Source organism: Bradyrhizobium sp. ORS 111, assembly GCF_045571485.1.
In the GTDB taxonomy this organism is placed as follows: Bacteria; Pseudomonadota; Alphaproteobacteria; order Rhizobiales; family Xanthobacteraceae; genus Bradyrhizobium.
Window position 1 is genome coordinate 5806850 of the sequence record NZ_CP120701.1, and the last position, 230686, is coordinate 6037535.

General features: G+C 61.1%; 191 protein-coding genes and 7 pseudogenes (2 of these 198 cut by a window edge). 75 read left to right on the top strand and 123 right to left on the bottom strand.

The window, feature by feature from the left end; genetic code table 11:
- Both P6U30_RS26790 and P6U30_RS26795 read left to right on the top strand, forming a co-directional pair.
- Positions 1-772, top strand: the 3' portion of a protein-coding gene (locus tag P6U30_RS26790) for an SDR family NAD(P)-dependent oxidoreductase (protein ID WP_407165859.1). Its footprint begins 29 nt before the window's first position; only the last 772 of its 801 coding nucleotides appear in the window; its start codon lies beyond the left edge, outside the window; its stop codon occupies positions 770-772.
- 192 nt (positions 773-964) lie between these two features.
- Positions 965-1183: a hypothetical protein gene (locus P6U30_RS26795; protein ID WP_407147778.1), complete on the top strand. Its 219-nt coding sequence runs from the start codon at positions 965-967 to the stop codon at positions 1181-1183.
- A 33-nt stretch (positions 1184-1216) separates the two neighbouring features.
- On the opposite strand, the gene P6U30_RS26800 is transcribed toward P6U30_RS26795, so the two are convergent.
- Positions 1217-4399, bottom strand: a complete 3183-nt coding sequence (locus tag P6U30_RS26800) for an efflux RND transporter permease subunit (RefSeq protein WP_407165860.1) — start codon at positions 4397-4399, stop codon at positions 1217-1219.
- Positions 4400-4425: 26 nt separating this feature from the next.
- Positions 4426-5670: an efflux RND transporter periplasmic adaptor subunit gene (locus tag P6U30_RS26805; RefSeq protein ID WP_407165861.1), complete on the bottom strand. Its 1245-nt coding sequence runs from the start codon at positions 5668-5670 to the stop codon at positions 4426-4428.
- 202 nt (positions 5671-5872) lie between these two features.
- Here P6U30_RS26805 and P6U30_RS26810 point away from each other — a divergent pair, with 202 nt between their 5' ends.
- On the top strand, positions 5873-6484 hold the full coding sequence (locus P6U30_RS26810; RefSeq protein ID WP_407165862.1) for a TetR/AcrR family transcriptional regulator: 612 nt from the start codon (positions 5873-5875) through the stop codon (positions 6482-6484).
- Between the two features lie 3 nt (positions 6485-6487).
- On the opposite strand, the gene P6U30_RS26815 is transcribed toward P6U30_RS26810, so the two are convergent.
- The 9 genes from P6U30_RS26815 to phnG are packed head-to-tail and all read right to left on the bottom strand — an operon-like array spanning position 6488 to position 13450.
- Complete coding sequence (locus tag P6U30_RS26815) at positions 6488-7099, bottom strand: pyridoxamine 5'-phosphate oxidase family protein (RefSeq protein ID WP_407165863.1); 612 nt, start codon at positions 7097-7099, stop codon at positions 6488-6490.
- Positions 7100-7129: 30 nt separating this feature from the next.
- Positions 7130-7726, bottom strand: a complete 597-nt coding sequence (phnN, locus tag P6U30_RS26820) for a phosphonate metabolism protein/1,5-bisphosphokinase (PRPP-forming) PhnN (protein WP_407165864.1) — start codon at positions 7724-7726, stop codon at positions 7130-7132.
- Complete coding sequence (locus P6U30_RS26825) at positions 7723-8877, bottom strand: alpha-D-ribose 1-methylphosphonate 5-triphosphate diphosphatase (protein ID WP_407165865.1); 1155 nt, start codon at positions 8875-8877, stop codon at positions 7723-7725. The genes phnN and P6U30_RS26825 overlap by 4 nt, the downstream gene beginning before the upstream one ends.
- 13 nt (positions 8878-8890) lie before the next feature.
- Entirely contained in the window at positions 8891-9589 is a 699-nt protein-coding gene (gene phnL / locus P6U30_RS26830; RefSeq protein WP_407165866.1) for a phosphonate C-P lyase system protein PhnL, read from the bottom strand.
- A gap of 8 nt (positions 9590-9597) precedes the next feature.
- On the bottom strand, positions 9598-10395 hold the full coding sequence (gene phnK, locus P6U30_RS26835; protein WP_407165867.1) for a phosphonate C-P lyase system protein PhnK: 798 nt from the start codon (positions 10393-10395) through the stop codon (positions 9598-9600).
- The gene (locus tag P6U30_RS26840; protein ID WP_407165868.1) at positions 10388-11272 is read right to left on the bottom strand and encodes an alpha-D-ribose 1-methylphosphonate 5-phosphate C-P-lyase PhnJ; all 885 of its coding nucleotides are present in this window, start codon (positions 11270-11272) and stop codon (positions 10388-10390) included. Before P6U30_RS26840 ends, phnK begins: the two co-directional genes overlap by 8 nt.
- The gene (locus P6U30_RS26845; protein ID WP_407165869.1) at positions 11269-12372 is read right to left on the bottom strand and encodes a carbon-phosphorus lyase complex subunit PhnI; all 1104 of its coding nucleotides are present in this window, start codon (positions 12370-12372) and stop codon (positions 11269-11271) included. Before P6U30_RS26845 ends, P6U30_RS26840 begins: the two co-directional genes overlap by 4 nt.
- Before the next feature lie 3 nt (positions 12373-12375).
- Positions 12376-12984, bottom strand: coding sequence for a phosphonate C-P lyase system protein PhnH (gene phnH / locus P6U30_RS26850; RefSeq protein WP_407165870.1), 609 nt, complete (start codon positions 12982-12984; stop codon positions 12376-12378).
- 4 nt (positions 12985-12988) lie between these two features.
- The gene (gene phnG, locus P6U30_RS26855; protein WP_407165871.1) at positions 12989-13450 is read right to left on the bottom strand and encodes a phosphonate C-P lyase system protein PhnG; all 462 of its coding nucleotides are present in this window, start codon (positions 13448-13450) and stop codon (positions 12989-12991) included.
- A gap of 104 nt (positions 13451-13554) precedes the next feature.
- Between phnG and phnF the strand changes: the two genes are divergently transcribed.
- The gene (phnF, locus tag P6U30_RS26860; RefSeq protein WP_407165872.1) at positions 13555-14280 is read left to right on the top strand and encodes a phosphonate metabolism transcriptional regulator PhnF; all 726 of its coding nucleotides are present in this window, start codon (positions 13555-13557) and stop codon (positions 14278-14280) included.
- A gap of 112 nt (positions 14281-14392) precedes the next feature.
- On the opposite strand, the gene phnE (P6U30_RS26865) is transcribed toward phnF, so the two are convergent.
- From phnE (P6U30_RS26865) to phnC, 4 genes are all read right to left on the bottom strand, one after another.
- The gene (phnE, locus tag P6U30_RS26865; protein WP_407165873.1) at positions 14393-15241 is read right to left on the bottom strand and encodes a phosphonate ABC transporter, permease protein PhnE; all 849 of its coding nucleotides are present in this window, start codon (positions 15239-15241) and stop codon (positions 14393-14395) included.
- A complete protein-coding gene (phnE, locus tag P6U30_RS26870; protein WP_407165874.1) occupies positions 15238-16122 on the bottom strand; it encodes a phosphonate ABC transporter, permease protein PhnE in 885 nt (294 codons plus the stop codon). The genes phnE (P6U30_RS26865) and phnE (P6U30_RS26870) overlap by 4 nt, the downstream gene beginning before the upstream one ends.
- A 77-nt stretch (positions 16123-16199) precedes the next feature.
- Entirely contained in the window at positions 16200-17129 is a 930-nt protein-coding gene (gene phnD / locus P6U30_RS26875; RefSeq protein WP_407165875.1) for a phosphonate ABC transporter substrate-binding protein, read from the bottom strand.
- A 77-nt stretch (positions 17130-17206) separates the two neighbouring features.
- Positions 17207-18022 carry a phosphonate ABC transporter ATP-binding protein gene (gene phnC, locus P6U30_RS26880; protein WP_407165876.1) on the bottom strand — a complete coding sequence of 272 codons (816 nt, stop codon included), beginning with the start codon at positions 18020-18022 and terminating at the stop codon, positions 17207-17209.
- A 189-nt stretch (positions 18023-18211) separates the two neighbouring features.
- On the opposite strand from phnC, the gene P6U30_RS26885 reads away from it, so the two are divergent.
- Genes P6U30_RS26885 through P6U30_RS26895 form a run of 3 tightly spaced genes read left to right on the top strand, consistent with a single transcriptional unit; the run spans position 18212 to position 20759 of the window.
- Positions 18212-18877 carry a chloramphenicol acetyltransferase gene (locus P6U30_RS26885; protein ID WP_407165877.1) on the top strand — a complete coding sequence of 222 codons (666 nt, stop codon included), beginning with the start codon at positions 18212-18214 and terminating at the stop codon, positions 18875-18877.
- Entirely contained in the window at positions 18874-20046 is a 1173-nt protein-coding gene (locus tag P6U30_RS26890) for an alpha-D-ribose 1-methylphosphonate 5-triphosphate diphosphatase (RefSeq protein ID WP_407165878.1), read from the top strand. The genes P6U30_RS26885 and P6U30_RS26890 overlap by 4 nt, the downstream gene beginning before the upstream one ends.
- A 20-nt stretch (positions 20047-20066) precedes the next feature.
- Positions 20067-20759 carry a DUF1045 domain-containing protein gene (locus P6U30_RS26895; protein ID WP_407165879.1) on the top strand — a complete coding sequence of 231 codons (693 nt, stop codon included), beginning with the start codon at positions 20067-20069 and terminating at the stop codon, positions 20757-20759.
- On the opposite strand, the gene P6U30_RS26900 is transcribed toward P6U30_RS26895, so the two are convergent.
- Entirely contained in the window at positions 20756-21697 is a 942-nt protein-coding gene (locus P6U30_RS26900; protein ID WP_407165881.1) for a LysR substrate-binding domain-containing protein, read from the bottom strand. The two genes, P6U30_RS26895 and P6U30_RS26900, sit on opposite strands and share 4 nt — an antisense overlap.
- 174 nt (positions 21698-21871) lie before the next feature.
- Between P6U30_RS26900 and P6U30_RS26905 the strand changes: the two genes are divergently transcribed.
- Both P6U30_RS26905 and P6U30_RS26910 read left to right on the top strand, forming a co-directional pair.
- On the top strand, positions 21872-23002 hold the full coding sequence (locus P6U30_RS26905) for an aromatic ring-hydroxylating oxygenase subunit alpha (RefSeq protein WP_407165882.1): 1131 nt from the start codon (positions 21872-21874) through the stop codon (positions 23000-23002).
- A gap of 40 nt (positions 23003-23042) precedes the next feature.
- On the top strand, positions 23043-23831 hold the full coding sequence (locus P6U30_RS26910; RefSeq protein ID WP_407165883.1) for a crotonase/enoyl-CoA hydratase family protein: 789 nt from the start codon (positions 23043-23045) through the stop codon (positions 23829-23831).
- A 14-nt stretch (positions 23832-23845) separates the two neighbouring features.
- On the opposite strand, the gene hemC is transcribed toward P6U30_RS26910, so the two are convergent.
- The 9 genes from hemC to P6U30_RS26955 all read right to left on the bottom strand — a co-directional run bounded on the left by hemC (position 23846) and on the right by P6U30_RS26955 (position 33905).
- Complete coding sequence (hemC, locus tag P6U30_RS26915; protein ID WP_407170549.1) at positions 23846-24790, bottom strand: hydroxymethylbilane synthase; 945 nt, start codon at positions 24788-24790, stop codon at positions 23846-23848.
- Positions 24791-24919: 129 nt separating this feature from the next.
- Entirely contained in the window at positions 24920-25540 is a 621-nt protein-coding gene (pncA, locus tag P6U30_RS26920) for a bifunctional nicotinamidase/pyrazinamidase (RefSeq protein ID WP_407165884.1), read from the bottom strand.
- 7 nt (positions 25541-25547) lie between these two features.
- Positions 25548-26366, bottom strand: coding sequence for an aspartate dehydrogenase (locus tag P6U30_RS26925; RefSeq protein WP_407165885.1), 819 nt, complete (start codon positions 26364-26366; stop codon positions 25548-25550).
- 3 nt (positions 26367-26369) lie between these two features.
- On the bottom strand, positions 26370-27794 hold the full coding sequence (locus P6U30_RS26930; protein ID WP_407165886.1) for a M20/M25/M40 family metallo-hydrolase: 1425 nt from the start codon (positions 27792-27794) through the stop codon (positions 26370-26372).
- 117 nt (positions 27795-27911) lie between these two features.
- On the bottom strand, positions 27912-28406 hold the full coding sequence (locus P6U30_RS26935; protein ID WP_407165887.1) for a RidA family protein: 495 nt from the start codon (positions 28404-28406) through the stop codon (positions 27912-27914).
- Positions 28407-28435: 29 nt separating this feature from the next.
- Positions 28436-28840, bottom strand: a complete 405-nt coding sequence (locus P6U30_RS26940; protein ID WP_407165888.1) for a c-type cytochrome — start codon at positions 28838-28840, stop codon at positions 28436-28438.
- 2 nt (positions 28841-28842) lie between these two features.
- Positions 28843-30435 carry an NAD(P)/FAD-dependent oxidoreductase gene (locus P6U30_RS26945; protein WP_407165889.1) on the bottom strand — a complete coding sequence of 531 codons (1593 nt, stop codon included), beginning with the start codon at positions 30433-30435 and terminating at the stop codon, positions 28843-28845.
- Between the two features lie 1159 nt (positions 30436-31594).
- Entirely contained in the window at positions 31595-32716 is a 1122-nt protein-coding gene (locus tag P6U30_RS26950; RefSeq protein WP_407165890.1) for an amino acid ABC transporter permease, read from the bottom strand.
- 1 nt (position 32717) lies between these two features.
- Positions 32718-33905, bottom strand: coding sequence for an amino acid ABC transporter permease (locus P6U30_RS26955; protein WP_407165891.1), 1188 nt, complete (start codon positions 33903-33905; stop codon positions 32718-32720).
- Positions 33906-34000: 95 nt separating this feature from the next.
- Between P6U30_RS26955 and P6U30_RS26960 the strand changes: the two genes are divergently transcribed.
- From P6U30_RS26960 to P6U30_RS26975, 4 genes are all read left to right on the top strand, one after another.
- Positions 34001-34876: a MurR/RpiR family transcriptional regulator gene (locus tag P6U30_RS26960; protein ID WP_407147808.1), complete on the top strand. Its 876-nt coding sequence runs from the start codon at positions 34001-34003 to the stop codon at positions 34874-34876.
- 5 nt (positions 34877-34881) lie between these two features.
- Entirely contained in the window at positions 34882-36231 is a 1350-nt protein-coding gene (locus P6U30_RS26965; RefSeq protein WP_407165892.1) for an aspartate aminotransferase family protein, read from the top strand.
- Between the two features lie 11 nt (positions 36232-36242).
- A complete protein-coding gene (locus tag P6U30_RS26970) occupies positions 36243-37253 on the top strand; it encodes an amino acid ABC transporter substrate-binding protein (protein WP_407165893.1) in 1011 nt (336 codons plus the stop codon).
- A gap of 155 nt (positions 37254-37408) precedes the next feature.
- Complete coding sequence (locus P6U30_RS26975) at positions 37409-38047, top strand: aspartate/glutamate racemase family protein (protein WP_407165894.1); 639 nt, start codon at positions 37409-37411, stop codon at positions 38045-38047.
- Between the two features lie 37 nt (positions 38048-38084).
- On the opposite strand, the gene P6U30_RS26980 is transcribed toward P6U30_RS26975, so the two are convergent.
- Positions 38085-39419 carry an MFS transporter gene (locus P6U30_RS26980; protein WP_407165895.1) on the bottom strand — a complete coding sequence of 445 codons (1335 nt, stop codon included), beginning with the start codon at positions 39417-39419 and terminating at the stop codon, positions 38085-38087.
- 321 nt (positions 39420-39740) lie between these two features.
- On the opposite strand from P6U30_RS26980, the gene P6U30_RS26985 reads away from it, so the two are divergent.
- On the top strand, positions 39741-40940 hold the full coding sequence (locus P6U30_RS26985; RefSeq protein ID WP_407170550.1) for a multidrug effflux MFS transporter: 1200 nt from the start codon (positions 39741-39743) through the stop codon (positions 40938-40940).
- Between the two features lie 94 nt (positions 40941-41034).
- Here the strand turns inward: P6U30_RS26985 and P6U30_RS26990 are convergent, their stop codons facing one another.
- Positions 41035-41469 (bottom strand): DUF983 domain-containing protein, encoded by a 435-nt coding sequence (locus tag P6U30_RS26990; RefSeq protein WP_407165896.1) that lies wholly within the window; start codon positions 41467-41469, stop codon positions 41035-41037.
- A 120-nt stretch (positions 41470-41589) separates the two neighbouring features.
- Between P6U30_RS26990 and P6U30_RS26995 the strand changes: the two genes are divergently transcribed.
- Positions 41590-42927, top strand: a complete 1338-nt coding sequence (locus tag P6U30_RS26995) for a PLP-dependent aminotransferase family protein (protein WP_407165897.1) — start codon at positions 41590-41592, stop codon at positions 42925-42927.
- Positions 42928-43080: 153 nt separating this feature from the next.
- Positions 43081-44346 carry a serine hydrolase domain-containing protein gene (locus P6U30_RS27000; protein ID WP_407165898.1) on the top strand — a complete coding sequence of 422 codons (1266 nt, stop codon included), beginning with the start codon at positions 43081-43083 and terminating at the stop codon, positions 44344-44346.
- A gap of 201 nt (positions 44347-44547) precedes the next feature.
- Here the strand turns inward: P6U30_RS27000 and P6U30_RS27005 are convergent, their stop codons facing one another.
- Positions 44548-45780, bottom strand: coding sequence for a rhodanese-like domain-containing protein (locus P6U30_RS27005; protein WP_407165899.1), 1233 nt, complete (start codon positions 45778-45780; stop codon positions 44548-44550).
- Positions 45781-46025: 245 nt separating this feature from the next.
- On the opposite strand from P6U30_RS27005, the gene glgC reads away from it, so the two are divergent.
- The gene (gene glgC, locus P6U30_RS27010; protein ID WP_407165900.1) at positions 46026-47288 is read left to right on the top strand and encodes a glucose-1-phosphate adenylyltransferase; all 1263 of its coding nucleotides are present in this window, start codon (positions 46026-46028) and stop codon (positions 47286-47288) included.
- Positions 47285-48742 (top strand): glycogen synthase GlgA, encoded by a 1458-nt coding sequence (glgA, locus tag P6U30_RS27015; RefSeq protein WP_407165901.1) that lies wholly within the window; start codon positions 47285-47287, stop codon positions 48740-48742. The genes glgC and glgA overlap by 4 nt, the downstream gene beginning before the upstream one ends.
- Positions 48743-48871: 129 nt before the next feature.
- Here glgA and P6U30_RS27020 read toward each other — a convergent pair whose 3' ends face one another.
- The 4 genes from P6U30_RS27020 to P6U30_RS27035 form a co-directional block, all read right to left on the bottom strand.
- A complete protein-coding gene (locus P6U30_RS27020) occupies positions 48872-49189 on the bottom strand; it encodes a hypothetical protein (RefSeq protein ID WP_407165902.1) in 318 nt (105 codons plus the stop codon).
- A gap of 120 nt (positions 49190-49309) precedes the next feature.
- On the bottom strand, positions 49310-50440 hold the full coding sequence (locus P6U30_RS27025; RefSeq protein ID WP_407165903.1) for a serine hydrolase: 1131 nt from the start codon (positions 50438-50440) through the stop codon (positions 49310-49312).
- A 244-nt stretch (positions 50441-50684) separates the two neighbouring features.
- Positions 50685-52907 (bottom strand): fused MFS/spermidine synthase, encoded by a 2223-nt coding sequence (locus P6U30_RS27030; protein ID WP_407165904.1) that lies wholly within the window; start codon positions 52905-52907, stop codon positions 50685-50687.
- 627 nt (positions 52908-53534) lie between these two features.
- Positions 53535-53909, bottom strand: coding sequence for a hypothetical protein (locus P6U30_RS27035; protein ID WP_407165905.1), 375 nt, complete (start codon positions 53907-53909; stop codon positions 53535-53537).
- Between the two features lie 257 nt (positions 53910-54166).
- Here P6U30_RS27035 and P6U30_RS27040 point away from each other — a divergent pair, with 257 nt between their 5' ends.
- From P6U30_RS27040 to P6U30_RS27050, 3 genes are read left to right on the top strand one after another with little or no spacing between them, the layout of a single operon-like run.
- Positions 54167-56506, top strand: a complete 2340-nt coding sequence (locus tag P6U30_RS27040) for a TonB-dependent siderophore receptor (protein WP_407165906.1) — start codon at positions 54167-54169, stop codon at positions 56504-56506.
- Position 56507: 1 nt separating this feature from the next.
- Complete coding sequence (locus P6U30_RS27045; protein ID WP_407165907.1) at positions 56508-57533, top strand: extracellular solute-binding protein; 1026 nt, start codon at positions 56508-56510, stop codon at positions 57531-57533.
- Positions 57526-58737 carry a PepSY-associated TM helix domain-containing protein gene (locus P6U30_RS27050; protein ID WP_407165908.1) on the top strand — a complete coding sequence of 404 codons (1212 nt, stop codon included), beginning with the start codon at positions 57526-57528 and terminating at the stop codon, positions 58735-58737. The genes P6U30_RS27045 and P6U30_RS27050 overlap by 8 nt, the downstream gene beginning before the upstream one ends.
- A gap of 22 nt (positions 58738-58759) precedes the next feature.
- Here P6U30_RS27050 and P6U30_RS27055 read toward each other — a convergent pair whose 3' ends face one another.
- Positions 58760-59632, bottom strand: coding sequence for an SDR family oxidoreductase (locus tag P6U30_RS27055; RefSeq protein ID WP_407165909.1), 873 nt, complete (start codon positions 59630-59632; stop codon positions 58760-58762).
- Between the two features lie 464 nt (positions 59633-60096).
- Here P6U30_RS27055 and P6U30_RS27060 point away from each other — a divergent pair, with 464 nt between their 5' ends.
- Entirely contained in the window at positions 60097-62805 is a 2709-nt protein-coding gene (locus P6U30_RS27060) for an FAD-dependent oxidoreductase (protein ID WP_407165910.1), read from the top strand.
- A gap of 220 nt (positions 62806-63025) precedes the next feature.
- Entirely contained in the window at positions 63026-63961 is a 936-nt protein-coding gene (locus P6U30_RS27065) for a hypothetical protein (protein WP_407165911.1), read from the top strand.
- A 1148-nt stretch (positions 63962-65109) separates the two neighbouring features.
- Here P6U30_RS27065 and P6U30_RS27070 read toward each other — a convergent pair.
- Positions 65110-65520 carry a hypothetical protein gene (locus P6U30_RS27070; protein WP_407165912.1) on the bottom strand — a complete coding sequence of 137 codons (411 nt, stop codon included), beginning with the start codon at positions 65518-65520 and terminating at the stop codon, positions 65110-65112.
- Positions 65521-66629: 1109 nt separating this feature from the next.
- The gene (locus P6U30_RS27075) at positions 66630-66779 is read right to left on the bottom strand and encodes a hypothetical protein (RefSeq protein ID WP_280983573.1); all 150 of its coding nucleotides are present in this window, start codon (positions 66777-66779) and stop codon (positions 66630-66632) included.
- A gap of 305 nt (positions 66780-67084) precedes the next feature.
- On the opposite strand from P6U30_RS27075, the gene P6U30_RS27080 reads away from it, so the two are divergent.
- Positions 67085-67891 carry a hypothetical protein gene (locus tag P6U30_RS27080; RefSeq protein ID WP_280983572.1) on the top strand — a complete coding sequence of 269 codons (807 nt, stop codon included), beginning with the start codon at positions 67085-67087 and terminating at the stop codon, positions 67889-67891.
- A gap of 451 nt (positions 67892-68342) precedes the next feature.
- Here P6U30_RS27080 and P6U30_RS27085 read toward each other — a convergent pair whose 3' ends face one another.
- The 5 genes from P6U30_RS27085 to P6U30_RS27105 form a co-directional block, all read right to left on the bottom strand.
- The gene (locus P6U30_RS27085) at positions 68343-69068 is read right to left on the bottom strand and encodes a toll/interleukin-1 receptor domain-containing protein (RefSeq protein ID WP_280983571.1); all 726 of its coding nucleotides are present in this window, start codon (positions 69066-69068) and stop codon (positions 68343-68345) included.
- Positions 69069-69118: 50 nt separating this feature from the next.
- Complete coding sequence (locus P6U30_RS27090; protein ID WP_280983570.1) at positions 69119-69316, bottom strand: hypothetical protein; 198 nt, start codon at positions 69314-69316, stop codon at positions 69119-69121.
- 33 nt (positions 69317-69349) lie between these two features.
- Positions 69350-70141, bottom strand: coding sequence for a hypothetical protein (locus P6U30_RS27095; RefSeq protein ID WP_280985960.1), 792 nt, complete (start codon positions 70139-70141; stop codon positions 69350-69352).
- The gene (locus tag P6U30_RS27100; RefSeq protein ID WP_280983568.1) at positions 70141-71199 is read right to left on the bottom strand and encodes a hypothetical protein; all 1059 of its coding nucleotides are present in this window, start codon (positions 71197-71199) and stop codon (positions 70141-70143) included. The genes P6U30_RS27095 and P6U30_RS27100 overlap by 1 nt, the downstream gene beginning before the upstream one ends.
- A gap of 374 nt (positions 71200-71573) precedes the next feature.
- Positions 71574-72071: a recombinase family protein gene (locus tag P6U30_RS27105; RefSeq protein WP_407165913.1), complete on the bottom strand. Its 498-nt coding sequence runs from the start codon at positions 72069-72071 to the stop codon at positions 71574-71576.
- A 289-nt stretch (positions 72072-72360) separates the two neighbouring features.
- On the opposite strand from P6U30_RS27105, the gene P6U30_RS27110 reads away from it, so the two are divergent.
- Positions 72361-73875, top strand: a complete 1515-nt coding sequence (locus P6U30_RS27110) for a DUF2235 domain-containing protein (RefSeq protein ID WP_407165914.1) — start codon at positions 72361-72363, stop codon at positions 73873-73875.
- Between the two features lie 317 nt (positions 73876-74192).
- Here P6U30_RS27110 and P6U30_RS27115 read toward each other — a convergent pair.
- Together P6U30_RS27115 and P6U30_RS27120 are read right to left on the bottom strand one after the other, a co-directional pair.
- Positions 74193-74690: pseudogene (locus P6U30_RS27115) on the bottom strand (hypothetical protein); the annotation flags it as partial.
- Positions 74680-75268: pseudogene (locus P6U30_RS27120) on the bottom strand (helix-turn-helix domain-containing protein); the annotation flags it as partial. The pseudogenes P6U30_RS27115 and P6U30_RS27120, both read right to left, overlap by 11 nt.
- Before the next feature lie 118 nt (positions 75269-75386).
- Between P6U30_RS27120 and P6U30_RS27125 the strand changes: the two are divergent.
- Positions 75387-75578 carry a hypothetical protein gene (locus P6U30_RS27125; protein ID WP_407165915.1) on the top strand — a complete coding sequence of 64 codons (192 nt, stop codon included), beginning with the start codon at positions 75387-75389 and terminating at the stop codon, positions 75576-75578.
- A gap of 146 nt (positions 75579-75724) precedes the next feature.
- Here P6U30_RS27125 and P6U30_RS27130 read toward each other — a convergent pair whose 3' ends face one another.
- The 6 genes from P6U30_RS27130 to P6U30_RS27155 all read right to left on the bottom strand — a co-directional run bounded on the left by P6U30_RS27130 (position 75725) and on the right by P6U30_RS27155 (position 83040).
- Positions 75725-78397, bottom strand: coding sequence for a PAS domain S-box protein (locus tag P6U30_RS27130; RefSeq protein ID WP_407165916.1), 2673 nt, complete (start codon positions 78395-78397; stop codon positions 75725-75727).
- 593 nt (positions 78398-78990) lie between these two features.
- Complete coding sequence (locus P6U30_RS27135) at positions 78991-79803, bottom strand: amino acid ABC transporter ATP-binding protein (protein WP_407165917.1); 813 nt, start codon at positions 79801-79803, stop codon at positions 78991-78993.
- Between the two features lie 8 nt (positions 79804-79811).
- The gene (locus tag P6U30_RS27140) at positions 79812-80462 is read right to left on the bottom strand and encodes an amino acid ABC transporter permease (RefSeq protein ID WP_407165918.1); all 651 of its coding nucleotides are present in this window, start codon (positions 80460-80462) and stop codon (positions 79812-79814) included.
- On the bottom strand, positions 80459-81124 hold the full coding sequence (locus P6U30_RS27145; RefSeq protein ID WP_407165919.1) for an amino acid ABC transporter permease: 666 nt from the start codon (positions 81122-81124) through the stop codon (positions 80459-80461). Before P6U30_RS27145 ends, P6U30_RS27140 begins: the two co-directional genes overlap by 4 nt.
- Positions 81125-81149: 25 nt before the next feature.
- Entirely contained in the window at positions 81150-82043 is an 894-nt protein-coding gene (locus tag P6U30_RS27150) for a transporter substrate-binding domain-containing protein (protein ID WP_407165920.1), read from the bottom strand.
- Between the two features lie 79 nt (positions 82044-82122).
- Complete coding sequence (locus P6U30_RS27155) at positions 82123-83040, bottom strand: LysR family transcriptional regulator (RefSeq protein WP_407165921.1); 918 nt, start codon at positions 83038-83040, stop codon at positions 82123-82125.
- Between the two features lie 224 nt (positions 83041-83264).
- On the opposite strand from P6U30_RS27155, the gene P6U30_RS27160 reads away from it, so the two are divergent.
- The 14 genes from P6U30_RS27160 (at position 83265) to P6U30_RS27225 (ending at position 98974) form a co-directional block, all read left to right on the top strand.
- A complete protein-coding gene (locus P6U30_RS27160; RefSeq protein ID WP_407165922.1) occupies positions 83265-84122 on the top strand; it encodes an NAD(P)-dependent oxidoreductase in 858 nt (285 codons plus the stop codon).
- A gap of 23 nt (positions 84123-84145) precedes the next feature.
- A complete protein-coding gene (locus P6U30_RS27165) occupies positions 84146-85651 on the top strand; it encodes an aldehyde dehydrogenase family protein (protein WP_407165923.1) in 1506 nt (501 codons plus the stop codon).
- 26 nt (positions 85652-85677) lie between these two features.
- Positions 85678-86724 carry a glutamate cyclase domain-containing protein gene (locus tag P6U30_RS27170; protein ID WP_407165924.1) on the top strand — a complete coding sequence of 349 codons (1047 nt, stop codon included), beginning with the start codon at positions 85678-85680 and terminating at the stop codon, positions 86722-86724.
- Positions 86725-86933: 209 nt separating this feature from the next.
- Positions 86934-88244, top strand: a complete 1311-nt coding sequence (locus P6U30_RS27175; protein WP_407165925.1) for an aminotransferase class I/II-fold pyridoxal phosphate-dependent enzyme — start codon at positions 86934-86936, stop codon at positions 88242-88244.
- Positions 88241-89257, top strand: coding sequence for a glutamate cyclase domain-containing protein (locus P6U30_RS27180; RefSeq protein ID WP_407165926.1), 1017 nt, complete (start codon positions 88241-88243; stop codon positions 89255-89257). The genes P6U30_RS27175 and P6U30_RS27180 overlap by 4 nt, the downstream gene beginning before the upstream one ends.
- Before the next feature lie 19 nt (positions 89258-89276).
- On the top strand, positions 89277-90026 hold the full coding sequence (locus tag P6U30_RS27185; RefSeq protein ID WP_407165927.1) for an amino acid ABC transporter ATP-binding protein: 750 nt from the start codon (positions 89277-89279) through the stop codon (positions 90024-90026).
- A gap of 39 nt (positions 90027-90065) precedes the next feature.
- Positions 90066-90941 (top strand): transporter substrate-binding domain-containing protein, encoded by an 876-nt coding sequence (locus P6U30_RS27190; protein ID WP_407165928.1) that lies wholly within the window; start codon positions 90066-90068, stop codon positions 90939-90941.
- A gap of 55 nt (positions 90942-90996) precedes the next feature.
- Positions 90997-91659 (top strand): amino acid ABC transporter permease, encoded by a 663-nt coding sequence (locus P6U30_RS27195; RefSeq protein WP_407165929.1) that lies wholly within the window; start codon positions 90997-90999, stop codon positions 91657-91659.
- Entirely contained in the window at positions 91656-92318 is a 663-nt protein-coding gene (locus tag P6U30_RS27200) for an amino acid ABC transporter permease (protein ID WP_407165930.1), read from the top strand. Before P6U30_RS27195 ends, P6U30_RS27200 begins: the two co-directional genes overlap by 4 nt.
- Positions 92319-92416: 98 nt before the next feature.
- A complete protein-coding gene (locus P6U30_RS27205; protein WP_407165931.1) occupies positions 92417-93676 on the top strand; it encodes a Glu/Leu/Phe/Val family dehydrogenase in 1260 nt (419 codons plus the stop codon).
- Between the two features lie 131 nt (positions 93677-93807).
- Positions 93808-94920 carry a nodulation factor fucose acetyltransferase NolL gene (gene nolL / locus P6U30_RS27210; RefSeq protein ID WP_407170551.1) on the top strand — a complete coding sequence of 371 codons (1113 nt, stop codon included), beginning with the start codon at positions 93808-93810 and terminating at the stop codon, positions 94918-94920.
- Positions 94921-95400: 480 nt separating this feature from the next.
- Entirely contained in the window at positions 95401-95928 is a 528-nt protein-coding gene (locus P6U30_RS27215) for an ImmA/IrrE family metallo-endopeptidase (RefSeq protein ID WP_407165932.1), read from the top strand.
- Between the two features lie 316 nt (positions 95929-96244).
- Positions 96245-97735, top strand: a complete 1491-nt coding sequence (locus P6U30_RS27220; RefSeq protein ID WP_407165933.1) for a lipase/acyltransferase domain-containing protein — start codon at positions 96245-96247, stop codon at positions 97733-97735.
- Positions 97736-97774: 39 nt separating this feature from the next.
- Positions 97775-98974 carry a hypothetical protein gene (locus tag P6U30_RS27225; RefSeq protein WP_407165934.1) on the top strand — a complete coding sequence of 400 codons (1200 nt, stop codon included), beginning with the start codon at positions 97775-97777 and terminating at the stop codon, positions 98972-98974.
- Between the two features lie 3 nt (positions 98975-98977).
- Here the strand turns inward: P6U30_RS27225 and P6U30_RS27230 are convergent, their stop codons facing one another.
- A complete protein-coding gene (locus tag P6U30_RS27230; RefSeq protein WP_407165935.1) occupies positions 98978-101272 on the bottom strand; it encodes a S8 family peptidase in 2295 nt (764 codons plus the stop codon).
- Positions 101253-102035: a trypsin-like serine protease gene (locus P6U30_RS27235; protein ID WP_407165936.1), complete on the bottom strand. Its 783-nt coding sequence runs from the start codon at positions 102033-102035 to the stop codon at positions 101253-101255. Before P6U30_RS27235 ends, P6U30_RS27230 begins: the two co-directional genes overlap by 20 nt.
- A gap of 65 nt (positions 102036-102100) precedes the next feature.
- Between P6U30_RS27235 and P6U30_RS27240 the strand changes: the two genes are divergently transcribed.
- The gene (locus tag P6U30_RS27240; protein ID WP_407165937.1) at positions 102101-102286 is read left to right on the top strand and encodes a hypothetical protein; all 186 of its coding nucleotides are present in this window, start codon (positions 102101-102103) and stop codon (positions 102284-102286) included.
- A gap of 444 nt (positions 102287-102730) precedes the next feature.
- Here P6U30_RS27240 and P6U30_RS27245 read toward each other — a convergent pair whose 3' ends face one another.
- From P6U30_RS27245 to P6U30_RS27255, 3 genes are all read right to left on the bottom strand, one after another.
- A complete protein-coding gene (locus tag P6U30_RS27245) occupies positions 102731-105199 on the bottom strand; it encodes a S8 family peptidase (protein ID WP_407165938.1) in 2469 nt (822 codons plus the stop codon).
- A 17-nt stretch (positions 105200-105216) separates the two neighbouring features.
- On the bottom strand, positions 105217-106203 hold the full coding sequence (locus P6U30_RS27250; RefSeq protein WP_407165939.1) for an AAA family ATPase: 987 nt from the start codon (positions 106201-106203) through the stop codon (positions 105217-105219).
- 393 nt (positions 106204-106596) lie between these two features.
- Positions 106597-106812, bottom strand: a complete 216-nt coding sequence (locus tag P6U30_RS27255) for a hypothetical protein (RefSeq protein ID WP_407165940.1) — start codon at positions 106810-106812, stop codon at positions 106597-106599.
- A gap of 48 nt (positions 106813-106860) precedes the next feature.
- Here P6U30_RS27255 and P6U30_RS27260 point away from each other — a divergent pair, with 48 nt between their 5' ends.
- On the top strand, positions 106861-108087 hold the full coding sequence (locus tag P6U30_RS27260; RefSeq protein ID WP_407165941.1) for a hypothetical protein: 1227 nt from the start codon (positions 106861-106863) through the stop codon (positions 108085-108087).
- A gap of 37 nt (positions 108088-108124) precedes the next feature.
- Here P6U30_RS27260 and P6U30_RS27265 read toward each other — a convergent pair whose 3' ends face one another.
- The 7 genes and pseudogenes from P6U30_RS27265 to P6U30_RS27295 all read right to left on the bottom strand — a co-directional run bounded on the left by P6U30_RS27265 (position 108125) and on the right by P6U30_RS27295 (position 114225).
- The gene (locus tag P6U30_RS27265; protein WP_407165942.1) at positions 108125-108691 is read right to left on the bottom strand and encodes a hypothetical protein; all 567 of its coding nucleotides are present in this window, start codon (positions 108689-108691) and stop codon (positions 108125-108127) included.
- A gap of 68 nt (positions 108692-108759) precedes the next feature.
- Complete coding sequence (locus P6U30_RS27270) at positions 108760-109308, bottom strand: hypothetical protein (RefSeq protein WP_407165943.1); 549 nt, start codon at positions 109306-109308, stop codon at positions 108760-108762.
- 950 nt (positions 109309-110258) lie between these two features.
- A complete protein-coding gene (locus P6U30_RS27275) occupies positions 110259-110684 on the bottom strand; it encodes a hypothetical protein (protein ID WP_407165944.1) in 426 nt (141 codons plus the stop codon).
- A gap of 171 nt (positions 110685-110855) precedes the next feature.
- Positions 110856-112406 (bottom strand): pyridoxal phosphate-dependent decarboxylase family protein, encoded by a 1551-nt coding sequence (locus P6U30_RS27280; protein WP_407165945.1) that lies wholly within the window; start codon positions 112404-112406, stop codon positions 110856-110858.
- Between the two features lie 3 nt (positions 112407-112409).
- Positions 112410-112610, bottom strand: coding sequence for a hypothetical protein (locus P6U30_RS27285; protein ID WP_407170673.1), 201 nt, complete (start codon positions 112608-112610; stop codon positions 112410-112412).
- Positions 112552-113567: pseudogene (locus P6U30_RS27290) on the bottom strand (formylglycine-generating enzyme family protein). The gene P6U30_RS27285 and the pseudogene P6U30_RS27290 overlap by 59 nt, the downstream one beginning before the upstream one ends.
- 406 nt (positions 113568-113973) lie before the next feature.
- Entirely contained in the window at positions 113974-114225 is a 252-nt protein-coding gene (locus P6U30_RS27295; protein ID WP_407165946.1) for a DNA -binding domain-containing protein, read from the bottom strand.
- 229 nt (positions 114226-114454) lie between these two features.
- Here P6U30_RS27295 and P6U30_RS27300 point away from each other — a divergent pair, with 229 nt between their 5' ends.
- Positions 114455-114739, top strand: coding sequence for a helix-turn-helix domain-containing protein (locus P6U30_RS27300; RefSeq protein WP_407165947.1), 285 nt, complete (start codon positions 114455-114457; stop codon positions 114737-114739).
- A 436-nt stretch (positions 114740-115175) separates the two neighbouring features.
- Here P6U30_RS27300 and P6U30_RS27305 read toward each other — a convergent pair whose 3' ends face one another.
- The 3 genes from P6U30_RS27305 to P6U30_RS27315 are packed head-to-tail and all read right to left on the bottom strand — an operon-like array spanning position 115176 to position 119004.
- Entirely contained in the window at positions 115176-117638 is a 2463-nt protein-coding gene (locus P6U30_RS27305) for a xanthine dehydrogenase family protein molybdopterin-binding subunit (RefSeq protein WP_407165948.1), read from the bottom strand.
- Between the two features lies 1 nt (position 117639).
- Entirely contained in the window at positions 117640-118128 is a 489-nt protein-coding gene (locus tag P6U30_RS27310; RefSeq protein WP_407165949.1) for a (2Fe-2S)-binding protein, read from the bottom strand.
- Between the two features lie 9 nt (positions 118129-118137).
- The gene (locus tag P6U30_RS27315) at positions 118138-119004 is read right to left on the bottom strand and encodes an FAD binding domain-containing protein (protein ID WP_407165950.1); all 867 of its coding nucleotides are present in this window, start codon (positions 119002-119004) and stop codon (positions 118138-118140) included.
- 59 nt (positions 119005-119063) lie between these two features.
- On the opposite strand from P6U30_RS27315, the pseudogene P6U30_RS27320 reads away from it, so the two are divergent.
- Both P6U30_RS27320 and P6U30_RS27325 read left to right on the top strand, forming a co-directional pair.
- Positions 119064-119168: pseudogene (locus P6U30_RS27320) on the top strand (3-keto-5-aminohexanoate cleavage protein); the annotation flags it as partial.
- Positions 119151-119375: a hypothetical protein gene (locus tag P6U30_RS27325; protein ID WP_407165951.1), complete on the top strand. Its 225-nt coding sequence runs from the start codon at positions 119151-119153 to the stop codon at positions 119373-119375. The pseudogene P6U30_RS27320 and the gene P6U30_RS27325, both read left to right, overlap by 18 nt.
- A gap of 274 nt (positions 119376-119649) precedes the next feature.
- Here P6U30_RS27325 and P6U30_RS27330 read toward each other — a convergent pair whose 3' ends face one another.
- The 14 genes from P6U30_RS27330 to P6U30_RS27395 form a co-directional block, all read right to left on the bottom strand.
- Positions 119650-121344, bottom strand: coding sequence for an outer membrane beta-barrel protein (locus P6U30_RS27330; RefSeq protein WP_407165952.1), 1695 nt, complete (start codon positions 121342-121344; stop codon positions 119650-119652).
- 683 nt (positions 121345-122027) lie between these two features.
- Positions 122028-122186 carry a hypothetical protein gene (locus P6U30_RS27335; protein WP_407165953.1) on the bottom strand — a complete coding sequence of 53 codons (159 nt, stop codon included), beginning with the start codon at positions 122184-122186 and terminating at the stop codon, positions 122028-122030.
- Between the two features lie 37 nt (positions 122187-122223).
- Entirely contained in the window at positions 122224-122460 is a 237-nt protein-coding gene (locus tag P6U30_RS27340) for a hypothetical protein (RefSeq protein WP_407170674.1), read from the bottom strand.
- A 71-nt stretch (positions 122461-122531) separates the two neighbouring features.
- Positions 122532-123191 (bottom strand): nitroreductase, encoded by a 660-nt coding sequence (locus tag P6U30_RS27345; RefSeq protein ID WP_407165954.1) that lies wholly within the window; start codon positions 123189-123191, stop codon positions 122532-122534.
- Between the two features lie 229 nt (positions 123192-123420).
- On the bottom strand, positions 123421-125070 hold the full coding sequence (locus P6U30_RS27350; RefSeq protein ID WP_407165955.1) for an ABC transporter permease subunit: 1650 nt from the start codon (positions 125068-125070) through the stop codon (positions 123421-123423).
- 97 nt (positions 125071-125167) lie between these two features.
- Positions 125168-126277: an ABC transporter substrate-binding protein gene (locus P6U30_RS27355; RefSeq protein ID WP_407165956.1), complete on the bottom strand. Its 1110-nt coding sequence runs from the start codon at positions 126275-126277 to the stop codon at positions 125168-125170.
- On the bottom strand, positions 126267-127352 hold the full coding sequence (locus P6U30_RS27360; protein WP_407165957.1) for an ABC transporter ATP-binding protein: 1086 nt from the start codon (positions 127350-127352) through the stop codon (positions 126267-126269). Before P6U30_RS27360 ends, P6U30_RS27355 begins: the two co-directional genes overlap by 11 nt.
- A 9-nt stretch (positions 127353-127361) precedes the next feature.
- Positions 127362-128516, bottom strand: a complete 1155-nt coding sequence (locus P6U30_RS27365) for a M24 family metallopeptidase (protein ID WP_407165958.1) — start codon at positions 128514-128516, stop codon at positions 127362-127364.
- 334 nt (positions 128517-128850) lie between these two features.
- The gene (locus tag P6U30_RS27370; RefSeq protein WP_407165959.1) at positions 128851-129987 is read right to left on the bottom strand and encodes an SfnB family sulfur acquisition oxidoreductase; all 1137 of its coding nucleotides are present in this window, start codon (positions 129985-129987) and stop codon (positions 128851-128853) included.
- Positions 129988-130097: 110 nt separating this feature from the next.
- On the bottom strand, positions 130098-131048 hold the full coding sequence (locus tag P6U30_RS27375; RefSeq protein WP_407165960.1) for an arginase family protein: 951 nt from the start codon (positions 131046-131048) through the stop codon (positions 130098-130100).
- Positions 131045-132172, bottom strand: coding sequence for an ABC transporter substrate-binding protein (locus P6U30_RS27380; RefSeq protein ID WP_407165961.1), 1128 nt, complete (start codon positions 132170-132172; stop codon positions 131045-131047). Before P6U30_RS27380 ends, P6U30_RS27375 begins: the two co-directional genes overlap by 4 nt.
- A gap of 11 nt (positions 132173-132183) precedes the next feature.
- The gene (locus P6U30_RS27385; protein ID WP_407165962.1) at positions 132184-132993 is read right to left on the bottom strand and encodes an ABC transporter permease; all 810 of its coding nucleotides are present in this window, start codon (positions 132991-132993) and stop codon (positions 132184-132186) included.
- 2 nt (positions 132994-132995) lie between these two features.
- The gene (locus tag P6U30_RS27390; RefSeq protein ID WP_407165963.1) at positions 132996-133886 is read right to left on the bottom strand and encodes an ABC transporter permease; all 891 of its coding nucleotides are present in this window, start codon (positions 133884-133886) and stop codon (positions 132996-132998) included.
- Complete coding sequence (locus P6U30_RS27395) at positions 133883-135097, bottom strand: ABC transporter ATP-binding protein (protein ID WP_407165964.1); 1215 nt, start codon at positions 135095-135097, stop codon at positions 133883-133885. The genes P6U30_RS27390 and P6U30_RS27395 overlap by 4 nt, the downstream gene beginning before the upstream one ends.
- A gap of 292 nt (positions 135098-135389) precedes the next feature.
- Between P6U30_RS27395 and P6U30_RS27400 the strand changes: the two genes are divergently transcribed.
- On the top strand, positions 135390-136319 hold the full coding sequence (locus P6U30_RS27400; RefSeq protein ID WP_407165965.1) for an MBL fold metallo-hydrolase: 930 nt from the start codon (positions 135390-135392) through the stop codon (positions 136317-136319).
- A 72-nt stretch (positions 136320-136391) separates the two neighbouring features.
- Here P6U30_RS27400 and P6U30_RS27405 read toward each other — a convergent pair whose 3' ends face one another.
- Together P6U30_RS27405 and P6U30_RS27410 are read right to left on the bottom strand one after the other, a co-directional pair.
- On the bottom strand, positions 136392-136898 hold the full coding sequence (locus tag P6U30_RS27405; RefSeq protein WP_407165966.1) for a TetR/AcrR family transcriptional regulator: 507 nt from the start codon (positions 136896-136898) through the stop codon (positions 136392-136394).
- A gap of 202 nt (positions 136899-137100) precedes the next feature.
- A complete protein-coding gene (locus P6U30_RS27410; protein ID WP_407165967.1) occupies positions 137101-138072 on the bottom strand; it encodes a helix-turn-helix domain-containing protein in 972 nt (323 codons plus the stop codon).
- Between the two features lie 199 nt (positions 138073-138271).
- Between P6U30_RS27410 and P6U30_RS27415 the strand changes: the two genes are divergently transcribed.
- The 4 genes from P6U30_RS27415 to P6U30_RS27430 all read left to right on the top strand — a co-directional run bounded on the left by P6U30_RS27415 (position 138272) and on the right by P6U30_RS27430 (position 147015).
- A complete protein-coding gene (locus P6U30_RS27415; RefSeq protein ID WP_407165968.1) occupies positions 138272-139804 on the top strand; it encodes an MFS transporter in 1533 nt (510 codons plus the stop codon).
- Positions 139805-140471: 667 nt separating this feature from the next.
- Positions 140472-141713 (top strand): aldehyde dehydrogenase family protein, encoded by a 1242-nt coding sequence (locus P6U30_RS27420; protein WP_407165969.1) that lies wholly within the window; start codon positions 140472-140474, stop codon positions 141711-141713.
- Positions 141635-143362 carry a thiamine pyrophosphate-binding protein gene (locus P6U30_RS27425; protein WP_407165970.1) on the top strand — a complete coding sequence of 576 codons (1728 nt, stop codon included), beginning with the start codon at positions 141635-141637 and terminating at the stop codon, positions 143360-143362. The genes P6U30_RS27420 and P6U30_RS27425 overlap by 79 nt, the downstream gene beginning before the upstream one ends.
- Positions 143363-143385: 23 nt before the next feature.
- The gene (locus tag P6U30_RS27430; RefSeq protein ID WP_407165971.1) at positions 143386-147015 is read left to right on the top strand and encodes a LodA/GoxA family CTQ-dependent oxidase; all 3630 of its coding nucleotides are present in this window, start codon (positions 143386-143388) and stop codon (positions 147013-147015) included.
- Between the two features lie 522 nt (positions 147016-147537).
- Here the strand turns inward: P6U30_RS27430 and P6U30_RS27435 are convergent.
- From P6U30_RS27435 to P6U30_RS27485, 11 genes are all read right to left on the bottom strand, one after another.
- Entirely contained in the window at positions 147538-147690 is a 153-nt protein-coding gene (locus tag P6U30_RS27435) for a hypothetical protein (protein ID WP_407165972.1), read from the bottom strand.
- Between the two features lie 801 nt (positions 147691-148491).
- Positions 148492-148893, bottom strand: coding sequence for a hypothetical protein (locus tag P6U30_RS27440; protein ID WP_407165973.1), 402 nt, complete (start codon positions 148891-148893; stop codon positions 148492-148494).
- Between the two features lie 54 nt (positions 148894-148947).
- Positions 148948-149460: an SRPBCC family protein gene (locus P6U30_RS27445; RefSeq protein WP_407165974.1), complete on the bottom strand. Its 513-nt coding sequence runs from the start codon at positions 149458-149460 to the stop codon at positions 148948-148950.
- A gap of 8 nt (positions 149461-149468) precedes the next feature.
- Positions 149469-150305 carry an XdhC family protein gene (locus P6U30_RS27450; protein WP_407165975.1) on the bottom strand — a complete coding sequence of 279 codons (837 nt, stop codon included), beginning with the start codon at positions 150303-150305 and terminating at the stop codon, positions 149469-149471.
- 1 nt (position 150306) lies between these two features.
- Complete coding sequence (locus P6U30_RS27455; RefSeq protein WP_407165976.1) at positions 150307-151518, bottom strand: vWA domain-containing protein; 1212 nt, start codon at positions 151516-151518, stop codon at positions 150307-150309.
- Positions 151515-152387 (bottom strand): AAA family ATPase, encoded by an 873-nt coding sequence (locus P6U30_RS27460; protein WP_407165977.1) that lies wholly within the window; start codon positions 152385-152387, stop codon positions 151515-151517. The genes P6U30_RS27455 and P6U30_RS27460 overlap by 4 nt, the downstream gene beginning before the upstream one ends.
- The gene (locus P6U30_RS27465) at positions 152384-154810 is read right to left on the bottom strand and encodes an aerobic carbon-monoxide dehydrogenase large subunit (protein ID WP_407165978.1); all 2427 of its coding nucleotides are present in this window, start codon (positions 154808-154810) and stop codon (positions 152384-152386) included. Before P6U30_RS27465 ends, P6U30_RS27460 begins: the two co-directional genes overlap by 4 nt.
- Positions 154807-155307, bottom strand: a complete 501-nt coding sequence (locus P6U30_RS27470) for a (2Fe-2S)-binding protein (RefSeq protein WP_407165980.1) — start codon at positions 155305-155307, stop codon at positions 154807-154809. The genes P6U30_RS27465 and P6U30_RS27470 overlap by 4 nt, the downstream gene beginning before the upstream one ends.
- Before the next feature lie 10 nt (positions 155308-155317).
- Positions 155318-156181 (bottom strand): FAD binding domain-containing protein, encoded by an 864-nt coding sequence (locus P6U30_RS27475; protein WP_407165981.1) that lies wholly within the window; start codon positions 156179-156181, stop codon positions 155318-155320.
- A 176-nt stretch (positions 156182-156357) separates the two neighbouring features.
- Positions 156358-157560 carry an MHYT domain-containing protein gene (locus P6U30_RS27480; RefSeq protein ID WP_407165982.1) on the bottom strand — a complete coding sequence of 401 codons (1203 nt, stop codon included), beginning with the start codon at positions 157558-157560 and terminating at the stop codon, positions 156358-156360.
- Positions 157561-157787: 227 nt separating this feature from the next.
- Positions 157788-158012: a hypothetical protein gene (locus P6U30_RS27485; protein ID WP_407165983.1), complete on the bottom strand. Its 225-nt coding sequence runs from the start codon at positions 158010-158012 to the stop codon at positions 157788-157790.
- A gap of 177 nt (positions 158013-158189) precedes the next feature.
- Here P6U30_RS27485 and P6U30_RS27490 point away from each other — a divergent pair, with 177 nt between their 5' ends.
- The 3 genes from P6U30_RS27490 to P6U30_RS27500 all read left to right on the top strand — a co-directional run bounded on the left by P6U30_RS27490 (position 158190) and on the right by P6U30_RS27500 (position 159585).
- Positions 158190-158834 carry a helix-hairpin-helix domain-containing protein gene (locus tag P6U30_RS27490; protein WP_407165984.1) on the top strand — a complete coding sequence of 215 codons (645 nt, stop codon included), beginning with the start codon at positions 158190-158192 and terminating at the stop codon, positions 158832-158834.
- A 247-nt stretch (positions 158835-159081) separates the two neighbouring features.
- Entirely contained in the window at positions 159082-159243 is a 162-nt protein-coding gene (locus P6U30_RS27495; RefSeq protein WP_407165985.1) for a hypothetical protein, read from the top strand.
- Positions 159244-159315: 72 nt separating this feature from the next.
- Positions 159316-159585 (top strand): DNA -binding domain-containing protein, encoded by a 270-nt coding sequence (locus P6U30_RS27500; RefSeq protein WP_407165986.1) that lies wholly within the window; start codon positions 159316-159318, stop codon positions 159583-159585.
- Between the two features lie 504 nt (positions 159586-160089).
- On the opposite strand, the gene P6U30_RS27505 is transcribed toward P6U30_RS27500, so the two are convergent.
- Positions 160090-160878 carry a hypothetical protein gene (locus P6U30_RS27505; RefSeq protein WP_407165987.1) on the bottom strand — a complete coding sequence of 263 codons (789 nt, stop codon included), beginning with the start codon at positions 160876-160878 and terminating at the stop codon, positions 160090-160092.
- 313 nt (positions 160879-161191) lie between these two features.
- Positions 161192-161449 (bottom strand): helix-turn-helix domain-containing protein, encoded by a 258-nt coding sequence (locus tag P6U30_RS27510; protein ID WP_407165988.1) that lies wholly within the window; start codon positions 161447-161449, stop codon positions 161192-161194.
- A gap of 486 nt (positions 161450-161935) precedes the next feature.
- Here P6U30_RS27510 and P6U30_RS27515 point away from each other — a divergent pair, with 486 nt between their 5' ends.
- A complete protein-coding gene (locus P6U30_RS27515) occupies positions 161936-162328 on the top strand; it encodes a Crp/Fnr family transcriptional regulator (protein WP_407165989.1) in 393 nt (130 codons plus the stop codon).
- 243 nt (positions 162329-162571) lie between these two features.
- A pseudogene (locus tag P6U30_RS27520) lies at positions 162572-162862 on the top strand (hypothetical protein); the annotation flags it as partial.
- Here the strand turns inward: P6U30_RS27520 and P6U30_RS27525 are convergent.
- Entirely contained in the window at positions 162857-163063 is a 207-nt protein-coding gene (locus P6U30_RS27525; RefSeq protein WP_407165990.1) for a hypothetical protein, read from the bottom strand. The pseudogene P6U30_RS27520 and the gene P6U30_RS27525 overlap by 6 nt on opposite strands.
- A 12-nt stretch (positions 163064-163075) precedes the next feature.
- Entirely contained in the window at positions 163076-164047 is a 972-nt protein-coding gene (locus P6U30_RS27530) for a CobW family GTP-binding protein (RefSeq protein WP_407165991.1), read from the bottom strand.
- Positions 164048-164536: 489 nt separating this feature from the next.
- On the opposite strand from P6U30_RS27530, the gene P6U30_RS27535 reads away from it, so the two are divergent.
- From P6U30_RS27535 to P6U30_RS27560, 6 genes are all read left to right on the top strand, one after another.
- The gene (locus P6U30_RS27535) at positions 164537-164923 is read left to right on the top strand and encodes a DUF2946 family protein (RefSeq protein WP_407165992.1); all 387 of its coding nucleotides are present in this window, start codon (positions 164537-164539) and stop codon (positions 164921-164923) included.
- A 119-nt stretch (positions 164924-165042) separates the two neighbouring features.
- Positions 165043-168360 carry a TonB-dependent receptor domain-containing protein gene (locus P6U30_RS27540; protein WP_407165993.1) on the top strand — a complete coding sequence of 1106 codons (3318 nt, stop codon included), beginning with the start codon at positions 165043-165045 and terminating at the stop codon, positions 168358-168360.
- 74 nt (positions 168361-168434) lie between these two features.
- Positions 168435-169244, top strand: a complete 810-nt coding sequence (gene exbB / locus P6U30_RS27545; RefSeq protein ID WP_407165994.1) for a tonB-system energizer ExbB — start codon at positions 168435-168437, stop codon at positions 169242-169244.
- A gap of 5 nt (positions 169245-169249) precedes the next feature.
- On the top strand, positions 169250-169684 hold the full coding sequence (exbD, locus tag P6U30_RS27550) for a TonB system transport protein ExbD (RefSeq protein WP_407165995.1): 435 nt from the start codon (positions 169250-169252) through the stop codon (positions 169682-169684).
- Positions 169681-170403, top strand: a complete 723-nt coding sequence (locus tag P6U30_RS27555) for a TonB family protein (protein ID WP_407165996.1) — start codon at positions 169681-169683, stop codon at positions 170401-170403. The genes exbD and P6U30_RS27555 overlap by 4 nt, the downstream gene beginning before the upstream one ends.
- 739 nt (positions 170404-171142) lie before the next feature.
- The gene (locus P6U30_RS27560) at positions 171143-171376 is read left to right on the top strand and encodes a hypothetical protein (RefSeq protein ID WP_407170675.1); all 234 of its coding nucleotides are present in this window, start codon (positions 171143-171145) and stop codon (positions 171374-171376) included.
- Positions 171377-171492: 116 nt separating this feature from the next.
- Here the strand turns inward: P6U30_RS27560 and P6U30_RS27565 are convergent, their stop codons facing one another.
- From P6U30_RS27565 to P6U30_RS27575, 3 genes are all read right to left on the bottom strand, one after another.
- The gene (locus P6U30_RS27565; RefSeq protein WP_407165997.1) at positions 171493-172020 is read right to left on the bottom strand and encodes an Hsp20/alpha crystallin family protein; all 528 of its coding nucleotides are present in this window, start codon (positions 172018-172020) and stop codon (positions 171493-171495) included.
- 217 nt (positions 172021-172237) lie between these two features.
- On the bottom strand, positions 172238-172390 hold the full coding sequence (locus P6U30_RS27570) for a hypothetical protein (protein ID WP_407165998.1): 153 nt from the start codon (positions 172388-172390) through the stop codon (positions 172238-172240).
- A 264-nt stretch (positions 172391-172654) separates the two neighbouring features.
- On the bottom strand, positions 172655-172954 hold the full coding sequence (locus P6U30_RS27575; protein WP_407165999.1) for a hypothetical protein: 300 nt from the start codon (positions 172952-172954) through the stop codon (positions 172655-172657).
- 568 nt (positions 172955-173522) lie between these two features.
- Between P6U30_RS27575 and P6U30_RS27580 the strand changes: the two genes are divergently transcribed.
- From P6U30_RS27580 to P6U30_RS27595, 4 genes are all read left to right on the top strand, one after another.
- Positions 173523-175157: a hypothetical protein gene (locus tag P6U30_RS27580; protein ID WP_407166000.1), complete on the top strand. Its 1635-nt coding sequence runs from the start codon at positions 173523-173525 to the stop codon at positions 175155-175157.
- A 69-nt stretch (positions 175158-175226) separates the two neighbouring features.
- Positions 175227-175697: an FMN-binding protein gene (locus tag P6U30_RS27585; RefSeq protein WP_407166001.1), complete on the top strand. Its 471-nt coding sequence runs from the start codon at positions 175227-175229 to the stop codon at positions 175695-175697.
- Complete coding sequence (locus P6U30_RS27590) at positions 175678-176589, top strand: FAD:protein FMN transferase (RefSeq protein WP_407166002.1); 912 nt, start codon at positions 175678-175680, stop codon at positions 176587-176589. Before P6U30_RS27585 ends, P6U30_RS27590 begins: the two co-directional genes overlap by 20 nt.
- A 37-nt stretch (positions 176590-176626) precedes the next feature.
- Positions 176627-176998: a hypothetical protein gene (locus P6U30_RS27595; RefSeq protein ID WP_407166003.1), complete on the top strand. Its 372-nt coding sequence runs from the start codon at positions 176627-176629 to the stop codon at positions 176996-176998.
- Positions 176999-178049: 1051 nt separating this feature from the next.
- Here the strand turns inward: P6U30_RS27595 and P6U30_RS27600 are convergent.
- Entirely contained in the window at positions 178050-178268 is a 219-nt protein-coding gene (locus P6U30_RS27600; RefSeq protein ID WP_407166004.1) for a Flp family type IVb pilin, read from the bottom strand.
- Between the two features lie 1678 nt (positions 178269-179946).
- Here P6U30_RS27600 and P6U30_RS27605 point away from each other — a divergent pair.
- The 4 genes from P6U30_RS27605 to P6U30_RS27620 all read left to right on the top strand — a co-directional run bounded on the left by P6U30_RS27605 (position 179947) and on the right by P6U30_RS27620 (position 184440).
- Positions 179947-181257: a TadE/TadG family type IV pilus assembly protein gene (locus P6U30_RS27605; protein WP_407166005.1), complete on the top strand. Its 1311-nt coding sequence runs from the start codon at positions 179947-179949 to the stop codon at positions 181255-181257.
- A gap of 47 nt (positions 181258-181304) precedes the next feature.
- Positions 181305-181820: a TadE/TadG family type IV pilus assembly protein gene (locus P6U30_RS27610; RefSeq protein ID WP_407166006.1), complete on the top strand. Its 516-nt coding sequence runs from the start codon at positions 181305-181307 to the stop codon at positions 181818-181820.
- Between the two features lie 2 nt (positions 181821-181822).
- Positions 181823-182200, top strand: coding sequence for a TadE/TadG family type IV pilus assembly protein (locus tag P6U30_RS27615; RefSeq protein WP_407166007.1), 378 nt, complete (start codon positions 181823-181825; stop codon positions 182198-182200).
- Between the two features lie 614 nt (positions 182201-182814).
- Positions 182815-184440, top strand: a complete 1626-nt coding sequence (locus tag P6U30_RS27620; RefSeq protein WP_407166008.1) for a glycosyltransferase family 39 protein — start codon at positions 182815-182817, stop codon at positions 184438-184440.
- 1377 nt (positions 184441-185817) lie between these two features.
- Here P6U30_RS27620 and P6U30_RS27625 read toward each other — a convergent pair.
- Positions 185818-188073, bottom strand: a complete 2256-nt coding sequence (locus P6U30_RS27625; RefSeq protein ID WP_407166009.1) for a 2OG-Fe(II) oxygenase — start codon at positions 188071-188073, stop codon at positions 185818-185820.
- 440 nt (positions 188074-188513) lie between these two features.
- Here P6U30_RS27625 and P6U30_RS27630 point away from each other — a divergent pair, with 440 nt between their 5' ends.
- Positions 188514-188990 carry an Lrp/AsnC family transcriptional regulator gene (locus P6U30_RS27630; RefSeq protein ID WP_407166010.1) on the top strand — a complete coding sequence of 159 codons (477 nt, stop codon included), beginning with the start codon at positions 188514-188516 and terminating at the stop codon, positions 188988-188990.
- Positions 188991-189909: 919 nt separating this feature from the next.
- On the opposite strand, the gene P6U30_RS27635 is transcribed toward P6U30_RS27630, so the two are convergent.
- The 9 genes from P6U30_RS27635 to P6U30_RS27675 form a co-directional block, all read right to left on the bottom strand.
- Positions 189910-191898, bottom strand: coding sequence for a putative bifunctional diguanylate cyclase/phosphodiesterase (locus P6U30_RS27635; protein WP_407166011.1), 1989 nt, complete (start codon positions 191896-191898; stop codon positions 189910-189912).
- A 9-nt stretch (positions 191899-191907) separates the two neighbouring features.
- Positions 191908-192447 (bottom strand): heme NO-binding domain-containing protein, encoded by a 540-nt coding sequence (locus P6U30_RS27640; RefSeq protein ID WP_407166012.1) that lies wholly within the window; start codon positions 192445-192447, stop codon positions 191908-191910.
- 392 nt (positions 192448-192839) lie between these two features.
- Positions 192840-195701, bottom strand: coding sequence for an EAL domain-containing protein (locus P6U30_RS27645; RefSeq protein ID WP_407166013.1), 2862 nt, complete (start codon positions 195699-195701; stop codon positions 192840-192842).
- The gene (locus P6U30_RS27650; RefSeq protein WP_407166014.1) at positions 195698-196315 is read right to left on the bottom strand and encodes a response regulator; all 618 of its coding nucleotides are present in this window, start codon (positions 196313-196315) and stop codon (positions 195698-195700) included. Before P6U30_RS27650 ends, P6U30_RS27645 begins: the two co-directional genes overlap by 4 nt.
- Positions 196308-198164, bottom strand: a complete 1857-nt coding sequence (locus P6U30_RS27655) for a CHASE domain-containing protein (protein WP_407166015.1) — start codon at positions 198162-198164, stop codon at positions 196308-196310. The genes P6U30_RS27650 and P6U30_RS27655 overlap by 8 nt, the downstream gene beginning before the upstream one ends.
- 611 nt (positions 198165-198775) lie before the next feature.
- Positions 198776-199039 carry a hypothetical protein gene (locus tag P6U30_RS27660; protein ID WP_407166017.1) on the bottom strand — a complete coding sequence of 88 codons (264 nt, stop codon included), beginning with the start codon at positions 199037-199039 and terminating at the stop codon, positions 198776-198778.
- A gap of 1346 nt (positions 199040-200385) precedes the next feature.
- Positions 200386-200970 carry an NYN domain-containing protein gene (locus P6U30_RS27665; protein ID WP_407166019.1) on the bottom strand — a complete coding sequence of 195 codons (585 nt, stop codon included), beginning with the start codon at positions 200968-200970 and terminating at the stop codon, positions 200386-200388.
- 66 nt (positions 200971-201036) lie between these two features.
- Positions 201037-202041 (bottom strand): alpha/beta hydrolase family protein, encoded by a 1005-nt coding sequence (locus P6U30_RS27670; RefSeq protein ID WP_407166020.1) that lies wholly within the window; start codon positions 202039-202041, stop codon positions 201037-201039.
- A gap of 190 nt (positions 202042-202231) precedes the next feature.
- Complete coding sequence (locus P6U30_RS27675) at positions 202232-203068, bottom strand: Crp/Fnr family transcriptional regulator (protein WP_407166021.1); 837 nt, start codon at positions 203066-203068, stop codon at positions 202232-202234.
- A 1162-nt stretch (positions 203069-204230) separates the two neighbouring features.
- On the opposite strand from P6U30_RS27675, the gene P6U30_RS27680 reads away from it, so the two are divergent.
- From P6U30_RS27680 to P6U30_RS27690, 3 genes are all read left to right on the top strand, one after another.
- Positions 204231-204506, top strand: coding sequence for a hypothetical protein (locus P6U30_RS27680; protein ID WP_407166022.1), 276 nt, complete (start codon positions 204231-204233; stop codon positions 204504-204506).
- Positions 204507-205200: 694 nt separating this feature from the next.
- A complete protein-coding gene (locus P6U30_RS27685; RefSeq protein WP_407166023.1) occupies positions 205201-206592 on the top strand; it encodes a sugar transferase in 1392 nt (463 codons plus the stop codon).
- Positions 206593-206606: 14 nt separating this feature from the next.
- A complete protein-coding gene (locus P6U30_RS27690; protein WP_407166024.1) occupies positions 206607-207161 on the top strand; it encodes a transcription termination/antitermination protein NusG in 555 nt (184 codons plus the stop codon).
- 604 nt (positions 207162-207765) lie between these two features.
- On the opposite strand, the gene P6U30_RS27695 is transcribed toward P6U30_RS27690, so the two are convergent.
- The 6 genes and pseudogenes from P6U30_RS27695 to cysD form a co-directional block, all read right to left on the bottom strand.
- Complete coding sequence (locus tag P6U30_RS27695; protein ID WP_407166025.1) at positions 207766-208527, bottom strand: response regulator transcription factor; 762 nt, start codon at positions 208525-208527, stop codon at positions 207766-207768.
- Positions 208528-209044: 517 nt separating this feature from the next.
- Complete coding sequence (locus tag P6U30_RS27700; protein ID WP_407166026.1) at positions 209045-210385, bottom strand: sensor histidine kinase; 1341 nt, start codon at positions 210383-210385, stop codon at positions 209045-209047.
- 1234 nt (positions 210386-211619) lie between these two features.
- Positions 211620-212381 (bottom strand): annotated as a pseudogene (cysC, locus tag P6U30_RS27705) (adenylyl-sulfate kinase); the annotation flags it as partial.
- Positions 212382-212387: 6 nt separating this feature from the next.
- A protein-coding gene (locus P6U30_RS27710) for an IS5 family transposase (RefSeq protein ID WP_407166027.1) occupies positions 212388-213228 on the bottom strand; the annotation gives its coding sequence in 2 pieces (ribosomal slippage) (positions 212388-212771 and positions 212773-213228; 840 coding nt in all).
- 80 nt (positions 213229-213308) lie between these two features.
- Positions 213309-214445 (bottom strand): annotated as a pseudogene (locus P6U30_RS27715) (sulfate adenylyltransferase subunit 1); the annotation flags it as partial.
- Positions 214446-214447: 2 nt separating this feature from the next.
- Positions 214448-215347 carry a sulfate adenylyltransferase subunit CysD gene (gene cysD / locus P6U30_RS27720; protein WP_407166028.1) on the bottom strand — a complete coding sequence of 300 codons (900 nt, stop codon included), beginning with the start codon at positions 215345-215347 and terminating at the stop codon, positions 214448-214450.
- A 1757-nt stretch (positions 215348-217104) separates the two neighbouring features.
- Here cysD and P6U30_RS27725 point away from each other — a divergent pair.
- A complete protein-coding gene (locus P6U30_RS27725; RefSeq protein ID WP_407166029.1) occupies positions 217105-218418 on the top strand; it encodes an O-antigen ligase family protein in 1314 nt (437 codons plus the stop codon).
- A 45-nt stretch (positions 218419-218463) separates the two neighbouring features.
- Here P6U30_RS27725 and P6U30_RS27730 read toward each other — a convergent pair whose 3' ends face one another.
- The 4 genes from P6U30_RS27730 to P6U30_RS27745 form a co-directional block, all read right to left on the bottom strand.
- Positions 218464-219720 (bottom strand): tetratricopeptide repeat protein, encoded by a 1257-nt coding sequence (locus tag P6U30_RS27730; RefSeq protein WP_407166030.1) that lies wholly within the window; start codon positions 219718-219720, stop codon positions 218464-218466.
- Positions 219721-219897: 177 nt separating this feature from the next.
- Entirely contained in the window at positions 219898-220557 is a 660-nt protein-coding gene (locus P6U30_RS27735; RefSeq protein WP_407166031.1) for a J domain-containing protein, read from the bottom strand.
- A gap of 5 nt (positions 220558-220562) precedes the next feature.
- Entirely contained in the window at positions 220563-223097 is a 2535-nt protein-coding gene (locus P6U30_RS27740) for a GumC family protein (RefSeq protein WP_407166032.1), read from the bottom strand.
- A gap of 86 nt (positions 223098-223183) precedes the next feature.
- Positions 223184-223948, bottom strand: a complete 765-nt coding sequence (locus tag P6U30_RS27745; RefSeq protein WP_407166033.1) for a polysaccharide biosynthesis/export family protein — start codon at positions 223946-223948, stop codon at positions 223184-223186.
- A 5-nt stretch (positions 223949-223953) separates the two neighbouring features.
- Here P6U30_RS27745 and P6U30_RS27750 point away from each other — a divergent pair, with 5 nt between their 5' ends.
- The gene (locus P6U30_RS27750) at positions 223954-224730 is read left to right on the top strand and encodes a YdcF family protein (RefSeq protein WP_407166034.1); all 777 of its coding nucleotides are present in this window, start codon (positions 223954-223956) and stop codon (positions 224728-224730) included.
- Between the two features lie 75 nt (positions 224731-224805).
- On the opposite strand, the gene gmd is transcribed toward P6U30_RS27750, so the two are convergent.
- The 5 genes from gmd to P6U30_RS27775 form a co-directional block, all read right to left on the bottom strand.
- Complete coding sequence (gmd, locus tag P6U30_RS27755) at positions 224806-225879, bottom strand: GDP-mannose 4,6-dehydratase (protein WP_407166035.1); 1074 nt, start codon at positions 225877-225879, stop codon at positions 224806-224808.
- 256 nt (positions 225880-226135) lie between these two features.
- Positions 226136-227899: a carbamoyltransferase gene (locus P6U30_RS27760; RefSeq protein WP_407166036.1), complete on the bottom strand. Its 1764-nt coding sequence runs from the start codon at positions 227897-227899 to the stop codon at positions 226136-226138.
- 110 nt (positions 227900-228009) lie between these two features.
- Complete coding sequence (locus tag P6U30_RS27765) at positions 228010-228810, bottom strand: glycosyltransferase family 2 protein (protein ID WP_407166037.1); 801 nt, start codon at positions 228808-228810, stop codon at positions 228010-228012.
- A gap of 57 nt (positions 228811-228867) precedes the next feature.
- Positions 228868-230082, bottom strand: coding sequence for a glycosyltransferase (locus tag P6U30_RS27770; RefSeq protein ID WP_407166038.1), 1215 nt, complete (start codon positions 230080-230082; stop codon positions 228868-228870).
- Positions 230079-230686 carry the 3' end of a hypothetical protein gene (locus P6U30_RS27775; protein WP_407166039.1) on the bottom strand. The gene runs 760 nt beyond the window's last position, so the window shows 608 of its 1368 coding nt (coding positions 761-1368); its start codon lies beyond the right edge, outside the window; its stop codon occupies positions 230079-230081. The genes P6U30_RS27770 and P6U30_RS27775 overlap by 4 nt, the downstream gene beginning before the upstream one ends.

The following is a 230686-nucleotide window of genomic DNA, read 5'->3' on the forward strand; positions in this document are numbered from 1 at the left end:
CGTCGGGGCCGGACAGAGCCCCGGTGAGGGCATCGGCAACGGCCGCGCCACCGCGCTAACGTTTGCCCGCGAGGGCGCGAAGGTGCTGTGCGTCGATCACAATCTGGCTTCAGCGCAGGAGACCGTCGACCTGATCGCGGCCAAGGGCGGCACCGCAGTGGCCTTCAAGGCCGACGTTACGAAGAACGCCGACATCAAGGCCATGGTGACCGACGCGCATACACGCTGGGGCAGCATCGACATCCTGCACAACAATGTCGGCGTCAGCCTGTCCGGCGGCGACGCGGAGCTGCTCGATATCACCGAAGAGGCGTTCGATCGCTGCGTAGCGATCAACCTGAAGAGCTGTGTTCTCGCCGCCAAGCACGTGATCCCGATCATGCGACAGCAGCAGCGCGGCGCGATCATCAACATCTCCTCGATGGCCGCGATCACGACCTATCCCTATGTTGCCTACAAGGCGACGAAGTCCGCGATGATCGCATTCACCGAGCAGCTCGCCTACCAGAACGCGCAATATGGCATTCGCGCCAATGTGATCCTCCCCGGGTTGATGAACACGCCGATGGCGGTCGACACCCGCGCCCGCGAATTCAAGAAGAGCCGCGCCGAGGTCGAGGCCGAACGCGACAGCAAGGTGCCGCTCCGCCACAAGATGGGCACCGGCTGGGACGTCGCCAACGCCGCGCTGTTTCTCGCTTCTGACGAAGCCAACTTCATCACCGGTGTCACGCTGCCAGTCGACGGCGGCGCGAGCGTGCGGCGCGGTTAACCAAGGCGGTTAATCTCTGTGACGAGATCACGCGTCGCGATGCATCACGATTCGAAAAACTTGAAATAATCCAATGACACGATGATGTGACGGTGGGTCCACATAAATCGAAATCCTGACTCGTTGTGGTCGCACGAAATTCATCTGCGCTCTGTATCTCGCACCCCGTGAATTGCTGGAGTGCAAAGATCCATGAGCGAAGAACTCGAACTCAGACCCGATCAGTGGGATGCGTTGAAAGCGCTGCGGGCCCCCGCGGCAAACCCTTCAAAACTGAGCCGGTTTGCGGTCGAAAGCCTCATCACGCTCGGCTATGTTGCGGTGCGAGGTGATTCGTTTGCGTTGACGCCTGCGGGCCGTAAGGCGCTGGTCCGCGGTTCCTCGCAACTGCTGCTGGACATTGCCGCCTGACCTTTCGAAAAATTCATGAAAACGCACGCGGCATCATGCCGCGTGCGCCTTGTTCGGGATCGTCGCCTCGCCGTGCTGGGTCAACGGCTTCATCCCTGTGAGGCTGCGCAGCAGCACATAGAATACCGGCGTCAGGAACAGGCCGAAGATCGTGACGCCGATCATGCCGGAGAACACGGCGACGCCCATCGCGCGCCGCATCTCCGAGCCCGCGCCGGTCGACAGCACCAGCGGCAACACGCCCATGATGAACGCCATCGACGTCATCAGGATCGGCCGCAGCCGCAGCCGGCTTGCCTCGATCGCGGCACGGATTGGCGAACGTCCGGCGAATTCAAGCTCGCGCGCAAATTCGACGATCAGAATCGCGTTCTTGGCCGATAGTCCCACCAGCACGATCAGGCCGATCTGGGTGAAGACGTTGTTGTCACCCTTCGAGAGCCAGACGCCGAACATCGCGGCCAACAGGCCCATCGGCACGATCATGATGATCGAGAGCGGCAGCGTCAGGCTCTCATAGAGCGCGGCGAGCACCAGGAACACCAGGAGGATCGCCAGCGGAAACACCCAGAGTCCCGAATTGCCGGCGATGAATTCCTGATAAGTCAGGTCGGTCCATTCGAAGGCAAAGCCGGGCGGCAGCACCTCCGCGGCGATCCGCGTCGCCGCCTCCTGCGCCTGGCCGGAGGAATAGCCCGGCGCCGCGGCGGCGTTGATGTCCGAAGACAGGAAGCCGTTGTAGCGGATCGCACGCTCCGGACCCGCGCTCTGGCGGACCTTCAGCAGCGCGGACAGCGGCACCATGTCGCCCGAGGACGAGCGCACCTTCAACTGCCTGATATCGTCGGCCCGCGCGCGGAACGGAGCGTCGGCCTGGACATAGACAGAATAGGTGCGCCCGAACTTGTTGAAGTCGTTCACGTAGTACGACCCCAGATAGATCTGCAGCGTATTGAACACCTCGGTCACGGGCACGCCGAGCTGCAGCGCCTTGGTACGATCGATGTCGGCAAAGAGCTGCGGCACGTTGACCTGGAAGCTGGAGAACGCGCCGGCGATCTCCGGCGCCTTCTGGATCGCGGCCATGAACGCCTTGGTCGCATCGTTCAGCGCCTCGTAGCCGAGGCCGGCGCGGTCCTCGATCTGCAGCTTGAAGCCGCCGATGGTGCCGAGCCCGTTGACCGGCGGCGGCGGGAACATGGCGATGAAGGCCTCCTGGATGCCGGCATATTTCTTGTTCAACGCGGCTGCGATCGCCTGACCACTCAGCGAAGGATCCTTGCGTTCGTCGAACGGCTTCAGCGTCGAGAACACGATGCCGGCATTGGAGGAATTGGTGAAGCCGGAGATCGACAGGCCCGGGAACGCCACCGAGCTCTCGACCCCTGGCTGCGTCAGCGCGATGTCGCTCATCTTGCGGATGACTTCCTCGGTGCGGTCGAGCGTGGCGCCATCAGGCAGCCGTGCAAAGCCGACCAGATATTGCTTGTCCTGGCCCGGCACGAAGCCGCTCGGCACCTGCTTGAACAATACGCCAGTGACGCCGATCAACAGCACATAGATGCCCATCACCGCGGCCTTGCCGAAGATCACCTTGGAAACGGTGCGGCCATAGTTCTCCGAGGAGCGGGTGAAGACACGGTTGAAGCCGCGGAAGAACCAGCCGAGCCCCTTCTCCAAGATCAGCGTCAGCCGGTCCTTCGGCTCATGGTGGCCCTTCAGCAGTAGCGCCGACAGCGCCGGCGACAGCGTGAGCGAGTTGATCGCCGAGATCACGGTCGAGATGGCGATCGTCAGCGCGAACTGCTTGTAGAACTGCCCCGTGAGGCCGGAGATGAAGGCGAGCGGCACGAACACCGCGATCAGCACCAGCGCGATCGCGATGATCGGCCCCGATACTTCCCGCATCGCCTGGTTGGTGGCATCGCGGGGCGACAGCCCGGACTCGATGTTGCGCTCGACATTCTCGACCACGACGATGGCGTCGTCGACCACGATACCGATCGCCAGCACCAGGCCGAACAGGCTGAGCGCATTGATCGAGAATCCGAATATGTGCATCACCGCGAAGGTGCCGACGATCGACACCGGGACCGCGAGCAGCGGGATGATCGAGGCGCGCCAGGTCTGCAGAAACAGGATCACGACCAGCACGACGAGCGCGATCGCCTCCAGCAGCGTGTGGATGACGGCCTCGATCGAGGAGCGCACAAACTGCGTCGGATCGTAGACGATCTGGTAGGACACGCCTTCCGGCATGTTCTTCTTGATCTCCGCCATGGTGGCGCGAACATTGTCCGAAATCTGCAGCGCGTTGGAGCCGGGGGCCTGGAAGATCGGCAGGGCGACCGCCTGCTTGTTATCGAGCAGCGAGCGCAGACCGTATTCGGAAGCGCCGAGCTCGATCCGCGCGACGTCGCGCAGCCGCACCACCTCGCCCCGCGAGCCTGTCTTCACGACGATGTCGCCGAACTGCTCCTCGGTCGACAACCGTCCTTCGGCGTTGACGGAGAGCTGCAAGTCGATGCCTTTGACGCTGGGCGACGAGCCGACCACGCCGGCGGCCGCCTCGACGTTCTGCGCCTGGATCGCACGCACCACGTCGCTCGCGGTCAGGCTGTGCTCGGCGGCTTTCTGCGGGTCGACCCAGACCCGCATCGAATAGTCGCCGGCGCCGTAGATCTGCACGTCGCCGACGCCGTCGATCCGCGCCAGCCGGTCCTTGACATTGAGCACCGCATAGTTGCGCAGGTACGTCATGTCGTAGCGATTGTTCGGGGACAGCAGATGCACGACCATGGTGAGGTCGGGCGAGCTCTTCTTGGTGATGATGCCGAGCTGGCGCACCACCGCCGGCAAGCGCGGTTCGGCCTGCTGCACGCGGTTCTGCACCAGTTGCGTCGCCTTGTCGGGATCGGTGCCGAGGCGGAAGGTCACGGTCAGCGTCATCGCGCCGTCGGTGGTCGCCTGGCTGCTCATGTAGAGCATGCCCTCGACGCCGTTGATCTGCTCCTCGATCGGGGTTGCGACCGTCTCGGCGATCACCTTCGGATTGGCGCCGGGATAGGTCGCGCGCACCACGACCGACGGCGGCACGACGTCCGGGTATTCCGAGATCGGCATCGCCAGGAGCGAGATCAGGCCGGCCAGGAAGATCAGGATCGACAACACGCCTGCAAAGATCGGCCGGTCGATGAAGAATTTTGAAAGATTCATGGTGATGCCCCGGGCGCAGCAGCTTGTTAGCGCTGCGCCGTGTGCTGGTTGGTCTCGGCCGATGCCTGCTGCATGCCTCGCGCGCCCATCTCGGCGACTTCAGTCTTCAGCAGTGCACCGGGACGCACGCGTTGCAGCCCGTTGACGACGATGCGGTCGCCCGATTTCAGTCCGGCCGTCACGACGCGCAGACCGTCGACTGAGCCGCCGAGCGTGATCGAGCGATAGACCGCACGATTGTCGTCGCCGACCACCATGACGAACTTCTTGTCCTGGTCGGTGCCTACGGCACGCTCGTCGATCAGAACCAGCGTCTGCTGTTGCGGCTGGCCCATGCGCACGCGCGCGAACTGACCGGGGATCAGTCGGCCGTCATCGTTGCGGAACACGGCGCGGACGCGGATGGTGCCGCTCTGGCCGTTGACCTGGTTGTCGATGAGTTGGATGTGCCCCTTGGCGCCGAGGCCGCCTGATGTCGTCATGTCGACCGGGATCCGACCGAGGTCGCCGCGCTTGCCGGAGGCATCGGCGATCGAGTTCAATGCCCGCAGCACCACCTCCTCGTCCGCATCGAAGCTCGCGTAGATCGGATTGACCGAGACGAGCGTGGTCAGCACCGGCGAGGCGGTGCCGGCGGCGACGAGGTTGCCGACGGTGACCTCGATCCTCCCGACCCGGCCATCGACCGGCGCGCGGACCTCGGTGTAGTCGAGGTTGAGCTTCGCCGTCTGCAGCGTGGCTTCGGCCGCCTTCACATTGGCGATCGCCTCACGGTTGGCGTTGTCGCGCTGGTCGAAATCGCGCTTGGTCACGATGTTGTTGCCGACGAGTTGCGCGCCGCGCTCGACCTCGGTGGCGGTGAAGACGGCGCGGGCCTTCGCAGCCTCGAGCTGCGCCTGGGCCTTATCGACCTCGGCGGCATAAGGCGCGGGATCGATCTTGAACAGGACATCGCCCGCCTTCACCAGCGCGCCCTCGGTGAAATTGGTGGCGAGGATCGCGCCGGCAACCCGCGGCCGAACCTGGACGCGGTCGACAGCCTCGAGCCGGCCCGAGAAGTCATCGAACAGGGTGGTCCGGCGCGGCTCGACGACGGCAACGGTCACGGCCACCGCCTGTTCGGGAGGAGCGGCCGCGATAGTCGCCTGCGCAGCATAAAAATAGCGGCCGGTTGCGATCGAACCGGCCACCACGACGGCGCCGAGGATCACGATACCGCCGACGCTGCGTCGGAAACGGCCGGAACGGGAGGTTTGGGTCAGCGAGGGCATTTGCGCGCTCCAGATAACTGTAGTGTTCGCTACAGATGTGGAGCTGGACGCGGGTCCGCAAGATACTTATGTATCGGACGCTAGGAAATTCTTAGCAGACTGTTGGGGAAACTGGAAGTCAAGGGAAAGATCAAATTCGACAACAGGATAGAGTGGGGAGAATCCGTCACAGAAACGGCACCCGGCTCAGGGAGTGAGACACATGGCTATGGGACGTCCCCGCGCTTTCGACGCCGACGCGGCGTTGGACCGGGCTATGGAGGTGTTCTGGCGGCACGGTTACGAGGGCGCAACGATCGCGCAGCTCACCGAAGTCATGTGCATCAATCCGCCGAGCCTCTACGCCGCCTTCGGCAGCAAGGAGGGGCTCTTGAAGGCCGCCCTCGACCGATACACCGAGAAGCGCAACGCCTGGATGGAGAAAGTGCTGAGCGCCCCCACAGCCTGCGACGTGGCGGAGCGAATGCTGATGGAGACCGCCGACGCCCAGACCGACCCCGCCAACCCGCCGGGCTGCCTGCTGGTCCAGGGCGGCCTCGCCTGCGGCACCGGCTCGGCCAACGTCCCGTTCGAACTGGCCGCGCGGCGCGCGCAGACCGAGGAGCAGTTGCGCGAGCGCTTTGTGCGCGCAAAGGCCGAGCATGATCTCGGCGAGGCCGCCGATCCCGCCGCGCTCGCGCGCTATCTCTCCGCCATCACCGCCGGCATGGGCGTGATGGCCTCCTCCGGTGCCGACCGGGAGGCATTGCGCCAGGTTGCAGCGGTGTCGTTGAAGGCGTTTGAAGAGCAATCGAAGGGCAAGCAAGCCGCCTAGCCATCACCACATCGTCTGCCGCGCACGCTCGGGCCATTCCCGATCGTATTTTTCGCCGCCGACGGTGTTTGCGCTCATCTCGGCGAGGATCTGGCCTGGTGTCGGCAATGTCCTGGGGTCAACCCGCTTGTCTGGATTCCAGAGGTCGGAACGCACGATCGCGCGGGCGCATTGGAAGTACATCTCCTCGACCGTCATCACGATGACCGTGCGCGGCGCCTTGCCCTCCATCTTGAACGAGGCAAGCAACTCGGGCTCTGTCGTGAGATAGGCGCGGCCATTGACGCGCAGCGTGCTGCCCGAGCCCGGGATCAGGAACAACAGCCCGACGCGGGGATCGCGGACGATGTTGCGCAGCGAATCGCAGCGGTTGTTGCCGCGGCGATCCGGCATCATCAGCGTCTTCTCGTCATGGATGCGGACGAAGCCCGGCAGATCGCCGCGCGGTGAGCAGTCGAGCCCTTCGGGCCCCGCTGTCGCCAGCGACACGAAGGGCGATTTCTCGATCAGCGCGCGGTAGAGCGGCGTCACGCGGTCCGCGACCTTCACGGTCGAGGCATCGTTCGGGAAACCATAGATCGCCTCGAGTTGCTCGATCGTCTCAATCACCGACATCAGTGCCCTTTCTCGTTTGGAAGTCGCCGCCTAGCCGTCCCAGCGCTCGCCCTTGATGACGCGGACAAGCTGCCGCGCGTGATAGTCGGCGGTGCCGGAATTGACGATGGTGAAGTCCGGCGTCGCGGTGGTTTCGTCGACGGTGCGCGCCAGCCGCTGCGCGAGCTGGCCGTCGCTGGCGCGGGCGCGCATCGCGATTCGTGCGGCGAGCACATCCGGCGGCGCGGTGATCGAGACGACCACGACATTGGCGTAGTTGCGGCGCGCGGCCGAGATCACTGTGCGCGAGACATTGGCGATCACGGTGCGGCCGGCTCCGATGTCGTCGTCGATTATCCGCGGCAGCGCATAGCGATGCCCATGGGCTTCCCAGTGCATGGCATAGTCACCACCAGCCACCGCGCGCTGGAACACCTCCGCACTGACCTCCTCGTTGTCTTCCGAGGCAGAGGCCTCGCGGGTGATCAGGCGGCGCGGAAACACGATGTTGCGGTCATCGCTACAGGCCGCCTTCGCCAATCCCAGCAGCGTGTCCTTGCCGGCGCCGCTTGGGCCGACCACCAGCACCAGCCGTCCCGGGCCGATCGCGCCGGCACGCGGCGCGGCGATGATCGGAGCTTCGCTCATGCGACCCTCCTCCCTTCGCGCCAGACGCTGCGCACCACCGGCAGGCCACGCGCGATGTGCACCCGAATCAGATCGGCGCGTTTGCCGACCGCGATCTCACCGCGATCGGCAAGCCCGACCGCCTCGGCCGGCGTCTTCGTCACGGTGCGGACCGCCGACGCAAGATCGATCGTCGGCACCCGCTGCGGCAATTGCAGCGCCGCCATCAACAGGCTCGACGGGATATAGTCCGACGATAGGATGTCGAGCATGCCCTCGCGCGCCAGGTCGACGGCTGCGATGTTGCCGGAATGCGAGCCGCCGCGCACGACGTTCGGTGCGCCCATCAGAATGTCGATGCCGGCGGCGTGCAGTCCGCGCGCGGCTTCCATCGTGGTCGGGAACTCCGCGACCGACACCTTGTCATTGACGGCATCTGCCACGTTCTCGTCCGTGGTGTCGTCGTGGCTCGCCAGCGGGATCTTGTACTCATGCGCCAACGCGACGATCGCGCGCATGTTGGTCGCGGCATATTCCTTCTGATAGGCGAAGCGCTTTGCGAACAGCACGTCGAGCTGGGCATCGGTCATGCCGCCGCCCTTGCCGCGGTAGTAGTCGCGCAGCTTCACCTCGTCGCGGAACTGGCGCTGGCCCGGCGTGTGGTCCATCAGCGACATCAGCCGCACATCCGGGCGATCGATCAGCTCCTTGGCCTCCGCGACCACGTCGGGCATCGGGATTTCGCAACGCAGATGCAGGAAGTGATCGGCGCGCAGCAGCTTCTCCTCGCGCGCCGCCGCGATCGCCTCGGCCAGCAGGCCGGCGCGGCCGTCGACGCCCTCGGCGCCGTCCTCGCGCCACACGCGGAGCGAATCCAGCACCGTGGTGATGCCTGACGTCGCGACCTGTCCGTCATAGGAGATCACGGCCGCAACCGGATTCCAGTACACCTTGGGCCGCGGCACGTAGTGCATTTCGAGATGATCGGTGTGCAACTCGATCATGCCGGGCATGATCAGATCGCCGCCGGCGTCCTCAGCCGCTTCGGGCGCCCTGCCCTCGCCAAAGTCGGCGACCTTGCCGTCTGACATCGCGACCCAGCCCTGCTCGATCACGCGATCGGCGAGAGCGACTCGGGCGTTGCCGATGACGGTGTCTTGCTTGGCGGTCATTTCAAACGGTCCTTCAGGCAGCAGCGGCAAACGAGGTCACATCGACGATACGATCCGCGATCAGATGCCGGATCTCATCGTCATGGACGATCGCGACCATCGCGACGCCCTTTGTCTTCTTTTCTGCAATCAGTTCAACCACCACGGCACGGTTGGCGGCGTCAAGCGACGCGGTCGGCTCGTCCAGCAGCAGTATCGGCAGATCCGAGATAAAGCCACGGGCAATGTTGACGCGCTGCTGCTCGCCGCCGGAGAAGGTTGCGGGCGGCAGCGGCCACAGCCGCTCCGGAATATTGAGCCGGCGCAGCAGGCGGCCGGCGCGTGTGCGAGCCTCCTCGCGGGCGACGCCGTTGGCGATCAGGGGCTCGGCGACGACGTCGATCGTCGCTACCCGCGGCACGGCGCGGAGGAATTGGCTGACATAGCCGATGGTCGAGCGGCGGATGCTCAACACCTGGCGCGGCTCGGCGGTGGCGAGATTGATCACCGCCCCATGGTGGCGGATGCCGATCCGGCCGCGATCGCAACGATAATTGCCGAAGATCATCTTCAGAATGGAGGATTTGCCGGCGCCCGACGGGCCCGACAACACCACGCATTCGCCCGGGTCGACGTGGAACGAGACGCCGCGCACGACCGGCAGCTCGACGCCGCCCTGCAGGTGCATGGTGAAGGTCTTCTCGGCGTTGGCAAGTTCGATCATCGCGGTCATTGGCGGGCTCATGGCGGCAGAATCGAGGAAACGAGCAGTTGCGTATAGGGCTCGCGCGGATCGTCGAGCACCTGGTCGGTCAATCCGGTCTCGATGACGCGGCCGCCCTTCATCACCATCACGCGGTGCGACAGCAAGCGCGCGACGGCGAGATCGTGGGTCACGACAATGGCGGCAAGGCCGAGCTCGCTGACGAGGTTGCGCATCAAATCGAGCAGGCGCGCCTGCACCGAGACGTCGAGGCCGCCGGTCGGCTCATCCATGAACACCAGCCGCGGCTCGGTGACAAGGTTGCGTGCGATCTGCAGCCGCTGCCGCATGCCGCCGGAATAGGTCTTGGGCGCATCGTCGATGCGGCCGACATCGATTTCGACCCGCTCGAGCCAGGTCGATGCGGTGTCACGGATCCGGCCGTAGTGATTCCAGCCGACCGCCATCAGCCGTTCGCCGACATTGGCACCGGCCGAGACCGCCATGCGCAGCCCCTGCGCCGGATCCTGGTGCACGTAGCCCCAATCGGTGCGGAACAGGAAGCGCCGCTCGGCTTCGCCAAGGCCGGCGAGATCGCGCAGCACGCCATCGCGCATCCGGTAGGACACCCGCCCCGCGCTCGGCGCGAGCTGCGCCGACAGAAGCTGCAGCAGGGTCGACTTGCCCGATCCAGACTCGCCGACGATCGCCAGCACCTCACCGGGATAGAGCGAGAAGGAAACGTCGCGACAGGCCGCGAGCGGACCGTAATTCTTGGCAAGCCCTTCGGCGACCAGCAGCGGCTGGTCGTTGTCGGGGTGCGACTGCTCAGACATGCGCCTTCTCCTTGTGCGGCGCTGCGCCGAGCGCGCCGTGATGACCGGCTGCCTGGCGCTGCTCGCAGAAATCGGTGTCCGAGCAGACGAACATCCGCCCACCCTTGTCGTCGGTGACGATCTCGTCGAGATAGGAATCGTCGGCGCCGCACAGCGCGCATGGCGCATCGAAGCGGTAACGCGTGAACGGATGGTCCTCGAAATCGAGCGAGACCACGGTGGTGTGCGGCGGGATCGCGTAGATGCGCTTCTCGCGGCCGGCGCCGAACAGTTGCAGCGCCGGGCAATTGTCCATCTTCGGATTGTCGAATTTCGGCGTCGGCGACGGATCCATCACATAGCGCGCGTTCACCTTCACCGGATAGGCGTAGGCGGTCGCGATGTGGCCGAACCGCGCGATGTCCTCGTAGAGCTTCACATGCATCAGCCCGTATTCGGCGAGCGCGTGCATGCGCCGCGTCTCGGTCTCGCGCGGCTCGAGGAAGCGCAGCGGCTCCGGGATCGGCACCTGATAGACCAGCACCTGCCCCGCATGCAGCGGCGCCTCGGGAGTGCGGTGGCGGGTCTGGATCACGGTCGCCTCCGTTGTCGAGGTCGTGGTCGCCACACCCGCGGTCTTGCCGAAGAACTTGCGGATCGAGATCGCGTTGGTGGTGTCGTCCGAGCCCTGGTCGATCACCTTCAGCACGTCGTCAGGCCCTAGGATCGCTGCGGTCACCTGCACGCCGCCGGTGCCCCAGCCATAGGGCATCGGCATCTCGCGGCTCGCGAACGGCACCTGATAGCCGGGAATCGCGATCGCCTTGAGGATCGCGCGGCGGATCATCCGCTTGGTCTGTTCGTCGAGATAGGCAAAGTTGTAAGTCGGCGCGTTCATTCCGCGGCCTCCCGCATTTCCGGCGAATGGTTCGCCTCGGCGAATTCCTGCCGCAGCTTGCGCAACAGGCCGAGCTCGGACTGGAAGTCGACATAATGCGGCAGCTTCAGATGCTCGACGAAGCCGGTCGCCTGCACGTTGTCGGAATGCGACATCACGAACTCCTCGTCCTGCGCCGGCGAGCTCACCTCTTCGTCAAGCTCGCGCGCGCGAAGCGCGCGATCGACCAGCGCCATCGACATCGTCTTGCGTTCGCTCTGCCCGAACGCCAAGCCGTAGCCGCGGGTGAAGCACGGCGCCTCGGTCGCCGAACCCTTGAACTGATTGACCATCTGACATTCGGTCAGCTCGATCGAGCCGAGCGGCACGGCGAAGCCTGCGTCCTCGGCGAAGAACTCGACCTCGACGTCGCCGAAGCGGATCTCACCCGCGAACGGATGGTTGCGGCCATAGCCGCGCTGCGTCGAATAGCCGAGCGCGAGCAGGAAGCCCTCATCGCCGCGCGCGAGATTCTGCAGCCGCAGGTCGCGATCGGCCGGAAAGCTCAGCGGCTCGCGGGTGAGATCGCCGACCGGCGCGTCGGCATCCGCCTGCGGCGAGCCTTCGATCAGGCCGTCGCGCCCGAGGATGTCGGTCACACGCGGCGTCGCCGCTTGCGACGCTTCCGCCGTCACCGGCTGCTCCGGTACGAAACCTTCGGCCAGTTGCGGATCGAGCAGGCGATGGGTGTAGTCGAAGGTCGGCCCCAGGATCTGGCCGCCCGGAATGTCCTTGAAGGTCGAGGAGATCCGGCGACGCACCTGCATCTCGCCGGTATTCACCGGCTCGGTCGCGCCGAAGCGCGGCAGCGTGGCGCGGAAGGCGCGGACCAGGAAGATCGCCTCGATCATGTCGCCACGCGCCTGCTTGATCGCGAGCGCCGCGAGCTCGCGATCATAGAGCGAGCCTTCGGTCATGACGCGATCGACGCCGAGCGAAAGCTGCTCGGCGATCTGCGCCAGCGACACTTCCGGCACATCGCGGTCGCCACGCCGCTCATGCGCGAGCAGGCGGTGGGCGTTCTCGATGGCGCGTTCGCCTCCCTTGACGGCTACGTACATGGCTTACACTCCACTTGCGACCAACCGCGTGGTGCGCGGGATCGCGGCAATCGCATCGTCATCAACCAACACGACGTCGATGCCGCGCGGGAACAGGGCTTCGTTGATCGCAAGCCGGGCGAACAGGTCGCGCGGCTGGATCATCGCTTGCAGCAGCGCGGTGCCGTCGATGCCCGGGCCCTTCAGTTCGAAGGCCGGTCCTCGCGTCAAGCTGTCCACCTGCAGGATCAGTGTGGTCGAGCGATCCGGATATTCGCTGCTGCCGAAAGCGAAGCGGTCGAGCGCCGGCAGGTTCGCGGCGTCGCCGATCAGCGCGAAACTGGCGACCGAGGGATCCGCGATCACCGGCGCGCTGGTGTGAAACTTGAGCCATCGCGCGACGTCTGGTGTCGCCGACATCGCGCCATCGAGCCAGATCGGCGTGTCGTGATCGAACAGCGTCAAGGCGACCGCAGCCGTGCCGCGCATCACCCCGGCGGGCGTCCCCGCACTCGCCGAGACGCGCTGGACGCTGCCCGGACGCGCCATCGCGTCCATCACCGAGCGGAACGTCGACTGCGCCGACAGCACCTTGTCGGCAAAACCTGCGGGCAATTCGGCAACCGTCGTCATCGTATCATCCCTCACCGCGCACCATCGTGTAGAAATCGACCCGCGTCGCCGCGGTCTCGGCGGCCTTGCGGCCGCGTTCAGCGTCGATCGCCGCACGCAGCGGCGCAATCACCTTCGCCTCCACCTCACCGGACAACGCCGCCGATTGCACCATGGCGTCGCACAGCGCGATCATCTGCGCCTTTTGTGCATCGCGGCCGAGCGTGTAGCCGAAACCGACCTCGCCGGTCGCAAGTCGCACCGCGGCGCGCGACACCGTCGCCTCGCCCAGATTGAACGGCGCGCCGTCGCCGCCGACCCGGCCGCGCAGCATCACGAGGCCGTTCTCTGGCTCGCGAAGATTTTCATGCGCAGGCAGCGCGATCTCACGCATTCGCTCGGCGATCGCGGCCGCGCCGGAATGCGCCAGCACCGCCATCGCGGCCTTGCGCTGCGCTTGTTTGCTGTTCGGTCCGGTCGAAGCCATAAGCAACCTTGCCTGATTCAAGTTGTCTATGTTAATAGACAACTTGATAGCGGAGCGCCATGACTGTTTCGTGACAAACTGAAGATTTCTGCTATCACGGCGCCATGAGCATGCAGGAAAGTTCCGGCGTCGCCTTGTGGCGGCAGGTCGCCGACGGCATCGAGCGCGGCATCGCTGACGGCCGCTTCGTCGCGGGCGAAAAGCTGCCCGGCGAGATGGAGATTGCCGAGACCTACCGCGTCAACCGCCACACCGTGCGGCGGGCGCTGGCGGCGCTGGCGGAACGCGGCCTGGTGCGCGCCGAGCGCGGCAGCGGCACCTATGTCGAGGCGCAGCGCCTCGCCTATCCGCTGCGCTCACGCACCCGATTTTCCGAGATCGTCGGCGCCGGCGGACACGAACCGCGCGGCCAGTTAATCGACGCCCGTGACGACGTCGCCACCCGAGAGATCGCTCGCGAGTTGGGCTTGAAGATCGGCGCTCCCCTGGTCCGGATCGAGTCGGTCCGGCTCGCCGACCGCACCCCGATCTGCGTCTCCACCACTTGGCTGTCGGCCGAACGGTTTCCCGACGCCGGCAGCGTGTTCGCCAACGTCCGCTCCATGACGAAGCTGCTGGCGCATTACGGCGTGAAGGACTACCGGCGTTCCTCGACCCGGATCACCGGAGCGATCGTCGACGCCACTGACGCGGCACGGCTCAATCTCGCACTGGGCCATGCGGTGCTCGTCGTCGATGCCACTGACGTCGACACCGCGGACAAGCCGCTCGTCACCAAGCGCTCGCGCTTCGCCGCCGAGCGCGTGGAATTTCTGGTGGAGAACGGTTGAGGACCGTAGGGTGGGCAAAGCGAAGCGTGCCCACCTTCTCCTGCGCCGAGCCAGAATGGTGGGCACGGCGCTGCGCGCTTTTGCCCACCCTACGAATTACTGAGCTTGGTCTCTACGCGACCGCTCTCCGCCCGATGATGGCGAAGCGGAGCTTGCTGGAGATGAAGTCGATCGCGGCGACGGCGATCAGGATCATCAGGATCAGGAACGACACCTTTTGCCACTCCAGCACGCGGATCTGCTCGGCGAGCTGCAGACCGATGCCGCCGGCACCGACGATGCCGATGATGGTGGCCGAGCGCGTATTCGACTCGATGAAATAGAGCACCTGGCCTGCGATGACCGGCAGCACCTGCGGCAGCAGGCCGAAGCGGATTTCATGCAGCGCATTGCCGCCGGAGGCCCTGACGCCCTCGACCTGCTTGCGATCGGCCCCCTCGATCGCCTCGGAGAACAACTTGCCGAATGCACCGAAATCCGACACCGCGATCGCCAGCACGCCGGCAAACGGGCCGAGACCGACGACGTTGATCCAGACCAGCGCCCAGATCAGCGTATCGACGCCGCGGATCGAATCCAGGAACCGGCGCACCGGAAAGCGGATCAGGTTCGACGGGATGATATTGCGCGCCGCCAGCAGGCTGACCGGCAGCGCCATCACTGCCGCAAGCGTGGTGCCCAGCAGCGCGATCGACAGCGTCTCGCCGAGCGCCTGCATGTAGAGCGGAAAGGACGAGCCGGGATTGGGCGGGATCATCATCATGGTGATCCAGCCGAGCTGACTGATGCCGGTAATCAGCTTCGTCGGCGAGAAATCGAGATCGACGAGGCCAAATACGAAGATCACGAGCGCGGCCACGATCATCGCCGGCGTCGCCAGCCGCGCCGAGGCGGGCCGCTCGAACACCTCGGGATATTTCGCCCGCAGCTCACCGGTATTCGGCGTCGGCAATTGGCTCATCGGCGCGTCTCCTTGCCGAACAGCCGGGCGCGCAGCCAACCGGTGGAGATGTCGATGAGGAACACCGTGACGATGATCATCACGAGAATGGCGCTGACATCGGAATAGTAGAACTTGCGGATCGCGACCACGAGCTCCTGGCCGATGCCGCCGGCGCCGACGAAGCCCATGACCGAGGCCTCGCGCACGTTGATCTCGAACCGCAGCAGCGCATAGCTGGCGTATCCGGCCACGACCTGGGGCAGCACGGCAAAACGCATGCAGGACGGCCAGCTCGCGCCGGTGGATCGGATGCCCTCGACCGGCTTCATGTCGGCATTCTCGACGATCTCGGCGAACAATTTGCCGAGTGCGCCGGTGGAGTGAATCGCGATCGCCAGCACGCCGGCCATCGGCCCTAAGCCGAAGGCGATCACGAAGATCAGCGCGAACACGATGCCGGGCACCGTGCGGGCGAATTCCAGCAGGCGGCGCACTCCGAAGCGTAGCCACGGCGACGGCGACGTGTTCTCGGCGGCGAAGAAGTTCAGAGCGAAGGCGAGCACGGCGCCGGTCAGCGTACCGACATAGCTGATCAAGAGCGTCTCGCCGAGCAGCTTCAGCCATTTCTTCCAACCCCAGAGCCACTCGGCCGGATTGGTCCAGACCCGCCCGCCTGAATCGAGGGTGAGGATGCGATCGAAATAGCTGACGAAGTTGCCGAAATAGGTGAACAGCGTGCGCAGATTCACTTCCGCGCCGAGCGCCGCGATCAGAAGCGCCGCGCAGAACACCGCGACCGCCAGCGTCGCCTTCAGCCGCTTGCGAGCGATTGCCTTGCGATAGGCATCGTTCAGCGCCGCCAGTTGCTGGGCTGGGAGAACGGATACGGCGGTCGCCATCGCAGGCCAATCTGCTCGAGAAAGTAACGGAAAAAGGGCCGGGTCATAGAACCCGGCCCAGTTCAATGCACGTGCGATCAGGACGCCTTCTTGCGCAGATTATCCACGAACTTGATCAGCTCGATGGTCTTGTCATAGTCGGCATTGGTGATCGATTGCCACGGACGGTTCTTGCCGTCGGACAGCTTTTTGAAGGCCTCCGGATCCTTCTTGTCGGCATCGAGGAACGCCTGCTTGATCGCGGCCTTCATGTCGTCGGGCAGGTCGCGGAGATAGGCATAGGGCGAGTTGATGATGAGGTCGGACTTCGAGATGATGCGGAAGTCTTCCTTCTTCATCGGCGTGCCGTCGCTCGACTTCACCATGTTCTTGTTGAGCATGCGCGTGAGGTTGGAGTCGTCGTCGGCGTTCCACCAGTTGGCGGCGACGTCCACGGTGCCCTGCGCCAGCGCCAGCACGGCGTTCTCGTGGCTGCCGGTGAAGATCACCTTGGAGAAGAAGCTGTCCGGATCGATGCCCATCTGGTTCAGCTTGAAGCGCGGCATGTTGTTGCCGGAGGTCGAATTGGGATCGACCAAGCCGAGATTCTTGCCCTTGAGATCCTCGACCTTCTGATACGGGCTCTTGGCGAGCACGTAGAACACCGAGTAATAGCCCTTGGAGCCGTCGGCATTGACGTCGATTACGAACGCATCGGTCTTGACGCCAGTGAGAAGGGCACGCGAGAACGACGCCGGACCGTAATAGCCGATCTGGATGTTGCCGGCGCGCTGCCCCTCGATCACCGCTGCGTAGTCGTTGGCGACGCGCAAGTTCACCTTGATGCCGAGTTCCTTCGACAGGTAGCTGATGAACGGCCCGAAGCGCTCGGTGACACCGGAGCCGTTCTCGGCCGGAATCACGGCAAAGGTGATCTCCGGATACTTCGACTTCCAGTCCGAGGCCGAAGCCGAGCCGGCGAACGCCAGCGAGGCAGCGCCGGCCAATACGGTGCGACGAGTGATCATGATAAACCCCTTGTTGTGGTTACGCGTGTTTGGCCGGGCGAAATGCCCGTCCATCCTGATCGGGAATTGTGCGCCGCTCAGGCCGCCGCTGCGGTGCCGAGCGCCGGAACATTTGCGCCCTCGGGCGCGGGCAACGGCGCCCCGCCGATGACGTCGTTGGCCTCGAGGTCGTAGAGCTCGCGGGCGATGTGGTCGGTCAGCGTCGATGGTTGACCGTCGAACACCACGCGCCCCGCCGCCATGCCGATCAGGCGGTCACAATAGGTCCGCGCCAGGTCGAGCGAATGCAGGTTGCAGAGCACGGTGATGCCGAAATGCTTGTTGATGCGCAGCAGTGCGTCCATCACGATCTTGGTGTTGCGTGGATCGAGCGACGCGATCGGCTCGTCGGCGAGGATAACGTCGGGCTCCTGCACCAGCGCACGTGCAATCGCGACGCGCTGCTGCTGGCCGCCGGAGAGCTGGTCGGCGCGCTGTGCGGCGAGCTGCGCAATGTCGAACTGTTCGAGCGCGGACATCGCAAGCGCCCGGTCCTGCTCCGGCCACATCTGCGCCAGCGAGCGCCACGACGGGATTTCGGCAAGCCGTCCCATCAGCACGTTGGTCAGAACGTCAAGCCGGCCGACCAGATTGAATTGCTGAAAGATCATCGCCGAACGCGCGCGCCACTGCCGCAGCGCCTTGCCGCGCAGCGCGGTGACGTCGGTGCCTTCGAACAGGATGCGGCCGGAAGTCGGCTCGGCGAGGCGGTTGATCATCCGCAGCAGCGTCGACTTGCCGGCACCGGAGCGGCCGATCACGCCGACGAAACTGCCGGGCGCGATCGAGAATGACGCGTTATCGACTGCGGCTTTTGTGCCGAACCGGCACGTCAGACCTTCCACCACCAGCATGCAATGCTCCACCCGCGTCTCGATGGGCCATCGCTATCCCCGCTGTTTTACAGTTATGTGACGACACGGCTGCGGTGCGGCGATCGTCCACACCACCTCACTTGCCGTCATCGCAACGTCATGATCTTGTCATCAAGCACCTTGAAGACGAGCGTATCTCCCCGGAAGCCATGATTTGCGGAGGCCCTGATGGCCGGAAAGAAACTCTCCATCGTGCCGACGATCGATCCCACCGCGTCGGTACGCGAGAGCAAGCTCGGCACCTATACGGAAGTCGGCGCGCGCACGATCCTGCTCGAAGTCAGCATGGACGATTACTCCTACGTCGTGAATGACAGCCAGATCACCTACACGACGATCGGAAAGTTCTGCTCGATCGCAGCGATGACCCGGATCAATCCCGGGAATCATCCGATGCACCGTGCCACGCAGGCGCATTTCACTTACCGCGCCAGCGCCTACTTTCCCGGAGAGAGCGACGACACCGACTTCTTCAACTGGCGACGTGCGCATCACGTGCATATCGGCCATGACGTATGGATCGGTCACGGTGCGATCATATTACCTGGCCGGAGCATCGCCACCGGCGCCGTCGTCGCCGCCGGGGCCATCGTCACCAAAGACGTGCCTGCCTATACGATCGTTGCCGGCAATCCGGCGCGTCAAATCAAGCCGCGCTTTGCCGCGCCCATCGCAGATCGCCTCGCCGCGCTGGCGTGGTGGGACTGGGATCATGACATGCTGCGCCGTGCCCTGCCCGATTTCCGCAAGCTTTCGGTGGAAGAGTTCCTCGACAAGTATGAAGCTGAGGGTGCTTCCGAATCACAAGACAAGCAGCGGAGTGCCGCATCGTGACCGACATTTTCATCGAAGGCGGCCGCGCGCTGATCGACGGATCGCTCGTCGAGACATCGCTCCGGACAACGGGACGCGACATCGCTGCCCTCGACGCCGAGCAGGGCCGCGCGGCGCTCCACCTTGATGCCAACGGCTTGTTGGTGCTGCCTGGCATCGTCGACCTGCACGGCGATGCCTTTGAGCGGCAGATGATGCCGCGTCCCGGCGTCGACTTCCCGACCGACATTGCGCTCATCGACAGCGACCGGCAGGCGATCGCCAACGGCATCACCACCGTGTTCCACAGCACGACCTGGTCATGGGAGCCCGGCCTGCGCAGCGCCGACAATGCGCGGAAACTGCTCGATACAATCGAGGCATTGCGGCCGCAGCTTGCCGCCGATACGCGCTTTCACCTGCGCCACGAGACCCACAATCTCGACGCCGAGGCCGAGATCACGCAATGGCTCGCCGAAGGCCGCATCGATCTGTTCGCCTTCAACGATCACAGCAACGTCAAGCCGAAGAAGCGCAACCAGCTCGCTGAGCGTGCCGGGCTGTCGGTCGAGGCGATCAACGAGATGCTCGACCAAGTCGTCGCCCGCCGCCCCGACGTGCCAGCCTCGATCGCGCGTCTGGCCGCCGCGGCGCGTGCCGCCGGCATCCGCATGCTCTCGCATGACGACAACAGCCCCGTCATGCGCCAGGAGTATCGCGCACTCGGCGCTGCGATCGCCGAATTCCCGATCAACGAGGAGACCGCGCGCGACGCGGCCGCCGCCGGCGACTTCATCGTGTTCGGCGCCCCCAACGTGGTGCGTGGCGGCAGCCACACCGGCTGGACCAAGGCATCCGAGATGATCGCGAAGGGCCTCTGCTCGGTGCTGGCGTCGGACTATTACTATCCGGCGCAACTGCTCGCAGCATTCCGTCTGGCGGCCGACGGCATCCTGCCGCTCACCAGCGCCTGGGACCTGATCTCCTCGGCGCCGGCGCGCGCCGCGGGGCTCGATGATCGCGGCGTGCTGGCCGCCGGCCGCCGCGCCGACATCATCATCATAGACGACAAGGTGCCGTTGCGGCCCCGCGTCGTGGCTGCGATATCAGCCGGACGATTGGTGCATCTGGCGGATGCAAGCTGTCTCGTTCATTCGCGCGCGCCGCGCAAGACGGTTGCAGCGGCGTAACCTCACTCTATTCTGCTGCCATGGCCAATCATCCGCGCTACGCAATCTATCATGCGCCGTCACCAGACAGTGCGCTGCACCGCTTCGGCTCGACGCTGCTCGGCTACGATGCTGCGTCGGGTGACGACATCCCGTTCCCGAATGGGGTCACCCCCGACTGGCGCGAGGTCACGGAGGATCCGCGCAAATATGGGTTTCACGCCACGCTGAAGGCGCCGATCACGCTCGCCGAGGGCAAGCGCGAAGGCGACCTCATCGAAGCCTGCGCTGCCTTCGCCGGCCGCGCGCGGCGCATTCCGGTGATCGAGCCGGTGGTCGATGCGATCAGCGGCTTCATCGCGGTGATTCCGGCGCGGCGTTCCGACGACCTGCAGCAGCTTGCCGCCGACTGCGTCACCGAGTTCGATGCCTTCCGCGCGCCGCTGACGCCAGACGATCGCGTCCGCCGCAAACCCGAGCGGCTCTCGGCGCGGCAATGCGAGTATCTCGACCGTTGGGGCTATCCTTACGTCATGGAGGAATTCCGCTTCCACATGACGCTGACGGGACGGCTTGGCGACGACAGGCGCGGCCCGATCGTGGCTTGGCTGCGAGAACGGTTCGCGACGCTCGGTCTCACGACGCTGGCGATCGACCGCCTGGCGCTGTTCAGGCAGGACGACGCAACGTCCCGCTTCCGCATCATCGCAAGCTGGCCGCTGCGCGGCGGCTAATCCTGCTTCGCGAGCTCGGCCAACAGCCACCTCTTGAAGGTTTGCAGCGCACGATTGCGTTGCGCGCCCGGCGGGTGAACCAGCCAGTAGCTGCCGGTCATGTGGCCGACCGGAAGGAGCCGCCGGATCGTACCGCGCCGCTCGCTTTCCGCGATGAACGGCTCGAGCGCCAGCGCGACGCCCGCCCCGCGCTCGGCGGCCTGCAGGGCAGCCACAAAGCTGTCGACCGAAATGGTGCGCGTCGACGGCGGCTCGGCCTCGCCCGCATGTCTGAACCACAGGGGCCATGCCGCGGGAAATGTCGTGACGTGGATCAGGACGGCGCGGTCGAGGTCGGCGGTCGTCCGCAGCTTCAGCCGCCGCGCGAGCGACGGCGCCGTCACAGGAACGGTCCTGACGTCCATCAGGCGATGTGCGACGACGCCTTCGGCCTTGCCGGCCCCAAAGCTGATGCCGGCGTCGAACGTCTCGGTGTCGAAATCGACATTTCGGTTCGAGGTTTCGATCGCAAGATCGATCTGCGAATGCTGGGTGAGGAACGACGATAGCCGCGGGATCAGCCAGGCCGAGGCGAACTGCGGCAGCACCTTCAGCCGCAGCCGGCGTTTGCCGGCCGCTTCGATGGCCGACTCCGCTCGCGCCAACAGCGCGAAGGCGCGACCCGTCGCGGCGGCGAGCTTTTCGCCCGCAACGGTCGGCCGGACAGCGCGGTGGGTCCGCTGAAACAGCGCAACGCCGAGATGGGCTTCCAGGTTGCGGATGCGATGACTGACCGCCGACGCGCTGACGTTCAGCACGCGCGCAGCTTCCTTGAAACTGCCGAGCCTGACCGCGACGTCGAACGCCTGCAGCGCCAGAAGATGCGCCGGCCGCAAGCTCGCCGCGGCGAGGTTATCCTGCCCCTGCGACTGCGAAGACCTTGAGTTATTCCTGCTCATGCGGCCGATCCTAGCGGTCGTCACCCATCGATGTCGCCGGGAAACTGAGCATAGATGAATCTCATTCATCCGAAGCATCCCGCTTTCGCTTGTCGCGCGGGAGGCGATGCTGAATTCTGCCACCGACAAACAGCAGGGCGGCAAGCCCGGCCGGATCAAGCGGGGAGGATAGCGATGACAGCACGGCTGGCGGACGAACCTTCCGTCGTCAACCGAATCCTGAAGCATATCGACGCGAAATCGACCGATCTCAGCGACGGCGTCTGGCACGAACCCGTCGCGCACTATCTGTCGCAGGACCGCTTCGCAGTCGAGATCGAACACGTGTTCCGCCGCACGCCGACGCCGTTCTGCCCGTCCGCCGCGCTAACCGAAATCGGCGCCTATGTCGCGCGCGACGCGGCGCTGACGCCGATCATCGCGATCCGTGGCGCAGACGGCATCGCGCGCGCCTTCCGCAATGCATGCCGGCACCGCGGCGTGCAGCTCGTTGACGGCACCGGTTGCAAGAAGGCGCTGACCTGCCGCTATCACGGCTGGACCTACGGCCTCGACGGCCGCCTGCGTGGCGTCCCCGACGACTATGGCTTTCCCGGTCTCGACAAGAGCCGGCACGGCCTCGTTCAGATCACCTGCGTGGAGCGCGGCGGCCTGGTATTCGTCTCGCAGGATGATCCCACCGCGATATCCGACGCAAGCGACATGCCAACCCTGTTCGGCGACGACTGGACGCTCTATTCGACCGCCGAGCAAGAAGTTGCGGCCAACTGGAAGATCGTCGCTGAAGGATTCCTCGAGGGCTATCACATCCGCTCGACGCATCAGGATACGTTCTATCCGCTGCAGTATGACAATCTCAACGTAATCGAGTCGTTCGGTCGCAACAGCCGGATCAGTTTCCCCTACCGGCGGATCGAGAAGCTCCGCAATGTGCCGCCGGGCGAGCGCCGGACGGCAGGCATGCTGACGCATGTCTATCACTTGTTCCCGAACGTGATGTTGTCGACCTTCCCAACCAACCGGTTGATGACGGTGCTCGAGCCGCTGGCCGTCGACCGGACCCGGCTCATCACCTACACGCTGTCCAACCAGATCGCCGCGGAGGACGGTCGTGCAGCAGTTGCCCAGGGACGCGACTTCGTCACTGCCGGCGCCGCTGAGGACCGCGAGATGGCCTGCGCCGCGCAGCGCGGGCTCGCCAGCCGGGCGAATGACCATTTCACCTTCGGCCTGTTCGAAGGCGCGATCCGGCATTTCCATCAGAATCTCGCCGCGATCATCGATGGCGGCGCAAGCGCATGCTGACCCACCGCGCAACCGAAGGACGAAGCATCGAGGACCGAGCATGCTGGAACACCCGACCGTCAGATTCGAAACCGACCAGGCCGTCGCGATCGTAACCATTGACCGCTATGACGAGGCACGCAACGCGGTCAATCCGGAGACCGCGAAGGGACTGGCAGCGGCCTTTCGCGCATTCGATCGCGATCCATCGCTGTCGGTCGCGATCCTGACCGGTGCCGGCGGCGCGTTCTGTGCCGGCTTCGACCTCAAACGGACCGCAGCCGGCCATCGCGGTCACCGCGTCGAGAATGGCGACGGTCCGATGGGCCCGACGCGGATGAAGCTGTCGAAACCCGTGATCGCCGCGGTCGAAGGACCGGCCGTCGCCGGCGGCCTCGAACTTGCGATCTGGTGCGATTTGCGGGTCGCCGCACGTGACGCGGTGTTCGGCGTCTACTGTCGGCGGTTTGGCGTGCCGCTGATGGATCTCGGCACCGTGCGCCTGCCGCGGCTGATCGGCCACAGCCGCGCGATGGACATGATCCTCACCGGGCGCGGCGTCTCGGGCGAGGAAGCCGGGCAGATCGGTCTCGCCAACCGCGTGGTCGCACCGGGCACCGCGCTTGCCGAAGCGCGCCGCCTCGCCCACGATCTCTGCCGCCTGCCGCAGGCGGCGTTGCGTAGCGACCGCCTCTCCGCCATCGAGCAGTGGGAGCTCGGCTGGGACCAGGCCACGCTGAACGAATTCCGCCTCGGTCTCGCGACGGTCGCGACCGGCGAGACCGAGGCCGGCGCGCGCCGCTTCGCTGCAGGCAAGGGCCGACACGGCGGTTTCACAGACATCACGTGAGGATCGTAAGATCGCTAATGCTCGTCGGGCCGGGTGCGCGCGATGATCTCGGCGGCGCCCTTCTCCAGGAGCTCCATCCCGACGGCGCGGCCGAGTTCGCGCGGACGGTTCGCAGGGCCGCGTCGCGTCGCTTCGATGAAGCGGCCGGCATCGTCGAGCACCGACGCGCGCAGCGTCATCTCGTGGCCCGCGACCATTGCATGCCCGGCGATGGGCGAATTGCAGTGGCCGTTGAGCACCCACAGCACTTCGCGCTCGGCCTCGGCGCTGAGCCGCGACGGAACGTTGTCGATAGCCGCGAGGCGCGCGCGCGTCGCCCAGTCGGTCTCGACGCATTCGACGGTGACGATGCCCTGCCCGACCGCCGGCAGCATCTCATCGATGGAAAAATCATGCGCGATGCGCGCGGCCATGCCGATCCGCTCGAGGCCAGAGCGGGCCATCACCAGCGCGTCCGCCGGCCCCACCGCGCCGCCATCCGGCAAGCGCTGCCTGTCGCCGCGATCGAGCTTGGCGATCCGGGTGTCGGCAGCGCCGCGGAAATGGATCACGGTGGCTTCGGGGAACAGCCGGCGCAGATAGGCGGCGCGCCGCACCGCATTGGTGCCGATCATGAACCCCTTGCCCCGTGCGGCGCGGAGGGTCTCGAGCGACAGGCCAGGCCGCAGCACGAGTGAATCGTTGGCGGCATCCCGCGCCAGCATCGCGCCGAGAACCAGGCCCGGCGTCTCCTCATTGCCCGGCACGTCCTTCAGCGAATGCATCGCGGCCTGCAACGTGCCGGCGCGCATTGCCTCGCGGATCTCCGCGACGAAGGCACCACCCTTGCCGCCGTGTTGCAACAGCTTGCTGGTCTGGTCCCGGTCGCCGCGGGTCTCGAACTTGACGACTTCGACGGCAAGGTCCGGCGCGGCGGCGCGCAGCAGGCGCGCGACATCGTTCGTCTGCGCCAGCGCCATCGCGCTCTTGCGCGTCCCGATCCGTAAAGCCTGTCCCGACACGCTATCTCCGTTGCGAATGACCGTCAGGGGCTGGGATTAGAGCAAAAGACCAGTCAGAACAACGGTTTTTGCCCCCGGGGATCACGCTCAGGCGATGTCGTCGACCAGCACGACGCCGGCGGCAAGCATGGCCGTCGTGGCGGTCGCGAGCGAGCCCGCGAGATCGATGGCGCGGCAGCCCGACAGCACGACGGTTACCCCGAAACCGAGCCGTCGCGCATCCAGCGCCGAATAATGCACGCAATAGTCGGTCGCGAGCCCCGCCATGGCGATCCGCGTCAGGCCGCGCTCGCGCAGATAGCCGGCAAGCCCGGTCGGCGTCGTCCGGTCGTTCTCGAAGAAGGCGGAATAGGAATCGATCGCCGCGCGGAACCCCTTGCGGATCACGAGCTCGGCCCTGTCGGCCGCGAGCTGCGGATGGAAGGCGGCGCCCGGCGCGCCTTGCACGCAATGATCCGGCCATAGCGTTTGCGGTCCGTAGGGCATGGTGACGGTCGAGAACGGCGCCGCGCCAGGATGCGATGACGCAAAGGAGCCGTGGCCCTCCGGGTGCCAGTCCTGAGTCAGCACCACATGATTAAATCGCTCGGCGAGCCGATTGATAACCGGCACCACGGCATCGCCGTCCGCGACCGCCAGCGCGCCACCGGGGCAGAAATCGTTCTGCACATCGATGACGAGCAGGAGATCGCCGGGCCGGATCGCCATCGCCGCCTCAGGTCCCGACTCGCAGCGGCGCGCGCAGCTTGCGCAGGCAGGCGATCACCGACAGCGCGGTGATGCGGCCAGTCTTCGGGTTCTCCGAGGGGATGTTCTCGATCGTCATCGAGAACCGCGCGGAATCCGAATCGACCTCGATGCGGTGGGTGTTGCGCGTCACCGTCGGGTCCGCCCAGATCTCGACCCGGGTACGATCCGGGCCGATGCCGGCGAGCGACAGCGCCACCGCGACGTTGAGGTTGGCCGGAAAACCTTTCGCGGCTTCGCGCGCGCTGCCCTCGAACACCTGCAGCGGTTCGGTGATGCCTTCAATCCGGATGTCGTTCTCGACCAGATGCGGCGCGCCGAGCAAGCCCGCCACCGGCTTGCGCGTCACGATCCTCGCCGAATGGATGGTCCCGAGAGCGGCGGCCGTCACCGCGTCGAGCCCGATCAGTGCGCCGGTCGGCACGATGATCTGGCCGCCATGGTCCCTCGCAAGGCCGATCAGGTCTTCGTTCTGCAGCAGCGCGCCGACACTCAGCACCACTGCGGTCTTGCCGCGCTCGACGGCCGGCGCCACGATCGAGCGCACCAACTTGCTCGGCGCGCATTCGACGACAATATCAGCGACATCGGCAAGATCGACGATCGGCAGCACCTTCGGCGGCGCCTTGAGCTCGGCAAGCCAGGCGCGATGCTTCGCGGGATCCTGCGACGACACCGCCACAAGCGCCAGCCCATCGATGCCTTGATCGAGCGCCTTGACGACATCGGCCCCGATCGCGCCGAGGCCCGCCACCGCCACGCGGGTCCTGGTTCTGGAATCTGCCATTGCTTATGTCTTGCCTCCGGCGAGCATCTTGACCAGGCGATAGAGATAGTCCTCGCCCTGATAGAACGACTTTACGAGCACACGCTCGTCCTTGCCATGATTCCTGTTGTCATTGATGTCGGCGGCAAGCCCGGAGTGGCCGTAGGTCGGAATCCCGGCATTGCGCAGATAGCTGCCGTCGGTCGCGCCGGTGCTCATGACCGGGATGATCGCAGCATCCGGCCAGAACTCCTTCGACAGCTTCTCGATCGATCCCATCACCTCCTCGTTCAACGGCGACGGCGGGCTCAGCACCGCCTTGCCGGTCGGCGCCACCGCGATCTGCTTGTCATCGAGCACCCGCTCGATCGTCGCCTGCACGCCCTCGACCGGTTCACCGGGCATGATTCGGCAATTCACCTTGGCGGTCGCGAGCTGCGGCAGCGCGTTGAGGGCATGGCCGCCTTGCAGCATGGTGGCGACGCAGGTGGTGCGGAGCTGCGCGTTGTAGCCGGCATTGTCGGACAGCCGCGCCAATGCCGCGGGATCGGGCTGCGGCGCCAGTACCGCACGGATGTCATCCGCGGTCTGCTTGGTCTCAAGCTCCGCCATCCGCGTGAAATAAAGCCGTGTCGTCTCGTTGATATTCAGCGGGAAGCTGAAATTGGAGAGCCTGATCAGCCCTGCCGCGAGACGATAGATCGCGTTGTCCTTGCGCGGCAACGAGCTGTGGCCGCCGCGATCCTTGACCGTGAGCTGATAGCCGACCGAGACCTTCTCGCTGGTCTGCACGGTGTTGCGGATCGCCTTGCCGTCCTTCAGCCCGACGCCGCCGCCTTCGTTCAGGGCGAATTCGGCATCGATCAAGTCGCGGTGGTTCTTGATCAGCCACTGCATGCCGAGGCCGTTGGCATCGAGGATCTCCTCGTCGGTCTCCAGCGCAACGATGATGTCGCGGTCGGGCTTATAGCCCTCCCTCTTGTAGCGGATCAGGTTGGTGATGAAGGCGGAGGCCATGTATTTGTCGTCACTGCTGCCGCGCCCGTAGAAATAGCCGTCCTGCTCGGTGAGCTTGAACGGGTCGACCGACCAGTCCTCTCGATTGGCGGGGACGACGTCCAGATGGGCGACCAGCAGGATCGGCTTGCGCGCACCGGAACCGCGCAGCCGCGCCACCAGATTGCCCTTGTGCGGTGCTGGCGAGAACACGTGCACGTCGCTCTCGGGGAAACCCGCCGCGCGCAGCCGGGCACCCATCGCCTCCGCGGCCTTCTGCGTATCACCGGTCGCGGTGGTGGTGTTGATCTCGACCAGCTCCTGATAGATGCCGCGGGCGAACTGCTGCTGCTCGGTCAACCCCTGCGCCGCCGCGGCGGTTGCCAGCAGCACCGGACCGATGACAGCGGACAACAGCAGCGATCGACTTACTGTCCTGGCCTTGTACGACATCGTGCTCTCCCCGGAATTCCACCGCCTCACCGGCCAAATTCAGACAGGCGGCCCATGCTTTGGCAAGACGGCGAGCCATTCAATTTATGCGGGCATATCCCCGCAGATTCGCGCGCATCACTTCGCGACCGTGTCCTTGGCCGCGATCACCTCGATCTCGACCAGGAAACCGGGATTGGCGAGTGCGGCAACGCCAACCACGGAGCGTGCGGGCAGGTTCGGCTGGCTGCCGCCGAAGAACTGCGTATAGCCTTCCATGAACGCCTTGAAGTCCATCGGCGCGGACGGGGTGTGCACCAGGAACACCTGCATCTTGACGACGTCGCCCATGCCGAGCCCCTGGCCTTCGAGGATGCCCTTGATGCGGTTGAGCACGCCGACGGTCTGGATCCTGGTGTCGCCATAGGCCTGCGGGGTTGCCGGATCGGCGTCCTTGTTGGCAACCGGCGGCACCTGGCCGCTGACATAGACCGTCGTCGCATTGCCGGTCACGGTGACGGACTGCGCAATCGGGAACGTCGAGTTGGGAATTGGATGCCTGATCACATCGGCGCGGGCTGCGGTCGCTGCGACCGACAACGCGGCGCCCAGTGCGATAGCGGCGAATTTCATGTGTCTCTCCCCCCGAGCCTGTGACGCGGTTAGCGGCGGGCGTCCTGAACGTCCTTAGCCGTCACCACATCCTGAAAGTTGTTGCCGAAATGCGTCCGCAGATAGTTCACGACGGCGGCAACCTGACCATCGGTCATCATGTCGCCGAACGCCGGCATGCCGCGGCGGCCATTGACGACGAGGAACACTGGGTAGCTGCCGGCCTCCAGATTCTTGTTGCCGGCCAGGGACGGATAGCTTCCTGCGCCGATCGCACCGGTGGCATCCGGCATGTGGCAGCCCTGACACACATTGGCGAACAATTCCTCGCCGGTCATCTCCACGAAGCGGTAGCCGGACGAGAAAGTGCGTGGGCTCGCGGCGCTATCCTGCCCGATGGCCGCAGTGGCCGACAGTAAGGTCAGCGCGGCAACCGCCGATGTCTTTGCCAACATCATCACGTCTTCACCACGCGTTCGTGCAGCCGCGTGACGGCATCGAGCGAGGACAGGATCGCGCCTTCCTGCCATGCCGGGAGGTCGGAGGCATGCTCGCCCGCCAACAACACGCGGCCATCGATCTGGCAGAGGTTGCGATAGTGCTGGGCGCGTCCGGCCTCGCTCCATTCGCCGCTGCAGCCGAGTGTGAAGGGCACGCGATGCCAGGCCACCGCGACGCCGGTCTCGAATTCGGCCTTGTACTGGGGATGGATCATGGCGCCGAACTCGACCGCGCTCTTGACCCGCTCGGCGGGCGTCATCGCAGTGAACTCGTAGGAATTGGCGCCCTCGAACAGGTAGCCGCCGAGCAGGATACCGCGGCCGTTGCGGTTGAAGCCATAGTTCGGATAGGCGATCTGCCGGATCGGCAGGTCGGTGAAGCTGATGCCGCCGTAGATCGCCTCGTCCTCCTCCCAGAAGCGGCGCTTGAACTGCAGCCCGATCTTCACCGAGGCGGCATAGGGCAAGGCGTCGATCGCGTTCTTCATCGGCGCGCCGACATCGATTGGCAACTGGCTCAGGATCGACAGCGGGATGGTGCAGATGCACCAGTCGGCGGTCGCCTGCTGCACGGCGGAGGGGTCGGCGGTGTCGACATAGCTCACAGTGACGCCGGTGCCGTTCTGCTGGACCTGCGTCACCTTGGCGCCAAAGCGGATGAGATCGCCGACCTCGCGGACGAAGGCCTTGCCGATCATGTCCATGCCGCCGACCGGCTGGAACATCGTGGTCTGGAAGTTGTAGCGGGCAAACGCCTGCAGGTAACGCCACAGCCGCGAGCGCAGGATCTCCGACAGCGAGATCGGATCGCTCGGCAGCGGATCGGCCGAAAGTCCGCCGCCGGGATCGCGCGCATAGCCGCGGAACTCCGCGGAATCGAGGCTGGCACTGTACTTGTAGTTGCGATCCAGCGCGCCCCAGGCCCGCAGCGACTGCAGCAGGATCTCCTGGTCCTCCTTGGTGGCAGTCTCGTCGAGCTTGCCCTGTTGCGTGACTTTGGCGAGCAGCTCAGACACCTGGCCCTGGAAATCCGCCTTGATGCTGCGGATGCGCTGCGGCTTGCCGCCGAATGCACGCGTCGCGTGCAGATAGGCATTGTGATTGAGTTGGATGAAGGGCTCGAGCGCCACGTTGAGCCGCCGGCAGTAATCGAGCAGCGCGCGGTGGTGATAGGGAATCCGCCACGGACCCGGATTGATGTACAGGCCCTGCTCGAACTCGCATGTCTGCTTGAAGCCGCCGAGCTCGACGAAGCTGTCGCCGCCGCGGATCGTCCAGTTGCGGCCGCCGGCCCGGCTGTTGAATTCGAGGATCTGGACCTTGTAGCCGGCCTTGCGCAGCTCCAGCGCCGCCGTCATGCCCGCAAGCCCCGCGCCGAGAATCAGCACGGACGCCCCTTTCGGGCTGCCCTCGAGCCTGAGCGGACCCTTGTAGGCGGACTCCGACGCAAAGCCGAGGCTCGTCATTGCGTGGTACATCGCCGAACTGCCGGCGATCGTGCCGATCAGCGCGAGCAGGTCACGCCGCTTGATCACGGATCCGTTCTGCACCGCCGCTCACCCCAGCCGCATTCATCGTTCGAGAAAGGAAACGGGTGATGCGACCTCTGTCAAGAAACCGCACAGCCTGCACGTTCGCCCACACGCGCTTTTGATACGTCAGGCCACACGTTCGAGATGCACGCGACGGCAATCCATTTCATAGTCGAGGCCAACCACCGGCGGCCGGTTCAAATGCCAGGTCAGGCCGTTGCGGAGCGCGCCTCTGAAATGGACGCGGTCGTCGCGATGACGTCCTGTGATGAAGGATACTCCCGATCAGCGCGATGTCATCACGGCTGTCGCTCGTGCGAATTCCGCAGCCGCATCCGATGCTGTCGTCCCGGCGCAGGCCAGAGGCAATATCGTGCCCCATCCACCACCGTCGTCCTGGCGAAGGCCAAGACCCATGACCACCGCATTTGATTGTGGACCGGAACGTGGCCCCAGCGTCGCGCAACAACGTAATGGGTCCTGGCTTCGCCAGGACGACGCTGAGTTTGTTGCACCGCTTGTGAGTCATACGTTCGCATTCTCGCGACATGAATTATCCGAGCTTTGCCGTTCGTTTCGCCCTCTCGTTGAAGGGAGGGCGCAGGGAAAGCCGGGTGCCGATCGCACCCATGGGCCCCGAGCAATGGTAGAAAGCTCGGGGGTAGGACCACAGGTGTAACCGGAAAACACTCCGGCTTTCCCTGCGCGATGGGTTACGGCTTATACGTGCTCGCCCCGGCGAGACTGGGCTTGGTTGTCACCGTCATCAGCGAGAGACCTTGCCTCACTGATAAGACACCTGCCACTAGGGCGTCAGGCCTGCACGACTTCACCGTCCGCCTTTGCATGTGCTCGTCAGTCACACACTCGGCGTCCACCGCATCTCGACCCACACTCGTGACGATCGCGAAGCGCTCCTCAGGCGGGTGAGACGGGCTATTCATACACTGAGTTGTCATTCCGATAAACGGAAATATTTTTGCGCGAGGGTCTTGCGCCGTCGGGCAACTCAGTGATTGGCGCGTCAGGGACGCGCCGGCGGACGGGTTCCCTCTCCCTCATGTCCGCCGAAGCCTTGGCGAAGGCGGATGCGCGGGAGGGAGCCTGGGCCGCGCGCTCACCTCACTGGCAGTCCGCGGCATGCGAAGCAAGATCCCGACGACGGAGAGAGCATCATTCACCCGTGCCCGCGCTGGGCCTCGAGGCTGCGGCTGTAGCGCGACATTGCGAAGCAGAACAAGAAGTAGATCACGCCGACGAAGATGTAGACCTCGACGCTGAAGGACTGCCAGGCCGGATCGATGATCGCGGTCTTCGCGGTGGTCAACAGGTCGAAGATGCCGATGATGAGGACAAGGCTGGTGTCCTTGAAGAAGGCGATGAAGGTGTTGACCAGCGGCGGGATCACGTGGCGGATCGCCTGCGGCAGCACGATCAGCGCGTTCTTCTTCCAATAGGACAGCCCGAGCGCGTCCGCTGCCTCATACTGGCCGCGTGGCACCGCCTGCAGTCCGCCGCGCACGACCTCCGCAAGATAGGCGCCGGCATAGAGGATGAAAGCGATCTGCGCGCGCAGCAGTTTGTCGATGTTGACGCCTTCGGGCATGAACAGCGGGAACATCACGCTCGCCATGAACAGCAGGCTGATCAGCGGCACGCCGCGGATCAATTCGACGTAGAGCACGCAGAGTGAGCGGATCGCGGGCAATTTCGAACGGCGGCCGAGCGCGACCAGGATTCCGAGCGGGAAGCCGAAGGCCAGCCCGAAGGTGGCAAGGATCAGCGTCACCGGCAGCCCGCCCCAGCGCTCCTGCGAGACATAGGACATGCCGAGGAAGCCGCCCCACATCAGAGACCCGATCACGACCAGCGCGGCGGCCCAGAGCAGGAACAGCTCCTTGCGCCAGAAGCTGCGACGGCTGGAGACGGCAAACAGCGCGATGAAGATCAGCACCGCGAGCGCCGGCCGCCACTGCTCGTCGAACGGATAGGTCCCGAACAGGATGAAGCGATACTTCTCGGGAATCACGGCCCAGCAGGCACCCAGGCCCTGCGCCGCGCGACAAGTGCTGGTGTCGTTGCCTGGCACGTGCCAGATCGCGTGGGCGACGCCCCATTGCCAGAAGCCGACGGCGGCCTTGCCGATCACGAAGGCCAGCAGCAGCGTCACAATGGTCGAGGGGATCGACGGAAACAGATTGGCGCGCAGCCAAGCGACGATCCGACCGCCGAGCGTCCGCCGCGCGCGCGGCCGGCCGACCGGAAGCGGGTCCTGCGGAACATGTGCGACCGAGCTCATGTCAGCGCTCCACCAGCGCGATCCGCGCATTGTACCAGTTCATGAACAGACTGATGCCGAGGCTGACGGTGAGGAACACCATCATGATCAGCGCGATCGATTCGATCGCCTGCCCGGTCTGGTTCAACGTGGTGTTGGCGATCGAAACGATGTCCTGATAGCCGACCGCCACCGCAAGCGAGGAGTTCTTGGTCAGGTTGAGGTACTGGCTCGTCATCGGCGGAATGATGACGCGCAGTGCCTGCGGCAGCACGATATGCTGCAGCGAGAAACTCGGCTTCAGCCCCAGCGCCTTGGCCGCATCCCATTGCCCACGCGGCACCGCCTGGATACCGCTGCGCACGATCTCGGCGATAAAGGCCGAGGTGTAGGTGACGAGCGCGATCAGCAGCGCGAAATATTCCGGCGCCAATGTCAGCCCGCCGACGAAATTGAAGCCGCGCAGCTCGGGCAGCGTGACGGTCCAGCTCGCGCCCGCCAGGAACGACACCAGCACGGGCAACGCGACCACGAGGCCAAGCGCGTAAGGCCAGGCCGGCCGCGCCTTGCCATCCAGCATCTGCTGGGCGATCAGCCGACGCCTGATGAAGTGCAGCACGATCAGCCCGGCGACCAAAGCCAGGATCGTCCACCAATTGGCTTCGTGCAGCGGAATCGACGGCAGCACCAGCCCGCGGTTGGACAGGAACACCCCCTCGATCGGCTTCCAGGCCTGACGCGCCGCCGGCAGCCCCTGCATCAGCACGTACCAGAACAACAACTGCAGCAGGAGCGGCAGGTCGCGCAGCACCTCGACATAGACGGCAGCGAGCCGTGACAACAGCCAGTTGGTCGACAGCCGCGCGATGCCGATCAAGGTGCCAAGCACGGTCGCCAGCACGATACCGATGACAGCGACCCGCAGCGTGTTGACGATGCCGACGATGAAGGCGCGCAGATAGGTGTTTTTCGGCGTATAGTCGATCCAACTGTCGGCGATCGGCATCCCGGCTTCGCGGCCGAGGAAGGCAAAGCCGGTCGAGATGCGGCGGACCGAGAGGTTGTGAACGGCGTTCGACCACAGCCAGGCAACAACGGCGATGGCGATTCCGACCACCAGGATCTGCCAGAACAGGCCGGCGACGCGCGGGTCGCTCAGCGAAAGCCGCAAGGGTCGGGCGGGAGGGCGTTTTGGCGTCGTGGTCGTCACAGCACAAGAATCCTTATGAGAAACGATCTTCTGCCATGCGCGGTATGCGCACTTCATATGTTGCACCAAATTGATATTCGTGCAACATATGTTTCATGGCGCAGGCTCAGGCGAAACCGTCGCCCCTCAACGAATTGTGCAGCGCACTGCCGTCGCTGCCGATGCGGCTGCAGGAAGTTGGCCGGTTCGTCGCGGCGAACGACTACGACGCGACCACACGCTCGATGCGCGAGCTTGCCTCCGTCGCCGGCGCCGATCCAGCCTCCTTCACTCGTCTTGCCAAGGCGCTCGGCTATTCCGGCTGGGACGAGCTGCGCGCCGCCCTGACCGAAGCACGCCGGCCCGCGCAAGCTACGCCGTTTTCCGGCCGCGCGAAGGGCCGCCGTCCGGGACCTAATGCGGATGTCACGCTGGTCAAGGAGAAGCTCGCCGCTGAAGCCGCGGGACTTGCGCGAATTTCGGCGAGCGCGATCGCGGAAGCCGCGCGTGCACTGCACGGCGCTGACCGAATCTGGATATCCGGCTATCGTAGCTGCCGCAGCGTCGCCGAACTCTTGACCTACCAGCTCCGCCTGTTCCGCCCCGACGCCGTGCAACTGGTCGGCGGCTCGGGCCCGTTCGACCTGGATCATGGCGCCTTCCGTGCGGACGACGCCGTGGTCGCGATCGGCTTCGCGCCCTACACCACCGTCAGCGTCGAGACCGCGCGTGCGGCACACAACGCCCGTGCCAAGCTGGTCGCCATCGCCGACGCGATCACCGCGCCGATGGCCGAAGGCGCCGATCATCTGCTGCTGTTCGAGGCCGCCTCCTCGCCCGGCTTCTTCCCGAGCCTCACCGGCGCGATCGCCGTCGCGCAGTCTTTGGCTGCCGTCACCTTCACGCTGGGCGGCGCGAGCGCCAAGCGCAAGCTGGAACAGACCGAGGGCCGGCTTGCCGAGATGTCGCAGTATTTTGTCGAGAAAGGATGAGTGTCATGGCCGCCACCAGGACCCGCGTGATGCATCGAAGCCTGCGCGAGACGCCGCCGAAAGCGATCGGCGGCGACGGTGTCTGGCTGATCGCGGAGGACGGCCGCCGCATTCTCGATTCTTCCGGCGGTGCCGCCGTCTCCTGCCTCGGCCATCAGCATCCGCGCGTGCTCGCCGCCATCGCGAGGCAAGCATCCCAGCTCGCCTATGCCCACACCGGCTTCTTCTCGTCGGAGCCCGCCGAGGAGCTCGCCGAGCGGCTGGTCGGCCATGAGCCCGGCGGCCTCGCCTACGCCTATTTCGTCAGCGGCGGATCGGAAGCGATCGAGGCCTCGATCAAGCTAGCGCGGCATTATTTCATCGAGCGCGGCGAGCCGAAGCGCGCGCGCTTCATCGCGCGCCGCCAGAGCTATCACGGCAATACGCTGGGCGCGCTGTCCGCCGGCGGCAACGCCTGGCGCCGCGAGCCCTATGCGCCGCTGCTGTCGCCCTCGTTCAGCCATGTCACGCCGGCCTTCGCCTATCACGAGAAGCGCGACGATGAGTCGGAGGCAGCGTTCGTCGGCCGCCTCGCCGCCGAGCTCGAGGCCGAATTCCAGCGGCTCGGCCCGGACACCGTCGCCGCCTTCATCGCCGAGCCTGTGGTCGGCGCCACCGCCGGCTGCGTGCCCCCGCCGGAAGGCTACTTCAAGGCGGCGCGCGAGATATGCAATCGCCACGGCGCGCTCTTGATCCTCGACGAGGTGATGTGCGGCATGGGCCGCACCGGCACGCTGCATGCGTGGGAGCAGGAAGGCATCTCGCCGGACATCCAGGCGATCGCCAAGGGCCTCGGCGGCGGCTATCAGCCGATCGGCGCAATGCTGGCGAGCGGCGCCATCGTCGACACCGTGCGCAACGGCTCCGGCGCATTCCAGCACGGCCATACTTATCTGGCGCATCCTTTGGCCTGCGCCGCCGCGCTCGAGGTGCAGCGGACGATCAGCGAGGAAAAGCTGCTCGATCAGGTCAAGGAGCGCGGCAAGCAGCTCGAGCAGCGGCTGATCGAACGGTTCGGCAATCACCGCCATGTCGGCGACATCAGGGGCCGCGGCCTGTTCTGGGGCATCGAGCTGGTCGCCGATCGGGCGAAACGCCAGCCGTTTGATCCCAAGCTGAAATTGCACCAGCGGATCAAGTCCGCTGCCTTTGCGGGCGGGCTTGCCTGCTATCCATCGGGCGGCACGGCCGACGGCCAGCGCGGCGACCATGTGTTGCTGGCCCCGCCCTATATCGCAACTTCCGGCGACATTGACATGATCGTCGAAAGACTCGGCGCTGCGGTAGACAGCGCGCTGAAGGACGTTGGTCACTAGAGGAGGATGGAATGTACAGGGGTATCATCACGGCAACCTTGCTCGCGGCGGGCATCACCAGCGCTGGCGCAGCAACGCTCGACACGGTCAAGCAGCGCGGCACGCTGGTGTGCGGCGTCTCGACCGGCTTTGCCGGTTTCTCGGCGCCGGACTCGCAGGGCAATTTCAAGGGGCTCGACGTCGACTATTGCCGCGCGCTGGCGGCCGGCGTGCTCGGCGATCCCACCAAGGTGCGCTATGTCGCGCTCACCGCGCAGAACCGCTTCACCGCGCTGCAATCCGGCGAGATCGACGTGCTCTACCGCAATTCGACCGAGACCTACCTGCGCGGCGTCACGCTCGGCCTGCGCCAGGGGCCGATCAATTTCTACGACGGCCAGGGCTTTGTGGTGAAGAAGGACCTCGGCGTGAAGGAGCTGAAGGATCTCAAGGGAGCGACCGTCTGCGTCGCCCAGGGCACCACACATGAGGTGACGCTCGGCGACTACGGCCGCGCCAACGGCATCGACTGGAAGCCGCTGGTGTTCGACCGCGTCGACACCATGTACCAGACCTTCTTCGGCGGCCGCTGCGATGCCATGACCCAGGATGCCTCGGCACTCGCCGGCGCGGTCGCGACCGCGGCGCCGAAGCCGGACGACTACGTCGTGCTGCCGCAGACCATCAGCAAGGAGCCGCTTGGCCCGTTCACCCGCAACGGCGACGAGGTCTGGAGCGACATCATCACCTGGCTGCATTACGGCCTCGTCGAGGCCGAGGAGCTCGGCGTCACGCAAGCCAATGTCGAGGAGATGGCGAAGTCGCAGACGCCCGCGATCCAGCGTCTGCTCGGCGCCTCCGGTGATCTCGGCTCGCGGCTCGGCCTCGCCAACAACTGGTTGGTCGGTGCGATCAAGGCCGGCGGCAACTACGGCGAGATCTTCGAGCGCAATGTCGGCAAGGCAAGCCCACTGAAGCTCGAGCGCGGCCTCAACGCCACCTGGAACAAGGGCGGCCTGATGTACGCGATTCCGTTCAAGTAATGCCTCTTGCCTCGCCCCGCTTGCGGGGAGAGGTCGGATTGCGAAGCAAAGCCGGGGTGGGCAAAGCGAAAGCGTGCCCACCCTGACGCGCACGGAGCAACAATGGTGGGCACGTCGCTCGCGCTCCTTTGCCCACCCTACGCGGCGACAACGTCTTGCGCATCACCCTCATCCACGCCCTGAAACATTCGATCGTTCCGATCGAGGCATCGTTCGCGCGGCTGTGGCCGCAGGCGCGGCTGATGAACCTGCTCGACGACAGCCTTTCGGCCGATCTCGCGCAGGACGGCAAGCTCACCCCGCGCATGACCGAGCGCTTCCTGACCATGGGCCGCTATGCTGTAGGCACCGGCGCCAATGGCATCCTGTTCACCTGTTCGGCGTTCGGCCCCTGCATCGAGGCGGTCGCACGCGCGCATGCGCCGATGCCGGTGTTGAAGCCGAATGAGGCGATGATTGAAGAGGCGGTTGCGAAGGGACAGCGGATCGGACTGCTCTCGACCTTTGCGCCGACGCTGGTCTCGATGCCGCCGGAGTTTCCGTCCTCCGTCCAGCTCGTGCCGAAGCTCGCCGAAGGCGCGCTCGCCGCGCTCGACCGCGGCGACCGCGCCGAGCACGACCGCATCGTGGTCGAGGCGTCGAAGGATTTGCGCGACTGCGACCTGATCGCGCTCGCGCAATACAGCATGGCGCCCGCGGCCGAGCGCGTCGCCGAGGTCACCGGCAGGCCGGTGCTGACCACGCCCGACAGCGCCGTCAAGAAGCTGAAGGCGATGCTCGGGGTTACGAGCTAGTCGGCGACACCGGCCGGGCCGGTGCCGTGTGCATCGCTCACCCGCCCGCGTCATTCACGTTCAAATCGACGCCTTGCGGATCCCGGATCGTCGATACCGTGATCAGCGAGATCAGCGACAGCACCGCGATATAGACGCCGACGCGCCAGGACTGGCCGTAGGTGCCGATGATCCATTGCGCGATCATCGGGGCAAAGGCGCCGCCGAAGATGGCGCCGAGTGCGTAGCCGATCGAGACGCCGGAATAGCGCACCTTGGCCGGGAACAGCTCGGCATAGAGCGCCGCCTGCGGTCCGTAGGACAGGCCGAGCGCGATCGTGAGGCCGACGGCACTGGCAAAGAACAGCAGGAGGTTCTTGCTGTCGATCAGCCACCACATCGGCACCGCCCACAGCACCATCAGCCCGTAGCCGATCTGAAAGGTGCGGACGCGCCCGATCTTGTCGCCGAGGATGCCGCCGAGCAGCGTGAAGACGAACCAGCTCACTGCGGCGAGCGTGCCGATCAGCAGCAGTTGATCAGGCGGCAGCTTCAGCGTGTTGGCGCCGTAGCTGATGATGAAGGCGATCAGGATGTAGCCGGCCGCGTTGTTGGCCATGAAGATCAGCGCCGTGCGAAGGATCTCCCTGCTGTGATTGCGCATCAGGTCCTTCAGCGGCGCCGAGGATTCCTTGCGGCGGCGGTGCATCGCCTGGAACACCGGCGATTCCTCCACAGTGCGGCGGATCAGGATGCCGACGACGATGAGCGCAATCGACAGCAGGAACGGAATCCGCCAGCCCCATTCGAGCATCGCCTGCTTGCCGAGCGTCGTGGTGAGCAGCCACAGCACGCCGGTCGCCAGGATCATACCGAGCGGCGTGCCGATCTGCGGGAACGAGCCGAAGAAGCTGCGCCTGTTGACGGGCGCCGATTCCACCGACATCAGCGCAGCGCCGCCCCACTCGCCGCCGGCCGAGAAGCCTTGCAGGATGCGCAGCAGAATCAGCAGTGCCGGCGCCCAGGCGCCGATCTGCGCGTAGGTCGGCAGCACGCCGACCAGCGCGGTCGCCGCGCCCATCAAGAGTAGCGTGACGACCAGCATGTTCTTGCGTCCGAAGCGGTCGCCGAGATGGCCGCAGACGATGGCGCCGAGCGGGCGGAACAGGAATGACAGGCCGAGCGTGGCAAACGCGACGATCTGCGCCAGCAGCGGATTGTTCTGGTTCATCGGCGCGAAGAACAGCGCCCCGAACACCAGGCCCGCCGCCTGCGCGTAGACGAAGAAGTCGTACCACTCGATCGTGGTGCCGACGAGCGTCGCGGTGAGGACCTTGCGTTCCTCGTCCGACAGTTCAGCGCCGCGCGAGCGCGCGGACAGTTCGATGGACATGTGGCCTCCCCACTACCCGTTTCTGTTGGTGCGGGCTGCTCGACTGCGCGATGCGCCTGCCCCGCACGATGCTGGCCGCTGGAATAGCAGAGCTTGCCGCCCGGCACGAGCAAAATAGTTGCAGTAGCAACGATATGGCGACCCGCTACGCCCGCCGTAGCCCGCGCCCCTGACCGGGCTACCTCACCCGCCGCCGACGGGCACCCATCCCAAAACGCCGATTGTGCAACGCAGCAAAGCCGCTATGATCGCGACTCTCCAAGAGGTCGCTAAGTGTCTGACATCAATGCCGATGCCTGGGTTTCCTCAGGCCACCGCCCGATGGGCTTTCCCGAATTCGTCGTCGCTATCGCGTCCATCATGGCGCTGAATCCGCTGGCGATGGACATGATGCTGCCGGCGCTGCCCAACATCCGTTCCGCGTTCCACCTCGCCGACGCCAACCGTCCGCAGATGGTGCTGTCGATCTTCCTGGTCGGTTTCGGCGTCGGCCAGTTCGTGATGGGGCCGCTGTCGGACCGCTTCGGCCGCCGCCCGGTGCTGCTCGGCGGTATGACCGTCTACACCATCGCCGGCCTGCTCGCGATCATGGCGCCCTCGTTCGAGACGCTGTTGCTGGCGCGGGCGCTGCAAGGGCTCGGCACCGCCGCCACCCGCGTGATCGCGACCTCGATCGTGCGCGACTGCTACGCCGGCCGGCGCATGGCGAGCGTGATGTCGCTTGCGATGATGGTGTTCATCGCAGTCCCCGTGATCGCGCCGTCATTCGGCCAGGCCGTGATGCTGCTGACGCAGTGGCGCGGCATTTTCGTGCTGCTGATGATCTACGGCGTGATCGCGCTCGCCTGGAGCGCGCTCCGCATGCCGGAGACGCTGCCGCCCGAACTGCGCAAGTCGCTCGCGATCCCCGAGGTGCTGTCGGCGTTCCGCCAGACCGTGACCAACCGCCAGACGCTCGGCTATGCGCTCGCTGCCGGCGGCGTGCAGGGCTCGCTGTTCGCCTTCGTGTTCTGCTCGCAGCAGGTGTTCACCGAGATCTTCAAGCTCGGCCACTACTTCCCGGTCGCCTTCGCAGCCTGTGCGGTCGGCGTCGCGATCGCGGGCTTCCTCAACTCCCGCATCGTCGGCCGCATCGGCATGCGCGTGATCTCGCACGCCGCGCTGACCGGCTTTGCCGTCGTCGCCGCGGCGCTGCTCCTCGCCGTGAGGACTGACATGCTGTCGCTGCCGCTGTTCATGGTGTTATCGGCCCTGATGATGTTCGCGTTCGGCCTGATGATGGCGAACTTCACTGCGCTCGCGATGGAGCCGCAGGGCAAGATCGCCGGCACCGCCTCGTCGCTCTACGGCACCATCACCACTTTGCTCGGGATCGGCATCGGCACCACGATCGGTCAGGACTATGACGGCACGCTGTTGCCGTTCGCGACCGGCTTCTTCCTGTGCACGCTGGCCGCGCTCGCCGTCGTGCTGGTCACGGAGAGGGGCCGGATGTTTCGGCCGCATCATCACCCGGTTTGATGATCAGTAGCCCGGATCGAGCGAAGCGAAATCCGGGATTTGGCCCGCGGCGACATAGCCCCGGATTGCGCTTCGCTCCATCCGCGCCACGATTTTATATCGCGTCAAGTTTCCCGGGTCCGCCCACGCTGCTCCGCGCCCGCACCGGCGCAACGGCTCGCCGTGACGTCTCGAACCCGTGCATGCCGATCTGCCATTGCAGGCCGACGATCGCGCCCTTCATCGGCTGCAGCAATGCAAGGGAGCTAAACAACGTCACCGGCAGCCAGATCGCGAGTTGCAGCCAGGCCGGCGGCGCGTAGTTCATCTCGAGCCACAAGAGCGCCGGCACCACGACGTGGCCGACCACCACGATCACGAGATAGGCCGGAAAATCGTCGGCGCGCTGCGGGGTGAAATCCTCGCCGCAGACCTCGCAATGATCGGCGACCTTCAGGAAGCGGCCGAACAGATGGCCACGCCCGCAGTTCGGGCACTTCATCGCAAAGCCACGCAGCATCGCCTTTTGCAGGGAGATCGTCTCTGTCATCGCCGTGATCCTTGACCTGACCCGTTGATCCATACAATATGCATCGTGAGGCATACAATCAAAGACAAAGCGCCGAATTGCATGGATTGGATCCCTACAGTTTCGGAATGGCAGGGCCCGATGTTCCTGCGCATCGTCGACGCGCTGGCGGCCGATATCGCCAGCGGCCGGCTGGTGCGTGGCGAACGGCTGCCGACCCACCGCGCGTTGGCCTCCGCGCTCGGCATCGATCTCACCACCGTGACACGCGCCTATGGCGAGGCGCGCCGGCGCGGATTGCTGGACGCTCGGGTCGGCCAGGGCACGTTCGTGTCGGAAACCACCGCGCGCGCCGCCTCCGACCTGCCCGCACCGGTCAATATCGATCTGTCGATGAACCTGCCGCCACAACCGGTGGAAGCCAATCTCGATCTTCGGATTGCGCAAGGACTGGCCACCATCCGCGCCGAGGCCGGCTTTTCCGCCTATCTCGGCTATGCGCGTCCCGGCGGCACCGCAGATGAGCGCGAGGTCGCCGCCTCGTGGCTGCAACAGCGCCTGCCGCAGGCGTCCGCCGACCGCATCGTGATTTATCCGGGATCACAGGCGATCATCTTCAACGCCTTGCTGGCGCTGACCTCACCCGGCGACACCGTGCTCACGGAGGCGCTGACATTCCCCGGCGCGAAGGCGGCGGCGGCGCGGCTCGACATTCGTCTGGTCGGCGTGGCGATGGACCCCGAGGGCATCAGCCCCGACGCGCTCGACGCGGCCTGCCGCAAGCACAAGCCGAAGGCGATCTATCTGGCGCCGACGCAGCACAATCCGACCACTGCGACGATGAGCGCGCCCAGGCGCAAGGCGATCGCCGACATCATTCGGAAGCGCGGCTGCCTGCTGATCGAGGACGACGTCTACGGCCCGCTGGAGCCGCAGATCGCACCGATCGCGACGCTGATTCCCGAGCGCACCTATTTTGCCGCCAGCATCTCAAAGTGCATCGCGCCGGCGCTGCGCGTCTCCTATCTGCTGGCGCCCGATGCCGCCGCGGAGCAGCGGATGCGCGCGAGCCTGCAGGCCACGATGCAGATGCCGCCGTCGCTGATGGTCGCGCTGGTCACGCAGTGGCTGCGGTCCGGCGTCGCAGCCGAGATCATCCGCGCCATCCGCAACGAAGCCGCCGCCCGCCAGCAGCTCGCGGCGCGCTTTCTCAAAGGCGTGACCTACGCGGCGCGGCCGGCCAGCCATCATATCTGGATGCCGCTGTCGAAGCATTTCGGTGGCACCGACCTGCCGTCGCATCTGATGCGCAACGGCCTGGCCGTGGTCGGCGAAGACGCCTTTGCGGTCGGTGATGCCGCGCCACGCGGCTTGCGGATCTCGCTCGGCGCTGCGCGCAATCGCGCCGAGCTAAGCCAGGCGCTGCAGGTGTTGTCGCACGCCGTCCGCACGCCGGTCGGCGCGACACAAATTGTTTAGATTTTCCGCGATCGTCGCAAAGCCGAACCTCAGGAAAAATACTAGGTCGCGCGCAGTGCTCGCGTTAAGGTCCTCGCGCCGAGGATTGCTTTGGGTATCGGGGCTCACTCTCCAATGTCACGCAGATTTCATCCTGCATACAATATCCTTTCGATGCCGAAGCGGTTCCTCGGCGCGGTGGCGCTCTCGGCTGTGCTTTTTGCGAGCGCCGCCGCTCCTGCGGGTGCCTCCGAGATCTCTGCACCATCGTCCGAGGGCCTCGAGCGCATCACCGCGTTCTTCAACAATGAAGTCGCAACCGGCCGTCTGCCGGGCGCTGTCGTCCTGATCCAGCAGCACGGCAAGCCGGTCTATCTGAAATGCTTCGGTGTCCAGGACGTCAGGACCAAGGTGCCGATGACGCCGGACACCATTTTCGCGCTGCATTCGATGACCAAGCCGGTGACCAGCGTCGCTGCGATGATGCTGATCGATGACGGCAAGCTGGCGCTGAACGACCCGCTGTCGAAATACATCCCGGCCTTTGCCGACGTGAAGGTCGGCGTCGAGCCGCCCGGCAAGAACGACCTGGCGACGCTGGAGCTGGTGCCGCCGAACCGTCCGATCACCATCGCAGATTTGATGCGGCAGACCTCGGGCATCACCTACGAATATATCGGGGCCGACTGGGTGCAGCGGATCTACGCGCAGGCGCATCTGTTCGACGGCAAGTTCGACAACAAGGAATTTGCCGAACGCATCGCAAAGCTGCCGCTGTCGCGTCAGCCGGGCACGCTCTGGCGCTACGGCCACTCGACCGACGTGCTCGGGCGCGTGATCGAGATCGTCTCCGGCAAGTCGCTCTACGCCTTCGAGAAGGAGCGGATCTTCGACCCGCTCGGCATGACCAGCACGAAGTACGTGCTCACCACCGATGCGGAGCGCGCGCGGATGGCGCGGCCGCTGCCGACGGACCAGATCCTGCTCGACGCCGAGCGTGGCCGGCTCGCGCATCCGGAATGGGAGTCCGGCGGCGGCGGACTGTTGTCCACCGTGCTCGACTATGGCCGCTTCGCTCAGATGCTGCTCAACGGCGGCGAGCTCGACGGCAAGCGCTATCTCAGTCCCGCCGCCTTCAAGGACATGACGACCGACCATGTCGGCCCCGGTTCCGGCGTCGGCCGCGACTACTGGTACTTTCCCGGCGACGGTTTTGGCTATGGCTACGGGATCGGCGTGCGCACCGATCCCGGCATCGCCAAACCGCCACCGCCCGGCTCGATCGGTGAATTGAAATGGGACAGCGGCAGCGGCACCTATTTCGGCGTCGATCCGAAGCTCGACATGATCTACATCCTGCTCCAGCAGACCCAAACCGAGCGCGGCCGCATCACCCCCGCCTTCAAGAAGCTGGTCTACGACGCCTTCGGCGCCGACTGAACGCCACGATCGCGCGTCGATCCGTGCCTCAGGAAGGATGGTGGTAGGCGCGCTGCTCCATCCACGTCATTGAGCGCAGCGAAGCAATCCACCCTACCGCAAGCGGAGAAATGGATTGCTTCGTCGCTTCAGCGCAAAATTGCTTTGCAATTTTGTCGCGAGCTCCTCGCAATGGCGGAGACGCAAAATCTTCGTATTCACTCAGATCACATAAAACCCGTGCGTGCCGTCGCGACGGAGCTGGTCGACGAGGCCATATTCCCACTCCAGATAGGCCTGCATCGCGTGCTCGGCGACGTCGGTCCCCTCATACGGGCGCCGGTAGCGATGCGCGGGATCGCCCTTCGGCAGGACCTGCGGCGGCCCTACCTCCAGCGCGTCGTCATAGCCGCCGTCGAGCACGTAAACCTCCCACCCCATCTGGGCGAGCCAGGAGGCCGTCATGTCGGCGCGGATGCTCCGGTCGTCGGTCAGCACGATGCGCGCGCCGCGCACCGGAGCGGCCATATCGATCTCCTGGACGAGCTGGCCGCCTGCATAATGGCGGAAGCCGGCCAGATGGCCTGCGGCATATTCGTCGGCCTCGCGCACGTCGAAGCGATAGAGCGTGCGATCTGTTTCGTGCCGAAGCGCAGCGAGCTCGCTCGCGCCGATCCGGCGGACACCGGAGCGGTAAGCGACGTCCCGCGCATTATCCACGGCGCCGTCGAATGGTCCGATGCCCCCGCGCCTGTCGGCACCGTGTTCGAGGCTGTGCCGGGCCAGCGTCCAGCCGATCGTGCCGTTGCGCAGCGCCCGCACCTTGTTGGGCAGCCCGGCATTGATCAGCGACTGCGCGCCGATGATCGAGCGGGTGCGGCCGGCGCAGTTGACGATGATCGTGGTATCGGGATCGGCCGCCGCACGCCCTGCGCGCAGCACGAGCTCGGCCCCGGGCACGCTCACCGAGCCCGGAATATTCATCGTGGCATATTCGTCGAACCTGCGGACATCGAGGACCGCGATATTGGCCTTTGCTGCGATCAGCGATGCGACCTCGTCGGCAGTCAGCGACGGCGTGTGACGCCGCGCCTCGACCAATTCGCCAAACGCCTTGGCGTAGGAATTGACATCCTGGAACAGCTCGTAGCCGGCCGACCGCCAGCCCTCTAGACCGCCGGCCAGCGCGCGAACATTGTTATAACCCAGCGCCCGGAATTGCTCGCTTGCGGCGCCGACCAATCCCTCGCCGTTATCATAGAGAACGATCGGCACGTCCTTGCGCGGCAATCGTAGCTCGACCTCGAGCGTAATCCGGCCGGCCGCCATGTTGGCGGCAAACAGCGGATGGCCGGTGGCGAATTCCGCCTCATGCCTGAGATCGAGCAGTGCGATCTCCTGACGCAGCAGCAATGCCGAGCGGATGTCCTGGGATGTAACGGTGAGCAGAGTCATGGATCGCAAGCCTGGACGGAAACGAGGGGCTGGCCTGCTCTATACCGAAACCGCGCTCCGTCAATGGCTCCCCTGCATTGCATTTAAGTCTTCGTCATATACCAACACGGAACGAAACGCCGCCGTGCTGCTTTGCTCATTCCGGTGCGCTTGCTACGTTTGCGGCCGGCCCGATTGGCGCCCGATCAGACCTTCCGGACAAGCGAAGGCGACGGGGCCATGCCCTGAAGCCCGGGAGGATGACCATGAGAACCGTTGGAAATGAGCCTCTGTCACGCTACGCCCTCGCCTTCGTGCTGGCCGGCGGACGCGGCAGCAGACTTCAGGAGCTCACCGACAAGCGCGCCAAGCCGGCAGTTTATTTCGGTGGTAAATCGCGCATCATCGATTTCGCGCTATCCAACGCGGTGAATTCCGGCATCCGCCGCATTGCGGTGGCGACCCAGTACAAGGCGCACAGCCTGATCCGGCATCTGCAGGGCGGCTGGAACTTCTTCCGTCCGGAACGAAACGAGAGTTTCGACATCCTGCCCGCCAGCCAGCGCGTCTCGGAAACGATGTGGTATGTCGGCACGGCGGACGCGGTCTATCAAAACATCGACATCCTCGAGGCGCACGGCACCAAGTACATCCTGGTGCTCGCCGGCGACCACGTCTACAAGATGGATTACGAGATCATGCTGAAGCAGCATGTCGAAAGCGGTGCCGACGTCACGGTGGGCTGCCTCGAGATGCCACGCGCGGAATCCAGCGCCTTCGGCATCATGCATATCGACGAGACCGGCCTCATCCACTCCTTCCTGGAGAAACCGGCCGATCCGCCGCCGATGCCCGGCAAGCCGGACAAGTCGCTGGCCAGCATGGGCATCTATGTCTTCAATTCGGACTTCCTGTTCGACGAATTGCGCCGCGATGCCGCCGACCCGAACTCGGCCCACGATTTCGGCAAGGACATCATTCCCTATATCGTCAAGCACGGCCGGGCGATCGCGCATCAGTTCAACGATTCCTGCGTCCGCTCGGGCGATGATCCGCGCGCCTACTGGCGGGACGCCGGCACTGTCGATGCCTATTGGGGCGCCAATATCGATCTCACCGACGTGGTGCCCGAGCTCGATCTCTACGACCGGTCATGGCCGATCTGGACCTATGCCGAGATCACCCCGCCCGCCAAGTTCGTGCACGACGAGGAAGGACGACGCGGGCAGGCCGTGACGTCGCTGGTGTCGGGCGGATGCATCATCTCCGGCGCTGCGCTGCGCCGCTCGCTGCTGTTCACCGGCGTGCACGTCAATTCCTACGCCTATGTCGAGAACGCCGTCATCATGCCTTATGTCAATGTGGGACGCGGCGCGCGTCTACGGAACGTCGTGATCGATCGCGGGGTGCGGATTCCGGAAGGCCTGGTGGTCGGCGAGGATCCCAACCTCGACGGCCAGCGCTTCCGCAGGACCTCGCAAGGCATCTCGCTGATCACGCAGCCGATGATCGACAGGCTCGGGACATGACGCCGATCCGCGTCCTCGCGGTCGCCTCGGAGATTTACCCGATCGTCAAGACCGGCGGGCTTGCCGACGTGGTCGGGGCGCTTCCGGTGGCGTTGAAGCAGCACGGCGTCGCAACGCGAACGCTGGTGCCGGGTTATCCCGCCGTGCTCGGGACGCTGTCATCCGCCGAGACGCTACTTCAATGGTCGGAATTCTATGGCGGGCCGATCCGCGTGCTCGCCGGCACGCATGACGGCCTCGATCTCTACGCGCTCGACGCGCCGCATCTGTTTGCACGCCCCGGCAATCCCTATGTCGGCCCCGACGGCACCGACTGGCCCGACAACGGCATCCGCTTTGCGGCGCTGTCGCGGATGGCCGCCGAGATCGGCCAGGGCGCCATTGCGTCCTTCGTTCCCGACATCGTGCACGCGCATGATTGGCAGGCCGGCCTCGTGCCGGCCTATTTGCACTATGGCGGGCGGCCGCGGCCGGCCACCGTGATGACGGTGCACAATCTCGCCTACCAGGGACAGTTCCCGCCCGAGATGCTCGCGACCTTCGGCCTGCGGGGCGAATCCTACACAATCCACGGCGTCGAATATTACGGCACGATCAGCCTGCTGAAGGCTGGCCTGCAATTCGCCGACCGCATCACCACGGTGTCGCCGACCTATGCGCGGGAGATCCAGGGCGACGAAGGCGGCATGGGGCTCGGCGGCCTGCTGCGCGAACGATCCAATGTGCTGAGCGGCATCCTCAACGGCATCGATATCTCGGTCTGGAATCCGGCCACCGACCCGAACATCGCCGCCCGCTATGGTGTGGAGCAGTTGGCTGAGCGCGCCGCGAACAAGCTGGCGCTGCAGCAGCGCTTCGGCCTTCGCCCCGATCCGGACGCGCTGCTGCTCGGCGTCATCAGCCGGCTGTCGTGGCAGAAGGGCCTCGACCTGCTGCTTGAGACCGCGCCAACGCTGCTCGGCGAAGGCATCCAGCTCGCTTTGCTCGGCAGCGGCGACCGCGATCTGCAAGATCGCTATTCGGCGCTGGCGCGTGCCCACCCCGGACAGATCTCGGTCGTGATCGGCTATGACGAGGCGCTGGCGCATCTGATCCAGGCCGGCGCGGACGCGCTCGCCGTGCCGTCGCGCTTCGAGCCCTGTGGCCTCACCCAATTGTGCGCGTTGCGCTATGGCGCGGTCCCGATCGTCGCCAATGTCGGCGGCCTTGCGGATACCGTGCTCGACGTGGACGACATCGCGGTGCGCGGCGGCGCGGCGACCGGCGTCAAATTCGGGCCCGTGACTCCCGACGCGCTCGCCCACGCCCTCCGCAAGGCAAACCTGCTGTTCAACGACCAGGTGACCTGGCGCCGGCTACAGCAGGCCGGCATGGCAACGGACGTCTCCTGGCACAATCGCGCCGGAAGCTACGCGGCGCTCTATCGCGATCTGGTCGCGGCACGCCGCGGCTAAAGCAGATTGGACCGGGTCGACCTGAAACAGCGCCGAAGGTCACCTCTCCCTTTGGGAGAGGTCGATTTGCGCAGCAAATCGGGTGAGGGTCGTGGTCTATCGAGAGCGCGAGGCCCTCGCCCGACGCGATCAGTGCAGCAGGTCGCAGGCCGCAACGCGGTTGATGTCGGCCAGCCGCCGGTCGGCATTTGCCTTGAGATCAAGGCTTCCGACGAGGTCGAGCAGACGGCCATAGGCGCGGTCGGCAACCGCGACGGGCAACGGCTCTTCGTCGAAGGCCTCGATATAGCCGCCGACGAGACCGCTCAGGAGCCGGCACACGGCCCGCTGCTCGGGGTCGTGGCTGCTTAAGGTCTCGAGCTTTTGCTGGAAGGTTTTGAAGGTCCGCAAGCCGTGGTGCTGTTGCGAAAGCCACGTGTGCAAATCGAACACATTCTGAACGGTCATGTCAGCCTCTTCAGATAGGAGAAGAAGCTACCGGCTTATACAGCCGATCAGGCAGCCGCACGATCGCAATTTTCGCAAGGCTGCTACTCCCCGGTCGCGCCTCATGTTGTCACAGCATGATCAGAGCCGCGCGAGCGCCGGAAGAATCCGGTAGCGGGCGATCTCATGCGGATATTCGCCGCGATTGGCGAGCAGTGCAATGCCGAGCTTCCGCGCCGGCACCAGGCCGATATAGGCTGAGGCGTTGTTGAGGCCGCCGGGCTTGTCGACGACGGTGACGTCGGCAACGCGCACATTCTCCCACGCCATCGCCTGACCGAATTTCTCATCGATACGAAAGCTCTCGCGTTCGGTCATCTGCAATGCGGCGCGCAGCTCGGGATCGATCACCGCACCGTCGAGGCAAGCACGAAGCAGAATGCCGAGATCGCGGGCCGAGGAGAACATCTGACCAGTGCCCGGGACATCGTAGTAGCCTTGCTGGTCACCCGGCGGACCGATCGGCAGGCCCTGATCGGAGTAGCCCTGAACCATGCGCTGCATGATCTCGGGCGGCGCCAGCGCGCGATTGCCCTCGCCGCGATCAGGAATGAACGTCGACGTCATGCCGAGTGGCTTCAGGATGCGGCTTCCGATCAGTGCGCCGATCGGCGCGCCGTAATGCCGCTCCATCACGAGCTGCAGCAGCACGTAGCCGGCATGCGTATAGATGCGCTGCTTGCCGGGCTGCTCTCCCGCCTGCGGGGTCCACGCATTGAGCATCGCGATGAACTGATCCCGGCTGAAGGTCGCGTTTGGCCAGGGCGGATGATCGGTCGGCAGCAGCAGACCCGACGTATGGGTGACGAGCTCGCCGATGGTGACGCGGCTGATATAGTCGCCGTGCAGCTCGGGCAGATATTTGCTGACGGGATCATCCAGCCGCAATTCGCCGCTGATGGTGCCGAGCGCGACCAGCGTAGCTTCGAAGATTTTGCGCAGCGATGCGAGACTGAACAGCGTATCAGACGTGACCCGCCGTTTGGCATCGGCATCGGCAAATCCGTAGTTGAAGAATGCGAGCTTACCCCCGTCATAGACGACTGCGGCAAGACCGCCCGGATCAGCGGCGGTCGCGGTCGGCGCGAGCTCGCGGGTCACGATGACCCGGACCTCTGCGGAGACGTCATCGTCAGCCACGGCCCGAGGCGCCGCGATCAAGGACATCGCAAGCAGCAGCATCGCGATCCGGGCCAAGGGCCACAGTCTCATGGAATCGATCGTCCAGATGCAGGGAGGCCCGTGAAGGGCTCGACGAAACAGTCCGGGCATGGCGGCTGATTGATCTTATCTGACGACCTGCACAGCCGAAGTCACGATTGCGCGCGCCACCATTGCTGCCCGCCGCAAGCCGTCAGGCTCAAAAGGGCAAGCAATCGGGACCCGGCATGCTTCGGCGTCCGCGTGTGGAGCCGGAACCGATGACGGAATCGGGAAGACGATCGCCCGGCCCGCGCTATTCAAGGCTCAAGTAGTAGCGCCACTCCGTCCCCATGTTGTCGTCGGTGACGACGGTCTTGTCCAGCGTTCGCGATAGGAGGACGGGACACTGCTCGATCATATCGCCATCGACGCGATAATCATGCATCAGCGCGCCGAGGACATCGCGGTCGGCCTTGTCGGTCAGGTTGAACTCGGGCTTCCCGTCGATCGTGTAAGTCTCGAGGACCTTCCGCCACCGCGCGTAATTCCAGTCCAGCGGCGCATTCGACGCAACCATGTGGTTCGTGAACCTGGCGCCATAGGGAAACACGGAACAAGCGGTCTTTTGCACCCGTCTCGAAGAGGTTGTGTTGTAGAACACGATGCCGCCCGGATTGAGGTGCCGGCCGACGACTTGGAGAAATTCCGTCGACAGCAGGTTGGTCGCGTTGGCGCGGAAGTTCCAGGTCGTATTGGAAACGACCGCATCGAACTGCCGGTCGGGATGCCGGTTCAACCAGCGGCGCCCGTCATCTTCGACGATCGTGACCTTCGGATTGCGTAGCACGGATTGCACCTCGGGCTGCTCCGCGATCAACTGGGTGTAGCCCGGATTGATTTCGATGACGGTGAGCGATTCAACGGCCGGGTTGTTCGCAATGACCTGCGCCCATGAGCCGGATGACAGCCCGATCATCAATACGTCACGCGGCGCCGGATGGAACAGGCTGAGCGCGTAGGGACGGATGATGCCGTTGCGATCGGATTTCAGGTTGGTGTTAAAGCGCCCGTCGTACATGCCGTTGCCGTAGACGGTGCCGTCGGTATCGACTGTGATCACGCCGCTGCGGTTCTCGACGACACGGGCAAACCTATGATCGTGGATTGCGTTGGGCTGAAGATTCTCGAACACCTGTCCGGAGAGGAGCGGTGCAATGACCGTTCCGGCGGCCAGAACCGCAACGGCGATCGCAACCGCCCTCCTCCGCGCACCAGCCACGGCGCTGGACTTGTGGATCAGGATCAACGAGCACAACGTTCCGATCGCAAGCAGCAGAATGCTGATCTGCTGCAGACCGAGATAGTTCGTCAGGACAAAGCCGGTGATGACGGCACCGGCGGCGCATCCTGCGATGTTCGCGCTGTAGAGCAGCGCGGTCCGCATGCCGGCCCGTTCATCGGCGACGAGGCCGAAATGCGACAGGAAGGGTAGCAGCGCGCCCCATTGCCGCGCGATCAGGTAAACCCCGGCCATTGCAGCGCCGATCAGCCCGATACCGGTCCCGGCCAACCAGGTCACCAGCGGGAGAAAGGCCGCGCCAGCGATATTGGCCAGGATCAGGCCCTTGGCAGCCTCGTGTATCGCCGCCGCGGGAGAAAGCTTCGCGCAAACCTGGGCCGCGTTGTACGCGCCGCTGGCAATACCCGCCAGAAAGCAGCACAGCACGAATGCGAATGCCAGCGAGCTCGATCCGGAGGCGAAGGACGCGACGCGGAACAGGAATATCTCGTACGACAACGAGACAAAACCGCCGACGGCAGCAAGCAGCATCACGAACGGCATCGAAAGGATCGGGGGTGCGGTCCGAGCGTGTCCTACAACGATGCCTGTGCTGTCCAGCTCCTGTCCGCGATGATGGACCGCGAACGCTCCGACCGCGACCGCAATATTGATCCCCGCGGCGACGTAGACCGCCACATGCATCCCGAAATAGGGAAAGATCACGAACGCACAAAGTAGGCAGGCGGCCGAGGCTCCCAACGTGTTGACGTAATAGAGAAGGCCGACCGAATGGGCGATCTGGCCCGAGGTCCGCACCAAATATGAGACGAGGATCGGCAGCGTCGCTCCCATCAGGAGCGTCGGAACCAGGACGAGCAACAGGTTGACGGCAGCAATTGCCGGCAGCGACCATTCCAGCACGAGGTCGCCGACCTGTTCGAAGATCCAGAGCGAGGCAAGACCGAATATCGCGGTCAACAATTCAATGCCGCCAAGCAGCAGCAGCGGCCGCACGATGTATCGCCGAGTGATCCATCCGCCCGCCAGGCTGCCGAGGCCGAGGCCGAGCATGAAGGCCGTCACGACGATGGTCACGGATTCCGTGTTGACGCCGAAGATGCGAAACAGGCTCCGCTGCCAGGTGAGCTGGTAGGTGAGCGCTGGAACTCCGGAGAAAAAGAAGAGAACAAGAAGGATACGATAGCGCAGCGCCGATGACGCCGAGCCGGCCGTGGACAATTCAAGGGTCGTCACTTTCGTCTCCCGACTAGGGAAGACTTCCAGATAGCAACAATCCGTCAATCAAAGGTTGCAAGGAGCCCACGGATTCGAGCAACAGAACGCCCTGCATCGGAAGTCCGAACAATCCAGTTCCCGGTGGAAGAACCCAGCGCTCTTGCGATTCAGACTGGATTAACCGGGCTCCACCCCTCGAGCGGTATCGGAGGGAGGATGCCCGACAGCTCGCCAGCAGCCGGTCCTGACGAAGACAGTTACCATCCGCCTAAGGTGCGATGCGAGCGATGATATGCAGGTTGTGCCAGCCATCTCTCCAGTTAACGCGCGATCGAAGCAACCGCGCGGCGACTGACAGGTGCGCGCCGGCTGTTCGCAAGCGCGCATTTGGATTTGATCCAATCAAGCCATTCGCCGCGAAGCACGCTCGTGTCGGCCGTTCTCGCGCACCAACGCTCGATGATGAAGGGACGCGGTGGCGCGGACGTAGCGCGTTCTATGATCATCGCGAACCGTTCGCACTGATCACGACGCGATCGCGTGCCAATCCTGGCCCGCGTGTCCTCAGCAAAGTTCCACATCGTGTTGAATCCTGGCAACACCACCGAACAAAATGCGCGATCTCGCAGATTGTGGGGCGTTGAATCACGACTGTGCCGCATCACGGTTCAATCCTGCTCGCGGGTGGGACGCAAGACACGGCAATTGGGGAAGAGCCTTCATGCAGCATGGACCGTCGGGCGCACGGAGCGCGGAGTCATCTGGATTTGTTTTCCATTTCCAGCTCGCCAGCAATGGCGCGAGACGCGCGTGTAGCCTCACGATCCAGGCCGAGAGCGCCAACGAGGCGACGCGGATCTTCCGTGAAAACTGGACCACCATCGAATCGATGGCGCGCGACGGCGTGAGCGCGGGCACGGTCAGTTCGACGCCGGTCTGTCTGGCGATGTCCTGACATCTCGGATCGCGCAGCGTGCGAGGATTGACGGGCGCGCACCACGCGCGGTTCGCCAGAAACACCTTGCAATCGAGCGGGACGCAGATCCCAAGCCCGCGACGGTTTGACGCGGGTACGCGCAACGGCACTCGTCACTCCGTCGCGACACGCCGAATGCGGTTGGCACAGACGCACTTACGCAAGCTGACATCGGCGGCATCGGCCGCCATGCACGACGTCTCACCTTAGAGAGATTCAAGTCCAGTCCAGTTCTTTTCACGCGCGGCGGCTGCTAGAGGCGCGGGCGCGAACGTGTTCTTGCTGACTGGAAGTATCGGAAGTGACTGTCAACGCTGATGGCCGGCTTGTCGGAGACCATCGAAATTCCGCCGACAAAGGCCGCGCCCATCTGCTCATCGGGGCAGCGATCCTGCTCGCCGATATCTCGTCCCCGGTAGCGCCAGCAAGTGCGCAATCGAGCCTTGCGCTGCCACCCGTCACGGTGGAATCGCCGACGCAGAAGCGCAAGCCCGCGACAGCGGCGGCGAGATCGGCGCCGCAGCCGCAAGCTGCGGCTCGTCAGCGCACCCGCAATGCCCAGCCGGCGCAACCGACCCCGTCCGAGCGCGCCGCCGCCGCGGCGGCCGTGCTGAACGAAGCCAAGCTCGGCTATCGCGCGATGCCGAGCGCGACGACGCTGCGCAGCGGCGCCTCGCCGCTCGACACCTCGCAGGCGGTCAATATCGTCCCCGAGCAGGTGCTGAAGGACCAGCTTCCGCGCAATCTCGACGACGCGCTGATCAATGTCAGCGGCGTCACCCAGACCAACACGCTGGCCGGCACCCAGGACGCCGTGATCCGCCGCGGCTTCGGTGACAACCGCGACGGCTCGATCATGCGCAACGGCATGCCGCTGGTGCAGGGCCGCAGCTTCAACTCCGCGGTCGAGAGCGTCGAGGTGCTGAAGGGTCCGGCGTCGCTGCTCTACGGCATCATCGATCCCGGCGGCATCGTCAACACGATCAGCAAGCGCCCCGAGCTCTACCAACACGGTTCGGTCACCCTGCTCGGCTCGACCTATGCCAACTCCAGGAGCGGCGCCGACGGAACCATCGACATCACCGGCCCGATCGGCGACGGCGGCCTCGCCTATCGTTTCATCGGCTACGGCGTGAGCGAAGACTACTGGCGTAACTTCGGACGTCACCGCGAGATGCTGGTCGCGCCGTCGCTCGCCTGGTACGGCGAGAACACGACGGTGCAGCTCAACTACGAGCACCGCGAGTTCATCACGCCGTTCGATCGCGGCACCGCCTTTGATCCGGTGACCAAGGCGCCGCTCGCGATTCCCGCGACGCGCCGGCTAGATGAACCCTTCAACAACATGTGGGGGACCTCCGACTTGATGCAGGCCTCGGTCGAGCACCGCCTGAACCAGGACTGGAAGCTTTTTGCCGCCTACAGCTACAACACCGAGAGCTTCAGCGCCAACCAGCTCCGCATCACCAGCGTCAATGCCAGGACCGGTATCGAGACGCGCAGCAATGACGGCACGCAGGGCTCGCTCAGCAATGCGAGCTACGGGACGTCCTATCTGCAGGGCGGCTTCTGGATCGGCAGCATGCGCAACGAGGTACTGTTCGGCGGCGACGGCCAGTATCGCACGATCTATCGCGACAATCTGATCCGGCAGGCGACCCCGCGCTTCAATTTCTATAATCCGGTCTACGGACTGGTCACGCCGGGCGCGACGGTATCGGCCACCGACAGCGCCCAGACCGACAAGCTCGGCCAGTGGTCGCTGTTCTTCCAGGACACGCTGCATGTGACCGAGCGGTTCGCGCTGGTCGGCGGCGTCCGCTACATGGATTACGATCAGTTGGCCGGGCGCGGCCGGCCCTTCATCACCAACACCAACGTGTCCGCGGACAAGGTGCTGCCGCTCGGCGGCGTCATCCTCAAGCTCACCGACCAGGTTTCGCTCTATGCGAGCTACACGCAGTCGCTGAAGCCGAACTCGACGATCGCGCCGTTGAGCAACGGCGGCGGCGTTGTGCTCGGCTCGAACATCGCGCCCGAGGAAGGCGTGCAATACGAGACCGGCGTCAAGTTCGACCTCAACAAGCGACTCTCCGGCACGGTCGCGTTCTACGACATCGACAAGAGCAACGTGCTGGTCAGCCAGCTCGACACCACCACCGGCCTCAACGTGTACACGACCGCAGGCAAGGCGCGCTCGCGCGGCGTCGAGGTCGATGTCACAGGACGCCTCACCGACAACTGGAGCATGATCGGCAGCTACGGCTACACCGACGCACGGGTGACCGAAGATCCGACCTATGCGGGCAACCGGCTGCAGAACGTCGCGATGAACACCGCCTCGCTCTATCTCGTCTACGACTTCGGCACCGCCCTGCCCGGCCGGCTTCGGCTCGGCGGCGGTGCACGCTATGTCGGCGACCGGGCCGGCGATGCCGCGAACAGCTTCGTGCTGCCGTCGTACACGGTCGCGGACGTCTTTGCGACCTACGAGACGAGCTACCAGACCTTGCCGGTCATCTACCAGTTCAACGTCAAGAACCTGTTCGACACCGTCTACTATCCCTCCGCCGTCAGCAATCTGGCGGTGGCGATGGGCGATGCGCGGCGCTTCTCGCTGTCGGCGACGGTGAAGTTCTGACATGTGGGCGGTGCGGACACCGATGGGCTTGGTGGCTGCGCTGGCGGCGGCCGTCGTCGGCTGCACGGCGGTGCGCGCCGACGAGATCACGCTTTACGCGACCCGCGAGGCCCATCTGCTCGAACCGGTGACTGCGGCCTTCACCAAGGCAAGCGGCATCGGCGTCAGGACCGTCTTCATCGCGGATAGCCTGCTCAAGCGCCTGACGGCCGAAGGCGAGGCGTCGCCCGCCGATGTGCTGCTGACCATCGGGCTCGACAAGACCACCCAGCTCGCCGATCGCGGGCTGACCCAGGCCGTTGCATCCTCGGAGGTCGAGCAGGCGGTGCCGCCGCACTTGCGGGGCGGCAGCTTGCAGTGGATCGCGCTCGCCCTTCGTCCGCGCGTCGTGATGGCGCGCAAGGATAATCTGCTTGCCGCGCTCGACTACGAGGATCTCGCCGACCCCAGATGGCGCGGCAAACTCTGCATGCGCCCGGCGCTGCATCAGAACAACGTGGCGCTGGTCGCGGCCTATCTCGCGCATCACGGCGCGGAGGCGACCGAAGCCTGGCTCAACGCCTTGAAGGCCAATCTCGCCCACAGGCCTGCCGGCAAGGACAACGACGTGATCCGCGAGATCGCGCAAGAAACCTGCGAGATCGGCATTGGCAACACGGTCGCGCTCGCGCAGCTTCGCGACGGCCGTGAGGGCGGTGACTGGCGCGGCTGGGCCGAAGCGGTGAAGGCGGTGCCGACCGCGTTCAAGAGCGGCGGCACGCATGTCAACCTCACGGGCGTGGCGATCGCAAAGCGTGCGCCTCACCCGGCGGCCGCCAAGCAATTCATCGAGTTTCTCCTGACACCGGCGGCCCAGCCGACCTTTGCCGCCGCCGAGCTGGAATATCCGCTGCTGGCAGCGGCACAGCGAGCACCGATCCTCGACGAGATCGGATCGTTCACGGCCGATCCGATGCCGATCGACCAGATCGCCGCGCATCAACGGGCCGCGATCGCGCTGATCAGAAAGGTCGGCTTCGATGAGTGACCGGCGACATCGGATCAAGGCTGCATTGTTGCAGGTCCATTCCGTCGTCGGCCTCGCGCTTGCGCTGCTGTGGGCCCTGATCGGGCTGACCGGCGCCACGATGAGCTTCGAGGATGAGATCGAGGCAAGCCTGAACAAAGACATCATGCATGTCGACGCCAGCGCGACAAAGAGACTGACGCCGGACGAGCTGATCGAGCGGCTGCGGACCGCCGGCGAGACCGGCAAGGTCTCGGCGGTGATGATGACGAGCGATCCATCCGCCGCCGTACGCATCCGCTTTGCCCGCGGCGACGGCGGCGGACGGCCGTCGTCGGTCTATGTCGATCCCTATGATGGCCACCTGCTCGGCTCGCCACGCGGCGAGGCGTTCTTTGCCACCGTCCGCAAGCTGCATCGCTGGCTGCTGCTGCCCGGCGACGGCAACGGCTATGGCCGCAAGATCACCGGCACCGCCGCGATCTGCCTGATCGTGATGCTGATCTCCGGGCTCGTGCTGCGCTGGCCGCGTCGCGCCGGCAGCGTGAAGCTGTGGCTGAAGCCCAATCTGGCGCTGCGCGGCCGCGGGCTGCACCGCTCGCTGCATGCCGTGATCGGCACCTGGGTGCTGCCGATCTACCTGGTGATGACGCTCACCGGCCTCTGGTATTCCTTTGAATGGTACAAGACCGGCGCCAACTGGCTGCTCGCGCGTCCTTCGACGTCGGCTGCCGCCCAGCCCAAATCACCACGCGGCATGGCTATGGCGGACGCGAAAGCCGCGGCGAAAGGGGATGCCAAGGCCGAGGCCGAGCCGCTGACCTTCGATCGCGTCTGGTCCACCTTCCTGCACGAACAAGGCAGCCGCTATGCAAGAGCCCTGCTGACGCTGCCCGCCGGCGCCGGCACGGTGGTACGCGTCAGGTCTTGGGCTCGGGACTCGACGCTCGAAAGTGTGCGGGATGAGCTGCGCATCGATGCCGTCAACGGCCACCTGGTGTCTGCGGACCTCTACGCGAATAAGACGCTCGGCGAGCGCATCCTCGCCGGCGTGCTCGACATCCACCGCGGCGCCATCCTGGGCTGGCCCGGCAAGCTCGCCTTCATGCTGGCCGCAGCGCTGATGCCGCTGTTCACGGTGACGGGCCTTCTGCTCTATGTGTCGCGCCGCAGGCATCGCCGCCTCGCGCGCCCGCCGATCGGAAGCCTCGTCCCGGGCGAATGAGGTTCATTCGCCCCGCGGCGGCTCACGGCCCATCGCCTGCCGCGCGCAACGCGGTCAGGCCCTCCCGAAACGTCGGATAGCGCAGCACGACGCCCAGCTCGTCACGCAACAACGTGTTGCGGACCCGCTTGCACTCGCTGAAGAAAGTTCGCGACATCGGTGTCAACTCCGCGCGCGCGTACGGGATATCCGGGGGCGGCGGCAGGCCGCAGAGCTCTGCGGCGAACGCCGCCACATCCTGCGGCGGAGCCGGCTCGTTGTCGGCGCCATTATAGATGGCGCCCGCCCGCGGCCGGCCGAGCGACGCCTCGATCATCTGCGCGATGTCCTCGACATGGATCCGATTGAACACATGCCCCGGCTTGACGATCCGTCGCGCCTTGCCTTCGGCGAGTTGAACGAGCTGGTTGCGGCCGGGGCCATAAATCCCCGCCAGGCGGAAGATGTGGACGGGAACGCGGTGCGAGGCTCCGAAGTCCAGCCACTGCCGCTCGACATCGAGCCGCCGGCGCGACGCGTCGCTCATTGGCGTCGGCACCGTCGCTTCGTCGACCCATCCGCCGCCGTGATCGCCGTAGACGCCAACCGTCGACAGATAACCGATCCAGCGCAAGCGCGAGGCCGCGGCCAGGTCGTCACGATAAACCTGCAGCACAGGATCCTGCTGCGCGGCCGGAGGCACCGAGACCAGCACGGCGTCGCTGTCCGCAAGCTCGCGCGCAATCGCCTCGTCGCGCTCGGCAGTTGCAAACAGCCGGATCGCATAGCCGGAGGCTGACAGCGGATCGGCCTTCGCCTGCGAGCGCACCGTTCCTGCAATCGCCGCGCCACTCGCCGCAAGCCTGTGCGCAACGTACGTTGCCGAATATCCCAGCCCGAAAATGAACAGCTTCATCCGCGATCCGCTTCACCATCCACGGGCCCCATCTGTCGATGAGGCACACCAATGCTCCGGGCTCACACGCACGAATGGTGAGCGGCGGGCGCCTCTCTATGCCACGGTTCAGCCCGTCTTCCCAAGCCGTGAACCGCAGCAAAACCGTTCGCCGGCATCGCTGTCCGATCGATCCTGCGGTGTCCCGTCTGCTTTCAGAGCGCGCAGCCACTTGGTTGCACACGCACCAATGATGGGGCCGCGACGAACGCGTCGTCCGATCGCGGCTCATCAATGGCATACGCTCGGCCGTTTGGCGGCGCCAACAAGGCCATACAGCAACATCGCTCACTTTGCGCCCGCGAAACTGCCACCGTAAGGCTGATGTAAGCCTCGCCGAGTAGCCTGATCGCACGTTTTGGCGGCTCGCAGGGGACGCAAATGGAATATTCGAAAGTATATTCAGCCTTCCGGAGCTGCGCGTTTTGAACCGAAGGCAATGGCTGGCCGGCGCGGCTGCTCTCCTGGCGAGCGAGCGAGGGTGGGCCTTCGGCATTGGTTCGTCCGAAGCTGGTGGCGACCGCCTCGATTCCGCCGGGCGAGCGGACAGCGGCAGCAATCCCGTCGTCCTGCCGAACTTCGCGTTCGAGCCCGAGACCGAGGCGCTAGCCGTCGCATGGGCTGCGACCGGCGCGACGATGACGCGCCGTCGCAAATGCACCTTCAACCGGGGCATCAGGCGGCTGAAGAACTTTCCCGCCGGCGATCCGGTCTGGCCGTGTCTCGTCCACCTCGGCAAGGCCGGGCCGACGCTTGCCGCGACAAGAATCAACATCAAGACCCCCGGCACGCATGACCTGACGCAGGTCGGCAACGTCACGCTGGTCGCCAACACGACCGTTGCGGCCTCTGAAGGCGGCTACTTCCGCATCACCGGCCTGAAGTCCTCCAGCTTGCCGCAGGCAAGCCACGCGGTTGGCGTCTTCTCCTCCTCGCCCGACGCTGTAGCCGACACGTCGTCTGAAATCGGCGCCAACGATTCGACGAGCGGCATCAGCATTGGGATCTGGAGCAGCGCCGCGGGCACGATGGCTGCGCGCTGCGGCGGCGCACATGTCACCGCCATCGGAAAATCAGCGGATTGGGACGGTCAGTATTTCAACGCGGTCTCAAGAGGCGGCGCTGCGAGCTTTCAGGCCTATCGCAACGGCCGCCTGATCGCCGATGTCGCGTCTGTCTCGCGGGCTTTGCCTGCACGGGAGATGTACCTGTTGGCGGCCAACGACAACGGGACGCCGTCCGGCAGCACCAGAGCCCTGTCCGGTTGGTTCGTCGCCAACCGCAATCTCACCACGGCGCAGATGCAAGAACTCAGCTCGGTTCTTGCGATGTGGCATCAGCTCATGTCCACCGCTGAACTGGACACCTATGAAGCGGGTTATCAGCCACAGAACGTCACCGCCTACGATGCGATCGTCTATGGTGCGACAGCGGCCGGCGTTCTCGCCGCGCGGTCGCTGGCTCGAGAGGGACATTCCGTCTGCATCGTAGGCGGCTGGCGCGACTACAACGTGGGCGGAGTCCCCGGTGTCGGCGGACTGGGTTGGACCGACAGCACGGCTCCGAGCGCGATCACGGGGCTGCCGCGATACCTCATCAATCGCACCCAAGCCCTTGCCGGCGATTTGGGCTGGACCGACGGCACTGCTCCAACGGAGTTCTCTGGCGTGGCGCGATACCTCACCAAACGCGTCAAGACGCTCTTCAAAGGTAGGTCCGACATCCATTTCGAGCCTCGCCATTTCGAGCAGGCCAACCGGGAGTTGCTTGACCCGTCGTTCACGGGCGGTGCCGATATCCCGGTCTATTGGTCAACCGGCGCGGTCAGCGCGACCGTCGTGGATGGGCAAATCACCGCCTTCACGACACGGGATGGCCGGACGTTCAGCGGAAAAGTCTTCATCGATTGCTCCTACGAGATGGACCTCGCTTATGTCGGCGGGTGCACCATGACGGTCGGCCGCGAGGCAGCCGGCACGGGCGCCGAGGCGGCGAATGGCTTCCGGGGAGTTCGGACCAGCTTTGGCACACGGCCGAACCAGGCGACCAATCATTCCGGCGCGACAGTCGACATCGATCCCTGGAACACGCCGGGCGACACGAAGTCCGGATTGATTGCCGGCGTGCAGGGCATCCTCACCGACGGCACCCCCGCGAACGGCTCGGCCGATGGCAAGGTTCAATCGATGGCTTATCGGCTGACATTGACCACGACGCCCGCTTACATGATCCCGTTCCCGTCAACTCCGCCCGCCGGCTATGCGACGTCGAAATATGAAATCCTGCTGCGCTTGTTCGCCGCCGATCCTAAGCTGGTTCTGACCGACATCTTCAATATCCAGCCGCTGGCGGCTGGCGTGTTCGATTTCAATGCCAAGAACATCATGTCGAGCGACTTCGTGGACCCGGTCTCGACCGAATACGCGACGGCAAGCTACGCTCGTCGCGAGGAGATCATCCAGCTCCACAAGGACTACATCCACGGGCTGTGGTACCTCCTTCAACACGATGCGGACAGCCGCATTCCCGCTGCGGTCCGCGCTTCGGCCCTGACCTACGGTCTCTCGGCGAAGCACTATGTCTCCCCGAATTGGGGCGATCAGCCAAACTTCAACAGCCAGATTTATGTCCGCTCGGGCCGGCGGATCGTCGGCGACTATGTGCTTACGGCTGAAGACCTCAACGCGGCGGATGGCACCACGCCGCGCTCGACCAAGACGATTGCGGTTGCAGCCTACGACATGGACAGTCACGCCATCGAATATCGGGCCTATTTCGACGGCACGAACTGGAAGGTGATCATCGAGGGCAATATCTACATCACCCCGACCAGCGGCGCCGACAAGAAGGCTCCGATTCCTTACGAATACATGTTGCCCAGGACGGGGGACCCATCGAACCTGCTGTGCCTGTTCGGCGGCTCGGCCACCAATGTCGCGATCAGCGAAATCCGCATGGAGCCGCCGTTCTGGCAGATGGGCCAGTCAGCCGGTGTTGCAGCCGCGCTCGCGATCGAGAACGGCGACAACAACGTGAAGAACCTTGCGGCCAACTACGCCAAGCTGCGCACGCGGCTCCTCGGAGTGAAGCTGCTTGCCGGAGAAGCCACGCTTTCCCTGCCCATGGTGAACTAATCTTAGCGCCACAAACAACCGCGTGGGGCTGCAATCTCCTGGAGCAATTTGGTGGCGGTCCACATCGCTCCCGCCCGATCATTGCGAGCGAAGCGACTTGTTCGCCGAAGCCCTGGCGAGGGCGGAAGCAATCCAACGGCGCGCGCAGAAGCGTGGGGTAGACATTGACCCGCCATGGATCGACAATACACTTCCGCTAGTTCAGTCCGGACGCAAAGTCATGGCGAGCTTCGTCCAGTTCTTGCAGCATTCTGACGTGTACGCCGCGCAAAGGTTCATGATCGTTCCTCGGGGAGGCTTCAACCTGGTCTGCCTCCGCGACAGCAAGGACGTTCGCCTATCGTATGATCGCGATCGATTACAGATTGACGATGTGCGCCTCGAGCACGTCGAACGCGTCGCTCAGGAATACATCGACACTCGCTTTAGGACGCAAAGAAGCCAGGAGCGCGAAGATCAGTCGCTGCGTCTGCGTACAGCGCTGTATGCCACCGCACGGCCAGAGGGCTCTGCCCGCGCCCTCAAGATCTCGGCCAAAGGTGCCGGTATTCCAGAACTTAGAGCCTTACGCGGCGGTACAGGCATCAAGCTGGAGGTCGCCATTCTGCCGCGCAAAGACTTCACGATCGCATTCAGATTCCTCAAGCACCTCGATCAATCGGGCAAAGTGATCAATGCCACGAAATGGACGCCGGATGACGTGCCCTGGTTCCTCACCAAGCTGAACTGGACGTTCGGGGCTCAGGCGAACATCTTTTTCACCGCAGTCGATGCCACATGGATTGCGGTGCAGAAAGCCCTGGGGGCAAAAATCTCGCGCGACGTGTTTCGAAGGGATATCGTACCGTTCAAGAGGCGCGACGCCGATCTCACATGCTTTCTCGTCGGCGACTATGACGCAATGGATAATGAGGCGGCCGGAGAGTATCTGCCTGATGAGCAGGTATGCGTGGTTGTCGACCAAGGCAATCCGCCCGTGTTCGACTATGGCGAAGCGTTCATTGGCGTCATGGCACACGAGGTCGGTCACTTTCTGCACCACAAGCGGAACATGCCCGGAAGTGGGCACCATGACCGGAGCGGTATTTTGCTTTCCAGCGGTATGGAAAGCTTATCCCTGGACAAGCAGTTCGTGAGCAACATCAACGCGTGGTGAGAGCGGCGTGGTGAGAGCGCTCGTTCTCGGCAATCTCTTCGGCACGTTGAGGCCACGGTTAGCGCCGGCAGTTCGTTTGAATGCCGAGCCTTGCAATGACGGCGTGAGACATTGAGCGAGAGCTATCCTCACCGTCATCCCGGCGCAGTGCGCAATTGCGCACTAGGCCGGGACGACGAAGGGAGAGGCCCGCCGACACGACCGGCCGCGGCATAGGGGTTCCGGCTTTCGTCGACGGATGGCCGGGCCGGAGAACCGCAGCCCACAGGGGGCACCGACCATGACAGGGAAACCCGCAAGCCGTGAATCGTGTAACGACCGCGGCCTCGGAAGCTGATATGACATTGGGGTGAAGCAGGCGTTGCCGGTTGACTTGGGAACCGCCAGCAATCAGAAAACGCCTGAAAATTGAATGGTCGGAGTGGCAGGATTCGAACCTGCGACCCCTGCGTCCCGAACGCAGTGAGTATCTTCTAAGGTATTGATATTTCTTGACGTGACAGTCGTTTCCGTCCCGTTTTGTTCACGGTCGTTTCACCCAATTCGTTGCGATTTCGTTGCGGCGTTCTTGAAGAAGAACGGAGCTCGGTGACGGTGGGCATCGTTGACTGAGCGGCGGGATCTACAGCCGAGGTTAACTGACCAGAAGGACCACCCTCGCGTGACTAATTGGTACGCTGGGGGCCGCGCGCCGTTTTCGCTGCTGTATCGGTGTTTGAGTCAGTGGTCCGCTGCACGCGCCACTATCGCCGGAGGCCTTCTTCGAAGCGGGCCTAACTTGCTCGGCACCCTTCATGGGCTTGCGAGGCCGCGGAGTAGGCAGCACCCGATTCATGCGACTAGTTGATTTGATAATTTTCAGGTAGCTGGGAAAAGCGTCGATTTCTTCTGCAGAGATCCTGGCTTTCGCAGCGCCAGTGCCGCATTGACCGAATGCGTTTGCATCAGTCGAAAAAACATCGGTGCGCGTGACGTCAACGCTCGTTCTCCCGAGTTCGGTTCGAGATCGCATGATGCGTCAATCTGCACGAAGCCGTGTCGCTGTTCCACCAGGGTCAATCGCGCCAGTAGTCGAAATATATCGCCCGGACGCACAACGCGAAGTGCGGTCGCCTGCGTCGGAGATTCGGGGTCTGGCGGCATTTGAATCATCGCGGCCCGTCCTTCTCCTCAGATCGTCGCAAGTAGGGCGCTGCCGAGCCCGCCCGCGGCCGCGATCGCCGCCAGCCCAATCGCACCGGATGATTCCGATTGCATTTCATAGGCGCACGGCCAGGATCGCGCCCGATGCACCGATCGGTTGTCCGTGCGAGTCCGCCGCCGCCACGGTTGAGCGCCGATTCCTGCACCCCGATGCCTTCGACGCAGGCAATCGCTTGAGCGGCAAATGCCTCCATAACCTCGACCACCGCAATCTGCGTCGCCGCGATCCCTTGCGCTGCAAGGAGGCTCTTTGCCGCCGCAATCGGCGCCGCGCCGGGCATGGCCGAGTCGCCGCCGCAGCGGGTCACCGATATGATCCGCAATGGCCGACTCGCGTTGAGCCGTCGGGCCATCATCTCGGAGGCCACCAGCAGGGCCGCTGCCGCGTCGCTTCGACCGCCATCGTCGCGCGCGTCACGCCGAACGCATTGTCGCCCGCAAGCGGTGCAAGACGTGTGCAGGTCGCCCCGTCAGGGCGCGAGGAAAAGTATCCTGCGACAGGTCGGCGAGCGGCGTGATCTCCTTCCAGGCCTCCTCGCGCGCGCCACCGCGTCATCAGGACGGGCACGAAACGCAGAATACGCATCGTTTACCTACGTCTTTCGCAGCGTCCGCGCTGCTGCTTCTCATTGCTACTCGACGCTGCCCCGCAAAAAGCTGAACCCACCGGAGGCCTCCAGCGGGTTCGTTTGGCTCGATGATACTCCGGTCAGTGCACTAGAGCGTGCGCAATGATGGCCGCTGCTAATGCGAGATTACCAACGTCCACCCGGATATTGAGGGTGGTAGTCATTGAGTTCTATCCTTTCGATTTGTAGGGCCGCTGCAGTAGCCCGAAGTAATCGAAGGTGACATCACCTGGTTCAACGCGGAGCCGTTTTTCCCGATCTGCCGCTAGCGCATGCATTCGCCTGTGCGGCTCTGGCGCCCATTGTGCTCAGGGGCGGTCCGCCGCTTTATCACAAGCGAATTGGCCGCTCCACTCGAAAATGCGTCTGTAGACCTACCGTCACAGGGCCGACCATCGGCGACCTTCCCCCCAAGCCTGCCGGCCCTAATCCATGCGCTCCGCGATAAGGTCATTGGTTTTATTGACCCCAGTCGGCAGGCCAGTATACCGAGCCAGCGTCTCGGCGTCGCCTAGGTGGTCCCGCTCCCTTCCTTGTCCCCTGTCAAAAGAACAGCTTGTCGCAGCCTCGGCGATAGCCCCAAGCGGGAATAAACGCCGGCAATAGGCCGGTTCTCCCTTATCAAGGACATGTGCGCGTCGCGTCCGCAAAAGCCACAGTAAGGGACAACGATTTGTCCCTTAAAGCGCGACACCGCTTGAAGGCCGATCACCAGCGCGTCAATGTCCCCAGCACAGCAGGGTCGAGCTTCGCCAGGACGACATCCGGTCGAAACGAAAAGTTCGGCGGACTGCAGAGAAGCGGCCGAGCAGGTCATCCACGATCCCGCTTACTTCTTAGTCGCCTTTGATCTGATCGACTCTCTTGGCTTTGAGAAGCGCCTTAACCAGCGCTCGCTTGCCGTTGCGGACCCTCAGCGTGTTCTCGCCTTGCGGCGTGACGGTGTAGAGAACATCGGCGATCGTTCTCGACTTTTTGTAGTCCATGCCGCGGAGTGGGGATCTTGGGCGGATTGTCGTCTATGAAAAGGCCCGACTTCAGCGGTTCGATTTCCTTTGTGAATCCGACATAGAGCTGTTCGTCATGGGCGCGTGCCACGGCGAATAGAGGTGCGACCGTTGGCACAGGTTGCTCGCTGGTCTCCCGCCGAGAAAGAGCGGCGCTAGCGCCCCGCTTCATTCAAGCAGGCCGGGGATGGGAGAACGGTACCGCAAGGGTGCCGCGTCCGGCTTGAACATTTCCGGATGCAACTTTAGACATTGCTTTTGACCGACATTTCGATTGGCTTGTAATGGCAAAACGGCCCGCATTTCTCAAGGACAGCTCGCAGTTCGACATTACGCGCACTCAATTCCGTAAGATGCGCAAGGCCGACAAGCGGCAGGCTATGATCGACTGGTTTCGCCAGAACTACGAGGACCCGGCCGAGCGCACGTCCTACGTATCTGCCGAGGGCGGCTACCTGTGGAATCGTGGCGGTCCATACGACGCGACCGAAGAACTCTATGAAAAGTTTGACGGCATTGCACCGCAGGCTCTTATCGAAGAAGTGATCTTCGAGGTGCAGAGGGACGGCATTCTCGAATGGGCTCCGAACCACGATGATCACCAAGACGACTACGATGGACCGGAGGAGGCGCGACCTTCATTCGAAGACTTCAGCGACGACCCGAACGATCGGTACGGCTCGCAGCAAGACCTCGAAGCACGAGAGCGGGCTCGCTACGTTCTCAAAGAACTACTCGACATGTTGGACCTGCCGAGGCCGGTCGGCATGGGCCACAACAACCCGCCTGAAACGCTCGATGATACGGAGATCGTCGAAAGTTTGCGCGAGCCCGTGGCAGCGCTGCACGCCGAATTAGGCGAGCCGAACCCGTCTATCTCATTGATCAAGAAGGCCGGCGAAGCGCTAGCGAAGACCGCGCTCGCATCAATCAAGTGGGGTGGCAAGAAGATCGATCTCGCAATTGACATCTCAATTAAGACCGGCATTCCGGCCGTTGGCGCTGTTGTCGCCGCGACCTACAACGATCAAATTCACAAAGCGATCGATGTTGTGATCTCTTGGTTAAAGATCGTCGCGCAGATGCACTGATGCTTATCCGCATGCGCATATCGAGCGATCGTGTTATAGTTCCAGGCATGTCTCAAACGGCCAACGCTCGGGCAGCAGCTTGCCGCTTTCTCATTGAAGAAGTGCCGTAAGACTCTCCGCTCTAAGAAGCACAGTGGAGCGAACACATGAAGCTGGTTCGCGCGGCCGCGCTTGACAAGCGCTCGTAGTCAGCGCCGAACTTATCCACGCATTGACGAGCGTTCGTCGCATGAGAGAATGACCGCAGGTGAAGTGAAGCGGTCTGACACGTCCCGACTCGGGCTATCAGCTAACGAAAATCACGCGCCTCTTCATTACTAGCTCTTCAAATCATTGACTTACGAATAGCTGATGGGTGTTAACGGGGGAGTGTCGTGGCAGAGCCATTTAATGCAAGTTGGAGTAGGAAGCGGTACCCATAGCTTCGCAGAACGTATACTCTGCGCAGTCTTCACGCAGCAACAGGGACGGTGACGAGCTCGGCGAGCTTGGCTGCGACATCGGACATCGGCATTTCCGCAGTGTCGAGGCCGTTTCGCGAGGCGAGCATAGGACTTACGTCGCGGAGAGCTTCGTACGTCGTGTTATGCACGATGGGAACGAGCTGGTCACGCGCCAGGAGTACCGAAAGCTCCTTGTCTGCCACGCCCGCTGCTGGAAGGCGCTTCAACAGTGCAGGCGTCACCAACACAATCCCCATGCGCGACTTGGCCAAGCCCTTGTCGATGGCGCGCATGAATGGCTCGCCGAGACCGATGTCCGTCTCGCTGAACCAGACCGAGATATTACGTGCCAACAGTAGATCGTACAGCTCCTTAGCGGCTCTTTGCCGATCGTCCCAAGCATGGCACAGAAAGATCTGCCGGAGGTCTAGCATTGTCGCGCGCTTCTCGACCGTTTCGCGGATTGGCGTGAGCGCACGAACCTCCTCAGGCGTGTAAAGCTGAGACGAACCGGCTCCCGACCAGTGAGGCTTTGTGTTGCGACTGGACCGGCCGCTACTGCTTCGCTCACCGCCACTGCTCCAGGACGAGGAGTAGGACGGAGAGGAATAGGATGAGGGTGAGTACGAGCTGTAGCCGCTATAGCGACCACCATACCGGCTACCACATGCGGGGCATTCTGCTGCCGCGCTCGCTGTGCGATGGCCTCTTACTGGTGCTGTGCATCTAGCCATGTCGGTCTCCACTTTTCTCCGCCAATCAGTCCATGGGTTCAAGAGCGGTTCTAGCCGCGCACCTGATTTGAAAATCCCTCGATCGCGTTGGGATCAAAATCTCTGCTGGTCATTCCAGCGATCTCACCGCCCAGAACCGACTCGTCTACCTCGGTGGCAGTGTGCTCGATCGGATACCCGCCAGCCCAATCAATCGCTTCTCGTGTAGCCCAACGGCGGGACTTCTGACTCGCATCGTCGAATGTCATATTTGGCCCACCGGTAGACGGTAACCTTCGCCATCACAGTCTCCTATTGTCCTTCTTGGACTTCTTCGGCTTCGCCGCTGCCGCCGACGCCGAATTCGCCTTGTTGATCATTGCCTCGCAGGAAAGGATCAATTGCCGGGCGTATGTTCGAGAAGCGTCAATCACGCTCTTTTTGCTCACACCAAGCCCCATGTAGAGCGAATGCACGACTGCTAGTGCCACGACGACGATGAGGCGCATGGTCGTATCGTCGTCGGTATCAATCGGCATCCGTCTGTCGAGCAGAACTCCACAGAGCAGGACGAGCGCAAGGTTCAGGGTGAGCGCAGGCCATTTCAACCCGAATAGATTGCGCCGAAAGCCATACGTTACGTTCTCGGCAAACAGCACAGCGAATTTCTTGGCATCGCGGGTATTCTCGCGCAGCCATGCTCCGCCTCGGTCATAGAATGCGTCGCCAGCTTTCACTTTGGCCTGTTCAGCTTCCTCGGTTGGAATGGGCAGATTGATCTTGGACGCATAAAACGCGCGGTACTGTTCTTTCGAGGCGGCATCGAACGTATCATCAGAGTAGCGGAGCATCGTGATCGACGGCTTCCCGCCAGTTTCCTCGTAAATGCGCTCTTCGATGCGCTTACCAATCCGCCGTGCAATGTCGGCAGACGCGAACACGAGGACAGGAATGGCGGTAGAGGCTACCACCGTCGTGAGGCCGAACCGGGACCAGGAAATCAGGATCGCCAGTGCAGCGAGGCCGGGAATGGTCGCGAGCAGCGCGGGATAGTAGCGAGCCCGTATGCTGTAGGCGTCAAGGTTCTTGAGCACTAATCGTCCTCTACGTCATGGGAGAACGGTTCGACGGAGAGCGGAACGCCTCGTGCGTCGAAGCCCCAGTGCAGGCGCATCCAGCCCGTGCGCCCCACTGAAACCGGGTACCCTCGCCGAATAAACGCGTTTGTGACCTTCTTGCGCGGGTGGTCTGGCTTCTTGGCCCCAACCATCACATAGGCACGCCCACGCGCTTGGGCGCCCCCGTTCGGCTCGCCTAGCAATGCATTCAAGACCGCAGGAGTGACATTACGGCGACTTCCTTGGTGTGGGATTTGGACGAGGTCGGGTGGGCTAAGCATCCCGAGAAGAGCCGCATAGTTCGCAGCTTCCGTAAGCGCCTCGGGGCCGGCGTCGGCAGTCAGAAGAACATTGTGGCTTTCATGGGAGACAAGCTGGACCACGCTCGTTTCGTTCGACGCCGAGGTTGCAGGAGGATTTTGGTCGAGAGTTTCGATGTAAAGCGTTTCTTTCAGCCGGTCGAGAACGCCCGTTGCGAGTTCAAACAGTCCCCGCGAGGCCGTGGCAGTGTCGCTCTTATAGGGCGGCGGCGTTTTGTCGAGATCGGGGATGAGCTTGATGTACCTTTCACGCGACGGCGCAAGCACCAGGCTAGGGCCGATCTGCGTGCCTCGGAAGACCTCTAGCGGCTCCATCCCACGGGCGCGGGCGAGGTTTTCCAGTTCAACGAGGTATTCGTGCTCGCCCCGAACGTAATCGATCCAGTTCTCCACTTTCCAATTTGGATGGAAGTCCCCGATGACCTCGTGAGCGTAGAGCCAGGGCCGGTTCATCCAAAGTTTGCCGACCTTGAAGCGCTCGAAGACCGGGATCAGGCCAGCCGCATGGTCATTATCCGCGTGGGAAACGATCATGTTGTGTATCGTGACATCTCGCCCGTAGTGGGCCTCGATATGGGCAATCACCTTGTCGCCAACGGAAGCATACCCGCCATCCGTGAGGTTCAGCCAGTACTCGTGGTTCTCGCCCCACTGGACAATAATCGCGTCCCCGTCGCTGTCGCCGACCGGCAGCAACTCAATTGCCAAAGACATACGTTCGCTCCCAAACTGAAGCTGAAAGTGGATTCGCCGTTCATGAATCCTAGGAGTATAGCCGCAACTGTTACGCGAGTCGCAACTTGAGGGAACCTATCCCCCGTTCGATTCCGACGCCCGGAATCTCATTCGCCACGTGTGCCGGTTCGACAGATGCGTAGCATTCTGTTTAGCGCCTTCTACCCAGGCACAGAAAGCAACGATATTTCAAGTGCTTGCCAGTTAGACAAGGCGACCGTCAGGGCACCGGCAGGTGGTCTTGCTCAACAAAGCCCCATGCCGATAAGCGGCGGTGTCAAGCATTCGATGCGGCCGCTCGTACCGCCGCGTCTCCCAACGCGGTCGTGTGGGCGGCATCGAGCAGGTTCACATTAGCCAGCAGCCCGCCATATCGGATTTGAGCTCGCCAAGGTATTTCCCTTCCGACACGAAGGACATGAAGACGCGTCTGACGGTCTCGACCTCTCGGTCCGGGCCGTGAATGATCTTAATGCGGTCAGTCTGGAGGTATTTCTTCTGGCCGTATTCAAGCTGGTTCTTACGATCCCGGTCTCATCAAGCAACTGGCGTCTTAGACCGTAACCGGGCATGCCGCCGTGCCAGAAGCCCATGCGGGTGACGCGCGATTGGCCGAGGAAGACTTTCTTGGAAAGCTGTCGGCTGAAATCGGCAGCATTGAACCGCTTGTTGTTCTTGAGCAAGGCTGCCATCATTCTCAAAGCCTTGAGACCGTCGCGGCAGTGAATGGCAAGGCCGCTAAGGCCTTCATCGGCATAGATGCGAACGATGGTGATGTTGCGTTCTCTGGCGAAGGCCGAGATCACGTCCGCTTGGTTTGCCGTCGAGTAGCGCTGGCTGTCCCGGGACATGCGTACATATTGTGCCGCCCGGGTGGGTAGTATGGAACGACCGGACGCAATCGGTATCTCGTAGGACACGACCGCACCTCGCCGCGGATCGAGCAGAGCCGCCCCAGCCGAGGATAAGCGCTAATACCGATCAAGCCGTTTACGCGACCGCCGCGAGTTGAAGCTTAGATGACTCAGGGTAAGGAGGACATGACAACCTGCGCTGTGCGCAAGTGGCCCAGCTCACATTTCGACACGCACAATCTATGATATAGGTTGGCCTTTTGGCGCACTTGGGGGATGGTGTGCAATGCCGAAGAATATCGTGATCTTTTCCGATGGTACAGGCCAGGCCGGCGGCATCAATTTCGACGAAGCCCGCACGAATGTTTACAAGCTCTACCGCGCCTGCCGGGTCGGCCCAGACACGAAGGTCGAACCGTCCCAACAGGTGGCCTTCTACGACGCCGGTCTTGGTTCGGCGTCCGACGGTGGCCACTTCAAGATCGGTTGGATGCGGTGGCTCTACAACCTTGCCAGTATGGCGACGGGCCTTGGGATCACCCGGAACATTGTTGACTGCTATGCCGCGATCATCGCCCTATATGAGGAAGGCGATCGGATATTTCTGATCGGCTTCAGCCGGGGCGCCTACACGGTCCGATCGGTTGCCGGCGTCATGACCTATTGCGGGGTCCCGCGTCATATGCCGGAGGGCTCGCCCCTGCGCCGTGACCCAGAGAGCATCCACAAGCTGGCCGAGCACGCCGTCAAGGATGTCTATCAATTTTGCCCATCGTACTCGCGCAACGTTGTTGGGTACCGTCAATTCCTGCTGGAGACGCGCGACGCCATCGCCTCCCAATTCAGACAGCGGTACGGCAGCACAATCACCGTCAACGGCGCCGAGCACGCGAACGTCTTTCCCTACTTCATCGGGGTGTTCGATACCGTCGCCGCCCTCGGCCACAAATATTTGGGCGCGGCGCTCGTGACCTCCGGCATTGCATTACTACTCGGGGTTCATCGGCTCGGTGACTCCCTTCAGCTGATCTTTCCATGGGCTGGATGGGGGGCCCGGCTTCTGAGTTACCTCGGCGTCGCGACAGCGCTGATCGTCTTTCTCATGAACTACCTTAAGATCGCTCCGGATCTGCCCGGCTATGGGTTCATGAAGCGCCTCCGGACGGTGCATTTCGCCCCGCCGAAGCACAAATTTTACGACACAACCCTCAATCCCAATGTCGGCTACGCCAAGCATGCGATCTCGATTGACGAGAACCGCGCCGACTTCAAGCGCGTCGGCTGGTCCCCGACAGCCGAGACGCAGGACCAACGCGACGCGCACGGCAATCTTTACTTCGAACAGGTCTGGTTTCCGGGCGTGCACGCCGATGTCGGCGGCGGCTATATCGAGAATGAGGCTCGGCTCTCGGACGTCGCGCTGAACTGGCTGCTCGCCGGAGCTTCGCTCATTCCGGACGGGCTGAAACACGACGGCAGTGTGCTACGGCTGTCGCCCGATCCCGCGGGCCCCCAACACAATGAGCAGGCGGGAGGCTTCCTCAAGGCCGGAGTTCGTGACCTGCCGATCGATCCCGAGACGGAAGAATCGAGATCACCGATGCACAAATCAGTCTATCGGCGTTTCGAGGCCGCGTCCGTTCTCCTTTACGATCGCATGGCGGCCTACCGCCCAGACAACATGAGGGTTCACGTTGACTTCAAGCGCTATTTCGACGGAAGCACCGCGCAACCGAACCAATGCGTCGCCGATGACATTGAACAGAAGTGGGAAAATGTAGGTTATGTGGGACGGCTTTAAGCGAGTCGCCCGAGTCTCCGCCGCGCTGACGTAGATCACAATGCTGAGATTGGACTGGCCGACCGGCCGCTAAAAACACCGTTTGAAAAACCGTTTTAGTTCGGCTCTCTCAAACGGTTTCTCTTGCTAAGGTCTTGATTTATATGGTGGGCGCACCAGGGCTCGAACCTGGGACCCGCTGATTAAGAGTCAGCTACGGGTTGAGAACAATCAAAGACTTATTGGTCGCATCACTGGGCTTATCCAGCAGAAGATGGGTATTCGTCGCACGGTTTTGAGGTGCCATTGTCGGAGCACAAGCTGCAGACAGCTTCCGATCAAACTTCGATCGCGCCAGCAATGGCGATCGCATTCTCGACTGGCGTGAAGATGTCCACATTCGACCCCGGCGCTCTGATCGTCACGATGAGCGCATACCGCGCGGTGCCATCGAACCGCTCCAGGTAGGGCTTTTCCTTCCACCAGCCACCGACCGGAAAGACCCCGATGGCATCGCGCTCGGCGAGGTCCGCCGCGCTTCCAGACCAAAAATCGGAGTGCACCGATCCATTGTCGCGAAACGTGCCGAGAAGCCAATCCTCGCCACCGCTGGGAGGCACCCCCTCCTCCTCGTCCCGTGCTGCCTGGTTGATACGAGCTCTGAACTCGTCGACAGTCTCGGTCGCAGACTTCACACGGAAGCGAAGACCGTGCGAAGCGTACCGATGCCGCCTCGTCCACCCACGCTCTCCAGGATTGGGTTCGATGAAGTAAGACAGGGTCGCGCGTAGCTCTACTTGCGCTTCACCAAGCGCGGCCAGTTGCTCCTTCGGCCAGCATTGGCTGCGTGCGCTCCAGAGCCTGACATTGACTCTTCTCATCCACGGAGATCACCAAAGCCTTGTCGGGCGGCTCAGGTACAGCCTGACGACGTCGCGCAGCTTTTCGATGAAGAACGGATCGTTGGACAGCTTGAAGCCTTCAGAGCGATCGGTTGCAAGCCGAACGTCCGGAAATAGCGCTGTACGCTGGTCTTGGAGATGCCAGTTTCGGCGGCCGCCGAGCCAACGCTCCAATGTGTGGAACCATCAGACGGCCCGGTGTGCAGCGTCGTTCTAATGCGCCGCGCCAAGCGTTCGTCATCGATCGTTCGCGGCGCGTCTGGGCGAACATCGTCGTACAGGCCAGCCAGGCGCCGTCTGATGAAGCGCGATCGCCACTTCCCGACGGTAGCATTGGTCAGTTGCATCCGCGGCGCGATCGCATCGTTGGGCTCACCATCTGCGCTACTCAATATGATGCGCGCTCGACTGCTGAGCGCAGCGGGCAGCGAGCGGTTACGCGCAAACGCTTGAAGCTGCGAACGCTCCTGATCCGACAACACAAGATCTGCCTTCGGTCCGCCAATCGTCATCGCCATCTCCATCGAAGAGACCGCGAAAACCATGCAGAATTACTGCCATTTATTTGCGGGACAGGACACTAGGCGCCGATCTGGAAGGGCGTTAGGAAGTCATCGTCAGCGAGGCGCGATGAGCGGCGTAGGTTATCAAGTTTATTCGAAAAGCGGCAACGAAGCCATCCGGGTCGTTGTTTCCTCCGCGAAGCAAGCTCTCGCCAAGGCCAATGAACTGGCCGAATCTGGAAACGAGATTCTGATCAAGGACCTTGCTGGCAAGGTTCTCGACACGGCGACGATGGCTGAGCTCGGCGCGCGCGAATAGATTGCTTGTCTCGGGGTCGGTTGGTTGAGCAGTCATGGGACAAGACTGCTCGTCTCGTCTGTTCGCAACAGCGCCTTGTGGGTCGGGCGGATCAAAACCCTCTTCGCCAGCGCTTCGATCTCGGGCCGGTGACTCAGACCGTCCTGTCAAGACACGACTTCCTCATGCAACGGCAGAGTGAATTGAAAGGTCGCACCCGGCTCCGGCTTACGGACAACTGACAGGCGCCCTCCGTGAGCCTCTACGATTGAACGGCAGATCGAAAGGCCCATTCCGAGGCCGCTCGATTTGGTGGTGAAGAAGGGGTCCAAGACGCGATCGGTATCATCCTCAGCAATTCCGACGCCGCAATCAGCCACGGCGAGCTGCACATATCCCGCACCGTCGCTGAATGATTGAATTACCAGTTCGCGCGCCCGTTCCTCGACCGCCTGCATGGCCTCAATCCCGTTTATCACCAGATTGATGATTACCTGTTGCAGCTGAACCCGGTCACCGAGGATCGGTGGTAGATCGGGCGTTAGCTCGCTTCGCAATCTCACGTGATGATTAATCAGCTCACGCGTCATCAGCGCAATCGCCTCCTTGATGACATCATTGATATCGAGAGCCGACATCTCGATCTCGCCTTTCTTCGCAAGCGCGCGGATGCGGCGGATTACCTCGCTTGCCCGGATAGCATCTTCGACGATCCATTCAACCGAGCTTCGCGCGGCTGGAAGATCAGGAGTGTCGCGGCCCATCCAACCGAGGCATGCATCGGCGTTGCTGATGATGGCGGCGAGCGGTTGGCTTATTTCGTGGGCGATGGACGCCGTCAGTTGTCCCAATATCGTCACGCGCGTAACATGCGCAAGCTCGGCCTGGGCCTTTCGCAGTTCTTGTTCCGCCTGATCCGCGCGAATAGTTGCCGTGATGTCGCTGCTGGCACCACGGTAGCCTAGAAAATTGCCGCCCGCATCGAAGAACGGTTTACCGCCGGTGCGGACGTAGATCGGAGACCCCATCCGGTTGAGGATGGGATAGATCAGATCGCGAAATGGGAGATGTGCAGCTAGGGTTGCTCGATGCTGCCGCCATTTCTCGGGTTCTGCATCAACGTCGCACGCGACGTCCCAACGAGCAAGGCCAATGAGCCCACCGGCCAAGAGGCCTGCAGCGCCTGCGCGTTCGGATAGATGGGTGCACAGGTGATCCGGCCCGGTCTCCCAGAGCCAGTCCGAAGCCGTTTCGGCATAGTCGCGAAACCTTTGCTCGCTTTCTTGCAGCGCTGCGAGAGTGTTTTCCAACCGTTCTCTGGCCGCGTGTTGTTCGGTGACATCCACATCCGTTCCAATGATCTCGCTGACTTCACCATCGCTACCAAACACAGCATGCGCAACGGAATGTATGCGCCTCACTGCGCCATCGGGGCGAAGGATATGAAAATCAAATTCGAAAGGTGTCCTGTTGTGTCGGATGGCCTGACGCACCGCCTCGCCGATTCGCTGCAAATCGTCTGCAGGGATACGTGAGTGTATCGCCCGCGCCGATATAGCCTCTCCCGAATCGAAGCCGTACAAACGATAGATCTCCGCGGAGAGATACATATAATCGCGACGGCGCACGTCCCAGGACCAACTGCCCGTGTGACTGAGATGCTGGGCTTCGGCCAAATAGGCCTCGCTACGACGCAACTGCTGCTCCGTCTGCTTGGCAGTCGTAATATCCGTCGCGGCCCCGATAAACTCGATATCATCGGACGCAGTTGTGGTGGCTCGCGCCCGCGCGTGGATATGCTTTACCGAGCCGTCCGCCATCAGCAGTCGGTATTCGTGTTCGAAGTCCTCGTGGTCTTGGATCGCTCGATCGATAGTTGCCTGTATGGAAGCCTTATCGTCTGGATGCGTCCAATCGACGACGAGGGCCGCGCTTGGTTTTGTGCTCGGATCCAATTGGAAAATACGAAAAACCTCCCTTGACCAAAAGCCCTCACCGGTGGTGACGTTCCAGCTGAAGCTGCCGGTTTGGCTCAACTCCTGCGCTTGGGTTAAGTGAGCCTCGCTCCGCTGCAGGATAAGTTCGGTGCGCTTTTTCTCGGTGATATCTTCGCAAGCAATGAGGACAATCGGCCTGTCGTCGGCCCACAGCATGGCTTTGGCGTTTTCACGCACCCACAGCACCGAGCCGTCCTTCCTGAACGTCTGAACGTCCCAAGTGTGCGATTGGCCGACCGTTTCAAGGCACAACGCGATGCATTTGCGAACGAACGCATGATCTTCTTCGAGAAAGACCGTCAGCACGGATTGACCGATCAGTTCTGCTGGCGCATAGCCGAATTGTGTCGCACCGAAGGTGTTGACGTTGAAGATCGTTCCGGCGGCATCAACCATGAAGTACATAACGGGGTTATGCTCAAAGATCTCGCGCCATTGCTTCTCGCGGTCGCGTAAATCGGCCGCCCTGCGCCGGAGCCTGGTTGCGTCCTCAAGCGCAGTCTTTCGTTCCTGGCGGACTTTTTCGATCAAGTACGTTGCAACTATCGAAACAGTAAGGAATGCAATAACCACCACAAGATCTTGCGGATCGTCGGTTCCCAGACTGAAAGTTAGTGGCGTAAAGAAGTACGCTAAAGCTGCGGCGGAAACGATCGATAGCGCGGCTGATCCAATTGCGCTGATCGTCTGTGAAACCAGCATTATCACCGCCAGATAGGCGAACGCCGTCACAGCGAAATGAGGATGAAGGGACAGCGCAGCAAGCGTGATCAGCGCCAGCGCGACGCCACTGAAAACAAACTGCGCCACTGAACGTCCGAACGCGGTGACCTCGTTACGCATGATCGTCGACCATCAGTCCTTCGAGACAACTTGGAGAAATTTGCATAAAATCGGCGATTCCTTCGGAAGTCGCGGAACTCAGCACGAGCTCGAGGAGGGCGCATTACAAACGTTCGTATAGTTTTTCGAACCCTTTCGATATCGTATGCGCACTGAGCGTTCATCACCGGACCGACTGGTTGACGGATCGATCGATGTCGCGGCCAGTATTCAGGTTCATGAAATGTCGATGGAGGATAGTCTGGAGAGAAGACGCCCCACTCGAGAACGGGCCATCGTGCCCGCGAACTGGGTAAGAGATACTGGGCAGTTGTTAGCTGGGCTTGCTAGAGTCTTGCCGCCGTTCGCCCCCCGAACTATGTCGACAGTTCAGGCTCGGCGATGGACGGTCCGCGCCGCCAGCGGGTACCCAAGAACAGCTTTTGCGGAAGAACGGCTAGGAAAAGGTCACTCCATTTCGAGGGTCCGGTCCTGCGGTTGTGACGGAGATGTCGCTCCGTTGTGATGCGTGGTCGCCAACCATGCGCTGCATCACTCGACCGTTCCAAGTTCGGGCTGCGGCAACAAAGACGAATGCTGACTACCGGAAGGAATCATAGTTGCGCACTTGGGGATCTACTCGCGATTCGACGAGTTCCCAGAAATGATCGAAACCTCTCGGTTTGGGGATTGGCCATGATCTCGTGCGGAGCGCCCTGCTCAACGATCACGCCTCCGTCCATAAAGATGACGCGATCGGCAACTTCACGAGCAAAGCCCATCTCATGCGTGACCACGATCATCGTCATGCCATCGTTGGCCAATTCCCGCATCACGCGGAGCACTTCGCCGACGAGCTCGGGATCGAGGGCCGATGTCGCCTCGTCAAAGAGCATAACTGCCGGGCGCATCGCGAGAGCGCGCGCGATTGCCACGCGCTGCTGCTGACCTCCGGAGAGGCGGGCGGGATATTGGTCGGCCTTGTCGGCCAGACCAACCTTCTGGAGTAACTCCAGTGCCTGCTTCCGTGCGTCGGCCTTGTCCCGGTGCTGGACCGACACGGGTCCCATCATGACGTTCTGCAGCACGGTTCGATGCGGGAACAGATTGAAGCTCTGAAAGACCATGCCGACATGCTCACGGTTTTTCGCGACCACCTTCTCGTTTAGCATGCGACGACGGCCTTCGCCGTCGGTCTCATAGCCGACCGGTGCGCCATCGACCGTGATTGCGCCGTCTTCGAACGTCTCAAGGAAGTTGACGCAGCGGAGCATGGTGGACTTGCCCGATCCGCTCGGGCCCAGAACGACAACGACTTCACCGCGCCGGACATCGAAAGAAACGCCGTTCAGAACGCGATGCGTCCCAAAGGACTTCACGAGGCCGTTCACTGATACGATGACGGGCGGTCCTGCGGAGAGGGTCATGAGTAGCCTCAGTGATCGAAGGAGAGTTTCCACTCGCAGTAATTCGCGAGCAGCGAGATGGGATAGCAGATCAAGAAGTAGATCAGCATGACGCCCAGGAAGATTTGGAAGGCAGCGAGCGTTCTCTCGACGATTTCCCGGGCCGCAAAGGAAAGCTCCCAGGCTCCGACGATCGAGGCGTAGGAAGTCTGCTTGACCGCCATAAGCGAGATGTTGAGGATCGGCGCGATCGCCAGACGGGCCGCCTGAGGGAGGACGACTTCACGCAGCATCGTCAGTTGCCGCATGCCAAGGCTCTTGGCTGCCGCGACCTGGCCTGCCGGCACGGCCGCGATGGCACCGCGCACCGCCTCGGTGACGAAGGCGGCGACATAGACGATCATCGATATCGTGACTGCAGCATAGGCGCTGAGGCGAATTCCAAATGCCGGGAAGGTGTAGAAGCCGAGAAACATGACGACCAATACCGGAATGCCACGAAACACGAAGACATAGGCTGTGACAATCGTCCGGAGGACCGGTCCGCCGCCGCTCGCGATCGTTCCAACGACCGCGCCAAGTACCGTGCCGGCGACCACGACGATGACGGCGAGCCATAGCGTGACCAGCGCACCCTGTAACAGGTAAGGAAGATTGGCGAGAAGGATGGAGATGTTCATCCGAGCCTCCCGCCGAAACGCGACTCGCCGATCCGGAAGCCCATGCCGATGATAGAAGTCAGGATCAGATACAGCGCTGCAACAAGAATGAAGACTTCAAAGGATGCGCCTGAGCGTTCGATGATGACCTTGCCGGAGAGCGTTAGATCGAGCACGCCAATCGCTGAGACTAGAGACGTGTCTTTCACAAGAACGATCAGTTGGTTTGAGACTGGTGCGATGACCTTGATTGCGGCCTGCGGAAGAATGATCTTGCGGAAAATCGCCCACCGTCGCATACCGATCGCCTGTCCTGCTTCCCACTGCTTGGCGCCTACGGCCGCGATGCCGCTGCGAAAGAGCTCGGACAAGAACGCTGCGTGCTGAAGTGCGACGGCGAGGACGCCGCAGGTGATCTCGTCCCAGAAGATTCCAACGATCGGCAGGCCGAAGAACAGAAGGTACATCTGGACAAGAAGCGGTGTGTTCCTCATCACCTCCACATAGGCTCGCACGAGACCGTTGAGCAGCCGCCAACCGGCGAGGCGCGGCAATGTGAGGAATACGCCGATTGCGACAGCCGTCGGTGCCGCGAGCGCCGCGACGGCAATGGTCACGAGCATTCCGCTCCATAGCTGCGGAAGGTAGCGGGCGGCGAAGTTGCCAAACTGTGACCAATCCATCACCCGCTCTCCTCTGCGCGGTCGATTAGTTGTTGTTAAGATACCACTTCGCGTTCTTCGGCTTCTCGCCAAACCATTTTTCGTAGATGGCGCTATAGTCGCCGAAAAGGTAACCGCCGGTCATCTCTGATACGACGAGATCGAGATACTGCCAGAGTCTAAAGTCGCCGGGCTTCATGAAAAGGCCCGTGTTGACGACATCCGTCAGGCGAGTTTCCATCACCCGCATGTCCGGATTGTTCTTGACGTACCAGGCGGCGACGGGAGCATCGAGCTGGGCGGCCTGGGCTCGGCCGAGCTTTACCGAGTTGAATTGCGAGGCGATGCCGTCAAAGGTCTGGAGCTTGGCCTGCGGGAAAAAACGCTTGGCGCGCTCCTCCTGAGTCGGCGCGGTCAGATTCGCGATCGTGACGTTCGGCTTGTTCAGATCGTCGAACGTCTTGAAGGGCGCATCCTTGCGAACGATGAGGACGATGCCACCGTCGACATAGTTGCGGGTGAATGCGACCCGCTGCGCGCGGTCAGCATAGATGGTGGTCGTCTGCGCGCCGAAGTCGATCGTGCCATTCTGAGCGTTGGGCCAGCGCTGGGCTGCGCTCTGGCGAATGAACTCGACCTTATTGGGATCACCGAAGGTTGCCTTCGCGATCAGCCGGGCAATGTCGATGTCGAACCCAACCAGCTCCCCCTTCTCGTCAACGAAACCGAAGGGAGGAGACTCGCTCGACACACCGACGATCAACTTGCCCCGCGCCAGGATTTCATCGAGCCGTGACTTTTCCTGAGCTTGGCTCGCGCCGGTAACGAGCGCGAGCCCGCTGAATGCCGCGACCAGACCAATGACGAAACGCCGTCCATAGCTTCGCATTTCTATGCTCCGTTCGCAATGTGAAAGATAGATGACGTGGCATTCGCTCAACGACTAGCGCTCGATCTGCCGGGGCGAAAGAACACGGCTTCTGACGGAGCACGTTAGAAATAGTTACGCCGTGAACATCTTAGAGGCGGCAATTGAGCGCCGCCCGCTCCAAGGCTGCCAGGGCAGCGGCAACGACTGGGCGCCGGGACATACCCTTCGGAACGGCGCTAAAGATGTGTCTGTGCAAGGCAGGCGCAATGGGAAGAACGAGAAAATCGGGGTCCTTGTGTAGAGGCTGCACCGCCAGACCCGGCAGCACCGTTACAAACTGCCCCGTGCGGACCATTTCGAGCGTCGCAGAAATATTGCGCGCACTGCAACCGATCTTCATTTCAAACCCCGCGGCCAGGCAGGCGTTCGTCAAGTGCTGCTGATAGGCGACCGCAGTTTGGTTGATCGCCCACTTCTCATTAGAGAGATCCTTGAGCTCGATGCTCGTCGCGTCGGTCTTTGCGAAGCGGTGGTCCGACGAAAGGATCGCGTTCAGCCCATCGACATACAGCGGGTGGAATTCGAGGGCCTGCCGATAGGCATTCGCATCGGCATAATCGTCGACGATTGCAATATCGACCTGCTTGGCCACAGTTGCCTTGAGTCCTTCGGTCGGCTCGAGTTCGACGAAGCTCGCATCGATCAATGGGTGGGTTTTGTGGAGATAGCCCAAGGCTCTCGGAACGATGCTGGTCGCGACGCTCCCGAATGCGGCAAGTCGCAGTTCGCCAGCAGGCGGTCCGTCCTTCTCGTCGAGCTCGGCCTCGATGCGGTCTGCCAGTTGCAACAGCGGCGTGACGCGATCCAGGAGTTGCTGCCCCTTGGTTGTCAGGCGCAATCCGCCGGCTGAACGCTCGAAGAGCACGGCTCCCGTCTCTCGTTCGAGCAGCGCCAACTGTTGAGATACGGCCGGCCGCGTCTGACCGAGCGCTCGTGCGACCGCCGAAATGGTGCCGAGCTCGGAAAGTTCGTGAAACAGACGCAGCCGCGAAAGATTAAGTGCCAAGCTCGCATATCCCCTAAAACCCCAAGAGTAAGAATTTCTTTCGCCTCGCGTCAATTGGACTGGTCTTCCGGGCCCCGTCGAACTGGACCTAAAACCACCGGCATCACGCCCGTGATCGCGAGCATCGTCAAGATGAGACCGTGATCGACGAGTTCTGACCGGCCATTGGCCAATATAACGAGGATTTATCGATGCCGACGATCGCCTTCTTGGGAGTTGGCCGCATGGGTTCACATATGGCGCGTCGGCTTGCCGAAGCCGGGCATAAGGTGCGGGCCTTCGATCCCAACAAATCGGCCGTGGCGAACCTCGCAGCCGCAGTTGTCGAAGCCGCCGCCAGCCCGAAGGCTGCGGCCGACGGCGCCGATTTCATCCTCGCGAGCCTCCCGTCTCCGGCGGCGCTGCGGGCGGCGGTGACAGGCCAGGACGGGATCCTCGCCATCGCGAAAAGAGGCGCGACCGTCGTCGATTTCAGCACGGTCGACCCCGCCACCACCAAGGCGGTCGCTGCGACCTGCAACGAGGCCGGGGTCAATTATCTGGATGCTCCAGTCAGCGGCGGCGTTGCAGGTGCAGAGAACGGCAAGCTCCTGATCATGATCGGGGGCGACCAGACCGTGCTCGATGCGACGCGCCCCGTACTTGAGACGCTGGCCGGCAAGATCATTCATTGCGGTCCGGTCGGTTTCGGACAACTCATGAAGCTCAGCCACAACCTGCTGACCGCCATCAACACGGTAGCTCTCGGCGAGGTGTTGGCAGCCAGCGTGAAGTCCGGCGCGAAGCTCGACGTGCTGCTCGAGGTTCTGGGCGGGGGTCTGGCCGGGAGCAAGATGCTCGATTGGCTCGGCAAAACGCTCTTCACTCAGGAGCGGCCCGCCTTCTTCGCACTCGACCTAATGCACAAGGACATCTCGCTCGCGCTCGACGAGTTCACGGCTTCGCCAATGTATCTCGGGCAGCTCGTTCGGCAGATCTACAACACGGCCCGCGCAGAGGGGCTCGGCGGAAAGGATTCCACGAGTGTCTCGGAGGTCTACGAGCGACTTCTCAAGGTCGATCTCCGTCAGCCCGCAGCTTGATTTCGAAGACCAGGAACAAACACATGAGAGCGCAACTCGCCACCTCCAGCTACGATTCCGAATTGACGCTGCCCCGCGCCGGGCTGTCGGGCAACTTCATCGGCGGCAAGTGGATCAAGCCGGTCTCCGGCCATACGATGGCCGTCGAGAATCCCTGCCGGCGCGATACCATCGCGATGGTCGGGGCGGCAAATAAGCAGGACGTCGATGCCGCAGTGGTGGCCGCCAAGGCGGCCTTCCCGGCGTGGCGCCGCATGGCCGCGCGAGCCCGCGGCGCGCTTCTGACCGAGCTCGGCAACCGCGTCTCGGCGCATGCCGAGGAGATCGCCAAAGTTCTAGCGGCCGAGACGGGCAACGCGCTGCGCACGCAGAGCCGACCAGAAGTCGCCAGCACGGCCGAGGTCCTGCGCTATTACGGTGGTGTCGTTTCCGAGCAGAAGGGCGAGACGCTGCCGCTCGGACCGGGGATCTTCAGCTATACAACGCGTGAGCCGCTCGGCGTTGTCGGCGCGATCATCCCCTGGAACTCGCCGCTCGTCCTTGCGGCGGTGAAGATCGGCATGGCACTCGGCACCGGCAACACGCTGGTCCTGAAGCCCGCTGAACACGCTCCGCTCGCGGTCATCAAGGTGGCGGAGCTTGCGGCCGACCTCTTCCCGGCCGGCGTCTTCAATGTCGTCACCGGGACGGGCATCGAGGCGGGCGCGCCGCTGTCGAACCATCCCGACGTCTCCAAGATCTCGTTCACGGGCTCGGTCGAGGTCGGCAAGCTCGTGGCGCATGCTGCCGCCGACCGTATCGCGAAGGTTACCCTCGAGCTGGGCGGCAAGAGCCCTTGCATCGTATACCCCGATGCGGCGACTCCCGAGCTACTCGACGCCTGCGCAACGAACGTCATCAATGCGATGCGCTTCGCGCGCCAAGGACAGTCCTGCACGGCCGGTTCGCGGCTATTCGTCCACCGCGACGTGTTCGGACCCGTGATCGCCAAGGTCGTTGAAAAACTGAAGGCCATGAAGGTCGGCGACGCGCTCGACGAGACCTCCGACATCGGCGCGATCATCAATGCCGAGCGCTACGGAGAGGTCTGCGCCTTCATCCGCGAGGCCGTCGATCGCGGTGCGAAGGTTGAAATCGGCCAGGTTCCGGCTCCCGCCAACGACACCGACGGCTTCATGCCGGGACCCGTCGTGCTGACGGGCGTCGACAACAGTTGGCGTGTTGTCCGTGAGGAGGTCTTCGGGCCCGTCCTGGTTGCGATCCCGTGGACGAATGAGGACGAGATGATCGGCTGGGCGAACGACACCCACTACGGTCTTGCCGCCTACATCTTCACGAACGACATCACCACCGCGCTACGTGCGGCGGATCGCATCGACGCCGGCTGGCTTCAGATCAACCGTGCCGGCGGTCAGATCCCGGGCATGTCGTATGGCGGCGCCAAACAGAGCGGAATTGGCGCCGAATACTCCATCGAGGGAGCCCTCGAGAGCTACACCTACCGCAAGAGCGTGACCGTCACGGTGTGAGCCGAGAACTACGTCAAGAGGTCTCCATGGCAGTCACCCTGACCGAAGACTCCTCGGGGCCAGACCCGCTTCTGAGCATGGTGGGCGAGCGGTTTGATCGTCTAATGACGATTGAATCCCGCCCGCTCTCGGGCGGGCTCCCGCCGGATTTCGTCGTTCCGATGTACGAGATCTGTCGACGCCATCATGGCGAGCCGCTGTCCACGTTGGCAGCCAGGAGCCTCATGTCGCGCGTTGCTTACGGAGACCACGTCATCGTGGCGACGGGCGCCGGCGTTCCGCCGAAACTTCCGCAGGGCGAGACCGACGGACCGCCAGGCGCTGCTGTTCTTGCCCGGGCTGTGGCCCTTGGTCTCGGCGCTCAGGTCACGATTGTCTCGGAGGAGGCTCATTCCAAGCCGGTGGAGGCATGCGCCGCGCTCGTTGGCTCCTCCGCGGCGAGGCCGATCAACGTCGAGACAATTCCTCCTCATTCCAAGTACGGACCCAAGGCCGTCGAAGCGCTGCTCGCGCGATGCCAGCCATCCGCGATCGTCTTCATCGAGCTCGACGGCCCGAACGCGGATGGCCATTTCCATGGCGTCCGCGGCGACCGCCGTCCCGCCGGCACCATGGCACATCTTCATCTGCTCGCAGCAGCCGGACGCATGGCGAAGCGTTTGACCATAGGGATTGGCGACGGTGGTAACGAAGTCGGCTTCGGCGCGGTGCGGGCGACGCTTGCCGCATTCCATCCCAACGGCTTCGTTGTCACGACAGCCGAGACAGACGTGATCGTCAGCGCCGCAATTTCCAATTGGGGCGCATATGCCGTTTGCGCCGGACTTGCCGTGGGGCTCGGCAGCCCTGACCTACTGCACGGCGATGCTCTCGAAGGGGAACTGATCAGAACCTGCATTGGTGCCGGTGCTCGTGACGGAGCGACAGCCAGCACCGAACCACGGGTCGACGGTGTCCTTGAGAGCGGTCATCGGGGCTTCGTCAGCCTGCTCGAAAGCATCGTCGCAAGCTCATTGATCGAACCTGGCCGCGCCTCATCGCCGCGTCCGCTGTCTCGGGATGTGATGCCGTGACGCCAAGCTACGACCCGGCTGTTGGCCCCGACTTCATCGGTCTCGTACCGGGCTTGAAGCATCGAGAATGCCTCGCCTGGCGCATTCGCGCGGCAAGACGCTTTCACCAAATGCTCCTGAAAAGAACGCCCATTTCATCGCGCGTCGCCAGTCACCTTGGCTCCCTGATTGTCCGCGTCGCCAAGTCACGCTGGCTCTAGGAGAAGATGATGACAGCCGCCGCCACGGAATCGAAAGCGCAATCCCCGAAGCCCACAGATCGCTTCGGCAATCCCATAGACCCCATTGTCGGTTTTGCGCGTGGTACCATCATCCAATCCAGTGTCGACGAAGCGCGCCGCCTTCGTCAGGGGCAGGTCGTCGCGGCCGATCGCGTCCGCAAACTCGGACCACATTCCATCGGCGTCTTTACCGGTAATCAGCGAGACTTTCCGCTGAAGCCCGAGGATCTCGCGACACTGTGCGAGGAATGGGTCGGACCCGGCCTCTTCGCCAATGATCTCCGCGAAGTTGCGATTGCCCACCTCGGAGGTAAGAGCGAGGATGGTGTCGCCGTGTTCAACCGCACCAGCGCAGGCATCATTGCCAGCATCGCTGCTCTCGCTGGCGGCAGCTCGGTCGTTTCAGTCGTCCCACCGGGCGGACGGTCGCACGCGTCGGTGATCCGAGGCTGCGCCATCGCGAGAGTTGAGCTCGTCGAAATCGGAGGCGACCGTGACTGGCGGGCGGCACTGGCCAACGCAAAGCCTCAGCTCGTTGTCATCACCACCGTGACAAGCGCTCTCGAACTGCTCGATGATGCCATAACCTCAGCCGTCGTCGAGGCCAGCCACGCGGCCGGCGGCATCGTGCTCGTGGACGATGCCTATGGCGCCCGGCTGCGTCCCGTGCTCCACGGCGGCAAGCCTGGCCTCGCCCTCGGAGCCGACCTTGCAATCACCAACTGCGACAAGGCGGGTCTCGCCGGACCGCGGGCCGGCGTGCTTGCCGGCCGCGCCAATCTCGTCACGGCTGCATCGGCGAAAGGTGCTGAATTCGGAATGGAAGCCCGCGCGCCGATCGCCGCAGGCGCCATGCGGTCCCTCCAGAGCTTTCGACCTGAGGATTTGCGGGAGGAAGCACGATCCGGGCAGGCACTCGCGGTCGCGCTCGCCGAGAAGCTCGGCCGCGACTTCGTGTCCGTCAGCGATCTCGGACCTATGGTCGACGAGCAGGACGTGCTCGCCCTTGTCCTACGGCGCGCTGGCCGTTCCGCAGAAAACTTTGGGCTCGTCCCCTGCGAGGTCTCCTCTGCTCTCGGAATGGTCCTCCTGCGCGACGCTGGCATCCTCACCGTCAACACCCATGGCCAACCCGGGGCACGCGTGTCGCTGCGCCTGAAACCGACCCTCGATGCGATGGGGCGAGTCGGAGGTCAGGACGCGGTCGTCGCCGCCATCGACGCTGCACTCGACTACCTGGCCGCGCGGATCGACGAAGTTACCACGATCTCGCGGCTCATTCTGGGAGATCAGGCATGAGCGCCGCCAACGCGAACTTCGCCGGCATGGATGACCGGCTCGACCGGCTGGTTAATCTCGATCTCGGTGGCCGAGGTGTCGAGCATCTCTACGAGGCTGCGCGCGCGCGCCAAGGCGGTGCCTTGTGCGGCGCCGCCGCGGAGGCGCTCGCTGCGATCCCTGCGGGTGCGACCGTGCTGGTGACCACGGGCTCTGTTTCGCGTGCCTGGATCTCGCCGACCATCGGCGAGAACGATGGTCCGGCCGGGGCCGCCGCGATCGTGAGGGCGCTTGCCTTGTCCAAGCGTGTGACTTGCGTCGTCCTCGCGGAGGAGACCTTGCTCGATGGCACCGCCAAGATCCTAACCAGCGCCGGCCTTTCGGTGTTGCCCAACGATCAAGCGCGGATCGCGAGCCGCGATGGAAGCCTTGCCGTCGCCAGCACGCGCTCCTTTCCGGTGACGGACTCCGAGGCAAAGGCCGCCTCCGCCGTTTTGCTCGACGAGCTGAAGCCGGCCCTGGTTTTCTCGACAGAGCGGGTCGGCCGCAACGCCGACGGCATCTACTGCTCGATGCGCGGCATCGACTACGGCATGGGGCGGGCCCGGATCGACCACCTGTTCGACGAGGCACTCGCGCGCGGGATCCCGAGCGTCTGCGTGGGCGACGGAGGCAACGAGATCGGAATGGGTGTGGTCGCTGAGGCAGTGCGGCGCCACGTGAAGTTCGGCGACGCGCGGCCCGAAGGAGGCGCCGGTATCGGAGCCGTGACCGGCACTAATGTGCTCGTCACCGCCGCCTGCTCGAACTGGGGTTGCTACGCCATCCTGGGGGCACTCGCAGCACGCCTGAAGCGGCCCGACCTCCTCCATGCACCCCAAATGGAAGAGCAGTTGCTGCGCCGTGGCGTCGATATCGGCTTGATCAACTCGGTCGACAACCTTGTCGACGCCGACGTCGATGGGATTCCCCTCCAGACGCACGTCGCGATGGTCGATCTGATCTCGGCGATCGTTCGGCCAGCGTTTCGATGACAACCGAGAAAGGCACGCCATGTCGACCGGAGCAGCCGTCCCCTTCCTCGATTTGCGCGGCATTCGCGTTTCGTATGGGGCAAATGAAGTCCTGAAGGGTGTCAACCTGTCCGTCCGGCAAGGCGAAGTCGTCGTCATCATCGGTCCGAGCGGCAGCGGCAAGAGTTCGTTGCTGCGGACGGTCAATATGCTTCAGCCGGTTGCCGGCGGAGAGATCGTACTGGAGGGCGAGAACCTGCTCTCTGGCAAGCAGGACGTGAACAAGGTCCGCCAGCGCGTGGGGATGGTGTTCCAGCACTACAACCTGTTTCCGCACCGCACCGTCCTCAAAAACCTGACCTTGGTCCCGCGGCGCGTCTTGAAGGAGCCGATTGCGGAATCGGAAGCTCGAGCCCGGGACCTGCTCGCGAAGGTCGGCCTGGCGGACAAGGCTGGCAGCTATCCGGACCAGCTCTCGGGAGGCCAGCAGCAGCGGGTCGCCATCGCTCGGGCCCTGATGATGCGTCCCCACGTCATGCTGTTCGACGAGGTCACATCAGCGCTCGACCCTCAGCTCGTGCGCGAGGTCTTGCACGTCATGAAGGACCTCGCCCGCTCTGGCATGACCATGCTCGTAGTGACGCATGAAATGAAGTTTGCGCGCGAGGTCGGCGACACGCTCGTCTTCATGGCCGATGGCGTGGTCGTTGAAAAGGGCTCACCGGTCGACGTTCTCGATCGACCGAGCCACGAACGGACCCGCCGATTCCTATCGCTCACCGACGCCTGAGCCTTATTCGCGCTACGAAGGATCAACAGGAGAGAATTTATGACTATGCCGAAATGTTTAGCTGCGATCGCGGGTCTGTCGTTTGCCATGATGGGATTGCCGGCCGCCGCGCAAACCAAAGTAGACCTGTCGCTGCCCGCGGAACTCGCAACACCAAACGTCCTGACTATCGGCATCAACTGCCAGTATCCGCCCGCGGGCTATGTCGGCCTCGATGGAAAGCCTGCCGGCTATGAGTATGGGCTTGTCAAGCGCATCGCTGCATTTGCCTTCGGTACCGAAGCCGGTCTCCAGACGCAATGCGTGAACGACAGCAACCGCATTCCATTTCTGCAGTCGGGCAAGGTCGACCTCGTGCTTGCCTCCCTCGCGCGGACTGCCGCGCGAGCCGAGCAGGTCGACTTTTCGGACCCAATCTGGTTGAGCAATCTTCAGCTCGTCGTGAAGAAGGATTCGCCGATCAATAATTACTCCGACCTCACGGGTCACACAGTCGTGACCGTGACGGGAAGCACCTACCAGACTTGGCTCCGGAAATGTCATCCGAAGGCGACTCTTATCACCGCGCAAAGCCCGGCCGACGCTTCGACGATGCTGGTTCAGGGGCGAAGCGAGGCGTTCGCCTACATCGACGTTTACGACTACAATTTCGTGCAGAACAACAAGAACTTCAAAGTCGTCGGCGAACTCGCTTCGCCCGCGATCCAGGGCATCGGCGTGAAGAAGGGAAATGCGCCGATGCTCGCCTGGATCAATGCAGTGATCGCCAAGATGCGCGAAGAGGACGCTTTCTACAAGGCCTTCGCTGACGAAGTGAAGGATCCGACGATGGTCGCGAAGTATCGCAACGTCGTCCCGGGACCGAAAGTGAAGCTCGAGTATACCGGCGTCGATCCTCTTGAATGTAAGTCCTGACCGGTGACGTGTGGGGCGCTCGGGCGCCCCATGCGATTGGGCCGAGATGCGTATCATGCAGAGCGATCTCACGAAAGAGGTGACCGCGCTACTGGTGGGACTGGGTAACAGCCTCCTCATCAGTGCGATCGGCATTGTACTCGGAATCGGCATTGGAATTGTGCTGGGGGCCATCCGCTACGCACGGCTCCCCATAGTTAGCATGATGATCATCTGGTTCATCAACGCATTCCGGTGCACGCCGCTCCTCGTGCAGATCTTTCTCTTATTCTATGCGCTACCGGACATCGGAGTCAGTCTGACCCCATTCCAGACGTCGTGGCTCGCGCTGGCATTGTGGGGCGCCGCTTATCAAACGGAAGTCTTCAGAGCGGCTTTCGACGCCGTGCCGAAAGGCGACGTAACAGCGGCCCGCGCCCTTGGCCTGCCAGCGTTCCAGACCTTTCTTGCCGTTACGCTGCCGCTCGCGCTGCGCATCGCAATTGCCGGAGCAACGACCACGGCGATTACGCAGTTCAGATCGTCATCCTTTATGATCGTCGTCGGCTATCAGGAATTGACCTACGTCGCCAACCGACTCGTGTCCGATACCTTCAAAGTGTTCGAGACCTTCGGCATCGCATGTCTAATGTATCTGCTCGTGAGCAGCATTCTCAGTGCGGTATCTCGCGCCCTCGAGCGCAAACTGGCGGTTCCTGGATTTGGAGTTGTTAAATGAGCAATTGGGTTTGGCCGGTCGCTGCTTACCTTGGTCAGGGCCTTCTCATCACGTTGTGGATCTCGCTGCTCACGGTCGTGTTGGCAACGATTGTTGGCCTCGTGATCGCAGCATTTTCCCAAAGCACGCTCACTCTCGCGCGCTTGATCGGACGATTTTACGTCGATGTATTCCGCGGTGCGCCGTCGCTGATGATACTCCTCTTCGTATTCTTCGCGCTTCCACAAATTGGCCTTCGCACGGGCCCACTCACGGCCACTGTCATCGGATTGGGGCTTTGGGGCGGATCGAACATCGGTGAGGTGTTTCGCGGTGCCTTGAGTTCCATTTCACATCGCCAAGAACAGGGTGCTCGGGCACTCGGCTTGAGCGCAACCGATGCTCTCGTGTTCGTCATTCTGCCGCAGGCATTTCGGCGTGCGTTGCCGCCCTACGTCGGGCAGCTCACCGTTCTCGTCCAAGCGAGCGCACTGACTTCCGTTGTCGGCGTTTCGGATCTCCTGGGATCAGCGCGTCAAATGATTGAACGACTAGCCTATGTCGGGAGCGGCCAGTCACACGCCATCGAAATCTATTTGGGCGTGCTGAGCATTTTCTTTGTGATCTGCTACTCGCTGACCGCGCTGGCGAGTGCTATCGAACGCCGTCTTCGCGTTTGAATGCTTTCGCTGTTTACGTCCTGCGCTAGTCGAATTGCCCCTAATCGGCATGCCGAATGACCAACGACCATCAATGCTGACTTAGAAGGATCGTGCAAATGAGCATCTACAGCGGACCGGTGTTCGCAATGGCACAGGAGCAATTTAATCTTGTCGCAGACTACATCGGAATCGAAGAGGAACAGCGCGATCGCTTACTGTATCCCAAGCGGTCAATAAGCGTGTCGATACCGCTTCACACGGACGACGGGCAAACAAAGGTCTTTCAGGGATATCGTGTTCAGCATCATCTGACGTTGGGACCGACGAAAGGTGGCACTCGGTTCTCCCCACATTTGGACGTCGGCGAGGTCGCTGCCCTAGCAATTTGGATGAGTTGGAAATGCGCGTTGGCGGGGCTCCCTTATGGTGGCGCAAAGGGCGGGGTCGCTTGCGATCCGAACAAGCTGTCTTTCCGCGAGCTCGAGGCGGTAAGCCGCCGCTATATGCAGGAAATGATTCCGTTCGTAGGGCCGAACACGGACGTCATGGCGCCCGACATGGGGACGAACGAGCAAGTCATGGCCTGGTTTATGGACACCTACTCCATGTACAAGGGGCACGCGATCAATGAGATAGTCACCGGAAAACCTGTTGCGATCGGCGGCACCGCCGGCCGACGGGAGGCGACTGGACGAGGTGTCGCGCATCTCGTCGAACGCGCTGCTGAGTCAATTCGGCTTAGTACGTCGAACTCGACGGCGATCGTCCAAGGGTTTGGGAATGTAGGAAGCATATCGGCCTACGTTCTTGCCCGAGAGATGGGGGTGAAAATTGTAGGTCTAAGCGACCACACGGCAGCCTACTATGATCCCGCAGGAATACCGATGGATGCGATTGAGCATCACGTCGCGCAGAAAGGAAATCTGGCGGGCTGGTCAAATGCGTCTGCCATTGACCCCGCTGAACTCTTGATCAGCAAATGCGACATTTTGATCCCTGCTGCTACTGAACAGGTTATCACAGCTTCAAATGCGTCTAAGCTTTCTTGTCGAATTCTGGCCGAGGGGGCCAATGGACCGACAACGCCAGACGCTGACATACTCATCGAAGAGCGAGGAGACATCTTCGTGTTGCCAGACATTCTGTGCAATTCGGGCGGCGTTATAGTTTCATATTTTGAGTGGGTTCAGGATCTTCAGCGGCTCTTCTGGACTGCGAAGGAGGTCAACGATCGATTGAAAGACATCCTTGATGTGACTTTTGACAGGGTCATTCGCCGCGCTCGCAAGGATGGCATTTCCCATCGCATGGCTGCAATGGCGATTGGGATTGAAAAAGTGCGTCAAGGGAAAAAGTTGCGTGGATTGTTTCCTTAGTTGGGCTTCGGCGTGGATAACTACTAGAACCCAGTGGCGCAGTCAAAACATTGTCAGCACCATCCTAGATGGCAATTGCCTCCACGATGATCGGTCGGATCGATCTTGATAGAGCAAAGCTGCAGCAGCCAATGATTGAACGAAATTTAACCGGATCGACTGCGCCTGGTGCGTCAGAGGCGAACGATCGCGACCTAGCTTTGGATTTCGCCAAGGGAGTGCTGATCATTTTGGTGATCGTCGGTCACCTCATCCAGTATATCCTCTACCGAGATGAAGGCTTCTGGGATTCGCCAGGCTTCAAATGGATCTACATGTTCCACATGCCTCTCTTTATGGCGATAAGCGGATACCTTGCTTGCCGTGCGCTGTTGCGAAAGTCGTTGGCGCAAGCCGTCGGCGATCGGGCGATGCAGCTCTTGCTGCCCATGCTGTTTTGGTACGCTCTCCTGGAGATAGCAAAGTTGGCTGTGCTTCCTCGCGCGCCTGACGCATCGGGTGACTTTTTGCCATTTCTATACGATGTCGCCGGCACGTACTGGTTCATCTGGGCAGCGTTCGTTTGTTTTCTTCTCGTTAAAATTCTTTCGATCTTCGATCATTATTCGCCCTGGGCCTTGTTCATATCAGTCGTAGTGGTCGCGCTTGCGCCCCTGACATTCTCCATATTTCCTCTTATAAAGTATACTTACCTGTTTTTCTGCCTGGGCTTCTCATTTGCCCGGTCGAGAGACCGCTGGACGAGCATAACACGCCGTTACAAGCTGCTCTTGATCGCGTCTCTCTGCATAGCGGCACTGGTGTGTTTTCTAGCCTGGCAGAAGGACACGTACGTCTACAACAATCTCGCCCTGGTTCAAGATATGCTGTCGGCGAAGAACGTGCTTCTGATGCTTTTTGGCTCTGCGGCAGCCTCAGCGATCATGATTGAGCTCTTCTTGCAATGCTGGAGATTTGGTCGCTCAAATCGAGTGGTCCGCTTTATCGCCATAGAAATAGGACAGAGTACACTGGTGCTGTACTTGATTCAGGGCACGGTATTTCGCCTCATGGATTCGATACAGTACGCAGAGCCCTCGGATCTCATAACCAAGTGGGCCGTGGCGGGAATTCTAGGGGGAGCGATTGTTCTCGTTACGCTGATGGTGCGCCGAAGCGTGCGCGACATTCCCTATCTGTCTCAGCTCATTCTAGGAGTTTCACCCCGCACCCTTCGTCCAATGGGTCAGCCCGCGCACAAGTAGAGCTGTAGCCCAAATCCGGTCAGAAGGCCCTAGCTACTTTCCGGCGCAAAAATCGCGGTTCTGAAGGGCGCGGTCAACCACACAGACAACGAGAAGCCCCGCCGGAGGGCGGGGCGATGAGATGCCAAGGTTGCTTTGGAAGTGGACTATGTTTTTAGTGACTGTTCTTCCATCACGCGCCACGCGAAAGCTGAAGGGATCAGACCTGCATCGGCACGCAGAAGGGGAAGCCTTCCCCTGCATCCGAGCCCGTCGGTCTCGGACGTCCCCTTCTGCGGGGCCGGCTGCCCCGCAACGCCCCGCTTGTGACATCTACCTGACTCTCAGAAGGTTCGCGGCCCTTTCGCAACCGAGACAATCCGTGCGAGCGGGCTCGCTACCGGCTGGCGCATCGCGATCGAGGCCAAGGATATTCTGGTCTTCGTTGTCCCTCGCCTAAAAATCCGAGAGATGCGTAGTACCGCACTGGCTGAGCAGACGATGCCGGTCATCCTCATCAATGGCAAGGACCGTGGCAACGGTCGCTTGTTCACGCTGCTGCATGAGTTCTGCCACCTGGCACTGCGGCAGAGCGGCGTCAGCAACATGGGCGGCGACCGCAACGACGCCCCTCACCCCGAAGTCGAGAAATTCTGCAACGCCGTCGCCGCGGCGGCACTAATGCCGCGCGACTGGCTGCTCCAAGAAACGCTGGTGGTGCAGAAGGGCAGCCTGAAGAGCTGGCGGGACGACGAACTGGAGGCGCTTGCGCTGCGCTTTGGCGTCAGCCAGAAAGCCGTGCTGCGTCGGCTGCTCACACTCGGCCGCACGACACTGGCCTTCTACGACAGCAAGCGGGCCGAGTTTCAGAAGATTTACGCCCAGCTCGACGAACAGAAAGAAGCCTCTGAGGGCGGCCCGAAGTACCACTATGTGGTGCAGAGCCCGCTCGGCCGCACCTTCACGCAGCTTATTTTCCAGGGCTATCACGATCGATATTTCACCCTGCGCGATGTCGCAGTTTTTTGAACTTGAAGGTTACGACAGTTCCTGTGATGGAAAAGGCGGCCTTTGGCATGGCGGGCTAAGCCCGCATGGCCAAGAAAACCTACTCGTCGATACGAGCGCGGTGATCGCAGCGTGGTACGAGCGGTAACGCGCAGCAGTTCGGATTCCGCGCGCTCAGCGGCGTCGAGCAGCGCGGACCGACAGGGTCAACGAGGAGCCCGTCGGGGCTCGGCCCTCCCCCAAACTTCAGGAAAGAGCCATTGCATTGACCACCGGTTGAATTATGTTTGTGGTAGTATTGATTTTTTCTGCACGCGACGATTTAGGATCAGTTCATATGAAAATGCGTGTTCTCTTCATATTCGCCTGCGTTGCCCTGCTGCAAATTTGTATTGTCGGCACCAGCGATGCGACGGACGGTCCTCAAAGGCCGCTTGTGTTCATTCCGGGGATCTTGGGATCCAAACTGGGGGATGGAGCGGGAAATACGGTTTGGGGCGACCGAAATTCGCTCTCAAATTATGCGAAGCTGGATATCCCGCCCGGAGCGGGGGGAAACGGAATCAAGGTCATCGGTCTAATCTCGAACATCAACGTCTTGGGTCCATTCTGGACCATCCATCAGTACGACGATCTGATCGGCTTGCTGCACGATCTCGGCTTCGAAGACGGCAAGACGCTGTTCATTTTCCCGTACGATTGGCGCCTCAGCAATTTTGAGACAGCTAAGCGGCTGGAGAGCTTCGTGCACGACACCCCGGTCTTGCGCGACGGGAATTTCGATATCGTCGCGCACAGCATGGGCGGCGTGGTGACCAGGATCTGGATGAACCAGCACGGTGGCTCCGCCAAGGCGCACAAGGTGATCTATCTCGGAACCCCCTTCCTAGGCAGCATGAATTCGCTCGACACAATCTCGAATGGATGGGGCACATTCGCCAATCTCGTCGCCGGTGGGCTAGGCACTATCCGACATGTTACGCTCTCTTTTCCCTCCATCTACGAATTGTTTCCAACGTACGTAGACTGCTGCAGGGAGGGCACTAAGGCCAAATTCTCGTCGTACGACATCCTTGATCCCGACAATTGGAAGGGCGCCTGGCTTCCAGCGGAATACCGAGCCGGAGGCGCTCGTCGAGAAGTGCTGGTTTCCGGATTAGAGAACGCCGGCAAGCTCCGTGCAATAATGGCCGCGCCGCCAACCGTGCAAGAGATCAAGGTTACCGGCGACATCATCGACACCAAATTGTGGCTCTACACACCTGACCGCACGGCTGGTCCAGATAGTTGGTCATTCACCAGCAGCAGAGGCGACGGAACGGTTCCGATCTGGAGCGCTGCGGCGAACTTCAAAAATCTGGAGGGCACCGACCCGTCCTTCGTAGAACATTCGACGATCTTTGCAGACAAGTATGTCCGTAGCCGAATTGCACGCGAGCTCGTGCCCGGCACGGCACCGCCAGTGGCGGCGCGCACACTGGGAGAGATCGAGACGGCCGATGGGACTCACCATCTGTCGAACGTATCGGCCAGGATAGATCCTCCGGTTGTCGTTCCCGGCAGCAAGGCTAACCTCGTTATCGACATGACGTTCGCTGAAAGCATCAGCTCCGGCACCGTTAATCCATCCGCTGAACTAATGGGCGACGCGTCGACGCTGCGCATCGAAGTCTCGGAGGCGACGACCGGGAGCGACAACCACTTGGAGTTCCGTGGGCCTCTCGTTGCTCCTCTTCGCGAAGACACTTTCGAAGTCAGAGTGTCGATTCCGGATCAAGGCACGACGTCGCTTTATCTTACGGTTTCCGCGAAAGCCGCAACCAAGTGAGGACATTGTCTAGGCGAATCTAAACGATTGGGGTGGGGGATGAAAGGAAACTTGGGACGAGCGCTCTTTGTGTTGGGCGCAGCGGCATCTTGTTCTGCGTGCACGACGATCCCCGATCTCGAGCAGGACGGGATCTCTATCTCGCAGATTGTCCAGCGCGTGAAGTGCGAGCTCGCCTATTCCTTGCCGGAGCCTCAGCCGCCCTACCCGACCGGGGCTTACCAGTGGATGCGAGACTGGACTGCGAAGGTAGATCTCACCCTGATCACCAACAACCAGGCTTCGCTGAGCCCAAGCGTCGGCATAGTCCATCAGATGCCGCCCGCCTTGCTTCCCGGCATAGGAACGTTCGGCCAATCGTTCAGCGTTTCCGCCGCAGGCGGTGTCGCGACCACGGCGGTCCGGAACGAAACGATGAGCTTCACCGTGTCCATCAAGGAGCTTCGGGATCAAAGGACCAGATTGGCTTGCGACCTTCCTGGAGCCCCGGACCTTTACGGAAGATTGGGCCTTCAGGAGTGGGTCGCGTCCGCGCTCTCGCCAGTAGAGAATCATCAGCTCCGGATCGGCCATCATCCACCACCCAACGGAAAGTCGCCGCCCCCACCTCCCGTCGTCGTATCCGAACTGGAAACTCCCAAGCAGGCGCTGCAACGCGAGAAGGGTCTCGTCGAATATTGGTCCGAGTTCGTGAAAGAACATGCAAAGCTCGTTCAGGATCACGCCAAATCCGTAAATTCAGGTGCCGACACGAAGGATATCCAGGTCGCCTATGACGAGGCCTTCTTGGTAAATCGCGCCACTGCAAATGCCGCTAAAGAACTCGCAAAAGCCCAAGTCGCCTACAACAAGGCGAAGGCTCTGGATCCGAAGGATACGGAACTGGACACACTATTGACCGGCGCGAAGCAAGCGAATGACGATGCAACCAAGGCGAAGCAGGATGTCGCCAGCGCCATCGAAGGCTTGCCTCACGATCCCCCGATTGACTCGATAGGTCATCAAGTCCAGTTCGTCGTCGTCGCCAACGCGAACATCACTCCCAGCTGGAGTCTCGTGAGCTACAAGGGACCCGCAAATGCAGGCCCCCTTGCGGCAGCAACGAGAACGAATACGCACACCCTCATAATCGCCTTGGGAGCTCCGGCCGTGCCCGGCTCGGTCAAACCGGGTGAAGAGCAGATCCGTCAGCTCAACAATCTACACCTGGACGCGCTCCGCACGCCGCTCGGTCAATGAAGTCTACGGAGTAGGGATATAATCTAGCAGCGAGGCTCCGGCGACTGACGTCGTATCGCCGGACTCGACGTCTTGGAACTGGATACTGATTTTGTCCGCCATGGACTTGTCGCAGAATTTCCGTACTAGGCTCCACGGCCGAGCGTCATCATCGTTGATAAATACCAGGAGATCGTCAGAGCCGCTTCTGGCGATCTTGCGTATCGTGTCGAATGCGACCTTGTCTCCAGGGCGGCACTCCAATTCGCCGATTGCGGACTTATTCAGCACATGGCCGTAACGAACGTTCTTGGAGGTAGCTCCCGCGTCCGGGGGAAGCTCGATGACATCGTTATCGACGCTCAACGCCTTCGCGATGTCCAGTAAACCCGACGAGTAGACCTGTTCGCGCAGCGCCGAGTTGTAGTCCGATGACGTCTGAATGCGGGCCTTGACGAGGCCCGGCCTCCCCGAAAGCTTCGGGCTATTCATCAAAAGAGCCGAGACAAAAGAAACCAGTGGCGCGGAGAACGAGGTCCCAGTTTCGTTATGGGGAGTAATATCGATCGCGGTCCCGTCTCCGTCCACACGAAGCTGGTACGACGGAACCATACAACCCGGAGCAAGAACATCCACCGATAAGCCCCAGTTCGAAAAGGTCGCGATCTTGCCCTCAGCGTCATGGGCTCCAACCGATATTACTGCCGCGCTGTCACTTTCGAACGGAATAGTGCTCCCTCCGAACGCAGCCGGCCAGACGGCATCCTTCCCACTCAACTTATTTCCATCGTTGCCGGCCGCAACGACAAATACTCGCTTCTTGCCTCTATTTTTTACGATATCGTCCCAACCAGGGATGTTGTCCTTCGAGGACAGGCTCAGATTGATGACGTTGAAATCGTTGCCCTCGGCTGCCGCGAACTTCAGCGTACGCTCAATATGACCCGTATTGAATTGAGGATTGATCGTATCGAGCGCTACAAGGCTCGCGAAGCCAAGATGTAGCGGCAAGTGCGCTATCCGCCGAAGGGCCTCCACAGGCTTACCTCCCAACGCCAGCGCTGCTACCGCCAAACCATGAGACCGGTGGTTGAAGGCTATCGAGGTCGCGCTAGACGTTTTGCCGGTCGCCGAACTTAGATTTACGCCTACCCACCCGCCGTTTCCGTTCACACCGTCGCTGTTAGCGTCCCTCTTTGCATCTGGATCAGACATCTTGTTGAGACGATGGAAGTAGAACGTGTCGAAGACCAAATTCGCCAGCGCATCCGCTCTGGGCGTATCACTGAAATCGAAGCCGGTATCCACGATCAGAATGCGGCGCCCGTCCGCATCCTGATTAAGTGAGCTATTCAAACTAACGACACGTAGGAAGTCTCGTAAGCTGTATGGCCAATTCTCTCCCTTCAACTCAAGGGCCTTCGAGCAATTCTGGCCGAACTTCTCGACGTCTTCAATTTCGGTAACGAACTTGAACGTCCCCTCCAGTTCCTGAACTTGTGGCAGTGTTGCCCGGACCGCGCTCGCCTCAACGTCAGTTCGCAGGGCAATGCGCACATCCTTGGGACCCGCATCAGGCAAGGCAGGAAGCCCGGTGGCCTGCGCCGACACTGGAACAATCACATCCTTGACCAGGTTTGGCTTGGTAATTTGAGGGTTGGCCGCCGCAATCTGTATCGCATTCCGGCAAGACGTCATATCGCCCGGCCAGGAAGCGTTGGGCGTCGAGGAGCAAATCGGCTTCAGCGCGGTATCAAGGTCGACCGTACTGCCGCTCAAAGCTACACCATAGAGCTGCTGAACTTGCCTCCTGAGTGCGGGATCCTTGATGACGCGTTCGAAGACCCCCGTATCAAACGGGTAGTTGAGCTGCTTCGCGAGCTTCTCGACGCCGTTGGGAGCTGGCAGCGTTACATCTTCGACGAACTTGCCGCATGCCGGTATCTCCACGGCCTTTTCCTCGGGAAGCGCGTTGAGGTCTTCATGGCGAAGGGGCGGATTTCGCTCGAGCAGGATCTTTTCGTACGCTGGGTGTATATTGAAGTTGCCAAAGGGCTTTCCGCATTTGTCTGCCACATACTTGGCTACGTTCGCGCCCTTTGGAAATAGAACGATCTGCGGCGCTCCGACTTCGGCGACGCCCTTTATTAAATCGACATCGGTCGGCGAAGGCCGGGGAACGACCGCTACCATCTCGCTCGGCCTGTTCGCTATCTTCAGGCCGGCGGCCAAAGCATCCGAACCAATGATCCACAGGCCGCCCGCAGCGAAAGCCGCCGCCGCAAGCTTCGATTTAACGTTATCGACAATTTTCAGCATCTGAATCGATCCCACAGATCTTGATAGAGCCGGGCGGAAGTCCGAAGTCGTTAAACTGTTTCGCCTGCAGTAGGAATTTTTGGATCTGAGAGGTTCTGAGATCTACCAGATACGAATCCGTGCTCAAATTTCCTCTGGACGCGATAGCGAGCATCTCGGGCTTCGATTTGTCGGGTGAGTAGCTTGCTCCGCCGCTGTCGCCGCTACACACCGCAGCGCCCGAGGTTTTGATGAACTCGTTCATCGTGTCGCTCGGATTCTGCGAAGCACCTGGTTGCGCCGGCCGTTCGACGGCGGCCGAGCCTATCTGAAGGACTTGAGAGATATTCCCGTTCGCTTGCGTGCAGCCGTAGCCGAGGAGGTTAATCTGGTCCTTCGCTAAAATCACTGGCGGCAAGGTCTTTACGCGTTCGAACTTCCCAGGGCCGGTCGATATCGGCTTGGCCGCGATGCAAATGGCAACGTCCGCCGTACAACCAACCAATTTCTGCGGTACGAACTCGTTTTCACACGCACGACCCCGGTAGTCGGGATGGACATGGCACAGAAGATCTGTACGCCGATTGTCCCAAAGAAGCTTGGCGGGCGAGTTGTTATCTACACAATGGCCGGCAGTCAGCACCACGTAGGTACCGACGATCGTGCTGGTGCACCGACCTACGTTCCCGTCGAACAGCAGGGTCGACGGCCAATCCTCGCGGGTAGCAGGCTTCCCGCCGATGATCTGGACGTTGGCTTCGTTTCCTGACGGTATTGGCGCCATGATCCTGTCCGCACAATGGCCTGCGGCAGAGGACGCCAAAAGGGACAGCAGAACGATCGTATACTTTGGCAACATTGGCAAATCCACAATTGAAATGCAAAAAGCTACCACAAGTTGATGATCTTCAACAAGTAATGTTGTCTCCTTTTGCTCTGCAGCACATGAGTGACGCTGTCGAAGGCGCGCTAATCCCGATGCACAATCACACCAAGCACGCCGATCCTGACGGCATGAATCCGGGCGGCTCGTGAACGACCAGCGAGGCGCCCTTGCGTCAACGGCAGCGAGCCACTCGATCGGGAGGCCCGTCCCCGTCGGCCGACCATCGATTTGCATCGACGGCCGAGGGATAGATATTCCACCCCAACTCGGTGCGCACCAATCGTTGCGGTTCAGAGTGTTAGCCGCGGCCGCGCGGCCGACGGTTCGATCTTCGTTGATCTAAGCAAATCTACATGTCTTCGGGGGACCGGCTGCCTAAAATTCTACCTTCGAGGAGGCTAGTCGCGTTTCAGCCACCGGACACAACTCATAGAGAAGCTTCGTCTCGGCGCGACCGTCGGACTGACCTCTTCCCAAGCAACGTCACGGCCGATCGCGAGGCGAGGACTAACTTGACCGCCCGAGCTGGCGGGCCAGCGTGTCTGAACTCGTGAAGTGCCACCGTGCGAGTGCGAGCTGCAGACAGATGCCGATCAAACTTCGATTGCGCTAGCAATGGCGATCGCATTCTCGACTGGCGTGAAGATGTCGACGTTCGATCCCGGCGCTCTGATCGTCACGATCAGCGCATAGCGCGCAGTGCCATCGAACCGCTCCAGGTAGGGCTTTTCCTTCCACCAGCCACCGACCGGAAAGACGCCAATGGCATCACGTTCGGCGAGGTCAGCTGCGCTTCCTGACCAAAAATCGGAATGCACCGATCCATTGTCGCGAAACATGCCGAGGAGCCAATCCTCGCCACCGCCGGAAGGCGCCCCCTCCTCCTCGTCCCGTGCCGCCTGATTGATGCGGGCTCTGAACTCGTCGACAGTCTCGGTCGCGGACTTCACACGGAAGCGAAGACCGTGCGAAGCGTACCGATGTCGCCTCGTCCACCCACGCTCTCCAGGATTGGGTTCGATGAAGTAGGACAGAGTCGCTCGTAGCTCAACCTGCGCGGCTCCAAGCGCGGCCAGTTGCTCCTTCGGCCAAGGTAGGCGATGCAGTTTCATGTCGCGCGTCTTGGCGGCGGCGCTTCCTTCCCGCTGAAACGGTTGGAGTTGATCTTCGACGATGAGCGTCAGATCGTTCACCGTCGAGAGGAGCGCCCGCCCAAGATTTGGGACTCCATAGCCATAGCGGCGTACGAGTGCCTGTATTTGCCCCTTCGCGCCGTTGCATGCGTCGATGCGGGCGCGCATCTGCGGGGTCCACTCGGCGGAGTGCACGATCAAGGCGCGGACCGTTTCCGGCCATAGGCCCGGGCGCGCCACCAGGATTCGCCCCGCCATCCGCGCCGCGTGGGCGGTGGCCGCGCTCGTGTCGCCGAGAGTTGTGAAGTGACGCAGTTCCGGGCGGAAATACGTCGTGAGGATCTGCAGGTCATCGATCGGTTCGCCGGGAAGCGCTCCGTCATGCGCGAGGTTGCCACCTTCGAACACAACATCGGGTTTCACAGGCCACTGTCGGTCCCAGATGACAGAAGTCCTGCTGCGCGGCGATAGCTCGCCGGCCGGAGCGATCGGCGCGTAGCCGGCGAACTCAGGGTCGATGATGTCCACTTTCTCGGTGTAGCCGCCAACCGTCAGCGCGTTCCACGCCTGTGCCGGATCGTCGACCGCCTCAAGGTCATTGCGCGTGAGGTGATCAGCAGGCGTCAGATCCTCGGCGATGTTTCCGGCGGACAGGATGATCAGACGCCGCTGCTCCTCCTCAAAGCAGAGTTGGTCGACCGCCGCTGACCACGATGTCGGTCGGCCGCGCGCCGGATTTGCGCTGGTAACCGCCATGGCGATGGCCCGGCGCCGCGTCGGCGCCTGAATCTCGGCGCGAGCAATCGCCTCTCCGGTGATCGCTCCATAGAGCTCGGGATCGTTCGCCTCGTCCTCGGGCGGCAGAATACGAACGCTCTCGAGTCGGTAAGGCAAGGTAATCGGATCGCTTCCGACGAGCACAGGGACAAGGTCGCCATAGAGCCCGACACCGGCCATCCGCGTCCCGTGACCTTGCCACGCCGGGGTGTCGTCGCTACCCCAGGCAGGCTTGATTGTGTGGCAGTCTTCCGCAGCAAGTGCGGGTTCGATCAAGGGATGAGTTCGACGCACACCGCTGTCAAGAACACAAACCGCAACATCGTTGTCCGGTGGCGTCACGCGTTCGAGCAGTTCATCACTCCAATGGCGCTGCTCGGCGCCCCCAAGACCCATGAAGAAGGATGGCGTATCCTTCGCGCGCCGCAACTCGGCCACGACATCGCTGTGAGCAACAAGCCGATCCAGCGTTGCCGCGCTAGCGAGCGCAAGCATGACCTCTCGTTCCGGAAACTTGACGGCATGCGTGCGCAGGGTGAGATCCAGCGCTTGGGCGATGCGCTCGAAATTCTCCCGGCGCCCTTTGCGCAGCCAAATCTCCCACCAGACCTGTTCGTTTGATTGCTGCGGGAAAAGCGCATCCTCGTCGGTGTACAGTGATCGTGCCGTTGCCAGACGCACGGTCTCAATCCGCGACACAAGCGGCTCGTTTCGCGGCCTTCCCTTCTTGGTGTCAGAGTCGCGATAGGCCTCGACCTTCCGCAGATAGTAGTTCTCCGCTTGTTGCGGAACGAAAACGGAAGCGCGCAGCGGCTCCCCTTCTCCTATCGGTTCATGAACTGCGACAACTTCCATCTTTTGCCGTCGATCGGCCAACTGATCCAGAGCGATGCGCTCGCGCACCGGCAATTCGATATCGAGATAAAACCCTGGCAGCCCTACGGCCAAGTTGAGATCGCGAGCGTCGATCTGTACGCGAGCCGCCTGAATGGCCTGTCCGACGGACTGGATCAATGCCGCTGCATGGCCCGCACGATCGCGTTGAGGCACTGCAGGCGGTTCGATTTTCTGCTTGGGCCGCCGATACGGCTCTCGAACACCATTGTCGCGAAGATGGATATGGGGTCGGTCCCGAGAAAAATCGTCTGCCATTGCAACCTGTGCTGTCGCTAATCAGACAGCGAGGCCCGCCGGCGTTCCATCAGCGCTTGAACAAGCGCCTCCGATGTTATCCGCTTCCCGCCCCGCAAGAGTATCGTTTTGGCCGCGTCGTCCGCAGCTCTTACAATGTCTGCCTGAGATAAATTGTGCGCCTGCTCGACGGCCTGGCTCCAGTCGACACCGCGCGTGTCAAAACGGTCGAGGCGCGCCTGCAGCAAGGCTTGAGCTAGGACCGGATCAGGCAACGCGTATTCAATGACGTCGTCGAAACGACGGAAGAGCGCCTTGTCCAACAGCTCAGGATGGTTGGTCGCTGCGACGACGAGCCCGTGGCTTTCATCCTGCTCAAGGAATTGCAGGAAGGAGTTCAAGACACGGCGAATTTCACCAACGTCCTGACGCTCGCCGCGCCGGGCGCCGATCGCGTCGAACTCGTCGAAGAAGTAGACCCCGCGTGTTGCCTGCATGGCGTCGAAGACCAGCCGTAGCTTTCCAGCCGTCTCGCCCATGAACTTGGTGATCAGGCCATCGAGGACGATGGTGAACAATGGGAGATGGAGTTCGCCGGCCAAGGCGGCCGCCGTCATCGTTTTGCCCGAGCCAGGCGGCCCCACCAGCAGTAATTTGCGGCGCGGCTTCAGACCGTGCTCACGTAGGTTCTGCTGCTGCCTCTGCTCAATCAGCACACGTTCGAGCCGAAGCCGCAATTCGTCCGGGAGAACCATGTCGGTCAGACGCAGGTCCGGATAACCGGCGTGCAGCAGCCCGGCTAATTCGCCTTTCGGCTGGACCAAGGGAACTGGCCGCGCCGTTTTGGTCATTGCAGCGCCGGCTATCTTGGCCTGGTCAATCAGCTCTTTCAGTTCCTGCGCCAGCTTGCCATGACCCTGCCGGGCCTCATGCGCGGCAAGCTGCATTGCGGTGGCGAGGAAACGCTCCCCGTCACCGGCAATGTGGCTCTTCAGCAAACTGACAATGTGACGAGCGGTCGACATGGGTCTTCAGTCTAATTGATCAATGCCGGCCTGGTTGCATTTGCCAGCGTTGTCCACGTTAACGCTTTGGCAATCGATTGTATCGGGAATTCGTGTCTATTCCCTTGCGTTTCCTCACAAATCCCGCCCCGCAGCCAGAAAGCTTTAGCATTTCTGGCGGCCTGCCGCCAGCTGCGGCCGCCTCAGCGCACTGTCAACGCTCACTCAGAACACAGTCGGTCGCGCCCAATTGAAGCTTTGTGCGCGAATCAGACGTCGGTCTCTTCGCCCAAAAGCGGCGGCCTTGCCGCACTTAGGTCGCCTCGTGGAACGAAGCTGCTAATCAGATATACTCGCGCTTCGGTCCCGGACCGGCAGCGGGCCGTCATCGACGTCGACGGCAAGCATCATTTCTCAGAAGACGGGAAACCCTCGCTGAAGGTCTACGCCGGCATGATGTCGGCCGACCGGGAATTGCGGCTCGCCGGATATGAGGTATACCGCTTCGGCGCGAACGAGGTTGTCGGCGACGGCTCCGAGACGAGAATTGCGGATTTCTTCGACAAGCTCTTCCGACTCCATCGAGTCGGCAGTGAGAACTGATAGTCCGAGGTTGAATTGAAGCGCCACACGTCCTCGCACGGGCGGTTCGTTCGGAACTCTGCGGGATCTGCGATCATGAGCGAAGGCCGGGAATTTCAGGAGATCGCTCATTGCGGTAGGCAGGTGATCTTCACCGTCGACAGAGGCGACGACGGTCGGAGGCGATATCGTGTCACTTGGCAAAGCAGTCGGCCCGTGCCGGCGGCCGTATACTCGATCTACGCCTTGAGAGAGGGCATCCCGATCGCCGATCTACCAATGGGAGGAATAGGTGCGCCTTGGCCCGCTCCACCCGTGCCCGGCTGCGTTCCGGTATTCGTAGCCTCAGACAGCGAGGGAAAATTCGGCTTTCAGTGCCCGAGATGCGACCAGTATTGGCGGACGCGTGGCGGCGTATCGCTCTGTCCCTACTGCGGCGCCCACGCCGAGCGTCACGAATTTCTGTCCGCGGCGCAACGGGTCTACGTCCGGCTTTATTGCGAGAAGCTCGACGAGGCGCTTTCCGCGGATGAAGACGGAACTCACGTCATCGATATGGATGCCGTCGCGGACGCGGCGGGACAGGACTTCGCGAAGCCACCGTTCTATTACGCCGAGGAGAGCCAGCAGAAGCAGTTCGACTGCACCGCCTGCGGCGAGTTTAACGATGTCCTGGGGCGGTTCGCCTATTGCTCGGTGTGCGGCACGCGCAACGATCTCAGCGAACTCGAAGGAAGCATCATCCCGGCGATCCGCGACGATCTGAATCGGGGCGTCGTTCCGTCAGGCTGTCTGAGGGACATCGGCTCGGCGTTCGACACCTTCGTCGGGCAATATACGGGCCAGCTGATCCGGAACAGGCCGATGCGTTCCGCGCGGCGCGAGCGTATCGGAAAGATGCGGTTCCACGATCTCTTTGCGACCAGAAGGGAGCTGTTGGGCGGTTTCGACATCGACATCTGTGAAGGACTGACGGAGGTGGAGATCGCGACCGCGACGCGCTCGTTTCAGCGCCGTCACGTCTACGAACACAACGGCGGCGAGGTCGACGAAAAGTATCTGCGCGACAGCGGTGATACGTCGGTCCGACTGAAACAGAGCATCCGGGAGACACAAGCTGGCGTCCACGAATTCGCGAATCTCGTGCTGCGTATGGCTCGAAATCTCCACCGTGGCTTCCACGACATCTACGAACCTGCCAAAGGAGCCATAGACCGATACGAAGCGGAGAAGAAGCGCCTGGCCGCTCTTCAGCGGCAGAACGAGGGCCGATCCCGCGTACCGCCGGTCAACACCGCCAAACCTCGGCTGAGAAGTGAGTAGGCGTCGCTGACGATGCTTGCGGTATGACAAACGCGCTTCAACCGATCTTGTAGCCAAACGCGGCCACCAACCAGGAAAAGACGTGGAATGGTGTGAAGAATTGAAGCCCGACGAGAAGCAACACGACAACTAACGTATACACCACCGAAGCGCGCAAGACGCGTTGCCCGAGCGGCAGGTATGGCGGCTTATTGTGTGGAGGCCAAGCGAATTGCTCTTCCCAAGCCTGCTGAGAAATATGCGCGGGCCTGATTCTCTCGAGGGGTAACCAAGCGCGGTAGGCTGCGATGCCTCGTGATCTGGCTATCGGATTTCTCGACCAAAGTTCCTTCGGCCCGCAAAATCGATCAGGGACCGCAGAACCATGCCGCAAATCGAGAGCATCAACCAAAACGTAAGATACACATACGCGATCATGAAGCCGAATGTCAGCCAGGACTTCGTAAATGATTTGACGGTGAAGACCGCCGAAATCGAACGCACTGTTTCGTCCACCAGCTTGTCCAGCCCCTCGAAGATCTGACAAGAATGAGTTGTCATCGGCGGCATGGAGCAAAAAGATTACGAAAATCACCGCAGCAAGTTGAACGAGGGGAAACCCCATGACCGCTCGAAAAAGGAGCGATAATTGTCCTGATCATCTCGTGGTCCCTCTGAACGCTTGGCGAACGTTCAACTGGTCTGAGCTTGCCGATCGAACTTCAAACTCCTCGGATCGAGCAGCCAGGTTATGCCCCGAGCTTCGCCCTGATCGAAGCCGTATTCTTCAAGATCGTCGACCATCGGGCGGACGTCGAGAGCCTCGAAATGCGCTGATCGGTATCCCCAGACTGGATCATCCGTTCGCTTAAGAGTTATTTTCGCACTGTAGGTCAAGCTCGTGCCGCCTAACGAGCATGTGCGAAAAAGGAGCCCTTCAAGCGAGCGTGCTCCTTCATCTCCATCAAAACGTTGGAATTCCAGCCGCATTACGGGCTCTGGACTGAGAAGGATTTCAACCGCAGCCTGCGCTTCATCCGCAGTCCAGATTTCGTCAAAATTGAAGCCGTCCCCAGAGCCAACGCCGGCTTTCGCCAAGAGCATTTGCCAGCCATCTAGGAATTTGGAGATCGCGGGCAGTTGGTCGACGTATGGGCCGCTAAGCAGATCGCCGAGCGGCAGTGAAATGGACGGTATTCGCGAGTTTCCCGATATCGTGAATTCAGCCTGGCCGCTTGCCAATAGTGAAAGCGCTCGCACCAGCTCCGCGTGTTGTTCGAGCGAGCGCTGAGCATTCTGATTCCAAAGTGGAAATCACACGTTCGAAACGTGTAGGCCATCGATTGGTCGATAGCCGGCAAGCCTGGTTCTTCTTTCGAACGACCCCTGGGACGCGGGCGAATGCCTCCACCGCGCTCACTCCAGGATAAGCGAGCGGGGTGCTGACGACGATTGCTTACGTTCGCGAGCCGCACTCCGGCGCCTGTGGTCTGCCCGGAGGTAAGTTCAAATCGCGGAGGTGCAACACCCGATTCTTGCGATTGGTCGAGAGGGCCATTCCCCGCCTGGCCGCGTAGACCGACCATTGCTCTCCGAAGCCAAAGGTCACACGTTCGAATCGTGTCGGGTGCACCAATTTGCCGTTATTTTGCAGCGTGATATGCGCGGCCAAACCGAACCCTCAAGTTTTTGTCGTTCGCGCTAGTAAGCAATTCGAATTGTATATTTCGAGCGTGCCTGTGGGCCTCCGTTCGTCGCTGCCGAAAAACGCGCGCGTGTCTGCTTTACCGCCGCACGCAGATGAGCACATGAGGTCTCCCCTCGCACGCGGATCAAGGCAATAAACCCCAACGGGCTATTCTGCCTATGGGAGTTGGGGCCTGCCGTGGGAATCATGAGGCGCATTCTTTGCTGCGAACGCAGAAACAATTCCGATCGCTTTAAGGCCGGTGCCGTTTCGCCCAGAAGCGACAATGGGTCCAGCGGATTTCCTATCTATAGAAAGCCGCGCGATGATCGACATAAGTGTCCCGAATGCGACCGACCTCGGCGGCGTATTCCGAGAGCGCCACATCTTCTCCGTCGAACCAGCGATCTGCCGCCTCGGCAGCGGCAAGGCCGAGATACAGCGCATTGAACAGGCCTTGCGCCGCGATTGGATCGAACGCAAGCGCGGCGTCGCCGGCGGCCAGCTAGTTTTCGCCGGCGGCGGTTTCGAGCCAGGCTCCCTGCGCCGCGCAATAGCCGCATTCGCCTTGATCCCAGCCAGCATCGTGCCAATAGGCCTCCGAGCATCGGCAATCGTCGCGCCCTTGCAAGCAGGCGCGGGAGCGTTCGACCGTCACGGGCAGCCGGCGAATCGGCGTCGGTATGGAATGCCAGAATGCGCGCCTGCTCCGGTAGCGGCGCAGCGTACCACCAGCCGTCAGCTTCGGCTTCGACCTGCACGCAGCCGGCCGGCAGCGCGACGTTTCGAGCACGATCCATGCACGGGCAAGCTTGTCGTCGACATGACGATCACCGGTGACACCAGTGAACTGGCGCGACCCGCGCCCGGCAACATCGATCAGGGGACGGCACTCGGCGCGATATGTCTTGTCCTGTCGTTCGAACGTCACCCGCCAGCCTTCTGTCCCGCGCTGGACACGCGTCGCGTTATCCCGCGGCTATGTCGTCCGGGGTCGCAAACCGGTTGGGGATACCGAAAATTTCGAACTCCGCCCGGCGTGCATGCTCATATCGGGGGGCGCCCCAATTTAGCCGCTCGACAAGAAGACCGTCATGAGTCGTCACTTGCCTGCTCCGACCAATAGCATTTCGTCCGGACGATCAGCGCCGGACCACAACTCTGCGCCGAGCTTGCCCGCGCAGGCTTCGATCGCGGCCAACACCGGGATGACCCGCTCTTTCGCGCATTCCGGATGCAGCAGGGTCAGCTTCAGAGCTGCGAGACCCCGGTAAACTGTCTTCCCGATGACGGCGATTCGATCATTCCAGAGGCGGCCGGGGAGCTGCCGATTGACTTCGTTGATGAGTGCGTCCGGTAGGCTCTGCCCAGCGGGTCGCCATCGGAACAATACGATATTGGTTTCGGGCCGGACCAGCAATTGGAGCTCCGTCGATTTCTCAATCTCCTCCGCGGCAAATTGCGCTTGCGCTAGCATCAGGTCGAGCAGTTCGCCCACACGTTCCCTGCCGAGCGCCCGCAGCGACATGAACACCTTCAAGGCATCGAACCGGCGCGTCGTTTGCAACGACTTCCCGACCAGATTCGGTCCGAGACTATCGGCCTTATCGCTCGGGCTGAGGTAAGCAATCGACCGGTCGAGGATCGACAGCGTCGCACGCCTGCGAACCATGAAGACTCCGCAGCTGATGGACTGGAACAGCAGTTTGTGGAAGTCGATTGAGACGGAATCGGTGAGTTCGACACCGCGCAAAAGCGGCGCGTGATCGCTCAGCAGCAGCGCGCCGGCGGCGGCAGCATCCAGGTGGACCCACACGTTCGCGCCGTGGGCCACACGCGTGCATTCCTCGATTCGATCGATTGAGCCGCATTCGGTGGTGCCGGCCGTCAGCACCAGCGCGATCGGAGGATGACCTCCGTTGGCCTCGGACCGTATCGCCCCGTCGAGCCGGTCCGCGCTCAACTTGCCATCGCGCTCGGCCTCGATCGGCACGACTGCGGATTCGCCGAGACCCAGGATGTGGGCACTTCTGGCGACTGAGAAGTGCGCCAGCTCCGAGCACAGAATGCGCCACCCCCGTGCCTCGGCCGGCAAGCCGGATATCCTCACAGTATTCTGTTCGCTCGCCTGGGCGTGATCGCGAGCCAGCATCAGCCCCATGAGATTAGCCTGCGTTCCTCCACTCGTGAACACGCCATCACCGGCCGCGCCGAACCCCACGAGATCGCTCAGCCAGCGCACTACATGGCATTCCAAAGCCGTTGCAGATGGGCCTTGGTCGAACGAATCCAGCGACTGGTTGCTCGCGCTGATCAGAAACTCCGCAACCAACGACGGCAATATCGGCGCGGAATGCATATGCGCAACATAGTGAGGATGCGAGACTGAGACGAAGTGCGGCATGATCTGCTCGCGCACCTCCAGCATGACGGCATCGAGACCGCGGCCGACGGCCGGGCAAACGTCGAGCGACGCCAGCAGATGCTTGAGCTGGTCAAACTTGATGCCGCTGGTCGGAGCAGATTGCTCGTCCCAACTTTCCATCACGTGATCGATGACGCGCTCCATGGCGTAGACGAAAGCGGCGCGGGTGCTTTCATTGGTCGCCGGGAACAGACCCAAGTGATGCGCTTCACCAGTGGTGCCGGGCACCTGTCAGCTCCTTACTGAACGCCGGCCCATCGCAACAGGCGAGGAGGCATCGGTTATGTCGGCGGCTGTCGCGCCTTGACGCGGCCCCTGGAAAAGGTCGCACAGCGCAAGACCAAGGGAGGAACGAACGGTCGTACGGAAACGGCTATTCCTGCGGTTGATCACCCGCTCCGTTTCGACGGTCTTGTGGTTGTCGCTGCTCATTCAACACTTCCTCTTCAGACGGCGTTTGCGGTGGTTGAGAAGGGACGGGCGACCGCACCACGCAGTGAAAGCCGAGGTGACTGGTTGACGTATCGATCGGCTCAGGTTGCCGAGCCGCGGGGCGATAGCGCGGGCAGTAGTTCGGCGCACAGAGATGCGAGCCCCCTTCGGGACCTTGCGCGGAATCCTGATGGCGGGCTGGCAGGGATAGTAGCTCGCCGCCTCGCGGCCGCCGCGCGGGTTCTGCGGGATGCAGCAGGGCTTCGCGGCGTCGGCCTCATGGCGGGCCGACCACCAGTCGGCGGTCCACTCCCAGACATTGCCGATCATGTCGCATACGCCGTATCCGTTCGCTGGGAATGCGGTCACTGGCGAGGTGCGATCGAAGCCGCCTTCGCAAAGCTTCTGGATCGGAAAGCTGCCCTGCCAAATGTTAGCCATGTGCTTGCTGCCGGGCGTCAGGGCATTGCCCCAGGCGTACTCCTCGGCTTCGAGCCCACCGCGTGCAACGAATTCCCATTCGGCTTCAGTGGGGAGTTCCTTGCCTCCCCATTTGGCATAGGCGAGCGCGTTCGAATATGCGACGTGGACGACGGGATGATCGCCGAGTACATCGATGTTGCTGCGCGGACCGTAGGGACGGCGCCAGTTCGCGCCCCGCATAAAGGTCCACCATTGGCCCAAGTCCCGCAGGTTGTGCACCCGGTGCGGCGGCTCAAACACCAGCGAGCCGGCGTAAAGCATATGCGGCAGCGCACCGGGATAGTGTGCCGGATCCGGTGCTGTCTCGGCCACCGTGATGTGGCCGGTCTCCTTCACGAACGAGCGAAACAGCGCGTTGGTGACCGGGGTACGGTCAATCCAGAAGCCGTCGACCCTGACCCGGTGCGACGAGGCTTCCTCCCGATAATGATGATCGGAGCCCATGCGGAACGTGCCACCCGGAATCCAGACCATCCCGTCGGTCCGAATATCCCGCGGAGACTCAGCGCGCCCGAGGTCGATCTGGAAGATGGCGGTCCACCCGCATATGCTTATCGAGGACAGTAATCCCAGAAGTCCTGCGTCTTGGACGGATCGGTGTAGTACCAGCACATGCCCGGCGCTAACCTCACTGGCCAGCCACGGCCTCAACTTGCGGCTGCGGCGACATGGGCGGGTGCGCCGCCGGCGAATACTCGACAGTTAGCACCACTTTGTGCTCGCTCTGTCCGCATTCCGACATTTCACGACTGCAGCGCCTTCTCGCAGATCCTGATATCGCCGAGAATGATCCGGATCGGCACAAGTCCACCAAGGCCGCGCGGCATTACATGGCCGTCTCTATGCACGCGGAAGCCGTCCTACACGGCCTGATCGAAGGTTAAGTCCAGCCGCTCCGCAAGAGCTGCCGATAACCGTGTCTGCTCATCCACTTGGCGCGGGAGAGATGGCTCTCATAGGCGCGGCGGGCGCGCTCCGGCTCGCGTTTGGAATCGATCTGCAGCACGACCTCCGCGACTTCCCGCCAGTCGGCACCGTCCGCATCCGCATCCAATAGACGCATGTAGGTAACGACGTACTCGCGGTCATACGGGGTCAGGGTCGGATCGCTCGGTGCAGCGTCGAATGGCATAGCAGTCTCCCGGCTCAAGCCGGCAAGGATCGCTGGAGATTGTGGGCTTTTTATAGTGTTCCTACAGGTTCCCCATAGAGATTCTAACCTCTTTTAAAAGCACTTGCTCGATCGCGTTGCGAGCGTTGCGATATGTCGACCATGCGGTGTGCTGATGGATCGTGTGTCGACTCAAATAGTTGGATTATAGCCAGTGGTATAAATATCCGGGCGCAGACATGATCGGCTCATGAAAGCTCGTGCGCTTGTGGCCTTGAATGTGCGTCGGCTCCGCTTGAATCGCGGTCTTTCGCAAGAGAAGCTGGCTTATGAGGCTGGGATTGACCGCTCCTACTTGGCGAGCCTCGAGCGGCAATCGAAAAGCCCGACAATTGATATCCTCGATCGCATCGCCGACGCGCTGGGTGTTCATCCATTCGAATTGGTTGTTCAGCATTCCAAACGCGCCAAAGCCCCAAATACGTTGCATGAAGGTCGTAAGCGCGCGCCTCTTAAACCGCCCAGGAGAGGATAGTTGATCGACACTTGGTCGCGCTCAGTTTCCGGCGAATGCCGCCTTGCGCGGTGTGATGGAGACTGCCGAAGGCCTCTGGCTGGAAGTTGTCTCCAAGGTTCCGCAGGCGTGCCTCGCTGACATGCTCGGCCGTATCGCCGCTCCTGCGGCTCATCGGCTATGCCATGAGATCCAGCTGCAAAATCGGAATGGCATCTGCGGCAGAAATCGTGGCCATTGCATTTCACGTTGGCGCCGGGAGCAACCAAAGCAGACATCAAGGCAGAACAGACACAGTTCAAGGCGAAATTGATCGAAGCCATGCGGTCCTACCTCACTATAGGAGCCGCAGCCGCACCGGCTCATGTGGAAATACCCACGACGTTCAACCGCGCGGTGTTCTTCGACTGGCGCGACGTCATGCGCGGAACGATGCGCCGCCGGCGGATGCTATCGACTACCGGTTCACCGTCGCCTGACGAATTAAGCCACGCAGCTTCGCCGGCGTCAGCGGCAAGAAATCCGCTTTCACTCCGAATGGCTTCAACGCGTCCTCTATTGCGCTGGCAATGGCGGCCGGGGCGCCCATCCTGCCACCCTCGCCACCGCCTTTGATCCCATACTCGGTAAAGGGCGATGGCGTTACCACGTGGCCAACCCGGATGTTCGAAGGCACTTCGTGGATACTGGGCAGGATATAGTCGGCGAAGTTTGCGTTCAGGAACTGGCCATCGTCGGCGTACTTATACTCTTCATAGATGGCTGTACCGATCCCCTGCGCCGTACCGCCCCGAACATGACCTGCGAGTGTCATCGGGTTCACGATCGTTCCGCAGTCATGCACCGCGACATAGTCGAGGAATTTTACCTTGCCGGTCTCAACATCAACTTCCACGACCGGCATGTGACACATATGACCCATGATGGGATAGAAGATGCCCAGATCCTTGCGGTCCTCCGACGGCATGGTGGTCAGCGGATGGTCATAGGTGCAGGAAGCATCCAGTCCAGTGTCGAATTCCGGCGTCTCTGGAAACGAGAGGCGAAAGAAATGCGCCATCATTGCAAGATCGGCGATGGACTTTTGAACGCCTTGCCGCCCCTTGACCCTGATCTTTCCGTCGAGCAATTCCAAGTCGGAAGGGTCGGCGTCCAGCAGGTGAGCGGCGAGGAGGAACAACTTCTTCCTGATCACTTGAGAGGCAGAGACGATTGCCCCGGCCACCATCACTGTAAAGCGACTTCCCCCTGGCCCGGTGCCGGCGATGCCGCTATCGGTATCAGCGTAGGTGACCGAGATATTTGCAGGATCCATGGTCAGATGCTCGGCCAAGAGCATGGTCGCCATGGTTTCCGGACTGTTGCCCCAGAAGGGGGCCTGAAGGGTAATCACCGCATTGCCGGTCGGATCGATCTTGACCTTCACACCTTCGGGCGATGAAGTCAGCGCAAAACCGGCTTCGTGGTTCAGCATCCAGAATTCGGTTGCCGAAAAAACCGAGCGCTCCTGGCAGGTAGCGAGTCCGATTCCAATGTAGCGCCCCTCCTTGCGAGCCTCCTCCTGCTTCTTCCGCCAGCCACCGTAGTCGAGCATCTGCAGCGCCCTATCGAGCACGGCGGGATAATTGCCACTGTCGTAGAGATTGCCGGTGGGGATAAAATAGGGAAACTGCTCGGGTTTGATGAAATTCCTGCGCCGGAACTCCACTGGATCGAGGTCAAATTCGGCACACGCCGCGTCGACCATTCTCTCCATGACGTAGTTCGACACTTCCGAGCCGAAGCCGCGATACGCGCCCTGCTGGCATTTGTTCGTCATGACGGCGGTGATGTCCGCCTCGATACTGCCGATCTGATAAGGACCGGTGATCTGCGACAATGCGTTACCGTGGTGCCCGATACCGAACTGGAAGTAGGCGCCGTAGTCGTCAATGACCTTGCAGCGCATCGATATCATGTTGTCGTTTTCATCGAGAGCGAGCTCGCAATCGTAGAAGCGGTCCGAGCCGTGATGGTCGCAAGCCAGGATGTTGTCGGCGCGGTCCTCAATGTATTTCACTGGTCGCCCGGTTTCGCGAGCCAGAACCGCCGAGATCACCGGCACCTTGTGAAGGAAAAGCTTTGAGCCGAAGCTGCCGCCGGCGATTGTAGGCACAATGTTGAGCTTGTGGACCGGTACACCCAGCGTGATCGCCAGAAGCCATCCCACATAATTGTACATAGAACTGTTCACGTGAATAGTGAACTTGCCCGTCGCGCTGTCGTGCTCGCTGACCGCGCCGCAGGTCTCCAACGGCTGGGCACCCGACCGGGGCCAGCGGAGCGAGCGTTTGACAACCTGCTTTGCGCGGGCGAAGTCGCCCGCAACATCTCCGAAAGAGAAGTTGCGATGCATTGCGACGTTGGTGTCGCCACGCGCGGGATGCAGCACGCCCTCCCCTGTCACCTGCATCGCCTTGCGCGGATCGTTCATCGGTGGCAGCGGCTCGTACTCGACTTCAATCAGACGTGCCGCATCCTCGGCGATATAACGGCTGTCAGCCGCGATGATCGCCACCGGTTCCCCGACATGACGGACACGGTCGATTGCAACACAGCGTTGTTCCACAGGCGGGTTTGAAAAACAGGGCAATGGCCCCGTCGATCTCGCCACGTCCTCGCCTGTCATCACCGCGACGACACCCGGCAAGGCACGCGCCGCGGAAGCATCAATCGATATGATCCGGGCATGGGCGTGGGGGCTGGACAGAGTGGCCGCATGCAGCATGCCGGGCAGGCTTACGTCGTCAGCATAGCGGCCCTGTCCGGCCAGGAGGCGCGGATCTTCGACGCGCTTCATGTCGGTGCCGATCCACTTTGTCTTCTGGCCCGGCTTTTCGCGCTGGCGGCTAACGGGGATACGTGTGGCCTGGCCGTTCATCTCACGCCTCCACCTTTTGTGATTTCAGAAGTGTGGCCGCATGCTCAATCGCGTCGACGATTGTCTGGTAGCCGGTGCAACGGCAAAGATTGCCACTAATCGCTTCGATGATGTCTTCCCGTCCAGGATTCGGATTACTGGCCAGAAACTCTTCGGCGCGCATCAGCATGCCGGGAGTGCAATAGCCGCACTGCAAGCCGTGTTTTTCCCAGAATGCCTGCTGGATCGGGTGGAGCCCGCCTTGTTTGCCGAGGGCCTCCACCGTGCGAATATCATGCCCCTCGGCTTGGATTGCGAAGGTCAGACAGGACCGGGCTGTCATGCCATCAATTTGAACCGTGCAGACGCCACATACACCATGTTCGCATCCTACATGGGTGCCGGTAAGCCGAGCGACTTGCCGGATGAAATCCGACAGAAGCATGCGGGGCTCAACCTGACCGGAATAGGTCGCACCATTGATCGTCAGCTCGATTTTCTGCGTCCGCATCGTGCCCCCCTACTTAACCGCCATCCTGGCCGCGTCGGTCAGAACGCGACGCGACAAGGCCCGGACAAGGTCAAGCTTGTATTCCGCATCGGCATGAATGTCGTCGCTTGGATCAGCATTCATGACCGCAAGCTCCGCCGCATCGGCCAGAAGTCGATCGTCTGGAACGGCACCTTCCAGCCTCGCCTCCACCACCGACATTCGCCGCTTTCGGCCTCCGGCGCCGATAAGACCGAAACATACGTTCGTCATCCGCCCCTCGCGCATCGATAGCCTGCAGCCGACGGAGACAATGGCGAAATCGCCCTTGCGCTGTGACATCTCTTCGAAAGCATAGCCTTCGCCTGCGGGTTGGGCCGGAATGCGGATCTCGGTCAGCATCTCAGCAGGTCCCACTTGTGTTTCGAAGGCGTCGATGAAAAAATTGTCAGCCGTTACGACGCGTCCGCCACGCGCACCTCGGATGACCATCGAGGCGTCAAGAAGCGTGAGGACCAGCGGCATTTCGGACGCGGGATCTGCGTGGCAAATGTTGCCACCAAGTGTCCCACGATTGCGGATCGTGTGGTGCGCCACGCTCTGATAGGCGACGATGAGCAGCGGGCAAGCCAGTGCCGAGGGGCCCGCCCCCATGATGGCGTTGTGGGTCGCCAGCGCGCCGATCCGAAGAATCCCATCTTCGACCCGGACATACCTCAGATCGGAGAGATTCCCGACGTCAACGAGCAGATCCGGCGTCGCCAGCCCCAAGTTCATCATCGGAATCAGACTTTGTCCGCCGGCCAGCAGCCGCGCCCCCTCTCCATGCGTGGCAAGCGCCGCGATCGCATCTTCGATCGAACTGGCACGATGGTATTCGAAGGGTGACGGCTTCATTCGGATCCTCCCGGCGATCTATTTCTTAACCATTTGCTCATCCTCAAGAGTCCGGACCAACCGCCGAGGGCTTCGCCCGCTTCCTGTCGCGCATCAAGCAAAGCACCGACGCCGTGATCAACATTACGACGGGCGACAGCCCTTTCATGAAGGTCGACGAGCGCAGTGGCATTGTCGGCATTTATCAGAACTATAAGTATCAAGCTGAAATGCGAGAAGCCGTTGATAAATACGAGGGGTTTATAAAGCGGCTGCTCGCTTCCAAGCCAACCCAAAACGTTGCGGCGGCTCCTCCACTTGAGGACACTTGCATTGAAACTATTGTTCGAGAGCGAAGTGAACGCGCTGATACTCTGGTCGCATGCTTATAGAAGCGCTCGACGAGGTTGGAAATTTGCCAACGATCGGCGGCGGTGAGTGCAATCGTGTCGGCACTAACGCTTTCGGGGGCCGGAAGGGAGTCGCGAGCCGTTTGGGGCTCGCGCCGGCTGGCATCCTTTGCAAGCAAGCTTGAGCTCGGTTCGATTCCGAGGTGCTTCACCGTCATTACCCACGGCGTCGGCGCCCGATTTTGGCGCCGACGTCGATGCCCGCAGGCTTCGGATGGCTCGAGAGGAAGTCTGGAGCTTGGCTTTGGTGGGCCTTTCAATCGAACTTATAGGAGACCTGAAAAAACGTACCCCAGCGGTCCGTGCTGTACTTTGCAAATGCCGGCGGCGGGTCGACGCACCGGCTATCGCTACCTCTACACAGAGACTCGCCGCGTTTTGTGGTCCACATGGCCCAATAGCGGCCACCGACGCCGACGCTGATGTTGTTGGTGATGAAGTAGGACAAGACGCCTTCAATCTGGACGCCGCCACCGCCATTGCCGCGTTGTTCAGCAAAAGTGGTCAAGTCGCGCAAGAGGTGATAGTCGCGCCCCTTGAAATCGGTCCAGGGCAGGTACGCGACATCAGCGCTCATCCGCCAACGCTCGGTCAACATGGTTTCGGCACTCAGGCCGATCCGGGGCGCATTCCATTGAGTATTCTCACCGCCGATGACCCTGTTGTCACCCGAGCTAAGACATGAAGCAAGAGGGTTTGCCATCTGCACGCATCCCCTCGAGTCCGAGCTCTGGCCGTAATAGGTCCAGCCTACAAATCCGCCGACCTTGTAGTCGGTACCGCGCAAGAAATCGTAACCGACGTCGGCCGTGTAATACGTGAACCTTCCATTTGCTTGCCCTGATACCGTGTTGACATACGCGCCGCCCCAATCTTCATCGTTCATGTTTCCTTTGTTGAATTGCCCGAGGCCAATACTGCTCTTCAGGAACACTCCCCAGGGGCTATCAAGGCGGCCGAACAACTCTCCCGAAAGTCCGTCCAGTCCGTGATAAGTGAGTCTCGATAAGAGCATGCTGGGATCTTGAGACCAGCCATGAGGCGCTGCGCTGTGGTCCCATTGGAATCGTCCCCGACTGAGCCAGAGCCGGGAGCCGCCTTCGAATGACCAGCCGGTCACATAGGGAATGGGTGGTACCCTGCTGGCTGACTTCGCGTACAGCGGCGCATTGGACCATTCTGTCGCCTTTGGGTCCGCGTCAAAATGGTAGTTCAGACCAATCTTTCCGATGTGATAGTTGTTGGACAGGTTGGTTGTGTTCGGCGGCAGAATTGCAGACGGATACTGTACTGTCGCAGCGGTCGCGACACCCGGCCCGCCAAAATGCAGATAGTCATACTCAACGTTCACCGACCATGCAGGCGTAAGGGCTTGCTCGACGCCCAGCCCGATGACACCCCCAATCCGACCATAGTCGAAATGGGTTTTCTCCTGTGGCATGTCGCTGCCTTCAGCGTTGTTGACGACGTCGCCCCGATTGTTTTGCCACGCTACGCCTGCCTTGAGATAGGCCAGCGTGTGCCCGAGCGCGCCAAAGGCGTAACCAACGCGACCGGTCCCGCTGGCAAAGAGGTTGGGACCTACCTTGCAGTTCGCGCTCACAACGAAGCCGGAAGGGGCTAGGCAGGTATTTGTGCCGTCGGAGACAGCACCGCTGGCATCCAGCTCGATGCCATATACCCAGCGGTTCTTCTGCCAATTGTAGCCGATCTGGCCACCTGCGAGGAACGCCGGAGTATCGACGATGCCGCCATAGATTGATGGACCATAGGGGTTGCTGAAAGAGGTTCGGCCGTACCCACCGCCGACGTGTCCACCAATATAGCCGCCCGACCAGTTCCACACCGCCGCTGGCCGTTTAAGTTGTGGCTCAAGGTCCGCCGCCTTGGCTGCGCTGCTTGCGACGAGCGCAATTGTTGTGGCACCACAAAAAAGAGTTCTCGATCGCATCAAAGGTTGCCCTGCACTTCCCGGTCCATAATTCGGCTCCTTAAGTTCTCGCCGCACGGCAAATCGTTGGGGCAGACCAGACACTAGCCACTGCCCGCGCCAAGTCGGCCCTGAAGATCACCGTACTGCGACTGGGATGATGCCCTGAACGAAAGCAAGCCCCGTGCCGAGCCAAATTCGTATGTTGTGTCGGCGTTTCGTGAGAGTGTGTCGCGTCAACTTGCTGACAATGGTCTGGAGTCTGACAATCGAAGCGCCCGACAATCTCTCCATTGCGCGGTGAATGTGCGAGGGAGGCCCAATGCGCGACATTCATATTTCGTGGAGCGGTCACGACAAAGCGTGGCATCGACCAACTGGTTTCGGAGTAACGTGATAAGAAAGCTATCTTATGAGCATGCGAAGCGCCGCTTCACTGTTGGGCTCTTATCGTCACCGCACTGAATGGCCGGCTCGGCATGCCATCGCATCATGAGCTTGAGATATATGTGGTCGACGGACACGAAGTTATCGACCTCCCCAGCGGGGGTCCGGATCATCCGCGGTATCGCCAACTCCATGTCGATGCTCGCTGCCGTACAGTCAGCTTTGAGGTGGATCGCTTCCGACGCACTGACGATGCTGTTCTCCCCGGCGACCACCAGAGCTGGGCATCTCAACCGTAGCCCTCATGCGCCCGGATTTCATCGTCTACGCCGGGCAATCTCGTCAGCGACTGCGGTTGTGGCACGTACCAGCCGTGCGTGCAGGGTCTCGAACATGTCGATAATCTCTTCATTTGGTTCATCCCTGCCCTCTTCGATAGTTTCGATAACCAGTTCGTCGAGAAGCCTCTCCTTCAATTGACCCTTCTCGAGAAGGTGTTCAAATGGTCCGTCGCTAACGGGCTGCGGTTGGATGCGACCGTCGGAGTTGCACCAAACCCCGAATGTCTGACGTCCCCCTTTCTACTTTCGCACTTCGCTGGCTGAGATTGCCCAATGTCCAGCAATCACTCAGCATGTCGTGGCGTCCGCCTTGAACCGGTTGGATCTTACCAAGCACAATCGAAACGCCGGCCTCGTGCTCCTTCAAAATCCCGATGATCTGCTCTTCCGAAAAGCGGCTGCGCTTCATGCTCTGGTCCTTGTCGTGGGCCAGTACGAACTTCAAACCGGATTAAGCCCGTGGGGCAAGGTCAGCTCAGATCAACTAAAGCCGCGCAGGACGGCCCAGTCGGCAACCGGATCGCGCCTGGTTCTGAGTGTGTTGATAGGATCCTCATCTGCAAAACCCAAGGCCATCCCGCAGAAGACAAATTCCTCAGCGGACAATCCGAGCAATTCCGTCAGAGTCTTCGGGTAGCGCGACCAGTATTCCTGCGCACAAGTCGAAAGTCCTTCTTCGACGGCAAGGAGCATCACCGTCTGGATGAAGATACCGAGGTCCGCCCACTGCGGAGAGCCCAGCCTTCGGTCGAGACAAAAGAACAGGCCGACAGGTGCACCGAACAGCTGCCCGTTTCGAGCCAGTTGCTGCATCCGGCCGGCCCGATCTTCCCTCGGAATGCCCATCACCGCATAGAGATCCTCTCCGTATTCCCAGCGCCGGCGCCGATAAGGATCCCACAGCGAGTTTGGGTAAATCTGGTATTCTGGAGGCTCCCCGAGGGGATTTGCGCTAGCGCGCCTCTTGAGTTCGTCGAGCGGACCGCCCGTGAGTGCGTAGACGCGCCATGGCTGAAGATTCCCTCCCGAAGGTGAGCGGCGGGCTCGCTCCAACAGCGCGAGTACCCGTTTTTCGCAAACCGGATCGGGCTTAAAGGAACGGACCGAAATGCGCCGCTCGATGGCTTCGGAGACATCCATACGACCAACTAATATTTGGGGCGGATTGAAACTGACCAGAAGCGCGAGTGACAATTATCATGAAAATTGTGCCAAGCCTCCCACAACGATGCTCCTCATCGAGGCAGGGCAAGAGGTCCGATTTGCGGGCCAATTCACAACCATGCGTACGAACAAAGCCATGCGCGAATGCCGGGCGACGATGCAAACCACCGGGAGATCGATCTACGCGCAATAGGATCGTTCAGAACTATTCTATTGCGCCTTTGGATTTCCTCAGGAAGACCACAAGCATTGATACAGCCAACAACACAGCCAATTGGAGAGCGCCGACTACGGCTGTCTTTGGGCTGATTTCCAGATGAATATCCTGCCACATCAACATTGCGAGTGGAGTTTTGGACGGCGAGCTCAAGAACATACTCAAGACGAGATCGTCGAACCCGGCGAGGAAGGCGAACAGGAAAGCGCTGGACAGGGCGGGAATGAGAAGCGGCAGCGTGGCGGTCAAGAATGCTGCCATCGGAGTGGCCCCCAAACCGACTGCAGCTCGCTCGACATCCCTGTCGCTGTTTTGCAGGGCAGCGGTCATGATAATGACCACGTAGGGAAATCCTAGCACGGTAAAGCCGAGCCAGAAACCCGTGATGGTGCCGTTGAGGTTTAGCGCAACGGCGAGGAAGAACAGCCCGATACCAAGCACGATTTGCGGAAGGATCATCGGGACAATCGCGGCCAGCCACATGATCCTGCGTTCACGCAAGGCGCCTCTGGTTAAGGAGATGCTATAAGCTGTCCCCACCAGCGATGCCGTGGTAGCGGAAAGTGCGGCCATACTGAAGCTGAACACTGCGGCCTCGCGCCAGCGCTGGTCGCCGAACAGGGAGTTAAACCAACGTGTAGAAAAGCCCGGAGGCGGGAACATGAGATAGGGCGCATTGCTGAACGCAATCATGATGACGACGATCATCGGTGCCAGCAGGAACAGCAGTACCAGGGCGAAGAGGATGAGAAGAAAAGGACTGGCGAGAAAAGCCATCGCGTCGCACAAACGGGCGAGCGCCACCGCCACCTGATCGATAGCCGTTCGCCAATACCGGCCAGCACCGCGCAAGCCGTCCCCGCCCCCTCTGGACTGCCATCGATCGTTCGCGGCTGGTCCCAGTGGAACGACGTTTCGGCGAAACAGGACCAGAAACCCGCTGCCCCCGAAAAACAGTATGCAAGCCAGCGCGGCTGCGAAATCGAAATCCGCCAACGTCGAGACGCGGACTTCAATCGCCTGGGCCACCAGGTAGTCGCCAGGGGCCCCGAGCATGGCTGGCGTGATGTAGAAGCCAAGGGCGCACAAAAAGACCAGCGCGCAGCCCGCTGCCAGTCCCGGACGTGAGAGCGGAAAAACGATCGTCCAGAAGACGGTCGCTGGGCCACCTCCAAGGCTCTGCGCAGCTTTGATCAACGCCGAATCAAGTCTCCGCAGGGCACCGTAGAGCGGCAAGATCATCATCGGCAGTAGGATGTGAACCATGCCGACATAGCTGCCAAAGCTGCTGAAGACGAGTGGCAGCGGCTCGCTCGCCAGCCCGATGGAAATGAGAAGCCGGTTTACAATGCCGGAGCTGCCGAGGATTGCGATCCAGCTATAGGAGCGGATCAGGATGCTGGTCAGATAAGGAATCGCCACCAGCATCATGATCGGAGCGGCATACCGACGGATCCGGGTCGCTACGAAATAGGCATAGGGATATCCGAACAACGCACAGAGGCCGGTGACAGAAAACGCCATCCAGAGGGTCTTGAGGAAAATTCCAAAAAAGACCGGGGCATGAACGATCTGTGCGTATGCTTGAGTGCTCCAATGCCCTTGATGCCGCAGGCTCATCCAGACGACGATAGCCATTGGCAAGGCGTAGCCAGCCCCCAGAAGCACAACGCCCGGCAGAGGGAGAGCTAGCCGTTTCACTTGTCCGCATCGCTTGCCAGAGAAATTGGCGATGTTAGCCTCCGGCGACCCACCGTTCCCACTCCACGATGGCGCGTCGCAGGCCAGTTTCTCCGGTGGCATCCACCGCATTCCAGAAGGCATAGTCTTGCACAATCTGCCGCTCTTTGAGCCCGGGCGCGGTAGGCATCAACTCTGCCCGCTGTTTCGAGAGGTGTTCGAAAGCGCGAGCGTTGGTGGGTCCATAGGTGATCAGTTCGGAGAATCTCGCCTGAGGCTCCGGTCGGCTCATATAGGCGATGTATTTCTGTGCGTTATCGCTGTTCTCGGCTCCCTTTGGAACAGCCCAGGCGGCCCATTGCAGAATGCCCTGGTTCCAGCTCTTGCCAATCCTTGCCCCCTGATCGTTCGCGCCATCGATGCGCCCATTCCAGGCGCTGCCAACCGTTGCCTGTCGATCGACCTGGAGCTGCACCGATTCAGCACCACTGACCCACCATTTGACGACGTTGCTTCGCAAATTGTCGAGGCTGCGGAAGGCGCGCTTCCAGTCCAGCGGATAAAGCTTTTCGGGTGGAACGCCGTCGGCCAGCAGCGCGATCTCATAAGTTGCGCCATCTGCGGCATTGGTCCCGGTGGCAAGTGTCCGCCGTCCGGGAAAATCCCGCGAATTCCATAGATCGGCCCAAGTCGAGGGAGGCCTGCTCCCCAATTTCTCGGCTTCATACGCAATCAGCATCGAGTAGATCATCGCCGGCGCGTAGTTTGTCTTGGCCGCAACGACGTCGTAACCCTCTCTGTCCTTGCCCGCCCAGAGATCGTAGTCGATGGGAAGCAGCAGCTCGTCCTTCTCGAAGTTGGCAATCGCGCCTCCGGAGAGCAGAGCGACGTCGTGCTTGGCGGCCCCCGCCAGGACTGCCGCCAACTGCACGCCGGAGGCAACGCCTGGCTGATGAATGACCTTAATTCCGGTTTCTGCTTCGAAGGGTTCAGAGTAGGCCTTCAGCTGAGCGATCCCCATCGACCCGCCGCCGTCATGGACGACCACGGTGCCGCTGCCTTTCAAGATTGACCCCGCGATGACTGGTGCCGGAAAGGTGAACCGCCCGCCGCCGGCCAGCGCCGCGCCGCCTAGAAATGTCCGTCGGGTGAGCTTAAGCGGCATGGGACGTCTCCTGATTTGCGACCGGCGATTGGTCGAATAGACGAACGCTGCCCGTACGGAAGCGTAGCGCGGCCACCTCGCCCGGCCGCCAGGCACGCTCGCGCGCAGGCCGTTCGGCGATCAGCCGATGTCCGCCCGCCTCCACCAGCACAGTCTGGGTCGATCCGCTGAAGGCTGTCTCGATGATGCGGCACGCTTCGCCACCCTCGCGCTCGAGGCCGAGCAGGACGTCCTCCGGACGAACTCCGGCCCTTGTGCCTGTTCTCGGACTATCTGTGGCAAGCGCATAGGCCAGTTCCGTCGCAAATCCTTCGACGCGCAGACTACTGCCGGCAAGTGGCAGGAAATTCGTGCGGCCGATGAAGTCGGCAACAAATGCATCGGCCGGCTGGTGATAAAGAGCTGCCGGCGTACCCACCTGACGAAGGCGGCCGTGGTCGAGCAGCGCGATCCGATCTGCCATCGACATCGCCTCTTCCTGATCATGGGTGACGAGAATGACAGTGGTCCCGAGCTCTCTCTGAAGCAGCTTGAGTTCCAGCTGCATATGCTGCCGCAGCTTCCTGTCCAACGCACTCATCGGCTCATCCATCAGAAGCACCGTCGGATTGGAGATCGTCGCCCGCGCGATTGCGACGCGCTGCTGCTGGCCACCGGACAGTTCGCCAATCGATCGCGCACCAAGACCGGTCAGCTTGACGAGATCGAGTGCCGCCGCGACGCGCTGGCGGATTTCCAGGTCGGAACAGCCCCGTCGCCGCAACGAATAGGCAAGATTCTCCGCGACGGTGAGATGGGGAAACAGCGCATAGCGTTGAAACACCATGCCGACGCCGCGCCTGTGGGCCGGCACACGGTCGAAGGCTTGTCCACCGATCAGGATCTGGCCGCGGTCTGCAGATTCAAACCCGGCGATCGTCATCAGAGCGGTCGATTTCCCCGATCCGCTCGGACCAAGAATTGCGAGAAACTCTCCTGCTTGCACGGTAAGGGACAGATCATCGAGCGCGACCGTGGAGCCGTAGGTCTTGCTCAGCGAGCGAACCTCGACGCTTTGCCCATTGACTATGCTCATATCAGGCTTTCACGCGATGAGTGGAAGTGAATGGTCAAGCGCCGAAAGGCGCTCGGGTGCTTGATCGGTCACGATGAACGTCTCGCCCAGGCTCATCGCAAGGCCCGCTTCGCTGTCGAGAAGGATCATATGCAGGAAGATCACCATACCCGGCGTAATGGATACTGGATTGCCTGCATAAGCCATTGGCCACTCCATCCAGGTTGGTGGATAGGCATTTCCGAGGCTATAGCCACATGCGTTGAGTCTCGCGTGCTGGAACCCGTGGCGATCGAGTACATCGGCGTGAGCATCGAACAAATCACCGAAAGTAGATCCCCGCTTCAGGCGCTGCTGGCAGGCGCAAAGCGCCTCAACCGCTGCGGCATGCATGCGACGTTGCGTGGCGCTCGCCTGCCCGACCAACGCTGTTCGCATGAGGACCACATGGTAGTGACGATATGCCGCCGCGAACTCCACCGTCACCTGATCGATCGCTCCGATCGTTCCTTTGCCGGTGAAATAGCGGCACTGCAGGGCGTTATCGCCGGCCCCGCAGACGAAACGTCCCGCCGCCGGATCGCCTCCCGCCTTGAGGACCGTGCCGTACAGTTCGGCCAGGATGTCGGACTCGGAATTTCCGGGTGCGCACTTGGCCAGTCCGTTTCGCCATGCCAAATCAGCAATGCGGCCGGCCTCGCGAACATAGACAAGTTCGGCGGGAGATTTGATAAGACGCAGACCCGAGATCAGCTCGGACGCATCCTCCAACTTGGCGTCCTTGGCAAAGGCGGCGTCCACCAACTTGCCGCGCTGCGTATTGAGCGTCGTGGCGCCATACTCAACACCTATTCGGCTGGCGAATGCGAAGCGATCACGGATCTCGCCAAATAGCGTCTCTGCCGGATTTGCGCTATGCCGGTCGACCCAGAGGCGCACATCGTCGATTGTCGACGTTAGCCGAGCCTGTCGGATGTCGGCAGAACGCGTCAGCAACACCATATCGCCTGCAGCACCGAACCATAGACACTGAAACTGCGAGTATCCGGATGTGTCATAGCCGGTGAGCCAATACATGCTCTCCTGTCGGAATATTAAAAGGCCCGACAGGCCAAGTCGGCTCAGCTCATTTTGCAGTCGCTGCTGTCGCGCCTCGAACTCGGAGCGCGTGAAGTGAAGCGCCATTTGATCCCCGCAATATGCCCGCCATTGTGAACTCCTCGCAATTCGTCTCGCCTGTCCGATTTTAGGCAACCGAGTCCGACAACTTCGCCGCAAAGCTCATCATATCGATGGTATTTGGCCCGGATCGAAATCGACTAGAAGCACGAATGACAATTTTCGTGAACATCATGCCAAGCATGAGCGTCTCGTTTTCGCTTTGGTTGCTTGTATCCCGCAAGTCCTCCTATCGTCAGATCTTCGACGCCTTCCGAGTTCGTCCGGCGGCGATAAGGCCCGCAGCTCGTGGTTCCTCGCAGAGTTGACGAAGGCTGGCTCACGGGCTTCGCCTTGCTGATCACCTCGCGGCGCCCATTTTCAAGCCCAGTTGTGAAGGGGGGGGATTTCGTTCGTTCAGCACATAATTTCCGATCAAATGGTACTTCCACCGCACCGGGTCATGCAGGGTATGCGTGCGCGCGTTGCGCCAATGCCGATCGAGGTTGAGGCTTGTGCGAGCACTGCTTGCGCCGCCAAATTCGAATAGCTTGGATGAGGCAAACAGCGCCGTATCGTTTGCCAGCACCTTTGCCTCGGCGACCGCTACGGAAGCACGCGCAACATCCGCCACGTCATGATGCTCCCGAACAGTATCCATGAGGCGGGCTGCCCGTTCCACCATCGCGCTGGCCGAGTGCACCCGGATTTGGAAATCACCGAGCGCGGCAATCGTATGAGGGTCATCCTGCGGACGCTCCACTCCACTGTCGATCCACGGGCGCGACGCCGCGCGCGCAAGCCGTACCGCTTCCGCAAAGGAGGCCCGCGCAATTCCGAGGTCGATCGCGGCATGCAAGAGTTGGGCGAACGGACCGCTCAAGCTCGGACTTGAAAACGATTTGTGACGCTCCACGACATACGCTGGATTGACTGCAACGTCCTCGGCAATCACCGTGCCGCTTGCTGACGTTCGTTGCCCGAACCCGTTCCAGTCGTCGACGACGGATAGTCCGACAGCATCACGCTCGACATAGGCATAAACGACATTGCCATCATCGTCGACGCTGGAGATGGGTATCCAATCCGCGAACAACGCGTTGGTGCAATAGACCTTGTGGGCATTCAGTCTGAGGCCCGTGGCCGTCCGGCTGATGCGGCCGCGGATATCCTGCACGTTCCTTCCGCCGGCCTCGGCGAACGCATTGCCGATCACCTTACCTCGTAGCACTTCAGCAAAAAAGAAACGCTTCTGCTCCTCAGTGCCGATGCGATGCAAGTTCTCGAGCAACAGATAGTTGTTCTGCGGAAGCTGGCCAATCGACGGATCGGCCTCCGAAATGATCGCCACGACCTCGATGATGGTTTCGAACGAAACCCCGGCGCCCCCGAATTCGGGTCGGATGCCGATCCCCCACAATCCGCTACGGACAAATTGCCTAACCTCCTCGTGCGGCAGGCGGCGTTCCCTGTCGCGTTCTGACGCGCCGTCGGCCAACGCTGGGGCAAGCTCTCGCGCAACTGCAAGCGCCTCCTCGGACGTACGGATCACTCGAGTTGTGGCGCGCGTGGACGCGCGGTTCAAATGCGTGACAGGAGACGCTACATTCATGGCGGTTGCAACCTTTCGGACGCCTGGTGTGCGGTGGCCAGGCCGACGAGAAATTCGAAGATGATGCGGGCGCAAAGAAAGGCGGCGAGACCCGCGGCATCATGGGGTGGGCTAACGCAGTTGATGTCAATCGCAACGATGTTCATCCGGCGGAGCGATCGCGCCACCTGCAAGCCTTCACGGGCCGTAACGCCCTCCCAGCTCGGGGTGATGACGCCCGGCGCCACGGACGGATCGAAGAAGTCCATATCCCAGCAAACATAGACGGGACGACCGGCCAGCTGCAGCCTCACTTCGTCGAATACCGCAGCGATGCCGCGGTCCAGCAGTTGCGCGATCGTTACGAGCTGATAGCCAAGCTGGCGGGCATGCGCATAGAGGCCCCTCGAGGAGACCGGACCGCGCAACCCGATATGGAACGATGCTTTCGGGTCGATCAGCCGTGCCTCGGCGGCCCGATGGAAAGCCGCCGGTCCGACATTTCCGACCAGCGGATAGGCATCCGTATGCGCGTCCAGATGCACGACCGCAAGCTCCGGGTAGCGGCGCGACACCGCGCGGAGGAGCGGCAGCGTGACACTGCCGTCCCCTCCGATCATCATCGGAACCGCGTTCGTGTTGACGAGAGTGCCGGCGAACTCGGCGATAGCCCGCTGGGAGGCGTCGAGGTCACCGTGCTGCACGCGCGCGTCCCCTACGTCGACCAGTCCGAGCGCGGCCACGACGTCGCAATCGGTGTCGGGATCTACCGTGCGCAACTGGATCGACTGCTCGCGAACACTCCTGGGGCCAAGCCGCGAGCCCAGGCGCGAGGCGTGCTGGCCGGCATCGAACGGAAGTCCGCCGATGACGGCTCGCGATCGCGGCGGGACGCGAGCCGCGAAGGGCGCACCCATGAAGGTGAGCGGCGCTGCCGCGTCAATTAGAGCCTCGCCCGCCATGCTCATGACGCAAGGGCGTCGAGGTAGCGATTCTGGACCTCGAAATAGTTTCTAGCGTACCACTCGGCATCGGTCGCCACCTGACGTGCGAGGTTTTCGGGCGACCCGGGATTTTGCTCCTGCAGTTCGGCTGGAACGAGCTTGTTCGCGGCCGGATTAATCGGTCCCCAGCCCAGGCGCGCGAGCAGCGCCACCTGAAGCGCCGGATCTTGCGATAGTGCCACCCATCGCCAGGCATCCTTGGCGTTCTTCGTTCCTTTCAGAACGTTCCACGCGGCAATCAGGAGAATGGCCTCATTGAAGTGATAGTTGACCCGTCCCTTGGTGTCCTCTTTCACGCCTTGCGCCCGCGTGTTCCAGAGGCTGCCGACCGAGACCTCTCCCGATCGCAGCAACTGCTGGGCCTCGGACGTGTTGCTGTAGAAGATCGTGTCCTTCTTGATGGCCCGGACCTTCTCCAAGCCGCGATCGACATCGAGCGGGTACAGTTTGTCCCGTTCAACACCGTCCGCCAGCAGGGCCGATTCCAGAACACCTTCGACATTGTTGCGCAGGGCACGCTTTCCCTGGAACGTCCGCGTGTCCCAGAAATCCCTCCAGGTCCGCGGCGGTGCCGTACCGAACCGCGCGCTGTCGTAAGTGATGACAAAAGAGAAGAAGTACGAGCCGACGCCCCATTCGGTACGAAACTGGCTTGGCACCGCGTTGAGGTCGACGATGGATTCATCGACTTTTTCCAAAAGGCCTTGCCGGCCGAGCTCCAGCGCGGACAAGAGGTTTCGGTCGGCCACATCCCATGCGACACTGCCCGATTCAACCATGGCCTTGATCTTACCGGGCGTGGGGCCCGTGGTGTCGAATGCGACTCGGCTGCCCGGATAGCGCTTGACGTATTCCGCCGCGAGGACGTCGCGATGCGCGGGAAGCGCGTCGCCACCCCAATTGGCAACGACGAGCTCGCTTTGCTGGGCATTTGCGGAAGGTGAGAAGGCCAGCGAACCTGCGCCAACTCCCAGTGCTGACAAGAGCTGAAGGAATTGACGGCGATGGACGGTCTTGCCTTGCGTTGTCGCGCGGAGCGAGCACTCGAGGTGCTGCATATAATCGGCATCTTGGGAAAACTCAGACACGACATCTCCTTTCAATTTGAACCGGCAGCGGCAAGAGCGCGGGCGCCCCGTAACCACAGGAACGAAAGCACCAGCAATGTCGCGGCCAAGGCGAGAGTGCCTAACGCCGCCACGATGGGATCGAGATTTAGGAGGAGGCTCTGCCAGATTTGCTTCGGTAACGTGTTCACGTTGCGACTCGTGATAAACAGCGTCACAACGATCTCGTCCCAGGAGGTAACAAAGGCCAGCACAAAGCCCGCCGCAATACCGCTTTGTATCTGCGGCAACAGCGTCTTCAGGAGCGCTTGTATCGGCGAGGCTCCGAAGCTGCGGGCAAGTTGCAACGTCGCCGGTTGCACCGAGGACAAAGCGGCGGAAATCGAGAGTATGGCAAACGGCAGCCCCTTGACCGCGTGCACGAGTATCGTCCCCGCGAAGCTGTCGAACAGTCCCAGCATCGACAAGGCGCGGTGATAGGCGACGGCGTGAACGATTCCGGGCACGATCAACGGCCCGAGCATCAGCACCCGCAAGAGCCCAACCGCGCGGCCTTGTCTCTGCCATGCACCGAGGCAGAATGCGAGGCCGAGCAGCACAGCAAGAATGGCCGCCACAAACGCGATGCTGACGCTCTGCAGCAGGCTATCGCGCCAAATCTGCTCGCCGAACAGGCGCTGATAGTGCAGTGTGGACAGCCCGCCGTTCGGCATCGACAGGAACCGGGTGTCGCTGAACGACATCGGCACGATCGCAATCAATGGCAGCACGAGGAATGCCACCACAAGAAGGGACATGTAGCGCGCGGGCCCGAACGGGACCACGATCACTGGTGATCGCATGCTCATGTCTTCGGCTTGGCCACCGCCAGGTCGAGAAGATGACTGAACCGCCAGACCAGGCCGCCTGTCACGAGCAGGAGCAAGGTGCTTAGAGTCGTCGCGATGTCCCAGCGCAGTGTTTCCGTCACCTGGACGGATATGAATTCCGCCATCATGACGGTCTTGCCGCCGCCCAGAATGGCGGGCGTCAGATAGAAGCCGAGCGACATGATCGAGGTGATGAACGTCGCTGCCGCCACGCCGGGACGCGACAGAGGCAGGAAGACGCGAATGAACGCTTGGCGGCGATTTGCGCCCAGTGACCGCGCTACCCGGGGTAGCGCTCCCTCGATCCGGGCCATCTGGGCGTAGATCGGCAGGATCGCGTAAGGCAGCATGTAATGCACCATGCCTAACACAACGCCGAACGTATTGCGCACGAGCGACAAAGGATGCTCCAGCCAGCCCCAGTGCAGCAGGATGCCATTGGCTATTCCGCCGGGCGCAAGTAGGGCTATCCATGCGTAGTTGCGGACAAGCACCGAAATCCATAACGGCAGCAGCACACCGGCCAGCATCAGCTTTCGTGCGGCCGGATCGGCCTGCACCAATCCGTAAGCGGTCACGTATGCCAACAGCACCGTGATGCTCACGGTCAGGCAACTGATCCAAAGGGTGGTTGCGACGACCGAGCGAACTGTTGGGTTCAGAAGGACCGCCACGTAATTTCCGGCTCCCGGCTTCGGCACCAGAAAGCTCAGGCCAACCACACCCGCTAGCGGGACGAGGTAGCACGCCACGAGCACGAAGGCGGAGCCAGCCAGCATCCGGTCCTGCACGGACCATTCGTGAACCAATACGATTGGACGGCATGCGCGTGGCGGCCCTCTTTTTACCGTGAGCTCAGGGCTCATGCCGCCAGCTCCGATGAAACCGAGGAGAGCTCGCACGGCGGCGCACCGCCCGGCAGACACCACAGGCGTTCGCTGTCCAAGGTGAGCCAAACGTCCTCGCCGGGCACGATCGGGGGCGCAGCAGCAGGCAACGTGACCATCAAGATGTCGTCGCCTATAGCCACGATGATGTCGGTTGAGGCGCCGAGAAAAGTCCGGCTGACGACCTTGCCGCGAACCCGCTCGTCCGAATGCGATGCTCCACCTCGAACCGGGTCAAGCAAGATGGCTTCGGGACGAACTACAAGGACACAGGGGCCGGGAGTCAGCCGACCAGCTCCGGGCCTTGCCGCAATCCTGTGGCCGTGCCAGTGAAACTGGAGCCTGCCATCGGCTCCGACCCGCGCAATCGTGTCCAGCAAATTGTTCTTGCCGAGAAAGCTCGCAACGAAGCGGCTGGCAGGGCGATCGTAGATCGCGCGAGGCGAACCAATTTGCTCGGCCCGGCCTTGATTCAGCACGACGATGCGGTCGGACAGAGCAAGCGCTTCCTGCTGGTCGTGGGTGACATGGATGAAAGTTGTCCCAACCTGCCGATGAAGCCGAACAAGTTCAGCCTGCAAGTCGCGCCGCAAGGACGCGTCGAGCGCACTCATCGGCTCGTCCAGCAACAACAGATCCGGCTCAAAGGAGAGTGCGCGCGCCAAGGCGACGCGCTGCTGCTGTCCACCGGAAAGATGCATTGGAAGGCGGTCGCCCAGGCCTTCAATTTGCAGGAGTTCCATCACCTCCTGAACACGGTTGTCAATGCGCGTTCTGAGAGTGCGGCGCACGCGCAATGGGAAGGCGATGTTTTCGTAGGCCGTCAAATGAGGAAAAAGGCCGTAACCTTGTGGCACAACACCAAAGCGACGCGCCTCCGGCGGAAGGCGCGTGATGTCGTCCCCGTTCAGGGAGACGCAGCCGCGGTCCGGCTCCGTGAAGCCAGCGAGGACCGCAAGCAGAGTCGACTTGCCGGACCCGGATGGCCCCAGCAACGTCAAGAATTCGCCGCGAGCAACGTCGAGAGAAATAGACTCCAACGCATTCAGCACGCCGTAGCGCTTGCTGATGCCATCAAGTGTGAGGAAATTCGATGACATCATGGGTCGCTCGCCTTCGTGCGCGGGTCCGACCGGAAGCATGACCAAGGCGACATTCTGATGATCTCGAAATGAATAGGGCTGGCTCAAGAAGCGCCAATGATGTTGTCGCCGATGCGTAATGTCGAGGGCAGCAACGAAAAAGCGATGAACCCACCACGCTCAGGCTGCGGACACGTTTTCTGTTTCGTGTTTAATCCATTCTTGGAAATGCCGTTGCGTATCGTGTCGCGACAAATGCCGAGTTGAGTGGGCCTGACGTGGCAATCGCGTCAACGGAAGGCTGCTCTCGCCGCTGCGTGCACGACTACGTTCACGAGCTCGGTCGTTGCATGCCGCCCGTTGTGATGACGCCTCGTCGCGATCAGCCAAACAGAATGGCATGATGTTCACGACAAATGTCATCCCTGCCACTGGCCAGCGCGTATGCGCGCGAACGATCATTCATTACTGCAGGCCCACCATTGTCTTTCGATGCTGGCGTCGCCTGAGCCGCAACCTCGAAATCAAGCTCACGAGGAATACGTCGATGAAACTGAGGCTTTTGCGCAATGCAACGCTAAAACTTGAGGTGGCCGGCCGCACGATCTTGGTCGATCCTTTTTTTGCGCCGAAACACAGTCGGCCAGCCAATGCGGGGCGATCGCGCAATCCGCTACTGGATCTTCCGAGCAGCACCGACGAGATTCTGACCGGTGTTGAGCTTGTCATCGTCTCTCATCTACACTCGGATCATTTCGATCCCCTCGCTCAATCGCTGGTGCCAAAGCAACTGCCTCTGATCTGCCAGCCTGTCGATGAGCACAAGATTCGCTCCTTCGGCTTCGAGAACGTGACGCCACTAACCGAGGCCATCGATTGGCAGGGCATCAAATTGACGCGGCGGGACGGACGGCATGGCTTTGGGGCCGTTGTCGAGAAGATGGGCCCCGTCATCGGCTTCAGCATCGAAGCCCCGAACGAACCAACGCTCTACTGGTCGGGCGATACGGTGTTCTATCCGCCCGTCGAGGCGACGATACGTGATACTCGCCCCGACGTCATTGTTATCCATCCCTGCGGCGCGCTGTGGGAGGGCGAGCAGATCGCCATGGACGCCGAACAGGCGGTGGCGGTCTGTAATGCCGCACCTCAAGCTGTCGTCGTCGCGACCCACCTCGATTCGCTGGATCACGCAACGGTCGGGCGCACCGATTTGCGGAAACATGCGCTCGCGCGCGGAATATCTGTCGCGCAGCTCCGTATCCCAGACGACGGGGAGACTCTTGAGTTCGGCCCCGCCATCGCAGCTCACCGGACTGCAGCGGAGTAACAGGAACCCGCAGTCGGCGGGCCTCGGCTCTTGCGGTCCGCCCGCCGTATTTCAAACCGCCTCAGGAAGCTCTCATGCCTTGAGCGAGGGCTCAAATGCTTCCCATGCCTTGATGGCCGCGTCACGTTTGCCCGTCACATAGGCCAGCGCGGTGGCTCCTTCGACGAGAAGCATGATACGCGTTGCTAACTGTTTGGATGACTCAATCCCCTGGTCGACCAGGACAGATGCGATATATCGTTCCATGTCGCGCTTGTAGCGAACCACCACGCGGCGGACAGCGGAATTTTCGTCATGAATTTCGCCCGCAACGTTGTTGAACACGCAACCTTCGAAATTGGCACGACGAAACCACCGATCATGCCAAAGGAATATCGCCTTCACCTTGCCGCGAGAGGAGCGGCTCTGGTCGACAAACGCCTTCAGGGATTCCATGGACCGCCGTGCGCACTCCTCGAGCGCCTCCACGATCAGTGCCTCCTTGGATCCAAACTGATTGTACATCGTCATCTTGGTGACGCCGGATTCCGCTATGATTCGCTCGATACCGATGGCTTGAATGCCTTCGAGCTCAAACAAGCGGATCGCCGTCTCCAGGATTTTTTGTCTCTTCGATTGCATTAGACAAGAACGGATTGATTTCGCCAACTCAAGACTAGAGCACGAGCGGGCCCGACGCCATAGCAGGCTTGGCACGTCTCCCCATCGCTTGCCGAGACGTAAGCGCGCAGGTGACGGGCACCGTCCCGCGAGGCAGCCGCAGCGCTATGCCATCTTGCGGTCAGTAGCTGCGGCGTTTTTCCGGAAAGGTCTTTTGAAAACAGGCCCGGTAACGCGTCGGGCTCGTCGCCAGATGTGCGCGAAAATGGTGGCGCAAGGTATCGACAGAGCCGAACCCCGACATCTCGGCAACTTGTTCGATAGTGGCCCGAGTATCCTCGAGCAGCATCTTCGCGTGGTTCATCCGTTCGAGCGTGATCCACTCGCCCGGCATGGCACCCGTGGCATCCACGAAACGTCGGATGAAAGTCCGGCGCGACATGCGAGCTCGCTCTGCAAGCCTCTCGATAGCCAGGTCTTCTTCGAGGTTCTGCTTGATCCAGGCCAGGAGATCACCCATGGAATTCCGCACGGGCCGTGTGCGACGAGGAATGTACTGGGCCTGGCCTCCTTCCCGATGAGCTGGAACGACCAATCGGCGCGCAACATCGTTGGCAGCTCGGGTCCCGAAATCGCGCTCGACGATGTGAATACAAAGATCCAATCCGGCAGCGCGTCCTGCGGAACTCAGGATGTCTCCATCGTCGACGTATAGAACGCGGGAATCGACTTCAATATCCGGGTACTTTCGCTTAAGTGCTTCGGCTTGAGCCCAATGCACGGCGGCCCGCCGCCCCGACAATAGGCCAGTCGCCGCCAGCACGAACACACCTGCACAGATCGTCGCAATCCTGGTGCCGCGGGCGTGGGCCGCCCTCAGGCGCTGAAGAATGTTACGTGGCGGGAGCGCATCGATATCCTGCCAGCCCGGCACAATCACGGTCTCTGCGTCGTTCAGCGCATCCAACCCCCTGCCGGCTTTGATCTGAACGCTGCACGAACTCGACGTCGCTCCGCGCTTTCGATCGCCGCAGACTGCCACGTCGTACCAATCGGGGCCCATGTTGGGCAGACCAAACACCTCCATGGCGATGCCGAGCTCAAAGGTGTTGACCCCGTCATAGGTCAGAATAGCGATCTTCGGAGCGCTCATGAGACGTCACCCGCGCAGTTGACACGATATTCATCATAATCGGCATTCGTGCCAGTGGTCAATCGAGCCACGCCGCGCCAGGATCATCCGCTGACATGTTGCTCGATGCCGAACGCATGTCGTGCGCATAACACCGCGGTTCGCGCACAGGCACCGCTTCGGCGCTGCCGACAATGCGAGCTCGGCGGACAGCGAGACTTTGTGCATCGAGCGTCGAAGCACAGCCAGGGAGCTTCCTATGAAACTCGCGTCGTCGGCCGACCAGAATGTAGCCCAGGGACACCTTGTCGGCATTGGACTCGTCCAAGCTCCGGGCAAGCCTGAACGTGACCGCTGGTACTCGCTGGCGGTGCTGGTGTCGGGGATATTCATGACGACCCTCGACCTATTTATCGTCAACGTCGCACTGGAGCGGATTCGGCAGAGCCTGCATGCGACTCCCGCCGATCTGCAACTGGTGATGGTCGCCTATAGCGCGGCCTATGGCGTATTTCTGATGAACTGCGCTCGCCTCGGCGATCTGTATGGCCGAAAGCGGCTCTTCCTGATTGGAACGGGCGTCTTCACCGTTGCATCGGCCATGTGCGGAGTGGCGTCATCGGCAGCCTTCCTCATCGCTGCGAGAGTCCTGCAAGGCATCGGCGCAGCGCTCCTGATGCCCCAGATACTGGCAACTATCCGCGTATTGTTCGAAGGCGAAACCCGCCCAAAGGCGTTTAGCATCATGGGCATCGTCCAGGGCTTGGCTTCACCGATCGCGCAGATCGGCGGAGGGTTGCTCGTCACCTTCGACCTGTTCGGCCTCGGCTGGCGCCTCGTCTTCCTGATCAACGTCCCGGTCGGCCTGTTGATGCTCGTGCTCGGCTCGATGTGGATCATCGAAACCAGGGCCCCGGTTCCCGCCCGATTGGACGTCAGGGGGGCGATCATCCTCGCCTCGGCTCTGCTGATCCTGTTCGTTCCGTTCCTCGAAGGCCAGGATCACGGCTGGCCATGGTGGTCGATCATTCTCCCCATCAGTTCGATCGCGGCTTTCTATCTGTTTGCGCGCTTCGAAGCTGCGCTTGTGCGCCGGGGCGAGGTTCCCATCTTCGACATCACCATGCTGTCCAACCGCCGCCTGCTCGCCGGCGTGACCGGCGTATTCCTGTTCTTCGCCTCGATCAGCTCGTTCTTCCTATCGCTTACATTGCTCCTGCAAGCCGGCCTCGGCTACAGCCCGTTTGTTGCCGGCCTGATCTTCACTCCTACCGCGCTTGCGTTCATCACAGCTGCGCGTCTCAGCCCCGTTATCGTACGGCAGTTGGGGGGCCGATCCCTGCTGCTGGGCGTCGCCGCCTTTTTCATCGGACTCACGCTGTCCGTCCTTGTCGCCTTCATCGTTCCGACCAGCGCGCCGCTGCTGATTGCCTCACTGATCTTCAATGGCTTCGGCCAGGGCCTGACCATTCCGCTCGCCCTCAACGCCAACCTTTCCACGGTTCCCGAAGCGCAGGCCGGCATGGCCTCCGGAATGGTCGGTACGATGCAGACATTGGGAGCGGCATTTGGCGTCGCGATCGTCGGCGTGATCTTCTTCGCCGATCTGTCGGATCCGCTCGCGTTCACGTTGGAAACCAGGAGCTATCACTACGGACACGCTCTCGGCACGGCGACCTGTTTCAATTTGTTAGCAACGGCGCTGAGCGCGCTTTGCTTCCTCTATCTCACCACTCGCACAAAGCCCGCTTGAGCACGAGCCGCAGCAAGCGCATCGGATGGGCAGCACCGAGCACGACGTGAAGCCCGGAATTCCTGTCACAATTAGCAGATGAGTTTGTCAGGCGTGCTCATCGCGCGTCCTATGCACGACGAAGCGGCAACGTACTCCGCCCAACCCAGATCTCCGCATTGGTCACGCGCGCCAGCAGCAAGAACGTTCATGCTGCGGCGACACGTCTCACAGCATTGGATGCACAGCGAGGCACGGCCTGATCGAAAGCTTCGTTACATTCTCACATAGATTGCAAATCGTGCCTTGACTCGAGGCATCGTCGCCATAAAACTAGACTGACCGGTCGATCTAGTTCACGACAAACCGCAGAAACCGGACCGCAACCAGATCTCTTAATCAACGAATCGGAGCGCGCCCGTTCTCGACAAAAGAACGGGTTAGCGGCGCCATGCCTTTGGTCGCCGCCCGATTTGTCGTGCAACGATGTAGGTGGCCGATGCAAATCTGTTAGCTTCGAACTAGACGGGCGATACGCGTTGCGCACGATGCGCAACGCCGGGCGGCTGGTTCGTGCCTCAATCGCTACAGATGATCGGCGAGGCCTTACGCCACGCGGCGCAACAGCACCGGACATCTGACCAAAGCTATGTTCGACACTCCTGGAAACAGCAAAAAGGCGCTATCCATGAATCGTCTCAATGATGCCTTCCCTGCAGTCGACAACGTCGCGACCGCGCCTCCGATTCTCGAGGCGGACCGGCTGGATGCGATTGAGAGGCTTCGGGACTATCTGCGTTCCGAACGAGCCGCGGTCCTCGACATCCTTACCGAAGCGGCGACGTTCCAGGCGGCTGAAGCCGAGATCCAGGCGTCTGAACGTGCGTTGGCGGGCGCAGCGGATGAAGTGATCAACAATCGGCCAAAGGCGCTGAACCACCTCGCCGCCTTCATGCCGTCCAACGTTCTCCTCTATTCCTACATCCTGTATGCCGTCGTTCCTTCACTCTACATTCGCAAGATTTCGCTGCGGCCGTCGAGCTATGTGAAAGAGCCGATGGAGCGGCTGCACCGGCTGCTCGCCCCGACTCACCGATTGCCGATCGATGTTGTGACGTATGAGCAGAAGGTTTTCGTCGAGCGGGTCGCGCGGGACGCGGATGTCGTCGTGTTCACCGGAACGTTCGGCAACTCGGAGAAGCTGCGAAAATCGCTGCCGCGCGAACAGCTCTTTGTCTTCTTTGGACAAGGGGTGAACCCGTTTATCGTTGGCCCACTGGCGGATTTCGACAAGGCGATCCACGATCTCATTCAAGTGCGCCTGTTCAATTCGGGGCAGGACTGCATGGGCCCCGACGCGATTTTCGTGCCGAAAAGCCACAGCGCCGTGTTCCTCGAACGGCTTCAACTGGCCCTGGAGAAGCTGAAGTTCGGGTCCCGCAAACATGCCGATGCCGATTACGGGCCGCTGTTCTACGGCTCGGCGCTGGACGAAATCTCCAAATATCTTTTGGAAAATGAGCAGCGGATCGTCCATGGCGGCGCAGTCCGATACTCCACGCGGCATGTCGAGCCCACGGTCATCTTTAGTTCGCTGCACAATCGTGCCGACATCGTCGAGTTCTTTGGCCCGATCTTCAATGTCATCGCTTACGACAGCACCGAGGACCTCGTCCGCGAACTCTCGCTGGATATCTATACCGAGCGCGCGCTGGGTGCGAGCGTCTACGCGGTCCCGGAGATAGAGGAGTTCCTGCGCAAGCGACACATGGTCTCCGTCAACTGCACGCTCTTCGACATTGAGGACGGCAACACCCCGTTCGGTGGCTATGGCCGAATGGCCAACTACGCATGGCGCAACGGCGATCTTCGTATCGAGCCGATTCTGCTGTCCCAGACCATCGCCCGCATGGTGGGGCAACGGCCATGAGTCAAGCGCTGCCCGCATGGACGGAGGTCGCCCGGTTCATCGAAGCATCCGGCACCAACCCGGTGTTCGGAATTCCGGGCGACGACCTCAGCATCCTGAAAGCGCTCGAGGGGCGCAATATCACCTTCGTTGTCGCCAAGGACCAGCGCAACGCGATGTTCATGGCGACCGGTTATGCGCTGGCCTCGCGCAAGCTCGGCATCTGCATCGTGGGCAAGGGACCGGCGGTCACCAACACGCTGACGGGCGTGCTGGAAAGCCGCGCCTCGTGCGCGCCTGTGGTGCTGGTCGCCGTCGGCACGGCGCGCCATCGCCTCGGCGCGCGCGCGTTCCAGGAATTCGACCAGACCGCAGTGATCCGGCCGCTGGTGAAGTGGGCCTACCGAGTCGAGCACGCGAGCCAGCTGCAGTGGGCGATCCAGCGGGCGGCCTTCATTGCCACGAACGATAGCCCCGGGCCGACCTATGTCGAAATTCCAGAAGACCTCGCCGACGTCCCGGCAACGGACGTCGCCTACGATCCGCCGATCCGGCATCATCCTTATCTGTCTGCCTCGGCTGCCGCGGAGGTCCAGAGATTCATCCGACGCCTGGCACGGCCGCTCTTCCTGCTCGGTGGCGGCGCACTCGATGGAAACAGGACGGTCGGCTACCACGAATTGGCAGCCAGAGTCGGCGCTGCGGTGTTCACCACCGCATCGGGCCGCGGCGCGGTCAACGAGCAGCATCCGCTATTCTGCGGCCTGGCCGGCCTCTATACGGCAAAGCCGCTGCGCGAACTGTGGGAGCACTGTGACGGCTTGGTGAGCTTCGGTAGCCGTCTGGAGGAGACAGCAACGCTGCTGCTGGATTCCAAGCGCCTCCACGGACGCGTGCTCCAGATCAATATCACGAGCGAGGAGATGTCGACGGCATATTCCGGCCCGAAGATCGTCGCCTCGTGCGATGGCATCACCGATCGGTTGTTGCAGGATGATGATTTCGGCAGTCGGCCAGCTTGGCTGGAGCAGATTCGGCGCAGCAAGGCCATCAGCTTCGAGACACGAACGGCCTCCCTCAAGCAAGCCGGGCAGACTGACGCCGTTTCGCTGCCGGCGGTGATGGAACAACTCGAAGCCGCACTGCCGCGCGACAGCATTCTGGTGCAGGAAAATGGTCTGCTCGACATGTGGTCGTACTTCTATCCCTCGTTCGCGCTCGGCAGCGACCAGCGATCCATCGTCCCGAGCGAGCAGACCAGCCTTGGCTTCGGTGTCGCCGCAGCGATCGGCGCGAAGGCTGCCAGGCCTGAGCGGCCGGTTGTCGCGCTGGTGGGCGATGGGGCCTTCAACATCGCTCGCGCCGACCTGTTCACGTCGATCCACTACGGCCTGCCGGTCACCTACGTCGTTCTTAACAACCAAGGATTCGGCTGGCTGGAATACCAGTGGCGCAAGCGCGGCTTCGAGAACGCGCGGTTCGGGCTTGAGAGCAGCTTTGCCACGATCGCGCGAGGCGTCGGGCACCTTCCCGTGGAGAACATCGGAAGTTTCCGCGGCCAACTCGTCGCGGCACTCGAGCGCAACAGCCAGGGGCAGACCGCGATCGTAGACGTGCGCGTGACCAGCCTCCAGCCCGCGCCGGGCGTCGAGGACTTCGAAAGTACCTAGGACCGATCCTGAGGAGCAGGGATATGGCAAGGACAGCCAACACCGATTACCCGTTCTCTAATGTCCACAGCTGCCGAATTCATCCGGGCATCGGGATCGCGCGCGTGGGCAACAGCCCGGACAGCTTCTACATCGCCGCGGATACTCCCGAGGGGACCAGAGATGCCCCCGCCGGCGGCTACAAGGATGCGAACGGCCGCGTCAGGCGGCAGGCTGCTCTTTTCCGGCTCTATGGCTACGACAAAGATGGCAATAATCTCGGCGAGCTACCGTTAAGGGCCAACGGCGGCGAACCCGCGGTCGAAGTGGAATGGAGCGCTCATCTCGTCAACAAGAAGGGCGCTTCCCATCGGTTTCAGGATGGCCTTGCCAGCAACGCGCCGCCGCGGCTGCGTAACAGCAACGGCGCCTCCCACCAATATCCCGACACGCGCGCCCCCGACGAGCGCACCGAGCTGATCATCGACCCCGGCAAGCGGACCATCACGGCCTCAGGTGCCTCCGACAATCGACAGTTTGACACCGGCGCATTTCTTGGTGTGCCCGTCTATCTTGGCGAGCTCCAGGTCGATGATGGTGGACGGCTGCTCGTGCTGGGCGGCCTCGGGCGGGCGGAATCGACGATTCCAGACAATCCGATTGGCGCGGATACGCGAAGCACCGACTACTGGGCTAACAATGATTACTGGTATGACGACATCTCGGATGGCCCGGTGTCGGCGGTCGTCACACTGCCTGACGGACGCCGGATAGACATATCAGATCCCAAGGATGCGGCGTGGGTGGTGGTGGGACCACCGAACTACGCGCCTTCTGTTGATGCACTGGTCACGCTCCACGATGTGGCGGAGGAGATCGCCATCAACGCCGGATGGCTGAGCGAGAGGGCGAAAGCTGAAAATGAGCGCACGCAGTCGTTGCTCTCTCGCATGGACAACATTGGGTGGGTCAACAATGACGCCCGCAGAGGCCATCGATTCTCGTTCGCACATTGTCAACCAGGCGCCGAGCGCGCCCGCATTTTCGCAGTGCTGCGCGATCCGACGGCAGAAGGCAGTGCGGCCATCAAACAAGCCACCGCTCGTTATATGCCGCCGCTGTATGGCGATCGGGGACACGGCCAGGCCGGTGTCCCCGCGAGTTGGTTCTCGCTGCTGCCGCGCCAGTATCGCCTGCTTCAGAAATGGAAGCAGGTGACGGCCGGCGAAGCTGCGGATCAGCCACCCCAGCCGCCAAAAGACCAGACGCCGGACGAGCGGGTGAGCGAATTGCAGCGCATCGTGCTGGACCAGGCGGTGGGCGGACCTTTCGCTCCTGGGGTCGAAGTCGGCCAGCTGGCAAAGGACCCCGCCACCTATGCCGGCGCCTTTCGGATCAAGCGCGGCCCGATCAAGGCCGGTGATCTGACGTCCAGCCTGAGCTTACCCTGGCAAGCCGGACTCTATCTGCGCCGCGAACACTGGTGGCCTTCCGCGCGGCCTGACGACGTCATTCCGCAGGACGTATTCGACGAGGTCAATTCATTGTGGCTGCCGGGAGGCAAACGCGTCCGCGAAGGCCTGGAGGGGCGCGTGAAGTGGGACCGGGGCCTGGGTGTTAGCACGTTGTTGCGTCGACCTTGGCAGAACCCTGCTGCGACGCGCGATGATCCGCGAGACGCGGCGCGCCGCGCCGCCGATGACATGGTGCGCTATTGGCACGAGCTCGGTTTCGTCCGGCGGATCCGCGCCGCCAGCGGCGAGGATGTCTATGTCGAGACAGAGCGCCTGCCTTACGCGGGCATGGACATTCGTTATCTGTTCCATGCACTGCTCAATCTGGAGAACCACCGCGGCTGCCTCGGCAAGGCGCAGGAGTATGTGGAGAGCGTCCTGCAAGCGGCGCGCAACGTGCAGAAGTTGCCAAGCGCGTTCAACTTCATGAATAACGTGCGGCCCTTCCGGTATTCGGAAGACGTGTTCGAAGCGCGCATGAAGGACATCTATGACGACTGCATGGAGTTCGGCCTGACCCAGAATGGAAGGCCCTACAACGCTGCGAACGAAGAGCACAACCCCTACTTTGCGACTCGTGAAAACGTCATCGAGCGGATCAAGCAGCTTACGCCCTTCAATTTCCTTGACGGCGCTTGGCTGCGCAACGTGCACCGCATGGGACCGATGGATGAGGTGAATTCGACGCTGTTCTCGATCTTCAACGAGGAGCTCGGCGACGGCGACGTCTCGCAGAATCACGCAAATGTCTACCGCGACCTCTGCCATTCCTTCGGCTTCTATCCGGCACCCGTTGCAAGTACCGCGTTCGCCTTCGATCCCCAGTTTCTAGACGCCGCCTTCGAGAGCGCCACATTTCAACTTGGAATCTCTGAGTTTCCAAGTCTGTACTATCCCGAGATCATTGGCATGACGCTCTGGCTCGAGTGGACGGCTCTCGAATTACACCGTGCCGCATCAATCCTCGAGAATGTTGGCCTGAGCTCCAAGTTCCATCGTCTCCATATCGCCATCGACAACGCTGAGGATGGACACGCTGGCCAAATCCTCCGAGCAGTGAAGATCTATCTCCACAATGTCATGTTGCATGGCGGAGAGGAAGCGGTGCAAGAGCAATGGTCTCGGATCTGGGATGGTTACGTTGCTTACGCCCTCACCTTTGCCATTCTCATGCAGCAGATCATCCATGTGCTCAGAGAGCCGCGCTCGGTCGAGGATCAGCTCCTTCAGCTGATTGGCGCGAAGAAGCTCTACGGACAATATAACCACGGCACAAAGAAACTGGGTAGCGTACCGATCAACCAGTTCTTCAACGATCCGAAAGCATTTCTCGATGGCCTGATCGAACATGGCTACATCGTACCCGGCAATCCCGATGCAAGCCGCTTCTTCAAACTGCTCGAGTTCGGCGGGGCCATGTTCCGCGTATTCAACGACGCCGAAATCAAGCTGTGGCGCGACTGGGTGCAGGATGAAGCGCCATCGTTCAAGCAGCGAGACCGACAGCGGCCAAAATCCTTGGACGAACGCCGCCTTGATGAGGCATGCCGAACCAAATTTAACTTCGTGAAGCAGATTGCCGACGACCGGTTTGGAGGCCTACGACAGACCGCTTCGCCGCGGCGCGTTTTTCTCTGGTTAGACGCCATCGACAAGGCGCATCGCACAGGAAACGGAAGTGCGACCTCGCCTCACAACGAGGCGGACCGAGCCCGCGCAGTAATCAAGAAATACGACAATTGGCTTGCCTGGGCGATGGTGCGCGCCGTTTATCACATGGTGACTCAACTACGCGTCACTGATCGGCAGCCCGGGCAGGACGCTCTCGTAAGGGACTTATTGGACATTCGGGACGCATCCGACTTTTCTGTGGCCGCGGCGCACTTCCTTCAGTCTCTCAAGACGAAAATCGCTGGTTCGGCGAATGGCAAAGTTCTATCCGAGCTGGAGGCCAGTCCATTCGGTCAACTATTCGACGCGATTCCACCAGGCGGCGACGGCAATACCATTCGCACGTTGTTGTCGGCCTGGATCGGACAAGGCATGCCACTGCCGAACGTCGCGGACAAGAACCCAAAAGCGCTACGGCTCGAGGCGACCGTTGAGGAGGAGGAGTTTCATCCAACCGGTATTGCTCTCGGATATGGCGCTGTTCATTAGCGCCAAAAAGGCACATTGTGATTCAGCCGATCGAGACACACTCGGTTACCTAGCTGGAAACGATCGAAGCTACGTTGTGGGTATACGAGTCCGTCCTCGCTCCTGATCAGCTCGGTGATCTTTCGCAGTCGTCGTCAACAAAACAGCGTAGGCCTTTGCCTCAGATGTTTCGTCTGCAGTCGAGGCAATCGATGCGTTCCAAACACGGCGGTGAATTCCGTCTTAGTGCTTCGGCTCCGAACTTCATATTCCCGCTGCGACAAACGAAACAGCATTGCGTCTTGAAGGCGACATAATCGCCGCATCGCCGCGGCGGCATGCTCGACCCCGCTGCGGCAAAGCAGGGCCGAAAGGGCGGCTTATTGGCGGGATTTCGTGCGCGTGCATTCCATGCTCAAGATGACGCCGGCTATGGCCCTAGCGAAATATGGCAACGTCACCCATCAAAACTACTGCGAAGATCAGGTGGGTCGAGAGTCCGTTCCCCGGAGCTGCGCCAGGAAAGGGTCACGGCAAGGGCGATCAAGAAAGCATGACGCTCGTAGGCATGGGCCAAGCCATATCGCGGATCAGGCCAATGGCCGCCGCAACAAGGACATAGAGCCAGAGCACCACGAGCAAGGCCTTGCTGGCAGTCTCACGCAACCTTGCGAGCTCGTCGGCGCTGCTGCTCATTTCCAACCCTCCCATAAATTGAAACCTAGTTCGAGAGGCAACCGGTAATCACCTGCGGATCAACTACGGTTCAGACGCCGGCCTGACGCAATCGTGTTATTCCGTCGTACTCGGCTGGCCGCACCACAAGAAGTGACGGGAGCATCATTGTTCTGACGACAGTGGCGTTGGCGGAAGCGGCAGCCGCGAAGGTCTCTTGGGCGGTCCACCATGGCGGAAATGACGCGGCGAGCACCTCAGAGTCCGGACGGACCCGCGTCGACAATGCCGCAATCGCGAGCCAAGTTGCGACCAAAAGCACAACTGCGCTCAGCCAGGAATGCCACCGCACGTTTGGATGACCGTATCTTGCCCGATACAGGCTTCCATCCTGAAGCGCTATTCACGAATGCTTCCGGCTTCCCGCACTCGGCTGGCCGCTGCATATCGCCGCATTTTGCAATAGCGGATTTATATCTGGTAAAATTTGCGCCCGAGACCTTGGGGGCCTCGCAATAAAAGCGGTTGGAGCGATGACGATTCTCAAAGGGTCAATGATCGGCGTCGCAGTCGATTTGGTCTCGCACGTATCGCATCCCCCCAATAAGCGGTCATTCGATCTGGCGGCCTTATTGCTGCGCAATCACAGGCATTTTCAGCCTATAAAAGCTGCTTCGAAAGCCGGGAAATCATAGTGCCTCCCTCAGCCACGCTTTCTCAATCAAACCTAACCATCGACATCCAAGCTGCGAGTCACGAACGTCCCCACGCAACGGCTCTCCCGCTCGGTTGCTTCGTATGCGCTCTTGTTCTCTTCCGATCCTAACCACCGCGCCGTCCTGCCCACCACTCCGCAAGCTCATCTCGGAAGACGAGGTCTATCGGACGCATGCGGCTCGTCACGACCAGAAAGCTTTGACCTTGTTCGCTGAGGCGCCAAAGAGCACTTCTCAACGAGTCGTGAACCGAGCAATAGACTACGTCTCGATCGGTGGCAGTGTCACCAACTGCCTGCTCGAACACCGCCTCAGGATGTCTGGCGATCGCCGCGATGAGGCTCGCCTCGCAGACCACGCCGCAGAAAGTGCCGTCCGCTCGGAACACCATTGCCGCCTTGCGGTCTAAGTCCATAAGACGAAATAGGGCGGAGCGCACGGAAAGAAGCGCAGACATAGTTGCCGGCGGCTCTCTACGAATAAGAAGAAGCTCTCCGACGCGCACCATCATTCTCTTCGGAAGACGTACAGTGGCTAGTCTGAGCGCTGGGCTCCTGTCATATTAGGTCGCGCCGGTTAGTCGCTTCAGCCAACCCTTTCCACCACCGTTGGCCTGCTCAGGAGGCTCTGCGGGTCCCGCAACGACCACCGCGAACGATTCAAAGAACTCGCCGGCGAGTTTCCTGGCAGTCGAATCGATCAGGCGCGCCCCCAGCTGTGCGAGCTTGCCACCGATCTGCGCATCGACATCGTAGTGCAGGACGGTAACGTCGCTGCTCTCTGGCTCCAGCCGCACCACCGCGCCGCCCTTTGCAAAGCCGGTAACGCCGCCGGAGCCTTCGCCGGAGATGCGGTAGCTGTTGGGTGGATCGAGGTCGGACAGCGTCACCTTGCCGCCAAAGGTCGCCTTCACCGGCCCGACCTTGAGCACAACAGTGGCGGTCATCTCGGTGGGAGACGACATCTCGAGCGACTGACAGCCGGGAATGCACTGCCTGAGAACATCAGGGTTGTTGAGCGCAGCCCACACCTTCTCCTTGGGGGCCGGGATACGCTGGATGTCATTCATCTGCATCTTGGATCTCAGCTCCTTGCAATGGAATTGGCGGCACGCTGGCCGCGGCGGCGTTCGATGGTGATCTCGGCGAGGATCGACATGGCGATTTCTTCCGGCGTGATGGCGCCGAGATCGAGCCCGGCGGGCGCCTTGACACGATCGATCGCGGCAATGTCGAGACCTGCGGCAGTCAGTTTGTCGCGCAATGCGGACATCTTGCGCTTGCTGCCGACGAACGCGTGATAGGCCGCGTCAATCGCGACCGCCTGCTTCAAAGCAGCCTCGTCGCCCTTGCCCTGGGTCGACACCACAACGAAGCGTCTGGCGTCGTTGAGACGGCCCGGATCGAAGCCATCGATGACGACGTTCGCGTCGGGCGTCGCGACGAGATCGGACGCAGGCGCGGCTAGCGTGACGTGATAACCGAGCTGGCGCGCCTGCGCAGCCAGCGACAGCGCGACAGGACTTGCGCCGAGGATCACCAGCGAGGGGTGTGGCAACATCGGCTCGACGAAGATATCCATGGTGCCCTTGCTCGGGCACATGTTCGAGGCAAAGCGTACGCCGTCCCTGCTCTCGCCGGGCCTGACGCCGAGCTCCGCCAGCAAATTCTCCGGCTGCACCGAGACCATGCGGGGCTCGCCATCGGACAGCGCCTCCCGTGCGGCCTTCAGCACCGCGCCCCTGGCGCAACCGCCACCGATCCAGCCCGCGACGATGGTGCCGTCGGGACGGATGATCGCTTTCGCGCCGGCTTTTGCCGCCGTCACCGATACCGTCCGCACCACGGTCGCCAGCACGAACGCCTGCTCGGCAGCCTTCATCTGCGCGACCAGATCCATCACCTCGACATGCACGCCCATCTCAAAGCCTCGCAAGATAGGGTTCGAGCACGGTCAGGCTCGCCAGCGTATGGGCAGGCGCATAGAGATCGACATGCGGCAGTGCTGCCTTGATGCCGCGGGCCTCCGGCGCATAACCTTGCCATCCCATCATCGGATTGAGCCAGACGATGCGGCGGCAGCGGCGGCTGAGCGCGGCCATCTCGCGGCCGAGCAGCGCGGCATCGCCGGTCTCGTAGCCATCGGACACGATCATCACGCAGGTGCGCGAATGGATCACGCGTGTGGCATGCCAGCGATTGAAAGTCTGCAGGCACTCGCCGATCCTGGTGCCGCCACCGGCTCCCTGCGCCATGATCGAAAGCCGGTCCAGCGCGCGGCCGGCATCACGCTCTTTCATCGCGTCGGAAACGTGCGCCAACCTTGTATGAAACAGGAACGCCTCGGCCTCACGGAATTCGTCGAGCACGCCGTGGATGAAGCGGAGAAAAACGCCGGTGTACATGCTCATCGAGCCGGAGGCATCGAGCAGGATCACCAGGCGTAATGGCTTCGGCTTGCGCCGCCGTTTGACCAGACTGATCGGCACGCCGCCGTGGCTGATGTTGCGATGAATGGTGCGACGCAGATCAAAACGATAGCCTCGGCGCCGCGCCAGGTCGCGCCGCGTCAACCGCGTGCGCATCGCGCGCGCCAGTTGCGCGGCAGCCTGATGGGCCAGCTCAATCTGCTGCGGGTCGGCCAGGTTGCGAAAATCCACCTCGGCGAGATTGTCGGCGCGCGACGCGCCTTCCATGCGCCCCTCGCCCGAGCGCTCATTCTCGGCCCCGTCAACCGACGGAATCTGGTCCACCGCCGTCTCGGCGCCGGTTCGCGGCTCGGCGGACTGGTTCGGCAAGCTCTTCAGCGAGGGATTGTTCGCAGGCTTGGCTGCGCCCGTCGCGATTGAACGCGACCGCACCCGCTTGCCGAGCCAGAACGCATCAAAAATTCCGTCGAACTTGTCCCAATCGGCCTTGCGGGTCGAAAACAGATGTTTGAGCGCCGAGCGCAGCAGGCCCGGCCGCGCCGCGTAACCCGCCCCCATCAGGGCGGCGGCATCTTGCCCCTCGGCAAGCCCGACGGCGAAGCCATTGTCACGCAAGGTCCGCAGAAAGGCCGCGAGCTTGCGCGAGACGAGGCGGGATACCTCGCGAACGTCGTTGATGTCGGGCGATGCGCCGCAGCAGCTCATGCGACCCTCCCCAACAAACGTTGCGCGACCTCGCGCGAGACCCGCGCCTTGTCCTCCTGCGTCTTGAGCAGGCACATCAGGGTTTCGTGCACTGTCTCGGGCGCGTCGTGCAGGTCCTTCACATCGAGCCCGACCAGTGCAGCGGCCCAATCCAGCGTCTCGGCGACGCCGGGCACCTTGCGCAACTCCTCCTTCCGGACGCTTTCGACCATGCGTGCAATCTGTAGCGCCAGCGAGGCGCTGACGCCTCCGACCCGCGCGGTGATGATGCGCGCCTCGCGGTCGACATCGGGATAGTCGACGTAGTGATAGAGACAGCGGCGGCGCAGCGCATCGGACAGTTCGCGCGTGCCGTTCGAGGTCAGCACGACGTGAGGGATCGCGGTCGCCTTGATCGTGCCGAGCTCGGGAATCGTGACCTGGAAGTCGGACAACAGCTCGAGCAGAAATGCCTCGAACTCGTCGTCCGCGCGATCGACCTCGTCGATCAGCAACACCGGCGATCGTTCGCGGCGGATCGCTGCAAGCAACGGCCGCTCCAGAAGATACTTCTCCGAGAAGATCTGATCCTCGACCGCATCCGCATCGGCGCCGCGGTGCGCCTGGATCGACAGCAGCTGCCGTTGGTAGTTCCACTCATAGAGCGCCGCCGACTGGTCGAGCCCTTCGTAACATTGCAGGCGGATCAGCTCGGTGCCGTGAACGGTGGCCAGCGCCTTGGCCACCTCGGTCTTGCCGACGCCCGCCTCGCCTTCCAGCAGCAGCGGGCGCCGCAATTGCTGCATGAGCGCGATCGCAACCGCGAGCTCGCCGTCGGCGACATAGCCGGCGTCGCCGAGGGCGCGCGCGATCTCGTCGCGGGTCTTCATGCCGAAGCGAACACGCCGAGGCTCTTCGCCGCCGCCCAGTTCCGCCAGAAATCATGCGGCATCTGGATGTGGGTCGAGCCCAGGAACGAGAACGCATCATTGACCGCGTTGGAAAACGCCGGCACGCCGCCGACATTCGGGCTTTCGCCGACCCCCTTGGCGCCAATCGGATGATGCGGCGACGGGGTGACCGTGAAATCCGTTTCCCAATGTGGGGTCTCGACCGCGGTCGGCATGAAGAAATCCATGAACGAGCCGGTGACAACGTTGCCTTCGGCGTCGTAGCGGATCTCCTGGCCCATCGCGATGGCGAACGCCTCGGTGAGGCCACCATGCACCTGGCCCTCGATGATCATCGGGTTGATCCGGGTGCCGCAGTCATCGAGCGCGTAGAAGCGCCTGACCTTGTAGACACCTGTATCGACGTCGATGGTCATCACGCAGATATAGGCGCCGAACGGATAGGTCATGTTGGGCGGATCGTAGTAGCTGACCGCTTCCAGCCCCGGCTCCATGCCGGGCGGCACCGAATTATACGCGGCCCAACAGATATCCTTCATCGACATGAACTTCTCGGGCAGGCCCTTGACGCGGAAGCCGTCGATGTCCCATTCGAGATCGTCCTCGTGGACCTCGAGCTTGTAGGCCGCGATCATCTGCGCCTTGGCCCTGATCTTTCGCGCGGCCATTGCAATCGCGGCGCCTGCGACCGGCGTCGAGCGCGAGCCGTAGGTGCCAAGGCCATACGGCGCGGTGTCGGTGTTGCCCTCTTCGACCATGATGTTGTCGGCCGGGATGCCGATCTCGGTGGCGATGATCTGTGCCCAGGTCGTCTCGTGGCCCTGGCCCTGGCTCTTGGTGCCCATCCGCGCGATGCCCGCACCGGTCGGGTGCATGCGGATTTCGCAGGAGTCGAACATCGCAATGCCCAGGATGTCGCAATTCTTCGACGGGCCGGCGCCGACGATCTCGGTGAAGAACGACACGCCAATGCCCATGATCTCGCGGGTCTCGCCCCGCTTGAAGGCGGCACGCATCTGCGCCTGTTCCTGGCGGAGCTCGGCGTATTTCACCGTCTCCATCGCCTTCCGCATGGCGGTGCCGTAGTCGCCGGAGTCGTATTCCCAACCGAGCGCGGAGTGGTACGGGAACTGCTCCGGCTTGATGAAGTTCTTCAAGCGCAATTCGGCCGGATCCATGCCGAGTTTCTGCGCCAGGATGTCCATCGCACGCTCGATGCAGTAAGCCGCCTCCGTGACGCGGAACGAGCAGCGATAGGCAACGCCGCCCGGCGCCTTGTTGGTGTAGACGCCGTCGACCGCAAGATGCGCAGTCGGGAAGTCGTAGGATCCGGTGACGATATTGAAGAAGCCGGCCGGCCATTTCGACGGATCGGCGCAGGCATCGAAGGCGCCGTGATCGGCCAGCACGTGGACGCGCAGGCCGGTGACCTTGCCCTCCTTGGTCGCGGCGATCTCGGTCGTCATGTGATAGTCGCGCGCAAACGAGGTCGCGGTCAGGTTCTCGATGCGGTCCTCGACCCATTTCACCGGCTTGCCGGTGACGATCGAGGCGACGGCGGCACAAATGTAACCGGGATAAGCGCCGACCTTGTTGCCGAAACCACCGCCGATGTCGGGCGCGATCACATGGATCTTCTGCTCCGGCAGCTTTGCGATCAGCGCCACGACGGTGCGGATCACATGCGGTGCCTGGAAGGTGCCCCAGATCGTCAGCTCGCCCTTGATCTTGTCGAAGGAGCAGACGCACTGGCAGGTCTCGAGCGGCGACGGATGGGTGCGGTGATAGGAGATCATCTCCTTGATCGTCACCTCGGCCTTGTTGAAGGCGGCATCGGTCAATTCCTTGTCGCCGACGGTCCACTCGAAGATATGATTGTGGTGCTTGCGCGGGCCATGGGCACCGCTGGTCTTGCCGGCGAGGTCTTCGCGCAGCACCGGCGCATCCGGGTCCATCGACTTGAACGGATCGACCAGCGGCGGCAGCGGTTCGTACTCGACCTTGACCTTGTTGATGCCGTCATCGGCGGCATAGCGGTCCGTCGCGACGACAAAGGCTACCTCCTGGTTCTGGAACAGCACCTTGCCGTCGGCCAGCACCATCTGCACGTCGCCCGCCAATGTCGGCATCCAGGCGAGATTCACCGTCTTCAGCGTCTCGGCGGTGATGACCGCGAGCACGCCCGGCACCTTCAAGGCCTCGGAATCATCGATCGACTTGACCCGCGCATGCGGATGCGGCGAGCGCACGAAGTCACCATGCAGCATGCCGGGCAGCTTCACGTCGTCGACGTAATTGCCCTTGCCCTGCGTGAAGCGGATGTCTTCGACCCGCTTGCGCTTGCAGCCCATGCCTTCGAGGGCGGCGGTGCGTTGTTCCCGCGTGGGAGTCATATCGTTCATTCTGCGGCCTCCCGGAATTCCACGCCGTTGATCTTGGCGGCGGCGTATTGAATGGCTCTGACGATGTTCTGGTAGCCGGTGCAGCGGCAGATGTTGCCGGAGATGCCCATCCGGATCTCCTGCTCGGTCGGCGACGGATTTTCCTTCAGGAGCCGCTGCGCGCGCATGATCATGCCCGGGGTGCAGAAGCCGCATTGCAGACCGTGCATCATGCGAAAACCTTCCTGCAGCGCCGAGAGCGAACCGTCGGTATTTGCCATGCCCTCGATCGTGGTGATGTCGGAGCCGTTGGCCTGGACCGCGAACATGGTGCAGGACTTCACCGACATGCCGTCGATATCGACCGTGCAGGCGCCGCAATGCGTAGTCTCACAGCCGATATGGGTGCCGATCATCTGCAGGTTCTCGCGGATGAAGTGCACCAGCAGGGTGCGTGGCTCGACGAGGCCTTCGACCTCGGCACCATTCACCCGCATCGTGATATGCGTCTTTGCCATTTGATCCTCCTTAGACCGCCCTGGCCGCGGCGCGCTGCAACGCACGCGTCACCATGATGCCGCCGACGTGCTTGCGGTATTCGACCGGGCCGCGCGCGTCCGCGGCCGGCGCCATGATCGCTTCCGCGGCCGCCGCTGCCGTCTTGAGCGCGGCTGCATCAAGACTGGTGCCGATCACCGCCTTGGCGGCCGCGTCGGCCAACAGCGGCGTTTCCGAGAGATTGGTGAGCCCGATCGTGCAGCTCGCGACCTTGCCGCCCGAAATCGTGAGCACCACAGCAGCGGCGGCGGTCGCGTAATCCCCGACCTTCCGCTTCAGCTTCTCGTAGGCGTAACCGTGACCAGCCGGGGGAATCGGGATCGATATCGAGGCCAAGAGCTCACCTGGCTCGATCGCCGTGAAATAGGCACCCTGATAGAAGTCAGCGGCAGCGACCTCACGACCGCCCTGCGGCCCTTCGATGTGATAGGTCGCGCCCAGCGTCATCATCAGCGCCGGCATGTCGTTGCCGGGATCGCCGTTGGCGATGTTGCCGCCGATCGTGCCACGGTAACGCACCTGGGGATCGGCAATCAGCAGCGCGGTTTCGTGCAGGATCGGGATGAATTTGGCGACCTCGTCGGAGGCGAGCAGCTCGTGCTGGGTGGTCATGGCCCCGATGACGACCTTGCCGCCGTCGCGCCGAATGCCCTTCAGTCCGGCCACGCCATGCAGATCGACCAGATGCTCCGGTGTGGCCAGGCGGAGCTTCATCATCGGAACCAGGCTGTGGCCGCCGGCCAGCGGACGAGCCTCATCGCCGAGCGTCGAGAGCAGTTTCACCGCATCGGCCACGGTGGCCGGCCGGTGGTAACTGAATGGACCAGGGATCATCGTCTCCTCCATCTCGTCCTGCGGAGCCCTGACGGGGCGATCGGACGTTGGAGGGAGGCTGTGCCGGGACAGATTCTCCCGCAATAACAGCGGCACAGAAGCTGGAAATTCGCACGAGCTGCGGCTTTGAGCGCACGAAATGCGTCAGTGATCGCGCCCTAACGGGTCTGGACCGCTCAGGCCGTACGGCGCGCGAGCCCGAGTCGGGCCTTCACCTCGGCGATCTTGGCGCGGCTGACCGGGACCCGGTGCGGCGATGGGCCGTCCAGCTCGATAACCGCCCCGTCACCCTCCTTGCGAACCACGCTGACATGCGGGATCGCCACGATGTGGCTGCGGTGCACCCGGACGAACAGGCCGGGGTCGAGCAGCGCCTCTGCCTCCGAGATCGACCACGGGCACATGCGCTCCCGCACCCCGTCGTGGATCCTGGTATAGTGGGCGTCGGCGCGGACGCTGCGGACATCGGCGGCTTCGATGAAATGGGTGCCATCGGCACCTTCGACAGGAAGCTTGGCGGCCGGCGCCGCCCGCAGCGGCTGGCCCAAGCCCCCGAGCGGGGTCGGCCGCAACTTCGGGCTGGCCGGGGCCATGGCGGCCTCGGCGAGGGGGATATCGACAATCTCCCCGTCCGGGACGGCTGTCTTGGCAGTCGCCGGCTCCTTCTTGCGGAGATCAGGCACCAGCGAGAGCAGGAAACCGGCGGCGAGCACGAAGCAGAGCAGCGCAACCACCAGCGACAGGATCTGCGGCGATGCGGCCAGCCCCTCCATATGGTGATGGGCCTCCGCCCCGGGCGGAACGATCTGCACCCCCGCCATTGCGGTGTAATGCATGCCCGAGACGGCGATGCCGAACGCCACAGCGCTCAACATCAACTGCACGCCGCCATGCCGCGCCAGGAACGCCCGCAGCCCGCCATAGGCGGCGGCGATCGCGATCACCAATGAGAGCACCACCATCCCCGGGGCATGGGTCATCGCGAATTCGCCGGACAGTCCGTGCATGCCGACATAGTGCATGGTGAAGATGCCGAGCCCGAGCAGCACGGCCGAGGACACCACGCGCAGGATCGACGGCTCGCCGATGCTGACGAAGAACAAGGAGACACCGACCACCAGCGCGCAGATCAGGAAGGAGACGATCGTCGGCAAGGCCAGATAAACCGTGCCCGTCGGCAGCGGCGCCGCCAGCATGCCGACGAAATGCATGGTCCAGATGCCGACGGCGAGAAAGCATGCTGCACCTGCGAGCAGCAAGCGATGCCCAGCCTCCGGCGTGCCGCGGATGCGAGCGGCGAGACCGAAGCCGGTGTAACCTCCCAGGATCGCGGTCGCTACCGACAGCGCGACAAGGTAGGGATCGTGTCCTTCGAGCATGATCATCTCAGCCCCCGTCTCCACGGAAAGCCGCCTCCCTGCTCGAACTTATACGGTGTACCGCCACGATGACAATGTGGCCGCGGTGGCATGCTGTCAGCTTCTGAGACCCCGCAAGACCGCGTCATAACCGCTACTGAAAAAGCGGTTTCATTCGACGTCAAGACGTTCGGACACAACGCGCTTTGCTGATCTCCACTCAGATTTCGTCTTCGGGAAGAGACACATTACTGCGTTGTCGCCGCGTTTCGCTCGAACGGTCTATTGTCAGCGATGAACCTCGCGGCAAGCACTAATTCACCCATCGAAAATTCCTTTCCGTGCACTGCAATCATGCGCTCGGAAAGCTCCGCCAGCTCCTTGAAGAACTGATCCTTGCTTTCGGCTTCATTTGGCACTTGGGCGGCTGTCTGTAAAATCAGCGCCTCGTTTGACTCCCGATCGGCGCCCAACCTTGACCCCATTCCGCAGCACCTAACTGGCTGAGGTCGTGTCTGAAAAGATCGTGTAGCTGGGGTCAAGGTTGGACGCCGAAAGGGGGCAATATTCGGAGCCGAAGCACAGCGCGGGCTGCCCCTTGCCGGAGCGAGCACGGTGGTACGCTGTTTCGCAAGTCGGATCGAGGCGTCATGCTTGAGCAGATCGGCCGTCATCCCAGATCGGGCGAGATCATCGTGCGCCACCTCGCAGAGGATCCGGCGTTCGAGGGCGTCGGCTACGCGACCGCAGCGAAGCTCTGGAAGGCTTTCGGCGACGAGCTCTACGCGCTGCTCGGCAACGGCGACATCGCACGCCTGACCGAGGTCCTGGGCGCGGACCGCGCCGAGAGGCTGGCGCTGGCGTGGCGGGAAAAACTCGCCGAGGGCGACGTCGTGGTCTGGCTCGACGAGCACGGCTTCGAGCAGCGCCTGGCGAAGAAGATCATCCGCCTGTGGGGCGCGGAGGCCGCCGCGAAGCTCAGGGAGTCGCTCTACGTGATGTTGGCGCTGGCGGACTGGCCGGTGGTCGACGCCGCCGGCCGGCGGATCGGCATCGCGGCGGACGATCCCAGACGCCTCGTCGCCGCCATCGAGGTGGTGCTCTACCCGATCGTTAATGCGCTGGCCACATGGCCTGTCCCGGTCTGGGAGAGCTATGCGTTAAGCACGTCTGGCGGGTGGCACGCCATATGCGCTACCTCAAATATATTCCATATTGTGTTACGCGTGGGAACTTCTCGCCATGGCACAGCGCTCTCACCCGGCGCCATGCGATCATGCTTAATGGATCGTTAACGAGAACGTATAGGGCCGGCCCTCCCGGTACGGTATATAGCTACCGGGTAGTCCCTAGAAATGAACACGAGTTCAAAACCGCTATGCCCCCTTGCTTCCACACTCTTTGTGCTTGGGCGACCTAAAACGAAATTGAGTAGAAAAATTTTGAGCGCTGGAAATCCGGGCCTGAATTCAGGGTTGTGAAGCTCGCCTTAACACCCATCATTAGCTGCGGGGCTGACCATTGAATTGGGAGAACCGCAGAATGCGTCCTCAGATTACAGGCGTCTTTCCTGTGTCTTTGAACCTGTGGCAGGTGGACTATGATTTCGCCGATGTGTCGCTTGCCATGACCGTTGTGGCCTCGGATGCCGCCAGCGCGCGAGCCGAAGCCGTCGAGAAGCTCGCACGCTTGAACGTCAGATAGGCTTTCATCAGAGGCCGTCGCGCCTGTAGACCGGTGCGGCGGCTTTGAGTTCGCCTTGGGGAGAGTTGCACAATGCAAAAGCCGTCACTCGATACGGCCCCGACCGTTGATGGCTTGACGCCTTATGACCGAGAGCACGCCGTCACCTACCTGCGCCTGCTAGACGCGAATGCCGAGGGTGCGGACTGGCGCGAGGTCGTCGAGATCGTCATGGGTATCGACCCTAGACACGAGCCGCAGCGCGCTCGCCGCATCTATGAGACGCATCTCGCCCGCGCCATGTGGATGGCTAACAAAGGCTACCGGCATCTGTTGCGGGATGGCTGGCCGAGCGTGAACTAGCACCGCGAGCGCAGCAAGGAAGGCCATGCGGGAAAAGAAGACAGCCGACGAACTCCGCTCGCTGCTCATGGATGAGGTCGCCAAACATCCGGGCTGGAGCCACATCAAGACCGTGGCTATCACCCGATCGTTTGCAACTGGGCCCGGCTCCTCAAACTGGAACGCGGGCTTTGTCTGCGATGGGCCCGATATGGCTCCGGGAGACGCCTTCATATTCGCGCGGGAGCTTGCCAGACGATACGATCTCGACGGAGACCCATCGTAGGCGCGATGAAGCGCACGCCTACGCGCGCGGCGAGGCCGGATCACACGACGTGAAGGGATGACCCAAAGTGACAATGGATGATCTCGAACGTGGGCTTCAAAACCTGGCCTCGGACTGCCTCAAAAACGAGGAACCACTTAAAGCCTTCCAGACGTTTCAGAAGCGCGCCATCGGTCGCTTCGGAGAGGCAGCGAAACCGCTGCTAGAAAGAACCTTCGCCCAAGCACAGCGAGATGCACTTAGGGGCTCTGCAAGGCACCCGAACGGGTAGGTTGGTCGCTCTCGGTCTCGGATAGCATGCGAAACATAGGACGCGCCTTTGGATCGTAGAGAAAGACACGCCGAACGGTCGGAGTGTCCCGCGCAGTCACCTCCAGAGTAAAGCGCTGCATCGTGTTGAAAATATAATCTGGATTGCTCGACGCGCTGTCGTAGCCGAGCCCGAAGACCTGCACGATCTCACGTGCGCCCGGATGCAACGCGGGCCAGCGACTGACCTCGACTGGGCTGTTGCTCCGCTGTCGCCGCCCCATCGCCGTGGCAATGGCTTCCTGAGTGAACCAGCTATCGAGCGCCCTGATAGTGACATCATCCAACGTCTGCCCTCCGGCGTTGCGGACGCCTATCCAGAAGAATTCCCCTCTCGCTGAATAGAGGCTAGGAATTGGCCGAACGTATTCGGCGTCATTGTGATCGAAGATCAATTCAAGGGCCGGTCGGAGGCGGAGACGGAGCGCACGTAGCTCTGCGCGGTCGGCGATCAGAAGCACCATTGGTGCCAATAGCAGCCGCGCCAGAAAGATCACGATCCAGAGCAGCACCGTCGTGACCGCGAAAAACTCGATTTGGCCCGGCAACGTCGTGGGCAACACGACATCACTGCGGCCGGTTAGTAAGAGCACAAGCCAGAGGATCACAACCCCAAAGAATGCGGACAACCCGGCCGCCAAATTCCATGAGCCCTGCCATGCGTAGCTGAAAAGCTCGCGCCGGATCGACCAAGCGTATCGGATGGATTTGAGAAACACCGGCCTAGCGCTCGATCAGACCGCGCTCTATGGCCATGCGGCGCGTGCTGACTTCGAGATAGAGCCGGCCTGCACGGATGGCTTGCTCGCGAGCCCGAGGGCTTTGCCCTAGCAGCCGTTGCAGCCGCGCCCTACGCCACTCTTCGACGCGACGAAGTCGTGCAAGGATCGCCGGCTCCTCTACAACGCTGACCCGTTTCTTCCTCGTCACTTCGGCCGCTCCCTTTGAGGTTGTGAGCCTAGCCCAACGTATGGTGCGGAGGGAAGAGGCTCCCGGAGTGCTACGGAGTGGCGGCCGGCCGACCTGTCGCGCTCAGCCGTGCGCCGGCTTACGATTTCTGGACAGGGTCTGCGGAGCCTTCGCGCCCTTGGCCGGTAGAACAAACAACTCAGACGGAGGAACGCCGAGCGCATCGGCGATGCGACCGACAAGATCAATTGTCGGGTTCTCCGATTGCCGCTCAAGGCTGCCCATAAGCAGGGCATCGAAGACGGTTCTCTCCCGGTGCACGACATCAACGGCAAGCGTCGGGTGTGGTGTGGCGACGTAGAAATTTGGTTCAAGGCACATCCCCTCTCACGCCTCCAGAAGCAGGCCGCCGCGCAGACGGCAACGGCAGCGCTAGCGGCTCACAAGGCCGAGCCCGAAGGCGCACGCAAGGTGTGGCCGATGGAAACGGCTCTCGCCGGCAAGCGGGCCGCCGAAAAGGCATCACGTCTCCCGCGCGGTGGACCGGCAGTCACTGGCGTTCGCGGCAGTGTCGTTCGCCGCTAGGCGCTGGAGTGTCCCCAATGTCCCCGATGATGATGCGCGAGCATTATGGTCGAACGCGCTTTCCCGTCTGGCATCTCGGAACGGGTGACCGCATCATGGTGGTCGACCGCAAAGATTGTGTAGCTGGGGTCAAGGTTAGACGCCGAAAGGAGGGGTCAATATTCGGAGCCGAAGCACACATATGTTCGTCACTCTGTACGAAGCGGACACCTTTCGACGCATCAAGCTGTTGTGCTCTTTCCTGGAAGCGCGCACAGGATCCGTGTCGAGGAGTTGCGCCGGGTGATCAACGAGCGCCCAAAGATCCGCGAACATCTTTTTCTGTACGTTCAAGCGCTGCAGTTGCATTGCGCTATGACAGGATTGTGTGGAGTTCGGCGCGATCGCGAACAGCGGCTCGCCAGCTGGCTGTGTCTGGCGAGTGATGCCGCTGACGCTCGCGTGCTGCCCGTTACCCATGATTACCTTTCCTCGGTCCTGGGATTGCGCCGCGCCGGAGTAACCGAGACGCTCGCCCGATTCGAAGAACAAGGGCTCATTCGCAAGACGCGTGGTGTCTTGCAGATCGATGAGCGCAAGGGCCTCAAGCAAAAGGCATGTTGTTGTTACAGGCTTGTCTCAAGCGCCTATGCTTCGGCTCAGTCCGCAGTCTCAGCTAAGGAGCCGGTGAGCTAAGCAAACTCGCCAAGGCTCATTTTTTGAGACGCGTTGGTTGTCTGATTCAATCCATCAGTTGGCCTCCGAGAAAGGCCCGTAGGTCGGAAATGATCGGGGAGCGACGTGGCCGGTCTCCTCCGTGGCAGTTACGCGCTCAATGTGAGCTGAACCAGCTTGGAGCGTGCTGGTGAGAATGGATAGAGCACTGCTTGGCCTCGCATGAGGGACGATCTTAAAGCGGCCGCGTTGGCACGTGCTCCCCCGACCAGTTCGTCATGGCTCAACGAGGTCGAGCGCTTCTTCGCGCTCCTCACCGACTAGAAGATCAGGCGCGGCATCTATCGCAGCGTGGCCGCCCTCAGGGCGGACATCGCCTCGTTCATCGAACGGCACAACGCCAATCCCAAACCATTCCGATGGACCAAATCCGCCGATGACGTCCTGGCTTCCATCGAGCGCTTCTGCCGATACAATGCCCAGCCAGAACACGACGCGATGTTGCGAACTTCTGGTTCATGGACGAGGAAAATATGGCGGATCGAAGTGCTATAAGCTCCCCGTCATTCGAACGTTTCCTTTCGAGGGAGCGGGTTCTTTCAGTCCGGTTGCATCGCCTTTGCCCGCCCGGTCATGCGGTCGGTCACCGACCGCATCGGTCGATGGAAAGATGCTGTCATATATCGCGCGAGCTTCGCGAATGAGGCGAAGCCGCTCGAGCTCGGATTTCGGAACGAATCCTGCGATCTCGGTCATTTTCGCTCCCCTTTAGGCGCAGCACGCCTCAAAGCCTTGCCTTAGCAGTTCCTTTGGCAGGTCGCGCCCGATGAAAACGAGCCGTGTCTGGCGCGCCTCCTGGTCCTTCCAGGGACGCCGACTTCCGCCTTCAATGAGCATGTGCACGCTCTGAACGACAAATTGCCGATCGTCATCCTCGATCGATGCGATGCCCTTCATGCGAAGGATGTCCGGACCAAAGCGCTGTGTGACATCCTGAATCCAGGACACGAACCTGCCGGGCTTCATCGGTCGATCGGCGACCAGGGACAGGCTGCCGATCCCGTCGTCGTGTTCGTGCTCGTGTTCTTCGGTGAGGAATCCGGGCTCGACTTCGAGGATGCGCTCGAGATTGAAGGCGTCTTGCCCCAGTATCTGGGCGAGATCGATAGCACAGCGCTCCGTTCTGTGAATCTTTGCATATGGGTTGATGTTTCGGATACGACGTTCGATTATTGCGAGCCCGTCCGCATCGAGAAGATCAACCTTGTTGACGAGAACGACGTCGGCGAACGCGAGTTGCTCCTGCGCTTCCGGTGCGCGGTCGATCTGTTCAAGGAGATGCCTGGCGTCCGCGACAGTGATGATGGCGTCGAGCTTCGTCTTGCGGCGGACGTCCTCGTCGACAAAGAACGTTTGCGCCACCGGCACCGGATCTGCGAGCCCTGTCGTCTCGACGACAATGCCGTCGAAGGCTCGGCTGCGCCGCATCAGCCCTGCGATGATCCGGATGAGGTCGCCGCGGACCGTGCAGCAAATACAACCGTTGTTCATTTCGAAAATCTCTTCGTCGGCGTCGACGATGAGATCGTTGTCGATACCGACCTCTCCGAACTCGTTTACGATCACGGCATACCGCCTGCCGTGCGCCTCGGAGAGGATGCGGTTGAGCAGCGTCGTCTTCCCGGAGCCGAGATAACCGGTCAGAACGGTGACGGGAAGCCGGGGTGCAGCATCGGGCATGGGGCCATTTTCCTTTCGCGCTTCGCGGGCAGAACGCACAGCAACATGATGCGAAACGCCGCCGCGAAACGCATTGCAATGTTATAACATTACATGTATTGGAAAGAGACGCAAAGGGAAAGACCTTGGCTTGGCAGTAACCGTTCTGGAGGCTGAGAGCAGACACGCGGATCGAACAGAACTTCGCCAAGATCAAGCGATGGATGCGCTCCGCGCTAGAAGCGCACGGTCGACGACATTTGCCGCCATATCGGCGGCCTCATCACAACCATCCAGTCCAACGAATGCAGTAACGACTTCGAAAACGCGGGACATGCTTCTATCAAAACGTGAAACGCTCCAGGCGGCCGTGGAGACGATCATCAGGGCCCCGTCGAATAACCCGGGTATTCGCCGGACGGCTGGTCGATCTCGAACGCGAGGCCAATTTTCGTCCCTTTGATGTTAGGACAAGCTTGGATAAGATTAGCTCGAGCGAGCGAAGGGCAATTGCTTTTTCAGATGCGCTGGTTTCGGAAACACATCAGGCGTAGTTCATGGCTTGCGCTGACAGCGCTTGTCATCAACCTTGCGCTGGCTTTTGGACACGTTCACGGTCTCAGCGCGAAGGCACCCGACCAGACCAGTGTTCTGGTTGCCGCGATAGCTGGCGCCGATGGTGATCAGAATCATCACCAACCGTCAGACAGCCATCCCGACTATCTCTGTCCGATCTGCATGGCCACAGCTGTCATGGGCAACGGCGTAGCGCCAACTCCGCCAGCGCTGCACGTGGAATTTGCCGAGGCAATGATCGATCATCCGGTGGATCATTTCCGCTTCGTGCTGCAGCCGCCGCGAGCTGCGTTTGAATCACGCGGACCTCCGATTTCCTGACATCGCTTCGATCCGCCGCTGTGCCGCGCCATGGGCGCGCCGCAAGTCAGGGCCGAAGCTCCTTCCGTACCACGACGCTTTTGCGTCGCGGGCAGGCGTTCAGTCAGGAAACATTTTTCATGGGCTCTCCGTTTCTCCTTCGTACCTTCCGCGGCATTTTGCTGTCGGCATCGTCGCTCACGCTCGTGGTGGCATCGGGTGCAGCCGCGCTCGCCCAAGCCCCCACAGGCCCGGCCCCGCAGGGAACGACCTCGACGCCGGAGCCGAGTGCCTCCCCGTCCGCCCAGCCTTCGCCGCAGCCGTCACCGGCCAATTCGCCGACCCCGCAATCCACGCCGGCCGTGCAGGCCGCGCCTCCGGGCGCCAACGTCCTGCCCGAGACCCGGGTCGCGGCGCCGGCCGAGCGGCGGCGGCCGCAAACGCCCCCGCCACGGCAGGTTGTGCGCAATCCGCCGTCGACAGCGGCGCCCGTGCCAAGCGCGGAGCAGGCCCAGGCTGCGGCGAATCGCCAGGTCGTCCAGCAGACCCAGAATTTCGACCAGCGGCGCGACAACGTCATCATGCCCAAGGTTGGCACGACAAACTATCAACTTAGCCAGAGGGATATCGAGAGCCTGCCGCAGGGCAATGCCGCCCAGCTCAGCGATATCGTGCTGCAATTTCCGGGCGTCTATCAAGATTCGACGAGCTCTGGCGATTTTCACGTTCGCAACGAGCACGCCAACGTTCAGTACCGGATCAACGGGATTCTGTTGCCCGATGGCGTGTCCGGCTTCTCGCAGCTTCTGGAGACGTCTTTCATCGGCAGCATAGGGCTGCTCACTGGCGCGCTGCCGGCGCAATATGGCCTGCGCACGGCCGGCGTCCTCGACATCACGACCAAGAGCGGAGCGGCGCTGTCCGGCGGCAGCGTCAGCATTTACGGCGGCAGCCGGCAGACCATCACGCCCAGCTTCGAATATGGCGGGGTCGAGGGCAAAACCGACTATTACGTCACCGGCCGCTATTTGAGCACCGGGCTCGGCCTTGAGAATCCCATCGCTACCCTCAACGCCATTCACGATCATTCCGAACAGGGTCGGTTCTTCGCCTATACATCCACGGTGCTCGACGATCCGACGACGCGGGTGGTCACGATTTCAGGGTTCGGCGAGACCCGCTACCAGATTCCGAACAATCCCGGGCAGGCGGGCAACGCGGGCGGCTTCTGCGGTGGACCGTTCGACCCGGCAAACCCCTGCCTCAACCCGGATGGGACCCCCAACCCAAATGCGCCCGCCTATACGGCGTTCGGCAAGAGCGCGTTCGATTCGGCCACCATCAATCAAAATCAATATGAGAAGAACGCCTACAACGTCATTGCCTGGCAGAAATCCGAAGGCAATTTCGATGCGCAGCTCGCCTATTATTCGCGTTACAGCGATCTTCATTTTGTTCCCGACCCGGTGGGCGATCTCTTCATTAACAACGTCGCATCCGATGTGTACCGCAGCTCGTTTCTCAACGGCATCTCAGGCGATTTCTCGTACCGCGTGAACGATGCGCACACGGTTCGGGCCGGCTTCTACACCAACGGCGAGCAGTCCAGCATCGCAACCGTAAGCACCGTTGAGCCGCTCGACCCGGCCGATCCGAGCGGCCTGACCGCGATCGACAGACCCTTCAACATTCTCGACAGCAGCAAATTATTTGGCTGGCAGCTTGGGGCTTATGCCCAGGACGAGTGGCGGCTGACCCAACAACTCACGCTCAATTACGGTCTGCGGTTCGATCAGATCTATCAATACGTCGACGCCAACCAATTCAGTCCGCGCGCAAGCCTCACTTACAAGCCATGGTGGTCGACCGTCCTGCACGTCGGCTACATGCGAACGTTCGAACCGCCCCAACAGGTGCTTGGCCGAACGATTCCAACGCAGATCTTCAACGGCACCACCGCCGGGACTCCGACAATCACCCCCGATCAGGCGGCCGTGCTGCCCGGCCAAGTGGCAGGCCAGCCTCTCCAGAATGTCGGCGCGATCCAACCCGAGCGTGCGAACGTGTACGACGCCGGTTTCACGCAGCAACTGCTGCCGCAATGTCCGACGACCTCAAGCTCAATACCCGGCAAAGCACCTGCCCCAGCAGCAAATTGTCCGAGCCTCGAGATTGGCGGCAGCATCTACTACAAGACCGCCAGGGATCTGCTTGATGATGGGCAGTTCGGCCAAGCCTATGTGCTGACCGCGTTCAACTACGACAGAGCCGAGAATTACGGCGCCGAATTGAAACTTAGGTTCAGGTACGGCGGCTTCTCCGCTGACACCAGTTGGGCCTGGGGCGTCCAGCACGCACACACCGTTGTTTCAAACCAGACCCTGTTTTCTCCGGACGACCTGGTCTACATCCAGAACCACTGGATCCACACCGACCATGATCAAACCTATACGGGTTCGGGAAGGGTCGCATACCGTTGGACCGACACCAGCACCTGGTTGGACGGCACCACCGCGAGTGCAAGTTTTATCTATGGCAGCGGCTTGCGTACCAGCCCAGATGGGGTGGTGTGCCCGAACTGCGACCACCTGCCATCCTATTGGCAGGTCAATACCGGCGTATCGCATGAGTTCGCCAATGGCTGGAACGGACTGCCGGTAACGGTGCGGTTCGACGTGGTCAACGTGACCGACTACATCTACCAGATCCGCAACGGCAGCGGCATCGGAGTGTTCGCGTCTCAATACGGACCGCGGCGCGGATACTATTTTGGCATATCGCAAAAGCTCGGGGCTCCGGAGAAAACTGCGGGTGTCTTGCCAGCCTTCTACAGCAAGGCTCCAGCCACGATAGCTTACCATTGGGCCGGACCCTATATCGGCGCAAATTTCGGCGGCGCGTTCAGCGCGGGCGAGCACGTACTCACGCCGATCGGCACCGACAGGACCAATCCGGCGGGAGCGCTCGGTGGCTTGCAGGCCGGCTACAATCTTCTCGTTGCGCCGAACTGGCTGCTCGGGATCGAAGGCGAACTCGCCTGGACGTCAGCTCAGGGTAAAGCCAATTTCGTCGATCCCACCGGCACGGCATCGCTCTCGGTCACCAGCGACCACAACTGGTATGACACCCTCACCGGCAGGTTCGGTTATGTCACCGGGCCGCTGATGCTTTATGCGAAGGGCGGCGCCGCGTGGATGAATGCCGATTATCGCATGGAGGTGAACAGCGGGCTCGACGGTGTCTCCTTGACCAACACCACCCGGCCCGGATGGATCGCTGGCGGCGGCCTAGAATACATGCTGGGATCACACTGGTCGGCGAAGCTCGAGTACGACCATCTCGCCTTCGGCAGCAAAGACCTGGATTTCGTCAATCCGTTCGGCACCAGCGTGACCGTCAAGACCGAGGTCAACCAAGTCAAAGCCGGCGTGAATTATCACCTTGAGGGATTGCTTTAGCGACTGGTTAGCGCGCGAGCAGGCCCACAGGTATGGGGCACAAGTGGGGGCCGATTGAGACGAGAAAGAACGAGATGAAAGCTAGCGAAAAAAAGCCTCAGCGCAGAATTTGGCTCCGGCTGCTGCCGAGTGGCCTCATTCTTGCGGCCCTCGCGATCCACTTGCAGCCTGCGTTCGCCCAAGTTCCGGATTCCCTGTTGCCGCGCAATTTGTCGCCGTGGGGAATGTTCCTCAACGCCGATATCGTCGTGAAGGCCGTCATGATCGGGCTCGCCTTCGCCTCGCTCGTGACCTGGACGGTCTGGCTTGCCAAGACCATCGAGCTGCGCGTCGGCAGGGGTCATGCGCTGCGGCGGGTGAGGATGCTGGAGCAAGGTGGCAGCCTCACGGAGGCGGCCCATGAATGCAATGGCGACCGCGATGCTGTCGCGCAGCTGATCCTCTCGACGGCGCGCGAGGCGGAACTGTCCGACGGTATCGTTGACGACGGCTTCAAGGAGCGTGTCGCGCTTCGGCTGGAACGTGTGGAAGCAGCGATGACGCGAGAGATTTCGCGCGGCATTGGCATTCTTGCCACCATCGGCGCGACCGCCCCCTTTGTCGGCCTGTTCGGCACGGTTTGGGGCATCATGAACTCTTTCATCGGCATTTCGGAATCCCATACCACGAACCTGGCGGTGGTTGCGCCCGGCATTGCCGAGGCGCTGCTCGCCACCGCGCTCGGGCTTGTGGCCGCCATCCCGGCGGTCGTGATCTACAACCACCTGGCTCGCGTGATCGCCGGCTATCGCGCGCTCCTGAGTGACGCCTCAGCGCAGCTCCTACTTATGATCAGCCGCGGCCAGCGCAGCCGCGATGTGGTCCTGCCACGCGCTGCGGAGTGACCGCCATGGCTGTCCGTCTCGGTTCACGTTCGAACGGCGATGAACTCGAAATCCAGCATGAGATCAACGTCACGCCCTTCATTGACGTGATCCTGGTGCTGCTCATCATCTTCATGGTCGCCGCGCCGCTTGCGACCGTCGACATCGGCGTGAACCTTCCCGCGAGCACGGCACCCGAGCAGCCTCGCCCGGACAAGCCGGTTTTCGTCACGATCAAACCGGACCAGACCATTGCCGTCGGCGAAACCGTTGTGGCGCGCGAAACCCTCGCGAGTGCGCTGGATAGCGCCACCAACAACCACAAGGACGAAACCATCTTCGTCCGCGCCGACAAGTCGCTGAGCTATGGCGAGCTGATGGAGGTGATGAATACCTTGCGCGACGGCGGCTATCTCAAGCTCGCCCTGGTCGGGCTGGAAGCGCCGGCGGCGAAGCCATGAACGCCCGCGCGCTGCATCTGCCTGACAATCGCGGCGTATCACGTTGGACGCTGGCGGCGCTGGCAATCCTGCTGGCGCATGCCGCGATCATGGCCGCCATTGCACTGTGGTATTCCCGCAGACCCGTCGAGCCCAACATCATTCCTGCGATCAGCGTCACGCTCGCCCCAGTCGAAGCCAGTTCGCCTGAAATTCAGAACCAGGACATCGCGGTCGGCCCGACCATGCAACAGGCCGACGAGACGCCGAAGGAGCAGCCCAAGCAGGAGCAGCCCGTCGAGAAGGTCGAACAGCCACCACCGCCACAAGCACAGGCCGAGGTCACCCTGCCGCAAGAGACGCCCAAGCAAATCGAGGAGCCAAAGCCGCAGGTACAGCCGCCCGCGCCCGAGACACGCGCGCCGCCGAAGACCGAGCATGTCGGCCAGTTCTCACAGGCGAGCGCGAAGGCCTATAACGCGCTGGTGTTCGGTCATCTGCAGCGCTTCAAACGTTACCCGGCGGCAGCGCATGGTGCCGCGGGAACAACGGTGCTGCGGTTCGACCTGAATCGTGCGGGCGAAGTGATCGCAAGCGAAATATCCAAGTCGTCAGGCAATACAGTGCTCGACCGGGAGGCGCTCGAACTGCTTCATCGCGCCAGTCCCTTCCCGCCCTTCCCGGTCGAGAAGCCCGGGGCGCGCGATAGCTATCTCGCGCCGGTCGCTTTCGCGCGCTGACGCCTTCGGCGGGGCTCGTCGTTTCGTCGGGATGAGGATTGTCGATGCCGAGGCCGGGAGATCTCAGGGAGCAATAGACTGCTATCAGAGTAGTAGACCAGCCCATTTGCCTCGGTCGGATTGTTAACGCCACCCACAGAGGAGTGCCGAATGACAATGCGAACCTCGTTGTTGGCGCCTTTACTTCGTCGACCGTTAAGAAGCCGGATTGAGCTGAGCTGGACAGTTGAGCGTGCGCCAGAGCGAGACCAACAATAGGCGCTGAAGCTGATGGCCTTCGGTTGCACTGTGGAATTCCTCCTACGCAAATCGCACAATGGGTTCGTTGGTCCCAACTGCGGAGGATGGGCTCCCTTTTAGCTCCGCGCGGTGCTGCTCAACAATTTCGCGAGCATCTGCCTGATGGGTAATTTCGCAAGCCGCCTTACCAGCCCCCCCGAAGACGTCACGCGCAAAGATACCAACTGCGAAGATGCCGAACGCACCCCAAGCCATTCTCATCGTTGGCCTTTCTGTTTGTATTGAGCCGGCTCGGTATGACTTACGCTATCTGAGTATCGGCACAAACGGACCGCGAGGCTCCTACCAGAATTGGTAGGCGTCTCAGATGATCCTGCTCGCTCAGCGTGCTGATGGCCCCACAACGTCTTGCACTTAGGTCAACTACCGAGCCAGGTCGTTGAATGGGTGGATGGACGCTGGCAGTCATGCCCGATGAACTGTCGGGGAGTCGACTGGCATGAAGAACGTCCTGCTAGCCACAGTAGCTCTCATCGCGCTGACCGCTCCGGCCTTAGCCGCAGACCTCGCCCCGCGCCCGTATTACACCAAAGCCGCCAAAGAGCCCCCGATCATCGTTCCGTTCTTTGATTGGACCGGCTTCTACGTCGGCATCAATGGCGGCGGCTGTAAATCAGCGCCTCGTTTGACCCCCGATCGGCGCCCAACCTTGACCCCATTCCGCAGCACCTAACTGGCTGAGGTCGTGTCTGAAAAGGTCGTGTAGCTGGGGTCAAGGTTGGACGCCGAAAGGGGTCAATATTCGGAGCCGAAGCACAGCTCCAGGCCTGCGCGAGCTGATTCAACCTCTCACGCTGCCGCCTTAACCTCGATCTTCTTGGCCGGCTTCTGCGCTTCCGCGGTCTTCGGCAGCGTCACTTTCAGCACGCCGTTCTTGAACGTTGCTTCGATCTTGTCGGTGTCGACGCCGTCGGGCAGATAGAGACAACGCTCGAACGAGCCGTAGCGACGTTCGGAGAGGTAGTAGTCCTTCGACTTCTCTTCCTTCTCCTCCTTCTTCTCGCCCTTGATGGTGATCCCGCTGTTGGCGAGGCTCACCTCGATATTCTTCTCGTCCATTCCAGGCATCTCGGCCGTGATCTCGTAAGCCATGTCGCTTTCGGCGACGTCGACGGCCGGAGTGGCGGCGACTTTCCTCGGCCATGCTCGGTCGAATGCTGCGAGCGAACGAATCGGCCGCCGCCAAGAATCCTCGCTGAAGTCTTCGAACAAGCGATCGACTTCCTGTCTGAGCGTTTCGAACGGACACCATACCTCGCCAGCAAACGCGGCTTCGCTGGTCTTCTTCGTAACGGGTAGTTTGGTTTCGTTTGGCATGATCAACTCTCCATTTTGACGCTGGGAGTTGCTCTTTTAGCCCTCGCGCGGAGTGCCGCTTTGATCTTACTCAACATGAAGCCGGCCCAGGCTAACGGCCGGCGGTGACGCGTCCGCAGAGCATTATTGTGCGGACGCGGCCCTTTGTCGCCCCATTTGTTGTGGCAACGAGACTATAGTATTGTCCGTATCGTACAGATACGACACGCAACTTCTGTCAGGTGTCCTCACGACTAACCGGAATGCCGTTCTCGGCAATGCCGGCACCATCATTTCTTTTCGGGTCGGCGCCGACGTTCCTGCGCATCTTGCCCGCGAATCTCAGCCGCGATTCGCTGCTGCTGATCTTCTCCAGCTTGAGAACCCTCACGTGTATCTCAAGCTTATGATCGGCGGCATGTCGACCGTGCCATTCAGCGCGGTGACGATGTCGCGGGTGAGGTCCGCCATTTTTTCCATCAATGAGAATTAATCTCTGCTCACAGCCGAGCGCCCCCAGCTCGTACGCTTCGCACTAAAGTGACGCGCTACTGATACAATAGATGTTAAACGGCCCGCTTGATGTATCGCGCAGAGAACAAACTCTTGTACCTGAAATTGCGACAGAGGCATTTTACGAAGCCCTACGGGGCTCCTACCCGAACTCGGCCGCCGGCTTCAAAAGGCGCGGCGGCCCCTTGTTTGGCTGGCCTAAACAGCGACTACGATCTCTTGCTCTCTTGAGCTGACCTGTCAGCGGACCATCACGAAACTGCGCCATGTCTGCCGCGCGCCGATCCAGCCTGACGCGACCGATCCTGGGAAGATCAAGAGGCTGAAGGCCGACGACTTCGCCTTGTTCTTCGTCCGGGAGTTGCTCGGCTTCGGCACGAAGACCCGAATCGGTGTCTGGCCCGATCTCATTGCCGCCGATGAGGCAGAGGTCGCAATCCATCTCAAGCTCGAAGAAATCGCCAAGCGGCTACCCGCGCCGCCGGGATAACTGAGACTTCGAATATGAATTGTAGCTCGCCCTGGTCGATTTCCGCCCGAAGGACTCAAAGAGACGAAATGCCGCCACGGCTCTTCATTGCGACGATCATTGACTGATCGCCCGTAAGCGGCTGAATGCGGATATCGACGAAGCCCGCTTCCTTCATCCAACCGATAGCTCCCCCCGCCAACGCACAAACTGCCGCGGCGGCATCTAGGATAGTCCCGCAGCAGGTTGCTAAGAACTCCTCATACGACAGACGATTTCAAATCCGGGTTTGATACCGCTTCTCAGAGAGTCCGTTTTTTTGCCCTGATAAGCGACTTCGCCGCTTTTGCCGAGCGTCCGCGCGAAATCCACGAACTCTGCCGGGCCTCGGCATGTTTTTCTTATTCTAATTCCAAAGTGGAGAACTTCTAACCGCTGTCTAGCTCTTAGACTGCCAGACACGTATCGAAAAACTTCTCTGTGGTGTTAGGTGCGCCCGATTGTCGCGGGTCTCTGTTCCGCGGCTCGAAAGGGAGCGGGCATGCTGTCGCGGCATTACACGGACTTGGACGCAACGAAATTCAGACCGGGCCTTAGCTCGAGGCGCGCGGCGCTGCTCGCGGCGACCGCGCTGTCGATCTTCAGCAGCAATGGTGCTTTTGCGGCTGAAGATCGCACGAATGAGGCATTGCTGAAAAAGCTCGACAAGATGGAGCAGCGTATCCAGGCGCTCGAAGCCGAGTTGAAGGAGAGCCGCTCGCAAGCCGACGCCAAGTCCCCATCGCGTCCGGCTTCGGTTCGGAGCGCCAATGCGACAGCGGCATCCACTGATGCAAAGGAGGCGACGGACGCAAGGCAGGAAACGAAGGGGGGCAAGGGCAAGGGCGAAGCCCAATCCGCAACGACGCCGGCCAAGCCGATGCTGAATCTGCCGCCGCTGCCAGCGACAGGGGACAAGCCCATTCTCGGGCTGGCGGACTCGCCTGTCCCTGGTCTGAGCATAGGCGCCTATGGCGAAGTCAAGTTTGGTGCCGTGCAAAACCCTGCCGCCAACGGCCAATGGCAGAACGGCTTCGATGCGGCACGCTTCATCCTGCTGCCGACCTACGCGATCACGCCGAACATCATCTTCAATGCGGAGATCGAGTTCGAGCACGCGGGTTCGGGCTTTGACAATGACGACAAGCTGCACGGCACCGCCGAGATCGAGCAGCTCTGGGTCGATTTCAAGATTCTCGATCAGTTCAACTGGCGCGCGCCCGGTATCGATCTCGTGCCGATCGGCTACATCAACCAGCACCACGAGCCGACGCAGTTCTACAGCGTGAACCGGCCCGAACTATACAATGGTCTCATTCCATCGACCTGGAAGGTACCCGCAAGCAGCGTCTATGGGACCATCAGCGAAGACCTGAAGTATCAGGTGATGGTCAGCACCAGCAACGAGGACTTCGGCGACTCCTTCGATAACCGTACCGAGGCCAAGACCGTCCCGCTTCCCGGAACGCCCTACGCCGCAGGCATCGATGGCCTGAACGCGCTCGCGTTCTCCAGGCCTCCGCTTGGCGACTTCCAACAACTCAACAATGCGGTGGCCGTCTCCGGACGGCTCGACGTCACGCCGACGTTCCTGCCCGGCTTCGCCGGGAGCGTAAGCGCCTACTTCTCGCCGAATACAACGCCGCGCGGCGCGCATGATGATTTCGGCAATTTCCTCGGCCGCTCGAGCCTGGCGATGTTCGACGCCGAGTTCCGCTATCGCGTCCCCGACACCGGCCTCGAGCTGCGCGGCGAATATGTCCGCGCGCAATTCGATCATCCCGAGAACCTGCGCGCCAACAACGATTCAGATCCCACCAACAACGTCGGCAAGACGATGTACGGCTACTCCGGCGAGGTCGCCTATCACGTGCCACTCGGTACCATCCTGAACAGCGAGTGGGAGGCGGTGCCGTTCTATCGCTATACCTACCAGAACCTGCAGACCAGTGGCTTTGCCGGCACGGATGCAAATCTGCCGACCGGTGCCGGTCAGCGACAGTTCCATACCGCCGGCTTCGCACTGTTCCCGTCGCCGAAGGTCGTGCTGAAGGCGACCTATCAGCACGTCATCGACAAGAGTATCACCGGCGCGATGTCGGATTCGTTCCTCGGCGGCGTCGGCTTCTTCTTCTGAGATCAGCGCGGCGCGTCGCAACGACGCGCCGCCCCGGCAAGACGTCAAACAACAGGAGTCGCGTGAAAGATGACGTGGGTTCGATATACGTTGCCGGCGGTGGCGCTCGTGTCGGTTGCTTCGCCCGCCTATGCCGTTCAGTACCTGTCGATCGCGGAGGCGCAGAAGCAGGCGTTTCCGTCAGCGACGCAGTTCACCGAAGTTCAGGCGGGACGCGTCTGGAAGGCTGAAGCCGGTGGCAAGGTCGCGGGCTTCTTCATCTTCGACCGGGTCATCGGCAAGCACCTGTTCATCGACTATGCGGTGGCGCTGACACCAGGCGGGGCAGTGCATAAAGTCGAAATCCTGGAATACCGGGAATCCTATGGCGGTGAGATCAGAAGTCCGAGCTGGCTGGCGCAATTCGTCGGCAAGAGCAGCGGCAGCGCATTGAAGATCAACGGCGACATCCGGAATATCTCCGGCGCGACGCTGTCGTCGACACATGTCACCGAGGGCGTGAAGAGGATCCTGGCCGCCTATGCCAATCGCCTCCGATAGCCTTCGCCGCGCGCGGCCGCTGCTCGGCACCTTTGTCGAGATCGAGGTCGCAGCTGCCGCCGGGCCCGAAACGGATGCCGCGATTGACGCCGCATTCGATGCCGTTGCCGAGGTTCATCGGTTGATGAGCTTCCATGAGTACGACAGTGACGTCAGCCGGCTCAATCGAGACGCCGGCGTGCGCGCGACGCGGGTTCACGCCTGGACGTTCCAGGTCCTGGAGGCGGCGGTCGAGATGCATCGGCGCTCCGGGGGCGTTTTCGACGTCACCGTCGCGCCGGAGTTGCAGGCCGTGGGTCTGCTGCCTGGACTGGATGGCGATCCGGTCATCATGCCGGAACGGCGCGTCACCGATGCGATCGAGCTTTCGCCTGAACAAACGGTGCGCTTCCGGTCACCGGCGATCACGATCGATCTCGGTGGGATCGCCAAGGGCTTTGCAGTCGATCGTGCCGTCGAGGTGTTGCGTGGCTTCGATATTTCGGGCGGGCTGGTCAATGCCGGCGGCGATCTTCGGGCGTTCGGACAGGGGCCGCGCACGATCCACCTGCGCGATCCCCGCGACCCGCTCCGCTTGCTGGCCCGCATCGAGCTGACCGATGAGGCGCTGGCATCGACGGCGCGTCGATTTGACCTGATCGACGATGCAGCTCCGGGTGTATCGGCAATCATCGATCCCTCTACCGGCAAGCCGACGGGTGCCGTTGCCGGCGCTACGGTCCGAGCGCCGTCATGCATGATCGCCGATGCGCTCACGAAGGTCGTCATGATCTCCGGGACCGGCGCCGGCGATCTGCTCGCGCATTGCGGAGCGAGTGCCTTGTTGATCTCGGTCGATGGGGAGGTGCAGGTCACGTCCGACTGGCCTCAGGCGGTGCACCTTGCCGCTTAAGCGCTCATTCCGCTATTCCGTTTACGCGGCGTTCGCGGTGCTGCTGCTGACGGGTGCTGGCTGGCTCGTAGCGGATTGGCAAAAGAACATCGCCGGCGACGAGATCTGGCAGCAGGCCGCGGCCACGATGCTGATGGTGCATGGCGGAGCCGCCATGCTGGCGTTGTTGCTGTTGGGCGCGCTGATTCCAGTGCACCTGCTGCGCGCCTGGCGGAGCCGGAAGAATCGCATTTCCGGATCGATCATGGCGGCATTCAATGCCGTCCTGATCGTGACCGCCTTTGGGCTGTACTATCTTGGATCGGAGGAGGTGCGGCCCTGGATCAGCTGGATCCATCTCACGGCGGGATTTGCTCTCTCCCTGATGCTTCCGCTCCACATCTGGCTCGGTCGACGGGAGTTTTGGTGAACCGTGGTGTTATTCGGTTTGCTATATGGCTCTGACGCCATTTTTGTGCAGCTCCGATTAATCTGCTCCGATTAGTCTCGGATGGTATACGCGCCAGACGTCGCTCGCCGATGCCGAATTGATTGAGTCCTGGAAACCGTTCAAGAAGACCGATGTCTTCTGGCGAAGGATGACGACTGACCTGCGGTTGGGTTGGGTTGACCGACCACAATCCCGACACTGGTCTGGGTGCCAGCCTTGCCCAAATTGAGAGATGAAGAGAAAGGCGAGATCGATGCCGAGTTATCTCGGCATCCTCCGGTAGGCACTCTCAAGACCATGCTATTGGAGCCATTCCGAAATCGCTGCTGCACGACAAGCCCGTGCTGCTGGCGAACTGTCGCCACCAGATAATGCCAGCGCCGCAAGCGCGCGACGTCGCCATCGAGCAAGAACACTGTTCATGGCGTTGGGTGGTAGCTGGCCGACCAATTGTCCAACCAGCGACTGGCGCGCCTGCGTGTTTGACGAAGCGAAACCAGCCAGGACGTCACCAACTCCTGAGCGATCTCTGAGGGACGTATTGTGGAATTCTATATGACGAAGCGAATATCACTGATCGGTGCATCAGGACTCCTGGCCGCCACTCTTGTCATGAGCCCTTAGTTCGGCACCGAACAGTCCGGAGAGCTCTACTGCAATTACCGCAAGCCGAGGCCGACGGCCGATGCTCCTTATTATGATTGGACCGACTTCTACGTCGGCCTTAACGGCGGCGGCGGCTGAGGCCGATGCGCTCGGATGACTTCATGGGCAGTCTTCACAACGTGAAGGCAAGAACCAGCAGGCCCGAGCAAAGCAGCACGAGGCCGGCCGCGGTCGGTGCCAAGAAGCTGCCGGAGACAACGTCACGAATGCGCATGAAACCACCATCGATCGCGTCGCAGAAGACAGAGCAACCAGGACGATCAGTCGCGTGATCCCTCAATTCCTCATGCACCGTCGCATTCTTACTCGGTCACCTCATCGCTCCGAGGAACCAGCGAGGGTCTTCTCGAAAATATGTCGCCCATCAGTGCGGTTCACGCGCGAGATTCAACTCATCAAGCTGATCGGTCGACACGTTGGATGACGGTAATGAACTGTAAGCCACGTTCCGGCCGGCACCAAGACCATTCAGCGCCAAGACAAGAGGAACGGCAATCGCGGCAGCGACCAGGCCGCACTCAATGAAGGTCGCCCCCCTCTTGTCCCGCCACAAACGCAGAAGAGGAGATGACTTCATTGCCATGCCCTTTTTCCCACACGACGTGCAGGCACTTGTGCAGGACGACTCCTCGTCAACGCTTCGCGGGATGTGGATCACTCGGTCTGAGCTGGGCCGCGCAGCCTGCCCTTTGCCAAGATGCCGAGCAAGTGACCGCCACTTACGATGCGCGCGTTCGTCTCTCGTAGAGTACGATCGATCCCATACCGCCGCGCTGTTTCCATCTGGTCAACGCACAAGGTGCTGATATGACCATCAGCTGAATTGAGACTCTAGGAAAGCAATAGGTCGGTACGTAATGTACCGAACGCGCCTTGAATCGCTGCCCGTAACGCTCTCACTTTCATCCGTATCCATCCGGACCGAGACGCGGACTGATTGATTTGCTGGCGCCGTCTCCTTTCATCAAATTTGGACAGTCGACTTCGGGTATATTCTACTCTTTGCAGGTTTATAGACCCTCGCTGCCCCGTGCTGCTCTCGGGACAGCCTTTGCCTGCGGCGGCCCTGTCGTGTTCTCGGCGCGGCGGGGCCGTTTGCCTGGATGCTCGCGGCGCCTTCATTGCTGAGAGCAAGCTGCTTTTGGCACATTCGACGGCGGCCCGCTCATCTCGGCCAACAAAGCGACAAGACCCGCAAAGACGCAGTCCCAGTTGCGTCTCGTTCTTGACTCTCATGCAACCAGTATGGCTCCAATAGCAGAACTGGCGGGGGTGATCATGTACATTAAGAATGCGCCTCAAAGTGACAGGAACGAGAAGATCGCAGAGCGGCGTACACGCAACGGGAACGACCGCCCCTGGACCGCGGTTGAAAGGCACAAACTGCGAGGATTGATTGACCGACGACTACCGGCAAGCGCGATCGCGCGCACTCTCCGGCGACCGTTGGCTTCGATCACAGATATGGCGACCAATCTAGGTTTGCTCTTGAACGACGAGTAGGCGGCCGTCTCTAGACGATAACAAGGCAATCGCAAGACAAACGAGCCACCGAACACCTGTTGCCTTCAATTGCGCAGCTCGAACTCCCTCTCCGGCTTCATCGCGCAGCACGTGCCCCATCTTCCCGACGGCACGCGTCGCTTCTTCGCTGACCCCGTCCCTCACACTGAAACGGTCGATTAGCATGCACGGGCGGCTTGGTTCGTCCGTCAGTCTTTTGCTGCGGTTATGGACTCGGGCGACGCATACGCGCTTCAGACACGCTTCTAACAGCAGCGTGTCTTTTGCTTCAGGGACTACTACTCGGCCGATCCGATTTGGCGCACACGGTATGTTGACAGATTGCTTTCGCTTTCGGCGGACAAGCTCTGTACGAAGCGGACCAAGATGTGCGCATTCTGCAACGTTTGATCTAATCGTTCCGTCGCAGCACTCAAGACTGTCGATGTTTTTCCGCAATCTACATCGACGTTTAAGGTATCCGGCGCAGACCATCGCTTGTTCAATCCATCCAGTTTTAATGCGGGTGTAGCGATGAGCCGTTGGGACAGCTGCCGCAGTCGGGCGCTGAAATCGTTCGCATATTGCAACCTATTCTTTCTCGCGCTGCTGACACGGCGGCACAAGCGCCGATTCCAACACCCCGCGCGCAATCCGTCAGGCCACTACGTGATCGCGGTTGCGTTGCTGATGCCAGTACTTGTCGGAAACGGGCCGGCGCGGCAGCTGTGTGATTACCCCCGGTGTGGATGCTTGGAATGATTCGTTCAGTTCGCATACTTATGCGCCGCTTCCAGCGAGATGAGCGCGGCACAGTCGCCATCATTATGGGGGTACTGCTCGTCCCGTTGATTGGGGCGATTGGTATCGGATTTGAAGTTTCCAACTGGTACCGCGTGACGCGAGCTATGCAGAACGCAGCCGATGCTGCGGTTGTCGCAGCGGCGACCAACGGCGGGGCCACCTACAGCGCGGAAGCTGCGGCCGTCGCCGCGCAATATGGATTTGTCAACGGGGTAAGCAACGTAACGATTACAAGTTCGAATTCTGCCCCGTGTCCGGGCGGCGGCAACAATTGCTACAGCGTGTCAATTTCGGGGTATGTCCCGCTTCTTCTATCTGAAATTGTCGGCTTTGCCGGCGACGCCAAGATCAATGGTCTTGCCGCAAAGCGGTTGGCAGCGTCGTCGGTTGCCACCGCCGGTGGCATGCAGTCGTCGTTCTGCCTCCTCGCGCTCGGGCCGCCCGGCATCCGAACGAATGGTGCGCCCAAGGCGAACATGCAGTGCAATGTCATGTCCAATACCGGGGCGACCTGCAATGGCCACAACCTGGGTGCTCCCATCGGAGCCGCGCACACCACAAACAACGGCTGTGGCGTCAATCAATACTCCAACGTTCCAGCCGCAGTTGACCCCTATGCCGCTTTGGCGAGCAACATTCCTCCCAATCCCTGCGGTTCCTATCCTCAGGAGCCCAGCAAGAAGGGCGCTCCGCTACCGAACAACAATTTGTGGTCCGGCACTCAGTCGCTGAGCGGCAACGTCTTCGTTTGCGGCGACCTCCAGCTGACTGGCGATGTCTCGGTCAACGCTCCGGCCGGAGCAGTTCTCGTCATCGAAAACGGTCAGTTGGATACCAATGGCTACACCTTCAAGACGACCAACGGGTCGGGACTTACGATCATTTTCTCCGGCACCAACTCCGGATCCTATACCCACGCCCCCACGGGGGGAGGAACGATCGATGTCGCTGCGCCAACTTCAGGAACGTGGTCGGGCATCGCGATCTATCAAGACCCAAACCTGACGAGCGGTGTGAATATTTCCGCGGCCGGCAATAGCCCAACATGGGATATCACGGGCCTAGTCTATCTGCCGAACGCAAGCGTGACGTTCAGCGGCGCAGTCAACAAGGCCGGGTATGGGCAATCCTGCTTTGTATTGGTCGTCAACGACATCACGATAAACGGCACGGGTATGATCTTGCCGAACGGCCAATGCATTCCGGCGGGGTTGTTGAACATGCCGACAACGACCCTTCCGGGACGAGGGATCCTGGTCGCGTGAAGTACAGTGCGACAACCTGGATCGCAGTACCCTGCAGGCTCCTTGGAGTGGCTCGAACGTTCGGGTCCGATCTGCAAGGTGTCGCGGCGATCGAATTTGCCGTCTTTGCGCTCTTTCTGCTTCTGGCCATCGTCAACGTCACGGACGTTTCGATGTACATTTATCAGCGAATGGAAGCGGAAAATGCAACGCAGGGCGCAGCCCTAGCAGCGTGGAAGACCTGCGGTCCGAACCAGCTGCCGGCCACGACAAATTGTCCGGGGCTCTCGAACGCAATACAGAATGCCCTCGGGGGCACCTCGCTGGGGACGCGCGTTTCGCTGGTCTCCGGCTCGCCATCCGAGGGATACTACTGCGTCAACTCATCGAGCGCGCTGCAATACATGAGTGGCGTCTCGTCCAAGCCATCCGATTGCTCTGCAGCCGGATCGCCAGGCGTGCAGCCGGGTGATTACCTCCAGATCACGACGAGATTCGGTTACGTGCCATTGTTCCCCGGTCTCAGTATCGCGAGCACATTCGCGACGCCCATCAACACGACAACAATGATGCGATTGAGTTGACCATGCGGAACTTAGTCAAATCACTGCGCGCCAGCGAAGCGGGCACGACGGTGGTGGAATTTGCGATTGTCGCGCCCGTCTTTGTTGCCTTGCTTGTCGGCGCGTTGACGCTCTGCCTTGGTCTGTTTCTGATTGGCAGTCTGCATTACGCCGTGGAAGAGGCCGCCCGCTGCGCATCGGTCAAGACGACAGTCTGTGCTGACCCGGCAACGACCATTGCATATGCGCGAAACCACTACTACGGACCAGATCTTTCGCCCAGTTTCGCCTATGCCATCGCAGAATGCGGCAAATCCGTAAGCGCGGCGGTGAGCTATTCGATGAACATCGGCTTCAAGACGTTCGTGATACCGATGTCCGCGACCGCCTGCTTCCCGTGACGGTCCTCGCGCGGGAAGCAGCAGCTTGAGGTCGGACCAGTCGTTGCTATTTGCCATCATCACTCGTAGTCCTCACTCACATTGATGCCAGCGACGCAGAGGATGTTGTCCAAGGACCGCAAACAGTGGATCGCGGGATGGGGCGCGAACCGTACCGTTATGTTGCTGCCAGCACACGCCCGCGAACTGCTGAGGCGCATTGGTTCGATTTGTACGAACTTTGCGCGCCGGTAGGAGCGCTCCCGCTTTATCCATGACGAACCGATACGTTGCTCACTCCCCGACTTTAACCCCGCTTCGGCGGGGCGTTTTTTGTACCAATACGCCGCCCCTTGCGTGGATCGGCTTGCGCCCTCACCAAGTCCGCGGTTTGCGATTGGGGTCGGCCATCGCGATGGCCCCGACCCTCCGTTCCGATTTGAAGCCGGCCAGTTCAACCCGGACGGCATACGGACGTGAATGCAAACATCCGCAGACGCGTATTCGGCACTTTCCCAGAGGCTCAGCAACTCAGGCATTGGCAGTCATCTTGATCGGTGGGCACTGTCAATGTGCTGAATGCGTCGAGTTAGCGGTCTATACGAGGCTTCAATAATGGGCGAGCGGGAGGCCCCTTGTTCGATTTCACATTTTCAGAACTTGCCAAACGCTCCGACCAAAATCCGGCGCGCTGGCGGCGGCCCCTAATAGCGTGGCTGAATGGTGTGGAGTCGGATTGGGCCGTACCACTGATGCTGCTCTGCTTCGTCACGATCTGGACGACCTACCTGATCGTTGCCTACATCGGTTCGGATCTCCATCCGGACGTACTTGAAACCTGGACACTTGGCCGTCACTTCGAGTGGGGTAACCCAAAGCATCCGCCGCTGATGGGTTGGATCGCAAGAGCGTGGACGACTATCTTCCCCGTAAGCGATTGGTCGATGCAACTGATGGCCATGGTCAACGCGGCCGTGGGGTTGTGGGCCGTTGATCTGATCTCCAGGCAGTTCGCGACCGGCCACAAAAGAGTGCTGGTCCTGCTTTTGCTGATGCTGACCCCGACCTATCAGTTTCATGCCCAACGGTTCAACGCGAATTCCGTATTGCTCTCGCTATGGCCGTTGGCCACGTATTGCTTTCTGCGTTCTATCCAAACAAGAGCTGTGATCTGGGCTGCCTCCGCGGGCGTCACCGCGGCGCTGGCCATGCTCGGAAAATATTACTCGATCTTTCTGGTGGCGGCCTTTTGCAGTGCGGCGATCGCGCACCCTTCGCGGCGCGCTTACTTCTGCTCGGTGGCGCCCTACGTTTCTATTGCCGCAGCTTCCCTTGCGTTGGCGCCCCACGTCTACTGGCTTGCCAACCATGGCGCGCCGACATTCGAACACGCCATGGCTCACGCGGGATTCGACCTGGGCACGGTCTTGCACGACGTGCTTAACTTTCTGGCCGGGCTCGCAGCCGCGCTGAGCGTCGCAGCCGTAACCTGGCTCATGATTGCAGGTCGGCGTCTGGATCGTATGGCTGCGGACTTCAAAGGGGCCGATCCCGGACTGAAGCTTTTGCTCGTCGTCCTGGTTACCACAATTGTTCTTCCCATCCTGACCTCGCTCACCCTTCGGACGGATCTGCCGTCGCTTTGGGCACTACAGGGCATATTTCCTCTAGCGGTCCTGGTGGTCTGTACGACGAGTTATCCAATCGAAACGTTCTACACCGTCAACGCGACTGTGCTGACTGCCGGGATAGCGGTGGTGGCGGCCACGGTTGCAGCCCCCATCCACGCAGTTTATCGCAACCACTATGGCTACGAGGAAGGTCGAAACTTATATCGTCAGGCCGCTCTTGAACTAACTCATCAGTGGCATGAATTAAGCGACGTGCCGCTCCCTCGTATTAGCGGAGATGATTCCCTCGCCTTTGCCGCAGCGTTTTACAGTCCAGACCATCCTTTCTATTCACGACCGTTCGTGTACTGGAAGGTGCCACGAAAAACGACCATGGAACGCGGCTGGGCGGCGCTCTGCTTCGCGGATCAAATTGACTGCGTGAATTGGATGGCCACGGCGGGAGCACGGTCCGAATATTCTGTTCGGCACGAATTCACGGTCCAGGCGAATTTGCTGGGTGTCCCGGGTATCAGACGAAGCGTCGTTTCCTTGATGGTGCCCGCGCGAGAGCCGCCACGGGTTGACGCCCCGGAATGTGACGATGCGCCGAACGCTAGCATCGCAATACAGGGCAACAGCCTGCGGTAGGTGGAGCAGCCTCGTGGGCATGTGGATGACTTCCGACATTGCCTCTGCTGTGCGCCTTCAGGGCCGAATGTGAGGTCCGGCGGACGCGGCGAAGTCGGCTCGTCGGATTAGGTCAGATACAACCGCTCGACCTTTCGAACGGCGCCTTTTGACCTGACAAGACTGACGGCCGCAGCGTTCACCACCGCTCTTGCACCCCACACCAACCCAAGGACCGACTCGTTTGCCGCGGACCCGAATGGACGCCACGGAAACCGCGATAACACAGACCGAACGCAAGCCGAGTTGCCTGTTCGCGAGGTGCAGTGCGCGCGTTCCGCAAGGTAAGACGCGGTTATGGAAATATTCACGCGGTCGACATAGCCGATGAAGAACGTGATGTCGATGGCTGTCGAGAACCGCGTAAATCTGGCGACATCGGACGCGGGCAGAGCATCCGGCCGGTCTAGGTCGTCGAACCGATGGTGGCCAACGACTGCTGGGCTGGCCGCCGCTGTCAAGGCCGCCAGCCGCCGAAGGCGGTGGCCGCAGGCCAGCCTTTACAGCGGTGACCGGCCCAGCCATCCTCCGACCGAGGGTCGATGGCCTCCATGCGAGAGGTTCTTGAGCAGGCCGCGGTGCGGATGTTGCAAAACGTAGCGCCAGTACGAGCACGCAAAGCGTGCCACTCGGAATGCTCCGATGGCATCTGCAGGTTATTTTTGTGCTCCCGTTGCCGGGGTCAGGTTCTTGTCTGCCGACAATGCGATCGCGGTCAGATTTACTGCTTCGGGGCCTGCGCGCAGGAAGCACGGCGTGAGCGGCGTAGGGAGGCCCGGCGGCGCTATCAGGCAACTGACCGTGGCCGGGCTATGCACGCCGTCCGGAACCGCCGGTATCGCGCTCCACGGCGATGCGTGACGGACCATGGTCCTTTGGTGATCAAGTCAGAGCGCCGTTTGTCCACAGTCAACACTGCTTCGAGCGATCCACCTCGCGGTAGCGCACCTCACCTCGGACTCTGTCATCGTTGTTCGCGATCGGCGCCGGCGCTTGTGCGCCTCTCGGCCCTGCCGCGTCGCCATGTTGGTCGCCGCCGGCGCCGTTTTGGCCACCCACCTTGACGGCAACCCACTCGGCTCGCCCGGGCCGGCCCGGCAACTGGCCCCTACGCGCCTCACCGAGACTGTCTGTCGCCGTTTATGCGCGGTTCCTCGCAGCCGTTAACACGTGAGACAAGTGAGGATGAATGCGCGTCCCTTGGCGCCTCGAAAGATTGTAGACATTCGATCCGCTATCACCGCGTCGGTACTCGCGGAGAGCAACTTGATAACGCGTAAGCCTGCCTGCAAAAGGCGGCCTCCCAGCATCTTTGGCTGAGCGGGTGCGGGGCCAACGTCATCCGCCCAGCGTCGATAAATGCTCCAGATCCTGCCGACGCTGCTGCGCGCGGCGTTCGTAGCTGGCCTGGTTCTTGGTCGCGACCAGCGTGTGGGGACTGCCGCGCCTTTCGGTTGCGAGGTCAAGATCACACGCTGCGTTCCGAACGCTTTGCTCAACATGGGTTCTCCGGTCCTGGACCGCCTTCAGGCGCCATTGCTGGCGATCCGCCGCAGTCAGGAACGCGCCCAGCCCACGGCAGTCGCCGCACGTGCATTTGAGCGGATTGGTCCTGGTCCAGTCGCGTGGCGCCTCCAGCGGAAGGGCAATGCGCCGGCGCAGGTGGTCGAGAGACGCCTCCCGGAGCCGCATCACCGCCGGCCAAGCCCTGCTCTCCTCCGGCTTGGCAATCGCGAGAGCAGCAGGGACCAGCACGTCGTCCGGCTTGTATGTCTTCGGCCAGGCCAGCATGTGCTCGAGCGCGCGCGCCGCAAGCCCCGCATCGATGCGGCTCGTCGCCGTCAGGAGATCGACAACGAAGCCCGGCTTCACCGGCATTGGCCGACTCCAGGCGCTGACCTGCTCCCGCTTGGTCGGGTCGCCCGGCAACGCGTCAATCAAGGCTCGGCCGATCTGCTCCAGGTCGCCCGTCGCCCCCGCCGGCGCCGCGACGCAGCGCAACAGCAGGTCGCCACAGGCGCTGAGATGAGCCTGAGCGTTACGCCTGACAATCCGGACCAGCAGTTCGGTTGCACGCGAGCGAGGAAGAAGGGCGGCGGCCCGCGCGATCGCCCCGTTGTCAAGCTCGGCGTAATGGCCTTCGGCGGGCAGCTCGGCGAGAAATGCGTCGATGCGCTCTACGTTCCGCAGCCTGACCTGCAAATCGAGCATCCGGCCGGCTTCGGCGTTGTCCTCTGACCGCCAGGACGAGCGGGGCCATGAGCGCAGCATGTGCCCCGACAGCTCATCGGCCTGACGCCATAACGGCGACTGGATCGATGTGTTGCTCGCCTCCCAGCGCGCCGTCAGATCTTCGAGATACGGCAGCGTCGTGCGGAGGCCAGCCTGATTCAGCACCGCAAGCCTCCGCGCGGTCGGCCACAACACAAAACCGGCGCGGCGATAGGTGCGCTCGAAGGATGCGCCTTCGTTGCCCGTCGCCTCGTGAAAATGCTGCTCATCCGGTAGCAGATCCTCGAAAGCGTCGGGCGGGCACAGCTCGTCCTCGGCGAATGGAAAATCCTCGAACGCGGCCTTGCCGCCATCCGGACGCCGCCACTCGGACAGGATCAGCGCCCGGTCGAAGATCTCGGCGACCTCGAACTCTTCGTCTTCGTCGCGACTCCAGCGGCGACGGCCGTAATAGGGGGTATGTTCGGCGCTGCCGCTCTCCTCGATCGATACGAGAACCAGGTGGAGATCACAACCCGCCTCTGCGGCGGCCCTGACCAGCACGGACGCCATGCCCGCATCGGCCCCCTTGAGCGCATTGAAGGACAGCTCTGCCGGCGTATAGACGTGCTCCAAGGGCAGGATCAGCTTATCAGGCTCCTCCTCAGCGCGCGCCCAATTCCGCAGTAGCCCCACCACGCGCCCGTGCTCAGATCGATAATCGGGCGCCTTCAGTGCGCGCTCCTTGCCGACGAAACGCAAATTGTAGACGAGGGCCAGGCGACATCCCGTCTTGACCGGACGCACCTCATGCACGCAGTCGGCATAGAAGGCCGCAAAGCCGATCTCCGACGGCTCCTCTGGACGCGCGTCGAGCACGATCTCCCGGCCAAGATGCTTGACGACCAACTCGCCGCCGCTATGGGCCGAGGGCAGGACGAGCACCAACGTCGCGAACATGCCGGGGACCTTCTCGGTATCGCGGTGGTCGACGAAAAAGCTGCCGGTGTCGTAGACAAGAAACTTATAGAAGTCGGCCGCAACCGGCTCGCCCACACCGAGCGCGCGGGCCATCTCGGCGACGAGGCTGGCCAGCGTCTTGTCCCAGTGACGCCCTCCGATCCGAACCTTGGCGGAATCGACCTGCCAGGTTCTCCGGACTTCGCGATCGACCAGGGTCTCCTCGCCCCGCCCGAACGGAGCTGCCTCGGCGATGGCGACGAGCCGTTCGGCTTGGATGGGCAGAACCGGAAAGGCGAGCCTGCCCACGCCGTCGACGTCGATGGTCGGCATGAAGATCTCGCGAGTTCCACCAACGCAAAAGTCGCCCGGACGCTCAACGGATCGCAGGCTGTTGAGCAACTTGGTACCGATCGACGACATGGTAATTCCCCGGCAAGCTGGACAGCGTATTATGAACGAACGTCACGTCGACGTGCCCCACGGAGAGTGCGGCGGTCGCCTTGGAAAGGACCTATCTGACCTCGATTTCGGCATCGAAAACTCCGAACAGATGCTATGGCGCGGTGCGATTTCACCTAGACCGGCGCAGCCACGCTCCTCTCCTTCGGACCCGGCCCGCGCAAGAAGCCGGCGGAGACCACGCGCGTTGAAACGGTAAGGGCCAAGAACATCGACGCCGAACGCCACGCGCTCTACAGCGGCCACGGTAACGATTGGACGCAGGCGAGACTCGACACTCGGACGCGACGAAGACGATGAACATCTGCGCCTATCGGCTATTTGTCACATATTTTCGTCCCACTCGCCCACCGTTCAGATGTTTGACTGCATCGAGACAGACTCTCAACCTGGAGCCGACTGTGCACTACGACCGAATAGATGCCCGCATCCTCAAGATCGTGCAAAAGAATAACCGCCTGACTTCCGAGGTGATCGGCGAAATGGCGGGGCTTTCTGCTACCGCCTGTCAACGGCGACTAAAGAGGCTCCGTTCGGAAGGCATCATCGAGGCCGACGTTTCAATCGTTTCGCCGAAGGCCGTGGGAAGACCTATTCAAGTGCTTGTGTTGGTAACCTTGGAGCGGGAGCGTTCAGACATCATCGATAGGTTCAAGAAGGCCATCAAGTCGTCAGATGATGTCGTCAACGGATTCTATGTCACGGGCGATGCCGACTTTGTTCTATACACGACCGCCCGTACCATGGAGGAGTATGAGCAATTCACCCGGCAATTCTTCTATAAGAACCCAGACATTAAGGGCTTCAAGACGATGGTCATACTCGACCGTGTAAAGGCAGGCTTTGCCGTTCCAATCGAAGGTGCGCCTGAGGACTGACCAACTCTCGATTAGGTCTTGGTTCCGGCATGGTGACTGGATCGCTGTCTGGTCCCATTCCGACAGCGCCAGCCGCCGGAACGTTTATAGACCCATAACTCCATGCGGTGAACAGATGGGGAGCAGGACGTCCAACAAAGCCCGGATGTTGTCTTGCGATCCCACCATCGGCGCGGTTCAACGTCGCATACTCATCTTCAATGCAGGATCGCACTTTATCTTATTTGTCCGATTTCTGGAGAGGCGCCATCATCACAGTATGGGCAGACATCTCCGAGTCGGGACTTTCCGCATTCTTCGCAAAAAACGGTTCCGCAGTTTTGACATTTGTGAACAACATCGTCAGAACCTTTATTCCTGCAGCGGGGGCACTTTGAAAAGAACTGCATTTTCGTCTCTCATCGCGTGTACGCGGCGACCTCGACCCGAGTAGCCCCGCACGATGGGGCGACACAATGGCGACATTGGGAGCTCTGATCTGACCAAAGACAGTACGCGATGAACGAACATTCTTGGTTCTCGCGCGTATGTGCTGTCTCGGCTCCAGATTGGAGCGTTCCGTACCAAGGGTGGATCGCGCTTCCTTCCCTCTACCTCTCACCATCATCCGAGCCGAACTCGGTTAGGCTGATCGGATCGGGACACCCCTCCGGCAGCGACCCCACCCGGCATACCGAGCTTCCACGTCGAGGTTGCAAGAGCCCTGGAACCAGAACCGATCGGCGACGCGACTGCAGACTGGAGGCTGGGTGTTGCCGGCTCTTGACCTTGACCAGTCACAGATCCTCGGTCGGTACCTTGTGCTTTGGAATCTGCGTTATCACTTCCTGGGTCGCCCTCCCGCAGTCCGTTCCGACGCCGCCGCGTCAGATTGACGCCTGGGCTCTGGTTAAGATGAGCCAATCGGTAAATGAGCCGATCAGTTGGTCTCTGCTGAGAGGGACGTAGAGCTGCCCAAGAGCGCTTCGATGTCGGCCGACGCGACGGGCTTCGAAAAATAGTAGCCCTGCGCGAAGTGGCATCCCATTTCCGTGAGTTTCCGGATCTGTCCTTCCTGCTCTGTCCCTTCGGCGACCACATCTATTTTCAGATTTTCCGCGAGATCGAGAATCGTACGGATGATTTGCGTTCCTTCGACCGTGAGGCCGAGGCGGGCTACGAACGAGCGGTCGATCTTAAGCGCATCAACCGGGAGCCGATGCAGATAGTTGAGCGATGAATATCCTGTCCCGAAATCATCGAGGCTGATCCGCACGCCGAATTCGCGCAGCGCCGCGAGAACGAGGATCGTCCGTTCGGGATCGCTGATTGCCACGGTTTCCGTAATCTCCAGCCGTACACTGCACGGTTCCACCCCCGAAGTGAGCACGGCGCGCCGGACTTGTTCGATGAAATCGGGCTGCATGAACTGCCGGGGTGAGATGTTGATGCTCATGGTGAGCGGCTCGGGTCGAGGGTATCTGGCTTGCAAACTAGCCAACATCCGACACGCCTCTCCCAACACCCAGCCGCCGATCAGGACGATCAGCCCGGTGTCTTCGGCGGTCCCAATGAAATCACCCGGAAGAACGATATCTTGCGGGCCGCGCTGCCACCGCAGCAGGGATTCGAAGCCGACGATGTCGTGGGTTTCGAGCGAAACGATTGGCTGGTAATGCAGGATGAATTCATTGTTGGTGAGCGCCCGTCGGAGATCGCCTTCAAGCCTCAATCGCTCGACCGCAATATGGTGGAGGCCTGTATCGTAAAGTTCAACACGCCCTCGGCCAAGCGATTTTGCACTGTACATGGCGAGATCGGCATTGCGCAGCACCGTTGCCGGCGATTGCTCCGTGCCGGTGATATTGGCCACCCCGATGCTGGCGCCGGCATAGATTTCCTGGCCATCGATCAGGATCGGCGTCCGGAGAGCATCGATCAGCAGTTCCCCGATTTGCATCGCTTTGTCTGGACTGTCGAGTTCCTCGAGCAGCACCGTGAATTCATCGCCTCCGAGCCGCGCGAGCGTGTGCGCCGTGGAATGCCGCTGCAGAACACCATTAAGGCGTTGCGCGATTTCCACCAGCAGGTCGTCGCCCGCAGCGTGACCCAGGCTGTCGTTAACCAGTTTGAAGCGGTCGAGATCGATAAAAAGAACGGCACAATACTCGTCGAAAGTGCGTTTTGCACGAGCGACTGCACGGTCGACGCGATCACCAAACAGCAACCGGTTCGGCAGGCCTGTCAGGCCATCATGCGAGGCATCATGGATCAATCGATCTTCCGCCTGCTTGCGTTCGATCACCCGGCCAAGTTGGATCCCGATATGGCCTAATAACGTTAGCAGCTCTGTGTCAGCCTCCTGCTCCGTGTAGGAGAAAAACTCCACCACCGCGGCCACCTCGCGTCCCACGAGAATCGGAAAGGCCATACCGCTATGGATGCCGCAGGCCGCGGCCGCGTCAGCGCGTGGAAAGTTTCGGTCAGTCGCCAGGCACTTCAGCCAGATCGGTGTCGCCGAGGCAAACACCCGGCCGGGAAGCCCCTCGCTGCGAGCAAATGATGCCGCCGTTGTTGCCTTGATCATCGGCCGCAGCGCATCCTCATCGGTTGCATAACGCACGTGCGATGGCTCTAGACGAGGGTCCTGACCACCGCGATCGACGATATAGGCTTGACCAAGCGGCCAGTCCATAAACCTGCAGACCTCCTTGATGGCGAGGTCAAATGCGTCCTCGATGGAAGTGCTCAGATTGGAGGCCGTCGCGATGGTCTCCAGCAGCTCTAACTGCCGCTGCTTTTCGTAAAGTTCGCGAAGGCCCCTCTCGGCGATCGCCTCAGCCTCAAGTCGCGCGGCGCGCTCGCGCTGCAATCGACGCTCGAATCGGAGTTTCTGAAAATCAAGGCTGTCTGCAATCTCTGGCAGCATCTGATGCACTCAAGCCGCCCACTTGATTTCCAGCAAGCATTTCTCGTCGCCCTTGTGCATGCATTCACGATGATGGACGTCGACATCGTCGTGATAGTGGCGGGCAGCGCCTTCAATAAAGCCCTGCGCCAACATGCACAACTTGCGCGGCGACTCGTACGCCATCATCATCGAACCGGCTTTGCTTGGCTTGAAGTGGAAGAACGGGCACGACGCTCCAGCGTAGAGCTTGCGGACTTCGGGATGGATAATCTTGTTGACGCTGAGAATGAAATCGCGTGACGACCGATGCGACTCGAACAATGACGGGTAACGCGCGGCCAGCAGCGGCATCGCCGATTGTCCGAACCAGCGCAGGATTTCACCGGGCGTTTTGCCGAGCACTTCAGCGGCGCTTGCGACCAAGCAGACGAGATCCTCGTCTGCATAGTTGCCGAGCGAAGTGTAGGCGCCATCGACCGCCGCCTTATCGACGAGACTTTCCCAGACATCCTGGCTGAACTGCTGGGTAACGACTTCTTCCAGGACATTGAATATCACGCCCTTCATGGTTCGCTTCCCCTGTCGCATGAATGCGCACGCTGGATTCTCGCCATATAGCAGTATTGTTCTACCATTCTCTTAACCCGACCAGCCCGTATGACAGCGCGCGCGACTCAACGCACGAAGTGCACCTTGTGAGTCGGCGTACCGTTTTGACGCGGTTGGCACTTGCTTTAAAGCGAGCAGACTTGGTCCGTTTCGTACAGAGTTTGCAGCCCATCACGATTGAAAGCGCCTGACTGGAACGGAGGCGCGTGCACTCCGAACATGGGGGTGTTATGCCGACCTGGCGCCTTTCCGACGAAAATTGGATCGGTGATCGCCGGGTCATCGAGGACATCGCGCCGTGGCCGGTTGATACGGACCCTTCAGCCTACACTCACGGTTGACGCTGGGATTCACCTCGAAGCGGCCGCTGGTCGCTCGACCTGGGCGCGACGGCCGATCGTCTCCAAATAGTCGGTGATCGGGCGCGGCCGGCCAATAAGGTAGCCTTGAACCTGATCGCACGCCTCGCGTGACAGAAAGTCAAGCTGCTCGCTTGTTTCAACACCTTCGGCGACGACAGGCAAATTGAGCCCCCTGCCCAGCCCGATCACAGCACGAACGATCGCTGCCGATTGGCCATTACGCTCGACATTCGAAATGAAGGATTGGTCGATCTTGATCTTGTCGAACGGAAATGATTGCAGATACGATAGAGATGAATAACCGGTTCCGAAATCGTCCATCGCGATATGGACGCCAAGAGCTTTGAGGCGCCGCAGGATAGCAATCGCGCGATCGAAGTCACCGATCAGGACGCCTTCGGTAATTTCGAGCTCCAACCGGTCCGCGGCGAGGCCGGTCTCCAACAGCGTGGTGTGCACCAGGGCCGGAAGGTCTTCCTGCACGAATTGTGCAGGCGAAAGATTGACGGCGATGCGCAATGGTTGTGTCCAGGATGCCGCTTCACAGCAGGCCTGCCGCAGCACCCATGCCCCAATCGCAAGAATCGCGCCACTCTCTTCGGCAAGCGGCACGAAAACGCCCGGCGAGACAAATCCTCGGATCGGATGTTGCCAACGTAGCAGGGCTTCGAACCCAATGATCGCCCCTCCAATCTTCGCTTGCGGTTGGTAATGCAGGACGAGTTGCCCCTCGGAGACAGCCGCATTCAGGTCCTGGTGCAACGCGCGTTTCTCGCGCAACCGAACGTCCAAGTCGGCGTCGAAGAAGCGAACCATTCCGCGGCCGTCGGCCTTGGCGCGGCACAACGCGGCATCTGCATTGGCGACGAGCGTTTCGGGATTTGTGCCATCGGCTGGATAGATGGCGACACCGATGTTGAGCCCTATGTACGTGCGGTGTCCGTCAATTTCGAATTCCTCGCTGCTCGCCGCAAGAAGCCGATCGGCGAGCATCATCGCACCTGAAGGCTGCGGGTAGTCCGCAAGAATGACGACGAAATCGTCGCTGCCCAAGCGCGCCAGGAATGCACCCGCGGCAACCGCAGAGAATCGTTCCGCTGCTCGACACAGGAGCGCATCGCCTAGGCTACGGCCAAAGATGTCGTTGACCTCCTTGAAGCGATCGAGATCCAGGCAGAGGACGGCAAGTTCCTTGCCCGATGATTTTGCCGCTTCGAATGCCGACGCCAGATACTCGTTGAAGGCGGTCTGATTGGGCAAATCTGTCAACTGGTCGTGGAGCGCCATGTGCTGAATGCGCGCCTGCGCCTCCTTGCGTTCGGTTACGTCTTCAATAACCGTCAATAGATATTGTGGTTCACCGGCGGCATTGAACACTGGAAAGGTCGACGGTTTGACGTGCCGCCTGCCATTCCCCGGAGTGTCGAGCCAATGCTCATCGAAGCACAGTTGGCGCCGCGACTTCACAATCGCCCGGTCATACCCAAAGATCGTTTCGGCCTCCTCCTTGGGGTAGACCTCAAATGCCGTTTTACCAATGTAGCGAGTGCGCGGGACGCCCAGCAGCCGCTCGGCGGCGCGGTTGAGCAGGACATATTTGAAATTCTGCGCATCCTTCACAATGATGGGAGTCGGCGCGTTCTCAATGACCATGTCGAGAAATTCGCGCGTGTCTGAGAGCTCTTGTTCGGCGCGCTTGCGCTCGGTGATGTCGATGGCGGCAATCAGCGCGGCCTCGCGCCCCGCATAGCGTAGCTTGCGGGAGTAGATGGACACGTCGATCAGCGTTCCGTCTGCCTTGAGATGCCGCCAGCACCGGTCATCTCTTACGCTCCCGGACTCGTTCGTTGCGACAGCCGCAACCACATCGTCCCGGTCCTCTCGCGGCCTGATATCGAGGATCGACATTGAAACGAATTTCTCGCGGCTGTAGCCATAATGATCGACAGCCGCATTGTTGACGGCCACGATTTTCAAGCTCTCGCGATCGTAGACCCACATCGGGATCGGGTTTCCCTCGAACAGCAGCCTGAAAGACTCCTCGCGGAGCTTCAAATCGGTGATGTCGATTCGGACGCCCACGCTACCGCCATCTGCGGTGCGCCGCTCCTCAATGCGCAGCCAGCGATCTCCCGGAAGGCGCTGCTCGTGCTCACAGTGGGGCTTGGCATGCCGGGCAAGACGATCCGCCAGCCATTCTGCTTCGCGACCGATCGCATCGGGAAACTGGCCGCGAGCGAGCCCCGCCCGCAGGGTCTCTTCAAACTTCATGCCTTTCGCTATTTTGTCGCAGCTTGCGGCGTAGAGTTGGGCGTAGCGCTTGTTCCACAGAACGTACCTGTCGTCGGCATCGAACACAGCGAGCCCCTCGGGGATCACTTCCAACGCGTCCAGCAAGCGCGCATGGGCTTGCCTGGCCTCCCGTTCCGCCTGCTTTGCCTGTTGCTGGGTTGCGCGAAGCGTCAGATGGGTCCTCACGCGTGCGAGCAATTCTTCGGACTGGAATGGCTTGGTTACATAGTCGACGCCGCCCGCCGCGAAAGCCCTGACCGTGTTGTCGCTATCCGACAGACCGGTCATGAAAATTACCGGAACATCCACAAGTCCATCGATTGACTGAAGACGGCGGCAGGTTTCGAAGCCGTCGATCCGCGGCATCATCACGTCGAGCAGAACAAGGTCCGGCCGTACCAATTCGGCTCGCGCCAACGCCTCCTCTCCATCGCCGGCAACCGTGACGTTGAAGCCGTCGCGTTCCAGATGCTCCGCAGCAACGCGCAACATGGCGGGTGAATCGTCGACGACAAGAATCGTCTGCCCTTGGACGTCTGAGGCCAAAGCACCACTCATGCGGCTGCTCCTTTCTTTTCATCAACATAACTTCTGACGAAGGCAACCAAGGCCTTGGAGTCATAGGCCTCCGCGAACTCTCGCAACCGAGCGGCGAACTGGCCACATTGCGCGTTACCGGCCGCAAGATCATCCGCGAGCTGCCTCATCTTGCGCATGTTTCCGGTCCTGGCCGTCTCATACAGGTGAAGGAGTTCGGCGGCGCTCGGCGTGACGGTCACCTCGCTGGTCTCAGCGTCGGGGCCCGGGGCCTGCTGATAGATCCAGCTCAACTCAAGCCCCCTGCCGACTTCCCGAAACAGGTGCTCCTGGTTGACCGGCTTGCTCAGGAATGCGTTCGCGCCTGCCGCGAAACTCTTCGCCTGGTCATCTGCACCGACGCTGGCCGACACCGCGATGATTGGGATTGCCCTCAGCTTGTCCAATTGGCGCATCGCCCGCATGACCTCGAGACCATCCATATCGGGCATCATGACGTCCGTGAGGACAAGATCGGGAGGCGTCAAGTTCGCTTGTTCCAGCACATCCAGCCCGTTCGTGGCCTCACGCACCGAGAAGCCTACGCCAGCCAGCATATTCGCCAGGATCGCGCGATTTTCCGCGACGTCATCCACAATGAGAACACTCCGCCGCGGTCCGCCGTAGGCTACCGCCACTTCCAGTGGCATGGGCTTGAGACAGATCAACGTCCAGTGCGGGCAGCGACACTTCGAACCAGAACCGGCTTCCCACGCCCAGCGTGCTTTCACACTCAATCTCGCTGCCCATCAGGCGCAGCAGTTCCCGGCTGATGCTCAAACCCAGGCCCGTTCCACCGGACCGATGCGGCAGATCGCAGACCTGTTCGAATGGCTTGAATATCGCGCCCTGCTTCTCACCGGAAATTCCGATTCCGGTGTCCCACACTTCAAAGCGTATTCGCACGTCATTGCGAGAGGTCGCGACATACGTTGCGCGAAACGCCACCTGACCTTGGTCGGTGAACTTGATCGCGTTGCCGAGCAGGTTGAGAAGCACTTGCCGCAGTCTCTTCCCATCGGCCTGCACCCAGTGCGGCGGCATGTCCGATGGCGCCTCGAAAGCGAACCTGATCCCCTTTTCATCCGCGCGCACGCGGATAATGTCAGCTACATCGTCCAGGAAGACCGACAGTTCGACCGGCTCGGGTACAATGTCCAGCTTTCCGGCCTCGATTTTCGACACGTCGAGGATATCGCTGATCAGCGTCAGCAGATGCTCGCCGCTTCGTTGGACGGTATCGATTGCGCTCGCTTGCCATTTGCTGATGCTTCCATCCCGCTTCAACAGCTGGGCGTAACCCAGCACGGCATTCAATGGTGTGCGCAGCTCATGGCTCATATTTGCAAGAAACAGCGACTTCGCACGATTTGCCGCTTCGGCCGCGTCCTTTGCCTGGCTTAGCTGCTCGTTGGCATCGGCGAGTTCGCGCGCCCTGGCGCGGTTGACCAACAGTGACCAGACCACGACAGAAAACAGCAGGCTGACGAGCAGACCGCCTGACAAAATGAGCCGAGGCTTCTGCACGTCGATTGCAGCAGCGTCGTATGTCGGCAATGAACTGAAACGTATCGTCCAGGTGCGTCCGTCGATCTCCAACCGATCGATCACGGTGAAAGCAGACGAGATCTGTGGCTGGGAGGGATCGGCACTATCGTAGAGTTCGTCCTCCGCTTGGAGCGACACTCCGTCGTAGATCTCCAGCCTGAGGCTGGAGAGCTGGCCGGTCCCCAGAATGCCTTGCATCAGGTCACGCATGCGAAACGGCGCATAGACATATCCGACGAGCCCAGCTTTCCGCTCCTCGACGGTCGCCGGCGGCACGGCCGTCTGATAGACCGGCAGATACATCAGAACGCCATTCTGAACACCCTGGTCCGTCTCCTGCACCAGGGTGACCTTGCCGGAGATCGACGGTGCACCTGTGTCGCGCGCCCTGATCATGGCCTGGCGCCGGACCGGCTCGGTGAACATGTCGAAGCCAAAGGCGCGCCGATTACGCCAATCAAACGGTTCGAGATAAACGATCGAGGTATATTCGTCGCGATCGCCACCCGGTTTGATCTGGTAGTCGGGGAATCCTTCGGAGCGAACCGCCAGAACGTGTGCATGGCGCTGCTGCGCGGCAATTTGCTTCGCAAATCCGACGCCTTGAATCCCCGGATAATCCCTATCGATGGCAAGCGTGTTGACGTAGGTCCGCCACTCTTCCCGCGTTACCCGATTGCCGGTAGCTGCAAAGAGCCCCACACCTCCGCGCAAGACCTGCTGGTAGGCAAGGAGCCGCTGACGTATCGCGAACTGCGCCTCGCTGATGCTAAACTTGAATCGTTCGTTGGCAATTCGAGCCGAATCGCTCGAACTATTCGCTGCCATCCAGGTCGACGCCGTCGCGATGCCGGCGAACGCAGCAGCAGCGATCAGCTTGCCTGGACACCTTCTCATATCAGCGCAGCCAGCAAACTGCCGAGCTGTCCGCGTCCGCCTTCAGTGATGGATCGTGTCCTCCGATGTCGCCAGGAAACAAGCCCATGCATGTCGTCCCCCTCTGCAGGAGGACCTGCGCCTGCGATTTCACCGGCAGGTCCAACTTGTCCGCGCTGGATCCACCGTCGCATAGTCGGTCCTCTGTGCGCACACCGGCGATCTCAGGTATGATGACCGCCAGCATCGGCTGCCCTGCTTGTCTGCACGAGCAGACGCGTGCTCAAATAGAGCGCAACGTGGCGAATGATCGCGCAGATTGTATTATCGTTTCGTAAATGTAGTCGACGTGTTAGAGTTGCAGGTCGACGTGAGACAACTTTCGCGGAAATGATCTCGCTGAGATCTTGCTTAGACGTCATTCAACAGCGCCGCTCATCAGAGGACCCATACGACAAGCCAAGGCCACCGTGGGCGCTCACATCACAGGACGTTCACGCCGTAAGCGCCCTCGGGACATTCATGCTCGACAATTTGCATTGGATCCGCCTGGGTCCACGCTGATATGCCGCTAGTGTTATGGACAGATCGCCCTCGCTGAGAGATCGACGATGTTGGAGGCCCCGATGAATTCATTGGTCCACCATTCTTATGGGGGTCTTATCGCAGAAATGTTGCCCATCATTGCCGGGTTCATGGGCTCGATTCAGCTTGTCATTCTGTGTGGTCGAAGCGCTGAGCAAAGATAAAGAACCGTGTGCATCGCTGAGGACCGCTGCAGTACGATTCAGTGCAAGGACAAGAGTGGCGGCAAATACGATCACCGTCAGGGCGCGCTCAATCAAGATCGCTCCACTTTTGTCGTGCCCAAGACGCTGAAGAGGAGATGGTTTCATTAGCTTCTTACAGTGACGGATGTGGGGATCATCAGGACGGCAGAGACCCAGCCCAGCTAGGAAAGCGAACGGCAAACGACGGAGCCGCTTGAACTGAGAACATTGCAGCGAGCCGTGGAAGGCTACATCCCCGATTGTCGATTGCCGGCCCTCGAACGCTCGCGAGGATCGACCAGAAAATGGCAGCCCTGATCGAAGCCAGGCACGGGGCCCCTTCCCCCTTGCCCTCCGTACCCTTCTCACACGGATCTTGGATGTCCGGCGCGGTCGCGCAAAGTGACTCGTAGCGCGCCGTGGCGAGACCCGCGGGCACGGCCTAAAGCGGCACGACTTGCAGGACCTAGCCAATTCGGGAGCGATCGCTCTCCGTTCAATACAACCTATGGTCGTGATGGGGGGGGGGGGGGGGGGGTAAATTATTACCTCGTGCGGCGCCGCACTACGGACCGCAGCGGGCAATTGTCCAACCGTTGTTCGTCGCCGACATGCAATTTGGCTGGTCGCTGAGAGGTTCACGTGCATTCCGGCTTTCGGCTCTCGGCGTTTTCCTCGAAGTTCCGCAAGACAATCTCAGAGAGCTATAGCCAGCTGCTTGAGATGCGCAATGTCTTGCTTGTAAGCCTCCAGCTTGTGCTGTGCTTCGGGGGAAATTACTAGGCGCATGGTTCATGCTGAACGTTCGTCCGATCTGGCTGAGCGCGAACGACGAATTCGGCGCGCCTTCGCCCAAGCACTAAATGGCAAATTCGGGACTTTGCGCTCGCAGACACCGTACGCCACGAACGAACGATCTCGTTTCTCCCCTATCGTGTCGCCCCAGTTACGGATCTGTACGATATGAACATAAGATTCCCATTTGCCGCCCGTGCCAAGCCGGTTACACCCAGTTGGTTCACAGATCGCCGCCGATCTCGAAGCTATGTCGACGGGGCGGAGCGGGGATCTCGGCCGCTCCAAGACGGAAGTCGGCGCGTTCTTGAAGCTCAAGCCCGGCGTGCGCGTGCTCGAGCTGGCTCGTTGGTGGCTGGGCAAGTGGCGATGGAAGTTTCAATGCTGTCCAGCGACTTGCTCCTCTGACAGAGCCCGGATTGGGTTGACCTGCGCATCGTACCGATCGCCGATCGCGACCAGGCTTCGGCACGAAATCGCCGTTCATGCGATGGAGGCTCTCGAACACGATCCAGACGCGACTATTGTGCAACAATCTGCCCGGGAAACCTGGCGGCAGCAGGTCATGATTGACGTTGGGAGCGTCCACGTCTGCAGATCAAAGCACCACTCGATGCAAGGTCCGCCCGCAATGCTAGACGCCTAGGCCACCCGCCTGCACAAAATCACCTCCGTCATTATTCTAAGCTGGCTGGCTCGCGACGCTCGCCAGCACTTAATGCGGAGCCTAACCGTTCGGACGGATCGCGGCCAAACTTCAGCATCAACTCAACCAAGTCAACGAATTCGTCCGCCTGCCGCCGAAGTTCATCGGCGATGATCGGCGAATGGCCAGCGAGGGTCGATATTACGGTGACGCGGGCGCCGCGACGTTGCACCGCTTCGACCAGGCGACGGAAGTCGCCGTCGCCGGAGAACAGGATGATCTGGTCGACGCGCTCAGCGAGTTCCATGGCATCGACCGCGAGTTCGACGTCAATATTTCCCTTTACCTTTCGGTGGCCGCAGGCGTCCACGTATTCCTTGGCCGGCTTGGTGACAACGGTGTAGCCGTTATAGTCGAGCCAATCGAGGAGCGGCCGGACCGTCGAATATTCCTGATCCTCGATAATCGGCGTGTAATAGAACGCCCGCAACATTTTGCCGCGGCGTTGACACTCTCCGAGCAGGCGCTTGTAGTCGATCTCGAAGCCGAGCGTCCGGACTGCTGCGTGGAGGTTGGGGCCATCGATAAAGAGCGCGATCTTGTCGAAGGGGGCCATGCTCAGTTCACGCTTTTCATCTGTGGTCTCCGAATGCTTCAGGCCGACTGCTGTGATCGGCGCGCGTCAAGCAGACTCTGTGTGCGCTCGCCACTCATTTGCCATGCGCAGCTTATGCTCTAGCCATCCGAAAATCCGATCGTCGAACGACACGAAATTTTCGATCTCGCCAGCGGGAGTGCGGACCATTTGTGGAATGGCTACCTCCATGTCGATGCACGCTGCCGTGCATTCAGCTTGAAGCTTGATAGCCTCCGATACGCTGACGATGCTGTTTCCTCCGGCGACCACCAGAGCTGGGCATCTCAACCGTCCCACTAATCGCGAGCGCAGCTCCGACACTACGTCGTCGTCGGCTGTCGTCCTCGTCAACCAGCTGACGGACGCCAACATTCGCGCGAAACTCCAAAAACCACCGTCGCAAACCGCCGCGGCGACGCGACTATCAGATACAGCGAAATCAGTCGCCAGCGCAGCCGAAAATCCGTCCCCGTAGACGCCGATTCGACGAGCATCAACGTCAGGCCTAGATGACAGGTAATCCAAACAGCAAGACAACAACACTTCCGATTGGACACCAGAGCCATATGAAATATCGTCGTGAGAGACAATCAGAACCGACATGCCTCGGCCAATCACCGCAGGCAACAGTCTCCCGAGCAGCGTCGCTCCTGTTTCCTGTTCGCTGCTGATGCAAATGACTGCCGGCGCGCACAATTCGGGATCAACGGCGGACACATGGTAAGCTATAAATTCAGATTGATCGCCGCACGCAATTTGTACCCGCTCAACCTTCTGACGCAGAGACATTCCGAACCTCTGTATATTGGCCTCGACTTTCGCCGAAATGGCTCTACTTTTCGGATCGTCTTCATCAACTATGCGTCTGGCAACCTCAAAGGCAGTTAGCGCGCAAAGCCAGGCCTCGCCCGCCTCATCGAAGGCCTTCCTTCTGATATTCAAGTCGGCACGACGGCACTGAGCATCACCAATCTCTGTCCATCTTGCGACCCAGTTCTGCCGGCCTATCGCGCCGCAGATGACATCAGGAGCGAAATTGTCCAAGAACATCGCGGCGCCTCGCCGCGTGAACGCAAGATCGCTCCTCACATGAGGCCCAGTAGCGCTCTCCATTTTCACGAGCACCCTCCAAAACTGTTTCAGTCGAACTGAACGCTTGAACGGAGACCGACCGCCTCGTCCGACCATTTCCGGATCTTTGGAGCTTCTCGGCGGTCGGCTGATGGCCGGGGCGAATTTGCTAAACTCGGCCGACCTTTTCACGAGAGCATGGGCTCGGAGAGGCATAAGCGCTTGAGACAAGCTTGTAACAACCGCAAGCCTTTTGCTCGAGGAGCCTGCGTTCATCGATCTGCAAGACGCCGCGCATCTTGCTAATGATTCCTTGTTCTTCGAATCGGATGAGCGTCTCGGTTACGCCGGCGCGACGCAATCCCAGGACGGACGAAAGATAGTCATGGGTAACCGGCAGCACACGGGAATCAGCAGCATCACTTGCAAAGCATAGCCAGCTCGCGAGCCGCTGTTCACGATCGTGCCGAACACCACACAACCCCGCCTGAACGCATTGAAAAGTCAACGCTTGGACGTACTCATAGAGAGGCTCTCGGATATCAGGCCGCTCCTTCATCAACCGGCGCAAATCCTCGACCCGGATCCTGTGTGCGCTTCCGGGAAAGAGCACGACAGATTGATGTGTTGAAATATTCCCTCCCCACAAAAACGAGGCGCCGACCACGCCTCGATATCCTATCACTGCCGTTTCGAGCATGCTTCCGGCCGCGACAATCCTTAGCGAGGCGAGACCCGATTCAATGAAATAGACGTGCTCGACTTGCCTCTTCGGTTCTTGCAGAACCATATGTTCTTTGAGGATGATCGGCTCAAGGCATCTTCCTATTGCTGCGAGGTCTTCCAGAGAAAGTTTCGCAAGGATTGCATTTCTGACAATGGGCCGCTTCTTAGGAAGCACCGCAAAAGGCTGCTGAAACATTTGCTGTGTGCCGGACACGCGCTTGAGAGCTACATCTCTGGAGTAGTCGGGCACCTCGAGGACTGCAGTCACGTGGTCAGTCATTGTCCCTCTCCTGGCATGTGGTTTTGGCGCCCCCGCCCGCTCACCGTAACGAAGAATTGATTGCGACTGTAACGATGTCGTCATCTCAATTGATGCAACGAATCCCGGTTCGGCGCGCAAATCCTGCGTTCGAGCGTTCTACGTAGACGTATTTCAACTGGACAGAGCATGAATCTGCTGGCACTCGCCTTGAGCGGCAGCGTCGCATCGCAGCCTTGCCGGCGGCGATCCAATTTGCGCATCAAGTTGTTTTGCGAGCATGCACTGCCAGCTCAACGTCAAGGATTCCGACCGGAAGTTTGGCTGCCCCGCCCACGTCCCCTATGGAGACGCGGACGGAGCCCAACCCCCTGCCGCTGGAAGCGTGCCTTAGACTCGCGGGAGTTCAGCCCCTCTGCGCGCGTGACAACGTCGCGTATGGCAATGTCAGATAGCTGCACAACCAGTTCTTTGAGGCGCGCATTCTCTTGCTTACAACGTTCCAGTTCGCTGTGCTCGTCTGTCATTGCCGATGCTTCATAGAGAACTTGCTATCACAATCCCGTTACAGGTAATTTAGAACCTGTTTTCTCAAGAATGCTCCGACAAAAACTGTACGTGAGGTACGGACAATCTGGCCTCTCACCAGAGTGCGCCATTTCGGCTTCAGATTTGATCGTTTCGTACAAACGTTCCCCGCGCGCGTCACCGTCACGGCGAGCTGAAGCTGCGGTGCTCCAGCAAAAGAGATAGCAGCATGCAGTCGCTGGTGGGTTTGCTGTTGCCGTCCCTAATTTGGGCTCGGGACCTATTTCGATTTCAGTACCACAATTCCCTTTGGGGGCGCATAAACCAAAACGCTTCCAAGCTTCTCAGCACTTCTACTGGAGCGACTTGCCTGGGGTTCTCGCCATGGAAAGTAAAGCGCTCCCTCCCTCATGCCCTTTCGGGATGGCCGGTCCCTGACACATTCTTAGGAGGCCTGAGGAGCCCCCTTCTGCTCAACTCACGTGGTCGAACGCCTTTTGGTGCGCGCACCGAGCGATCGCAACCGGGCGTTCCGATTGATCATGACCACCCATTCCGGGTGATCGCGACCAGCCTGTTTACGGGTATGACGGGCCCCGTTGGGTGATCTGCGAATCGGCATGGCCTTCGCTCCTTTCCCCGAGGAGCGGGGCAAATGCCAGGACCGAGACCGAGATTACCCACGCGCAAAATCCGCGACGTGCTGCGGCTGTCCACCGCCGGCATGTCCAAGATCGCCGCCAGCCTGTCAGCACTTGAAGTGGTCGCGCTCCGCAATGCGACGCCAAAACTTACTGCATGCCATTTGGCACACGTCAAGCTGGTGGCAGGCTGCGGCCATTGCGGTGAGCTTTCTCCCAAGGTCGGTATGCGCCCTCTTCGCAGTGGGTTCGCCGTGAACGTGGCCCTGCCGACGACTCCGCTACGTTGAAAGGTCGTGCTCGACGTTGCCCCTCTGTACGGAACGAACAAATCTGCGCGCTCTACCGGCCTGTTCTAATCGTCGGGTAGCGGCATGCCTCATAGTGTCGCCGGCTATGAAAGTACGTTTCGTGCGTTGAATAGCACGTCCTTATCATCGGTTCTGCTTCAATTGCCTCCCCGCTCCTGCGCACGTCCATTGTTGATATTGAATGAAGCCGACCTGCGCGTTTGGCAGTCGTATCATAACGGCGCTCCACATAGAGGCCCACGTGATAGTCCGCTTCGACCTGCCACACCAACAACCGTCTAGCCGCGCGTCGCGGCCGGCGGCTCGAGAGTTGCGCCGCGCTCGATCTCGCAGCGGTTATGCGCCTGTGGGACACGGCAAGACCGTATTCCGCGTCGTTGACCTGAGCTACGGCGGCTCGTTCTGAACGGTCTGTTTCGACGAGACAGCTTCCTTAGTTCTTCGCACATTCAAAGCCGAGCTTAGTCGGTATGGAGACGTCAGGCCTTCATCAGGGAAATAGATAGGACGTCAGTCTCTGGTCAGTGCGATATGCGAAACTAATTCCCATCATATGAGGTGTAGGTCGACAGGGGACATGGTTCGATACCCAGCATCTAGAGGATATTTACGGCTTCGCTATTCCATTTTCGATGCAATGTGGGCACTCCTCTCGCCCATTTTCGCTCTTGCGATGAGAGCCGCTTACATTGCCTCGACCGAGGGATTTCTCTACTGTTTGATCTCTTTCACATTCTCTCTGATCGCGTTTTCCGGTTTTCGGGTCCATGATGGCATAGCGAGGTTTTTTACCGTCAACGACGCGTGGAATGTCGTCAAGGCCGTCGCGTGCGGCGAGCTAATGACCTGTATTCTGCTCTTTACCTTCACGCGCCTCGACAATATTCCACGATCACTTCCTCTCATTCATGCACTGATCCTTTGCGCCGGCCTGATTGCAGTTCGCGCCGCAGCTCGCTTGCGAGAGACCGACAACAACGCATCCAATTATCGTCGCTGCTCCGGGACCGAGCACATCGTTATGATCGGTTCGACGGACCTCACCGTCCTATTCGTGAAACTGCTCGCAGCATTCTGTCCAGCAAGGATGCGTGTGGTAGCGGTGCTCGACGGCAGACCACATATGATTGGTCGTACCATCGCGGGAATTCGGATTGTTGGGGCCCCCAATGATCTTCAGCCGATCGTCGATGAATTCGCGGTACACGGCGTCAATATCGATCGCGTCGTGATTGGCGGCGATGAGACGCTGCTGACTGAAGATGCTCTTGACGAGGTCCGTCGGTTCTGTGGGCTGCGGAGTATCCCGCTGACGTTTGTGCGCAGCATGGTGGGATTGAGCGGACTTAACGCACGAGATGATGCGGATTCGGAGCCGCAGGTCGAGCTGTGTCCCGCGATTCGATTGCCCCCTTACTTTCGATGGAAATACGCAATCGATCTCGTCGTCGCCGCCATTGCGCTGCTCGCCGCTGCGCCGCTGTTGATTGTTACCGCCGGCCTTGCGCTGCTGGATGTTGGCTTCCCGCTCGTGTTTTGGCAACAACGATCGGGACTCCGCGGTCGCCCCATCGTGGTTTACAAGATTAGAACACTGCAGCCGCCGTTCGATCGGTTGGGGCGAACAATTCCGGACGACCAGCGATTATCGCGGATCGGGACTTTCCTTCGCAGGATGCGTCTCGACGAACTTCCTCAACTTTTCAATGTCCTCGTCGGCGACATGTCTTTGGTGGGGCCTCGTCCGCTCCTGACGCAAGATCAGCCGCCTAATCCGACCGCTCGCCTCATGGTCCGGCCCGGGATCACCGGCTGGGCGCAAGTCAACGGTGGCACGCTCTTGACGCCGAGCGAGAAGGACGAGCTCGACGAGTGGTATGTTCGAAACGCCTCTCTATGGCTCGATTTACGTATCTTGGCGATGACGGTGCAATTCCTGATCGGGGGACAACGCAGAACCAATGTCGCAAAGAAGACCGATCATACCCACAGCGTCAACACGGGCACCGGATCGCTTGGATTGGCTCGGCAGGCGGTTGAGTCCCGCCACTCGCAGATCGGATAGGAGACACTTCGACGATGTCGCTCACCATTAATGACCAGAGCCGAACTGAACCTCTCGATCGCTCGCAAGTGGGCAGCCGCTGGTACGTCATAAACAGTCTGCCACGCCGCGAGTTCCGCGCTGAACGGCAATTGAGGAACCAGAGGTTTGACGTCTTCTTGCCGAGGCGCCTAAAGACGGTTCGCCACGCGAGGAAGCTAACCAACGTGGTTGCTCCGTTTTTTCCTCGATATCTCTTTGTTGAGCTCGATTTAACGCGACATCCCTGGCGAAGCATCAATGGTACCTTTGGTGTTGCGGGGCTGTTGATGCAGGGTGAGGTGCCGCAGCCGGTACCCCGCGGCGTCGTGGAGGCAATGGCCGGGTCAGTTGACGCTCGAGGACTCATGAGCATGGAGAAAGCCCTACGAGTTGGCTCCGAGGTCCGTATCGCAGCTGGACCCTTTGCAGAACAACTGGGGGTTTTGGATCGGCTCGATGATGCCGGCCGCGTTCGCGTGCTTCTCAAAATTATGGGCGGAACCGTACCGGTCCGGCTTGCACACGAACTTCTTCTGCCAGCAGGCTAGCCCATGGAAAATCGCCGCCAAGTGGGTGCAGCGCAATTCGCAATCCGATCCTCAGCCACGATAACAACGTCCGCTCTTCGGCATTTTCCGATGCTGTCGGCCTTTACGTGATCTGGATATCCACGTCCTCCCGATTTGCTCGATCAGCTTACTAAGGCTCATCGAGCGAGACCTCGACGAATACTCACCGCCAACGTGTTGACGGCGACATTAGGGCATTAAGTTGACTGAGGACCCGAATCGAATGGGAAGGCAGATTGATGAGCGCATCTAACGCTCTTCGCGCCGCAGTCTTGCACACCTTGTCTTCCTAGTTAAAGCGACCGGTCTCGGATTGGAGGTGAATTTCTGTGCCATGCTGGCGCGCGACAAGGCATCCCGCTTAAGAGCAGCGAGCGACGGACCCGCTTTGGGGTCGGGTGAACTCCTTGGTAGCAAAATGAAGTCTGGCAAGATCGTCGTTCGCGGGGACACCACCGTCGAGGCGCCCGCGATACGTCCCAATCGAACTGGCGTGGATATAGATGCATTCGCGCCACGTCGCTCGACCTGCCTTCTGTTAGAGCGCGACGGTCAGCGGCTCATTCTGGCGAACTGAAGGCGCTTATACTCCTGTACGTTGAACCATCGGTCCACCCGCTTTTAGATGACCACCACGATCATTGTCGTGTGGTTGGATCAATGTGTGCCTGCTTTCTTCTTGAAGCCGATATCCAACGCCGCGTCTTCCATACACGGCAACCCCCGCGCCCATATTCATCAACTTCTTTCGCAACCGTGACACGGTGGCCTCCAGCGCATTGTACGATCGTTCGTCGGTGGACGAATAGAGCCGCTCTTCCAGAATTTCCTTCGCAGTAAAGCGATTGCCGGCCCGCATCAGCTCCTCCAGCAGCGAGGCCTCACGTCGAGTTAGCTCGATCGCAGAACCGTCAACGGAGGCTTCTCGCCGCATCGGATCGAAGACCAGCCGACCGCGCTTATGGACGGGCCCGTATCCTACGCGAGGTCTCCGCAGCATTGCTCGCAATCGTGCCTCCAACTCGATGAGATCGAACGGCTTCACGAGATAATCGTCGGCCCCGGCGTCTAAAGCCCGAACCCGGTCCTCCAGACTATCCCGCGCACTGACGACGATGATTGCTGCCCTTTCGGCGCGTCCCCGGCCGATCCGTCCAAGCAATTCCAAGCCATCTACATCAGGAAGGCCTAGATCGAGTACAATCGCGTCGTACGCGTTCACCGCTGTTGAGGCCATTGCGTCACCGGCCGTGCTTACATCATCAACCGCAAAGCCACGCTCCGAAAGGTAACTGCCGATCAGACCACGTACAGCTGGATGATCTTCGACGACTAATACTTTCATTCCCTCTTCCACAATAACGACCACTCGCTATGGCGGCAGCAGTCGCGGATCACGGCACCAAATGCCCCGATCTGCCTTTACGCCTGTTAATGGCGTTTCCGTCCCCGCCTCACCTTCGACATAATAGCGCCACAGACTGACGCGGCACTGACGTGAGCCGACAAGTCACAATCTTTCCGTCGAGTCGCCGCCTGCAGCGTCTCGTCACGCGCAGGATGAAGGTTCGCGCCAGCAGCAAGGCGCACCAGGTGGTACGTTTCGAACAGAGATCGTCGCCAATGACAGAGCTGATGCCAATCACCTGGCCCGTCGTTTAGTGCTCATGGCCTGTTGACGAAAGCGGTTGGGCAAGTCTTGGTCGGGACGGATCAAGAAGTGGTCCATTATTCGCTGATCGCGGAGCTAAGGCATTTTGGGCGACACTTGAGACGTCTCGGCGCACGCAAATCTCGTTGGAGAGCATATCGTAAAGGGCCTAGGTCGCCCACTTGTCCGGCTGGCCAAGTCCAAGCGTTGATTACATGAAGCGCTCGTTGGCAGCGCATGGAATGATTACGCGCACACAACACCTCTCTGAAGAGACAAATAACACTTTGCCAGCGTGGGCAGCGACAATATCGCGTACGATCGCAAGGCCAAGTCCGGCGCCCATAGAGTTCTGCGTGCCTCTGCGGAACCTTTCGAAAACAACTTCCCTATCCGCCTCCCGAACGCCTGGCCCGTCGTCGGAGATCTCTAAGATGGCCTGGGCGCGCTTCGGGCTGGTTTCCATTTTCACGACGGCTCTTATCTGCCCAACGCCATGAACAAGCGCATTCTCAAGCAGGTTGCGCACCATGCTTCGGAGCGCATCCCTGTTACCGAGTATGACCGGCTGATCTATCTCCTGAATCGACAGCGCTCGACCAACTCTCTCGATTTCCGGCATGACCAGCTCTGCGGCCTCCCTCAGAGGCTGCGAAAGGCAAACGGTCTCTTGCTGAGGGTACGCGGGGTCATTTCTTGCTAACCGAAGTACCTGATCAAGTAGATGACGAAACTGTCTCATTTCGCGCCGGACGACCGGCCAGTCGATCACCCCACTCGTTTCATAACGTTGTAAACGGAGATCCAGTACCGCCAGCGGCGTTCGCAGCTCGTGCGCCGCCACGGAGGCGAAGTCTCGTTCCCTTTGATGGCACTTTGCGAGGCGATCGAGTACAGTGTTGAATGCCTCGACCATGGGAACAACTTCCGTTCCGATTCGATCTGTACTTATTCGAACGGGACTGTCGAAGTCAGTGATTGAGTCCGCAGCCTGCGAGACGAGCTGCACAGACCGAAGATGCCAGCCAATCATCATCCAGATAATTGATACCAAAAGCAATGCCGAAGCGAGCCAAAGAAGCACTTGGACCTTCTGTTCTTGGAAGAATATGGAGAGCACTTCCTGTGCACTGTAAGAGAGCCGCCAGACCACCAGCACGTAACCACCAACGACTGCCATCGTGCACTCGACGAAACCGTCATGTCGTCGCTCGGTAAGAAGCGTGTTGAAATCCATCGGCACGGGAGGCGATTTATCAATATTCGACGAGAGAGCGACGGGACGCCAGTCGGCGTCATAGACGGCATATGCGAACACTCCTGGGGAGCGATAGAACTCTTTCCACTCCCCCGGGATATCTAGGATTACCTTTCCGGTTTCGTTGACGCGCAGAGAGGAAAGCAAAATGCGGGTCTGGCCTCTCAGTGTGCGGGGTCCCAACTCGTCCAAGATACGTCTTTCAGCGAAGTGGAAGAATGCCATCGACCCAGCGATAGCTAGTGCCGCGATGCAAGCGATCGCAATGGTCAGCTGGGAACGAAGGCTCTTCATTACGATGGCGTCTGTTTCGCTTAGAGCGTAGCGTACAGCTACAGTCCGGCCATTAACCAATTACGGGAGAATGGTGCGGCCACCTTCAGGACGCAACCGCCTTCGCAGTGTCTTCTCGCAGTTTCGGCGAACCGGAACCTCATGGAGGACGCGCTCCTGATTGAAGGAGTTTCCCTTAGGAATGATGCAGGGCAGCATTGCCGTCAATGAGAGCTCGGCTTCCGGCCCTGCCGGCGAGCGACCGCACTCAGCTACACCACGCCACAGGGCACGATCCCGAGATGTTTGGATGTTTTGTTTGACGGCGGTTCGATTTTGCTCTGCCTCTAACGATGTAGTGCTTGCCGTGCGAATGACTCATCGGACAGCTTCCGCTGAACGCGACCTTCCCAAGCGGGGCACGGCGTCGAGCCGCGTGCGTCTGGGCTCTAGAGGAAAGATAGTGGGCATTAGCGCCTCGAAAGCACGACGCTCTTCAGATATGCGTCTTTCGACATATGGACTTACAAGCTCACTCAGACTGGTTTTCAAGAAGACGACGATAGCGATGGATATGGTTGCGACGGGAGCGCGTGGCGTCCACCGTTTCGCTGATCATCGGTTGAGTCGCATTCGTAACCAAGTCGAAAACCAGCTTCCGAGTGCCATTGTCAGCCGCTTCCTTAATTTATAGCTAATCTAGCAATCTGCTTTAAGGGTATGTTCTCCGCGCGACACATCAATCGATCGTGTCTGGCACGCGATCTTCGTACGTAACGTACTAACGTGACTTGCCCGTTGGCGCATGCAGATAGCGGCCGCGACCGGTCCGCTGATAGCGCCGACCGGCTTTCCAGTTTGAACATGACGTATCCCGGGCAGAAGCCCGAAATCCGGGGAAAATAAACCGAAATCTAGAATGTCAAACGGGGCATAGTCGAGCCGTCGTCTTCTGGACGAACCTATGACGGCAGTCAAAAAGTCAACGTCAAGATTTGCGTCGAGGACCTAGCCACATACGCGAGCAAGGTCCTTCGTAATCGACAGCGGGAAGATCAGCCGGGCGCTCGGGCGGCACCGCACCATGATCGAGCACGCCCCGACGAAGTGCTAAACACCGGACACGAGCGAGATCAGAATCGATCTCCGGCCACCCAGCGCAAATGGCTTGTCGAGCGCCTACTCCTTCGGCTGACTCCCTCGTGAAGAGGGCAGGAGTTCGCAGTCCCGGCAGGGACGGCAGATTCGGTAGATGCTAGCGACCGTCAACGATTGCGCGCTCTATCAAGACATCGATCACGGCTTGCGCTAATTGCTCGGGCGTCTGGTCGATGGTCCTGAGGTGAATTTCGGGTCTTATCGGTGTTTCGTAGGGCGCATCGATGCCTGTGAAGTTGTTGATCTCACCGGACCTCGCCTTTGCATAGAGACCCTTGGGATCGCGTCGCGCGCATTCCTCGATCGGCGTGTCGACAAAGACTTCGATGAACTCGTCCTCACTCACGAGGCGGCGCACCATATCTCGTTCGGCCCTGTAGGGCGAGATGAACGAACAAATCACGATCAAGCCGCTGTCCGCCATCAACCTGGCGACTTCGCCGACACGCCGAATGTTTTCCACACGATCGGCCTCGCTGAAGCCGAGATCCTGATTTAAGCCGTGCCGGACGTTGTCGCCATCCAGCAGCATCGTGTGGCGCGACATTGCGAACAGCCTTTGATCGACGATGTTGGCAATTGTCGACTTGCCCGCGCCCGACAGGCCGGCGAACCAGACGATGCAAGGCTTCTGATTCTTGAGTGCGGCGCGCTCCATCCGGCCCACAAAAAACGCTTGCCAAGCAACATTGGTGGCCCGCCGCAGCGGAGACGCAATCATGCCGGCTCCAACCGTACGATTGGTGCAACGATCGATGACGATAAATGATCCGGTCTTCCGATTGACATCGTAAGGATCGAACGCGGCGGGCAGTGCGGTCGCAACATTGCAGAATGCGATCTCGTTGAGAGTCTGACTCAAAATTCATGACTTGAGGTTGGTCGATCTGGCGATGCGGCGCACCAGTTGTCGGGTTGACGCAATAAGGAGCCATGCTTCGGCCGAGGTGACGGAAGCCTCCCAATCCTTGGCGAGACGACGGCAGCGGTTGAGCCATGCCAACGTGCGTTCGACGACCCAGCGTCGGGCAATAATAACGAAGCCTTTTGCGTCATCCGGGCGTTTGATAATTTCAATCGTCGGCCCGTCGATTTTCCGAAGTGCGTTTTCAAGCTTTTCGCCGGCGTAGCCGCCGTCAGCAAACAAGTGCGCAATGGTTGGGTAGCTCGCGCACGCCAAAGTGACGACGGTCGGCGCACCGTCGCGATCCTGAACACTGGCCGGGTGCACGATGGCGCTCAGCAAATTTTCCTTGTGTATCGGTGACGATGTGGCGCTTGCGACCGTTGATCTTCTTGCCCGCGTCGAAGCCGCGTGGCCCTCCGCTCTCCGTCGTCTTGACCGATTGACTGTCGATGATCGCCGCCGTTGGTTGCGGCTCCCGTCCAGCAAGCCTGCGCGCGATTTCAACCAAGGCTTCATTGATCAAATCCAACACGCCGCTGTCGCGCAGACGATAAAAATAGTACTGCACCGTCGTGAAAGGAGGAAAATCCTTTGGCAAAAGCGCCCATTGGCATCCCGTCGTCGCTATGTACTGGATCGCATCCCATACCGATCGCATGCAGGTCTTGCGCGGTCGCCCGACCTTGCTCGGTCTTGGCATCAACAACTCGATCAGGGCCCATTCCGCATCCCTACAATCGCTTGCATAGCGGAGCTCTCGTCTGTCATGCTGACAGCGGGTGATTTCGGTCCAGGTCATCTGCTTCTCCGATGGCTTCGAACACCTCGAAAAATCACAACCTGCTGAAATCACCCAACTTTAATTTCCGGTCGGCCTCTGAGGGAAAGCGTCCGGGCCGCCAGATGCTCACATGTGTTGACGTCGATCCGATGCTTGATTGCGGTAATGCTGCCGGCGACGGTCTGTGATCCGATCCGCAGGATGTAATTGCGTCCGGGAGCGAGCGGCTCCTTGTCCATCCAGATCAAATATGCGGCGAACTGGTCGGCGACCTTCGGCCGCTCGCTTGGCCTTGCCAGAAGATCGCCACGGCCGATATCGATCTCATCTTCCAGCGTAATGGTGATCGCATCGCCGGCTTCGGCGGCAGGAAGGTCGCCATCCGGGGTCACGATCCGCTTGATGCGCGTGGTCCGTCCAGACGCTGCGACGACGATCTCGTCTCCTGCCGAGATCCTCCCGGACGCCACTGAGCCGGCATAGCCGCGAAAATCAGGGTTAGGCCGGTTCACCCATTGGACCGGAAAGCGGAAAGCCTGGCTTGCGATTTCGGACTGGATATCGATGCTCTCCAAATGCTCGAGCAGACATGGACCATGATACCACCTGGCATGAGCGGAACGGTCGACGACGTTATCGCCATGGCGGGCTGAGATGGGAATCGGAACGATCGAGGTGAAGCCAAGACCGGCGGCAAAGGTCAGATAGTCGCCAACGATCCGATCGAAACACTCCTTCTTGTATGCGACGAGATCGATTTTGTTCACCGCGAGCACGATATGGCGAATGCCGAGCAGCGAACAGATGAAGGAGTGGCGTCGGGTCTGAACCAACACGCCTTTGCGGGCATCGATCAGGATGATGGCGAGTTGCGCATTCGAGGCACCGGTTGCCATATTGCGGGTATACTGCTCGTGACCGGGAGCGTCGGCCACCATGAAGGAGCGCCGCGACGTCGTAAAGAAGCGGTAGGCGACGTCGATCGTGATGCCCTGCTCCCGTTCGGCTTCGAGCCCGTCCACGAGCAGCGCGAAATCGATGTCGTTCCCGGCAGTGCCGTGCCTGGCGCTGTCGCGTTCCAGCGCCGCGAGCTGATCGTTGTAAATCATTTTGCTGTCGTGCAGCAGTCGACCGATCAGCGTCGATTTTCCGTCGTCTACCGAACCGCAGGTGATGAAGCGCAGCTGGTCCTTTGCTCCAGTCCCGACAGGTTCGGATGTCACTTTGGAAACCATCATCAAAAGTAGCCTTCCCGCTTCTTTTTTTCCATCGAAGCGGCTTCATCGGTATCGATCAGGCGCCCCTGACGCTCTGACACTGTCGCAGTCCGCATTTCCGCAACGATCTCCTCGATCGTGGTCGCCTCGGATTCGATGGCGCCGCTCAAGGGATAGCATCCCAGTGTACGAAACCGAACCATCCGCATCTCAGGAGTTTCGCTGCGCTCAAGCGGCAACCGTCTGTCGTCCACCATGATCGTCACGCCACCTCGCCGCACGACGGGTCTTTGTTTTGCGAAGTAGAGCGGCACGACCGGGATCTTCTCGAACAAGATGTATTCCCAGATGTCGAGCTCGGTCCAGTTCGACATAGCGAACACACGCATGGTTTCGCCTTGGCGGAGTCGTGTATTGAAGAGATTCCAGAGCTCCGGCCGCTGGTTACGGGGGTCCCACACGTGTCCGGCTGAACGGTGGGAGAATATCCGCTCTTTCGCGCGGCTCTTTTCCTCGTCGCGTCGCGCGCCAGCGAAGGCAACGTCGAACTGGTAGAGGTCAAGTGCCTGCTTGAGGGCATCGGTCTTCATCACCTGAGTATGAAGAGCTGAGCCCGATACGATCGGATTGATCCCGCGTTCGATGCCTTCCTTGTTCACATGGACGATCAGATCGATACCAAGCCGCTCGGCCGTCTGATCCCGGAAAGTAATCATTTCGCGGAACTTCCAGGTCGTGTCGACGTGAAGAAGGGGAAACGGCAACTTCGCGGGATGACAGGCCTTGATTGCAATGTGCAGCATGACGCTGGAGTCTTTTCCGATCGAATAGAGCATGACCGGTCTTTTGAACTCGGCGACCACGTCGCGCATGATTTCGATCGATTCAGCTTCGAGACGGCGCAGATGTTTCGGCAGCATATGTCTTCTTCGATGCAGGATTTCTGTTCGCTCAGTGCCGTTTTGATTCAACGGTTCTGGCTCCGATAGCCGTTGCGGCGATCCGGCTCGCCATAGCGCATGACTTTCCATCGGGTCAAACACCTACCGCCAGCACGAATACATGCCCGGCAGCCGCCGTATCCATTCCATCATGGTGTGTCGCAGCCGGCGTCACGCGATCGACCGCGGCTTGAATCGAAGTCTCTGGTGCTTCTCATTTCTGTTCGATAGTGGAGTAAGGACCGTAATGAGATCAGGCAGCGCGATTGGATCAGGGCGTCCCGCGGTGTCACCGACCGGCCCGCCCTCGACGTTGTTCCACAGGTTAATCGGCACGCTTTCCGGCGGCTTTCGAAGGTTGGCGAGCAGGACAAGCATGAGCGAGGCGGACTTCGACGCGCTCACCCATGGTCAATGATGCCGTCGCTGCACGCCTTGATGCTAACATCGCGAAGCCCCCAATCAATCTCGACCAAGGAGCCGTCCTCCAACGGCCACTGGTAAATCGAACCAGTGGATTTTGCGGTGCAGACCATCCCGCCCCTCGGTCGATTGGGTTGGCAGAGCCGCTCCGTTTTGCGCGCGCCACAACAATTGCACGCAACGGACCGGTGCATGCACTTGCTCAGCAAGCGCGCTCAAATTACATCACATCGGTACTATTCGTACGCAAACGCCCCAACGTGGCATGCGGCCGCCGCACCTACGTATCGGTTGCCGCAGCCGCTCTTAGTTGCGCGACTGGCATTCAATGAGCTAGAGCTTGGTTCTCTTCCGATGCATTCACCAAAGTCACACAGCGGCCCTTCGCGCAATTGGAGATGGGTTGGTGTAGATCGCCGCTGAGCACCTCAAATAAGCTGCCGCACATACATGTGCCGGCTTTTGGGAGTGGCGAACGAGCCCAGCACAAGGGTCGTTTGTTGAGTTTCTTGCAAATCCGAGTTATGAAGGCAGATATCTGTAGGGGAAGTGGATGCCCATGGGCAAAGTCATCGCTGGCACTACTATAGCAATAGTAATGTTGTCTTCTGCGGTCGCGCAGGCGGGGCCGGCTGCATGTTTGGCAGGCTTGCGAAATGGGTGCGCTTGCTCGGTTGCTCTTCCGAGCCCGGGTCCAGTTGGTCACCTGAGCGAAATCGTTGGGAATGTGCTTGTCGCGACAGATGTCGGATATTCGCCGATCCGAGCAGCCACTGATGTAAGGCTTAACGATCAAATTAGCGTCGGAAAAGGCGGCAGAGTCCTTCTGAATGTTGCAGGCCAATGTGAACTGAGGCTGGTTGGTCCGAAGAAAGTCGTTGTTAGGTCCGAAGGCGCCTGCGCCTGCGCCTCCTTCGTGACGAGCCCGGCAACAAGTACCGATCTCGCCGGATCCGTGGCTAACGCCATGGCTCAGGCCGGCGGCAGCGACGGAGCTGCGGACGCCACCGATGGGGGAGCTGCAGACGCGACCAACGGCGGCGCCGCAGATGGAGCTGCGAATGCCACCGGCGGCGGCGCCGTTAGCGGTTCTTCCATTGGCAGCGGGGTGAACACAGTGCTCCTGGCTGGCGCTGGGGTTGTTGCCGCAGGCGTGGCTGCAGCGGTTGTTACCCAGAGCCGCGCCCCCGCGAGCCCTTAGGAAGACCTTGCCGCTAGCGAGCAGTGACGAGGCGATCGGAAGGCGTGCCAGGTTTGGCACGAGGTCAGATCGGCTTTTTCCAGTCACACTTCGTTGCGGACCGCCTCGTCTATTGTGGACGGGAGCAGCATTCACTCTGTTCTTCTCTTTTCTCTTTGGTGGAGGAACGATCCAGGGCTTGCGGTCGGACGCCCTAATCCAGATCATCAGCCTCGGACTGTTGAGCATCCTCGCATGGCAAATTGATCGGCCCTTTCGAGCAGTGGACGGTTGGCCGTTGGCGATAGTTGCCACGCTTGTTCTATTGTTCTGCGGACAATTCATTTGGCTCCCGCCGGCGATCTGGTCGAAATTGCCGGGTCGTGATCTTATCGCGTCTGTCTATTCGGCTACCAATATCGATCTTCCATGGCTGCCCCTTAGCCTCGATCCAGCGGCGAGTTGGCGATCGGCCTTGTCGTTGATTCCTCCCATCGCTGTTTTCCTCGCGGTGGTTCAGCTGCCTTGGCGTGGTCGCCGCTCGCTTAGCCTGATGTTGGTTTGTTTCGGCGTGGTCAGCGTCATTGTTGGTTTGGCCCAGCTGACGCTGGGAGAGAGAAGCGGCCTTTATCTTTATCCGATCAGTAATTTCGGCAGCAGCGTCGGCTTCTTCGCGAACCGCAACCACTATGCCGCCTTCCTGTACTCCATGATCCCTCTGGCCGCCGCCTGGGTGATCGGAGTTCTTGGCGCATTTGAGCTGCGCCTAGTCTGGCTCATTGGACTCCTGCTCGCTGGAGTAACTTTTCTGCTCGGGCTTGGAATGTCGCAGTCACGCGCGGGGATCGTTCTCGGAATCTTTGCCGCCATGGCCAGCATGTTACTTGCAATCGGTTCGGTAACCAGGATCCGTAAGGTCGCCCTGACCTCGCTCTTCGTCATGTCTGTCACAGCCGTGGCCCTGGTCGTTCAATACGGGCTAGCCGGCATCCTAAGTCGCTTGGACACCGGGATTGCTGCTGATTATCGGCTCGTCTTTGCGCGCGTTACCGCCGACGCAGCCCGGAGCTTCCAGCCGATCGGCTCGGGTTTCGGAACCTTCCCTGCGATCTACCCAATGTTCGAGCAGACCAACGATCTTGTCCCGGCCTTCGTCAACCATGCCCACAACGACTGGTTTGAAGTTTGGCTGGAGGGCGGCTGGCCTGCGATTGGACTGGCGGTTGCTTTCCTCTTCTGGCTTGGAAGAGCCAGCCTCAGATTGTGGCGCGGTCCCATTGCCGGACAGCGCGATATCGATTGCGCGCACGCCCGAGCCGCAGGCATCAGCCTCCTGCTGCTGATGCTTCACTCGATGGTCGACTACCCGCTCCGCACGTCGACCAATATGTGCCTCTTCGCCTTCCTCTGCGCCTTGATAATCGAGCCCCCGCGCGAGCGAGCCTGACGCACGCTGTCGGCGGCGGAATTCCACGGCAATTTGGATTTGCGCCTATCGGTCAGTTCGTCGTAGTCGGTCCGACCGCTTGACTGAAATGTCGCCGAACCAAATGACGCCGCGAATCTGCTGCTCAAGCGCGACCCGAGCGGCAATTTCGAGCCGCAGCCATTGCGCCTCACAAGCTTGGGGAACCTCGAATCGCGCATCGAGGATCCGCCATGGTGTGGTTCCACTTACGCGGTCCGTTGATGCGAGCACGCCTCCCTCGCCACTGGCGCAAGAAAGCGTCCAGCGCAGCCCGCGTTCATTAATTAAGCTCTGCGCCATAACCCTGCTTGACAGCAAGAAGGTTCCGGGCGGAAGCATCAATAGTTTGGTGGCGATCGGCTGTGCGATCCGTCCCTCCACGAACTCAATCCGCAGTACCTTGCCGCTCGCTGGTGGAGGGCCATCCGCCACGGTTGCATCAACCAGCGCTTCGCGCGTAAGGATCCAGTCGAACGGGCTCCGACGAACCGGGTGCTCGAAGCGGCCATTATAGACGTACGGAATCTGATCCACGTCCCCCGGTGCCATAAAATCGAGCCAAGTCTGGTAGGCGCGCTCGAACTGATTTCGACTGATCAGCGCATCGAGATAGGGGTACAGCTCTTCCGGCGTCGGAGGATGCGATCGAGCTGCCATCCTCTTTAGGAGAGCCTCCGATAAGTCGAGATGTGTCGGATCGGCAAGGAAGGTAGCGAGAAACCTGCTCCGCCACGGCGGCGCCGCACTGAGCACTTCGGCAAGCGCCGGGATCACCCTTGCATCAGCCGCGATTCGGATCAGAGTGGCCCTGACGCGGTCGCGCAAGCGCGGTGGTGAACTTCTCAGCACAGCGTCGGCGCGCTCGAGCGCGCCGGAAAAGTCGCCGCGCGCAAATAGGCGATCGAATAGCCAGCCCTCAATCAAGGGATTGCGCCGCGCGCGCTTCTCGGCAAGCCTCATCCACTGTTCGGCCCGTGCCGCGTTGCCTCGACGCTCGGAAGCCAGAGCAAGGAGTCTGATCGGCTCGGTTGCAGTTGGGGCCAAGACGAGCGCTTCCGAGCTCAGTCGCTCCACCTGCGACACATCCGCGTCTGTGATCGCCGCATTTAACCGGTCCGCGGCGAGCTCGACCAGTGCATCTTCGTTGCGCGTATCGACAGCGACAGCGGTTCCTGAGTGGGCGGTGGCATTCCATCCAATCGTCACAGTGACTGATTGCCATCCCGCCCACATAAGTAATGGCAAGACAGCTGCAAATTGAAGCCATCGGCCGCGCGCCATGCGTACGCGGCGCAAAGGTTCAAGCCATCTCGGCAATTGCCTGTACCGGCGCCGTTCGCGGGCACGCCTTCTCACAGTTGAAGCCACGTCCTGATCCCTGAGGCCGACGTGGCAGCAACAGTCGACCAGTCTAAACCATGCTCGGATACGCAGATAGAGTCTCGGCCTGCTCTCGACCTAGTCATGGCCGATGCGGAAAAAGCGGACCATTGGCGGCACAATGATCTTGTCGGACAGGAGTACGATGGTTATTCCGGCCGTGAATACCAGGAGCGCTATCAGAACCTGGCTCCGCCGAATCCGATCGCCGCTTTTGCCGGATATGGCCACTCGCCGTAAGCGGGACTTTAACCATCGACGTTGTTGCCGCCGTCTGCAAGCGAACGGCGCAACGGACTTCGCAGACAGCGAACGATCATAACGGGCGCGGCGCTCCGGGTCCTTGAGCTCATGCCAGGCGTCGAGGACCCGTTGGGAAAAAGCGGAATCCCACGCGGCCCTATCGCGATCCGGATGGAGCCATTTCATCAACCAACGCACATGCTCCGCGAGGGTCTCCCTTGACGCGGTTGCCGAAACGCCAAGCGTTCGATAGTGATCGCCGTTGGCCAGCAGCAGGTTCTGCTGCAGGAACAGTTCCGCGGCCGCCTTGACCGCCTCAGCATCCTCACCAGTCAGGCGAGTTGCGTCAGAGAGGGGTTTGTGGGAGCCTGCCGCGATACGAATGAGGGGCAGTACACCGCCCGGCAAGGGCCGATCGCGGATAACTCTCGCCAGCCTTGGCGAGCGCGCCAGATGGAGGGCCAGATGGAGCGCCTGCTGGTCCGTAGAAGTCATTCCTTCTACTCGACGTGCGTCAACTGCTCCGTCTTGCCGATCCCATTCACGTAGGGGTCCATTGCTCCGTAGCCATAACCGTAGAAATACGCAGCCTTGTCCGAATTCAGCTTGTTGAGAACTGCGCCGACCATTTGAGCCTGCGCGAACTTCAGGCGCTTCACGGCTGCCTTGGCGGCCTTACGGCGTGTGCGGCCAGCCTCGATGAGGAGCAGCGTTCCAGCCGCAACACTGCCAAGGATGGGAGCGTCCGCCAGCCCCGCCACCGGCGGGCCATCGACGATAACCAAATCGAATTTCTCACTAGCGATCGTCAAAAGGGATAGCATCTTCGGCCCCGCGAGCAATTCTGCCGGATTCGGCGGTAGCGGGCCGCTGGGCAGAAGGGTCAAATTTTGAAAGTTGGTCGCCCGGAACACCTCCGGCGGCTTGGTGCTCCCCGCCAGACAATTAGAAAGGCCTGCGGACGCTTCGCAGCCGATGAGGGTATTCAGCGAAGGTTTGCGCAGATCGCAGTCAATCAGCAAAACCCGCATGCCAAGCGCAGCGAAGTTTCTGGCCAAGAGATAGGCGGTTGTCGATTTCCCTTCCGACGCGCTCGCGCTGGTGACCAACAACGTCTTCGGGATTCCGCTGGCCGTCGAGAATTGCAGAGCTGTTCGCAGCGAGCGATATGCTTCCGCAATAGCCGATCTCGGTGCATCCATGAGGTTCTTGGGATCGCCCAAGTCATCGGAACGCGGGACAATGCCCAGCAATGGCAGCCCCAGGTTCTCTTCGACATCCTCTACCGACCGGAAGCTATCATCGAGCTGTTCGCGTCCGAACGCCGCAAAGCCGCCGCATAAGAGTCCAAGCAGCAAAGCCCTGAGAAGATTCGCCCTCAGGTTTGGCGAATAGGGAGCTCCTGGGACCTCGGCAACATCCACGACCGATATATTGTTGGTGCCAACCCCACCTGCTACGCCAATTTCTTTGTAACGCTGCAGCAATCCATCATAAAGCGTGCGATTGGTATCGACTTCCCGCTTGAGAATATTGTACTGAATATCTCGATTGCGAAGGTCAACAAAGTCGCTCTTGAGGTCCGCGACCTTGCGCATCGAGACTTTCTCTTGCTTAACAGCGGCCTCATACTGACTTTTGAGGGAGTCCTTGGTTAAGTTGACCTCAGTCTTAACCTGCCGATCGAGTTCGTTGATACGGGCCTTTAATTGCACCATCGCGGGGAAGGCCGGCTTGAATGATTTTAGTTTCTGCTGGTACTCGGCTTGCAGTTCGGCACGCTTGCTCCGAATCTCCTGGATCGACTTGTTGTCCAGGATCTGCGGCAAGGCCAGCCCGTCACTCGTCTCAGCCTGGCGCCAAAGGAGCTCGCTGCGCACACGGTCCCCAGTAGCTTTGGTCAACGCATCGTTGGCCGCGGCAAGATTGCCAGCCACAAGGCCTTGTGTACCAGCGCTCTTGGCACTGGTGCTTAAGTCGACGATATCCTGCTTGTCCGCGTAGGCCACCAGCTCTTTCTCTGAATCCTCCAGTTTGACCTTCAACTCCTGAATTCTCTCTTCCAGGAAAGTCTTGGCGTAGGACGTCGCCTGAAGTCGCCGCTCGAGGTTCTCCGCAATGAAGCTGTCCTGCACAGCGTTGACGACCCTTGCCGCGACAGCAGCGCTTGGACTGTCGAAACTGATCTGAACGACGCTGGAGCTGCGCACGGGCTGAATGATCAGATTAGCTTGCACGGTCGCGGCTGCGGCAGCTTGGCGCTCCGACATGGTTGAGTTTTCCTCGGCCGGCTCGCCCCCGAAAATCAGCGCACGAAGCTTCACCCAAGGCGACGGCGCATGGGCTGAGAGGAACGCCTTATCATCGCTGAGGTCGATGCTCCGCGCCACCCGTTCGGCAAGTGATCGACTCTTCAGCAATTCATACTGAGTCTGATAAAACTCGACGTCATTCGCCGCGTTTCCTTGTTGGACGTCCTGCGCATTCACGACCCTGGGGACATCTCGATCAATCTTCAGACTTGCCGACGCTCGATAGATGGGCGTGGTCAGCAACGTCCAGACCAGTCCAGCAGTCAGGAAAATACCCGCCACACTGAGGATGAGCCAGCGATGTTTAAAGAGCAGCCAAAGATACTCGTGAATATCAAAGCTGCCTTCCTGGCCCGGGCGTTCGGCATAGGCCGTATCGGGCGAAAAATAGGCGGGCAGCGTCTCGCCCGATGGTGCGGGGTAGTGGCCACGAGCGTGTCGCACAACCGGCAGGCGCGCCGCTTCATGATGGGGCGGAGGCTCGCTGCCATTCTGATCGCCGATTGGCGCCCCGGCTGTTCGGTCCGGATTGGCTCGACCTGCTATATCGGAGCTTAGCCGGTCAAGCTCCCATTCATCCTGGCCCGCTTCCCCATCCAGGTTGGCGGACTCGTCCTCCTCCCGGCTCTCCGACGAATCGTTCCGCTGGACTTTGGGTCGAGCGGATGCGGTGCCGGCGGCGAGAGACCCGTGCGAGCGCGTCGGCGGATGTGCGTCAGTCATTGTCTAGATTTGCTCTGATTTCGCTTTAAGGTCGAGGGACGTTCATTCAGGAGATCGGCTACTGCGCGAACGCAATTTTGAACGCATCACAAAAGTGGCACGAATGTCGCGACCCCGGTAGCAACTGGCAGCGCACTTCGCAGCCCCGCCCACGCTGCTTTCAGTCCGGACTGGTCCACCACGACGATGTCTCCACCCTGTAGCACCGGGTCGGTTGCCTGCCCCTTCTGGATGGTGGTCAGATCGAACGAGGCCACGTTCTTCTTGCCATTCACTCTTCTGAACACGAGCACGCCGTGCTCCTCGGCGGTTTCGTCAAATCCTCTGGCCTGTGCAATCGTCTGCGAGAGCGTCATCTCGCCAACGAGAGGAAAAATACCTGGCTGCCGCACGGCTCCCTCTACCGTCACGCGCTGGCTCGGCGAGTGCTTGATCGCAACATCGACCTGCGGGGACTGAAGGTATTTGGCGCCAAGCCTTTTTTCCAATTCCACCTTCAGCTCCGCCGTCGTCTTTCCAGCCGCCGGGACCGATCCGATTAGAGGGAAGGCTATTTGTCCGCTCCCGTTGACCTGAACCGACTTGCTGAGATCGGGCACCTCAAACACCGAAATCTCCAGGACATCGAGCGCGCCGATTCGGTAGTCCGGCAGATCCTGTCCTGCATCGGCTACTCCCGGCGGGAGCTTATCCACCGTTATCGGGGTTGCGCCATTAGACATTGCGATTGTCTCAGGCGAGGTAGTGCCAGTCGTCGTGCAGCCGCCCACCAAGGCGGGCGCCAACAAGCTCCAAAACAGCAATGGATGCCGTTTGGTCGATCGTGGGGCGATAAACAGAAAGGGTTTCACTGGCGGTGTTCCTTTATATCGAGAAGCTTCTGCCGACTTTCGTCTTCCCGCTTGGACTGGCGCTTGCCGTCTCTCTAGTCGCATTGGCGCTATTGATCGCTTGTCGCCCTGTTGCCGCGCGGATGTTCTTGACGATTGCGGTTGTCGGTCTCTGGGTCTCATCCATGCCCGGGATCGCCGACCTCATCACCACTCCTCTCGAAGACCAGAATTCACCCCGCCCTATCGCAACTGCGCAGCCAGCGGACGCGATCATCGTCCTCGGCGGGGGAATAGCGAAGCCCCGGGCGCGACTGAGCGAGCCAGAATTCGGCCCCGCCGCCGCCCGCCTCTTCGCGGCTTACAGCCTGTGGCGGGCAGGCAAAGGAAAACTAATCCTGATCAGCGGCGGTAACCTGCCTTGGGAACAATTGCCGCGACCCGAGGCTGAGCTGGCAGCTGAAGTGTTGCAACAGCTGGGCGTCCCGCGCGCGGCCCTTCTGATCGAGGGCGAAAGCCGCAACACCCATGAGAATGCGCGCAACACCGCGGTGATCTGGCGCGAGAAGGGTATCCAGTCAGGACTGCTCGTCACGTCGGCGATGCACATGCCGCGCGCACTCGCGACATTCCGCGCAGCAGGGCTCGACGTCGAGCCTTGGCCAACAGACTTTCGTGCGCAACAGCCAACCGCGAAGAGTATTTTCGACTTCATCCCAGACGCCGGAGCTCTCGCCGCAACAACCGCCGCGGCCAAGGAGTGGCTAGGGCTGGTCGTCTACCGCTGGCGCGGATGGGCGTAGATGCCTGTGCGGAAGAAACAACCCTCCAAGACTTAAAGTCGCGCTTTACGACGGCACTGATAGATCGATATGGCGTTAGCCATAGCGGTCACGGCGATGCCGCTCGTCGAGCACAACCTCCAGATCGCTTCTAACCATCTCGGTGATCAGGTCCCTGAAGCTCGTGGTGTGCGACCATCCGAGCGTCGCACGAGCCTTGCTGGGGTCACCGAGAAGAAGGTCTACTTCAGCCGGCCGGAAATAGCGGGGGTCGATACTTACCAGCGTCTTTCCGGAGCGGACATCGACTCCAATTTCGTCGCGGCCCTTGCCCCGCCATTCGATCGTTCGGCCAACAACACCGAACGCGATCTCGATCAGTTCGCGGACGGTGTGGGTCTCCCCCGTGGCAAGAACGAAATCGTCCGGCTCAGGATGCTGCAGGATCCGCCACATGCCATCGACGTAGTCGCGCGCGTGCCCCCAGTCACGCTTTGCGTCCAGGTTACCGATATAGATGCGATCCTGGAAACCGTGGTGGATCGCGGCCACGGCTCGCGTGACCTTCCGGCTGACGAACGTCTCCCCGCGGAGCGGACTCTCGTGATTGAAGAGAATACCGTTCGCGGCGAACATTCCGTACGCCTCACGGTAATTCACGGTGATCCAGAAGGCGTAAAGCTTGGCGGCGCCATAGGGGCTACGGGGGTAGAACGGCGTCGCCTCGTTTTGTGGCACGGCTTGCGCTTTCCCATACATTTCGGAGGTCGAGGCCTGGTAGAAGCGAGTATGTTCAATCAAACCGAGAATGCGAATCGCCTCCAGGAGGCGAAGTGTACCGAGCGCGTCTGCGTTGGCGGTGTATTCTGGGTTATCGAAGCTCACCTGAACATGGCTCTGAGCGCCGAGATTGTAGATCTCGTGTGGAGCGGTTTCCTGGACTATCCGGATCAACGTGGTCGAGTCCGTCAAGTCTCCGTAGTGCAGAAAGAAGCGAGCATCCGGCTCGTGCGGATCCTGATAAAGGCGATCAATACGAGCCGTATTGAAGGACGATGCGCGGCGTTTGACGCCATGCACGATATAGCCCTTCCGCAACAAGTATTCGGCAAGATAGGCTCCGTCTTGTCCGGCGATTCCAGTAATCAGGCATCTCCTTCGCTCGGTCATCTAAGAATGTCCCAATCGAAACGTTATAGGTTGTTGCGCCACGAATAAGTCCTCTAGAAGATGTTGACGGTTTGGCTCGAGTGACTGAGCTGACTAATACGAGGAACACCGGATTGGCTCCGTCACCCGTTTGAGGAAGGCGGATGTTCTACACGGGCCGGTTCCCGCCGAGCATCGAGAGATGAGCACTGCCAAGTCGCCAAAGGCGATGCCGTTAAATCTCGAGAAACTCGGCGCCGCTTCCCGGTGAACGTCTCTATCGTTGGATATAAGTTGTTCCGAGAACGAGGACGTCCATTTTAGTCCTGAGGAAGCAATCGAGTGCTTCATCCGGGCGGCACACAATAGGTTCATTCTCGTTGAAAGACGTATTGAGTACGATGGGTATTCCACTGATGTCGCGAAACGCTTCGATAAGCGCGTAGTAGCGCGGGTTGGCCTCGCGGGAGACCGTTTGCAGTCGGCCGGAGCCGTCGACGTGAGTGACCGCGGGGATCAGCAACCGCTTTTCTTTTCGGACTTGGAACACCTGCATCATGAAGGGGACTGCATCGTCGTCTTCGAACCACTCCGAAACCGCGTCGGCCAGGATGGATGGCGCGAACGGTCGAAAGGATTCGCGACGCTTTATCTTCGCATTCAGGATCGTCTTCATATCCGCGCGCCGTGGGTCACAGATAATCGAGCGATTGCCCAGCGCCCGCGGTCCCCATTCCATACGCCCCTGAAACCAACCAATAACCTTGCCTTCAGCGACAACCTTTGCAACGCGCGAGCACAACTCTTTTTCATCATGAATGTTTTCGACGGCGCAGCCAGCTGCGTCGATCTCCCCCCGACGTTCGTCGAGCAGACGGGCGATTTCTGGCGCCGAGTATTGAGGCCCCAGATATGCATGATTCATGACGAAGTCGCGGCCGCCGCCCAGCCTGTGCCATTGCACAAACGCCGCGCCGATCGCGCCGCCGGCGTCACCGGCTGCAGCCTGGACATAGACCCGGCGAAACGGCGTGAACTGCCGAATCTTGCCGTTGGCCACGGAATTCATGGCGCACCCGCCAGCAAGCGCAAGATTGGATATCCGGTATCTGGCGTGCAGCATGTTGAGAAGATGGAAAAAGGCCTCTTCGTACATGGCTTGCACCGAACTTGCGATGTCGGAATGCCGATCGACGAGCGGTTCATCGCACCTGCGACGCGGTCCCAGCAACGTCTCGAGTTTTGGCGAAAACATTTCGCCGGGAATAGGCGGACCATCAGTCCATTGCAACGTCACCTCGTCCCGGTGATGGCGAAAGAAGCTCAAATCGAGTGTGTAGGTTCCATCCTTTTTCGTGCGAACGATCTGCCGCATGGTATCCAGATAGCGAGGTTTGCCGTAGGGTGCCAAGCCCATGACCTTGTATTCGTCGCCATAATGGGGAAACCCGAGATGTTGCGTGATTGCCTGATAGAAGACGCCGAGTGAATGGGGAAAGTATACGCGCCCATCAATTGAAAGCGTTGTATTCCGCCCGCTCCCCCATGCCGCACTCGCGAAGTCTCCGAAGCCGTCAACGGAGACTGCCACCCCCTCTTCGAAGGGGGACATGTGAAATGCGGAAGAAAGGTGCGCCTCATGGTGCTCAACATAAACCACCTCTCCGCGAAACGATCCGGCGAGGGACATTCGCCGCAGAAGCATTTCGACGCCAGCGCGGGATCGTCGATTTCGCAGTTTGGATAATACCAGACTGACAGAAGGCCGGCGTGCAAGAAGATAAACGATTTTTCGGATCAGATTGTCACGGCTATTCTGATTGACGGCAACATAATCGATCTCGGACAGCGACACCTTGGCTTCGCCGAGACAATAACGGATGGCTTCGGAAGGAAATCCGGCCCAATGCTTGATGCGCCGGAAGCGCTCTTCCTCGGCCGCAGCGACAACGTGGCCGTCACGAACTAAGCACGCTGAAGAATCGGCGTGATGCGCATTGATACCGAGGATGATGGTCGACGGCTTTGGTATGGTCTTCATCGCAGATGTCCGGCGTAATCAGGATAGAGGAATGTGGAGCGGAGGCGATCGTGGAAGTTAGAGCGGAAAAACCCACGCTCATCGGGGGTCCTTGCCTCGGGAGCGATTATTCAACGCCAGGGCGGCAACCCAGCGCGCGAAGGATCGTCTGCTCGTAAGCGATGATCATTGACTTCAAGCGCGAGCATCGTTTCCGCGAACAGACGTTGCAGCGCATAAAACCAACCGCACCAGCCATCCAGCAAACAACCTTTGAAAAGGAGCGTATAGAGGAAGACCAGGATTGGTGCAGGCCAACCGATAAGCCGGATCCGATCCAATCCGCCCAGATTGTTGCTACCGCTACGTAACAAATGCTGTGCCTCATCGCGAGCATACCGCTGTTGCGAGGCGAACCAGCGCGCCAACGGTTTCCGATCATCATGGTAGATGGCACCTCTCAGGGGCCGAACCTCCCCTTCGATGGCGAGGCGCTGGGTATGCCCGTCCATCTTGTATCGCGCCCGATCTGTTCTGAAGAGGACCGTGCGTCGGGGATAGAGCGATCCTCGAAGTGCTTTGCCGTTGATGCGGTAGATAAACGGCGCGGCAAAGCCCGCTATGACCTCGGCCGGCGCTAGTGACGTTAATTCCTCGGTCAAGGCATCGCTGATCTCGTAATCGGCATCCAGCGAAAGCGCCCACTCGCTCGTGATTTGCTCAAGACCGAAATTCCACTGAACTGCAAAATTCTCGAATGCATGGTGCAGCACCTCAACCTGAGGATATTGTTTCAGGAGCTCCAAGGTGCCGTCGGTGCTGCCGCTGTCTATGACGACGATGCGCCTTGCCCAAGCCAGCTTCGCGAGCGCGCGAGCGATGTTCGGGGCTTCGTTAAAGGTGATGATCAAGGGCGTGATCTGTTCGAGCATCACGTCAATTGCCGGACTATTGCCTGCGGGGAGCAAGCGCTTTAAGTGAGACAAGCCTCAGTCCACTCTGACGTTGGAAGGCCGTTCGCCAACAGAAGAAACCCATCGATAGACCTCGGACATATCGCGCGCCACCCGTTCCCACGAGAAGTCACGCACCATCCAGGCGCGACCTCTCATTCCCATCGTCTGTAACGCTTCGCGTGGCTTCGCCATTGCCTTGGCCAAGGCCTCCGCGAGTGCGTCAGCGCCCTGCTCTACCCACCAGCCGCAGCCTTCGACTTCCAATCCGCGCCAGGGAGCGCCCTTGCTTACGATCGCCGGAATGCCGGCCGCCAGCGCTTCAGCAACCGTGAGCCCGAAATTTTCATTAAGGCTCGGCATGACGAAGAGATCGGCTTCCGAAAAAGCGTTCTGCTTGGCCTCGTCGTACAGCGGTCCCTCGATCGAGACGCGCCTGACGTCCAGCAGCGCCGCCAGAGCTGCGAGTTCCGCGTCGTGCCCGTTTTCACTAGGTCCGACGATCCTTAGACGCCACTCGGGATGCATGGGCTCGACTTTTGCCCACGCCGCCAAGAGACGGTTGAGACCTTTTTTCGGGTGTATGCGGCCAAGCGACAGGACTACGCGCTCGGCGGTAGGGCGCATCGAGACCGGCTCGGGAACATCGATGCCGTTCGGGATTATCGCAATCGGATTGCCCAGGCCGAACGCCCGGATTTCCGCATACTCGGTCTCGCTGGTCGCATGCAGACAAGCCGCCCGGCGTACCGTCCAATCCTGCAGGACATGCCAGAAGACTCGCTTCTTGATCTGCGAAAATGCGAGCGCCGCCGGCGCCAGCATGCCACGCGGCGACAGGACGAACGGCTTGTTCGCGCGCGCCGCCAGCCGTCCCGCCTGGACGTTCGGCATCAGCCAAAGTCCATGATTATGGACAATATCAGCCGTGCCGATCGCTTGTCGCAATGCACCCGCTAGACCGCGCGACAAGCGCATTGCGCCCAGCAGAGGCACCCCCCGATGATCCTGTGGAAACCGCAGATCGCGATATCCCCGACTTCCAGGGTTGCACGGTCTCTCGCCGCTCGCACTAACCGACAGTAATGCCAGGTCGACACCACACGCCGCGAGCGCTTCACATAGCCGTGGCACGCTGTAGGCTGGGCCACCATAGTTGCGGGCAAGGCCCGCGATGACATGGACGACGGCGCGACCGCTGCTCCTTTGGTCATTCACGGCTCGCGCAAAGGAAAGCTCTGCGATGTTCATGGCGATCTGAGCCGCGGCGCACCTTTCGCTGCACCGAAAGGGGCCGCTAACCGTGCGGCTGCATGCGAGGCGGGCGTGAGGTGGAACACACGGAATTGGAGAAGCACACGGGCGGCGACAAGTGCTCCGACCACACCCACCATGATCTCCAAAAAATTACCTCCCGGCTGCAGCAAGGTAATCCCGGGCATTCCATTCAGCAGCAGGCGACGACCATCGCCCCTCGCCAATGCCCTCATAATCCGGTGGTCGAGTTGCATCAGCAGGAAGCCAAAGCCGGCGAGACCGATCAGGACGCCCGCCGTGCCGAAATTGACGTAGAACTCAAATAGCGGGCCGGTCCCAACGCTGGTTCCTTCGGCAAACTCGATGCCGGTATAGTCGGTGACCGCGGTGCCGCCGCCACCGACCTCCGGCTTGTACGGCCAGAGCGCGCGCGGAATAAGCGCCCAATATGGAATCGTGCCGCCATAGGCGAATTCGTATCGGCCCGCTTGGTGGTACTGGATCGCCGCACCAACGAGGTAGTTCTGATTGAGGCGGGCATCGATCGCGGCGACGTGCTCCGGCGAGGACAGATCAAGCAGCTGAAAATCGGTGACAA

What these genes read in the sequence shown, in the direction of transcription:
- P6U30_RS26795 (WP_407147778.1), top strand. Translation starts at nt 965, where the DNA reads ATGAGCGAAGAACTCGAACTCAGACCCGATCAGTGGGATGCGTTGAAA.
- P6U30_RS26800 (WP_407165860.1), bottom strand. Translation starts at nt 4,399, where the DNA reads ATGAATCTTTCAAAATTCTTCATCGACCGGCCGATCTTTGCAGGCGTG.
- P6U30_RS26805 (WP_407165861.1), bottom strand. Translation starts at nt 5,670, where the DNA reads ATGCCCTCGCTGACCCAAACCTCCCGTTCCGGCCGTTTCCGACGCAGC.
- P6U30_RS26810 (WP_407165862.1), top strand. Translation starts at nt 5,873, where the DNA reads ATGGCTATGGGACGTCCCCGCGCTTTCGACGCCGACGCGGCGTTGGAC.
- P6U30_RS26815 (WP_407165863.1), bottom strand. Translation starts at nt 7,099, where the DNA reads ATGTCGGTGATTGAGACGATCGAGCAACTCGAGGCGATCTATGGTTTC.
- phnN (WP_407165864.1), bottom strand. Translation starts at nt 7,726, where the DNA reads ATGAGCGAAGCTCCGATCATCGCCGCGCCGCGTGCCGGCGCGATCGGC.
- P6U30_RS26825 (WP_407165865.1), bottom strand. Translation starts at nt 8,877, where the DNA reads ATGACCGCCAAGCAAGACACCGTCATCGGCAACGCCCGAGTCGCTCTC.
- phnL (WP_407165866.1), bottom strand. Translation starts at nt 9,589, where the DNA reads ATGACCGCGATGATCGAACTTGCCAACGCCGAGAAGACCTTCACCATG.
- phnK (WP_407165867.1), bottom strand. Translation starts at nt 10,395, where the DNA reads ATGTCTGAGCAGTCGCACCCCGACAACGACCAGCCGCTGCTGGTCGCC.
- P6U30_RS26840 (WP_407165868.1), bottom strand. Translation starts at nt 11,272, where the DNA reads ATGAACGCGCCGACTTACAACTTTGCCTATCTCGACGAACAGACCAAG.
- P6U30_RS26845 (WP_407165869.1), bottom strand. Translation starts at nt 12,372, where the DNA reads ATGTACGTAGCCGTCAAGGGAGGCGAACGCGCCATCGAGAACGCCCAC.
- phnH (WP_407165870.1), bottom strand. Translation starts at nt 12,984, where the DNA reads ATGACGACGGTTGCCGAATTGCCCGCAGGTTTTGCCGACAAGGTGCTG.
- phnG (WP_407165871.1), bottom strand. Translation starts at nt 13,450, where the DNA reads ATGGCTTCGACCGGACCGAACAGCAAACAAGCGCAGCGCAAGGCCGCG.
- phnF (WP_407165872.1), top strand. Translation starts at nt 13,555, where the DNA reads ATGAGCATGCAGGAAAGTTCCGGCGTCGCCTTGTGGCGGCAGGTCGCC.
- phnE (WP_407165873.1), bottom strand. Translation starts at nt 15,241, where the DNA reads ATGAGCCAATTGCCGACGCCGAATACCGGTGAGCTGCGGGCGAAATAT.
- phnE (WP_407165874.1), bottom strand. Translation starts at nt 16,122, where the DNA reads ATGGCGACCGCCGTATCCGTTCTCCCAGCCCAGCAACTGGCGGCGCTG.
- phnD (WP_407165875.1), bottom strand. Translation starts at nt 17,129, where the DNA reads ATGATCACTCGTCGCACCGTATTGGCCGGCGCTGCCTCGCTGGCGTTC.
- phnC (WP_407165876.1), bottom strand. Translation starts at nt 18,022, where the DNA reads ATGCTGGTGGTGGAAGGTCTGACGTGCCGGTTCGGCACAAAAGCCGCA.
- P6U30_RS26885 (WP_407165877.1), top strand. Translation starts at nt 18,212, where the DNA reads ATGGCCGGAAAGAAACTCTCCATCGTGCCGACGATCGATCCCACCGCG.
- P6U30_RS26895 (WP_407165879.1), top strand. Translation starts at nt 20,067, where the DNA reads ATGGCCAATCATCCGCGCTACGCAATCTATCATGCGCCGTCACCAGAC.
- P6U30_RS26900 (WP_407165881.1), bottom strand. Translation starts at nt 21,697, where the DNA reads ATGAGCAGGAATAACTCAAGGTCTTCGCAGTCGCAGGGGCAGGATAAC.
- P6U30_RS26905 (WP_407165882.1), top strand. Translation starts at nt 21,872, where the DNA reads ATGACAGCACGGCTGGCGGACGAACCTTCCGTCGTCAACCGAATCCTG.
- P6U30_RS26910 (WP_407165883.1), top strand. Translation starts at nt 23,043, where the DNA reads ATGCTGGAACACCCGACCGTCAGATTCGAAACCGACCAGGCCGTCGCG.
- hemC (WP_407170549.1), bottom strand. Translation starts at nt 24,790, where the DNA reads ATGGCGCTGGCGCAGACGAACGATGTCGCGCGCCTGCTGCGCGCCGCC.
- pncA (WP_407165884.1), bottom strand. Translation starts at nt 25,540, where the DNA reads ATGGCGATCCGGCCCGGCGATCTCCTGCTCGTCATCGATGTGCAGAAC.
- P6U30_RS26925 (WP_407165885.1), bottom strand. Translation starts at nt 26,366, where the DNA reads ATGGCAGATTCCAGAACCAGGACCCGCGTGGCGGTGGCGGGCCTCGGC.
- P6U30_RS26930 (WP_407165886.1), bottom strand. Translation starts at nt 27,794, where the DNA reads ATGTCGTACAAGGCCAGGACAGTAAGTCGATCGCTGCTGTTGTCCGCT.
- P6U30_RS26935 (WP_407165887.1), bottom strand. Translation starts at nt 28,406, where the DNA reads ATGAAATTCGCCGCTATCGCACTGGGCGCCGCGTTGTCGGTCGCAGCG.
- P6U30_RS26940 (WP_407165888.1), bottom strand. Translation starts at nt 28,840, where the DNA reads ATGTTGGCAAAGACATCGGCGGTTGCCGCGCTGACCTTACTGTCGGCC.
- P6U30_RS26950 (WP_407165890.1), bottom strand. Translation starts at nt 32,716, where the DNA reads ATGAGCTCGGTCGCACATGTTCCGCAGGACCCGCTTCCGGTCGGCCGG.
- P6U30_RS26960 (WP_407147808.1), top strand. Translation starts at nt 34,001, where the DNA reads ATGGCGCAGGCTCAGGCGAAACCGTCGCCCCTCAACGAATTGTGCAGC.
- P6U30_RS26965 (WP_407165892.1), top strand. Translation starts at nt 34,882, where the DNA reads ATGGCCGCCACCAGGACCCGCGTGATGCATCGAAGCCTGCGCGAGACG.
- P6U30_RS26970 (WP_407165893.1), top strand. Translation starts at nt 36,243, where the DNA reads ATGTACAGGGGTATCATCACGGCAACCTTGCTCGCGGCGGGCATCACC.
- P6U30_RS26980 (WP_407165895.1), bottom strand. Translation starts at nt 39,419, where the DNA reads ATGTCCATCGAACTGTCCGCGCGCTCGCGCGGCGCTGAACTGTCGGAC.
- P6U30_RS26985 (WP_407170550.1), top strand. Translation starts at nt 39,741, where the DNA reads ATGGGCTTTCCCGAATTCGTCGTCGCTATCGCGTCCATCATGGCGCTG.
- P6U30_RS26990 (WP_407165896.1), bottom strand. Translation starts at nt 41,469, where the DNA reads ATGACAGAGACGATCTCCCTGCAAAAGGCGATGCTGCGTGGCTTTGCG.
- P6U30_RS26995 (WP_407165897.1), top strand. Translation starts at nt 41,590, where the DNA reads ATGTTCCTGCGCATCGTCGACGCGCTGGCGGCCGATATCGCCAGCGGC.
- P6U30_RS27000 (WP_407165898.1), top strand. Translation starts at nt 43,081, where the DNA reads ATGCCGAAGCGGTTCCTCGGCGCGGTGGCGCTCTCGGCTGTGCTTTTT.
- P6U30_RS27005 (WP_407165899.1), bottom strand. Translation starts at nt 45,780, where the DNA reads ATGACTCTGCTCACCGTTACATCCCAGGACATCCGCTCGGCATTGCTG.
- glgC (WP_407165900.1), top strand. Translation starts at nt 46,026, where the DNA reads ATGAGAACCGTTGGAAATGAGCCTCTGTCACGCTACGCCCTCGCCTTC.
- glgA (WP_407165901.1), top strand. Translation starts at nt 47,285, where the DNA reads ATGACGCCGATCCGCGTCCTCGCGGTCGCCTCGGAGATTTACCCGATC.
- P6U30_RS27020 (WP_407165902.1), bottom strand. Translation starts at nt 49,189, where the DNA reads ATGACCGTTCAGAATGTGTTCGATTTGCACACGTGGCTTTCGCAACAG.
- P6U30_RS27025 (WP_407165903.1), bottom strand. Translation starts at nt 50,440, where the DNA reads ATGAGACTGTGGCCCTTGGCCCGGATCGCGATGCTGCTGCTTGCGATG.
- P6U30_RS27045 (WP_407165907.1), top strand. Translation starts at nt 56,508, where the DNA reads ATGTGGGCGGTGCGGACACCGATGGGCTTGGTGGCTGCGCTGGCGGCG.
- P6U30_RS27050 (WP_407165908.1), top strand. Translation starts at nt 57,526, where the DNA reads ATGAGTGACCGGCGACATCGGATCAAGGCTGCATTGTTGCAGGTCCAT.
- P6U30_RS27055 (WP_407165909.1), bottom strand. Translation starts at nt 59,632, where the DNA reads ATGAAGCTGTTCATTTTCGGGCTGGGATATTCGGCAACGTACGTTGCG.
- P6U30_RS27065 (WP_407165911.1), top strand. Translation starts at nt 63,026, where the DNA reads ATGGCGAGCTTCGTCCAGTTCTTGCAGCATTCTGACGTGTACGCCGCG.
- P6U30_RS27070 (WP_407165912.1), bottom strand. Translation starts at nt 65,520, where the DNA reads ATGATGGCCCGACGGCTCAACGCGAGTCGGCCATTGCGGATCATATCG.
- P6U30_RS27075 (WP_280983573.1), bottom strand. Translation starts at nt 66,779, where the DNA reads ATGGACTACAAAAAGTCGAGAACGATCGCCGATGTTCTCTACACCGTC.
- P6U30_RS27080 (WP_280983572.1), top strand. Translation starts at nt 67,085, where the DNA reads ATGGCAAAACGGCCCGCATTTCTCAAGGACAGCTCGCAGTTCGACATT.
- P6U30_RS27085 (WP_280983571.1), bottom strand. Translation starts at nt 69,068, where the DNA reads ATGGCTAGATGCACAGCACCAGTAAGAGGCCATCGCACAGCGAGCGCG.
- P6U30_RS27090 (WP_280983570.1), bottom strand. Translation starts at nt 69,316, where the DNA reads ATGACATTCGACGATGCGAGTCAGAAGTCCCGCCGTTGGGCTACACGA.
- P6U30_RS27100 (WP_280983568.1), bottom strand. Translation starts at nt 71,199, where the DNA reads ATGTCTTTGGCAATTGAGTTGCTGCCGGTCGGCGACAGCGACGGGGAC.
- P6U30_RS27105 (WP_407165913.1), bottom strand. Translation starts at nt 72,071, where the DNA reads ATGTCCCGGGACAGCCAGCGCTACTCGACGGCAAACCAAGCGGACGTG.
- P6U30_RS27110 (WP_407165914.1), top strand. Translation starts at nt 72,361, where the DNA reads ATGCCGAAGAATATCGTGATCTTTTCCGATGGTACAGGCCAGGCCGGC.
- P6U30_RS27125 (WP_407165915.1), top strand. Translation starts at nt 75,387, where the DNA reads ATGAGCGGCGTAGGTTATCAAGTTTATTCGAAAAGCGGCAACGAAGCC.
- P6U30_RS27130 (WP_407165916.1), bottom strand. Translation starts at nt 78,397, where the DNA reads ATGCGTAACGAGGTCACCGCGTTCGGACGTTCAGTGGCGCAGTTTGTT.
- P6U30_RS27135 (WP_407165917.1), bottom strand. Translation starts at nt 79,803, where the DNA reads ATGACCCTCTCCGCAGGACCGCCCGTCATCGTATCAGTGAACGGCCTC.
- P6U30_RS27140 (WP_407165918.1), bottom strand. Translation starts at nt 80,462, where the DNA reads ATGAACATCTCCATCCTTCTCGCCAATCTTCCTTACCTGTTACAGGGT.
- P6U30_RS27145 (WP_407165919.1), bottom strand. Translation starts at nt 81,124, where the DNA reads ATGGATTGGTCACAGTTTGGCAACTTCGCCGCCCGCTACCTTCCGCAG.
- P6U30_RS27160 (WP_407165922.1), top strand. Translation starts at nt 83,265, where the DNA reads ATGGGTTCACATATGGCGCGTCGGCTTGCCGAAGCCGGGCATAAGGTG.
- P6U30_RS27165 (WP_407165923.1), top strand. Translation starts at nt 84,146, where the DNA reads ATGAGAGCGCAACTCGCCACCTCCAGCTACGATTCCGAATTGACGCTG.
- P6U30_RS27170 (WP_407165924.1), top strand. Translation starts at nt 85,678, where the DNA reads ATGGCAGTCACCCTGACCGAAGACTCCTCGGGGCCAGACCCGCTTCTG.
- P6U30_RS27175 (WP_407165925.1), top strand. Translation starts at nt 86,934, where the DNA reads ATGACAGCCGCCGCCACGGAATCGAAAGCGCAATCCCCGAAGCCCACA.
- P6U30_RS27180 (WP_407165926.1), top strand. Translation starts at nt 88,241, where the DNA reads ATGAGCGCCGCCAACGCGAACTTCGCCGGCATGGATGACCGGCTCGAC.
- P6U30_RS27185 (WP_407165927.1), top strand. Translation starts at nt 89,277, where the DNA reads ATGTCGACCGGAGCAGCCGTCCCCTTCCTCGATTTGCGCGGCATTCGC.
- P6U30_RS27190 (WP_407165928.1), top strand. Translation starts at nt 90,066, where the DNA reads ATGACTATGCCGAAATGTTTAGCTGCGATCGCGGGTCTGTCGTTTGCC.
- P6U30_RS27195 (WP_407165929.1), top strand. Translation starts at nt 90,997, where the DNA reads ATGCAGAGCGATCTCACGAAAGAGGTGACCGCGCTACTGGTGGGACTG.
- P6U30_RS27200 (WP_407165930.1), top strand. Translation starts at nt 91,656, where the DNA reads ATGAGCAATTGGGTTTGGCCGGTCGCTGCTTACCTTGGTCAGGGCCTT.
- P6U30_RS27205 (WP_407165931.1), top strand. Translation starts at nt 92,417, where the DNA reads ATGAGCATCTACAGCGGACCGGTGTTCGCAATGGCACAGGAGCAATTT.
- nolL (WP_407170551.1), top strand. Translation starts at nt 93,808, where the DNA reads ATGATTGAACGAAATTTAACCGGATCGACTGCGCCTGGTGCGTCAGAG.
- P6U30_RS27215 (WP_407165932.1), top strand. Translation starts at nt 95,401, where the DNA reads ATGCCGGTCATCCTCATCAATGGCAAGGACCGTGGCAACGGTCGCTTG.
- P6U30_RS27220 (WP_407165933.1), top strand. Translation starts at nt 96,245, where the DNA reads ATGAAAATGCGTGTTCTCTTCATATTCGCCTGCGTTGCCCTGCTGCAA.
- P6U30_RS27225 (WP_407165934.1), top strand. Translation starts at nt 97,775, where the DNA reads ATGAAAGGAAACTTGGGACGAGCGCTCTTTGTGTTGGGCGCAGCGGCA.
- P6U30_RS27230 (WP_407165935.1), bottom strand. Translation starts at nt 101,272, where the DNA reads ATGCTGAAAATTGTCGATAACGTTAAATCGAAGCTTGCGGCGGCGGCT.
- P6U30_RS27235 (WP_407165936.1), bottom strand. Translation starts at nt 102,035, where the DNA reads ATGGCGCCAATACCGTCAGGAAACGAAGCCAACGTCCAGATCATCGGC.
- P6U30_RS27245 (WP_407165938.1), bottom strand. Translation starts at nt 105,199, where the DNA reads ATGGCAGACGATTTTTCTCGGGACCGACCCCATATCCATCTTCGCGAC.
- P6U30_RS27250 (WP_407165939.1), bottom strand. Translation starts at nt 106,203, where the DNA reads ATGTCGACCGCTCGTCACATTGTCAGTTTGCTGAAGAGCCACATTGCC.
- P6U30_RS27260 (WP_407165941.1), top strand. Translation starts at nt 106,861, where the DNA reads ATGAGCGAAGGCCGGGAATTTCAGGAGATCGCTCATTGCGGTAGGCAG.
- P6U30_RS27265 (WP_407165942.1), bottom strand. Translation starts at nt 108,691, where the DNA reads ATGGGGTTTCCCCTCGTTCAACTTGCTGCGGTGATTTTCGTAATCTTT.
- P6U30_RS27285 (WP_407170673.1), bottom strand. Translation starts at nt 112,610, where the DNA reads ATGAGCAGCGACAACCACAAGACCGTCGAAACGGAGCGGGTGATCAAC.
- P6U30_RS27295 (WP_407165946.1), bottom strand. Translation starts at nt 114,225, where the DNA reads ATGCCATTCGACGCTGCACCGAGCGATCCGACCCTGACCCCGTATGAC.
- P6U30_RS27300 (WP_407165947.1), top strand. Translation starts at nt 114,455, where the DNA reads ATGAAAGCTCGTGCGCTTGTGGCCTTGAATGTGCGTCGGCTCCGCTTG.
- P6U30_RS27305 (WP_407165948.1), bottom strand. Translation starts at nt 117,638, where the DNA reads ATGAACGGCCAGGCCACACGTATCCCCGTTAGCCGCCAGCGCGAAAAG.
- P6U30_RS27310 (WP_407165949.1), bottom strand. Translation starts at nt 118,128, where the DNA reads ATGCGGACGCAGAAAATCGAGCTGACGATCAATGGTGCGACCTATTCC.
- P6U30_RS27315 (WP_407165950.1), bottom strand. Translation starts at nt 119,004, where the DNA reads ATGAAGCCGTCACCCTTCGAATACCATCGTGCCAGTTCGATCGAAGAT.
- P6U30_RS27325 (WP_407165951.1), top strand. Translation starts at nt 119,151, where the DNA reads ATGAAGGTCGACGAGCGCAGTGGCATTGTCGGCATTTATCAGAACTAT.
- P6U30_RS27330 (WP_407165952.1), bottom strand. Translation starts at nt 121,344, where the DNA reads ATGCGATCGAGAACTCTTTTTTGTGGTGCCACAACAATTGCGCTCGTC.
- P6U30_RS27340 (WP_407170674.1), bottom strand. Translation starts at nt 122,460, where the DNA reads ATGAAGCGCAGCCGCTTTTCGGAAGAGCAGATCATCGGGATTTTGAAG.
- P6U30_RS27345 (WP_407165954.1), bottom strand. Translation starts at nt 123,191, where the DNA reads ATGGATGTCTCCGAAGCCATCGAGCGGCGCATTTCGGTCCGTTCCTTT.
- P6U30_RS27350 (WP_407165955.1), bottom strand. Translation starts at nt 125,070, where the DNA reads ATGGCTATCGTCGTCTGGATGAGCCTGCGGCATCAAGGGCATTGGAGC.
- P6U30_RS27355 (WP_407165956.1), bottom strand. Translation starts at nt 126,277, where the DNA reads ATGCCGCTTAAGCTCACCCGACGGACATTTCTAGGCGGCGCGGCGCTG.
- P6U30_RS27360 (WP_407165957.1), bottom strand. Translation starts at nt 127,352, where the DNA reads ATGAGCATAGTCAATGGGCAAAGCGTCGAGGTTCGCTCGCTGAGCAAG.
- P6U30_RS27365 (WP_407165958.1), bottom strand. Translation starts at nt 128,516, where the DNA reads ATGGCGCTTCACTTCACGCGCTCCGAGTTCGAGGCGCGACAGCAGCGA.
- P6U30_RS27375 (WP_407165960.1), bottom strand. Translation starts at nt 131,048, where the DNA reads ATGAGCATGGCGGGCGAGGCTCTAATTGACGCGGCAGCGCCGCTCACC.
- P6U30_RS27385 (WP_407165962.1), bottom strand. Translation starts at nt 132,993, where the DNA reads ATGCGATCACCAGTGATCGTGGTCCCGTTCGGGCCCGCGCGCTACATG.
- P6U30_RS27390 (WP_407165963.1), bottom strand. Translation starts at nt 133,886, where the DNA reads ATGAGCCCTGAGCTCACGGTAAAAAGAGGGCCGCCACGCGCATGCCGT.
- P6U30_RS27400 (WP_407165965.1), top strand. Translation starts at nt 135,390, where the DNA reads ATGATGTTCACGACAAATGTCATCCCTGCCACTGGCCAGCGCGTATGC.
- P6U30_RS27410 (WP_407165967.1), bottom strand. Translation starts at nt 138,072, where the DNA reads ATGAGCGCTCCGAAGATCGCTATTCTGACCTATGACGGGGTCAACACC.
- P6U30_RS27420 (WP_407165969.1), top strand. Translation starts at nt 140,472, where the DNA reads ATGAATCGTCTCAATGATGCCTTCCCTGCAGTCGACAACGTCGCGACC.
- P6U30_RS27425 (WP_407165970.1), top strand. Translation starts at nt 141,635, where the DNA reads ATGGCGCAACGGCGATCTTCGTATCGAGCCGATTCTGCTGTCCCAGAC.
- P6U30_RS27430 (WP_407165971.1), top strand. Translation starts at nt 143,386, where the DNA reads ATGGCAAGGACAGCCAACACCGATTACCCGTTCTCTAATGTCCACAGC.
- P6U30_RS27435 (WP_407165972.1), bottom strand. Translation starts at nt 147,690, where the DNA reads ATGAGCAGCAGCGCCGACGAGCTCGCAAGGTTGCGTGAGACTGCCAGC.
- P6U30_RS27440 (WP_407165973.1), bottom strand. Translation starts at nt 148,893, where the DNA reads ATGGTGCGCGTCGGAGAGCTTCTTCTTATTCGTAGAGAGCCGCCGGCA.
- P6U30_RS27445 (WP_407165974.1), bottom strand. Translation starts at nt 149,460, where the DNA reads ATGCAGATGAATGACATCCAGCGTATCCCGGCCCCCAAGGAGAAGGTG.
- P6U30_RS27450 (WP_407165975.1), bottom strand. Translation starts at nt 150,305, where the DNA reads ATGGGCGTGCATGTCGAGGTGATGGATCTGGTCGCGCAGATGAAGGCT.
- P6U30_RS27455 (WP_407165976.1), bottom strand. Translation starts at nt 151,518, where the DNA reads ATGAGCTGCTGCGGCGCATCGCCCGACATCAACGACGTTCGCGAGGTA.
- P6U30_RS27460 (WP_407165977.1), bottom strand. Translation starts at nt 152,387, where the DNA reads ATGAAGACCCGCGACGAGATCGCGCGCGCCCTCGGCGACGCCGGCTAT.
- P6U30_RS27465 (WP_407165978.1), bottom strand. Translation starts at nt 154,810, where the DNA reads ATGAACGATATGACTCCCACGCGGGAACAACGCACCGCCGCCCTCGAA.
- P6U30_RS27470 (WP_407165980.1), bottom strand. Translation starts at nt 155,307, where the DNA reads ATGGCAAAGACGCATATCACGATGCGGGTGAATGGTGCCGAGGTCGAA.
- P6U30_RS27475 (WP_407165981.1), bottom strand. Translation starts at nt 156,181, where the DNA reads ATGATCCCTGGTCCATTCAGTTACCACCGGCCGGCCACCGTGGCCGAT.
- P6U30_RS27480 (WP_407165982.1), bottom strand. Translation starts at nt 157,560, where the DNA reads ATGCTCGAAGGACACGATCCCTACCTTGTCGCGCTGTCGGTAGCGACC.
- P6U30_RS27490 (WP_407165984.1), top strand. Translation starts at nt 158,190, where the DNA reads ATGCTTGAGCAGATCGGCCGTCATCCCAGATCGGGCGAGATCATCGTG.
- P6U30_RS27495 (WP_407165985.1), top strand. Translation starts at nt 159,082, where the DNA reads ATGCGTCCTCAGATTACAGGCGTCTTTCCTGTGTCTTTGAACCTGTGG.
- P6U30_RS27500 (WP_407165986.1), top strand. Translation starts at nt 159,316, where the DNA reads ATGCAAAAGCCGTCACTCGATACGGCCCCGACCGTTGATGGCTTGACG.
- P6U30_RS27510 (WP_407165988.1), bottom strand. Translation starts at nt 161,449, where the DNA reads ATGTGCCTTGAACCAAATTTCTACGTCGCCACACCACACCCGACGCTT.
- P6U30_RS27525 (WP_407165990.1), bottom strand. Translation starts at nt 163,063, where the DNA reads ATGACCGAGATCGCAGGATTCGTTCCGAAATCCGAGCTCGAGCGGCTT.
- P6U30_RS27530 (WP_407165991.1), bottom strand. Translation starts at nt 164,047, where the DNA reads ATGCCCGATGCTGCACCCCGGCTTCCCGTCACCGTTCTGACCGGTTAT.
- P6U30_RS27540 (WP_407165993.1), top strand. Translation starts at nt 165,043, where the DNA reads ATGGGCTCTCCGTTTCTCCTTCGTACCTTCCGCGGCATTTTGCTGTCG.
- exbB (WP_407165994.1), top strand. Translation starts at nt 168,435, where the DNA reads ATGAAAGCTAGCGAAAAAAAGCCTCAGCGCAGAATTTGGCTCCGGCTG.
- exbD (WP_407165995.1), top strand. Translation starts at nt 169,250, where the DNA reads ATGGCTGTCCGTCTCGGTTCACGTTCGAACGGCGATGAACTCGAAATC.
- P6U30_RS27555 (WP_407165996.1), top strand. Translation starts at nt 169,681, where the DNA reads ATGAACGCCCGCGCGCTGCATCTGCCTGACAATCGCGGCGTATCACGT.
- P6U30_RS27560 (WP_407170675.1), top strand. Translation starts at nt 171,143, where the DNA reads ATGAAGAACGTCCTGCTAGCCACAGTAGCTCTCATCGCGCTGACCGCT.
- P6U30_RS27565 (WP_407165997.1), bottom strand. Translation starts at nt 172,020, where the DNA reads ATGCCAAACGAAACCAAACTACCCGTTACGAAGAAGACCAGCGAAGCC.
- P6U30_RS27575 (WP_407165999.1), bottom strand. Translation starts at nt 172,954, where the DNA reads ATGGATTGCGACCTCTGCCTCATCGGCGGCAATGAGATCGGGCCAGAC.
- P6U30_RS27580 (WP_407166000.1), top strand. Translation starts at nt 173,523, where the DNA reads ATGCTGTCGCGGCATTACACGGACTTGGACGCAACGAAATTCAGACCG.
- P6U30_RS27585 (WP_407166001.1), top strand. Translation starts at nt 175,227, where the DNA reads ATGACGTGGGTTCGATATACGTTGCCGGCGGTGGCGCTCGTGTCGGTT.
- P6U30_RS27590 (WP_407166002.1), top strand. Translation starts at nt 175,678, where the DNA reads ATGCCAATCGCCTCCGATAGCCTTCGCCGCGCGCGGCCGCTGCTCGGC.
- P6U30_RS27600 (WP_407166004.1), bottom strand. Translation starts at nt 178,268, where the DNA reads ATGGCAATGAAGTCATCTCCTCTTCTGCGTTTGTGGCGGGACAAGAGG.
- P6U30_RS27605 (WP_407166005.1), top strand. Translation starts at nt 179,947, where the DNA reads ATGATTCGTTCAGTTCGCATACTTATGCGCCGCTTCCAGCGAGATGAG.
- P6U30_RS27615 (WP_407166007.1), top strand. Translation starts at nt 181,823, where the DNA reads ATGCGGAACTTAGTCAAATCACTGCGCGCCAGCGAAGCGGGCACGACG.
- P6U30_RS27625 (WP_407166009.1), bottom strand. Translation starts at nt 188,073, where the DNA reads ATGTCGTCGATCGGTACCAAGTTGCTCAACAGCCTGCGATCCGTTGAG.
- P6U30_RS27635 (WP_407166011.1), bottom strand. Translation starts at nt 191,898, where the DNA reads ATGCTGCCAGAGATTGCAGACAGCCTTGATTTTCAGAAACTCCGATTC.
- P6U30_RS27640 (WP_407166012.1), bottom strand. Translation starts at nt 192,447, where the DNA reads ATGAAGGGCGTGATATTCAATGTCCTGGAAGAAGTCGTTACCCAGCAG.
- P6U30_RS27645 (WP_407166013.1), bottom strand. Translation starts at nt 195,701, where the DNA reads ATGAGTGGTGCTTTGGCCTCAGACGTCCAAGGGCAGACGATTCTTGTC.
- P6U30_RS27655 (WP_407166015.1), bottom strand. Translation starts at nt 198,164, where the DNA reads ATGAGAAGGTGTCCAGGCAAGCTGATCGCTGCTGCTGCGTTCGCCGGC.
- P6U30_RS27660 (WP_407166017.1), bottom strand. Translation starts at nt 199,039, where the DNA reads ATGAAACCATCTCCTCTTCAGCGTCTTGGGCACGACAAAAGTGGAGCG.
- P6U30_RS27665 (WP_407166019.1), bottom strand. Translation starts at nt 200,970, where the DNA reads ATGGCCCCCTTCGACAAGATCGCGCTCTTTATCGATGGCCCCAACCTC.
- P6U30_RS27670 (WP_407166020.1), bottom strand. Translation starts at nt 202,041, where the DNA reads ATGTTCTTGGACAATTTCGCTCCTGATGTCATCTGCGGCGCGATAGGC.
- P6U30_RS27675 (WP_407166021.1), bottom strand. Translation starts at nt 203,068, where the DNA reads ATGACTGACCACGTGACTGCAGTCCTCGAGGTGCCCGACTACTCCAGA.
- P6U30_RS27680 (WP_407166022.1), top strand. Translation starts at nt 204,231, where the DNA reads ATGCCAGGACCGAGACCGAGATTACCCACGCGCAAAATCCGCGACGTG.
- P6U30_RS27685 (WP_407166023.1), top strand. Translation starts at nt 205,201, where the DNA reads ATGAGAGCCGCTTACATTGCCTCGACCGAGGGATTTCTCTACTGTTTG.
- P6U30_RS27690 (WP_407166024.1), top strand. Translation starts at nt 206,607, where the DNA reads ATGTCGCTCACCATTAATGACCAGAGCCGAACTGAACCTCTCGATCGC.
- P6U30_RS27695 (WP_407166025.1), bottom strand. Translation starts at nt 208,527, where the DNA reads ATGAAAGTATTAGTCGTCGAAGATCATCCAGCTGTACGTGGTCTGATC.
- P6U30_RS27700 (WP_407166026.1), bottom strand. Translation starts at nt 210,385, where the DNA reads ATGAAGAGCCTTCGTTCCCAGCTGACCATTGCGATCGCTTGCATCGCG.
- cysD (WP_407166028.1), bottom strand. Translation starts at nt 215,347, where the DNA reads ATGCTGCCGAAACATCTGCGCCGTCTCGAAGCTGAATCGATCGAAATC.
- P6U30_RS27730 (WP_407166030.1), bottom strand. Translation starts at nt 219,720, where the DNA reads ATGGCGCGCGGCCGATGGCTTCAATTTGCAGCTGTCTTGCCATTACTT.
- P6U30_RS27735 (WP_407166031.1), bottom strand. Translation starts at nt 220,557, where the DNA reads ATGACTTCTACGGACCAGCAGGCGCTCCATCTGGCCCTCCATCTGGCG.
- P6U30_RS27740 (WP_407166032.1), bottom strand. Translation starts at nt 223,097, where the DNA reads ATGACTGACGCACATCCGCCGACGCGCTCGCACGGGTCTCTCGCCGCC.
- gmd (WP_407166035.1), bottom strand. Translation starts at nt 225,879, where the DNA reads ATGACCGAGCGAAGGAGATGCCTGATTACTGGAATCGCCGGACAAGAC.
- P6U30_RS27760 (WP_407166036.1), bottom strand. Translation starts at nt 227,899, where the DNA reads ATGAAGACCATACCAAAGCCGTCGACCATCATCCTCGGTATCAATGCG.
- P6U30_RS27765 (WP_407166037.1), bottom strand. Translation starts at nt 228,810, where the DNA reads ATGCTCGAACAGATCACGCCCTTGATCATCACCTTTAACGAAGCCCCG.
- P6U30_RS27770 (WP_407166038.1), bottom strand. Translation starts at nt 230,082, where the DNA reads ATGAACATCGCAGAGCTTTCCTTTGCGCGAGCCGTGAATGACCAAAGG.